Annotated in this window: 171 protein-coding genes, 1 other RNA gene, 1 pseudogene and 1 other annotated feature; of the genes and pseudogenes, 81 read left to right on the forward strand and 92 right to left on the reverse strand. The window is 57.8% G+C overall.

All coding sequences use genetic code 11. The features are described from left to right. Positions 1-4: 4 nt before the first annotated feature. On the reverse strand, positions 5-1,390 hold the full coding sequence (cysS, locus tag AS136_RS14805) for a cysteine--tRNA ligase (protein ID WP_063266829.1): 1,386 nt from the start codon (positions 1,388-1,390) through the stop codon (positions 5-7). Positions 1,391-1,565: 175 nt separating this feature from the next. Between cysS and ppiB the strand changes: the two genes are divergently transcribed. The 6 genes from ppiB (at position 1,566) to mnmH (ending at position 6,090) form a co-directional block, all read left to right on the forward strand. Beyond that, complete coding sequence (gene ppiB / locus AS136_RS14810) at positions 1,566-2,060, forward strand: peptidylprolyl isomerase B (RefSeq protein ID WP_008805471.1); 495 nt, start codon at positions 1,566-1,568, stop codon at positions 2,058-2,060. A 3-nt stretch (positions 2,061-2,063) separates the two neighbouring features. Continuing rightward, entirely contained in the window at positions 2,064-2,786 is a 723-nt protein-coding gene (lpxH, locus tag AS136_RS14815; RefSeq protein ID WP_012968795.1) for a UDP-2,3-diacylglucosamine diphosphatase, read from the forward strand. 107 nt (positions 2,787-2,893) lie between these two features. Continuing rightward, the gene (locus tag AS136_RS14820; RefSeq protein WP_063266830.1) at positions 2,894-3,232 is read left to right on the forward strand and encodes a hypothetical protein; all 339 of its coding nucleotides are present in this window, start codon (positions 2,894-2,896) and stop codon (positions 3,230-3,232) included. A gap of 96 nt (positions 3,233-3,328) precedes the next feature. Then, a complete protein-coding gene (gene purE / locus AS136_RS14825) occupies positions 3,329-3,838 on the forward strand; it encodes a 5-(carboxyamino)imidazole ribonucleotide mutase (RefSeq protein ID WP_004204711.1) in 510 nt (169 codons plus the stop codon). Then, positions 3,835-4,902 (forward strand): 5-(carboxyamino)imidazole ribonucleotide synthase, encoded by a 1,068-nt coding sequence (gene purK, locus AS136_RS14830; RefSeq protein ID WP_032729471.1) that lies wholly within the window; start codon positions 3,835-3,837, stop codon positions 4,900-4,902. Before purE ends, purK begins: the two co-directional genes overlap by 4 nt. Before the next feature lie 111 nt (positions 4,903-5,013). Next, positions 5,014-6,090: a tRNA 2-selenouridine(34) synthase MnmH gene (gene mnmH, locus AS136_RS14835; RefSeq protein WP_012968799.1), complete on the forward strand. Its 1,077-nt coding sequence runs from the start codon at positions 5,014-5,016 to the stop codon at positions 6,088-6,090. A 107-nt stretch (positions 6,091-6,197) separates the two neighbouring features. On the opposite strand, the gene AS136_RS14840 is transcribed toward mnmH, so the two are convergent. After that, entirely contained in the window at positions 6,198-7,343 is a 1,146-nt protein-coding gene (locus tag AS136_RS14840; protein WP_008805466.1) for a porin, read from the reverse strand. A gap of 91 nt (positions 7,344-7,434) precedes the next feature. Here AS136_RS14840 and AS136_RS28700 point away from each other — a divergent pair, with 91 nt between their 5' ends. Then, on the forward strand, positions 7,435-7,563 hold the full coding sequence (locus AS136_RS28700; RefSeq protein ID WP_046620513.1) for a hypothetical protein: 129 nt from the start codon (positions 7,435-7,437) through the stop codon (positions 7,561-7,563). Here AS136_RS28700 and ybbP read toward each other — a convergent pair. Together ybbP and ybbA are read right to left on the reverse strand one after the other, a co-directional pair. Continuing rightward, complete coding sequence (gene ybbP, locus AS136_RS14845; RefSeq protein WP_063266831.1) at positions 7,525-9,939, reverse strand: putative ABC transporter permease subunit YbbP; 2,415 nt, start codon at positions 9,937-9,939, stop codon at positions 7,525-7,527. The two genes, AS136_RS28700 and ybbP, sit on opposite strands and share 39 nt — an antisense overlap. Then, a complete protein-coding gene (gene ybbA / locus AS136_RS14850; RefSeq protein ID WP_008805463.1) occupies positions 9,936-10,622 on the reverse strand; it encodes a putative ABC transporter ATP-binding protein YbbA in 687 nt (228 codons plus the stop codon). The genes ybbP and ybbA overlap by 4 nt, the downstream gene beginning before the upstream one ends. Between ybbA and tesA the strand changes: the two genes are divergently transcribed. Genes tesA through AS136_RS14865 form a run of 3 tightly spaced genes read left to right on the forward strand, consistent with a single transcriptional unit; the run spans position 10,593 to position 12,928 of the window. Continuing rightward, the gene (gene tesA / locus AS136_RS14855; RefSeq protein WP_012542655.1) at positions 10,593-11,216 is read left to right on the forward strand and encodes a multifunctional acyl-CoA thioesterase I/protease I/lysophospholipase L1; all 624 of its coding nucleotides are present in this window, start codon (positions 10,593-10,595) and stop codon (positions 11,214-11,216) included. The genes ybbA and tesA overlap by 30 nt on opposite strands. Further along, positions 11,206-12,015 (forward strand): SDR family oxidoreductase, encoded by an 810-nt coding sequence (locus AS136_RS14860; protein ID WP_009484702.1) that lies wholly within the window; start codon positions 11,206-11,208, stop codon positions 12,013-12,015. The genes tesA and AS136_RS14860 overlap by 11 nt, the downstream gene beginning before the upstream one ends. Before the next feature lie 58 nt (positions 12,016-12,073). Next, positions 12,074-12,928 carry a co-chaperone YbbN gene (locus AS136_RS14865; RefSeq protein WP_008805461.1) on the forward strand — a complete coding sequence of 285 codons (855 nt, stop codon included), beginning with the start codon at positions 12,074-12,076 and terminating at the stop codon, positions 12,926-12,928. A gap of 96 nt (positions 12,929-13,024) precedes the next feature. On the opposite strand, the gene fetB is transcribed toward AS136_RS14865, so the two are convergent. Together fetB and fetA are read right to left on the reverse strand one after the other, a co-directional pair. Further along, positions 13,025-13,807: an iron efflux ABC transporter permease subunit FetB gene (gene fetB, locus AS136_RS14870; RefSeq protein WP_012542656.1), complete on the reverse strand. Its 783-nt coding sequence runs from the start codon at positions 13,805-13,807 to the stop codon at positions 13,025-13,027. Continuing rightward, positions 13,794-14,471 carry an iron efflux ABC transporter ATP-binding subunit FetA gene (gene fetA / locus AS136_RS14875; RefSeq protein ID WP_022065246.1) on the reverse strand — a complete coding sequence of 226 codons (678 nt, stop codon included), beginning with the start codon at positions 14,469-14,471 and terminating at the stop codon, positions 13,794-13,796. Before fetA ends, fetB begins: the two co-directional genes overlap by 14 nt. A 140-nt stretch (positions 14,472-14,611) precedes the next feature. Here fetA and AS136_RS14880 point away from each other — a divergent pair, with 140 nt between their 5' ends. Together AS136_RS14880 and AS136_RS14885 are read left to right on the forward strand one after the other, a co-directional pair. Further along, a complete protein-coding gene (locus AS136_RS14880; RefSeq protein WP_002892258.1) occupies positions 14,612-15,529 on the forward strand; it encodes an SPFH domain-containing protein in 918 nt (305 codons plus the stop codon). Next, the gene (locus tag AS136_RS14885; RefSeq protein WP_032734897.1) at positions 15,526-15,984 is read left to right on the forward strand and encodes an NfeD family protein; all 459 of its coding nucleotides are present in this window, start codon (positions 15,526-15,528) and stop codon (positions 15,982-15,984) included. Before AS136_RS14880 ends, AS136_RS14885 begins: the two co-directional genes overlap by 4 nt. On the opposite strand, the gene cueR is transcribed toward AS136_RS14885, so the two are convergent. Continuing rightward, entirely contained in the window at positions 15,981-16,391 is a 411-nt protein-coding gene (gene cueR / locus AS136_RS14890; protein ID WP_002892208.1) for a Cu(I)-responsive transcriptional regulator, read from the reverse strand. The genes AS136_RS14885 and cueR overlap by 4 nt on opposite strands. A gap of 106 nt (positions 16,392-16,497) precedes the next feature. Between cueR and copA the strand changes: the two genes are divergently transcribed. The 3 genes from copA to ybaK all read left to right on the forward strand — a co-directional run bounded on the left by copA (position 16,498) and on the right by ybaK (position 20,605). Then, the gene (copA, locus tag AS136_RS14895) at positions 16,498-18,999 is read left to right on the forward strand and encodes a copper-exporting P-type ATPase CopA (RefSeq protein WP_043875762.1); all 2,502 of its coding nucleotides are present in this window, start codon (positions 16,498-16,500) and stop codon (positions 18,997-18,999) included. A gap of 130 nt (positions 19,000-19,129) precedes the next feature. Further along, positions 19,130-19,924: a TraB/GumN family protein gene (locus AS136_RS14900; RefSeq protein ID WP_012542659.1), complete on the forward strand. Its 795-nt coding sequence runs from the start codon at positions 19,130-19,132 to the stop codon at positions 19,922-19,924. A gap of 201 nt (positions 19,925-20,125) precedes the next feature. Beyond that, positions 20,126-20,605: a Cys-tRNA(Pro)/Cys-tRNA(Cys) deacylase YbaK gene (gene ybaK / locus AS136_RS14905; RefSeq protein ID WP_004204728.1), complete on the forward strand. Its 480-nt coding sequence runs from the start codon at positions 20,126-20,128 to the stop codon at positions 20,603-20,605. Positions 20,606-20,710: 105 nt separating this feature from the next. On the opposite strand, the gene ushA is transcribed toward ybaK, so the two are convergent. Next, positions 20,711-22,363 carry a bifunctional UDP-sugar hydrolase/5'-nucleotidase UshA gene (gene ushA, locus AS136_RS14910; protein ID WP_012542660.1) on the reverse strand — a complete coding sequence of 551 codons (1,653 nt, stop codon included), beginning with the start codon at positions 22,361-22,363 and terminating at the stop codon, positions 20,711-20,713. Positions 22,364-22,632: 269 nt separating this feature from the next. Here ushA and AS136_RS14915 point away from each other — a divergent pair, with 269 nt between their 5' ends. Together AS136_RS14915 and ybaL are read left to right on the forward strand one after the other, a co-directional pair. Continuing rightward, the gene (locus AS136_RS14915; protein ID WP_008805454.1) at positions 22,633-23,853 is read left to right on the forward strand and encodes an MFS transporter; all 1,221 of its coding nucleotides are present in this window, start codon (positions 22,633-22,635) and stop codon (positions 23,851-23,853) included. A gap of 225 nt (positions 23,854-24,078) precedes the next feature. Next, complete coding sequence (gene ybaL / locus AS136_RS14920; RefSeq protein WP_008805453.1) at positions 24,079-25,755, forward strand: YbaL family putative K(+) efflux transporter; 1,677 nt, start codon at positions 24,079-24,081, stop codon at positions 25,753-25,755. Positions 25,756-25,790: 35 nt separating this feature from the next. Here ybaL and AS136_RS14925 read toward each other — a convergent pair whose 3' ends face one another. From AS136_RS14925 to AS136_RS14965, 9 genes are all read right to left on the reverse strand, one after another. Further along, positions 25,791-27,095 (reverse strand): inosine/guanosine kinase, encoded by a 1,305-nt coding sequence (locus AS136_RS14925; protein ID WP_008805452.1) that lies wholly within the window; start codon positions 27,093-27,095, stop codon positions 25,791-25,793. A gap of 63 nt (positions 27,096-27,158) precedes the next feature. Continuing rightward, positions 27,159-28,121 carry a ferrochelatase gene (gene hemH / locus AS136_RS14930; protein WP_008805451.1) on the reverse strand — a complete coding sequence of 321 codons (963 nt, stop codon included), beginning with the start codon at positions 28,119-28,121 and terminating at the stop codon, positions 27,159-27,161. Positions 28,122-28,249: 128 nt separating this feature from the next. Next, positions 28,250-28,894: an adenylate kinase gene (gene adk / locus AS136_RS14935; RefSeq protein WP_002892184.1), complete on the reverse strand. Its 645-nt coding sequence runs from the start codon at positions 28,892-28,894 to the stop codon at positions 28,250-28,252. Positions 28,895-29,116: 222 nt separating this feature from the next. Then, the gene (gene htpG, locus AS136_RS14940; RefSeq protein ID WP_012542661.1) at positions 29,117-30,991 is read right to left on the reverse strand and encodes a molecular chaperone HtpG; all 1,875 of its coding nucleotides are present in this window, start codon (positions 30,989-30,991) and stop codon (positions 29,117-29,119) included. Between the two features lie 112 nt (positions 30,992-31,103). Then, complete coding sequence (recR, locus tag AS136_RS14945) at positions 31,104-31,709, reverse strand: recombination mediator RecR (RefSeq protein ID WP_008805449.1); 606 nt, start codon at positions 31,707-31,709, stop codon at positions 31,104-31,106. Continuing rightward, complete coding sequence (locus AS136_RS14950; protein WP_008805448.1) at positions 31,709-32,041, reverse strand: YbaB/EbfC family nucleoid-associated protein; 333 nt, start codon at positions 32,039-32,041, stop codon at positions 31,709-31,711. Before AS136_RS14950 ends, recR begins: the two co-directional genes overlap by 1 nt. 57 nt (positions 32,042-32,098) lie before the next feature. Beyond that, positions 32,099-34,006, reverse strand: coding sequence for a DNA polymerase III subunit gamma/tau (gene dnaX, locus AS136_RS14955; protein ID WP_063266832.1), 1,908 nt, complete (start codon positions 34,004-34,006; stop codon positions 32,099-32,101). After that, positions 32,702-32,766: a sequence feature (DnaX frameshifting element), on the reverse strand. (Overlaps the previous gene by 65 nt.) A 92-nt stretch (positions 34,007-34,098) precedes the next feature. Further along, complete coding sequence (gene apt, locus AS136_RS14960) at positions 34,099-34,650, reverse strand: adenine phosphoribosyltransferase (protein ID WP_063266833.1); 552 nt, start codon at positions 34,648-34,650, stop codon at positions 34,099-34,101. Between the two features lie 150 nt (positions 34,651-34,800). Beyond that, positions 34,801-35,178 carry a DUF454 family protein gene (locus AS136_RS14965; protein ID WP_008805444.1) on the reverse strand — a complete coding sequence of 126 codons (378 nt, stop codon included), beginning with the start codon at positions 35,176-35,178 and terminating at the stop codon, positions 34,801-34,803. 69 nt (positions 35,179-35,247) lie between these two features. Between AS136_RS14965 and priC the strand changes: the two genes are divergently transcribed. From priC to AS136_RS14975, 3 genes are all read left to right on the forward strand, one after another. Then, the gene (gene priC / locus AS136_RS14970) at positions 35,248-35,775 is read left to right on the forward strand and encodes a primosomal replication protein N'' (protein ID WP_016160398.1); all 528 of its coding nucleotides are present in this window, start codon (positions 35,248-35,250) and stop codon (positions 35,773-35,775) included. A 12-nt stretch (positions 35,776-35,787) separates the two neighbouring features. After that, positions 35,788-35,961: a pleiotropic regulatory protein RsmS gene (gene rsmS, locus AS136_RS26000; protein ID WP_008805442.1), complete on the forward strand. Its 174-nt coding sequence runs from the start codon at positions 35,788-35,790 to the stop codon at positions 35,959-35,961. Positions 35,962-36,028: 67 nt separating this feature from the next. Next, on the forward strand, positions 36,029-36,928 hold the full coding sequence (locus AS136_RS14975) for an Rpn family recombination-promoting nuclease/putative transposase (RefSeq protein ID WP_016160397.1): 900 nt from the start codon (positions 36,029-36,031) through the stop codon (positions 36,926-36,928). Positions 36,929-36,963: 35 nt separating this feature from the next. On the opposite strand, the gene mscK is transcribed toward AS136_RS14975, so the two are convergent. Together mscK and acrR are read right to left on the reverse strand one after the other, a co-directional pair. Further along, positions 36,964-40,311: a mechanosensitive channel MscK gene (gene mscK, locus AS136_RS14980; protein WP_012542666.1), complete on the reverse strand. Its 3,348-nt coding sequence runs from the start codon at positions 40,309-40,311 to the stop codon at positions 36,964-36,966. 129 nt (positions 40,312-40,440) lie between these two features. After that, a complete protein-coding gene (acrR, locus tag AS136_RS14985; RefSeq protein WP_008805439.1) occupies positions 40,441-41,091 on the reverse strand; it encodes a multidrug efflux transporter transcriptional repressor AcrR in 651 nt (216 codons plus the stop codon). A gap of 142 nt (positions 41,092-41,233) precedes the next feature. Between acrR and acrA the strand changes: the two genes are divergently transcribed. The 5 genes from acrA to maa all read left to right on the forward strand — a co-directional run bounded on the left by acrA (position 41,234) and on the right by maa (position 47,423). Next, positions 41,234-42,427 (forward strand): multidrug efflux RND transporter periplasmic adaptor subunit AcrA, encoded by a 1,194-nt coding sequence (acrA, locus tag AS136_RS14990; RefSeq protein ID WP_008805438.1) that lies wholly within the window; start codon positions 41,234-41,236, stop codon positions 42,425-42,427. Positions 42,428-42,449: 22 nt separating this feature from the next. Further along, a complete protein-coding gene (acrB, locus tag AS136_RS14995; RefSeq protein WP_008805437.1) occupies positions 42,450-45,596 on the forward strand; it encodes a multidrug efflux RND transporter permease subunit AcrB in 3,147 nt (1,048 codons plus the stop codon). 482 nt (positions 45,597-46,078) lie between these two features. Beyond that, a complete protein-coding gene (gene tomB / locus AS136_RS15000; RefSeq protein WP_008805436.1) occupies positions 46,079-46,453 on the forward strand; it encodes an Hha toxicity modulator TomB in 375 nt (124 codons plus the stop codon). 26 nt (positions 46,454-46,479) lie between these two features. Further along, positions 46,480-46,698 carry an HHA domain-containing protein gene (locus tag AS136_RS15005; protein WP_002892050.1) on the forward strand — a complete coding sequence of 73 codons (219 nt, stop codon included), beginning with the start codon at positions 46,480-46,482 and terminating at the stop codon, positions 46,696-46,698. A 158-nt stretch (positions 46,699-46,856) separates the two neighbouring features. Beyond that, positions 46,857-47,423, forward strand: coding sequence for a maltose O-acetyltransferase (maa, locus tag AS136_RS15010; RefSeq protein ID WP_046882291.1), 567 nt, complete (start codon positions 46,857-46,859; stop codon positions 47,421-47,423). Here the strand turns inward: maa and AS136_RS28705 are convergent. After that, a pseudogene (locus tag AS136_RS28705) lies at positions 47,395-47,520 on the reverse strand (hypothetical protein); the annotation flags it as partial. The gene maa and the pseudogene AS136_RS28705 overlap by 29 nt on opposite strands. A gap of 39 nt (positions 47,521-47,559) precedes the next feature. On the opposite strand from AS136_RS28705, the gene AS136_RS15015 reads away from it, so the two are divergent. Beyond that, on the forward strand, positions 47,560-48,030 hold the full coding sequence (locus AS136_RS15015) for a YlaC family protein (RefSeq protein WP_008805434.1): 471 nt from the start codon (positions 47,560-47,562) through the stop codon (positions 48,028-48,030). Here AS136_RS15015 and pdxR read toward each other — a convergent pair. Further along, positions 47,999-49,456: a MocR-like pyridoxine biosynthesis transcription factor PdxR gene (gene pdxR / locus AS136_RS15020; protein WP_022066287.1), complete on the reverse strand. Its 1,458-nt coding sequence runs from the start codon at positions 49,454-49,456 to the stop codon at positions 47,999-48,001. The genes AS136_RS15015 and pdxR overlap by 32 nt on opposite strands. A 100-nt stretch (positions 49,457-49,556) precedes the next feature. On the opposite strand from pdxR, the gene AS136_RS15025 reads away from it, so the two are divergent. Next, complete coding sequence (locus AS136_RS15025) at positions 49,557-50,255, forward strand: GNAT family N-acetyltransferase (RefSeq protein WP_023297138.1); 699 nt, start codon at positions 49,557-49,559, stop codon at positions 50,253-50,255. Here AS136_RS15025 and ykgO read toward each other — a convergent pair. The 3 genes from ykgO to AS136_RS15040 all read right to left on the reverse strand — a co-directional run bounded on the left by ykgO (position 50,252) and on the right by AS136_RS15040 (position 51,842). Then, positions 50,252-50,392 carry a type B 50S ribosomal protein L36 gene (gene ykgO / locus AS136_RS15030; RefSeq protein WP_002892018.1) on the reverse strand — a complete coding sequence of 47 codons (141 nt, stop codon included), beginning with the start codon at positions 50,390-50,392 and terminating at the stop codon, positions 50,252-50,254. The two genes, AS136_RS15025 and ykgO, sit on opposite strands and share 4 nt — an antisense overlap. After that, positions 50,392-50,655, reverse strand: coding sequence for a type B 50S ribosomal protein L31 (locus AS136_RS15035; protein ID WP_008805431.1), 264 nt, complete (start codon positions 50,653-50,655; stop codon positions 50,392-50,394). Before AS136_RS15035 ends, ykgO begins: the two co-directional genes overlap by 1 nt. Positions 50,656-50,771: 116 nt before the next feature. Continuing rightward, entirely contained in the window at positions 50,772-51,842 is a 1,071-nt protein-coding gene (locus AS136_RS15040) for a LacI family DNA-binding transcriptional regulator (protein WP_008805430.1), read from the reverse strand. A gap of 270 nt (positions 51,843-52,112) precedes the next feature. Between AS136_RS15040 and AS136_RS15045 the strand changes: the two genes are divergently transcribed. Continuing rightward, positions 52,113-53,384: a maltoporin gene (locus tag AS136_RS15045; protein ID WP_008805429.1), complete on the forward strand. Its 1,272-nt coding sequence runs from the start codon at positions 52,113-52,115 to the stop codon at positions 53,382-53,384. A gap of 137 nt (positions 53,385-53,521) precedes the next feature. Here AS136_RS15045 and AS136_RS15050 read toward each other — a convergent pair whose 3' ends face one another. From AS136_RS15050 to AS136_RS15075, 6 genes are all read right to left on the reverse strand, one after another. Continuing rightward, positions 53,522-53,836: a glucose PTS transporter subunit EIIB gene (locus AS136_RS15050; RefSeq protein ID WP_012542670.1), complete on the reverse strand. Its 315-nt coding sequence runs from the start codon at positions 53,834-53,836 to the stop codon at positions 53,522-53,524. A 64-nt stretch (positions 53,837-53,900) separates the two neighbouring features. Next, positions 53,901-55,958, reverse strand: a complete 2,058-nt coding sequence (locus AS136_RS15055; RefSeq protein WP_023322151.1) for a beta-galactosidase — start codon at positions 55,956-55,958, stop codon at positions 53,901-53,903. A gap of 30 nt (positions 55,959-55,988) precedes the next feature. Then, on the reverse strand, positions 55,989-57,191 hold the full coding sequence (locus tag AS136_RS15060) for a glycoside hydrolase family 53 protein (protein WP_023339661.1): 1,203 nt from the start codon (positions 57,189-57,191) through the stop codon (positions 55,989-55,991). Between the two features lie 4 nt (positions 57,192-57,195). Further along, positions 57,196-58,047: a sugar ABC transporter permease gene (locus AS136_RS15065; RefSeq protein ID WP_004204761.1), complete on the reverse strand. Its 852-nt coding sequence runs from the start codon at positions 58,045-58,047 to the stop codon at positions 57,196-57,198. A 10-nt stretch (positions 58,048-58,057) separates the two neighbouring features. Then, positions 58,058-59,365, reverse strand: coding sequence for a carbohydrate ABC transporter permease (locus tag AS136_RS15070; protein ID WP_008805425.1), 1,308 nt, complete (start codon positions 59,363-59,365; stop codon positions 58,058-58,060). 62 nt (positions 59,366-59,427) lie between these two features. Next, the gene (locus AS136_RS15075) at positions 59,428-60,660 is read right to left on the reverse strand and encodes a maltodextrin ABC transporter substrate-binding protein (protein WP_012542673.1); all 1,233 of its coding nucleotides are present in this window, start codon (positions 60,658-60,660) and stop codon (positions 59,428-59,430) included. A 356-nt stretch (positions 60,661-61,016) separates the two neighbouring features. Between AS136_RS15075 and AS136_RS15080 the strand changes: the two genes are divergently transcribed. Both AS136_RS15080 and AS136_RS15085 read left to right on the forward strand, forming a co-directional pair. Continuing rightward, entirely contained in the window at positions 61,017-62,126 is a 1,110-nt protein-coding gene (locus AS136_RS15080; RefSeq protein WP_008805423.1) for an ABC transporter ATP-binding protein, read from the forward strand. Positions 62,127-62,359: 233 nt separating this feature from the next. Continuing rightward, complete coding sequence (locus AS136_RS15085) at positions 62,360-63,919, forward strand: EAL domain-containing protein (protein ID WP_008805422.1); 1,560 nt, start codon at positions 62,360-62,362, stop codon at positions 63,917-63,919. Between the two features lie 62 nt (positions 63,920-63,981). Here the strand turns inward: AS136_RS15085 and AS136_RS15090 are convergent, their stop codons facing one another. Then, entirely contained in the window at positions 63,982-64,254 is a 273-nt protein-coding gene (locus AS136_RS15090; RefSeq protein ID WP_012542675.1) for a metal/formaldehyde-sensitive transcriptional repressor, read from the reverse strand. A gap of 164 nt (positions 64,255-64,418) precedes the next feature. On the opposite strand from AS136_RS15090, the gene AS136_RS15095 reads away from it, so the two are divergent. After that, the gene (locus AS136_RS15095) at positions 64,419-65,276 is read left to right on the forward strand and encodes a nickel/cobalt efflux protein RcnA (RefSeq protein WP_022066291.1); all 858 of its coding nucleotides are present in this window, start codon (positions 64,419-64,421) and stop codon (positions 65,274-65,276) included. A 44-nt stretch (positions 65,277-65,320) separates the two neighbouring features. On the opposite strand, the gene yczE is transcribed toward AS136_RS15095, so the two are convergent. Further along, positions 65,321-65,935, reverse strand: coding sequence for a membrane protein YczE (gene yczE / locus AS136_RS15100; protein WP_008805419.1), 615 nt, complete (start codon positions 65,933-65,935; stop codon positions 65,321-65,323). Positions 65,936-66,023: 88 nt separating this feature from the next. Between yczE and yczR the strand changes: the two genes are divergently transcribed. Beyond that, on the forward strand, positions 66,024-67,451 hold the full coding sequence (yczR, locus tag AS136_RS15105; RefSeq protein ID WP_023322149.1) for a MocR-like transcription factor YczR: 1,428 nt from the start codon (positions 66,024-66,026) through the stop codon (positions 67,449-67,451). Positions 67,452-67,585: 134 nt separating this feature from the next. Here the strand turns inward: yczR and AS136_RS15110 are convergent, their stop codons facing one another. From AS136_RS15110 to ffs, 3 genes are all read right to left on the reverse strand, one after another. Beyond that, positions 67,586-67,801 carry a hypothetical protein gene (locus AS136_RS15110; RefSeq protein WP_004142688.1) on the reverse strand — a complete coding sequence of 72 codons (216 nt, stop codon included), beginning with the start codon at positions 67,799-67,801 and terminating at the stop codon, positions 67,586-67,588. Next, the gene (locus AS136_RS15115) at positions 67,798-68,055 is read right to left on the reverse strand and encodes a hypothetical protein (protein WP_002891977.1); all 258 of its coding nucleotides are present in this window, start codon (positions 68,053-68,055) and stop codon (positions 67,798-67,800) included. Before AS136_RS15115 ends, AS136_RS15110 begins: the two co-directional genes overlap by 4 nt. Before the next feature lie 309 nt (positions 68,056-68,364). Beyond that, positions 68,365-68,461, reverse strand: an RNA gene (ffs, locus tag AS136_RS15120) — signal recognition particle sRNA small type. 241 nt (positions 68,462-68,702) lie between these two features. On the opposite strand from ffs, the gene AS136_RS15125 reads away from it, so the two are divergent. Beyond that, positions 68,703-69,110 (forward strand): hypothetical protein, encoded by a 408-nt coding sequence (locus AS136_RS15125; RefSeq protein ID WP_008805417.1) that lies wholly within the window; start codon positions 68,703-68,705, stop codon positions 69,108-69,110. 68 nt (positions 69,111-69,178) lie between these two features. Then, positions 69,179-69,490 (forward strand): MGMT family protein, encoded by a 312-nt coding sequence (locus AS136_RS15130; protein ID WP_008805416.1) that lies wholly within the window; start codon positions 69,179-69,181, stop codon positions 69,488-69,490. 37 nt (positions 69,491-69,527) lie between these two features. On the opposite strand, the gene AS136_RS15135 is transcribed toward AS136_RS15130, so the two are convergent. Next, a complete protein-coding gene (locus AS136_RS15135; RefSeq protein ID WP_023322148.1) occupies positions 69,528-70,019 on the reverse strand; it encodes a YbaY family lipoprotein in 492 nt (163 codons plus the stop codon). Positions 70,020-70,240: 221 nt separating this feature from the next. On the opposite strand from AS136_RS15135, the gene tesB reads away from it, so the two are divergent. Further along, positions 70,241-71,104 carry an acyl-CoA thioesterase II gene (tesB, locus tag AS136_RS15140; protein WP_008805414.1) on the forward strand — a complete coding sequence of 288 codons (864 nt, stop codon included), beginning with the start codon at positions 70,241-70,243 and terminating at the stop codon, positions 71,102-71,104. A gap of 51 nt (positions 71,105-71,155) precedes the next feature. Here tesB and amtB read toward each other — a convergent pair whose 3' ends face one another. The 5 genes from amtB to AS136_RS15165 form a co-directional block, all read right to left on the reverse strand. After that, positions 71,156-72,442, reverse strand: a complete 1,287-nt coding sequence (gene amtB / locus AS136_RS15145; RefSeq protein WP_012542680.1) for an ammonium transporter AmtB — start codon at positions 72,440-72,442, stop codon at positions 71,156-71,158. 33 nt (positions 72,443-72,475) lie between these two features. Beyond that, positions 72,476-72,814, reverse strand: a complete 339-nt coding sequence (glnK, locus tag AS136_RS15150) for a P-II family nitrogen regulator (protein ID WP_002891893.1) — start codon at positions 72,812-72,814, stop codon at positions 72,476-72,478. Positions 72,815-73,057: 243 nt separating this feature from the next. Then, the gene (locus AS136_RS15155; protein WP_008805412.1) at positions 73,058-74,836 is read right to left on the reverse strand and encodes a SmdB family multidrug efflux ABC transporter permease/ATP-binding protein; all 1,779 of its coding nucleotides are present in this window, start codon (positions 74,834-74,836) and stop codon (positions 73,058-73,060) included. Continuing rightward, positions 74,829-76,601, reverse strand: coding sequence for a SmdA family multidrug ABC transporter permease/ATP-binding protein (locus AS136_RS15160; protein ID WP_008805411.1), 1,773 nt, complete (start codon positions 76,599-76,601; stop codon positions 74,829-74,831). The genes AS136_RS15155 and AS136_RS15160 overlap by 8 nt, the downstream gene beginning before the upstream one ends. Before the next feature lie 42 nt (positions 76,602-76,643). Beyond that, complete coding sequence (locus AS136_RS15165) at positions 76,644-77,102, reverse strand: Lrp/AsnC family transcriptional regulator (RefSeq protein ID WP_008805409.1); 459 nt, start codon at positions 77,100-77,102, stop codon at positions 76,644-76,646. 115 nt (positions 77,103-77,217) lie between these two features. Between AS136_RS15165 and AS136_RS15170 the strand changes: the two genes are divergently transcribed. Next, the gene (locus AS136_RS15170; RefSeq protein ID WP_008805410.1) at positions 77,218-78,270 is read left to right on the forward strand and encodes a PLP-dependent cysteine synthase family protein; all 1,053 of its coding nucleotides are present in this window, start codon (positions 77,218-77,220) and stop codon (positions 78,268-78,270) included. 44 nt (positions 78,271-78,314) lie between these two features. Here the strand turns inward: AS136_RS15170 and cof are convergent, their stop codons facing one another. Then, the gene (gene cof, locus AS136_RS15175; protein ID WP_023322147.1) at positions 78,315-79,133 is read right to left on the reverse strand and encodes an HMP-PP phosphatase; all 819 of its coding nucleotides are present in this window, start codon (positions 79,131-79,133) and stop codon (positions 78,315-78,317) included. A gap of 127 nt (positions 79,134-79,260) precedes the next feature. Here cof and AS136_RS15180 point away from each other — a divergent pair, with 127 nt between their 5' ends. Further along, on the forward strand, positions 79,261-80,961 hold the full coding sequence (locus tag AS136_RS15180; protein ID WP_023322146.1) for an SgrR family transcriptional regulator: 1,701 nt from the start codon (positions 79,261-79,263) through the stop codon (positions 80,959-80,961). A 66-nt stretch (positions 80,962-81,027) separates the two neighbouring features. Next, positions 81,028-81,729, forward strand: a complete 702-nt coding sequence (gene queC / locus AS136_RS15185; RefSeq protein ID WP_008805406.1) for a 7-cyano-7-deazaguanine synthase QueC — start codon at positions 81,028-81,030, stop codon at positions 81,727-81,729. A 111-nt stretch (positions 81,730-81,840) separates the two neighbouring features. Here queC and AS136_RS15190 read toward each other — a convergent pair whose 3' ends face one another. From AS136_RS15190 to bolA, 9 genes are all read right to left on the reverse strand, one after another. Continuing rightward, on the reverse strand, positions 81,841-82,242 hold the full coding sequence (locus tag AS136_RS15190; protein ID WP_008805405.1) for a YbgC/FadM family acyl-CoA thioesterase: 402 nt from the start codon (positions 82,240-82,242) through the stop codon (positions 81,841-81,843). A 111-nt stretch (positions 82,243-82,353) separates the two neighbouring features. Next, the gene (locus tag AS136_RS15195; protein ID WP_008805404.1) at positions 82,354-82,722 is read right to left on the reverse strand and encodes a helix-hairpin-helix domain-containing protein; all 369 of its coding nucleotides are present in this window, start codon (positions 82,720-82,722) and stop codon (positions 82,354-82,356) included. 148 nt (positions 82,723-82,870) lie between these two features. Beyond that, complete coding sequence (ppiD, locus tag AS136_RS15200; RefSeq protein WP_055323059.1) at positions 82,871-84,745, reverse strand: peptidylprolyl isomerase; 1,875 nt, start codon at positions 84,743-84,745, stop codon at positions 82,871-82,873. Positions 84,746-84,959: 214 nt separating this feature from the next. Then, positions 84,960-85,232 carry a nucleoid-associated protein HU-beta gene (hupB, locus tag AS136_RS15205; RefSeq protein WP_002444653.1) on the reverse strand — a complete coding sequence of 91 codons (273 nt, stop codon included), beginning with the start codon at positions 85,230-85,232 and terminating at the stop codon, positions 84,960-84,962. Between the two features lie 209 nt (positions 85,233-85,441). Beyond that, positions 85,442-87,796, reverse strand: a complete 2,355-nt coding sequence (lon, locus tag AS136_RS15210; RefSeq protein ID WP_004151336.1) for an endopeptidase La — start codon at positions 87,794-87,796, stop codon at positions 85,442-85,444. 183 nt (positions 87,797-87,979) lie between these two features. Then, a complete protein-coding gene (clpX, locus tag AS136_RS15215) occupies positions 87,980-89,254 on the reverse strand; it encodes an ATP-dependent protease ATP-binding subunit ClpX (protein ID WP_008805402.1) in 1,275 nt (424 codons plus the stop codon). A 250-nt stretch (positions 89,255-89,504) separates the two neighbouring features. Next, complete coding sequence (gene clpP, locus AS136_RS15220) at positions 89,505-90,128, reverse strand: ATP-dependent Clp endopeptidase proteolytic subunit ClpP (protein ID WP_002891804.1); 624 nt, start codon at positions 90,126-90,128, stop codon at positions 89,505-89,507. 309 nt (positions 90,129-90,437) lie between these two features. Next, a complete protein-coding gene (tig, locus tag AS136_RS15225) occupies positions 90,438-91,736 on the reverse strand; it encodes a trigger factor (protein WP_008805401.1) in 1,299 nt (432 codons plus the stop codon). Positions 91,737-92,081: 345 nt separating this feature from the next. Continuing rightward, entirely contained in the window at positions 92,082-92,399 is a 318-nt protein-coding gene (bolA, locus tag AS136_RS15230) for a transcriptional regulator BolA (RefSeq protein WP_002891649.1), read from the reverse strand. Between the two features lie 302 nt (positions 92,400-92,701). Here bolA and AS136_RS15235 point away from each other — a divergent pair, with 302 nt between their 5' ends. From AS136_RS15235 to AS136_RS15270, 8 genes are all read left to right on the forward strand, one after another. After that, complete coding sequence (locus AS136_RS15235) at positions 92,702-93,280, forward strand: lipoprotein (RefSeq protein ID WP_004204800.1); 579 nt, start codon at positions 92,702-92,704, stop codon at positions 93,278-93,280. A 43-nt stretch (positions 93,281-93,323) separates the two neighbouring features. Then, positions 93,324-94,799, forward strand: coding sequence for a muropeptide MFS transporter AmpG (gene ampG, locus AS136_RS15240; protein ID WP_012542689.1), 1,476 nt, complete (start codon positions 93,324-93,326; stop codon positions 94,797-94,799). 479 nt (positions 94,800-95,278) lie between these two features. Next, positions 95,279-96,223, forward strand: a complete 945-nt coding sequence (gene cyoA / locus AS136_RS15245) for a cytochrome o ubiquinol oxidase subunit II (RefSeq protein ID WP_008805398.1) — start codon at positions 95,279-95,281, stop codon at positions 96,221-96,223. Between the two features lie 19 nt (positions 96,224-96,242). After that, positions 96,243-98,234 carry a cytochrome o ubiquinol oxidase subunit I gene (gene cyoB / locus AS136_RS15250; protein ID WP_012542690.1) on the forward strand — a complete coding sequence of 664 codons (1,992 nt, stop codon included), beginning with the start codon at positions 96,243-96,245 and terminating at the stop codon, positions 98,232-98,234. Further along, positions 98,224-98,835, forward strand: coding sequence for a cytochrome o ubiquinol oxidase subunit III (locus tag AS136_RS15255; RefSeq protein WP_002891635.1), 612 nt, complete (start codon positions 98,224-98,226; stop codon positions 98,833-98,835). Before cyoB ends, AS136_RS15255 begins: the two co-directional genes overlap by 11 nt. Next, positions 98,835-99,164: a cytochrome o ubiquinol oxidase subunit IV gene (locus AS136_RS15260; RefSeq protein ID WP_002891634.1), complete on the forward strand. Its 330-nt coding sequence runs from the start codon at positions 98,835-98,837 to the stop codon at positions 99,162-99,164. The genes AS136_RS15255 and AS136_RS15260 overlap by 1 nt, the downstream gene beginning before the upstream one ends. Before the next feature lie 11 nt (positions 99,165-99,175). Beyond that, entirely contained in the window at positions 99,176-100,063 is an 888-nt protein-coding gene (gene cyoE / locus AS136_RS15265) for a heme o synthase (protein WP_002891629.1), read from the forward strand. A 250-nt stretch (positions 100,064-100,313) separates the two neighbouring features. After that, positions 100,314-100,646: a hypothetical protein gene (locus AS136_RS15270; RefSeq protein ID WP_023322144.1), complete on the forward strand. Its 333-nt coding sequence runs from the start codon at positions 100,314-100,316 to the stop codon at positions 100,644-100,646. A 36-nt stretch (positions 100,647-100,682) separates the two neighbouring features. On the opposite strand, the gene AS136_RS15275 is transcribed toward AS136_RS15270, so the two are convergent. Then, entirely contained in the window at positions 100,683-101,441 is a 759-nt protein-coding gene (locus tag AS136_RS15275) for an IclR family transcriptional regulator domain-containing protein (RefSeq protein ID WP_063266834.1), read from the reverse strand. A gap of 152 nt (positions 101,442-101,593) precedes the next feature. On the opposite strand from AS136_RS15275, the gene AS136_RS15280 reads away from it, so the two are divergent. The 8 genes from AS136_RS15280 to AS136_RS15315 all read left to right on the forward strand — a co-directional run bounded on the left by AS136_RS15280 (position 101,594) and on the right by AS136_RS15315 (position 111,409). Then, a complete protein-coding gene (locus AS136_RS15280; protein WP_012542692.1) occupies positions 101,594-102,415 on the forward strand; it encodes a shikimate dehydrogenase family protein in 822 nt (273 codons plus the stop codon). Next, a complete protein-coding gene (locus AS136_RS15285; protein ID WP_023322143.1) occupies positions 102,412-104,088 on the forward strand; it encodes an FAD-dependent oxidoreductase in 1,677 nt (558 codons plus the stop codon). The genes AS136_RS15280 and AS136_RS15285 overlap by 4 nt, the downstream gene beginning before the upstream one ends. 13 nt (positions 104,089-104,101) lie before the next feature. Further along, positions 104,102-104,422 (forward strand): NIPSNAP family protein, encoded by a 321-nt coding sequence (locus AS136_RS15290; protein ID WP_004204812.1) that lies wholly within the window; start codon positions 104,102-104,104, stop codon positions 104,420-104,422. 10 nt (positions 104,423-104,432) lie between these two features. Beyond that, positions 104,433-106,124: an FAD-dependent oxidoreductase gene (locus AS136_RS15295; RefSeq protein WP_023322142.1), complete on the forward strand. Its 1,692-nt coding sequence runs from the start codon at positions 104,433-104,435 to the stop codon at positions 106,122-106,124. A gap of 59 nt (positions 106,125-106,183) precedes the next feature. Next, positions 106,184-107,002 carry a sugar phosphate isomerase/epimerase family protein gene (locus AS136_RS15300; RefSeq protein ID WP_008805390.1) on the forward strand — a complete coding sequence of 273 codons (819 nt, stop codon included), beginning with the start codon at positions 106,184-106,186 and terminating at the stop codon, positions 107,000-107,002. A 10-nt stretch (positions 107,003-107,012) separates the two neighbouring features. Then, entirely contained in the window at positions 107,013-108,377 is a 1,365-nt protein-coding gene (locus AS136_RS15305) for an MFS transporter (RefSeq protein WP_023322141.1), read from the forward strand. 329 nt (positions 108,378-108,706) lie between these two features. After that, positions 108,707-109,885: a Gfo/Idh/MocA family protein gene (locus AS136_RS15310; RefSeq protein WP_008805388.1), complete on the forward strand. Its 1,179-nt coding sequence runs from the start codon at positions 108,707-108,709 to the stop codon at positions 109,883-109,885. Positions 109,886-110,044: 159 nt separating this feature from the next. Beyond that, complete coding sequence (locus AS136_RS15315) at positions 110,045-111,409, forward strand: MFS transporter (protein WP_012542696.1); 1,365 nt, start codon at positions 110,045-110,047, stop codon at positions 111,407-111,409. A 42-nt stretch (positions 111,410-111,451) separates the two neighbouring features. Here the strand turns inward: AS136_RS15315 and AS136_RS15320 are convergent, their stop codons facing one another. Beyond that, positions 111,452-111,943, reverse strand: a complete 492-nt coding sequence (locus AS136_RS15320; RefSeq protein ID WP_002891465.1) for a YajQ family cyclic di-GMP-binding protein — start codon at positions 111,941-111,943, stop codon at positions 111,452-111,454. A gap of 217 nt (positions 111,944-112,160) precedes the next feature. Here AS136_RS15320 and panE point away from each other — a divergent pair, with 217 nt between their 5' ends. Genes panE through AS136_RS15335 form a run of 3 tightly spaced genes read left to right on the forward strand, consistent with a single transcriptional unit; the run spans position 112,161 to position 114,155 of the window. Beyond that, complete coding sequence (panE, locus tag AS136_RS15325; RefSeq protein ID WP_008805385.1) at positions 112,161-113,072, forward strand: 2-dehydropantoate 2-reductase; 912 nt, start codon at positions 112,161-112,163, stop codon at positions 113,070-113,072. Next, a complete protein-coding gene (gene yajL / locus AS136_RS15330; protein WP_008805384.1) occupies positions 113,035-113,628 on the forward strand; it encodes a protein deglycase YajL in 594 nt (197 codons plus the stop codon). The genes panE and yajL overlap by 38 nt, the downstream gene beginning before the upstream one ends. A gap of 50 nt (positions 113,629-113,678) precedes the next feature. Next, positions 113,679-114,155 carry an SRPBCC family protein gene (locus AS136_RS15335; RefSeq protein ID WP_022066303.1) on the forward strand — a complete coding sequence of 159 codons (477 nt, stop codon included), beginning with the start codon at positions 113,679-113,681 and terminating at the stop codon, positions 114,153-114,155. 69 nt (positions 114,156-114,224) lie between these two features. On the opposite strand, the gene thiI is transcribed toward AS136_RS15335, so the two are convergent. Next, a complete protein-coding gene (gene thiI / locus AS136_RS15340) occupies positions 114,225-115,673 on the reverse strand; it encodes a tRNA uracil 4-sulfurtransferase ThiI (RefSeq protein ID WP_008805382.1) in 1,449 nt (482 codons plus the stop codon). A gap of 181 nt (positions 115,674-115,854) precedes the next feature. Between thiI and xseB the strand changes: the two genes are divergently transcribed. From xseB to AS136_RS15360, 4 genes are read left to right on the forward strand one after another with little or no spacing between them, the layout of a single operon-like run. Next, a complete protein-coding gene (gene xseB / locus AS136_RS15345) occupies positions 115,855-116,097 on the forward strand; it encodes an exodeoxyribonuclease VII small subunit (protein WP_002891398.1) in 243 nt (80 codons plus the stop codon). Between the two features lies 1 nt (position 116,098). Further along, complete coding sequence (gene ispA, locus AS136_RS15350; RefSeq protein WP_008805381.1) at positions 116,099-116,998, forward strand: (2E,6E)-farnesyl diphosphate synthase; 900 nt, start codon at positions 116,099-116,101, stop codon at positions 116,996-116,998. 18 nt (positions 116,999-117,016) lie between these two features. Further along, on the forward strand, positions 117,017-118,879 hold the full coding sequence (gene dxs, locus AS136_RS15355; RefSeq protein ID WP_008805380.1) for a 1-deoxy-D-xylulose-5-phosphate synthase: 1,863 nt from the start codon (positions 117,017-117,019) through the stop codon (positions 118,877-118,879). Between the two features lie 60 nt (positions 118,880-118,939). Then, complete coding sequence (locus tag AS136_RS15360) at positions 118,940-119,914, forward strand: aldo/keto reductase (protein ID WP_023322140.1); 975 nt, start codon at positions 118,940-118,942, stop codon at positions 119,912-119,914. A 45-nt stretch (positions 119,915-119,959) separates the two neighbouring features. Here AS136_RS15360 and pgpA read toward each other — a convergent pair whose 3' ends face one another. The 6 genes from pgpA to nrdR form a co-directional block, all read right to left on the reverse strand. After that, complete coding sequence (pgpA, locus tag AS136_RS15365) at positions 119,960-120,463, reverse strand: phosphatidylglycerophosphatase A (RefSeq protein WP_008805378.1); 504 nt, start codon at positions 120,461-120,463, stop codon at positions 119,960-119,962. Further along, the gene (gene thiL, locus AS136_RS15370; RefSeq protein WP_042946837.1) at positions 120,456-121,427 is read right to left on the reverse strand and encodes a thiamine-phosphate kinase; all 972 of its coding nucleotides are present in this window, start codon (positions 121,425-121,427) and stop codon (positions 120,456-120,458) included. Before thiL ends, pgpA begins: the two co-directional genes overlap by 8 nt. Before the next feature lie 73 nt (positions 121,428-121,500). After that, the gene (nusB, locus tag AS136_RS15375; RefSeq protein WP_008805376.1) at positions 121,501-121,920 is read right to left on the reverse strand and encodes a transcription antitermination factor NusB; all 420 of its coding nucleotides are present in this window, start codon (positions 121,918-121,920) and stop codon (positions 121,501-121,503) included. A gap of 19 nt (positions 121,921-121,939) precedes the next feature. Then, positions 121,940-122,410, reverse strand: coding sequence for a 6,7-dimethyl-8-ribityllumazine synthase (gene ribH, locus AS136_RS15380; RefSeq protein WP_001021161.1), 471 nt, complete (start codon positions 122,408-122,410; stop codon positions 121,940-121,942). An 87-nt stretch (positions 122,411-122,497) separates the two neighbouring features. Then, the gene (gene ribD / locus AS136_RS15385; protein WP_008805375.1) at positions 122,498-123,601 is read right to left on the reverse strand and encodes a bifunctional diaminohydroxyphosphoribosylaminopyrimidine deaminase/5-amino-6-(5-phosphoribosylamino)uracil reductase RibD; all 1,104 of its coding nucleotides are present in this window, start codon (positions 123,599-123,601) and stop codon (positions 122,498-122,500) included. 3 nt (positions 123,602-123,604) lie between these two features. Further along, positions 123,605-124,054, reverse strand: a complete 450-nt coding sequence (gene nrdR / locus AS136_RS15390) for a transcriptional regulator NrdR (protein WP_002890417.1) — start codon at positions 124,052-124,054, stop codon at positions 123,605-123,607. A gap of 147 nt (positions 124,055-124,201) precedes the next feature. On the opposite strand from nrdR, the gene AS136_RS15395 reads away from it, so the two are divergent. Continuing rightward, complete coding sequence (locus AS136_RS15395) at positions 124,202-124,741, forward strand: SadB/YajI family lipoprotein (RefSeq protein WP_008805374.1); 540 nt, start codon at positions 124,202-124,204, stop codon at positions 124,739-124,741. A gap of 302 nt (positions 124,742-125,043) precedes the next feature. Beyond that, positions 125,044-125,928: a nucleoside-specific channel-forming protein Tsx gene (locus tag AS136_RS15400; RefSeq protein WP_004204836.1), complete on the forward strand. Its 885-nt coding sequence runs from the start codon at positions 125,044-125,046 to the stop codon at positions 125,926-125,928. A 42-nt stretch (positions 125,929-125,970) separates the two neighbouring features. On the opposite strand, the gene AS136_RS15405 is transcribed toward AS136_RS15400, so the two are convergent. From AS136_RS15405 to AS136_RS28710, 8 genes are all read right to left on the reverse strand, one after another. Next, positions 125,971-126,666, reverse strand: a complete 696-nt coding sequence (locus tag AS136_RS15405) for a helix-turn-helix transcriptional regulator (RefSeq protein WP_008805373.1) — start codon at positions 126,664-126,666, stop codon at positions 125,971-125,973. A gap of 24 nt (positions 126,667-126,690) precedes the next feature. After that, the gene (locus AS136_RS15410; RefSeq protein ID WP_023322139.1) at positions 126,691-127,056 is read right to left on the reverse strand and encodes a VOC family protein; all 366 of its coding nucleotides are present in this window, start codon (positions 127,054-127,056) and stop codon (positions 126,691-126,693) included. Between the two features lie 136 nt (positions 127,057-127,192). Next, positions 127,193-128,164, reverse strand: a complete 972-nt coding sequence (gene secF / locus AS136_RS15415) for a protein translocase subunit SecF (RefSeq protein ID WP_008805371.1) — start codon at positions 128,162-128,164, stop codon at positions 127,193-127,195. A 10-nt stretch (positions 128,165-128,174) separates the two neighbouring features. Then, positions 128,175-130,022, reverse strand: a complete 1,848-nt coding sequence (gene secD / locus AS136_RS15420) for a protein translocase subunit SecD (protein WP_008805370.1) — start codon at positions 130,020-130,022, stop codon at positions 128,175-128,177. A gap of 26 nt (positions 130,023-130,048) precedes the next feature. Next, on the reverse strand, positions 130,049-130,381 hold the full coding sequence (gene yajC, locus AS136_RS15425; RefSeq protein WP_002890398.1) for a preprotein translocase subunit YajC: 333 nt from the start codon (positions 130,379-130,381) through the stop codon (positions 130,049-130,051). Positions 130,382-130,403: 22 nt separating this feature from the next. After that, the gene (gene tgt, locus AS136_RS15430; protein WP_002890395.1) at positions 130,404-131,531 is read right to left on the reverse strand and encodes a tRNA guanosine(34) transglycosylase Tgt; all 1,128 of its coding nucleotides are present in this window, start codon (positions 131,529-131,531) and stop codon (positions 130,404-130,406) included. Between the two features lie 109 nt (positions 131,532-131,640). After that, the gene (gene queA, locus AS136_RS15435; RefSeq protein WP_002890390.1) at positions 131,641-132,705 is read right to left on the reverse strand and encodes a tRNA preQ1(34) S-adenosylmethionine ribosyltransferase-isomerase QueA; all 1,065 of its coding nucleotides are present in this window, start codon (positions 132,703-132,705) and stop codon (positions 131,641-131,643) included. A 64-nt stretch (positions 132,706-132,769) separates the two neighbouring features. After that, positions 132,770-132,886 (reverse strand): hypothetical protein, encoded by a 117-nt coding sequence (locus tag AS136_RS28710; protein WP_004218831.1) that lies wholly within the window; start codon positions 132,884-132,886, stop codon positions 132,770-132,772. 74 nt (positions 132,887-132,960) lie between these two features. On the opposite strand from AS136_RS28710, the gene acpH reads away from it, so the two are divergent. Next, the gene (gene acpH / locus AS136_RS15440) at positions 132,961-133,542 is read left to right on the forward strand and encodes an ACP phosphodiesterase (protein ID WP_008805369.1); all 582 of its coding nucleotides are present in this window, start codon (positions 132,961-132,963) and stop codon (positions 133,540-133,542) included. 127 nt (positions 133,543-133,669) lie between these two features. After that, positions 133,670-134,272: a peroxiredoxin gene (locus AS136_RS15445; RefSeq protein WP_004178733.1), complete on the forward strand. Its 603-nt coding sequence runs from the start codon at positions 133,670-133,672 to the stop codon at positions 134,270-134,272. A gap of 144 nt (positions 134,273-134,416) precedes the next feature. On the opposite strand, the gene AS136_RS28715 is transcribed toward AS136_RS15445, so the two are convergent. Continuing rightward, positions 134,417-134,563, reverse strand: a complete 147-nt coding sequence (locus tag AS136_RS28715) for a hypothetical protein (protein WP_012542702.1) — start codon at positions 134,561-134,563, stop codon at positions 134,417-134,419. A 55-nt stretch (positions 134,564-134,618) separates the two neighbouring features. Here AS136_RS28715 and AS136_RS15450 point away from each other — a divergent pair, with 55 nt between their 5' ends. The 5 genes from AS136_RS15450 to fba all read left to right on the forward strand — a co-directional run bounded on the left by AS136_RS15450 (position 134,619) and on the right by fba (position 138,685). Continuing rightward, a complete protein-coding gene (locus tag AS136_RS15450; RefSeq protein WP_012542703.1) occupies positions 134,619-135,062 on the forward strand; it encodes a PTS sugar transporter subunit IIA in 444 nt (147 codons plus the stop codon). Between the two features lie 5 nt (positions 135,063-135,067). Further along, positions 135,068-135,355: a PTS sugar transporter subunit IIB gene (locus AS136_RS15455; protein WP_012542704.1), complete on the forward strand. Its 288-nt coding sequence runs from the start codon at positions 135,068-135,070 to the stop codon at positions 135,353-135,355. A gap of 20 nt (positions 135,356-135,375) precedes the next feature. Beyond that, a complete protein-coding gene (locus AS136_RS15460) occupies positions 135,376-136,767 on the forward strand; it encodes a PTS ascorbate transporter subunit IIC (RefSeq protein WP_012542705.1) in 1,392 nt (463 codons plus the stop codon). 65 nt (positions 136,768-136,832) lie between these two features. Continuing rightward, entirely contained in the window at positions 136,833-137,795 is a 963-nt protein-coding gene (locus AS136_RS15465; protein WP_008805365.1) for a carbohydrate kinase family protein, read from the forward strand. Positions 137,796-137,830: 35 nt separating this feature from the next. After that, entirely contained in the window at positions 137,831-138,685 is an 855-nt protein-coding gene (gene fba, locus AS136_RS15470; protein WP_162822760.1) for a class II fructose-1,6-bisphosphate aldolase, read from the forward strand. Positions 138,686-138,744: 59 nt separating this feature from the next. On the opposite strand, the gene AS136_RS15475 is transcribed toward fba, so the two are convergent. The 3 genes from AS136_RS15475 to AS136_RS15485 form a co-directional block, all read right to left on the reverse strand. Then, on the reverse strand, positions 138,745-140,613 hold the full coding sequence (locus tag AS136_RS15475) for an amidohydrolase (protein ID WP_023322136.1): 1,869 nt from the start codon (positions 140,611-140,613) through the stop codon (positions 138,745-138,747). 24 nt (positions 140,614-140,637) lie between these two features. Then, on the reverse strand, positions 140,638-141,183 hold the full coding sequence (locus AS136_RS15480; protein WP_008805362.1) for an antibiotic biosynthesis monooxygenase: 546 nt from the start codon (positions 141,181-141,183) through the stop codon (positions 140,638-140,640). Positions 141,184-141,368: 185 nt separating this feature from the next. Continuing rightward, positions 141,369-142,010 carry a hydrolase gene (locus AS136_RS15485; RefSeq protein WP_002890357.1) on the reverse strand — a complete coding sequence of 214 codons (642 nt, stop codon included), beginning with the start codon at positions 142,008-142,010 and terminating at the stop codon, positions 141,369-141,371. Positions 142,011-142,278: 268 nt separating this feature from the next. Here AS136_RS15485 and AS136_RS15490 point away from each other — a divergent pair, with 268 nt between their 5' ends. Beyond that, complete coding sequence (locus AS136_RS15490; RefSeq protein WP_012968843.1) at positions 142,279-143,181, forward strand: LysR substrate-binding domain-containing protein; 903 nt, start codon at positions 142,279-142,281, stop codon at positions 143,179-143,181. On the opposite strand, the gene malZ is transcribed toward AS136_RS15490, so the two are convergent. The 3 genes from malZ to brnQ form a co-directional block, all read right to left on the reverse strand. Beyond that, a complete protein-coding gene (malZ, locus tag AS136_RS15495; RefSeq protein WP_023322135.1) occupies positions 143,178-144,995 on the reverse strand; it encodes a maltodextrin glucosidase in 1,818 nt (605 codons plus the stop codon). The genes AS136_RS15490 and malZ overlap by 4 nt on opposite strands. 150 nt (positions 144,996-145,145) lie before the next feature. Continuing rightward, complete coding sequence (proY, locus tag AS136_RS15500; RefSeq protein WP_023322134.1) at positions 145,146-146,519, reverse strand: proline-specific permease ProY; 1,374 nt, start codon at positions 146,517-146,519, stop codon at positions 145,146-145,148. A gap of 86 nt (positions 146,520-146,605) precedes the next feature. Further along, positions 146,606-147,925 carry a branched-chain amino acid transporter carrier protein BrnQ gene (brnQ, locus tag AS136_RS15505; RefSeq protein WP_012542710.1) on the reverse strand — a complete coding sequence of 440 codons (1,320 nt, stop codon included), beginning with the start codon at positions 147,923-147,925 and terminating at the stop codon, positions 146,606-146,608. On the opposite strand from brnQ, the gene AS136_RS28485 reads away from it, so the two are divergent. Next, complete coding sequence (locus tag AS136_RS28485) at positions 147,917-148,258, forward strand: hypothetical protein (RefSeq protein WP_158239531.1); 342 nt, start codon at positions 147,917-147,919, stop codon at positions 148,256-148,258. The genes brnQ and AS136_RS28485 overlap by 9 nt on opposite strands. A gap of 80 nt (positions 148,259-148,338) precedes the next feature. Here AS136_RS28485 and phoR read toward each other — a convergent pair whose 3' ends face one another. Together phoR and phoB are read right to left on the reverse strand one after the other, a co-directional pair. Then, positions 148,339-149,634, reverse strand: coding sequence for a phosphate regulon sensor histidine kinase PhoR (gene phoR / locus AS136_RS15510; protein WP_012968845.1), 1,296 nt, complete (start codon positions 149,632-149,634; stop codon positions 148,339-148,341). A 21-nt stretch (positions 149,635-149,655) separates the two neighbouring features. After that, on the reverse strand, positions 149,656-150,345 hold the full coding sequence (phoB, locus tag AS136_RS15515; RefSeq protein WP_002890343.1) for a phosphate response regulator transcription factor PhoB: 690 nt from the start codon (positions 150,343-150,345) through the stop codon (positions 149,656-149,658). A 182-nt stretch (positions 150,346-150,527) separates the two neighbouring features. Between phoB and sbcD the strand changes: the two genes are divergently transcribed. After that, positions 150,528-151,733 carry an exonuclease subunit SbcD gene (gene sbcD / locus AS136_RS15520; RefSeq protein ID WP_023322133.1) on the forward strand — a complete coding sequence of 402 codons (1,206 nt, stop codon included), beginning with the start codon at positions 150,528-150,530 and terminating at the stop codon, positions 151,731-151,733. Beyond that, entirely contained in the window at positions 151,730-154,867 is a 3,138-nt protein-coding gene (gene sbcC / locus AS136_RS15525; RefSeq protein WP_023322132.1) for an exonuclease subunit SbcC, read from the forward strand. The genes sbcD and sbcC overlap by 4 nt, the downstream gene beginning before the upstream one ends. Before the next feature lie 206 nt (positions 154,868-155,073). On the opposite strand, the gene mak is transcribed toward sbcC, so the two are convergent. Beyond that, positions 155,074-155,988 (reverse strand): fructokinase, encoded by a 915-nt coding sequence (gene mak, locus AS136_RS15530; protein WP_023339643.1) that lies wholly within the window; start codon positions 155,986-155,988, stop codon positions 155,074-155,076. A gap of 91 nt (positions 155,989-156,079) precedes the next feature. Here mak and rdgC point away from each other — a divergent pair, with 91 nt between their 5' ends. Next, positions 156,080-156,991: a recombination-associated protein RdgC gene (rdgC, locus tag AS136_RS15535; protein ID WP_002890285.1), complete on the forward strand. Its 912-nt coding sequence runs from the start codon at positions 156,080-156,082 to the stop codon at positions 156,989-156,991. Positions 156,992-157,062: 71 nt separating this feature from the next. Here rdgC and ppnP read toward each other — a convergent pair whose 3' ends face one another. The 4 genes from ppnP to aroL form a co-directional block, all read right to left on the reverse strand. Beyond that, positions 157,063-157,347, reverse strand: a complete 285-nt coding sequence (ppnP, locus tag AS136_RS15540) for a pyrimidine/purine nucleoside phosphorylase (protein ID WP_002890284.1) — start codon at positions 157,345-157,347, stop codon at positions 157,063-157,065. Between the two features lie 77 nt (positions 157,348-157,424). Beyond that, positions 157,425-158,105, reverse strand: coding sequence for an AroM family protein (locus AS136_RS15545; protein ID WP_008805351.1), 681 nt, complete (start codon positions 158,103-158,105; stop codon positions 157,425-157,427). A 250-nt stretch (positions 158,106-158,355) separates the two neighbouring features. Further along, positions 158,356-158,547 carry a YaiA family protein gene (locus tag AS136_RS15550; RefSeq protein WP_008805350.1) on the reverse strand — a complete coding sequence of 64 codons (192 nt, stop codon included), beginning with the start codon at positions 158,545-158,547 and terminating at the stop codon, positions 158,356-158,358. Between the two features lie 71 nt (positions 158,548-158,618). Continuing rightward, entirely contained in the window at positions 158,619-159,152 is a 534-nt protein-coding gene (aroL, locus tag AS136_RS15555; protein ID WP_008805349.1) for a shikimate kinase AroL, read from the reverse strand. Between the two features lie 327 nt (positions 159,153-159,479). On the opposite strand from aroL, the gene AS136_RS15560 reads away from it, so the two are divergent. Next, positions 159,480-160,178 (forward strand): DUF2076 domain-containing protein, encoded by a 699-nt coding sequence (locus AS136_RS15560; RefSeq protein WP_063266835.1) that lies wholly within the window; start codon positions 159,480-159,482, stop codon positions 160,176-160,178. Here the strand turns inward: AS136_RS15560 and AS136_RS15565 are convergent. Further along, on the reverse strand, positions 160,175-160,633 hold the full coding sequence (locus AS136_RS15565; protein ID WP_008805347.1) for a YaiI/YqxD family protein: 459 nt from the start codon (positions 160,631-160,633) through the stop codon (positions 160,175-160,177). The genes AS136_RS15560 and AS136_RS15565 overlap by 4 nt on opposite strands. Positions 160,634-160,749: 116 nt before the next feature. On the opposite strand from AS136_RS15565, the gene proC reads away from it, so the two are divergent. Beyond that, positions 160,750-161,559, forward strand: coding sequence for a pyrroline-5-carboxylate reductase (gene proC / locus AS136_RS15570; protein ID WP_008805346.1), 810 nt, complete (start codon positions 160,750-160,752; stop codon positions 161,557-161,559). Between the two features lie 70 nt (positions 161,560-161,629). Here the strand turns inward: proC and AS136_RS15575 are convergent, their stop codons facing one another. The 5 genes from AS136_RS15575 to AS136_RS15595 form a co-directional block, all read right to left on the reverse strand. Further along, on the reverse strand, positions 161,630-161,947 hold the full coding sequence (locus tag AS136_RS15575) for a PsiF family protein (protein WP_008805345.1): 318 nt from the start codon (positions 161,945-161,947) through the stop codon (positions 161,630-161,632). A 91-nt stretch (positions 161,948-162,038) separates the two neighbouring features. Next, positions 162,039-163,469, reverse strand: coding sequence for an alkaline phosphatase (phoA, locus tag AS136_RS15580; protein WP_012542718.1), 1,431 nt, complete (start codon positions 163,467-163,469; stop codon positions 162,039-162,041). A gap of 90 nt (positions 163,470-163,559) precedes the next feature. Continuing rightward, on the reverse strand, positions 163,560-163,820 hold the full coding sequence (gene iraP, locus AS136_RS15585; protein WP_008805343.1) for an anti-adapter protein IraP: 261 nt from the start codon (positions 163,818-163,820) through the stop codon (positions 163,560-163,562). Between the two features lie 300 nt (positions 163,821-164,120). After that, positions 164,121-165,320, reverse strand: a complete 1,200-nt coding sequence (locus tag AS136_RS15590) for a multidrug efflux MFS transporter (protein WP_008805342.1) — start codon at positions 165,318-165,320, stop codon at positions 164,121-164,123. A 169-nt stretch (positions 165,321-165,489) separates the two neighbouring features. Continuing rightward, positions 165,490-166,173, reverse strand: a complete 684-nt coding sequence (locus tag AS136_RS15595) for an extensin-like domain-containing protein (RefSeq protein ID WP_023297115.1) — start codon at positions 166,171-166,173, stop codon at positions 165,490-165,492. Between the two features lie 99 nt (positions 166,174-166,272). Between AS136_RS15595 and ddlA the strand changes: the two genes are divergently transcribed. Then, positions 166,273-167,370 carry a D-alanine--D-alanine ligase gene (gene ddlA / locus AS136_RS15600; RefSeq protein ID WP_023322129.1) on the forward strand — a complete coding sequence of 366 codons (1,098 nt, stop codon included), beginning with the start codon at positions 166,273-166,275 and terminating at the stop codon, positions 167,368-167,370. 31 nt (positions 167,371-167,401) lie between these two features. On the opposite strand, the gene AS136_RS15605 is transcribed toward ddlA, so the two are convergent. Then, complete coding sequence (locus AS136_RS15605; protein ID WP_012968852.1) at positions 167,402-167,605, reverse strand: DUF2754 family protein; 204 nt, start codon at positions 167,603-167,605, stop codon at positions 167,402-167,404. Positions 167,606-167,858: 253 nt separating this feature from the next. On the opposite strand from AS136_RS15605, the gene AS136_RS15610 reads away from it, so the two are divergent. Continuing rightward, positions 167,859-168,161 carry a YaiY family protein gene (locus AS136_RS15610; protein ID WP_012542723.1) on the forward strand — a complete coding sequence of 101 codons (303 nt, stop codon included), beginning with the start codon at positions 167,859-167,861 and terminating at the stop codon, positions 168,159-168,161. On the opposite strand, the gene AS136_RS15615 is transcribed toward AS136_RS15610, so the two are convergent. The 3 genes from AS136_RS15615 to AS136_RS15625 form a co-directional block, all read right to left on the reverse strand. Then, positions 168,158-169,264 carry a DUF1615 domain-containing protein gene (locus tag AS136_RS15615; protein ID WP_012968854.1) on the reverse strand — a complete coding sequence of 369 codons (1,107 nt, stop codon included), beginning with the start codon at positions 169,262-169,264 and terminating at the stop codon, positions 168,158-168,160. The two genes, AS136_RS15610 and AS136_RS15615, sit on opposite strands and share 4 nt — an antisense overlap. An 18-nt stretch (positions 169,265-169,282) precedes the next feature. Continuing rightward, positions 169,283-170,503 carry a peptide antibiotic transporter SbmA gene (sbmA, locus tag AS136_RS15620; protein WP_008805336.1) on the reverse strand — a complete coding sequence of 407 codons (1,221 nt, stop codon included), beginning with the start codon at positions 170,501-170,503 and terminating at the stop codon, positions 169,283-169,285. A gap of 117 nt (positions 170,504-170,620) precedes the next feature. Then, positions 170,621-171,133 (reverse strand): isochorismatase family protein, encoded by a 513-nt coding sequence (locus AS136_RS15625; protein ID WP_162493340.1) that lies wholly within the window; start codon positions 171,131-171,133, stop codon positions 170,621-170,623. Between the two features lie 219 nt (positions 171,134-171,352). Between AS136_RS15625 and ampH the strand changes: the two genes are divergently transcribed. Together ampH and hemB are read left to right on the forward strand one after the other, a co-directional pair. Beyond that, complete coding sequence (gene ampH, locus AS136_RS15630) at positions 171,353-172,513, forward strand: D-alanyl-D-alanine-carboxypeptidase/endopeptidase AmpH (RefSeq protein WP_008805334.1); 1,161 nt, start codon at positions 171,353-171,355, stop codon at positions 172,511-172,513. A 105-nt stretch (positions 172,514-172,618) separates the two neighbouring features. Then, positions 172,619-173,593 carry a porphobilinogen synthase gene (gene hemB / locus AS136_RS15635; RefSeq protein ID WP_023322128.1) on the forward strand — a complete coding sequence of 325 codons (975 nt, stop codon included), beginning with the start codon at positions 172,619-172,621 and terminating at the stop codon, positions 173,591-173,593. The last annotated feature ends 100 nt before the right edge of the window (positions 173,594-173,693 follow it).

A 173,693-nucleotide genomic window follows, 5' to 3' on the forward strand; every position in this document is an offset into this window, starting at 1 on the left:
TGGCTTACTTCCGGCGCCAGGTGGTGCCCTGCGGGCCATCTTCCAGCACAATGCCCATCTCGTTAAGACGGTCGCGCGCCGCATCCGCCGCCGCCCAGTCTTTCGCTTTACGCGCGTCCAGACGCTGCTGGATCAGCGATTCGATCTCCGCCACTTCCGCGTCGTCAACCTGCGCGCCGCTCTGCAGGAACGCCTCCGGCTCCTGCTCCAGCAGACCCAGCACCGCAGCAAGCTTACGCAGGTGGGCCGCCATGGCGTTCGCCGCGGCCGCGTCCTCGGTTTTCAGGCGGTTTACTTCACGCGCCATATCGAACAGCACCGAATAGGCTTCCGGGGTGTTGAAGTCGTCGTCCATTGCCTCGATAAAGCGTGCTTCGAAGGCTTCGCCACCCGCCGCATCGACGGATTTGTCCGTCCCGCGCAGCGCGGTGTACAGACGCTCCAGCGCCGAACGCGCCTGCTTGAGGTTCTCTTCGCTGTAGTTCAGCTGGCTGCGATAGTGGCCGGACATCAGGAAGTAGCGAATCGTCTCCGCATCGTAATACTTCAGCACGTCGCGGACGGTAAAGAAGTTACCCAGCGATTTCGACATCTTCTCGCGGTCAACCATCACCATGCCGGAGTGCATCCAGTAGTTAACGTACTCGCCGTCATGGGCGCAGGTGGACTGGGCGATTTCGTTTTCATGATGCGGGAACATCAGATCCGAACCACCGCCGTGAATATCGAAGTGGTTGCCGAGCTGCTTGCAGTTCATCGCCGAGCACTCGATATGCCAGCCCGGACGGCCCGCACCCCACGGCGACGGCCAGCTTGGCTCGCCCTCTTTCGACATCTTCCACAGGACGAAGTCCATTGGGTTACGCTTGACTTCAACCACGTCGACGCGCGCCCCCGCCTGCAGCTGATCGAGATCCTGGCGTGACAGCAGACCGTAGTTCGGGTCCGTCGGCACGTCGAACATCACGTCGCCGTTATCTGCCACGTAAGCATGGCCTTTAGCGATCAGCTGCTCGGTGATCTCAATGATCTCCGCGATATGGTGCGTTGCGCGCGGTTCACTGTCGGGACGCAGAATATTCAGCGCGTCAAAATCTTTGTGCATTTCGGCAATCATGCGATCGACCAGCGCGACAAAGCTTTCGCCGTTTTCATTAGCGCGCTTAATGATTTTGTCGTCGATATCGGTGATATTGCGCACGTACTTCAGCTTATAGCCAAGAAAACGCAGATAGCGCGCCACGACGTCAAAGGAGACGAAGGTACGGCCATGGCCGATATGACAGAGATCGTAAACGGTAATACCACACACGTACATGCCGACTTCCCCGGCATGGATAGGTTTAAATTCCTCTTTCTGGCGCGTCAGTGTATTAAAAATTTTTAACATCGAAGATTCCGTGTAGACGTGTGTGGGTAATGAAGTCTCTATAATACCCATAATTCAGACCGGACGCAGCACACATTGCAAGGTGCATCGACCCCCGCGGTTATGCTATAACACCCCCCTATATCTCACCCGACATCGGGTGCTGGCACCACACTCATCGGAACAGGATGCAAAAATGGTTACTTTCCACACCAATCATGGCGATATCGTAATCAAAACGTTTGACGACAAAGCGCCGGAAACAGTTAAAAACTTCCTGGACTACTGCCGCGAAGGTTTCTACGACAACACCATTTTCCACCGTGTTATCAACGGCTTTATGATTCAGGGCGGCGGTTTCGAACCGGGCATGAAACAAAAAGAGACCAAATCTCCGATTCAGAACGAAGCGAACAACGGCCTGAAAAACACCCGTGGTACGCTGGCAATGGCCCGTACTCAGGCGCCGCACTCTGCCACCGCCCAGTTCTTCATCAACGTGGCCGATAACGACTTCCTGAACTTCTCTGGCGAAAGCCTGCAGGGTTGGGGCTACTGCGTTTTCGCCGAAGTGGTTGAAGGCATGGACGTGGTAGACAAAATCAAAGCGGTTGCCACCGGCCGCAGCGGCATGCACCAGGATGTGCCGAAAGATGATGTGATCATCAAAAGCGTCACCGTCAGCGAGTAATTCGTGGCGACACTTTTTATTGCAGATTTGCACCTGCAAACAGAAGAACCGGCGATCACCGCCGGTTTTCTGCGTTTTTTACAGGGCGAAGCCCGCCAGGCGGACGCCATGTATATCCTTGGCGATCTGTTTGAGGCGTGGATCGGCGATGACGATCCGAACCCGCTGCACCAACAAATTGCCTCGGCAATCAAAGCCGTCGTCGACGCCGGCGTGCCGTGCTACTTCATCCACGGCAACCGCGATTTTCTCGTCGGCCAGCGCTTTGCCCGCCAGAGCGGGATGCTCCTGCTCGCCGAAGAAGAGCGACTGGACCTCTATGGCCGTGAAGTGTTGATTATGCATGGCGACACGCTGTGCACCGATGACCCAGGCTATCTGGCGTTTCGCGCCAAAGTCCACACCCCGTGGATCCAGCGTCTGTTCCTGGCCCTGCCGCTGTTGATCCGCCGCCGCATCGCCGCCCGCATGCGTGCCGACAGCAAAGCCGCCAACAGCAGTAAATCGATGGACATTATGGATGTGAATCCACAGGCGGTAGTTGACGTCATGGAAAGACATCATGTGCAGTGGCTGATCCACGGCCATACCCATCGCCCGGCGGTCCATGAACTGCAGGCCAACGGCCAACCTGCATGGCGCGTGGTACTTGGCGCCTGGCACAGCGAAGGTTCGATGGTCAAGGTGACACCGGACGACGTCGAACTGATCCACTTCCCGTTCTAGTTCCCCCGCGAGCACAATTCCGAAACCGTCTTTTGCCAGGGCAAAGGTGCGCGCTTCCCCCCGCCCGGCATGCTAGTCTTCCACAACATCACTCTCAAGGAACGAGTATGAGCAGGAAAAAGTGGAGTCAGCCGCTGATGTGGGGAACGATCATCGCGATCCTCAATCCGTTAGGGGTAAGTTATATCGCCTTAGTCGGCGTCGCTATCGGCAACACGCTGACGTTTGTCTGGTGTGCAATGCTGGCGTGGGCCATCTATTTCTATGCCATTTATTTGCTCTGTACCCGCCCCCACGATAGCCGGCTGGTACACATCTATTTACTGGTGATGGGCACCCTGATGCTCCCCTGGGGGCTAGTACTGCTCATCACCTGTATCATGAATGAGATAAAGGCCAATAAGCCGCGATCGACGTCATCACTGAACGAGACAAAAGACGGCTAACCATGCGCACGCAACCGTTTTCCTTGCTGGCAGTTCATGCTATTCTCTGTGGCCTCTAAAGCAGTGTGAAACACACCCACAGGAGTTTTAAGACGCATGTCTTCCCGCAATAATTCGGCGCGTATCGCCATCGTGATGGGGTCCAAAAGCGACTGGGCTACCATGCAATTTACCGCAGAAATCCTTGATGCCCTGAACGTTCCGTACCATGTCGAAGTGGTCTCCGCCCACCGCACGCCCGATAAGCTGTTCAGCTTCGCTGAAAGCGCCGAAAGCAATGGCTATCAGGTGATTATTGCAGGGGCAGGCGGCGCGGCGCATCTGCCGGGCATGATTGCGGCGAAAACCCTGGTGCCGGTGCTCGGCGTACCGGTTCAGAGCGCGGCCTTAAGCGGTGTCGACAGCCTCTACTCCATTGTGCAAATGCCGCGCGGCATTCCGGTCGGTACGCTGGCTATCGGCAAAGCTGGCGCAGCGAATGCTGGCCTGCTCGCCGCGCAGATCCTTGCCCAGCATGATGCCGAACTGCACCAGCGCCTGAGCGCCTGGCGTCAGGCACAAACCGATGAAGTGCTGGATAACCCGGATCCGCGGGGTGCGGCATGAAACAGGTATGCGTGCTCGGTAACGGTCAGTTAGGCCGCATGCTGCGCCAGGCCGGTGAGCCGCTGGGCATCGCCGTCTGGCCGGTCGGCCTGGAAGCCGACCCGGAAGCGGTGCCGTTCCAGCAGAGTGTCATCACGGCAGAAATTGAACGCTGGCCGGAAACCGCCCTCACCCGCGAGCTGGCCCGCCATCCGGCGTTCGTCAACCGCGATGTCTTCCCAATTATCGCCGACCGCCTGACGCAAAAGCAGCTATTCGACAAGCTTGGCCTCGCCACTGCTCCGTGGCAGCTGCTGGCGGATAAAAGCGAATGGCCGACGGTGTTTGCTCGTCTCGGCGAGCTGGCGATCGTTAAGCGTCGCGTCGGCGGCTACGACGGCCGCGGCCAGTGGCGCCTGCGCGCTGACGAAACCGCGCAACTCCCGGAGGATAACTACGGCGAGTGCATCGTCGAGCAGGGGATTAACTTCTCCGGCGAAGTGTCGCTGGTGGGCGCCCGCGCTCATGACGGTAGCACCGTCTTCTACCCGCTGACCCGCAACCTGCATCAGGACGGTATTCTGCGCGCCAGCGTGGCCTTCCCGCAGGCCAATGCCCGCCAGCAGGAACAAGCGGAAAGCATGCTGACGGCGATCATGAACGAGCTGAACTACGTCGGCGTGATGGCGATGGAATGCTTCGTCACCGCCGAGGGGCTGCTGATCAACGAGCTGGCGCCGCGCGTGCACAACAGCGGCCACTGGACGCAAAATGGCGCCTCCATCAGCCAGTTTGAACTGCATCTGCGAGCGATTACCGACCTGCCGCTGCCGCCGCCGGTGGTCAACAGCCCGTCGGTGATGATCAACCTGATCGGCACCGATCTCAACTACGACTGGCTGAAGCTGCCGCTGGTGCACCTGCACTGGTACGATAAAGAGGTGCGTCCGGGTCGTAAAGTCGGCCACCTGAACCTCACCGACAGCGATACCGATCGCCTGAGCGCGACGCTGGAAGCGATCAAGCCACTGCTGCCGCCGGAGTACACCAGCGGCCTGTTCTGGGCGCAATCGCAGCTCAGCTAAGCCCTTCGTGCCGGGGATTTGATCTATCCCCTTCCCCGGCACACCTTGAGGCGCGTACAATCCCCCCCTTGCTGTAAAGCCCATTTCTGTTTTGACTTCAGAGGATACCCCATGACCAATGGGACGGATTATCGCGCCATTCTCGCCAGCGATACGCCACTGATTGACGTACGCGCCCCGGTGGAGTTTAGCCAAAGCGCGATGCCGGCGGCGATCAACCTGCCGCTGATGAATGATGAAGAACGCGCCGCGGTCGGCACCTGCTACAAGCGTCAGGGACCAGAGGCGGCGCTGGCGCTCGGCCATAAGCTGGTTGATGGCGACCTGCGCGCCAGCCGGATCCAGGCGTGGCTGGAAGCGTGCGCCCGTTACCCGCACGGTTACCTGTGCTGCGCCCGCGGCGGCCAGCGATCGCATATCGTCCAGCAGTGGCTGAAAGACGCTGGCGTGGAGTACCCCCTGATCGTCGGCGGCTATAAAGCGCTACGCCAGGCGGCGATCCAGGCCACCGACGAACTGGTGCAGCGCCCGATTGTGCTGATTGGCGGCTGCACCGGCAATGGCAAAACTCAGCTGGTCTGCTCGCGACCGGACGGTATCGATCTGGAAGGGCTTGCCCATCACCGCGGTTCTTCATTCGGTCGAACCCTGCAGGATCAGCACCCGCAGGCCACCTTTGAAAACCATCTGGCGGTCAGCCTGCTTAAAAAAGCCGAACAGCAGGCCCGCTGGGTGCTGGAAGATGAAGGCCATATGATCGGTGCCAACCATCTGCCGGAGTGCCTGCGCCTCCGCATGGCGCAATCGCCGCTGGCGGTGGTGGAAGATCCGTTTGACGTTCGCCTCGAACGGCTGCGCGAAGAGTACTTCGATCGCATGTATCGCGACTTCATCGCCGCGTATGGCGAAGAGAAAGGCTGGCTGGCATACGGCGAGTACCTCCATCATGGTCTGTTTGCCATCCGCCGTCGCCTGGGGCTGCAGCGTTTTGCTCAGCTGACTGAACGGCTCGACGCGGCGCTGGTGCAGCAGCAGCGCACCGCCAGCACCGAGGCGCACTTCGCCTGGCTGGTGCCGCTGCTGGAAGAATACTACGACCCGATGTATCGCTATCAGTTGGGGAAAAAAGCCGGGAAGATCCTGTTTCGCGGCAGCTGGCAGGAGGTCGCCGCCTGGCTGGCGAAGTAATCGCATGCGCTATTGTCCCGGCTTGCGGCGTAAACGCCTTAGCCGGGCTACTGGTCGGCGCGATTTATAGCCCCGGTAGCGCAGCGCGACCGGGGAGTTGTGACCGCTTAGAAGTCGTAACGCAGACGCACCAGGTTCATATCCCCCAGGTTGTCGGTGCTGGAGGTAAACACGTGTTCGTAGTCAACGCGGAAACCGTAATCCAGCTGGAAGCTGATCCCCAGACCGTTATCGATACGCTGGTAGTTGCGGCCATTCACGTACTGCAGGCGGTCGCCCATAAAGTACGGCTGAATAGATTTAACAGCGTATTGATTGATCGGGAATTTATAGCCCGCAAAATATTCAATCCCCCAGGCGTCGCCGGCGAAGTAGTTATGCACATCGGTTTTTTTGGTGGTGAGGAAGTTCTGATACCAGCCGCCGCCGAAGGAGAAGGTCCAGTTATCCGGGGTCCAGCTCAGCGCGGTACCGACGATGTTCTGGTCATAGGTTTTGTTGTCGGCGCTTGACGGGTCGCGCATTTCGGCGCGAGTGTAGTTCCACGCAGTACCCCAGGTCAGGTCCTTCATGATGTGGTAGTCCGCACCAATAGAACCGCCGCCTTTACGCTTGTAGCGCAGGCCGTTGCCAGGCAGATACTCACTATCTTCGAACAGATAAGAGCCGTATAGATCGACATCACCCACGGTTTTCTTATATTTCAGCATATTACGTGAACGATAGGAGCCATCGTAATCGCCGTTAATACCGTTTCCCGGGGCCTGGCCGATCATGTCGTAGTCCCAGATATCGGTTTTCACCCCCACCACATCATAGTAAATGCTGTTCTGCTGCCCGTAGGTTAATGTGCCCCAGGTATCGCTTTTCAGGCCGGTATACAGCATGCGGCGGGTGGTATTGTTTGCGCCTTCCGCGTAGTGGTTATCCCAGTCAAACAGTGCCGGAATGTTCACCCCCAGTTCGTAGTAGCTAATCCAGCTAATATCATCGAACAGGTAGTAATCCGCCGCGAAGCGGAAACGGGTGCCACCGTCGAAACCGTTACGCTTATAGGATCCTTTATCACCATCGCCGCTCATCATGTTGAACTGCGGACGAATACTCCCGCCGACGGTAAAGTTAAGCCGGCTTAACGGATCGCCCGCCTGCGGATCTTGTTTCAGCAGCGTGATCTCCGCGTGGGAAGCAAATGAAGCGAACACCAGTGTTGCGCCGATCGAGACCGCCAGCGCTTTTATTTTATGTGCCATAGTTTTTCCTTGATTAATAAGCAACCTTATATTTACCAGCTGAATATTAACCGCGAATCAGTACAGCGTGTTGTCGGTTTTTTAATGTTTTGTGCGCTTAAAAATCAACGAGTTATCAATTTGTGCGCTTAAAATAAAAGCGCCGCCAAAAACGGCGGCGCATCATCAAAATGCAATAATCTTACTGGCTAAACTGACGGAACAACGCTTTCCCCTTTAACAAACGCAGCCCCAGCCCGCCGCCGCACAGAGATAACAACACCGCTCCCGTCAGCGGCAGCATCACCCACAAGCGCCAGTCCGGCGTCCAGGGGAAATCAAATACTTTCGTCTGCAGCATCGCCAGCGCCACTTCCGCGCCTATCGCCGCCACCAGTCCGGAAACCAGCCCCAGCAGGGCAAACTCCGCCCACAGCGTGGCGCGCAGCAGTGATTTCCCGGCCCCCAGCGTGCGCCAGACCACCAGCTCCTGATGCCGCTGGCGCATACCGACCTGGACCTGCGCCAGCAACAGCAGCACACCGCAGGCCGTGACCAGGCCCACCATCACCTCCAGCGCCCGGCTGACCTGGGAGAGCACCTGGCCGACCTGACGCAGGATGGCGCCGATATCCAACAGGCTAACGGTGGGAAACTCGCGGTTCAACTGGGTCAACATCGCGGGACCGTTATCCCAGCGGAAGCTGGTGAGCCAGCTCTGCGGCTGCCCGTCCAGCGCCCCGGAGGGGAAAATAAAGAAGAAGTTGGGCCGCAGGCTCTCCCAGTCAACTTTGCGCACGCTGCTGACCTTCGCGCTGAAGTCCTGAGTATCGCCGGTAAAGGTCACCGTATCGCCGATCTTCACCCCCAGCCGCTGCGCCAGTCCCTCTTCAATCGATACCTCGCCCGGCTTCGGCGGCCAGTTGCCGGCCACCAGCGGATTATGATCCGGACGATCGGCGCTCCAGGTCAGATTGAGTTCCCGGTTAAGCGCTTCATCTTTGTTACCGTCCGTGGAGTGGCCGTTGATCTGCGTCAGACGAGCCCGGACGATCGGATAAAATTCCGCCGCCCGGGTCTGGTGTTCGGCGAGGAAAGTCTTCACCGGCATTATCTGCTCAGGGGCGATATTGATCAGAAAGTAGTTCGGGCTTTCCGGGGGCAACTGCTGCTGCCAACGGTCAAGCAGATCGCCGCGCAGCACCAGCAGCAGCGCCAGTAGCATAAACGACAGGGAAAACGCCGCCAGCTGGCTGAGGGTCGACCACGGCTGGCGCAGCAGGCGGTTCACCGCCAGACGCAGCGGCAAGGCTTTGAGCGTCAGGCGTTTGAGCAGCCACAGTAATCCCCAGCCCACCAGGCCGCACAGCAGCGCCAGCACCACCGCCCCGGCCAGCACCGACCACAGCAGCGGGCTGCCGCCCATCAGCCAGGCCAGCCCGCCGACCACCACCGCGCAGACCACAGGAATATAGTGTTTCAGCGGCCAGACGTTAGCCACCACATCCTGACGCAGCACTCGCAGCGGCAGGGTCGCCAGCAGCAGTCGATACGGCCGCAGGCCCACCAGCAGGGAAATGACGCCTGTCGCCCCGATAGCCCACAGCCACGGCCAACCGCTGGCAGCGGGTAGCGCGGCGGGTAGCACCGGTTTGAGCATCAACAGCAGCAGGCGCTCCAGCGCCAGGCCCACGACCCCGCCGCTTATTACCGACAGCGTCAGCAGCAGCAGCCACTGGCCGACGATGAGCTTGCGCAGCTGCGCCCGCCCGGCGCCCAGCGTCTTCAAAATTGCGACCAGATCGTAGCGACTGCGGCAGTAGTGGCTCATCGCCACGGCGATCGCGGCAACGGCCAGCAGCAGCGTCAACAGCGCGGATAACAGCAGGAATTGCTGCGAGCGCTCAAGGGATTTGCCCAGCGCGCTGTCGTCCTGTTCAAGGCCAGTCCAGCGATGTTCCGCGCCGAGCTTCGGCAGCAGCCATTGTTCATAATCCGCCAGCTGTTGCGCGTTACCGGCGAACTTATAGCGCCATGCGACGCGACTGCCGGGCTGCACGGCCCCGGTTTTTGCCACGTCAGCCATATTCATCATCAGTCGCGGCGCCATCTGGAAGGGGTTAAACCCTGCATCCGGCTCCTGAATCACTTCCCCGGCAATGCGCAGCGTGGCATCGCCAACGTCAATCGTATCGCCGGTTTTCAGGTTCAGGAGCGCCATCAGCCTTGGCGCCAGCAGCACGCTCCCCGCCTGCGGCTTCAGCCCCGGCGGCTGCGTCTCGAGGGTGCCATACAGCGGATAACGGTCGTCCACCGCCTTAACGTCCGCCAGCTGCGGCGTATCACCGGCGAACGTCATGGTGGCGAAGCTCAGCTGCTCGCCGACGGTCAGCCCTGACTTCCGCGCTTGCGCGATCCACTCGGCGGGTACCTCGCGCGAACTGCGCAGCGTACGGTCGCCGGCCATAAACTCACGGCTTTGCTGGCTAAGGCCTTTCTCCATCCGATCGCTTATCGACCCCAGGGCCAGCACGCAGGCCACGGCGAGGCTTAACGCCAGCCAAACGATCAGCAGCGACGGCGAGCGCCATTCGCGCCAGAACCAGCGGGCGATCATGCTTCCTCCCGCAGCTGACCATCCACCAGGCGCAGACGGCGGTCGCAGCGCGCCGCCAGCAGCGGATCGTGAGTGACGAGGATCAGGGTGGTACCGTGTTCGCGATTAAGCGAGAACAGCAGATCGGCAATTTTGTCCCCGGTCTGGCGATCGAGGTTGCCGGTGGGCTCATCGGCGAACAGGAGGGCCGGGCGACCGTTAAAGGCCCGGGCCAGCGCCACCCTCTGCTGTTCACCGCCGGAGAGCTGCGCCGGCAGGTGGTGCAGGCGTTTGCCAAGCCCCAGTTGCTCAAGCAGCGCGCGGGCATCGCCCTGACTCTCGCTGTCGCTGGCACCGCGCAGCAGCGCCGGCAGCTCGACGTTCTCCAGGGCGTTGAGCGTCGGGATCAGCATAAACGACTGAAAAACAAAGCCAACGTGCTGCGCCCGCAGCGCCGCCCGCGCCTCCTCATCCATCCGATGCAGCGGTTTGCCCAGCATCGAGACTTCCCCGCTGCTGCCATCGTCCAGGCCAGCGAGGATCGCCAGCAGGGTCGATTTACCGGAACCTGACTCGCCGATCAGGGCGATGGTCTGCCGCGGTTTGACAACCAGCTCAACTCCGGTAAGGATGGAGAGCTGATGCTCTCCCTGACCGACGGACTTCTTAAGATGATGAACTTCAAGTATGTTTTCCGCTGGCATGTGCCTTTCCTGTTTTTGTTCCTGTTTACCTGCCGCGCAATGGCGGCGGACACGCTGCTGATCCTCGGCGACAGCCTGAGCGCTGGCTATCGAATGGCGGCCAACGCCGCCTGGCCTGCGCTGCTCAATGAGAAGTGGCAGGCGAAAACGCCGGTGGTGAACGCCAGCATCAGCGGCGATACCTCGCAGCAGGGGCTGGCCCGCCTGCCAGCGCTGCTTAAGCAGCATCAGCCGCGCTGGGTGCTGGTTGAGCTCGGCGGCAATGACGGGCTGCGCGGTTTTCCGCCACAGCAGACCGAGCAAACACTGCGCACCATTATTAAAGATATCAAAGCGGCCAACGCCGAGCCGCTGCTGATGCAAATTCACCTGCCGGCGAACTATGGCCGCCGCTATAATGAAGCCTTCGGCGCGATTTACCCGGCCCTGGCCAAAGAGTTCGATATTCCTCTCCTGCCTTTTTTTATGGAGGAGGTCTATCTCAAACCGCAATGGATGCAGGACGACGGCATTCACCCAAATCGCGACGCGCAGCCGTTTATCGCCGACTGGATGGCGAACCGGCTGGCTCCCTTAGTTAATCATGACTCCTGAACGCCAGGGGTCGCTGACAGGTAAAGTTATGCAAAAAACGGTTTTAGTGACAGGCTGTTCCAGCGGAATTGGTCTGGAAAGCGCGCTGGATTTAACCCGCCAGGGCTTTCGCGTGCTGGCGGCCTGCCGCAAAGCGGAGGACGTCGCGCGGATGCAGGAGCTGGGGCTAACCGGTATTTTGCTCGATCTGGATGACCCACAGAGCGTGGAGCGCGCGGCGGCGGAGGTGATTGCGCTGACCGATAATCGTCTCTATGGCCTGTTCAATAACGCCGGTTATGGCGTCTATGGCCCGCTGAACACCATCAGCCGCCAGCAGATGGAACAGCAGTTTTCCGCCAACTTTTTCGGCGCGCATCAGCTGACCATGCTGCTGCTGCCGGCGATGACGCCGCACGGCGAAGGGCGCATCGTGATGACCTCCTCGGTGATGGGGCTCATCGCCAGTCCCGGTCGCGGGGCCTATGCCGCCAGTAAATACGCCCTCGAGGCGTGGTCCGATGCGCTACGCATGGAATTGCGCCACAGTGGTATTCAGGTCAGCCTGATTGAACCGGGCCCGATCCGCACCCGCTTTACCGATAACGTCAACCAGACGCAAAGCGATAAACCCGTAGAAAATCCGGGCATCGCCGCTCGCTTTACCCTCGGGCCGGAGGCGGTGGTGGAAAAAGTGCGCCACGCTTTTACCAGCGATAAGCCAAAGCTGCGCTACCCGGTCACTCTGGTGACTCACGCGGTGGCGCTGCTCAAACGCCTGCTGCCTGCCCGCGCGATGGACAAAATTATCCACGGCTGAGTTGAAGCGCGGCATGCCGCCCCCATGTAAAACAGAAATCGACTAACGAGAAATGCCCATGTCCGAACAGAATATTGTCAATATTAGCGAAGCGAACCTGCAGCAGACGCTACAGCAGTCCATGAACGTCCCGGTGCTGTTTTATTTCTGGTCTGCCCGCAGCCAGCACTGCGAACAACTGACCCCAGTCCTCGAGCGCCTGGCCGCCCAGTATAACGGCCAGTTCACGCTGGCGAAGGTTGATTGCGACGCCGAGCAAATGCTCGCTTCACAGTTTGGTCTGCGCGCCATCCCTACAGTTTATCTGTTCCAGAACGGCCAGCCGGTGGACGGTTTTGAAGGCCCGCAGCCGGAGGAAGCGATTCGCGCCCTGCTGGATAAAGTCCTGCCGCGTGAAGAGGAGCTGAAAGCCCAGCAGGCGCTGGCCCTGATGCAGGAAGAAAAATACGCCGAGGCATTACCGCTGCTGAAGGAAGCCTGGCAGCTGTCGAATCAGGACAGCCAGATTGGTCTGCTGCTGGCGGAAACGCTGATTGCCCTGCACCGTTCCGATGAAGCGGAAAGCGTGCTGAAAACCATCCCGCTGCAGGATCAGGACACCCACTATCAGGGTCTGGTGGCGCAGATTGAGCTGCTCAAACAGGCCGCCGACACCCCGGAAATTCAGCAGTTGCAGCAGCAGGTGGAACAGAATCCGGACGATGCGCAGCTGGCCTCCCAGCTGGCGCTGCAGCTGCATCAGGTCGGGCGTAATGAAGAAGCGCTGGCGCTGCTGTTCAGCCATCTGCAGAAGGATTTAGGCGCCGGCGATGGCCAGGCGCGCAAGATGCTGCAGGAGATCCTCGCCGCCCTCGGTACCGGCGATGCGCTGGCCGCCAAATACCGCCGCCAGCTGTATTCGCTGCTGTACTAATCAGAGGCGCTGACCCGGATAGCGCTACGCTTATCCGGGCTACAGATTACGCCGTGGTAGCCCGGGTAAGGCGTGAACGCCGCAACCCGGGATCGTTCATGGGTGCTTTTTCAGCTGCGTTACCACCAGCTGATGACGGGCATTGAAGAACTTCCGGTAGGTCAGATAGCCGGCGATAATCGTCGACAGGCTGGCGGTCGACAGCAGCATAAAGGTCACCATGATCTGGTACTTAATCGCCTTCACCGGGTCAATACCGGCAAAAATTAGCCCCGACATCATCCCAGGCAAGCTCACCAGCCCGACCGTTTTCGCTGAATCGACGGTGGGAATCAATGACGCGCGAATGCTCTCGCGAATCAGCCGCGCCGCAGCCATCTTCGGCGTCGCGCCGAGGCTCAGCTTCTCCTGAATCTGCTGCTGCTCGCTGCTGAAGCGCTGGCCCATATTGTTGTAGCACAGCCCCACCGCCACCATGGCGTTCCCTGCCACCATCCCGGCAATTGGAATAACTTGCATCGGCACAAAGGCGATCGACCCCGAAAAGACCAGTACCGCCAACGTTAGTCCGGCGCCAGTGGTAATAGCGATAAACGACGAGACAAAAGCTCTATCGATATATTTACTGCGCTTCTTCGCATTCCACGCCGCGTTAAAGCAGATAAACAGCACCATCAACAGCGTCAGAACCGCATGATTGACGTTAAAGATATATTTCAGCACATAGCCGACGATAATCAGCTGCACGATCGCCCGGCAAATACTCCAGATAATATCTTTTTCCAGTGCCAGTTTTTCCCGATAGCTGACCAGAATAGCGATCAGCACCAGCACCATCGACAGCGCCAGCGATTCGTTCGTAATGTTATGCCCGTTCATGCTGTACCTCCTGCATGTTTCCGCCGGCAGGTTGCAGCGTAATCACTTCATCGGCATGCGAAATTTCGTTGCGATCGTGGGTGACCCACAGAACAGCAACCTGTTTTTCCGTCGCGTAGCCATGAATAATGTCATTCACATTCTGTTTATTACTTTCATCCAGCGCGCTGGTAATTTCGTCCAGTAGCAGCACGCGCGGCAGAAATTGTAAATTGCGGATCAGCGATACGCGCTGCTTTTCCCCGCCGGACAGTTCGTTAATAGACTTTTCCAGCATATTTTCGCCAAGGCCAAAGCGCTGCAGGTCAGCCACCAGCGCCTGCGGATCGGGTTGTTTGTTGCGGATCTGCCACGGAAAAACCAGGTTATCGTAGACTGAATCACCGAACAGCGCCGGCGTCTGCGCACAGTAAGACACCTGCTGACGATAGGTTTCCGGCGACAGCGTCGCGATATCCACATCGTCAAAAAACAGGCGTCCGGAGGTTGGGCTGAGCAGCGAGGCGATAATCTTCAGCAAGGTGCTTTTCCCGCAGCCGGAAGGCCCGGTAATCAGCTTAAATTCTCCGGGTCTGAGCTGAAGAGTGATATTGTGTAAAATAACTGCGTCGTCGGTCTTAAACCCCACACCCTCGAGACGCAAAAGCGCGTTATTTTCCTTCATGAGTCTTCCTGATTATTTTCTGAAACACCGCTAGTTTACCCCACTTTCCTTTCTCCAGGATGAGGAGAAAGATATACTCAGTTTAAACATGCGCTATTTCCTTGTAGCGCCCCACCAGGCAACAAGACAGGAGGTTTTTGATGCTGATTTTTATTCCTATCCTTATTTTCGTCGCGCTGGTCATTGTGGCCGCGGCGGTGAAAATTGTCCCGCAAGGCTATCAGTGGACGGTAGAACGTTTTGGGCGCTTTACCCAGACGCTGCAGCCGGGATTAAGCTTAGTCGTGCCGTTTATGGACCGAATCGGCCGCAAAGTGAACATGATGGAGCAGGTGCTCGACATCCCCTCGCAGGAGGTTATCTCCCGGGATAACGCCAACGTCACCATCGACGCTGTCTGCTTTATTCAGGTGATTGACGCGCCAAAGGCCGCCTACGAGGTCAGCAATCTTGAGCAGGCGATCGTCAACCTGACGATGACCAATATCCGTACCGTGCTCGGCTCGATGGAGCTGGACGAAATGCTCTCCCAACGCGACAGCATTAACACCCGTCTGCTGCATATCGTTGACGACGCCACTAATCCGTGGGGAGTAAAAATCACCCGCGTCGAAATTCGCGACGTTCGCCCGCCGGCGGAGCTTATTGCCTCAATGAACGCCCAGATGAAAGCCGAACGTACCAAACGCGCCTATATCCTTGAGGCCGAAGGGGTGCGACAGGCGGAAATTCTGAAAGCGGAAGGGGAAAAGCAGTCGCAGATCCTCAAAGCCGAGGGGGAACGGCAGTCCGCTTTCCTGCAGGCCGAAGCTCGCGAACGTTCCGCCGAAGCGGAAGCCCGCGCCACTCAGATGGTCTCCTCGGCAATCGCCTCGGGCGATATTCAGGCGATCAACTACTTCGTGGCGCAGAAGTACACCGATGCGCTGCAGCAGATTGGCGCCGCTAACAACAGCAAAGTGGTGCTGATGCCGCTGGATGCCAGTAGCCTGATGGGATCGATTGCCGGGATCAGCGAGCTGATCAAAGAAGGCGCTGGCGATCGGAAAAAATCATGATCGACATGATCTTCGCCCATCCGCATCTGTTCTGGTTAAGCCTGGGCGGGCTGCTGCTGGCGGCCGAGATGCTTGGCGGCAGCGGCTATCTGCTGTGGAGCGGCGTCGCTGGCGTGGTGACCGGCGCCCTGACCTGGCTCCTGCCGCTGAACTGGGAATGGCAAGGGACGCTGTTTGCCGTTCTCACCCTGCTGGCGGCGTGGCTGTGGTCGAAATGGCTGCGCAAGCGGGTCAAAACGCAGCGTCCGGCCGATGCTCAGCTCAACCAGCGCGGGCAGCAACTGGTGGGCCGCCGCCTGACGCTGGATGCCCCGCTGGTAAACGGCCGTGGCCATGTACGCGTGGGCGACAGCTCCTGGCCGGTGATTGCCGATGAAGACCTCGCGGCGGGCAGCAAGGTTGAAGTAATTGCCGTAGAAGGAATTACGCTACGAATCAGACCCGTCGTCCGTTAAGCCTGCGCCTTGCGATGGCAGCAGCCGGAAAGATTATCGATAATCGGGCACTCCGCGCTGTCGTCGCCGGGGCAGGATTCGGCCAGCGCCAGCAGGTGCGCGCGCATATTTTGCAGCTCGCGGATATGGTTCTCGATATCCGCCACTTTCTCCAGCGTGCGTTTTTTCACATCGGCGCTGTGCCGCGACGGGTCGTTGAACAAGGCCACCAGCTCGCGGCACTCTTCCAGGTTAAACCCCACCTGCCGCGCCTGGCGCAGCAGCGTCAGCTCATCGAGATGCTGCTGACTGTAAGTGCGGTAGCCGTTTTCGCTCCGCAACGGCGGCGTCACCAGCCCCTTCTCTTCGTAAAAACGAATCGCTTTGCTGGTTAAACCGGTTTTTTTCGCCACATCGCTGATATTCATTTTTTCTCCTTGACCTTCCCCTTGCTGGAAGGTTTAACCTTCTTAATACTCGATGAAAGAGTGGGTCTGGTCAATCGTTGACCGGAAAATTATTCAGGAGTTATTTATGTCTAACACTATCGACCTGACGCTGGATGGCCTCTCCTGCGGCCACTGCGTCAAACGCGTGAAAGAGAGTCTGGAACAGCGTCCTGACGTTGAGCAAGCCGAGGTGACCCTCACTGAAGCCCATGTCACGGGCAGCGCCAGCGCGCAAGCGCTGATTGATACCGTGAAACAAGCCGGATACGGCGCGGAGCTCAGCCACCCAAAGGCTAAACCGCTGGCAGAATCATCAATCCCGTCGGAAGCACTGACAGCGGCCACTCCTGAGCTTCCGGCAGCCCATGACGAAGATGACAGTCAACAGCTGCTGATCAACGGCATGAGCTGCGCCAGCTGCGTCTCCCGGGTACAAAACGCGCTTGCCGCGGTGCCGGGCGTCTCACAGGCGCGGGTTAACCTGGCGGAACGCACGGCGCTGGTGATGGGCAGTGCGTCCGCCGCAGAATTAGTGCAGGCGGTGGAGAAAGCCGGCTATGGCGCGGAGGCGATCGAAGACGATCTGCAACGCCGCGAACGCCAGCAGGAAACCGCTATTGCTACGATGAAGCGTTTTCGCTGGCAGGCGATTGTCGCCCTGCTGGTCGGCGTGCCGGTGATGGTCTGGGGGATGATCGGCGATAACATGATGGTCAGCGACGACAACCGTTCGCTGTGGCTGGTCATCGGCCTTATCACCCTCGCCGTCATGGTCTTTGCCGGCGGCCACTTCTACCGCAGCGCGTGGAAAAGCCTGAAAAACGGCACCGCCACCATGGATACGCTGGTAGCGCTCGGCACCGGCGTCGCCTGGCTGTACTCGATGAGCGTCAACCTGTGGCCACAGTGGTTCCCGATGGAAGCCCGGCATCTGTATTACGAAGCCAGCGCGATGATTATCGGCCTGATTAACCTCGGCCATATGCTGGAGGCCCGCGCCCGCCAGCGCTCCTCGAAAGCGCTGGAGAAACTGCTCGATCTGACGCCGCCTTCAGCCCGCGTGGTGACCCCTGAGGGGGAAAAGGATCTGCCGCTCGCGGAAGTTCAGGCGGGTATGACGCTGCGCCTGACCACCGGCGACCGCGTCCCGGTCGACGGCGTGATAAGCCAGGGCGAAGCCTGGTTTGATGAAGCGATGCTCACCGGCGAACCGGTGCCACAGCAAAAAGGCGATGGCGATGCCATTCACGCCGGCACCGTGGTGCAGGACGGCAGCGTGCTGTTCACCGCCAGCGCCGTCGGCAGCCAGACCACGCTGGCAAGAATTATCCGTATGGTGCGCCAGGCGCAGAGCAGCAAGCCGGAGATCGGCCAGCTGGCGGATAAAATCTCCGCCGTATTTGTTCCGGCGGTAGTCGCCATTGCGCTGATCAGCGCCGCGATCTGGTACGTCTTCGGCCCGGCGCCGCAGATCGTCTATACCCTGGTCATTGCCACCACGGTACTGATTATCGCCTGTCCGTGCGCGTTAGGCCTGGCGACGCCGATGTCGATTATCTCCGGCGTTGGCCGGGCGGCGGAGTACGGTGTGCTGGTGCGCGATGCCGATGCGCTGCAGCGCGCCAGTGAACTCGATACCCTGGTGTTCGATAAAACCGGCACCCTGACCGAAGGCAAGCCGCAGGTGGTGACTGTAAAAACCTTCTCTGGCATTGATGAAGCGACTGCGGTGCGTCTTGCCGCCGCGCTGGAACAGGGCTCAAGCCATCCGCTGGCGCGAGCGATCCTCGATAAAGCCGCCGACAGTTCGTTGCCGGAAGTGAGCTGCTTCCGCACCCTGCGCGGCCTTGGCGTCAGCGGCGAAGCGGAAGGTCATCGCCTGCTGCTCGGCAACCAGGCGCTGCTCAACGAGCAGCATATCAATACCGCCGACATAGAAAGCGAGATGACGGCGCAGGCCTCGCGCGGCGCCACGCCGGTGCTGCTGGCGGTGGATGGTCAGGCGGCCGCGCTGTTCGCCATCCGTGACCCGCTGCGCGAAGACAGCGTCGACGCCCTGGCCCGCCTGCATCGGCAGGGCTACCGGCTGGTGATGCTTACCGGGGATAACCCCACCACCGCGAAGGCCATCGCCAAAGAAGCCGGCATTGATGAAGTGATCGCCGGCGTGCTGCCGGACGGTAAAGCCGATGCCATTAAACGACTGCAGAGCCAGGGGCACAAAGTGGCGATGGTTGGCGACGGCATTAACGACGCTCCGGCGCTGGCCCAGGCCGATGTCGGGATCGCCATGGGCGGCGGCAGCGATGTCGCTATTGAAACCGCGGCGATCACCCTGATGCGCCATAGTCTTCACGGCGTGGCCGATGCGCTGGCGATTTCGAAGGCGACCTTACGCAATATGAAGCAGAACCTGCTGGGCGCGTTTGTCTACAACTCGCTGGGTATCCCGATTGCAGCCGGGATCCTCTGGCCGCTGACCGGCACCCTGCTCAATCCGGTGGTCGCCGGCGCGGCGATGGCGCTGTCGTCGATCACCGTGGTGAGTAACGCCAACCGCCTGCTGCGCTTTAAACCAAAAGAGTAAACGCCGTCAGATGAAACGGGCGCTGACGTTGTTCGGCGCCCGTTTTTTGCTGACACAAGAAAAGCCCGCCGGAAGGGTGACGTGTATCACCATATGCGCTAGCATGAAGTCCTCACACTTCGGAGCGCGTATGGGCCTGTTAAACCGGATAAAAATGCTGTGGCGAGCCGCCGTCGGCTCGTCTTATTCCTGGCCTGCGATGGATATCGTCCTGCCCGGCGAACGCTATTTGCACCTCGTCGGCAGCATCCATATGGGCACCCGCGACATGGCGCCGCCGCCAGCGAAGCTTCTGAAAAAAATACGCCAGGCCGATGCGTTAATCGTCGAGGCCGATATCAGCGGCAATGAAACCCCGTTTAGCAACCTTCCCTCTTACCCGCCGCTGGCAGAACGTCTGAGCGATGCGCAGTTGAGCGAGCTAGAGGCGCGAGCCGGCGAGCTGGGCCTGTCGGTCGGGCTGTTCGACAGCCAGCCGCTGTGGCAGGTGGCGATGGTGCTACAAGCCACCCAGGCGCAGAAGCTGGGACTGCGGCCGGATTACGGCATCGATTATCAGTTGCTGATGGCCGCCCGCGAGAGCAACATAACGGTGATGGAGCTGGAAGGCGCCGACAGCCAAATCGCGCTGCTGCGCGATCTGCCCGACGGGGGGATGGCGCTGCTGGAGGATACGCTGAGCCACTGGCGGACCAATGCCCGCCTGCTACAGGTGATGATCGGCTGGTGGCTGGAGCAACCGCCATCGCGCGGCGCGGTATCGCTGCCGACGACCTTTAGCCAGTCTTTGTATGATGTGCTGATGCACCAGCGCAATCTCGCCTGGCGCGAGACGCTGCTGGCCTTGCCGCCGGGGCGCTACGTGGTTGCCGTCGGCGCGCTGCACCTGTATGGCGAAGGGAATCTGCCGGATATGCTGACCTAAAAAAATGGCCAATATTGCTATTGGCCCGTCAAAGAGGAATTTCATCATTATTATTATCCCGGGATTTGCATCCCGGATCGTCTGATTGTCGCTCAAAGTGACCATCACTGCCAACACTATTGCGCAAGATGGTACTATTTTTTAGACAACCTGCGGGCGTATTCTGACGTCACGCAAAACCGGTTGGTAAGAAGGATAGCTATGACTCCCGCCGTTAAATTACTCGAAAAAAACAAAATCCCCTTTCAGATCCACAGTTACGATCACGATCCCAATGAGACCAACTTCGGAGATGAAGTGGTGCGCAAGCTCGGCCTCAATGCCGACCAGGTTTACAAGACCCTGCTGGTCGCCGTTAACGGCGATATGAAGCATCTGGCGGTCGCCGTCACCCCGGTCGCCGGGCAGCTGGATTTGAAGAAAGTGGCGAAAGCGCTGGGCGCCAAGAAAGTCGACATGGCCGACCCGATGGTGGCGCAGCGTATCACCGGCTATCTGGTGGGCGGCATCAGTCCGCTGGGGCAGAAGAAGCGCTTGCCGACGGTGATTGACGCCCCGGCGCAGGAATTTGCCACCATCTATATTTCCGGCGGCAAACGCGGTCTGGATATTGAGCTGGCGGCCAGCGATCTGGCGCAGCTTCTGGACGCGAAGTTCGCCGATATCGCCCGCCGCGATTGAGCACACCATCCCGGATAGCGGCGCACGCGCCTTATCCGGGCTACCCAACTCGTAGCCCCGGTAAGCGCAGCGCCACCGGGGAAATAGCCAACCTGAAGCTCAGACCTACTGCCAGCTCACCTCGCCTTTCGGCTCGTAGGCTGCCGCATCCAGCGGCGAGTTCTTCTCGATATACTCTTTCAGCACTTCGGCATCGATAAAGCCGGTATTCACATACCCGGGTTTATCGGCAATGTTCGGATAGCCATCGCCGCCGGTAGCGTTAAAGCTCAGCGTCGCCATCCGGTAGGTCTTCGCCGGATCCACCGGTTCGCCTTTGATTTTCAGATCGTTCAGTTTGCCATCTTTGGCTACAAAGCTGACGTTGGCAAACTGCGGATAGGCGCCGGAATCCGGCTTCATCTGCGCGACGGCGGTCAGGTAATCCACCACCTCCTTGCCGCTCATATCGACATAGGTCAGCACATTGCCGAACGGCTGGACCTTCATCACATCCTTATAGGTGATATCCCCCGCCTCGATGGAGTCGCGGATCCCACCGCCGCTCATCACCGCGAAATCCGCGTTGCTGCGCGCCATCTGCGCCGCCAGCAGCAGGTGCCCCATATTGGTCTGCACAAAGCGCACTTTACTGCGGTCGCCCTCCAGATGACCATTCACGCTACCGATTTTGACCTGCAGCTGCGCTTTGCCTTTGTTCTGGAATGGCGTCAGCAGCGACATCATCTGCGGGTTCTCTGCGATCTGCGGCGTATACAGCACCCGCTCGCTTTGGCCGTTATCGTAAGTCACTTTTTTCTTCAGGTTCACCGGGATCAACTGATAATGCACCAGCTTCATCTCGCCGTTGCGGAACTCAAAATCGGCGCGGCCGACGTATTTGCCCCACTCATGCGCCTGGACGATCCAGATGCCGTTCTGACGATCCGGCGCGCACGGGGTGCCTGGCACATAATCGACCTGCTTTTTATTTTCCGACGCCATGCATACCGGATCCTGCGAGTGACCGCCGACGATCATCGCCAGCGATCCCGCAGGTAAACTCCGCGCCATTTCAACGTCGCCCGGCGCGTTAGAGCCGTGGTTGCCATTGTCGTAATGGCCCATATGGGTGGTGGCCAGGATCACGTCCGGCTTTTCATTCTGCTGCAGCTCCTGGATCACCAGCTTCGCCTCTTCCGCCGGTTTGCGGAATTCGATATCGGTGAAATATTCCGGATTGCCAATCTTGGCCGTATCGTCGGTGGTTAAGCCAATCACCGCGATTTTCAGCCCGCCGCGCTTAAACAGCGCCCAGGGTTTGAACAGCCGTTCGCCGGTGCTTTTCTGATAAATATTGGCCGACAGGAACGGGAACTTCGCCCACTTTTCCTGCTGGCGCAGCACGCTAAGCGGATTATCAAATTCATGGTTCCCCACCGCCATTGCGTCGTAGCCGATCAGGTTCATGCCGCGAAAATCGGGCTCTGCATCCTGTAAATCAGACTCCGGCACGCCGGTATTAATATCGCCGCCGGATAACAGCAGGACGCTCCCCCCTTCCGCCGCCACTTCTTTCCGGATGCCATCGACCAACGTTTTCTGCGCCGCCAGACCATATTCGCCGTAGTCATTGCGCCAGAAATGGCCGTGATGATCGTTGGTGTGCAGGATGGTAATTTTATAGGTTTTATCCTGCTCATAGGCCTGTGCGGACAGGCTGCCCAGCGATAAGGCGGCAAATAACGCCAGCGCTACGCGATGTTTAAAATACTGCATGCTTCACTCCCTGACTTAATCCCAAGTGCCGAAAGTATAGCGAGTTAGTCGCGTTGACAAATATGTTTTCAGAATTGCGACTTCCTTCAACCCCTAAGGACAGGTATGTTAGTCGGATAATAATTCCACCTGCATCCTCTATACGCCTTCGCGTTGTATGGCATTGCGTCAGCCCGTTGGTTATATTTCCCATGTAGTAGCCGGGAAAATCAGGGTCGTCGCCATGGCGTAAAAATGACGAAAGCTATATAAAAAAGTGACGTGAACCTATGGCAATCAATCAGACCGCTCAACCCCTGTCCGGCCCCGCTGCGCCGCCGCAAAAAGCACGCACCTCGTTTGGCATCTTAGGCGCGATCAGCCTGTCCCATTTGCTTAACGATATGATCCAGTCGCTCATCCTGGCGATTTACCCGCTGCTGCAGGCGGAGTTCTCCCTTACCTTCGTGCAGATCGGGATGATCACCCTCACCTTCCAGCTGACCTCATCGCTATTCCAGCCGGTGATTGGTTACATCACCGATAAGCGCTCAATGCCGTGGTCCCTGCCGGTGGGCATGTGCTTCACCCTCTGCGGTTTGATTCTGCTGGCGCTGGCCGGGAGTTTCGGCATGGTGCTGCTGGCTGCCGCGCTGGTGGGTACCGGCTCCTCGGTTTTCCATCCGGAATCATCCCGCGTGGCGCGGATGGCCTCTGGCGGCCGTCACGGCCTGGCCCAGTCGCTGTTCCAGGTCGGCGGCAACTTCGGCAGCTCGCTTGGTCCATTGCTGGCGGCGGTAATTATCGCCCCCTATGGCAAAGGCAACGTCGCCTGGTTCGTGCTGGCCGCCCTGCTGGCTATTGTGGTGCTGTCGCAAATCAGCCGCTGGTATGCCGCACAGCACCGGATGAATAAAGGCAAACCGAAGCCGCTGATCGTTAATCCGCTGCCGCGCAATAAGGTGATTCTGGCGGTAGGTATTCTGCTGATGCTGATTTTCTCGAAATATTTCTATATGGCGAGCATTAGCAGCTATTACACCTTTTATCTGATGCATAAGTTCGGATTATCGGTGCAAAATGCCCAGCTTCATCTGTTTGCCTTCCTGTTCGCGGTTGCCGCCGGGACGGTAATCGGCGGGCCAGTTGGCGATAAAATTGGACGTAAATATGTGATTTGGGGCTCTATCCTCGGTGTGGCGCCGTTTACCCTCGTTTTACCCTACGCCAGCCTTGAATGGACGGGGATTTTAACGGTGATTATTGGTTTTATCCTCGCCTCGGCCTTTTCCGCTATACTGGTCTATGCGCAGGAGCTGCTGCCGGGTCGAATCGGCATGGTTTCTGGCCTGTTCTTCGGCTTCGCCTTTGGCATGGGTGGCCTTGGCGCCGCGGTGCTGGGCCTGCTGGCGGACCATACCAGTATCGATCTGGTGTATAAAATCTGTGCCTTCCTGCCGCTGCTGGGTTTCCTGACGATATTTCTTCCTGATAACCGGCAAAAAGCCTGATTATCCGGCGGCCAAAGTGCAACGCTGGCCGCCGTTATCCCTTGCGCCATCAGCCTGATGCGCGCATTCCCTCCGCGATTTTCCCTTCTGTGCCTTTTGGCCGGTTAATTCCATTTTTTTGCACAATTCAAGAATTATTCATAAACAAAGTGAACGTTTTTGTCATAAACTATTACCCGGATAGGGTAGCAAAATGGACCGATACACCACTGGAAAGGAGACGGAATGCACCACGCAACACCGCTTATCACCACCATTGTCGGCGGCCTCGTGCTCGCCTTTATTCTCGGCATGATTGCCAATAAGCTACGTATTTCTCCTCTGGTGGGATATCTCTTAGCGGGCGTGCTGGCCGGACCTTTCACCCCAGGCTTTGTTGCTGATACCAAACTGGCTCCTGAACTGGCAGAACTCGGCGTGATCCTGCTGATGTTCGGCGTCGGGCTGCATTTTTCCCTGAAAGATCTGATGGCGGTAAAGTCGATCGCCATTCCCGGGGCCATCGCCCAGATAGCCGTGGCGACGCTGCTGGGTATGGCACTTTCCGCCGCCCTTGGCTGGTCGCTGATGACCGGCATCGTCTTTGGCCTGTGTCTCTCCACCGCCAGTACCGTGGTGCTACTGCGTGCCCTCGAGGAGCGACAGCTTATTGACAGTCAGCGCGGGCAGATTGCCATTGGCTGGCTGATTGTAGAAGACCTGGTGATGGTCCTGACGCTGGTCCTGCTGCCAGCGATTGCCGGGATGACGGAGAAAGGTGACGTTGGCTTCGCCTCTCTGGCCCTCGACCTCGGGATCACCATTGGTAAAGTGGTGGCCTTTATCGCCATCATGATGCTGGTCGGTCGCCGGTTGGTGCCGTGGATCATGTCGCGCAGCGCCGCCACCGGATCACGCGAGCTGTTCACCCTGTCGGTGCTGGCCCTGGCGCTGGGCATCGCCTTCGGCGCCGTGGAGCTGTTTGATGTCTCCTTCGCCCTTGGCGCCTTCTTCGCCGGCATGGTGCTTAACGAATCTGAGCTGAGCCACCGCGCCGCCCATGACACCCTGCCGCTGCGCGACGCCTTCGCGGTGCTGTTCTTTGTCTCCGTCGGCATGCTGTTTGACCCGATGGTGCTGGTGCAGCAGCCGCTGGCGGTGCTGGCGACACTGGCGATTATTATCTTTGGTAAATCCGCCGCCGCCTTTTTCCTCGTGCGTATGTTTGGTCATTCGCCGCGTACCGCATTGACCATTGCCGCCAGCCTGGCGCAGATTGGTGAGTTTGCCTTTATTCTCGCCGGCCTGGGGATGGCGCTTAACCTGCTGCCGCAGGCTGGACAAAACCTGGTGCTGGCCGGGGCGATCATCTCGATTATGCTCAACCCGGTGCTGTTTACCCTGCTGGAAAAATATCTCGATAAAACCGAAACCCTCGACGAGCAGACGCTGGAAGAGGTGCTGGAAGATGAGAAACAGGTGCCAGTCGATATCTGTAACCACGCGCTGCTGGTTGGCTTCGGCCGCGTCGGCAGTCTGCTGGGCGAGAAGCTGATGGCCCAGGGGATCCCGCTGGTGGTGGTTGAAACCTCGCGTACCCGCGTGGATGAGTTACGCGAGCGCGGGATCAGCGCGGTGCTGGGTAATGCCGCCAATGAAGAGATCATGGAACTGGCGCATCTCGACTGCGCCCGCTGGCTGCTGCTGACTATCCCCAACGGCTACGAGGCCGGAGAGATTGTCGCTTCCGCACGGGAAAAATGCCCGAATATCGAGATCATCGCCCGCGCCCATTACGATGATGAAGTGGACTACATTATCGATCGCGGGGCTAATCAGGTGGTGATGGGCGAGCGGGAAATTGCCCGCGCCATGCTGCAGCTTTTGGAAACGCCACCGGCCGGTGAAGTGGTCACCGGCTGATGTACTGCCCTCTCCCCGTCGGGAGAGGGGCGCGCTTACCGATCCCAGTACGCCTCTTCCAGGCTGTCCTCACGCTCCGGCAGGCCGCGGGTTAAACGCGGCGAGTGCTGGTTCAGCACCTGATAGCTCACGCGGTTGGCATATTTACACACCTGCGCCAGTGAGGAGTAGGTCAGCCATTTGCATTTGTGCTTGCTGGAGTTGGGTACGTTATTGCGGTGGTAGTTATTGGCGGTGATGTCATGCAGCAGCGCCGCCAGGGCGCCGTCGCCAGCGCCGTTGGTATTCATGATTTTTTCAGGCCCGCCCATATACGGGGCGATATGTGAATAGATACGCAGCGGATTAACGCAATCCTGGTGGCGCATCGCACGGCTGAATTCAAACTGGTTAAACTCTGGGATCGCCCCCGGCAGCAGCGGATGCTGGGTTTTCCGCTTAGCCTCTTCTTCGGTAAAGCCCGCCATATACAGGCCCGCCGGACCGGCAGTGCACAGCACCAGGTCGACCCAGTCCAGCGCTTTATCCGCCGCCGACAGCGGATCGGCAAAACCGGTCAGGGCTTCCCCTTCTTCTTCATTCATCGCCAGAATCGAGACATGCTCCTGCAGGAACTGCTGCCACCACGCCGGGTTATCGGCAATCACGTATTTAGTTCCGAGAGTTAACACCACCGGCACATCATGCTTTTTGGCGTACTCGATGGCTTTCATCGTGGCGTCTGGCATCGGCTCGCCCGGCTTGCAGCGTACCAGGTAGGAGGTGAGCACCAGCGCCGAGGCGCCGGCGATCACCGCTTCCGGAATGCTTTCCGGGCGCAGCTTGTTCATGTGACCCGGGCTGATGGCGAAGGTGCGCTCGCCGCTGTCGCTGATCAGGGTAAAACAGCGGCCAATGGCGCCGTCGACGCCCTGCAGATAGTTCAGATCGGTGCGGCTGGAGGTATTGCACAGGTAGCGATAGGCATAGCCGCCGATGTCGATATTGCTGCACATCACGCCAAGCAGCACCGAGCGATCGTCCGCCAGCACCGAGTAGTTATGCATGGTATTGCCGATGGTGCCGCCGGCAAACTGATGGGTAATGAGATTATTGCGTACCAGCTCCTGGTACAGCGCCTCGGCGACGTCATCTTCAATCACCAGCGAGTGGCCCGCGCTCAGACCATAGCGTACGATAAACGCTTCATCCACTTTCGCTTCGATATCCACCAGCGTCTGGTCGATACCGACCACCCAGGAGACGCTGGATTCATTCTCCGGCTGAATTTGCTGCAGCAGCGGGTCGCGGGCGTTGACGGGAAAATAGTGTTTGGATTTGCGTTTACCGGGAAATTTCATAGTGGCGCTTAAATAACAGGGAACAAGCGGGAAATAGTAGCATATTCCCCGCCCTGCGCGCGATCAGCGATAAGGCGCCGTCAGGTTGACCATCATCTCAATATGCGCCACATCCGCATTTAGCGCCGGAATATATTCATACTGCTCGCCACCCGCTTCGAGGAAAACTTCCCGGTTCTGAACGGCAATCTCTTCCAGCGTTTCGAGACAGTCAGCGGCAAACCCCGGGCACAGCACCTGAATATGCTTCGTCCCCTGCTCGCCAAGCATCTTCAGCGTCTCATCGGTGTACGGCGTCAGCCAGGGTTCCCGGCCAAAGCGCGACTGGAAGGTCATCATCACCCGCTCCGGCGGCAGCCCCAGCGCGGAAACCAGTTCCCGCGTGGTATCGCGACAGCGCTGGGGATAATCATCGCCCTGGTTGGCATAGCGCTGCGGGATCCCATGGTAGGAGAGCAGCAGCAGATCGGGTTCCCCGTGCACCGCGAAGGAGGCGCGCACGCTGGCCGCCAGCGCATGGATATAGTCCGGGTGATCGGCATAGTCGCGAATAAACGAGATACCCGGAATAGCGCGCTTTTTCGCAAGGATCCGCGCCAGCTCATCCCAGACGGCGGCCACCGTCGAACAGGAATATTGTGGGTACAGCGGCAGCACCACGATGTGTCCCACCCCCTGCGCCAGTAAATCATCCACCGCGCTGGCCAGCGACGGCGAACCATAGCTCATGCCCAGCGCCACCGGCGTATCCGGCAGCCTGGCGGCCAGCGCCTGCTGCTGGCGACGGCTGTATACCATCAGCGGCGATCCCTCCTCCATCCACACGGACTGATAGAGCTTCGCCACGCGCGGGGAGCGAATCGGCAGTATGACGCCACGCAGCAGCGGCCACCATAGCAGACGAGATGTATCCACCACCCGTTTGTCGCTGAGGAATTGTCGCAGATAGCGCTTCACCGCACCGGGGGTGGGCGCATCGGGAGTGCCTAAATTGGCCAGCAAGATACCTGTTTTCGTCTGATGCATTACCGCCTCTTAACCATTTGAATCGCAGCCAATTGTAGCTGAAATGGCGCTAAACGGAACCAATCATAGCAAAAGGTAGAAATGAGAGGAGTTCTCATCCTGCGGCAGCAGGATGAGAAAAGGCTTTATCAGCCGAGGATTTTTTCCAGTTCAGCGCGCACGTCAGCTACCGCTTTGGTGCCGTCGACTTTGGCATATTTGGTGTTGCCCGCCTGCGCTTCTTTGGTGTAGTAGCCGATCAGCGGTGCTGTCATCTGATGGTATTCCACCAGGCGCTTACGCACGGTCTCTTCCTGGTCGTCTTTACGGGTGGTCAGCTCTTCGCCGGTCACGTCGTCTTTGCCTTCCACCTTCGGCGGATTGAATTTGATGTGGTATACGCGACCGGATGCCGCATGAACGCGACGGCCAACGATGCGGTCGACGATCAGTTCGTCCGGCACGTCGAATTCCAGCACGTAATCAACGGTAATACCCGCTTCTTTCATGGCGTCAGCCTGCGGAATGGTGCGTGGGAAGCCGTCCAGCAGGAAACCGTTACGGCAATCTTCCTGGGCGATACGCTCTTTCACCAGCGCGATGACCAGCTCATCGGTCACCAGCTTGCCGGCGTCCATAATGTCTTTCGCTTGCTTACCGAGCTCAGAGCCGGATTTTACCGCCGCGCGCAGCATATCGCCGGTGGAGATTTGCGGAATACCGTATTTCTCCATGATGAACTGAGCCTGAGTTCCTTTACCCGCGCCCGGAGCGCCAAGCAGAATAATACGCATTACGAAAATCCCCTCAAAAGTCGATTCAATTTTTCAAAAACGCTAAACCATACCACCAGAACGGCGATGGCTCAAGGAAGGCGGTGCGGCTGAAACGGTTAATGGTGAGATATTTTATGCAATCCAATGTGAAATGCCCCGCCGGAGCAAATTGCTCAGGCGGGGCATTTATCCCGTTCCCGGCGTCGCGTCGCTTGGCCGGGCTACTCGTTCAGGTTCGCGTCAGGAAGCCAGCAGCTGGTTCATACGGCGGATAAACTGGTTCGGATCTTCCAGCGTGCCGCGCTCAGCCAGCAGCGCCTGATCCAGCAGCAGCTCTACCCATTCACCGAACTGCGCGTCATCCTGGGTATCGGCGGCGCGTTTCACCAGCTGATGCGCCGGGTTCAGTTCGAAGATGTATTTCACTTCCGGTGCCGCCTGGCCCGCTGCCGCGAACAGCTTCGCCATCTGCGTGCTCATCTCATCGGCATCGGTAGTGACAATCGCCGGGGTGTCGGTCAGACGATGGGTCAGACGCACCTCTTTCACCCGGTCGCCAAGCAGGTTTTTCACACGCTCAACGAACGGCTCCAGCGCTTTTTCAGCTTCTTTGGTGGACTCGTCCACTTCATCCGCCAGCTTGTCCAGCGACTCGTCGGCTTTCGCCACCGACTGGAACGCTTTGCCGTCGAACTCGGTCAGGTAGCTCATCATCCACTCGTCGATGCGATCGGAGAGCAGCAGAACTTCAATCCCTTTCTTACGCAGCAGTTCGAGGTGCGGGCTGCTCTTCGCCGCCGCATAGCTGTCGGCAGTGATGTAGTAGATCTTCTCCTGGCCTTCTTTCATGCGCGAGACATACTCTTCCAGCGACACGGTCTGCGCGGAGGAGTCGGTATGCGTCGTCGCGAAACGCAGCAGTTTGGCGATCGCTTCCTGGTTGCTCGGATCTTCCGCCGGGCCCTCTTTCAGCACCAGGCCGAACTGTTTCCAGAAAGTTTGATATTTTTCAGCGTCGTCTTTCGCCAGCTTATCCAGCATCTGCAGCGCGCGTTTGGTCAGCGCGGTACGCAGGTTGCGGGTCACGCTGCTGTCCTGCAGGATTTCACGGGAGACGTTCAGCGGCAGATCGTTGGAGTCGATCAGGCCACGCACGAAGCGCAGGTAGTTCGGCATAAACTGCTCGGCGTCGTCCATAATGAACACACGCTGCACGTACAGCTTCAGGCCGTGTTTATGATCGCGGTTCCACATATCCCACGGCGCCTGCGACGGGATATACAGCAGGCTGGTATACTCCTGCTTACCTTCCACGCGGTTGTGGCTCCAGGTCAGCGGGTCGCTGTAGTCGTGAGCGATATGCTTGTAGAACTCTTTGTATTCGTCGTCGTTCACTTCGGACTTGCTGCGGGTCCACAGGGCCTGCGCCTTGTTGATTTTTTCCCACGAAATCACGGTTTCGCCGTCTTTCTCTTCCTGCTTTTCAATCTCAACCGGCAGCGCGATATGGTCGGAATACTTGCTGATGATGGAGCGCACGCGCCAGTCGTTGAGGAAATCGTCTTCGCCCTCACGCAGATGCAGGGTGATTTCGGTGCCGCGATCGGCTTTGGTGATGTCGGCAACGGTATATTCCCCTTCGCCGGCGGATTCCCAGAACACGCCATTCTCAGGTTTATCGCCCGCCGCACGGGTACGCACGGTCACTTTATCCGCCACGATGAAGGCAGAGTAGAAGCCGACGCCGAACTGGCCGATCAGCTGGCTGTCTTTCGCCTGGTCGGAACCCATCGATTCCAGAAACGCTTTGGTGCCGGACTTGGCGATAGTGCCGAGATGATCGATAACCTCTTCCCGGTTCATGCCGATACCGTTATCGGCGATGGTCAGGGTGCGGTTGTCTTTATCAAACGAAACCCGTACGCGCAGCTCGCCATCGCCCTCATACAAATCCGGCTGCGACAGCGCGCGGAAACGCAGCTTATCGGCCGCATCAGAGGCGTTGGAAATCAGCTCACGCAGAAAGATTTCTTTGTTGGAATAGAGGGAATGGATCATCAGGTGCAGAAGTTGCTTTACCTCTGACTGAAAACCACGAGTTTCTTGTCCTTTCATCTGATTCAACCTCAACAATGCCATTTTAAATGGGGTAAAAAACCGTTGAGTGGGAGATGGGGACTGCGGGGAAATTTTTCAAGCGGAGGCGGCGCTGGCCGCCTCCATTTGTTCAGAAAGTAATCTTGTGACGACCGGCCAGCGAGTGGGACAGCGTGGTGCCGTCGACCATTTCCAGCTCGCCGCCCACCGGCACGCCGTGGGCGATGCGGCTGGCATCAACGCCATACTGCGCGCACAGCTCCGCGATGTAGTTGGCCGTCGCCTCACCCTCAACGGTCGGGTTAGTGGCAAGGATCACCTCGGTGATCGACTCCGCTTCCAGCCGTTGTTCAAGGCGATCGAGCCCGATGTCATCTGGCCCGATGCCGTCGAGCGGCGACAGGTGCCCCATCAGCACGAAGTAGCGGCCGGAATACTGCCCGGTCTGCTCGATGGCGTGGATGTCCGCCGGACTCTCCACCACGCAGATCTGGCCGTTTTCCTGGCGACGCGGGTTGCTGCAGATATTGCACACCTCCTGCTCGGTGAAGGTGCGGCAATCGGCGCAGTGGCCGATCTCCGACATCGCGCGCGTCAGCGCCTGCGCCAGGCGCATACCGCCGCTGCGATCGCGCTGCAGCAGGGTAAACGCCATGCGCTGCGCCGACTTCGGGCCAACGCCCGGCAGACAGCGCAGCGCTTCCATAAGCTGAGTTAACAGCGGGCTGGTTTGCATCAGAACGGCATCTTGAAGCCTGGCGGCAGCTGCATACCGGCAGAAACGGAAGCCATCTTCTCTTTCTGGGTCTCTTCAATGCGGCGCGCGGCGTCGTTAAACGCGGCAGCCACCAGATCTTCCAGCATTTCTTTGTCGTCTTCCAGCAGGCTTGGGTCGATTTCCACACGGCGGCAGTTGTGCGCGCCGTTAATGGTCACTTTCACCAGACCCGCGCCGGATTCGCCAGTCACTTCCAGCTGAGCGATCTCTTCCTGCATCTTCTGCATTTTGTCTTGCATCTGCTGGGCCTGCTTCATCAGGTTACCCAGGCCGCCTTTTCCACCAAACATAGGCTTCTCTCTCAGTCAGTCATCGTTAAAGGTACTGAATGCCAGTCAGACTGGCGTTCAAATGGGGCGGATACTCTCTTCATCCAGATCGGCGTCGAAGAAACGACGCAGGGTCTGAATGTTATTATCCGCGATAATGGCTTCGCGCGCCTGCGCGAGCTTTTCTTCATAAATAGCCTGCCGCCACTCCAGCGGCGTACGCATCGCGGGATTATCATCTTCCACGATGGTCAATTCAACCGGCGTACCGTACAACACCCCCAGCGCTTCAGCCAGCTTTTGCTGCGCGCCGGTGGAATTGAGGTGACGCTGGCTGGGGCGCAGATGCAGACAGACGCGGCAGCCCTCCTGCTCTTTCCACGCGTTGAGCGCCACCTGCTCGACCAGCTTAGGTACCGCCAGCCGGCTCACTTCCGCCGCCCAGCTGTCGCGCTCGACCGCTTCTTCGGCGAGCTTGGCCGCCAGCTCCGGCGTCTTCTCATGCTCCAGCGCTTTTTTCAGCGCTTTTGGCGTCGCGACTTCGACTTTGGCCTCTTCAACCACTGTCGTCGCCTTCCAGCGATAGGCCTCTTTCTTCGCCGGGGCCTGCTCAAGGGCAGCCGCCGCCGGACGAGCCTGGACGCGCTCGGTAATCGAACTCAGTCGCTCCAGCGCAGCGTTATTCACCGGCCGCGCGCGGGAAGCGGCTGCCGGTTCACTCTTTTTTGGAGTGGTTGCTCCCTGGCTGCGCTGCAGGTGGCTGCGGGCCGCCAGCACCTGGCTGGTGGTCGGCGGCAAACTCTGCGACGGCTGCTGCGGCGGCGCAGCGGGGGCAACCGGCTGACGCGGCGCGGGCGCGGCGGTCTGTGCTGGCTGCACTTCCGGCTCTGGAAGCGGCTTACGCGGATGAAACGCCAGCGCGCGAAGCAGCGTCATTTCGACGCCCATTCGCCGGTCCGGCGCATAAGGCAGCTCTTTGCGGCCCATCAGCAGCGTTTGGTAGTAAAGCTGAACGTCACCCGGCGGTACGGTTCGCGCCAGTTCGCGCATCCGCACTTCGACCGTGGCCATATCGGCGCCCAGCGCCGAAGGCGACAGCTGTACCATGGCGATGCGGTGCAGCAGGCTCTGCATCTCCACCAACAGCGCCTCCCACTCGACGCCGCGTGCGGCGGCGTCATTGACGCCCGCCATCACCCGCTCGCCGTCGGCAGCGACCAGCGCTTCAATCAGCGACAGCGCCTGATCGTCATCAAGGGTGCCGAGCATAGCGTTCACCGATGCGGCCGTCAGCTGTCCTTCTCCACTGGCAATCGCCTGATCGGTCAGGCTTAAGGCATCGCGCAGGCTGCCGTCGGCTGCCCGCGACAAGAGCTGCAGCGCGCGGGGCTCAAAGGCAATCTGCTCTTCGCCAAGAATATGCTCCAGCTGATGGCGGATCTGTTCAACATCCAGGGCTTTGAGATGGAACTGCAGGCAGCGGGATAAGATCGTCACCGGCAGCTTCTGCGGATCCGTCGTCGCCAGCAGGAATTTGACGTGTGCTGGCGGCTCCTCCAGCGTTTTTAATAACGCGTTGAAGCTGTGGCGCGACAACATATGGACTTCGTCGATGAGATAGACCTTAAAGCGGCCGCGGGCCGGCGCGTACTGGACGTTATCCAGCAGGTCGCGGGTATCTTCGACTTTGGTGCGCGAGGCGGCGTCAATCTCAATCAGATCGACAAAACGCCCCTGTTCAATTTCCCGGCAGTTATCGCACACGCCGCAGGGGGTGGCGGTGATGCCGGTTTCACAGTTTAACCCTTTCGCCAGCAGACGGGCGATGGAGGTCTTACCGACCCCGCGGGTACCGGAAAAGAGATAAGCGTGATGAATGCGCCCTAACGACAAGCCGTTCGCCAGTGCGGTCAGCACATGTTCCTGGCCGACGACGTCAGCAAAGGTTTGTGGGCGCCATTTACGGGCTAAGACCTGATAACTCATGGGCTGGCTCTGAAACGCTGGAAGGTGAAATCACGAAGGGGTCATGCTATCACAGCCCCGCCCGATCGGCGAGGCTATGTGGAGGGATTTGCTTAGTGGCCCGGGAACGGCACCAGGCTGTAGCAGTGGATCCCCAGCTTCTCCAGGCGCTGTTCGCCGCCCAGATCGAACAGGTTGATAATGAAAGCGGCATCGTGCACTTCGCCGCCGAGACGGCGGATCAGTTTGACCGTCGCGTCGATGGTGCCGCCGGTCGCCAGCAGATCGTCCACCACCAGCACCTTGTCGCCCGGTTTGATCGCATCAACGTGGATCTCCAGCTGATCGGTGCCATACTCCAGCTCATAGCTCTCGGCAATGGTTTCACGCGGCAACTTACGCGGCTTGCGAACCGGAACAAAGCCCACGCCCAGCGCCAGCGCAACCGGGGCGCCGAACAGGAAGCCACGCGCCTCAGTCCCTACCACTTTGGTAATACCCGCGTCTTTGTAGCGCTCGGTCAGCAGTTCAATGCTAAGCGCGTAGGCCCTCGGGTCTTCCAGTAAGCTGGTGACATCGCGGAAAAGAATGCCAGGTTTTGGATAATCCTCGATACTCTGGATGCTGTTCTTCAGATATTCAAGCTGCTGTGCAGTTGCGGTCATAAGTGTATGCCTGATTGAAACGGTGTTACCCACGGGCGTGCAAAAGGGGCCAAAGAAACATTTGTTTAACCTTTGACCAGGCTTGCCCGCGCTCGAAAACGCCAGAATTTACTGGCTGTCAGCAACAATTGCAACAGGCATTATTGCGCATCAGTGCTTTTGTTGCTTTGCGTCAACCACCGGAATGCGCCACATAAAGATCAGCAGGCAGGCCAGAATGACCAACAGCATGATGCGCACCCACGTAAGCTTAACCAGCCACAGCGAAATAGCAAAAGTCACTACGATCATCGCAATGGCGCGCGGTTTGGCGCCGCGAGGCATCGCGCGGTACTGCTGCCAATGGCGAAGATAGCCGCCAAACCAGGAGCGATACAGCAGCCACTGGTGAAAGCGCGGCGATGAGCGGGCAAAGCACCAGGCGGCGAGCAGAATAAACGGCGTCGTCGGCAGCAACGGTAAGAAGATGCCCAGCGTACCCAGCGCTACCGCCAGCCAGCCGATAATGGTTAGAATAACAGGTGGCATAATGCGAATCGTTATCAAACAGATGAGGCTACTGTAGCACAGTTGGCTGGAAGGGAATGGAGAGGTGTGGTGAAAACAGCTCAACTTTTACAAACGCTGAACGATCAGCTCAGCGAGCTGGCCGCGCTGGTGGCGCCGCTGGCGGAGCACGCGACCCTGAGCCCACGCTTTGACCGTCAGCTCTTTCATACCCGCAGCACGCTGATGCAGGACTATCTGGCGGAAGCCCGGCAAAACTTTTCCCAACTGAGCCAGGCCGTCGAGCGCCAGCAGCTGCCGCAGGTGGTCTGGATTGCCGAGCGTCTGGCGGCGCAAATCGCCGCGCTGCGTCGTGAAACCGCCACCTGGTCCTTGCGCAGTTGGGACCACGCGTCGCCAACGCTGAGCCGCTGGCAGCGCCGTCGCCTGCAGCATCAGGAGTATGAGCGCCGCCTGCTGGCGATGCGCGACCAACGTCAGCGTCAGCTGGCGCAGGCGACCAGCCTTGACGAGCAGCAGCGGCTGGGGAAAGAAGTTGAAGCCTACAGCGGCCGGTTGGCGCGCTGCCGACAGGCACTGGACAAGATTGAAAACGTACTGGCGCGGCTGACGCGCTAACAGGAGAGCCCGATGTCGCTGGAAAATGCATCCGATGAGGTCAAACTGGCCGTCGATTTAATCATGTTGCTGGAATCACATCAGATCCCGGCGCAAACCGTGCTGGGCGCGCTGGAAATTGTCAGGCGGGATTATGCAAACAAGTTAAAAAACGCGGAAAGCGGGTCGCAAAACCCAGAGAAGTAGGATGTTGTCTCCGGCAGTGTGCTGGCAGTCTGGTCCTCTGCGCATGACGCCACTGGAGACAATATTGATGGAAAAAGTCAGTCAAACCCCACACGACGCGGTGTTTCGCCAGATGCTCATGCATCAGGCGGTCGCGAAGGATTTTTTGCAGTTGTATCTCCCCGCGCCGTTTCTGGCGATCTGCGAACTGGATTCGCTGCAGCTGGTCTCCGGCAGCTTTGTTGAAGAGGACCTGCGCGCCAGCTATTCCGATATCCTTTACTCACTGCGCACGCGTCATGGACCGGGCTATGTGTACGCGCTGATTGAGCACCAGAGTACCCCGGACAAGCTGATGGCATTTCGCCTGCTGCGCTATGCGCTGGCCGCCATGCAGCGTCATCTGGACGCCGGCCACGACACGCTGCCGCTGGTGGTGCCCATTCTGTTTTATCACGGCAAAGTGAGCCCCTGGCCCTGGGCCCGCAACTGGCAACAGCTATTCGCCGATCCGGCGCTGGCGAAGACGCTCTATAGCAATGATTTTCCGCTGGTGGACCTCACCGTAATGCCAGATAATCAGATCGCCCGTCATCGGCGGATGGCCATGCTGGAGCTGCTGCAAAAGCATATCCGCCATCGCGATCTGGCCGAGCTGCAGGTGCCGCTGATTGCGCTGATGACGCAAGGCTATCTGACCGAAGCGCAGCTGAATACGCTGCTGCGCTATATGTTGCAGGCGGGAACTACGGAACATCCGGGGGCGCTGATCCGCACGCTGGCGGCGCAGTCGCCCAGGCATAAGGAGCTGATGATGACCATTGCCGAATGGCTGGAAGAAAAAGGCCGTAAACAGGGACAGCAAGAGGGTGAGCAGGAAGCCACCCGCAGCATCGCCGCCAGAATGTTGGCGCGCGGCCTCGAACGTCAAACCGTGCAGGAGCTCACCGGGCTCAGCGATGAAGAACTCGCCGCGCTGGCACCCTGAAGCAGCAGGGGCGGCTTTGCGCCGCCCCTCTTCGATCAGGACGCGGTGGTGGGCGCCAGATCGTCCCCCTTCCCGTCCCGCTTCACTTCGGTGACTTCATCACCTTTTTCATTGCGCAGATGAACTTCCAGCTGGTTAAAGGCAATGTTAATGTCATTCTCCCGGCACAGGCGGTCGATGGCGCGGTTGAGCTCATCCACCGTGTAGCTGCGATCGCGCAGTTCACGAACATACAGACGCAGTTCATGATCCAGCGTACTGGCCCCGAAGGTGGTGAAGAAAACCGCTGGCGCCGGCTCCTGCATCACTTTCGGATGATCGTGCGCGGCCTTCAGCAGCACCTCTTTCACTTTATCCAGATCGGAGCCATAGGCGACGCCGAGGCGGATCACCACCCGGGTCACGGTGTCGGAGAGCGACCAGTTGATCAAGCGCTCGGTAACGAACGCCTTGTTCGGGATAATTACCTCTTTGCGATCGAAGTCGGTGATGGTGGTCGCGCGGATACGGATTTTGCTTACCGTACCGGAGAAGGTGCCGATGGTTACCGTATCCCCAATGCGCACTGGACGCTCGAACAGAATAATCAGACCGGAGACGAAGTTACCGAAGATCTCCTGCAGGCCAAAACCTAAACCAACCGACAGCGCGGCCGCCAGCCATTGTAGTTTATCCCAGGAGACGCCCAGCGACCCGAACACCGTCATCGCCCCGATGGCGATAATCGCATAGTTAAGAATGGTGGTGATGGCGTAGGAGGTGCCCTGACGCATATTGAGACGCGAGAGAACCAGCACCTCCAGCAGACCCGGCAGGTTGCGTATTAGCGCCCAGGCGACCATCGACGCCACAATGGCAAACAGCAGACTGCCCATCGTGACGCTGCGCACCACGCTGGCCCCCGCTTCGGTACCGTTGTAGTGCCAGAGGGTAATGCTGTCGAGATAGGCGAAAACGGTGATCAGATCAGACCAAATCGCCCAGAACATGACCGCGAACAGCGCGATCATCACCAGCATGGTGATGCGCAGCGTCTGCTGGTTGACCTGCTCGAGAGCGATAGTCGGCTCCTCCTGCGGCTCGGCGCCTTCCGCGCCCTCCTTCACCAGATGCTGACGGCGCGCCAGCGCCCGGCGCCAGGCGATACGTCGCGCCGCCACGCTCAGACCGCGCAGCACGGTCTGGTACAGCAGGTTCCAGATCATCACCAGATACACGGTCTCGATCCAGCGTCCCGCCAGGCGCAGCGTGGTGTAGAAGTAACCGGTCGCCGTCAGCACCATCAGGGCTACCGGGACAATAGACAGCACGGTGATCGTCAGCAGGCGCAGGCTGTGTGATTCTTTATCACGCCAGCTTTCCCGACACATCGGCCAGACCAGCACGGCAATCAGCAGCAGATTGAAGAAAATCACAAACTGCCCCAGCACGTCGTCCATCAGGTTCAGTGGCGACAGCTCGGAAATCACCGACCAGAAATTCAGCGGCAGCAACGCGAGGCTGACGCGAACAATTTGTCGCCGCCAGTGGCTGGTCAACTGCGCAGGCATATTGAAGTGGCTGACCGCCACGCCGTTCTTTTCCAGCACTTTCCAGCACAGACCAAACACCAGCCAGAACATGGCCAGCTTTTTACTGTACGCCCACAGCAGTCCGCTGATATTAAGCTGCATGGTGAGTAAGATCAGGCCAATCGCCAAAATTACCAGCACCACCGGCAAGGCCCGAATCAGGTCGATCAGGATCGCCTTTGGCGTATGCAGCTGGGTATCGTTGCGCAGCTGCCCCACCTGGGAAGCAAGCTTAGCCTGATAATCCTTCAGCCACTGCAGACGCCAGCGGATCAGGCCGGCAATCAGCAGCAATGGTAAACCGGCCAGGAAAGCGATAAACACCGCGGGCCACGCTTTTTCCCAGTTCACGGTGATTTTCATCGCCTTAAACTGACCTTTCAGCGCTTCCGGGAAGGCCTTAATCCACTCCCAGTCCATCGGTTTATTGCTGTTCACCCAGAAAATTTGTTGGGTCAGAATTTCCTTCAGACTGCTCGAGACGCTCATCAACTGCTGCTGGTTGATCTGCAGGTTGATGGCCATCATCAGCTGGTTCCCCAGCTGTTTGTTGAACTGGTCAAGCAGTTCGCGGCGCATGTCGATCACTTCCAGTAGCGCGGCGTGGACTTCATCGTTCACTTCGCTGCTGTGCCCCTCCTCCAGTTTGGCGACAAAGGCGTCGCTCTGGAACAGCGCGTCGCGCTGCTGGTTCACCTCAAACTGCTCGAGCCGCAGGTCGGCGATGCGGTTGGTCATATCCTGCAGTTCGTCCGCCGACGGCAGCGTCTGCTGTTGCTGATAAAGAATGCGCGACAGCAGCAGGCTCCCCCGCAGAACTGAAATTTGCTCTTTAATATCCCGTTCAGACTGCAGCGCGCGGTCGAGCCAGTTCTTCACCTGGATATTGCGCTGCACCAGCTGGTTACCGTTCTCCGTCGCCTGGATCAGCTTCTCGCTGAGCTGATGGTTAATATCCAGCTCCTGCTTAACCAGCGGATTGGCCTGAATTCGCGTGGTTTCGTCCGGGGTGACCGCCTCCTGGGCGGTTTTCTCCGTCAGCGTAAGCCGCTTGCTGTTCACCGCCTCCTGCAGCAGCTGCAGCTGATGCTCCAGCCGGTTGCTCCAGGCGGTGACGTAGTCACGCTGCTTCTGCAGGGTATCCTGCAGGACGGTGTTGCCTTCGAGGCTCTTGCGCTGCTGCTCAATCTGCGCGTTGAGCAGCGCCTGTTGAGCCTGCAACAGCACCTGCTGGGTCGGGCGCAGCGTCTCGTCGCCCACCGAGGTGCCATTCAGCCGATTGCGGATCTGCTGCAACTGTTGGGAGGCGTTATACATCGCGTTCTGCACACGTTCCGGCTGCGTTTGCAGGGAAACCAGCTGGCTGTTATAGGTCGCCAGATCGTTTTGCGCATTCTGCAGGTCGTCCAGCGTCTGAGTGACGCGTGATTCCAGTTGACGCAGAGAGAGCGTACTGAGCGTTTTGCGCGTGGCGGCGTCGTCGGGGACGTCGCTCAGATTGTTGAGACTATCCACCGCCTGGCGCAGCTTCGCCGGGGCTTGCTCGACCTGCTGACGCAGCTGTGCCGTCTCGCTTTTGATGCGCTCGATTTTATCCAGCGTTTCCAGCGTCTGGGTCAAATCCTGCTGGACCAGTTTGTCCTGCGGAGTCAGTTCTTTTTGCTTGTTTAACGTATTGAGCTGGCTCTGCACCTCTGCCCGGTCAGGGAGGTCCGCGGCGCGGCCCTGGACTGGGCTGAAAAGGCCAATAAAGCAGAGCAGCGTAATGAAAAAGATAAACGTGGCGCGTTGCCTGGAGATCGTGTGCAGCATAGTTAATATGAATGAATGCAAATGCCGGAGAATACCGGGGGTCGTCGCAAGCGCGCAGAATAGCACTTCTCTTCGCTGGCGAATAGCGGCGGACGGCGCTAAAAATTCACGTACATCCGCGCGCTAACGTTAAGCTGTCAGGCTCTCCGGGCCGCGTAGCGTAGGACAGAACTGATACATCTCCAGCAGGATGGCGACGTAGTCGCGCGCTTCCGCATGCAGGTCGAACGAGTCAGGGGCAAACAGCCAGTTTTCCATCAGGCCGGAAAGGTAGCTGCGCATTAACACGGCCGCCCGCCGGGTGAGTAAATTGGCGGGCAACAGCTTCGCGGCGATGCACTCTTTTAAGGTCTGCTCGATACGCTCGTAGCTCGCCAGGGAGAGCTGCCGCTGGGCCTGCTGCACTACGGTCATCTCACCGACAAACTCACACTTATGATAGATAATCTCCATCATTAATCGTCGACGTTCCTCTGTCACTGTCGCTTCAAGAACATAGACTAATATCTCCCTGATAACTGAGAGTGGATCGTTGGGGAATTTTGCCCGATACTCAATTTCGAGATCGCTAATACTGGCGTCTGACAGCTCCCAAATTTCGTTGAATAAATCTGATTTATTCTTGAAATGCCAGTAGATAGCCCCCCTCGTTACACCCGCAGCTTTTGCAATTGTTGCCAACGAGGTAGATGATACGCCTTGCTGCGAAAACAGACGCAGAGCAACATCCAGAATCAGTTGCCGGGTTTCACGTGCCTGTTGTTTGGTTTTTCGTGCCATAGGTTAATGACTTTACAGAGGTTACGTTTACATACATTTGTGAATGTATGTACCATAGCATGACCATAATAGAAAGACTGTAGTGGGTTTGTGGTTGTTTGAGCCACTGAACATTTTGAAATTGGACACTCGAGGTTTACATATGAACAAAAACAGAGGGTTAACGCCTCTGGCGGTCGTTCTGATGCTCTCAGGCAGCTTAGCGCTAACAGGATGTGACGATAAACCGGCTCAACAAGGAGCCCAGCACATGCCGGAAGTCGGTATTGTGACGCTCAAATCCGCACCTCTACAAATAACCACCGAACTGCCAGGCCGCACCAGCGCCTATCGCATTGCGGAAGTCCGTCCTCAGGTCAGTGGCATTATTTTAAAACGTAACTTCGTGGAAGGTAGCGATATCCAGGCCGGCGTCTCCCTGTATCAGATCGATCCCGCCACCTATCAGGCCAGCTATGACAGCGCCAAAGGCGACCTGGCAAAAGCCCAGGCGGCGGCGAACATGGATCAACTGACGGTCAAGCGTTATCAGAAACTGTTAGGCACCAAATATATTAGTCAACAAGACTACGATACCGCCGTTGCGACAGCACAGCAGAGCAATGCGGCCGTGGTCGCAGCAAAAGCAGCTGTTGAAACCGCGCGCATCAATCTGGCCTACACCAAAGTCACCTCGCCAATTAGCGGCCGGATTGGTAAATCCGCCGTGACCGAAGGGGCGCTGGTGCAGAATGGTCAAACGACTGCCCTGGCAACCGTTCAGCAGTTGGATCCGATCTATGTTGACGTCACCCAGTCGAGCAATGATTTCCTGCGCCTGAAACAGGAGCTGGCCGATGGCCGCCTGAAACAGGAAAACGGCAAAGCGAAAGTGGAGCTGGTGACGAATGACGGTCTCAAATATCCGCAGGCCGGCACGCTGGAATTTTCGGATGTCACCGTCGATCAGACCACCGGCTCTATCACGCTGCGCGCGATTTTCCCGAACCCGGACCACACCCTGCTACCGGGGATGTTTGTGCGTGCCCGTCTGGAAGAAGGGGTTAACCCTGACGCCCTGCTGGTACCGCAACAGGGTGTTACCCGTACGCCGCGCGGCGACGCCAGCGTCATGGTGGTCGGGGAAGGCGATAAAGTCGAAGTCCGCCAGGTCACTGCTTCTCAGGCGATCGGCGATAAATGGCTGGTCACTGACGGTCTGAAAACTGGCGATCGCGTTATCGTCACCGGCCTGCAAAAAATCAAACCAGGCGTGCAGGTAAAAGCGCAGGAAGTAGCTTCTGATGATAAACAGCAAGCCGCAGGCAACGCGCCATCAGAACAAACCAAGTCTTAACTTAAACAGGAGCCGTTAAGACATGCCTAATTTCTTTATCGATCGCCCCATATTTGCATGGGTGATCGCCATCATCATCATGCTGGCTGGGGGATTATCGATCCTCAAATTGCCGGTAGCGCAATATCCGACGATTGCGCCGCCAGCAATTTCCATTACCGCCATGTACCCCGGTGCTGACGCCGAAACTGTGCAGAACACCGTGACTCAGGTTATCGAACAGAATATGAACGGTATCGACCACCTGATGTACATGTCCTCCAATGGCGACTCCACCGGTACGGCGACCATCACCCTGACCTTCGAATCCGGTACCGATCCGGATATTGCCCAGGTTCAGGTTCAGAACAAGCTGGCGCTGGCGACGCCTCTGCTGCCGCAAGAAGTACAGCAGCAAGGGATTAGCGTTGAGAAAGCGTCCAGCAGCTTCCTGATGGTTGTCGGCGTTATTAACACCAACGGCACCATGAACCAGGACGATATTTCGGACTACGTGGCGGCCAACATGAAGGACCCGATCAGCCGTACCAGCGGTGTCGGCGACGTTCAGCTGTTCGGTTCCCAGTACGCGATGCGTATCTGGATGGATCCGAACAAACTGAACAACTTCCAGCTGACGCCGGTGGACGTGATCAGCGCCCTGAAAGCGCAGAACGCCCAGGTGGCCGCGGGTCAGTTAGGCGGTACGCCGCCGGTGAAAGGCCAGCAGCTTAACGCCTCGATCATCGCGCAAACCCGTCTGACCAATACCGAAGAGTTTGGCAACATTCTGCTGAAGGTGAACCAGGACGGTTCCCAGGTTCGTCTGCGCGATGTCGCCAAAATTGAGCTGGGCGGCGAAAGCTATGACGTAGTGGCGAAGTTTAACGGCCAGCCAGCATCGGGTCTGGGTATTAAACTGGCTACCGGCGCGAACGCGCTGGATACCGCCAACGCTATCCGTGCAGAACTGGCGAAGATGGAGCCGTTTTTCCCGTCGGGGATGAAGATCGTTTACCCGTATGACACCACCCCGTTCGTGAAAATTTCTATTCACGAAGTGGTTAAAACGCTGGTGGAAGCGATCATCCTGGTGTTCCTGGTCATGTATCTGTTCCTGCAGAACTTCCGCGCCACGCTGATCCCGACCATCGCCGTACCCGTAGTCCTGTTAGGCACCTTCGCGGTGTTGGCGGCGTTTGGCTTCTCGATAAACACCCTGACGATGTTCGGGATGGTGCTCGCCATCGGCCTGTTGGTGGATGACGCCATCGTGGTGGTCGAGAACGTCGAGCGCGTAATGGCGGAAGAGGGTCTGCCGCCGAAAGAAGCGACGCGTAAATCGATGGGACAGATCCAGGGCGCGCTGGTCGGTATCGCCATGGTGCTGTCGGCGGTATTTATCCCAATGGCGTTCTTCGGCGGTTCAACCGGGGCCATCTATCGCCAGTTCTCCATCACCATCGTTTCTGCGATGGCGCTGTCGGTACTGGTGGCGTTGATCCTGACGCCAGCGCTGTGCGCCACGATGCTGAAGCCTATTCAGAAAGGCAGCCATGGCGCGACCACCGGTTTCTTCGGTTGGTTTAACCGCATGTTCGATAAGAGCACGCACCACTACACCGACAGCGTAGGCAACATTCTGCGCAGCACCGGTCGTTATCTGGTCCTGTATCTGATCATCGTGGTGGGCATGGCGTGGCTGTTCGTCCGTCTGCCGAGCTCGTTCCTGCCGGACGAGGACCAGGGGGTATTCCTGAGCATGGCGCAGCTGCCTGCCGGCGCCACCCAGGAGCGTACGCAGAAAGTGCTGGATGAGATGACGAATTACTATCTCACCAAAGAGAAGGACAACGTGGAATCCGTGTTTGCGGTTAACGGCTTCGGCTTCGCCGGCCGCGGCCAGAACACCGGCATCGCGTTCGTCTCGCTGAAAGACTGGAGCCAGCGTCCGGGTGAGGAAAACAAAGTTGAAGCGATCACCGGCCGGGCGATGGGCTACTTCTCGCAGATTAAAGATGCGATGGTGTTCGCCTTTAACCTGCCAGCTATCGTTGAACTGGGTACCGCGACCGGCTTTGACTTCCAGCTCATTGACCAGGGCGGTCTGGGCCACGAAAAACTGACCCAGGCGCGTAACCAGCTGTTTGGCATGGTGGCGCAGCACCCTGACGTGTTAACCGGCGTGCGTCCTAACGGTCTGGAAGATACACCGCAGTTTAAAATCGATATCGATCAGGAAAAAGCCCAGGCGCTGGGCGTCTCCATCAGCGACATTAACACCACGCTGGGCGCGGCCTGGGGCGGGAGCTATGTCAACGACTTTATCGACCGCGGCCGCGTGAAGAAAGTGTACATCATGTCTGAAGCGAAATACCGTATGCTGCCGGAAGACATCGGCAAGTGGTATGTTCGCGGCAGCGATGGTCAGATGGTGCCGTTCTCCGCCTTCTCTACTTCGCGTTGGGAATACGGTTCGCCGCGTCTGGAACGCTACAACGGCCTGCCGTCGCTGGAAATTCTCGGCCAGGCAGCGCCAGGCAAGAGTACCGGTGAGGCGATGAGCCTGATGGAAGAGCTGGCGGGTAAACTGCCTTCCGGTATCGGCTACGACTGGACCGGGATGTCTTATCAGGAACGACTGTCCGGCAACCAGGCCCCTGCCCTGTATGCCATTTCGCTGATTGTCGTCTTCCTGTGTCTGGCAGCGCTGTATGAGAGCTGGTCAATTCCGTTCTCGGTCATGCTGGTCGTTCCGCTGGGTGTGGTCGGTGCGCTGTTAGCCGCTACCTTCCGCGGTTTAACCAACGACGTTTACTTCCAGGTGGGCCTGTTGACCACCATCGGCCTGTCGGCGAAGAACGCGATATTGATCGTTGAATTCGCCAAAGACCTGATGGAGAAAGAGGGTAAAGGGCTAATTGAGGCAACGCTTGAAGCAGTGCGTATGCGTCTGCGTCCGATCCTGATGACCTCCCTGGCGTTTATCCTCGGCGTTATGCCGCTGGTGATCAGCTCGGGTGCCGGCTCCGGCGCGCAGAACGCCGTCGGTACTGGCGTAATGGGCGGGATGGTGACCGCGACGATTCTGGCCATCTTCTTCGTGCCAGTGTTCTTCGTGGTGGTTCGTCGCCGCTTTAGCAAGAAATCGGAAGATATTGAGCACAGCCATCAGGTTGAGCATCATTAATCGTCACACTTGAACAAAGGGCCGCCTTCGCGGCCCTTTTTTTGTCCGTCGCAACAGGGCACATATTGCCATTGTTTATTTTTCACACTGCATTTAATATATATTGATATGGTCCTGGCTATTTTTTCACATTGCCTGGCACTTATGATCTTTACACACTCATTTACCAGGAATAATCCTAATACCAACGCCCGCGGCCGGCGGTTTCTGAACGCGACAGCTGCCTGCCTTAAGCCGATGATTGATAAGACTTCTCTATTTCTCGGGCTGTGCGCCAGGGCCTGCGAAATTAATTCGTCTATTTTTAAGATAATTTCTCTCTGATAATTGTAATTTTTCGTAATAGCACGATGAAATCTGTTGGAGAGTGGATTATAGTTAAATCAGCAGGATTACTCAGTTAGTGTCAGGTCGGTTAGTCGTGTTCATCCCACAACGGTGTTTGTTAGTCGTCGTTTAAACCACTCAAAAGGGGATGCGTTATGGACGAATACTCGCCAAAAAGACATGATATTGCACAGCTACGCTTTCTCTGCGAAACGCTGTATCATGACTGCCTTGCAAACCTGGAAGAGAGCAACCATGGCTGGGTCAACGACCCGACTTCGGCTGTCAATCTTCAGTTAAATGAATTGATCGAGCACATTGCCACATTCGCGCTTAATTATAAAATTAAGTACACTGAGGATAATAAACTGGTCGCTCAGGTTGACGAATATCTGGACGATACTTTTACCTTGTTCAGTAACTACGGCATTAACTCAACGGATTTGCAAAAGTGGAAAAAATCCGGTAATCGACTATTTCGTTGCTTTGTCAACGCCAGCCGGGAAAACCCGGCCAGTCTCTCGTGTTAGAATTATTACAATCAAAAGGTGGAATTATGTCTGATAAGCCATTAACTAAAACAGACTATTTGATGCGCTTACGTCGTTGCCAGACAATTGACACGCTGGAGCGCGTCATTGAAAAAAATAAATATGAACTGTCTGATAATGAACTGGCGGTATTTTACTCAGCCGCCGATCATCGTCTGGCTGAACTGACCATGAATAAGCTGTACGATAAGATCCCGACCTCAGTCTGGAAGTTTATCCGCTAATCGACGCGCACAACGTGGTCTGCTGACCGGACGGTACGCGTCAGCCGCCGCAGGGTATCTTTGTGATAGTCATCACATCATTCAGCTAACAGCAACCCTGTAACCGGTTTCTTTTTTATACTGCTACGGCCATCTCAAGTCAGGTATAAGGAAGACCCATGAGTGAAGAAAAACGTAAAATGATCGCCGGTGAGCTCTATTTATCTGGCGACCCAACGCTTCGCGCCGATCGCCTGCGCGCCAGACAGTTGTTACACCGTTATAATCATTCCTCCCCGGATGCGCAGGAAGAACGTCAGCATATTCTGGCCGAGCTGTTCGGTCGCGCCGGCGATGCGTATATCGAGCCAAGCTTTCGCTGCGACTACGGCTACAATATCTTTCTCGGCAAGGCGTTTTACGCCAATTTTGACTGCGTGATGCTGGACGTTTGCCCTATTCATATTGGCGATAACTGCATGCTGGCGCCGGGCGTCCATATTTATACCGCCACCCATCCGCTGGATGCCGAGGCGCGTAACAGCGGCCAGGAATATGGCAAACCAGTGACCATTGGCCACAATGTGTGGATTGGTGGGCGGGCGGTAATCAATCCCGGGGTGACCATTGGTGATAATGCGGTCATTGCGTCCGGTGCAGTCGTCACCAAAGATGTACCGGCCGGGGCCGTTGTCGGCGGCAACCCGGCGCAGATCATTAAGCGCCTTCCGCTACCAAATCCGTAACTGTTATGGTTTTCTGTAACTGATCTGTTACTTTCGCCGTGGAATATTGCAACATAAAATAGCCTTCAGGCTAAGCCTGCCACGCCTGGTCCGCCGGGCATGCACGGCTGGCTCATTGCAGAATTCGGGGACCAAGATGACAGAAATACAACGCCTGCTAACTCATACCATTGACGAACTCAACGTTCAGGAAAAACGCGATAATCGCCCGCGTTTTAGCATCAGTTTTATCCGCAACCATCCGGGGCTGTTTGTTGCCATGTATGCCGCGTTTCTGGCGACGCTGGTGGTCATGCTGCGCTCTGAAACGCTGGTAGACTCGGTCTGGTTGCTGGTGGTGCTGTTCATCCTGTTCAACGCCTTTTTCTTCTTTGATGTCTATCCGCGCTATCGTTATGAAGATATCGATGTCCTCGACTTTCGCGTGTGCTACAACGGGGAATGGTATAACACCCGCTTTGTTCCCCGGCAGCTGATCGAGCGTATTCTTCAGTCGCCGGATGTCGATAGCGAGCAGAAGGCGCAGCTCAAAAAGATGGTCGCCACCAAAGGCGAGCTCTCCTTCTACGACGTTTTTACGCTGACCCGCGCCGGTGCTGCACAATAAGACGATTTAGCGTCCGCAGCGCCAGCGGATAGCGGGAAGCAGAAGTATTACCATATCCCAGCACCAGCCCGCTCCGCCCCCGCTGCGGGTCGAGATAGAAATGACTTAACGCGGCAGGCGCCAGTTGAAACTGACGCGCCTGCTGCGCAATCGTCTGGTCATCGAACCCTTCCATTGCGACTGTCAAATGGAGCCCCCCTTCCCCGCCAAGGACCTCGCATGGCACGGTTATCTCTTGCGCCAGTGCCTCACGCAGCTGTTGTTGGCGCTTGCGGTACAGGCGACGCATGGCCGCCAGATGGCGAGCATAGTGCCCCTTCTCAATAAACCTGGCCAGCGCCCGCTGTTCCGTGCGGTGTCCTCCACGCAGCAACGTGCCAATCACATCCTGAACGGCATCCGCCAGCGCAGGCGGCATCACCATGAAGCCAATACGCAGCGCCGGAAAGAGTGTTTTGCTGAAGGTACCGAGATACACCACCGGGGCATCCGGCACCATCCCCAGCATCGCCGGGATCGGCTCTCCGCTATGGCGAAACTCGCTGTCGTAGTCATCCTCCACAATCCACGCCCCGTGCAGGCGGGCGTACTCCACCAGCGCCAGACGTCGCGCGGCGCTCATGACGCTCCCGAGGGGATACTGATGAGAGGGAGAGGTGAAGATCAGCCGGGGCGGCTCCGCGACGCCGTTGGCAATCCCCATCCCTTCGTCATCGACCGCCATCCCGCTGACCCGCAGCCCTGCCCGCTGGAAGCTGCTCCTGGCCCCCAGGTAACCCGGCTCTTCCACCCACACGCTGTCGCCAGGATCCGTCAACAGCGAAGCGCATAAGTTCACCCCTTCCAGGGCCCCTTCGGTAATGACAATCTGCCGAATATCGCAACGGATCCCCCGGGAGAGCGCCAGATGACGAGCGATAGCCTCCCGCAGCAAGGGGTCGCCTGCCGCCTCGCCATAGCCCAGCAGCGCACTGCCCTCGTCACGTAAGACGTTATCCATCAGCCGCCGCCACAGCGGCAACGGGAAATAGTTCACCGCCGGCATGCCAGGAGTAAACAGCAGCGCCGGAGAGTCGCGGCGCATTGCGGCTGGCAGCCCTTGCAGCCGTTCAGGCAGCACGACGGGCGGCACCTTCACGGGCTCTTCGCGGCAGGCGGCGAGCGGTACCACCTGCGTTCCCTGACGGCTCCGCATCAGGTATCCCTCCAGCGCCAGCTGCTCCAGGGCAGCATTGACCGTATTTCGCGACAGCTGCAGCCGTCCGGCCATCACCCGCGATCCGGGCAAACGGCAGTTGGCCGCCAGAGTTCCCTGCAGGATGGCATGGCGCAATGTGTGGTAAAGGGCCCGCTGCAGGGTTTCATCCGATCGGTGCTGTATCCCCTGCGTCACCAGCGTAAAAAAACCATCGTCCGGTATGTTCATCTCATCTCCTCGTGGCCCTATAAAAACATACGCCTGTGGCACTTTTTATGGAACCAGTGAGCGCGTACGCTGCCTGAAAAACCCCGCTAAGGAAACCGCAATGCGTGAATACAATCAGTTTGGACAGGAACTCGGCGCCGCGCTGCCTGACTGGCAACCGCGTCCATGGCCAGCACGGCAGATTTTACAGGGCAGCCGCTGTCGGCTCGAACCACTGACTCTCGCGCATGCCAGCGATCTGTTTGCTGCTCACCAGCTGGCGCCAGACGTCCGCAGCTGGACGTGGCTGCTGCGTGAACCTGAGAGCAACCTTGCAGAATTCAGTGCCTGGGTGGAGCAGGTCGCCACGCTGGCAGACCCGATCCATTTTGCCGTCGTTGACCAGCGGCAAGGGAAAGCGGTTGGCTCGCTGGCGTTAATGCGCATTGACGCCACCCACGGCGTGGTAGAGGTGGGACATGTGCATTTTTCACCGTTGCTGAGCCGAACGGCTATGGCCACCGAAGCGCACTGGCTGTTGATGCAGTATGTGTTTGATACGCTCGGTTATCGTCGCTATGAATGGAAATGTAATAGTCTCAATATGCCGTCGGGCCGGGCGGCAAGACGGCTGGGTTTTCAGTACGAAGGACGTTTTCGTCAGGCACTGGTGAGCAAAGGACATAACCGGGATACGGACTGGTTTTCGGTGATAGACGGCGAATGGCCGCAGCTGGATAACGCCATGCGGCAATGGCTGGCCGCCGACAATTTTACCGCCGACGGCCAGCAGCGCCGCACTCTGGAGAGTTTCCGTTAACGACGTTTTTTGCGCCCCTGCACCGCTTTAAAGCGGGGGTTGCTCTTACAGATAACGTACAGCCGCCCTTTGCGCTTGACCAGCTGACAATCCGGGTGGCGCTGTTTGGCGCTGCGTAATGAGTTAACGACCTGCATCATGCCTTCCTTTTCGCATCAATAAAGCCGCCGAAGCGCTGACGGAACCGGGCCGCGCTGCCCTCGCTGGCGAAGGTTTTTTGTTTGCCGGTGTAGTACGGATGCGATTTCGAGGAGACGTCGATCGTTACATACGGAAAAGTTTCGCCGTCGAGTTCAATCACGCGATCGGTGCGGATGGTGGAACCGACTTTAAAATACTCATTAACGCTGGTGTCGTGAAACACCACCGTGCGATAGGGGGGATGGATATGGGCTTTCATGATGACCTCTTCATTATGTTATAACATAACATTTAAGTTACGCCGTTCCACGACAAAGATCAACCATGTTCAAATTAAGGGTAATGGGCCTAAGACGAGTTTCCCCGCCTTAGGTTTCAGGGTGCCAGACGGTGGGCGATGGCGCGTAGCTGTTCCGCGATGGCCTGCAGATCTTTGCCTTGCTCAGTTCTGGCGCCGCTGGAATGACGTATCACCAGGCGCGCCGGCAGGATGGATGAAGTATGTGGCGCACCGCTGGTGCTGGCGAGGATCCGCCGCACCGCTTCTTTCCCCTGCAGATCGAGGTCCAGCGACACCGTACTCAGCGCCGGATAGAAAAAGGAGCTTTCGTAGGTATCGTCATAGCCAATGACGGACTTCTCCCCCGGCACCGCCACCTGGTGCTGATGGAAAGCGCTGAGCACCCCCAGCGCCATCTGGTCATTACCCACCAGCACGGCGCTGAAATTGGGCGTTTCGCGCAGCATCTGCAGCGCGCCGGCATAGCCGCTTTGCGCATCCCAGTTGCCGTGCAGAACGGTCACCGGCTTCAGGCCGTAGCCCTCCAGAGTCTCCAGCCAGCTTTTCAGCCGGAGTTTGGCCGAGACGGAGCTGTCCGGCCCCGCCAGCAGCGCGATCTCCCGATGCCCCATCTCATAAAGATATTTGACGCTGGCCCGGGTGCCATCTGCCGGATTAAACGAAACGTTAAACACGGAACTGTAGGGGTCGACATCGAGAAAAAGGCAGACGATATCATCGTTGTCAGCGGCGATTTTCTGCGCCTGCTCGGTCTCCAGCGGCACGTTGATAATGACTTTATCCACCCGCTGAGATTTCAGCTCATTGATGGAATCCTGGATACTTTGGTTGACGCTCTCATCGATCATCGAAATCAGGACCTGGTAACCTTCCAGATTGGCATAGCGTTTTACCGCCGCCGCCACCTGGGAAGGCGCATGCCAGGCCAGCGAAATCGTCACCAGCCCGACCGTCTGGCTCTCCTTCCCCACCAGCTGCTGCGCCAGCCGGTTTGGCACATAGCGTAAGGCCTCTATTGATTTCTCCACCTTGCGGCGCGTCGCTTCGGATACATTGGCAGATTTATTGAGTACCCTGGACACGGTCTGGTAAGAGACGCCCGCATGGCGTGCGACGTCTTCCAGAGTAGCGCTTTTAGACTTCATGGTCCGGTTCCTTATGTTGTTATCCCATGATTGTAACAGGGGCCATTTGAAAAAACGCTCACCGCCGCCTTTCATCGCAAAATTACACCACAAAAAGTATTACGTTCACAACATGATTAATTGTGAATCACCTCACCCATCACAACAAAAACCAGCATGATTATTTGCACTTAGTCACACAATAATCATATCTCGTTTGCCTGAAGTTACATTTAGGCATTTTATGACATCAGTTATGTGAACGTAATACAAAACAATAAGAGGATAGAGATGAATACGACACTGCGCGCCCTTTCCGCCGCGTTAGCCGCTGCGCTAATCGCCCCTTCCGCGTTTGCGGCGACCGCCGCAATCCCGAGTATCGATTTCCATGGCTATATGCGCGCCGGGGTTGGGGTCTCCGGCGATGGTAGTGAAGCGGAATGGCAAAAGAACAAGCTGGGCCGGTTGGGTAATGAATCGGATACCTATGGTGAGCTGGAGCTGGGCTCCGAGGTCTACAAGAAAGATGACGTCAGCTTCTATCTCGACAGCATGGTCAGCATGGTCTCCGACGGCTCTAACGATAATGAAACCACGCTGAATGATGATGCACAGTTCGGTTTACGTCAGCTGAACCTGCAGATCAAAGGGCTGATCCCCGGCGATCCGAATGCAGTGATTTGGGGGGGTAAACGTTACTACCAGCGCCACGATCTGCACATCATCGATACCAAATACTGGAACATATCCGGCTCCGGGGCCGGGGTGGAAAACTACACCCTCGGCCCTGGCGCCGTCTCGCTGGCCTGGATCCGCGGCGATGCCAACGACGTTGACTATCGTGTCGATGGCGACAGCAACGTCAATATTAACTATATCGATTTACGCTATGCAGGCTGGAAGCCGTGGTCGGGTTCGTGGACCGAATTCGGCATCGACTACGCCATGCCGAACACCACCAAAAAACAGGACAGCTACGGCGGGCTGTACGATGCCGATAATGGCGTGATGCTGACCGGTGAAATCAGTCAGGATATGCTGGGCGGCTATAACAAAACCGTGCTGCAGTATGCTAACAAAGGGCTGGCGCAGAACATGGTCTCCCAGGGCGGCGGCTGGTACGATATGTGGAACTACGTGAACGACGCCACCGGCTATCGCGTGATTAACACCGGCCTGATCCCGATTACCGAAAAGTTCTCCATCAACCACGTCCTGACCTGGGGCTCGGCGGATGACATTACCGACTACACCGACAAAACGCGGATGCTGTCGCTGGTTGCCCGCGGTCAGTATCAGTTCACCGACTACGTCCGCCTGATTGGCGAAGTCGGCGGTTTCTATCAGAAAGACAGCTATAACAATGGCACCAGCTACAAACAGGCCGGTGAGAAATATACCATTGCGCTGGGCCTGGCGGACGGGCCAGACTTTATGTCACGCCCGGAATTACGCATTTTTGCTTCATACCTGAATGATTCCGAAGATGGTAAACCGTTTGAAGACCAGACGGCGAATAATACCTGGAATTTCGGCGTGCAGGTTGAGGCCTGGTGGTAATATCGCGCTGGTAAGACAAGTACATTATTTTTATCTCCAACTGTAAGGTCATTAATTACCTCTCCGGTAATTATTATTGCCACTGCTATCTTTGTCTTATTTTCGGGATAACCTGTTTTCAGGTTATCCCGTTTTATTTATTTACGGGTAGCAAAATGCTCATCCAGCAATTGACGCAGCGCATCGGACTGCTTACCGAAAATAGCATGCACCTGCTGACCGAGAATAATGACGCCCAGCGCGCCCTGCTGCTGTAATGCGTCAGTATCCACGGCTGCAAGATGACGAACCGTCACCCGCAGACGAGTAATACAGGCATCCACTTGCGTAATATTCGCTTCACCGCCGAAGGCCTGAATCAGCGCCTCGATTTGCTGTTTTTCCGCTTCGCTTAACGGCTGTGCCGGACGTGCAGGAGAGAAATAGTGCAGAAAGGATTTTAAACTCACCATCATAAGCTCCAGGTTTAAGATAAAAAAAAGCCTGCTCGTCAGAGCAGGCATGGAGAAGAAGAAATTACGCGTGGCGACGAAGAATACGGCAATCCCATGCTGAGAGGATCAGCGGGTCCGGCGCCGCCGCGTCGGTCAGGCAATCCCGATACCCCGGCGGCAGAGTCAGAGTATGACTTTGCGCGCTGTAGTTCTGCAGGAAGACAAACGTGCTCTCACCGTCGGTGCGCGCGGTAGCCACTACGCCGGGCGGTAAATCCGCCGCTATCGCTCGTGGCAGATCCAGCTCCCTGCTCAGGGCAGCAAAGAAATCGCGCTGGAAGGCTAAATCGTTGCGGGAGGCGACATGCCAGGCTTTACCTTTCCCGAAACCGTTCACCGTCACCGCCGGCCGTCCGGCATAGAAATCATCCCGGTAGGTGGCCAGCGTCTGAGCGCTCTCGGTATGGATTAGTTCACAGAGATGGCGCACCTGATAGGGACCCTGCAGACCGCACTGATTCCCGGCAAGCCCCTGCACAAGATTAAACTCGCCGTCATTCAGACAGTCGATCTCTTCCGCCCAGATCCCCAGCAGATTGCGCAGCGGGCCCGGGAAGCCGCCGAGATAGCAGAGATCGGACTCATTGACGATGCCGGTCCAGTAGGTGGTCACCAGGTGGCCGCCGCTGGCGACAAACGCCTCTGCCCGCGCGGCAAAGCCGTCGCGCACCATATATAACATCGGGGCAATCACTAACCGGTATGGCGTTAAATCGACATCAGCGTCAATCACATCGACGGCAATGCCCTGTTCCCAGAACGGACGGTAGTGTTCGTTGACCGTCTTCTCATACTCCATACCCAGATTGCGCGGCCCCTGGGCGTCATCAAGCGCCCAGCGGTTTTGTTGGTCGAAGATAATCGCTACTTTCGCCTCGGTGCGACAACCCCGGACCTCTGGTAGCTTGCTCAGTATCTCGCCGAGCTGGCTGACTTCACGACCAATACGGGTATCAATGTGCCCGACGTGGTCAACCACCGCGCCGTGAAATTTCTCAACCGAACCGCGGCTTTTCCGCCACTGGAAATACTGCACCGAGTCGGCGCCATGCGCCACCGCCTGCAGCGAGGAGAGAATATGCATTCCCGGCTTCTTCAGTTTGCTGGTCGGCTGCCAGTTGGTGGCGCCTGGTGTGGACTCCATCAGCACAAACGGTTTGCCGCCCTTCAGGCTGCGCATCATGTCGTGATACATCGCGGTGTAGCAGGCCAGTGCGGTTTCGTCTTTATCGCGGTGCCACATCGGATAGCTGTCCCACGAGATAAAGTCCAGCGCCTCTGCCAGTTGCCAGTAGTCGTAATCGTAGAAATACTCCATAAAGTTAGTGGTCACCGGCAGGGAGGCATTCGCCGCCTTCAGCGGGGCAATTTCATGGCGGCAGAAATCGGTCACCTGAGCGGTGTTAAAGCGATGCCAGTCAAGATTGAGACCGTGAATTGACACCTCGCCCTGTGGCGCAGGTGATTCAATTTGCGACCAGTCGGTATAGGTATGACTCCAGAAGGTGCTCCACCAGGCCTGGTTGAGGTTCTCCAGGGTCTGGTAACGCGCCTTCAGCCAGTCGCGAAAACGGTTCTGGCAGAGATCGCAATGGCATTCACCGCCATATTCATTGGAAATATGCCAGCCCAGTACCGCCGGGTGTGAAGAATAACGCTCTGCCAGCAGGGTATTGATTTTCAGGGTTTTCTCGCGATAGACCGGTGACGACATACAGTGGTTGTGACGGCCGCCATGCAGGGCCGGCACCCGATCGCGTCCCACCCGCAGAACCTGCGGATAGCGCTGAGACATCCACGCCGGACGCGCGCCGCTCGGCGTGGCCAGAAAAACATGAATGCCGGCGGCATACAGTTTATCGAGGATAGTATCCAGCCAGGCGAAATTAAATACCCCTTCGCGTGGCTCCAGTTTCGCCCAGCTAAATATTCCCACCGACATCACATTGCATTTTGCCTGCTGCATCATGGCAATGTCTTTATCAATAATATCGGGGTCATTCTCCCATTGCTCCGGATTATAATCCGCGCCATGCAGCAGCGTACTAACCTTCGGATGTAAAGGTGCAAATTTATTCATAATAAACTTCCTGAAAAAAACGACAAAAAATTAATTAAAAACTTTTACCGACGGCAATACTTTTCCCTGGCAATCAAATAGCGCCTGATTTTCACGTGCATTCCCTTCTTTCCACTCGTCGTGGATATATTTCATCCCCGCCGGGGTAGCCCAGGTATTTCCCGGCACGGCAATCCACGTGGGCTCCCAGTAAAAAATACCTTTGCCGCGCTGGTCGGGAACATCTATGACGGCCTGCATCAGATCGTGAATATAGTGATATTGCCCCTGCACGGTGGCGGGATAACCCCCGTCCTTTTCCTCTTTCGCCTGGAAACTATTTTCCGCGTTGTCGCAGTTGGCCAGGGTATAGGCATAGGCCGCCTCGACGACGATAACGTCTTTGTTATAGCGTTTGCTGATGTCATCCATATTGGCCTTCAGGGCGCTGATCGGGCCATTCCAGTAGGTGTACATCGACAGACCAATCACGTCATATGGCACATGGCGTTTATCAATCTCATCAAACCACCAGCGGAAGGTATCGTTCTTGGTCCCTTCGGCCAGATGCAGCATGATTTTCACCTGCTCGCCGTGATGCAGGTTCTCCTTCAGGCCAGCGATAGCCGCGTTCAGCAGCCCGGCCAGCCGGTCGAACTCGCCGCCCCCCTGCCCCCAGCTTTTCCCTTCCGGCCACAGGATGCCGCCGTTGATCTCATTGCCGATCTGCACCATATCCGGCAGGACGCCTGCCTGCTTAAAGCGGGCGATGGTATCCCGGGTATAGTCATGAATCGCCGTTTTCAGCTGCGGATAATCCATCTTTTCCCAGGCTTTCGGCTTGAACTGCTTGCCGGGATCGGTCCAGAAATCGCTGTAATGAAAATCGAGCAGCAGCTTCATCCCCTGGGCTTTCGCCCGTTTCGCGAGGGTCAGGGTGGTGGCCAGGTCGTTATTTCCGCCGCCATAGCCCTCGCCGCTCGCCGATTGCGGATCCACCCACAGCCGGAGGCGAACATAGTTGACGCCGTTCTCTTTCAGAATCGCGATCGGATCCTTGCGCTGATTATTCTGGTCGTAGAACGTCGCCCCGTGCTTTTCGGCATCCAGCAGCGTGGAGATATCCGCGCCTTTGATAAAGTCCGCCGGCATGCCCTGAAACGCGCGGGTTTCAAGCGCGTCCGCGGCCAGAGAAGGGGTGGAGAAACTGCATGCCAGACAAACCGCAAGCCATGCGGGGGTGAATCTTTTCATGTGCTTATCCTTTAGTACTGCCCGAGGTCAGGCCGGAGACAAAGTATTTTTGTAACGCCAGGTAGAGGATCGCCACCGGTACGGCAATCAGCACCGCCCCCGCCGCGTAGGTGGTGTAGCTGGCACCCATTTTTTGCGCCACCAGGTTATACAGACCAATAGGCAGCGTGTATTTATCCGGGGTACGCAGGATGGTGCTGGAGAGGATGAAATCCCCCAGCGGACCGGTGAAAGAGAACAGCGCCACCACCGCGAGGATCGGCCTCGACAACGGCATGATGATCTCGATAAAGATGCGAAAGCTGCTGGCGCCGTCCATGCGAGCGGACTCATCCAGATCTTTGGGGATCGCGTCGAGATACCCCTTCATCAGCCAGGTATTCATCGGGATCATCCCCCCGACGTAGATCAGCACCAGCGCCAGATGGCTATTAATCAGGCCAAGCAGTTGCGATAGCACAAAGATCGCAATCAGCGCGGAAAACTGCGGGATCATCTGCAGCAGCAGGAACAGCATCAGCCCGTTCTGCCGCCCTTTAAAGCGGAAGCGGGAGAAGGCGTAAGCGGTAAAGCTGACGCTAATCAGGGTCAGCACCATGGTCAGAAAGCTGATTTTCATCGAGTTCCAGTACCAGGTGAGGTAATTCACATTGCCATTGAACAGATCGGCATAGTGCTGGAACGACAGGTTTTCCGGAATGATCGAGGTACTGAGCAGGCTATTGCCGGCGTTCAGCGACGCCCCGACCGTCCAGACCAGCGGATAGATGATCACCACCGAGACCAGAATAACCACCAGCCAGGTGAGAGAGAGTCGGATCCACTTTTCGCGTTTAATACTGGGTGATTGAGCCATGTTGCTTCCCTTACGCCATGTCGTCATTTTTGAAGGATTTGGTGGCGCGGAACTGCCACAGCGCCAGGCCGACGACAAAGATCGACAGCAGGATCGTGATGGTCGCCGCGATGGCGTACTGCGACGAGGACATCGTCAGCTTATAGATCCACGACACCAGAATATCCGTCCCACCGGCGTTGGAGCCTGCCACCGCAGGACCGCCGTTGTTAAACAGATAAATGATGTTGAAGTTATTAAAGTTGAAGGTGTACTGAGTGATGATGATCGGCGCGATCGCGTACAGCACCAGCGGCAGAGTGATGGTGCGCAGACGGGTAAAGGCGCTGGCGCCGTCCATCGTCGCCGCTTCATACAGATCGTCCGGGATCGCCTGCAGCACGCCGGTGGTCATGGCAAAGACAAACGGGAAGCCAAGCCAGGTCTGCATCATGATCAGCGCCGTTTTAGTCCAGAACGGGTCGGTCAGCCATGCCTTCGGGCTGATACCGAAGAACGACAGGATCGCGTTGTTGATGACCCCGAATGAATCGTTGAACATACCGGCAAAGACGAGGATGGTGACAAACCCCGGCACCGCCCACGGCAAAATAAAGATGGTGCGGATCAGCGGCTTAAAGCGCAGATCTTTTTGATTCACCAGAATCGCCAGCAGCACGCCCACCGTACACTGCAGGGTGGTCGCCAGCAGCGTCCACACCACGGTCCACTGCAGCACATCCAGGAAGGTGGAGCGCCAGATAGAGAGGGTGAAAATATTGACGAAGTTTTTCAGCCCCACCCAGTCCACCAGCTTCGCCGGCGGCGTGTGGTACAGGTTGTAGTTGGTGAAGGCGATGGCGAAACCGAACAGAATGGGAAAGATCACCACAAACACCAGCAGAATAAAGCCCGGGGTGATCATCAGGTACGGGAAGCCGTCGCTCAGCAGCATCTGGTACTGCTTACGCACGCTGTTCAGGGCGATCCCCTCATCGCGTTTTTTGCCGTTCAGCCACGCATCCCGCAGCGAGAGAAAATAGATCAGCACGCCAAAGGCGACGATCAGCACACTGATAATCCCCTCCGCTAACAGGAAGATAGAGTTATCCCGCGGTACCTCTTCACCCAGGGTATATAACCCCCACAACCCCTCACGCAGGAAATCATAAAAAATCCCCAGAAAGCTGCTGAGCAGCACCAGGAAGACCAGCCCTTTCAGCCACTGGCGATGATAAAACTGACCGAAACCCGGCACGATTGCCAGCAGCAGGCCGCACCATGCATGGCGCCCGGGCCCGCGTGCGTCGCTAAAATTTTCGCTGGAATGGATGCTCACACTCGACTCCTTCTACAAACGGGAGGTCCCCCTCCCGCTCGGTGACTTCACGTGACGGTGAATTACTGATTGCTGGCCTGCATTGCTTCGATCTGCATCGTGATCTGTTTCACCGCGTTATCGAGCGCGGCCTGCGGCGCCTGCTTACCGGTGAGGCTCAGTTCAAGCGCGGCGTTGGCCGGCCCCCACACTTCCCCCATCTCCGGAATGCCCGGCATCGCCACCGCTCGCGCCGACTGGATGGCGACGGCACTGGCCTTTTGGTCGTTTTTAATCACCGGATCGTCAATCATCGCCTTCAGCGGCGGAATTTCGCCGGTGGCGACATAGCGGGCTTTCACATACTGCGGCTGGTTGATGAACTCGATAAACTGTTGCGCCAGCGCTTTGTCTTTACTCCAGGTCGATACCACATAGCCTTTGACGCCCAGGAAGGAGCTCATCGGCTTGCCGTCCGGCAGGGTCGGCAGGGGCGCCACGCCATAGTTAATGCCAGCGGCTTCATACGGCTGGAAGGCCCAGGGGCCGTTGATCACCGCCGCCGCTTTTTTCTCGGTAAACAGGGAATCGATGGCATTCAGCCCGTTATCGCCGAGGATCCCCGCTGGAAAGACCTTCTCGGCATAGAATTTTTTCAGGAAGGTGACGGCTTCGACGGCGCCGGGGGTATTGAGGCCCACTTGCTGCGGGTTAAAGCCACCGCTGTCGTTTTTAGCAAAGATATAGCCGCCCATCGGGCCAATCGCCCCCCAGCTGTAATAGATCTGGTCAAACTTGGCGAGCAGGCCGTATTTGTTCTGCTCGCGCTGGGTTTTCGAGTAGTCCAGCCAGGCCTGCAGGCTGTCCAGCGGCTTGTCGATCAGGTCCTTGTTGTAGATAAGCACCAGGGTTTCCACTGCTTTCGGGATCCCGTACAGCGCGTTGTCCATGCGGAAGGCATTGATGGAGGCTGGCGTAAAGGCATCCTGTTTCGCCTGATCGACGCTGAGAGGCGAGAGTAGTCCCTGAACCACGGCGCCGCCGAGCTGGTCATTCGGGATCACCAGCACGTCCGGCCCAATGCCCGCCGGGCCGTCGAGGCGCAGCTTTTCCAGCTGCTGGGCATAAGGCATCTCCTGGAGATTGACCTTCACGTTGTACTGCTTCTCAAAATCGCTGACCGCGGTTTTAATACCCGCGGATTTTTTAATGTCCTCCCAGACGTTGAGCTGCCCGGCGGCGTGCGCCTGCAGGCTGGTGAGTTGCCCCGCCGCCAGGGTGGTAAGGATCAGTGCAGCAAGCGTGTTCTTTTTCATTATCAACCTCATGTGAAGGTATAACAATTTAATGGTTTTTATTGGGCTTATCTCTGCCAGTCAGAAAAATAAATCACTTCAAACTGCCGAGTTATATGAGAAAAAGGTTCCGGCTCTCTTTTGTTATACGCTACCCGTAGATTGCTGACAAAACTACCATAAACTGCCAGTTGTGTGATCATCCTTGCAGAAATGAAACGCCGCTGTATGGCGCTAAAACCGCGGAAGTTATAGTCAGGACATGATTTTACTGCTGTTGAACATCGCCACGCTGAATTGTTACACGTAATACAATTCACACTAAACACAGCGGCATACCAACGGCAAACAACAGCTACTCACTTCGGGGAATGTGGATGTCCAATATACGACTGAGGAATGTCACCAAAAGGTTCGGCAGCACGGTGACGCTGCACCAGGTCAATCTCGATATTGAAGATGGCGAGTTTGCCGTTTTCGTCGGTCCTTCCGGCTGTGGAAAATCGACGCTGCTGCGCATGATTGCCGGTCTGGAAGAGGTCAGCGAGGGTGAAGTGCTGATCGGCGATGAGGTGATGAATGATGTCGTGCCGGCCCGCCGCGGCGTGGCGATGGTCTTCCAGTCTTATGCGCTCTACCCGCACATGACGGTGGCAGAGAACATGGGCTACGGGTTGAAGGTGAATAAAGTGCCGAAAACGGAGATCCGTCGCCAGGTGGAAATGGTGGCTAAAACGCTGCAGCTCTCGCACCTGCTGGATCGTAAACCGAAGCAGCTCTCTGGCGGCCAGCGGCAGCGCGTGGCCATTGGCCGGGCGATCGTGCGTAATCCCCGGGTGTTTATGTTCGATGAGCCGCTCTCTAACCTCGATGCGGAGCTGCGCGTCGATATGCGCCTGCATATTGCCCGTCTGCACCAGGAGCTGAAGACCACCATGGTGTATGTCACCCACGATCAGGTAGAGGCGATGACGCTGGCCGATAAAATCGTGGTCATGAACTACGGGAAGGTCGAACAAATGGGTTCGCCGATGGCGCTGTATTACAATCCGGTCAACAAATTCGTCGCCGGCTTTATCGGCTCGCCGAAGATGAACTTTTTGCCGGCCATCGTCAGCGACTGGCAGCCGGAACGCTTAACGGTCACCCTCGCGCAGGACCATCAGTTGGTCCTCAATATCGCTACCCAGCCGCTGAAGCCCGGCGCCGCGGTGACGCTGGGGATCCGGCCAGAGCATCTCACGCCCGACGTCACTACCGGTACCGTGGTGGAGTTTCAATGTGAAGTGGTGGAGCGTCTGGGTAACAATACCTATCTGTTCGGCCAGTGCTACGGCCACGATAACGTCAAGGTCCTGCTGCCCGGCGACGTCCATTTCCGCCCGTGGCAGAAAATAAATCTGGCCTTCGATGAGCGCTTCTGCATGGTATTTGATGAGAATGACCTGCGTATCAGCGCTGATATCCCGGCGCCGGATGCGCACTAGCTAACATATTGCTGTCATCTGCGCCGTGTATGCTGCGACTGAATGCCGGAATACACCCTGCCCGGCATTCACACCCTCATTTTTATTCTGCTGCATCGGAATCATCCTTCTCTCCCGGCATCGCAGCCTCTCGCGATGCCGGTTTTTTCGCGACCTCAGCTCACTTCTCTCGCTGCGCCTGATTTATCTTTCGCATATACTGAAGACACCCGGCGAACGATAAGGACACAGGCATGAGGACCCGGCATCTGGTGGCGCTGTTTACAGGGGTGCTGATACTGGCCATCATCCTGCCCATCTCACTCAGCATCTGGCAGGCAGCGCGGCAGGCCAAGCTGCAGTTCTATCGTGAACTGGATGACTATTCCAACCGTATCGTCGTCCGCACGCTGCAGGTTGCCGATCAGGCCAGGGAAGCGCTACGTGAGGCCGACTCACACACCGCCGCCTCCTGTAGCCCTGAGCACCTGCTCACGCTCCGCCGCATCGCCTACACCCATCGCTACATTCAGGAAGTGCTCTGGCTGCGTGATTCCGTGCCGCAATGTTCCTCCCTGGAAGACCATAGCGTCGCGGTCACCTTTCCCCCGCCGGACCACATTGCCCCTGACGGCTATCGCACCTGGCTGACCTCAATAAACGATCTCGGCCTTAATCACCAGATGACGGCCATGGGCAGTCAACAGCATATGGTGATGATCGATCCCATCTCTTTTATCGATGTGGTTCCTGCCAGCGAGGAGAAGATCCATACCATGCTGTTTGGTTTGGATCACCTGAAAATGGTGATCAGCAGCCAACCGCTGCCGGATACGGTCTGGCAGCGTATTAAAGATCCACATGTTAATATGCTGACGCTGGATAACACGGTCTATCGGATCCAGCGCATTCCCGAGCTGGGCTCCGGCATCGTGACCTGGTCGTCGACGCTGCCGCTGCAGCAGCGTATTCGCCAGCAGCTAATCTTCTGGCTCCCTGTCGGCATCTTCACCAGCCTGCTTGCTACCTGGCTGCTGCTGCGCCTGCTGAGACACCTGCGATCACCACGCAACAGTATGCTGGACGCCCTCAACTCCGAAGCGATTCAGGTTTACTATCAGCCGATAATCTCGTTGCAGGATGGGAAAATCGCCGGGGCCGAGGCGCTGGCCCGCTGGCAGCAACCCGACGGCACCTTTTTATCGCCGGATATTTTTATTCCTCTGGCCGAGCAGACCGGGCTGATTACGCAGTTGACGGAAGATATCGTCAGGAAAATTTTTACCGATCTCGGTCCCTGGCTGCGGCAGCGGCCGGAAGTGCACATCTCCATCAACCTGTCGGTAGATGATTTACGCTCGCCCACCCTACCGACGTTGTTACACGATCAGCTGCAGCACTGGGGAATCGCCGCCGAACAGATCATCCTTGAAATCACCGAGCGCGGATTTGTCGATCCGGAGACCACCATGCCGGTGATCGCTCACTACCGTCAGGCCGGGCATCGTATCTCGATTGATGACTTTGGCACCGGCTACTCCAGCCTGAGCTATCTGCAGAAACTGGACGTCGATACGCTGAAAATCGATAAATCTTTTGTCGATACCCTCGAGTACCGGCCGCTGACGCCGCACATTATTGAAATGGCCAAGGCGCTCAATCTGGCCACCGTCGCCGAAGGGGTGGAAACCGAAAGCCAGCGCGACTGGCTACGACAGCATGGCGTCCAGTACGCCCAGGGATGGCTGTACAGCAAAGCGCTGCCAAAAGAGCAGTTTATTCTGTGGGCGGAAAATAACCTCCATGTGCATTAAGCAACAGGAGCAATAAGTAGAATGCCAGCGGGAGTGGCCACTTCGCCGCCCGCGCCTGGGCGCTACTTCAGATAAGATTTGATCACCTGCATCACCGTCTCCAGATCCGCTTCACGCTGTGTCTCTTCAGGCTCTTTCACCACATGGTCGGTCAGATGCCCCTGAATAACCTGCAGCATCATACCGTTGACCGCGCCGCGAATCGCCGCCAGCTGCTGTAGCACCTCAGCGCACTCATGCTCGCGATTGAGCATTTTCTCTAACGCGGAACTCTGCCCCTGAATTTTTTTCAGTCGGGTCAGTAACATTTTTTTGTGTCGAACTGTATGTGACATTGCACGATCCACCGTTTCATTCTGTCCGTGATTACCGACCTTCATCATCAGTAACGCCTGCCAGCATAGCATGATCCCTTTTGTCAGCCGCTTTTTCTACTGGGGGGTAGTATTTTACTACTGGGGGGGAGTAGGATAAACGCACTTTTGGCAAGGATCCCGATATGAACGATTTCACTTCCCTTCTGCAGCAAGGTAATGCCTGGCTGTTTATTCCCAGCGCGATACTACTCGGTGCCCTGCACGGCCTTGAACCGGGCCATTCAAAAACCATGATGGCCGCCTTTATCGTGGCGGTACGGGGAACGTTAAAACAGGCGGTGCTGCTGGGGCTGGCGGCGACGGTTTCCCATACGGCAGTCGTCTGGCTGATCGCCATGGCCGGCCTGTGGTTTGGCCGCGGCTGGAACGCGCAGACCTCCGAACCCTGGTTTCAACTGATCTCGGGGATAGCGATTGTACTGATTGCCTGCTGGATGCTCTGGCGCACCTGGCGCGAATCGCAGCCCCATACGCACCATGATCACCACCATGAACATGAGCACCACCACGAACATGATCATCACCACGAACATGATCACCACCATGAACATAATCACTACTATGAACATGCGTCCTCATCCGCCGCGCCGCTGGTGGCGGAGGAGTGGCAGGACGCGCATCAGCGGGCTCATGCTCAGGAGATCAACCGGCGCTTTGATGGCCGTCAGGTGACGACCGGGCAGATCGTACTGTTTGGCCTGACCGGCGGGCTGATCCCCTGTCCGGCGTCCATTACTGTGCTGCTTATCTGTTTACAGCTGAAGAAATTTTCGCTTGGCGCCACGCTGGTACTGGGCTTTAGCGTTGGTCTGGCGCTGACGCTGGTGGCTTCCGGGGCTATCGCCGCGCTGAGTCTTAAACAGGCCACCCGCCGCTGGCCCTGGCTTAATGATGTCTCGCGCAAGGCGCCCTGGTTCTCAGGTTTACTGATTATCGTGGTGGGGATCTACATGATGGTTCACGGCCTGAGCGGCCTGTAAGCGTCGGCTCGCCCTCTTGCGGATAGAGAGGGCGAGTCGTTAATTCAGGAGACTATCTCCTGCGGAGTGCTGACCGCTTTGCGGCTGACGGGCTGGCGAAACCACGGCAGGCACAGCTGGATCAGCGGCCCAATCGACAGCGCGTAAATCACGGTGCCGACGCCAAACTTACCGCCCAGCAGCCAGCCAATCACCAGCACGGTAAGCTCAATAGCCGTACGGATGCCACGCAAAGACCAGCCGGTACGAGCGTGCAGGCCAGTCATCAGGCCATCGCGCGGCCCGGGGCCAAAGCCCGCGCCGATGTACATCCCGGTGGCGATAGCATTCAGCACAATCGCCCCCACCAGCAGCACACTGCGAGCCACCAGCGACTCCAGCGGCGGCAGGACGGCCAGCGTGGCATCCGCCGCCAGCCCCAGCACGATGACGTTGCTCACCGTGCCGAGTCCCGGCATTTGCCGGATCGGGATCCACAGCAGCAGCACCGCCGCGCCGGTCAGGATAATCACCGTACCGAAACTGATACCCAGTTGTTTAGCCACCCCGAGATGGAAAACATCCCACGGATCGGCGCCAAGATTGGCATGCACGAAGAGCGCCGTGGACACGCCATAAAGTACCAGGCCGATATATAACTGCAGCAGGCGACGAAGCATATTTTTTCCTCTACATCATTGCGAATGCCCTTATCATCAGCAAAAATGGACTGATAATTAATGGCCAGTTTTGGAAAAGTGGATCGCTATGTCAACCCGACGCTTTGGAACACAATCGCTGGTACGCCTGCTCGGCAACTGGCAGGAGTCCACTTCACGCACGCCGCTATGGCGTCAGCTAGCGGAAGCGCTCCGCCTGCTGATCCTCGACGGTCGCCTGACGCTGCAAACGCGCCTGCCCGGCGAGCGTGAGCTGGCGGCGGCGCTGAACGTCAGCCGGACGACCATCGCCAGCGCGCTCGGCCAGTTGCGGGAGGAGGGCTTTCTCTACAGCCGCCAGGGAAGCGGTTCGCGCATTGTTTTACCAGAACGCCCCGCCGACCTGCCGCCCCCCTCAGACATCCCCTCCACGCTGAATCTCTCTACCGCCGCCCTCAGCGCCGGGCCGGAAGTCCATCAGGCCTTCCAGCATGCCATGACGCTGCTGCCGCCCTACCTGGGCCAGACCGGCTACGATCAACAAGGGCTGCCAGTACTGCGGGAGGCGATTGCCCGTCGCTACAGCGAACGCGGTCTGCCGACGCGGCCCGATGAAGTGATGGTGGTCAACGGCGCCCTCAGCGCCTTCGCATTGATCCTCCGCCTGTTTACCGGCCCGGGTGACCGGGTGGTCATCGACGCCCCCACCTATCCGATGGCGATTAGCGCCATTCAGGGCGCCTCCTGCCGCCCGGTCGGCGTCGCGCTTCCACAGCAGGGATGGGACTGTGATGGACTCGCGGCGACTATTGCGCAGACCGCGCCGCGTCTGGCGTGGCTGATGCCGGATTTTCACAATCCCACCGGGCGCTGTATGGATGCTCCCACCCGCCAGCGGGTCGCGGATATCGCCGCCAGGACGCGGACGACGCTGGTGATCGACGAGACCATGGTTGATCTCTGGTATAACGCGCCACCGCCTCCGCCGCTGGCCTGCTTTAATCCCGATGCCGCGGTGATCACTATTGGTTCGGCCGGGAAAAGTTTCTGGGGGGGACTGCGTATCGGCTGGATCCGCGCCAGTACGCGAACCATCGCCTCCCTTATTCAGGCTCGCGATTCCCTGGATTTGGGTACGCCGCTGCTGGAGCAACTGGCCTGCAGCTGGCTGCTGGCCAATGCCGCCACGCTGCTACCGCCGCGGCGGGAAATGCTGAAGGCGCGCCGGGACATGTGCGAAACGTTAATGGCGGAATATTTTCCCCGCTGGCGCTTTACGCCGCCGGAAGGTGGGCTCTCTTTTTGGGTGGAACTCCCTGACATGCTGGCCACGCTGTTCTCTGCGCGTGCGGAAAGTCAGGGGATCCATATCGGCACCGGCACGCGCTTTGGTCTTGAGGGAGCATTTGATCGCTATTTGCGTCTGCCATTTACACTGCCAGACGAAGCATTGCGCCAGGCCTTCTCCACGCTACAACCGCTGTGGCAAAGCCTTGCAGAACAGAAGGAAAATACGCGTTTGCGGAAAATAATATAAGAAAATATCGACGGGCTGGCATCAGCCCGTCAAATGACCATCATCCATGAGGTATATGAGATGTTTTTATAAAATTGCCTGAGTATCCTGCCCTCTGGTTATGGCATCCCGGTGACAGAAATAAGGCAATTTCATTAATGCTGACGCGGAATAGGAAACCCTTTCAGGGAAATAATAAAGCCATCTTCATCTTTTTTAATTTTAGCGCCGGTGTCACACCAGTCGGAGGCAATGCGAAAGAACTCATCACTACCGATATTCCAGTTCAGGCGCACGTGTTTTACGTATCCTGAGCGCAACATATCGCAGGCTTCGCTATAGTTGCTGGCTGTAGAGAATTGTTGTTTCATTTTTTCTTCTTCAGAAGTTTTCTTAATGCTTTGATTTCTTTAGGGGTTAATGGGGTCGCTTCCTCTTCGGTATGCTGGCTGTCAATGTCCTCTTCCGTCACCCCCGCCTCACCTGCTGACTCCTCCAGCTGAAAAGCCAGCTGCAGCAGCTTTTCCGTTGCCGTTCCCAGGTTCTCGTTATTCACTTCCGCATAATGACGCAGCTTCTCTTTTAACTCGGCGTCAATTTTTACATTCAAAACCACTGTGGTCATAGCTACGCTTCCCGTGCAATAAAATCATCATAATTAATACACGAAGTTAACATGCTGATCCAGAGATATATTTTATAGCATGGCTCTGGCAACAAATTCCCATCAATAAGATGCCTTTTATTTATGACATGCAAATGACATTAATATTTCAGTAGCATTTCAGATTTATGACAAGTAAATATTATGGAATAAAAACGGGTTGTTTTAGCAACAAAAAATAATATGTGATCCGTATCAGATATTAATTATAGCAGGGATAAAGACCGGACAAATACAAGGGAGATATCAGGAGGGCGAAATGGGTGGGGGCCCTGCCAGCTACATCCCGGCACACACGTCGTCTGCTCTGGCTGCTTCCTTCCGGACCTGACCTGGTAAACAGAGTAGCGTTGCGGGAGAACCAACAGAGCCCCCATTGAGAGCGTTAGTTACCCAACGCGCTGGCGCATTATCCCTGCTGACCTGGTGAATTGCAAGCTCACCCCGATCGCCTGCTGGTTTATTGCACAATACGCCAATAAAACCAACAACTCACGGCCAGGCTGTGAGATTGGGAGCACGCGCTCAGCACATTGCCGGGTTATCCACCATACTTAGCCCTCTTGCGTCACCTTTAATCATCAGCACCTTGTCTCGACGGTAATCGAATGACTGACTCATCACCACAGACCATCACTCTGCCTTTACCCGCTATTGAAGGGATGACCATCGCCTTTCATGGCGTGAACTATCTGCGCCCGGAAAAAATGCTCGACTTCGCGACCATCAGCCAGACCCCCGTGCGGGCGGTCACGCCGCTGGCGCTGCTCTATTCCACCGTCGGCGTGCTGCGCCAGGTGGAACTGCGCAAACTGCCCGTCTACATCAGCGGCCGGGTGGTGTACCCCATTTCGTCGCTGACCATGCCAGGCCTGCGCGCGAAACTGATCATTAACGCCACTTCGCAGCGGTTGAAATTTCTCGAGAGCCTCATCGCCAGTTCACCGTCTGACAATGTCCATGGCATGCAGATCCTCGGCCTGGCCCTAACCTTCACTGTCGAACAACCCGCCTGAACCGAGGCAGGCTGTACAGCCTGCGCCTCAGCGCTTATGCTGGCGTTTTCCGGTTAACAGGGCTGAACATGGATCCGCACGACACATTCCCCCAACGCGTCTGGCATATCGTGGCGTCGATACCGGAAGGCTATGTCGCCACCTACGGCGATGTCGCCCGCCTGGCCGGTTCACCGCGCGCCGCGCGCCAGGTAGGTGGCGTACTGAAGCGCCTGCCGGAAGGGTCAACCCTGCCCTGGCATCGGGTGGTCAATCGCCATGGCGATATCTCCCTCACCGGGCCCGATCTTCAGCGACAGCGCCAGGCGTTGCTGGCCGAAGGGGTTCAGGTCTCCGGCAGCGGCCATATCGATCTCCAGCATTATCGCTGGGTTTACTGAAGACAAAAAAAAGCCCCCGTCAGGGGGCTCGGCGAGCTTATTGCGCAACGGGGACGGCGGTCTGCGTGACCGGAACCAGCGTCAGGTCGGCATGCGTCCCACCCTGGTTTATCACCGTCTGCACGGTATCGGTAATGAACATTAGCTGGCCGTTCACCGCGATCGCGGCACTCAGCAGAATACGGGCGTTCGGCTGAATGTCTGCCGGACTGTAAGGCAGGGCAAAGTTAAATGGCGCCTGTTTGCCTTCGGTACGCACCGCTTTTTGCGACAACACGCGGGCTGGCGCATCTGCCAGAGAAGCATCCGACAGGGTCACCGTCAGTACCGCATCCGGCGGTAAAGCGATTCTCTGGCGGATATTAATCGTCCCCGTAACGCTCGGCTGCTGCTGTGCCACGCTCAGCGTCGCGATGCCATAAGGGTCGGGCGCGGCTGCCTGAGTCGAAGAACTGGTAGAGTGGTGATTAGCACAGGCGGTTAGCGTCGCGGCGACGGCTAAGGCACTAAACATATAGGCAAATTTCATGATGTTCTCCTTATCATCCCTTAATACCCAGGAGGATGTTCCGCCGCTTCGCCGGCAGGAACTTTCGTGTCGTCAATAAGTGTGGCACAGATCTCAGATTTGTTCCTGTTGCCCCCTCGTTATTCAGATTATTACACCCATCGGACCACTTGCGATTCCAGGTTATACTTTGCCACATCACGCGCACCGCGCTGCGCCGCTATCATTAATTGAGGATAAGTATGAGTCAGGCACTCTCTAACCTGCTGGCATTATTAGATCTGGAAAAAATTGAGGAAGGGTTATTCCGCGGACAGAGCGAAGACCTGGGATTGCGCCAGGTTTTTGGCGGCCAGGTGGTGGGCCAGGCGCTGTATGCGGCAAAAGAGACCGTGCCCGTTGAACGTCTGGTACATTCGTTTCACAGCTACTTTCTGCGCCCCGGCGACAGCCAGAAACCGATCGTCTACGATGTGGAAGTACTGCGCGACGGCAACAGCTTTAGCGCCCGGCGAGTGGCCGCCATTCAGAACGGGAAGCCGATCTTCTATATGACCGCCTCCTTCCAGGCGCCAGAGCACGGCTATGAGCATCAGAAAGCGATGCCGCCGGCCCCCTCTCCTGACGGCCTGCACTCGGAAACCGATATCGCCCGCAAGCTGGCACACCTTCTGCCGCCGCAGGTAAAAGACAAATTCCTCTGTGATAAACCGCTGGAGATTCGCCCGGTCGAATTTCATAACCCGATGAAAGGCCATATTGCTGAACCGGTGCGCCAGGTGTGGCTGCGTGCCAATGGCGCCGTTCCCGACGATCTGCGCATTCATCAATATCTGCTGGGCTATGCCTCGGACTTTAATTTCCTGCCGGTGGCGCTGCAGCCGCACGGCGTCGGCTTCCTTGAGCCTGGCATGCAGGTCGCCACTATCGACCACTCAATGTGGTTCCACCGGCCGTTTAATATCAATGAATGGCTGTTATACAGCGTTGAAAGCACCTCGGCCTCCAGCGCCCGTGGCTTCGTCCGCGGCGAGTTCTACACTCAGGATGGAACGCTGGTGGCTTCAACGGTCCAGGAAGGGGTGATGCGTAACCGCAACGCATAAAAAAAGCCTCCCTGACGGGAGGCTTTTTGCTACAGGGAGAAGGGTTTTCTATCAGGCGTTGTAGGCGTTTTCGCCATGGCTGTTGACGTCCAGTCCTTCGCGCTCCTGCTCTTCTGGTACGCGCAGCCCCACGGTCATGTCCGCCACTTTGTAGCCAATGAAAGCGACAACGCCCGACCAGACGATGGTAATCGCGATACTCTCGAGTTGCACCAGCAGCTGATGGCCCATGGTGACGCCTTCTGCATAACCCACGCCGCCCAGAGAGGTGGCCGCGAAGATACCGGTCAGGATACAGCCGACGATGCCGCAGACGCCGTGGACGCCGAAGACGTCGCAAGGGTCATCAACCCGCAGCCAGCGTTTCAGCGCCGTTACGCCCCAGATGCCCGCCAGACCAGATGCGATACCCACAATCAACGCCCCACCGACACCGATATACCCACAGGCTGGTGTGACGCCAACCAGACCGGCAATCGCCCCGGAGCAGGCGCCCAGCAGTGAAGGTTTGCCGCGCAGAGCCCATTCACCAAAGGTCCACGCCAGGATGGCAGCCGCTGTGGCGACGACGGTGTTGACGAAAGCCAGTGCGGCAATTTCGTTCGCTGCGCTGGCGGAGCCAGCGTTGAAGCCGAACCAGCCCACGTAGAGGATGGCGGTTCCGGTGAACACCATCGGCAGATTGTGCGGTTTGAACGCTTCTTTGCCGAAGCCCACACGTTTGCCCATCATGTACGCCCCCACCAGCCCGGCAACCGCAGCGTTGATGTGTACAACGGTGCCGCCCGCGAAGTCCAGCGCGCCGTGGGTCGCCAGCAGACCGCCGCCCCAGACCATGTGCGCAATCGGAACATAAGAGAGCGTCATCCACACCACCACAAAAATCAGCACGGCGGAGAAACGAATACGCTCAGCCAGCGCCCCCACGATCAGCCCGACGGTGATACAGGCGAACGAGCCCTGGAAGGCCACGTGGATGTACTGATAGAAGGTGCCCATCAGCGCTTTCAGTTCAATATTTTTCAGCATCACCCAGTCAAAGCTACCGAAGAAGCTGCCGCCGGTGCCGAAGGCCAGGGTATAGCCATAAATCACCCACAGTACGCAGACCAGGCCAAAGGTCACAATCACCTGAGTCAGCATGGAAAGGACGTTTTTGCCGCGGATCAGGCCGCCGTAAAACAGCGCGATCCCCGGGATGGTCATAAACAGAACCAGCGCGGTGCAAATCATCATAAACGCGTTATCGGCTTTGTCCGCCACTGCGGGCGCGGCCATTGCCAGTCCCGGAAGAAGGGCTAATGCCCCCAGACCCGATTTCATTGTTGCCATTTTCATTGTTTCGTTCCCCATCACTGTGTGGTCTGGAAATTACAGTGCCGCTTCGTCAGCTTCGCCGGTACGGATGCGAATGACGCGCTGCAATTCAGCGACAAAAATTTTGCCGTCGCCAATTTTTCCGGTGTAAGCCGCTTTGCTGATCACATCGATGACTTCATCCAGCTGATCGTCGGCAATCGCCACATCAATCTTCACTTTTGGCAGAAAGTTGACGCTATACTCGGCGCCGCGGTAGAGCTCCGCATGACCTTTCTGACGGCCAAAGCCCTTGACTTCAGTGACCGTCAGGCCCTGAATGCCGATGGAAGACAAGGCTTCACGCACGTCTTCCAGTTTGAATGGTTTGATTACCACGGTAACCAGCTTCATAAGTCCCCTCCAGGCAGTATTCGGTAATGGCCGCAGCTAACACGATGGATATAAAGCAAGGGCTATGCCAGAAATGAAAAAAGGCCGCAGAGCGGCCCTTTGATGGTAAAAAACAGGGGACAGGTCAGACAATTGCCTGCTGAAACGCGTTTGCAGCGCAAAAATGCACCACAACAGTGCATTTAATGTAACGTTTTTGCACCACGGCAGGCCACGCTTTCTTCGCTGCCTGCTGGTGGTGCATCAGGCGCTGAGCGACTCTTCCCGGGCGCTGGCCGCCAGCTCTTCGCCAGCCAGCTGCAGCTGATACATCTGCCAGTAACGACCCTTCGCCGCCAGCAGCTGCTGATGGGTGCCCCGCTCGACAGCCTGACCGCGATGCAGCACCAGGATGGTATCGGCCTCAACGATGGTTGACAGTCGATGGGCGATAACCACGAGGGTGGTATGCTGGCGGACTTTCGCCAGCGCCTGCTGGATCGCCTGCTCGGTGCCGGAGTCGATGTTTGCCGTCGCCTCATCCAGAATCAATACCTGCGGGGTCTCCACCAGCACGCGCGCCAGCGCCAACAGCTGTTTCTGCCCAACGGAGAGGTTATTGCCCTGCTCGCCCAGCTGAGTGTACAGGCCATCGCTCATGCTGCGCGCCACCTCCGCCAGTTGCACCGCCTCCAGCGCTTCCCAGACCTGCGTCTCACTGATATCCCGACCCAGCGCGACGTTGGCGTAGAAGGTATCCGCCAGCACCACCGGATCCTGTTGCACCATCGCGATGCCCCGACGCAACGCGCTGTGGCTGAGGGAAGCAAGCGGCCGGCCATCGATGCGGATCTCCCCGTGGGTTAACGGGTAATAGCCCATCATCAGACTCGCGAGAGTACTCTTCCCGCTGCCGGTATGCCCGACCAGCGCCACGAAGCTGCGGGAGGGAATATCCAGACTGATATCCTGCAGGACCAGTCGATCCCCCCGGTAGGCAAAGGAGAGATGGTCAATTTCCACCCGGCCGCTGCTCAGCGGCGCGTCATCCGAGCCCCACGCCTGGCGCGGGCGATCCATCAGCTCAAAAACGCGTTCGCCGGCGACCACCGCCTGCTGCAGCATCGACTGCTGGGTGGTCAGCTCAATAAGCGGCTCGTTAAGGCGTCCGAGATAGCTGATAAACGCGTACAGGACCCCGACCTCGATCGTGCCCACCGCGCTAAAGCCAAACAGCATCAGCAGCCCGCACAGCACCAGCGAGGAAAAAAGGCTCAGCAGCGGGCGCAGCAGAAAACCGTCGAGGCGCAACGTCTGCATCCGCGCCAGATAGTGGGCATAGCTGGCCTCGCGCATCCGTTCGCCAAAGCGCGCCTGCTGGCGGAACTGCTGGATCACCCCCATGCCGTTGATCACTTCGTTGAAACCATCGTTGATATCAGCAAGCCAGGCGCGCACCCGGCGCACGATCGGCGTGCTATAGCGCTGATAGATGATCATCACGATCAGCACCGCCGGGAAGATCGCGATCGCCACCAGCGCCATCCGCCAGTCGAGGCTAAACATCGCCACCAGCATCGCGCCGATCAGCGCCGCGCTGCGCAGCACCGTCGCCACCACCGTCACGTACAGATCGCGAATGACTTCCGTATCGTTGGTCACCCGCGAGATAAGCTGCCCAACCGGCTGGGTATCAAACTCGCTGAGCGGCTGATGCAGGGCGGCATCCATTACATCGCTACGCAACTGCTGGACGACGCCGACCGCGGCGCGGTTAAACAGCAGCGACTGGTTATAGTGCAGTAATGCCGCCAGCAGCTGCAGGCCGATATAGGCTACCGCCAGGCCTGCCACCAGCTTCAGCGGGAGCGTATGCTTCGCCACCATATTATCGATGAAATAGCTGATGAGCAGCGGGCCGCTCACTTCCGCCGCCGCCGCGATCCACATCATCCCCACCGCAATGGCCAGCGGCTTACGCCAGGGAGAACCATAGGCCAGCAGGCGTTTAAGCGTCGGCCAGAGTTCGGTAAAGCTACGCATCCAGGGCCTCCTCTTGCGCCTGCGGAACCTCGTCAAGCGCGGCTTCCAGCTGCTGGTAACGATACATGTCGCGGTACCAGCCTGGCTGCACGGCCAGCGCCTCATGGCGGCCACGCTGGGCAATATGCCCATGCTGTAACACCAGAATTTCACTGGCCTCGGTCAGCGCCGACAGCCGGTGGGCGCTGATAATCACCGTCCGCCCCTCCCCCCACTGGCGCAGGTTGTGCAGGATCTGGTGCTCCGTACGGCCATCTACCGCCGACAAAGCATCATCAAGGATCAAAATTTCAGCCTCCAGCAGCAGAGCGCGGGCAATCGAGATGCGTTGTTTCTGGCCGCCGGAGAGCATCACGCCGCGCTCGCCCACCTCGGTATCGTACCCCTGGGGCAGGCGCAGAATGTCGTCATGCACGCTGGCCAGCCGTGCCACGCGTTCAATCTGCGCCGGTGTCGCATCCGGTTTGCCCAGCGCGATATTATTGGCGACGGTGTCAGAGAATAAAAATGGCGTCTGATTGACCACCGCCAGCCGGGCGCGCCAGCTGTCGAGCTGCAGACGCGGCAGCGGCAGATCGTGAAAGCGGATCTCGCCGCTGGTGACGTCAAAATGACGTTGCAGCAGCGCCAGAATGGTACTTTTACCGGCGCCCGTCGGCCCGCAGATACCCAGCATTTGCCCCGGCTGGAGGGTAAAATTAACCTGCTCCAGCGAAGGTTTACTCGCCTGCGGATAGATGAAGTTGCGGATGGCAACCTGCAGGACACCGCGGCCTGCCGGCACTGCTTCAGTACCGTCGTCTACCGCTGGCGCCTCTTCGAGCATCGTGCGGATACGGCCATAGGCCGCGCTACCGCGCTCAACAATGTTAAACATCCACGCCAGCGCCAGCATCGGCCAGATCATCAGGCCAAGATACATCACAAAGCTGGTCAGCTGGCCCAGCGTCAGGCTGCCGTGGATCACCATCCAGCTGCCGCCGCCGATAGCCAGCAGGTTAGCGGCCCCAATGGCGATATAGATGGTGGGGTCGAAACGCGCGTCAATGCGTGCCACGCGCATATTTTTCGCGCCGGTATCGGCGGCATCGGCGGCAAACTGCGCCGACTGGCGATCCTCCAGCCCAAAAGCCTTAATCATGCGGATGCTGGTCAGGCTCTCCTGTGTGCGATCGTTAAGGCTGGAAAAGGCCGCCTGGGCCACGCGAAAACGTTCGTGAAGCGCATCGCCGTTGCGTTTAATCGCCAGCGCCATCAGCGGCATCGGCAACAGCGCCAGCAGGGTGAGCTGCCAGCTAATCTGCGTCGACATCACAATCAATACCGCACAGCCCATCACCATCGAATCCACCAGGGTTAACACCCCTTCACCGGCGGCAAATACCACCCGGTCAACATCGTTGGTGGCGCGGGCGATCAGATCGCCAGTGCGATGGCGCAAATAGAATGCCGGATGCTGGCGGCTCAGTTGCCGGTAAAAATCTTCCCGCAGTTCGACCGCCAGCTGGTAAGAGGCGCCGAACAGCAGCACGCGCCAGACATAGCGCAGCAGGTAGACCATTACCGCGACCAGCACCAGCGCGCCGATCCACATCCACACCTTCTCTGCGGTGTAATGTTGTTGCGTCACGCCGTCCACCACAATGCCCACCACCTTCGGCGGAATAAGCTGCAGGACGGCAATAATGGCCAGCAGGGCAATCGCGCCAAGATAGCGGCGCCACTCCCGGCGGAAGTACCAGCTGAGTTGAGCAAATAATCGCAAGCAGTAAAATCCTGATTTGTAATGGGTTACGGCGCAATACCGTTATTCGACAGGCAAGGCGGTGGTATATTTTATCTGTTCCATGGCAAAACTCGAAGTGACATCCGACAGCCCCGGCACGCTGTTCACTAAACGTTTATAAAAATCGTCATAGCGTTTCATATCGGCCACCTGCACCCGCAGCAGGTAATCATACTCTCCTGCCATCCGCCAGAAGCCGAGCACCTCCGCCATCTGCGTCACTTCGCTCACAAAATGGCCATACCAGTCGCTGCTGTGATGCTGAGTCTTGATCAGGACAAACGCCGTCAGGCCCAGCCCCACCTTTTCGGCATCCAGTAAGGCGACGCGCCCGCGCAAAATACCTTCATCTTCGAGCCTTTTCAGGCGCTTCCAGCAGGGCGTGGTGGTCAGATTAACGGCATCGGCCAGCGCCTGCAAAGAGAGGGTGCAATCTTCCTGCAGCAGCGCCAGCAGCTTACGGTCAATTTTATCTAGCATAGGGCATCCGAAGAGAAAATTTTGCTCTCATAATGGTAATCCAAAGGCTAAATGGCAACAATTTTTCCTGCGCTTTCCGCTAAGCTAGGCACAAAATGACAAACAGGAAATCACGATGAATAGCGCCTGGGTTAAACATGCCATTAGCGAAATCAACGCCGACTATCAGCGCTCCGCCGACACGCACCTGATCCGTCTGGCGCTGCCCGCGTTTCCGGGCATCCACCTGTATCTGAAAGATGAAAGCACCCACCCTACCGGCAGCCTTAAACATCGCCTGGCGCGGTCGCTGTTTCTCTATGGCCTGTGCAACGGCTGGATCAAAGAAGGTACGCCGATTATTGAATCCTCCTCGGGTTCAACCGCCGTTTCGGAGGCCTACTTCGCCCGCCTGCTGGGGCTGCCGTTTATCGCCGTGATGCCTTCCTGCACCGCCAAACGTAAGATCGAACAGATCGAGTTTTACGGCGGACGCTGCCATTTTGTGCAGAGCGCCTGCGAAATCTACGATGCTTCCGAAACGCTGGCCCGCGAGCTGAACGGCCATTATATGGATCAATTCACCTTTGCCGAGCGGGCCACCGACTGGCGCGGCAATAACAATATCGCCGACAGTATTTTCCGTCAGATGAGCCATGAACCGCACCCGCAGCCGTCATGGATCGTCATGAGCGCCGGCACCGGCGGCACCTCGGCAACCATTGGCCGCTATATTCGCAGCCAGGGCCATGAGACGCAGCTGATGGTCGTTGATCCGCAGAATTCGGTCTTCCTCGAATACTGGCAGACCCGCGACGCCACCCTGCGCAGCCCGGTCGGCAGCAAAATTGAAGGCATCGGCCGCCCACGCGTCGAACCGTCATTTATTCCCGACGTCGTCGACGAGATGCTGCGCGTACCGGATGCGGCGAGCGTGGCCACCGCCCTGTGGCTGGAAACACAGCTTGGGCGCAAGGTCGGCGCTTCTACCGGCACCAATATGTGGGGCGTATTGCAGCTGGCCGCGCGGATGCGCGAGGAAGGGCGAACGGGTTCCATCGTCACGCTGTTGTGCGACAGCGGTGAGCGCTACCTGGAAACCTATTACAACCCGCAGTGGGTGGCCGCCAATATCGGCGATATCGCACCCTGGCAGGCGGAGATCGCCGCGCTGGTCGGCAGGCGATAAAAAAAGCCAGATAGAAAACTATCTGGCTTGCCGGAAGGGTCTCTCTATTCGGGGGAATAAGGAAGATCAGGATTATCCAGCCAATGCGTTAAAAAGTGGGAGACCGCCTGATGTCGGCAGTCACCGATAACCGGAAGATGCGGCAGCTCGGCTTTCAGCTGCGGCATCGCGTTGCCCATGATAAATCCCCGCCCAACGCTGCCCAGCATCTCGCGGTCGTTCATCGCATCGCCAAACGCCATGCACTCCTGCAGGGTGAAGCCTAAGTGCTGGCTGAGCACCGCCAGCGCCGCACCTTTATTACACCCGACCGGCAGCACTTCCAGACAGTCCATCGCCGAGAAACAGAGAAAGGCGCGATCGCCCAGCGTCTCAATCAGCTGGATCCGCAGGCGGCGGAGATCGTCATGATCGCCGCAGAAACAGATCTTGGTGACATGCTGCGCCGACATGCGTTTCGGATCGCACAGTTGATAGTGAAAGCCGCTGAAGACATGCGCTTGCAACAATTCAGGCCTTGCCTGACCGGTGAACCAGCCGCCATCGTTAAACACATGCATGCTGGCCTGAGTATCCCATTTGCTGTGCAGCACCGTTTCCGCCGCCTCGGGAGCGAGATCCTGGCGATAAAGCTCCTCCCCTTCCAGCGAATGGATGCGCGTCCCGTTGCCGGTGATCAGAAATGCGTCCAGGGAAAATTCGCCAATCACATGGTGCATCTCCAGCACATGGCGACCGGTAGCGAACGTCAGGGTGATATTACGTTCCCGCAGCCGTTTCAGCGCGGTGAGCGTTTGCTCGCCGAGACGATGGTCCGGCATCAGCAGGGTGCCGTCCATATCAAATGCGGCCAGTTTTGCCATGGTGTATTCCCCGATATGTGATGGGCTTCGCTTGTGTTGCAGTATCACCTGGGATATACGGAAGTAATAGTGAATAGATATTATTAATTGTTCCGGGTTTACAGCGGCCCGGTGGATGACGGCCCCCATGCGACTCTTACACCGTTTAAATCAATACCAGCGATTGTGGCAACCCTCAGCCGGGGCGCCGCAGCAGGTGACCGTCGGCGAACTGGCGGAGCGCTGTTTTTGTAGCGAACGCCACGTCCGCACTCTGCTGCGTCAGGCGCAGGAGGCGGGGTGGCTAAGCTGGCAGGCCAGCTCCGGGCGCGGCAAACGCGGACAGCTCTCATTTCACAAAACCCCGGAAAGTCTGCGCAACGAGATGATGGAGCAGGCGCTGAACAACGGTCAGCAGCAAAACGCGCTGGAGCTGGCGCAGCTGGCCCCGGTGGAGCTGAAAGCCCTGCTCCATCCCTTCCTCGGCGGTCAGTGGCAAAACAATACTCCGACGCTGCGTATTCCTTACTATCGCCCACTGGAGCCGCTGCGTCCTGGCTTTCTCCCCGGACGCGCCGAGCAGCATCTGGCCGGGCAGATCTATGCCGGGCTGACGCGCTTCGATGAAGGCGACAATATGCCGATCGGCGATCTGGCGCATCACTGGCAGGTCTCGCCGGACGGCCTGCGCTGGCATTTTTACATTCGCTCCACGCTGTACTGGCACAATGGCGATGCGGTGCAAACCGCACAGCTACGGCAGCGGTTACGGTTGCTGCTTGAGCTGCCCGCCTTACGGACCCTCTTCGCCAGCATCAGCCATATCGATGTCACTCACGCCCAGTGTCTCACCATCACGCTGCATCGTCCTGACTACTGGCTACCGTTCCGTCTCGCCAGCTACTGCAGCGTGCTGGCGCATCCCGACGATCCGGTCATCGGCTGCGGGCCATTCCGCCTGAAGCGGTTTAGTCCGGAACTCGTCCGCCTGGAGAACCATCCCCGGTACCACCTGCAGCATCCGCTGATCCAGGCGGTGGAATACTGGATCACTCCTCAGCTCTTTGACCGCGATCTCGGCACCAGCTGCCGCCACCCGGTGCAGATCACCATCGGCGATCGCGAAGAGCTCCACAATCTGCGCCAGGTCAGCAACCGTATCAGCCTTGGCTTCTGCTATCTGACCCTGCGCCACAGCCCGCGTCTTAGTAAAACGCAGGCCCAGCGGCTGGTGTCGATAATCCATCACTCGTCGCTGCTGGAAACGCTGCCGCTGGAGGAGGATCTGATTACGCCAAGCCATGAGGTGCTGCCGGGATGGTCCATCCCGCAGGGACCGGAAAACAACGCGGTGCCGCTGCCGGCCAGGCTCACTCTGCTCTATCATCTGCCGGTCGAGCTTCATGCGATGGCCGAGCAACTGAGGCAACGGCTGGCTCTGCTGGGCTGCGAACTGACGATCATTTTTCATGACGCCAAAAACTGGGAAGGCTGTCAGCATCTGGGGCAGGCCGACCTGATGATGGGAGACCGACTGATCGGCGAAGCGCCGGAGTACGCCCTGGAGCAGTGGCTGCGCTGCGATATGCTGTGGCCTAATTTGCTGACCGGGGCGCAATATGCCCATCTGCAGGCGACATTAGACGCCGTGCAGTCTCAGCCCGACGCCCGCAGCCGCAACGATGCGCTGCGCAACGTCTTCAACAGTCTGATGGAAGACGCCATCATGACGCCGCTGTTCAAGTATAACTATCGGATCAGCGCGCCACCGGGGGTTAATGGCCTGCGCCTCAACGCCCGGGGCTGGTTTGACTTCGCCAGCGCCTGGCTGCCGGCCTCGTTGACGTGAGAGAGCTGGTCGCCGCGCGCGTCTGGCGCTACCATAGCGCCTTTACTCATTTAGTCAGGAATTGCCATGAAACGCGCCGTAGTTGTCTTCAGCGGAGGACAAGATTCAACCACCTGTCTGGTGCAGGCTCTGCAACAGTATGATGAAGTGCATTGCGTCACTTTTGATTATGGCCAACGCCACCGCGCGGAAATCGACGTTGCGCGCGAACTCGCCCTGAAACTGGGCGCCGTCGCGCATAAAGTGCTGGACGTCACTCTGCTCAACGAACTGGCAGTCAGCAGCCTGACCCGCGATAACATTCCGGTACCGGACTATCAGCCTGATGCCGAGGGCATTCCCAACACCTTTGTCCCCGGGCGCAATATTCTGTTTTTAACCCTGACGGCAATCTACGCCTATCAGGTGAAAGCCGAAGCCATCATCACCGGCGTGTGCGAGACCGACTTCTCCGGCTACCCGGACTGTCGCGATGAGTTTGTCAAAGCGCTGCACCACGCCGTCAGCCTTGGGATGGCGAAAGACATTCGCTTTGAGACGCCGCTGATGTGGCTGAATAAAGCCGAGACCTGGGCGCTTGCCGACTTCTGGGGTCAGCTGGATCTGGTGCGCCAGGAAACCCTCACCTGCTACAACGGCATTAAGGGCGATGGCTGCGGCCAGTGCGCCGCCTGTAACCTGCGCGCAAACGGACTCAACCAGTATCTGGGGGACAAGGTTGGCGTAATGGCGGTGATGAAGCAAAAAACCGGGCTGGCACAGGCATAGCCTCCGGGGCGCGATTTACCGGAGCTTTGACTCAAATTCCCCGGTAGCGCGACGCTTACCGGGGCTACGGGTTCATCACCTGCCGTGGGCCCGTCACTCGCACGTCGGTTGTCAGCGCAAGTTCATCTGGTCAAGTTTCTCACGCAACTCCCCTTCCAGCGGCAGCGCCTTCTGGGTCTTCAAATCGATACAGACAAAGGTAATCAGCGCATCGGCTACCACTTCGCCATTGGGGTTGAGGGTGACCACCTGACTAAGGGTGCCGCTTTTGCCGTTGAGTTGCTCCAGTTTGCTGCTCACTGTCAGCACATCGCCCAGCACCGCCGGACGACGGTAGTTAATATTGATATTCACCACCACGAAGGCGATGTTTTTCTCCATCATCCACTGAAACGCGGGGCTGTTTTCCAGGCCGTCCCAGCGGGCTTCCTCAAGGAACTCCAGGTAACGTGCGTTGTTCACATGCTGGTAGACGTCCAGATGATAGCCGCGAACTTTAATTTGTGTCTGCATAGCACTAATGCCTTTCTGTTATTGTTGTTTATGAGGTAAGAGGTCACACCACTTGATGCAACCTCTTTATCCTGGCAAAAAATCACCGCTGTGCAAGGTCTGGCATAAAATTTACAGCGTCAGATGGGCTAAATTGCGCTCCACCAACGCGCTCCCCATTCCCGGGACCTGCTTCAGATCATCGAGGGTTTTGAACGGCCCGTACTCTTCGCGGTAGCTGACAATGGCCTGGGCTTTTTTCAACCCTACGCCATTCAACGCCTGCGCCAGCTGTTCGGCGCTGGCGTGGTTAATGCTGACTTTTGTCGCCCCGTTGTCGGTGTCGCCGGGCACCGCTTCCGCCTTCGCCGAAGCGGTCGCCTGCACATTTTCTTTATTCACCGCCGCTTTACCGCTGGCGGGTGCCGCCAGCGCGCCCTGTACGCCTACCGCGAAAACCAGAACGCCCGCGGCCATCAGTGTTTTTATTCCATATTTCATGCTGATATCTCCTTGTGTGTAGACAGCAAGGTTACGATAGCGTCAGTGCGGATGGCCGACAAAAGGCAAATCACAGAAATGGAAAGGGCCGCGAAAGCGGCCCTTGAGGATTACATCATGTTGCTCATTTTTGCGAGACGACGCGAAATTACTGCTGCTGGTCGATGCTGTCGCCCAGCTTAATTTTCGCCGCCTTGCGCAGGTTGCTCATCAGCGCTTCGAAAGCGATTTGGGCATTGTTCTGGGTAATCCCCTGAACCATGGCCTTCTTCTGCTCTTCCGGCATGTTGCCTGCTTTCACTTCATCCAGCGCCACCAGCACCACATCGCCTTGCATATTGCTGCCAACGCCGTAGACCGGTTTGCCCTGCTGCGGCAGCGGCAGAGTGAATGCCAGCTGGCTCAGCGGATCCTGGCCGGTACGAGAAAGCGTCTGCGGCGCGCCAAAGCTCAGGCCAGCCGCCTTCATCGCTTCATCGCCTTTGCCGTCTTTCAGCGCCGCCAGCAGCTTGTCGGCGTCCAGTTTCGCCTGCTGTTCCGCTTTATTGTGCTTAACGATATCGCTAACCTGCGCCTTCACATCAGCCAGCGGCTTCACCGCCTCGGCTTTGTGCTCGCTGATGCGCAGAACAAAAGCGCGATCGCCGTCAACGGTAATGATGTCGGAATTGCTGCCCGGCGCGCCGTTCTCACCCACCAGACCACCGTTGAAGATAGCGTCAGCGACCGGTTTAAAGTTCAGCTCTTCCGGCAGGTTATCGCGGCCAAACCAGCCGGTTTCCACCACCTTCAGTCCGGCGACCTGCGCCGCTCCCGCCAACGACTCATTATCGTTGCTGGCCGCATCGCTCACCTTCTGCTGCAGCGCGTAGTAAGCATCCAGCGCTTTTTCCTGCTTCACTTTCGCCGCAATGTCATTACGCACGTCAGCCAGCGGCTTCACCTGCGCCGGCTGGACGTCGTCCAGACGGGCCACCAGGAAGCCAACCGAGGATTTGATCACGCCAGACAGCTGGCCTTTCTCTTTCAGCCCGGCATCTTTCAGCTCTGGCACCGTAGAGGCCTCTTCCATCCACCCCATATCGCCGCCGTTGCGGGCAGAGATAATATCGGTCGATTTTTCTTTCGCCAGCGTGGCGAAATCTGCCCCTTTTTGCAGCTCGGCCAGCACCGCTTTCGCATCGGCTTCCGTTTTGGTCTGAATCACGCTGTAGCGGTTGCGCTGCGGCTGAGTGAACTGATCCTTATGCTGGTCGTACCATGACTGAATCTCTTCGTCAGAGGCGCTCTCCTGCATGCTGGCGGCATCCATTTTGATATAGCTGACGCGGAACTGCTCCGGCGCCATAAAACGGGCCTGATTCTGCTGCCAGAAAGCGTTGATTTCCTCATCGCTGGCCGTCTGTTTTGCCGCCAGGGCATTCACGTTGATGGTCGCTTCGCGGACGACACGCTGCTGAGACACCAGCGCCGCCAGCTGATCGGACTCACCCGGCAGCATGAAGTCGGTACCCGCAATGGCGTTAATCAGCTGCTGTGTGGTCAGCTGGTTACGCAGCGCCTGAGCGTACTGATCGGTGGTCATCCCCATCTGGGCGACAATACCGCTGAAACGCTGGTTGTCGAACTTACCGTTCGTCTGGAAAGCCTGGGTCTGGAAGATCGCCTGCTTCACCTGCTCATCGCTGATGCTGAGGCCCAGCTCGCGGGCATACTGATCCAGAAGCGATTCATCGATCAGGCGGTTCAGCACCTGCTGGCGCATGGTTTTCATGTAGTTTTCGTTCGCCGCCAGCTCGGAGAACTGGTCGCCAAGCTGCTGCTGCATACGGTTACGTTCGCTGGCGACGGCATTTTCAAACTGCCCACGGCCAATCTCCTGGCCATTCACTTTTGCGGCATAGTTTTTGCCACCGCCAATCAGGTAACCACTCACCCCGGTCAAAATGAACGAGACGATAATGATACCGAAAATAATCTTGAGCACGACGCTGTTGGCGGCCGTGCGTAGGTTGTCCATCATGGTGTAACAACGCTCCGCTGTAGATGACTTTAGCTCGCGCAGCATAGCACGTGATGGCCGCCGCGCGTGAGGACGTATTTTGACAAGAAAACAGGGTGATTGTCAGCCCACAAGTGGCGATAAACACACATAAAGTGGTCTGAAAAGGCAATAAAAAAGGCACATCTCACGATGCGCCCTTGTACTTCGTCACATTCCCTGACGGGAAAGCCGATCAGTTCACCGCGTCTTTCAGCGCTTTACCAGCACGGAAGCCCGGCACTTTTGCGGCAGCGATAGTAATTTCTTTACCTGTTTGTGGGTTGCGACCAGTACGGGCGGCACGTTCTTTAACAGCAAAGGTACCAAAACCTACCAGCGCAACGTCATCCCCAGCCTGCAGAGATTCAGTAACAGAAGCGATTAAAGCATCTAACGCACGTCCAGCTGCAGCTTTAGAAATGTCCGCACCCGCAGCAATTTTGTCAATCAGTTGAGATTTATTCACTGTTCTCTTCCTCTCTTTATAATTTATATCGCACCTGAGTCCTTCATAGTGCGACCGCGCAGCAGTTATATCAGGACTGTCATGCCCTTACAACAGCAGTTGTCGATGACCCCCCTGCCAGCGATCTAAGTTAGCTACACAAAAAAAGGCTGGCAAGTCCGAAATGACTTACCAGCCCTATTTTTATTAGCGCAATTTGCGCAGAATCACTATTTCGCGGTCACAACCTGCATGCCGAACGGTTCGTTCTGCAGCGCAAGTGTCAGAACTTCCTCGATTCGTTTCACCGGATGGATATCCAAATCGGCGATAACGTTATCTGGAATTTCTTCAAGGTCGCGTTTGTTCTCATCAGGAATCAGAACAGTCTTAATGCCGCCGCGATGCGCCGCCAGCAGTTTTTCCTTCAGACCGCCGATCGGCAGCACCTGACCACGCAGAGTGATTTCACCGGTCATCGCCACATCAGCGCGTACCGGGTTACCGGTCAGGCAGGAGACCAGCGCCGTACACATGGCAATACCCGCGCTAGGACCATCCTTCGGCGTCGCCCCTTCCGGGACGTGGACGTGAATATCACGCTTCTCGTAGAAGTCGGCGTTAATGCCCAGTTTGTCCGCCCGCGAACGCACCACGGTCAGCGCAGCCTGAATCGATTCCTGCATTACCTCACCCAGCGAACCGGTGTAGGTCAGCTTGCCTTTGCCTGGTACGCAGGCGGTTTCGATGGTCAGCAGATCGCCCCCCACCTCCGTCCACGCCAGACCGGTCACCTGACCGACGCGGTTCTCGCTATCGGCACGGCCATAGTCAAAGCGCTGTACGCCGAGATAATCATGCAGATTCTCACCGTTAATCTCGATGTGTTTCAGCGACTTATCCAGCAGCAGCTGTTTAACGGCTTTACGGCACAGCTTGGAGATTTCACGCTCCAGGCTACGAACCCCCGCTTCACGCGTGTAGTAACGAATAATGCCGATAATGGCGCTATCGTCGACGGTCAGCTCGCCTTTCTTCAGCGCGTTACGTTCGATCTGCTTCGGCAGCAGGTGACGCTTGGCGATGTTCAGCTTTTCATCTTCGGTGTAACCGGAGAGGCGAATCACTTCCATACGATCCAGCAGCGGCGCCGGAATGTTCATGGAGTTAGACGTCGCCACGAACATCACATCGCTGAGATCGTAATCCACTTCCAGATAGTGGTCGTTAAAGGCCACGTTCTGTTCCGGATCCAGCACCTCAAGCAACGCAGAAGCCGGGTCGCCGCGCATGTCGGAAGACATTTTGTCGATCTCATCCAGCAGGAACAGCGGGTTTTTCACCCCCACTTTCGCCATTTTCTGGATCAGTTTGCCCGGCATCGAGCCAATATAGGTCCGACGATGACCGCGAATTTCCGCTTCATCGCGCACGCCACCTAACGCCATACGTACGTATTTACGTCCGGTCGCTTTGGCGATGGATTGACCTAACGAGGTTTTACCTACCCCCGGCGGTCCCACCAGACAGAGGATTGGCCCCTTGATTTTGTTCACCCGGCTCTGCACCGCGAGATATTCAAGGATGCGATCCTTCACGCGCTCCAGGCCATAGTGATCGGTATCAAGGATCTCCTGGGCCTGGCGCAGGTCTTTTTTGACCTTACTGCGCGCGTTCCACGGCACCTGCACCATCCAGTCGATGTAGCCACGCACGACGGTCGCTTCCGCCGACATCGGCGACATCATCTTCAGTTTCTGCAGTTCCGCTTCGGTTTTTTCTTTCGCCTCTTTCGGCATTTTCGCCGCGTCGATCTTACGCTTCAGCGCTTCGTTTTCGTCCGGGGCGTCGTCCATCTCGCCGAGTTCTTTCTGAATCGCTTTCATTTGCTCGTTCAGATAGTACTCGCGCTGGGATTTCTCCATCTGCTTTTTGACGCGGTTGCGAATACGCTTCTCAACCTGCAGCAGATCGATTTCCGATTCCATCATCGCCATCAGATATTCCAGACGTTCGTTGACGTCGGACATCTCAAGCACAGACTGCTTGTCAGCCAGCTTCAGCGGCATGTGCGCCGCGATGGTATCCGCCAGGCGTGCCGGATCGTCGATGCTGTTCAGCGACGTCAGCACTTCCGGTGGGATCTTTTTGTTCAGCTTGATATAGCCTTCAAACTGGCTGATAGCGGTGCGAACCAGCACTTCCTGCTCGCGTTCGTCAATCGCCGGCGAGTCGAGATACTCCGCTTTCGCCGAGAAATGTTCGCCATTATCAGACAGCGCAGAAATACGTGCACGCTGCAGCCCTTCGACCAGCACCTTCACGGTGCCGTCCGGCAGCTTCAGCATCTGCAAAATAGACGCCACGGTTCCAACGGTGAAAAGATCGTTTACACCCGGCTCATCCGTCGACGCTTCTTTCTGCGCAACCAGCATGATTTTTTTATCATGGTCCATGGCCGCTTCGAGGCAACGAATAGATTTTTCCCGCCCTACGAACAGGGGTATGACCATGTGCGGATAAACCACCACATCGCGCAATGGCAATACGGGGATTTCAATGCGTTCAGAACGCTCAGGATTCATAGAGCTCTCTCTTAGTTTAAAGTCCGCCAGGTAGCCGACGACGCCATACTCCACTGCATCGTCGTTAATATGTAATCCAGTATATGGGGATGTATTCCACACATTCAACGGCGGGAATGCAGGAAAAATAAAAGGGGAGATAAAATCCCCCCTTTTTGTTAACTGCTTGAGTGAAATGGTTAATTATTCACCAGATGCCTGTTGGGCTTCCGGTTTGCCGTAGATCAGCAGCGGTTTGCTCTGACCTTCGATAACCGACTCATCAATGACCACTTTCTCGACATCATCCATCGAAGGCAGGTCATACATGGTATCCAGCAGCGCCGCTTCCACAATCGAGCGCAGACCGCGGGCGCCGGTTTTACGCGCCATCGCTTTCTTGGCGATGGCGTCCAGCGCTTCGTCGCGGAATTCAAGCTCTGCGCCCTCAAGGCTAAACAGCGCCTGATACTGCTTGGTCAGGGCATTTTTCGGCTCTTTCAGGATCTGGATCAGGGCTTCTTCGCTCAGCTCATTCAGGGTCGCCACCACCGGCAGACGGCCAATGAATTCCGGGATCAGACCAAACTTGATCAGATCTTCCGGCTCGACCTGGGCCAGCAGCTCGCCTTCGCTCGCTTTGTCGGACTTCGCTTTTACCGTCGCGCCAAAACCAATGCCGGAGCCGGTTTCAACACGGTGGGAAATCACTTTGTCCAGGCCGGCGAACGCGCCGCCGCAGATAAACAGGATCTTGGAGGTATCAACCTGCAGGAACTCTTGCTGCGGATGTTTACGCCCGCCCTGCGGTGGAACGGCGGCGACGGTGCCTTCGATAAGCTTCAGCAACGCCTGCTGTACGCCTTCGCCGGAGACGTCGCGGGTAATCGACGGGTTATCGGATTTACGCGAAATTTTGTCGATTTCGTCGATATAAACGATGCCGCGCTGCGCTTTCTGCACGTCGTAGTCGCACTTCTGCAGCAGTTTCTGAATGATATTTTCGACGTCCTCACCCACATAACCCGCTTCGGTCAGGGTGGTGGCGTCTGCCATGGTAAACGGCACATCCAGCAGGCGCGCCAGCGTTTCCGCCAACAGCGTTTTACCGGAACCGGTCGGCCCGATCAGCAGAATGTTACTTTTACCCAGCTCTACGCCATTGCTGGTATCGCCATTGCGCAGACGTTTGTAGTGGTTGTATACCGCGACCGCCAACACTTTCTTCGCCTGTTCCTGACCGATGACATAGTCATCAAGGTGGTGGCGAATCTCGTGCGGCGTCGGCAACGCGCTGCGCTCGCGGTGCGGCGCAACTTCTTTAATCTCTTCGCGAATGATGTCGTTACATAAATCAACGCATTCGTCGCAGATATACACGGATGGCCCGGCGATCAGCTTACGCACTTCATGCTGGCTTTTGCCGCAAAAAGAGCAATACAACAATTTGCCCGATCCATCTTTGCGTTTATCTGTCATGAGTCCAAACCTCTTTTTAAGTTCTTTGTGCCGCACACGACGACGCAAATGCCATTCTCAGGCGCAAGCCGCCATATAGCGTTGTGCCGCCCTTCATTAGTATATACACAAAATCCTTCGCGCTACATCGAGGCGGTGGCAAAGCCTCCGGCCGCAAGCCTGACCGGCAAGCGTCCGAAAAAATACCAACCACCCGAAAAATCGCGGCGAGAAGGATGAAGCGTAAAGCGGCACCCTTACGCCTCGGGCATCAATTACGATGGGTCAAAATAGAGTCGACCAGCCCGTACTCCACGGCTTCCGCAGCGGAGAGGAAGCGGTCACGCTCGGTGTCACGCTCAATCTGCTCAAGAGACTGGCCGGTATGATGCGCCATCAGCTCATTCATGCGTCCTTTCACCTTCAGGATTTCACGGGCGTGGATCTCAATATCCGTCGCCTGTCCCTGATAGCCGCCCAGCGGCTGGTGGATCATCACGCGGGAGTTCGGCAGGCAGAAGCGCTTGCCTTTCGCCCCGGCGGTCAGCAGAAACGCGCCCATAGAAGCGGCCTGCCCCATACAAATGGTGCTGACATCCGGCTTGATGAACTGCATGGTGTCATAAATCGACATCCCGGCGGTGATCACCCCGCCCGGAGAGTTAATGTACAGGTAAATGTCTTTTTCCGGGTTTTCCGCTTCCAGAAACAGCATCTGCGCCACGATCAGGTTTGCCATGTGGTCTTCGACCTGGCCGGTCAGAAAAATGACGCGTTCCTTAAGCAGACGGGAGTAGATATCAAAAGAACGTTCACCGCGTGAGGTCTGTTCAATGACCATCGGCACCAGGGCCATATGGGGTGCAAAGTTGTCTCGTTCGCCACTGTATGACATTTCCGTCTCCTGGAGTAATTTTAAAATACCTGCTGCACTGATTGTAACCTTACGGACGGATTATCAGCCACAGTTTCTATCCGCTGAACGCGTCACCGCCTCTTCAACACGCGTGCGATAGCGGATGCAGTTGCCTCCCCCGGTAATGGGGATGGTGTTGCCATATTTCAAGCATAACAAGCTTTTGCTGTAACGCTATCATGGTAAATGCGTTTTAGCACCGTGCCTGAGGCTATCATTATCTTAAAAAAAAACCCGCCGCCTTTCGGCAACGGGTTTTTGCTCGAACCTTAAACAATCGCGGCGAAATTACGCCTGCTGGTTCATCAGTTCGTTGAAGGAAGTGGCTTTTTCAGACACTTTGGCTTTCGCCAGCACAGCTTCAACAGCCTGCTCTTCCAGCGCCACGTTGCGCATGTTGTCCATCAGCTCTTTGTTCTTGCTGTAGAACTCAACCACTTCTGACGGATCTTCGTACGCAGAAGCCATCTCTTCGATCAGGCCTTTCACGCGCTCTTCGTCAGCTTTCAGCTCATTGGTGCGAATCACTTCGCCCAGCAGCAGACCGACAACAACGCGGCGTTTAGCCTGCTCTTCGAACAGCTCGCGCGGCAGTTCCAGAGCCTGTTTCTCGTTGCCACCGAAACGCTGAGCAGCCTGACGACGCAGCACGTCGATTTCGCTGTCAATCAGGGCAGCCGGAACGTCGATCTCGTTGGCTTTAACCAGACCTTCGATAGCCTGAGACTTCACGCGGTTACGCACAGCGCCTTTCAGCTCGCGCTCCATGTTTTTACGCACTTCAGCGCGCAGGCCAGCGACGGAACCATCTTCAACGCCGAAACGTTTGATGAATTCTTCAGTCAGCTCCGGCAGTTCACGCTCTTCAACTTTTTTCAGGTTGATAACGAACTTAGCCGCTTTACCTTTCAGGTTTTCTGCGTGGTATTCTTCCGGGAAGGTCACGTCGATGGTGAACTCTTCGCCCGCTTTGTGGCCTTTGATACCATCTTCGAAGCCCGGGATCATGCGACCCTGGCCCATCGCCAGTACGAAGTCAGAGGCTTTGCCGCCTTCGAACTCTTCGCCGTCTACGGAACCGGTGAAGTCGATAGTGACGCGATCTTCAGCGTCAACGGCGCCGTCTTTGTCTTTCCAGGTCGCCTGCTGTTTGCGCAGGGTTTCCAGCATGGTGTCAACGTCAGCGTCGGTCACTTCAACAACCGGTTTTTCAACTTCGATCGCGTCCAGACCCTGCAGTTCAACTTCCGGATACACTTCGAACTCTACCGCGTAGGTGAAGTCTTCGCCCAGTTTGTATTCGCCCGGAACGTAGTTCGGCGCACCGGCCGGATTGATTTTCTCTTTGATGATCGCGTCAACGAAATGACGGCTCATCAGGTCGCCCAGCACGTCCTGGCGAACGGATGCGCCATAACGCTGAGCAACAACATTCATCGGCACTTTGCCTTTACGGAAGCCGTCAATGCGAACTTTTTTCGCTACGTTGACCAGCTCGCTTTTGACAGCATTCTCGATGCTGTCAGCGGCGATAGTAATCGTTACACGGCGCCCAAGGCCCTGAGTGGTTTCAACTGAAACTTGCATCTTGTTACCTCAAAAAAATCACAGTGCTCGGTCAACTCTGGAAGCGCGTGTAGGTGGCTTCGCAGAACCGGGATGCCCTCTTCAAATCAGAAACACATTCCCTGTCGTCAGAATCATCCCGAAGACATTCATATATAAGACGCGGCATTATAGCGGCATCACTTTTGTGAGTCGAGAACGGTTGTCGCCCACTGCTGCGGCATTTTTCACATTTCCCGCTCAAATTTGTCCGCAAAAGCGCTCACTTTGCGCATTTTCCAGGCAAAACAAAACGGCCCGTAGGCCGTTTTTGCTAAATCTGCAAGCAACATACTGGAAAAGCGCCAGCGGTTGCAAATGGGATTTCTAGGCGATACTCCCCGCACCGCGGCAAGGCGGCGAGGCGAAAACCGTATCCTGTAATGCTTCCCACTCTTTTATCGTGTAGGTGTGCAGCGCCAGGGCATGCACCGTATTCGACAGCTCCTCGGTTAGCGTGCCGTAGATCATACGGTGGCGATTGAGGAAACGCTCGCCAGTGAAGCGATCGCTCACTAACACCACTTTAAAATGACTTTCAGAGCCCGCTGGGACGTTGTGACGATAACTTTCATCCACGACTTCGAGATACATCGGGTCGAACGCTGCTCTAAGTTTTGCTTCGATCTGTTCACGTATCATCATGAATTTTCTCCTCCGACAACGCTGAGATGCCGCCACTCCATTTAAATGTTAGCCGCTTTTACCGCTTCCATTAGGAGAAAACAACAAAAAATTAGCATTGTTCTGATATTTTCATTCAAAAGTATCACGTTTACTGGCTCTGGTCGCCAGATCCGCCGGGGAAAGAGCGATTAACCATGGCGGGACGCTCAGAAAACCGCCAGGGCGATGGATTTACACGCGTTGCCACTTCCCCTTGCCGTTGGCAATGCTATGATGGCGGTAATTTTCCTTATAACAACACCATGCGTTGAGACCTGAACATGCTTAAGAAGATCCTTTTCCCGTTGGTCGCCATGTTTATGCTGGCAGGATGCGCCACGCCGCCGACCACCATTGAAGTATCGCCGAAAATCACGCTGCCGCAGCAGGATCCGAGCCTGATGGGCGTGACCGTCAGCATCAACGGCGCCGATCAGCGTCCGGACCAGGCGCTGGCGAAAGTCACGCGCGACAATCAGCAGGTCACCCTCACCGCCTCGCGCGATCTGCGTTTCCTGCTGCAGGAAGTGCTGGAGAAACAGATGACCGCTCGCGGCTACATGATTGGCCCGAACGGTGCGGTCGATCTGCAGATTATTGTCAATAAACTCTACGCTGACGTCTCCCAGGGCAACGTGCGCTACAACATCGCCACGAAAGCCGATATCGCCATCATCGCCACCGCGGCAAACGGCACGAAGATGACCAAAAACTACCGCGCCAGCTATTCCGTTGAAGGCGCCTTCCAGGCCTCGAACAAGAACATCGCTGATGCCGTCAACAGCGTCCTGACCGATACCATCGCCGATATGGCGCAGGACACCAGCATCCACGATTTCATCAAGCAAAACGCGCGTTAATGCCACCACGAACCCGGCCGCGGCCGGGTTCGTGCTTTATGCTATGTCCAGTCACTACTTACGCATTTTTCAACAGCCGAAATCAGCGATTTTGCTGATCCTCGGTTTCGCCTCAGGCCTGCCGCTGGCCCTCACCTCCGGTACTCTGCAGGCCTGGATGACAGTGGAAAATATCGATCTGAAAACGATCGGTTTTTTCTCACTCGTCGGCCAGGCCTATGTCTTTAAATTTCTCTGGTCCCCGCTAATGGACCGCTATACGCCGCCGTTTCTTGGACGTCGTCGCGGTTGGCTGCTGACTACCCAGGTCCTGCTCCTGCTGGCTATCGCGGCGATGGGCTTTCTTGAGCCTGTCTCCCAGCTCCGCTGGATGGCGGCGCTGGCGGTAGTGATCGCCTTCTGCTCGGCGTCACAGGATATTGTGTTCGACGCCTGGAAAACCGACGTTCTGCCAGCGGAAGAGCGCGGCGCTGGCGCCGCGATCAGCGTGCTGGGTTATCGCCTCGGGATGCTGGTATCCGGGGGGCTGGCACTGTGGCTTGCCGACCGCTATCTCGGCTGGCAGGGGATGTACTGGCTGATGGCGGCGCTGCTGGTGCCGTGCATCATCGCCACACTGCTGGCGCCCGAGCCGAGCGACGTTATCCCGGTTCCCAGATCGCTGGAGCAGGCGGTCGCCGAACCGCTGCGCGATTTTTTCGGTCGCAATAACGCCTGGCTGATTCTGCTGCTCATCGTCCTTTATAAGCTGGGCGATGCGTTTGCCATGAGCCTGACCACCACCTTCCTCATCCGCGGCGTCGGTTTTGACGCCGGCGAAGTGGGGATGGTGAACAAAACTTTAGGCCTGTTTGCCACCATTCTCGGCGCCCTGTATGGCGGGGTCCTGATGCAGCGGCTGACGCTGTTTCGGGCGCTGCTGATCTTCGGTGTGCTGCAGGGGGTCTCCAACGCTGGCTACTGGCTGCTGTCGATTACCGATAAGCACCTCTATTCCATGGCAACCGCCGTGTTCTTTGAAAACCTGTGCGGGGGAATGGGGACGGCGGCGTTTGTCGCGCTGCTGATGACGCTGTGCAATAAATCATTCTCCGCTACCCAGTTCGCACTGCTCTCTGCGCTGTCCGCGGTCGGCCGCGTGTACGTTGGGCCGATCGCCGGCTGGTTTGTCGAGGCCCACGGCTGGTCGACGTTCTATCTCTTCTCGGTCGTTGCGGCGGTACCGGGGATCGCGCTGCTGCTACTGTGCCGGCAAACGCTTGAGCATACCCAACGCACAGCAAGCTTTATGCCGCGAAGCGAATACCCGCAAGCCTATGCGCTGGCGTTAAGGATCCTGGCGCTGGGCTGCCTGCTGCTGGCGGTATGGCTGGTACTGCTGATCATGAACGCCCTGGATTACACCGCCTTCTCTTTCCTGTCCGGTCTGCTGGAGGTTGCGGCGCTGACTGCGGTGGGCGGTATTTTGTTCGGCGGTCTGCTCGACTACCTGGCGCTGCGTAAAACTCGCCTGATTTAAGGAAGCTGCATCATTATTAGCCGTTGTAATTACGAAACGTAATTATAACGGCTTATTAACGCTTTTATATTGCCCGCCGCGCTATTTGTTGTTTTGTGCGTTTTTGATTTCTGGAAATTATTGACAGTTTTCATTCGATTCTTTAAATAATTTAACCGATTCAGCTACGGCGATTTTATTTTAGGTTTTCACAATGTCTTTTATTTGATAATTAAATGTTAAACAATTGTTCTAATTTTTGGGTGGTTATGCCCATTCGCCGCTAAGCACTCCTTTTCTTATCCCTTTCGTTATCAATCCCACGAAAATCAGGCTTTGCAAGCGATTACGTAACACTACGTAACATATGTGACAAACCAAGCAGAAGCCGCTAACACAGAACTGACAGAGATCCAATCATGTTTACAGTAATGCAACCTTACCGTAAAATGCCCGTACACTTTAAACGCCACCAGATCCCGTGGAATTGAGGTCGTTCAATGAGACTCAGGAAATACAATAAAAGTTTGGGATGGATGTCATTAATCGCAAGTACTGTATTACTCAGTGGTTGTGATTCTGCACTCCTTGACCCAAAAGGACAGATTGGACTGGAGCAACGCTCTTTGATTCTGACGGCCTTCGGCCTGATGATGATTGTCGTTATTCCCGCCGTCTTGATGGCAGTAGGATTTGCCTGGAAGTATCGCGCGAGCAATAAAGATGCGAAGTATAGCCCGAACTGGTCACACTCCAACAAAGTGGAAGCTGTGGTCTGGACGGTACCTATTCTGATCATCCTGTTCCTGGCCGTTCTGACCTGGAAAACCACTCACGCACTGGAGCCAAGCAAACCGCTTGCCCACGACGAGAAACCAATCACCATCGAAGTCGTTTCGATGGACTGGAAATGGTTCTTTATCTATCCGGAACAGGGTATTGCTACCGTTAACGAAATCGCCTTCCCGGCGAACGTACCGGTACACTTCAAAGTGACCTCTAACTCGGTGATGAACTCGTTCTTCATTCCGCGCTTAGGTAGCCAGATTTACGCAATGGCCGGGATGCAGACTCAACTGCACCTCATTGCTGACGAAGCTGGTACTTATGACGGTATCTCCGCTAGCTACAGTGGCCCGGGCTTCTCAGGTATGAAGTTCAAAGCGATTGCTACTCCGGATCGTGCAACCTTCGATCAGTGGGTTGAAAAAGCCAAACAGTCGCCGAACTCCATGGACTCCATGGCCGCGTTCGATAAAGTGGCTGTGCCTAGCGAATACAACAAAGTGGAATACTTCTCTAACGTGAAGCCGGATCTGTTCAAAGATGTTGTGAACAAATTCATGTCTCACGAGAGCATGAACATGTCCAAACCTGAAGGCGAGCACGCTGCTCACGACGGGATGGAAGGCATGGACATGAGCCACGCGGAAACCGCTCACTAAGGGGCCGAGGAAGAAAACGATGTTCGGAAAACTTACACTGGATGCAGTGCCCTACCACGAACCCATTATCGTGGTTACGGTGGCTGCGATTATCATTGGGGGACTGGCGCTTCTGGCTGCCATCACTTACTTCGGTAAGTGGTCCTACCTGTGGAACGAGTGGCTGACTTCTGTCGACCACAAACGTCTCGGTATCATGTACGTTATCGTGGCAATCGTCATGCTGCTGCGTGGCTTTGCTGATGCCGTTATGATGCGTAGCCAGCAGGTGCTGGCCTCGGCCGGGGAAGCAGGCTTCCTGCCGCCTCATCACTACGATCAGATCTTTACCGCCCACGGCGTTATCATGATCTTCTTCGTGGCGATGCCGTTCGTTATCGGTCTGATGAACCTGGTGGTTCCGCTTCAGCTCGGCGCGCGCGACGTGGCCTTCCCGTTCCTCAACAACCTGAGCTTCTGGTTCACCGTTGTGGGCGTGATTCTGGTTAACCTGTCTCTGGGCGTCGGTGAGTTCGCGCAGACCGGTTGGCTGGCCTATCCGCCGCTGTCGGGAATTGAATACAGTCCTGGCGTAGGGGTCGATTACTGGATTTGGGCGCTGCAGCTCTCCGGTATCGGTACTACCCTGACCGGTATTAACTTCTTCGTGACCATTATCAAGATGCGCGCCCCGGGCATGACCATGTTCAAGATGCCGGTATTCTCCTGGGCATCTCTGTGCGCTAACATCCTGATTATCGCCTCTTTCCCAATTCTGACCGTCACCATCGCGCTGCTGACCCTGGATCGTTACCTGGGCACCCATTTCTTTACCAACGATATGGGTGGCAACATGATGATGTACATCAACCTGATTTGGGCCTGGGGTCACCCGGAAGTGTACATCCTGGTTCTGCCGGTGTTCGGGGTCTTCTCCGAAATCGCCGCGACCTTCTCGCGTAAGCGTCTGTTCGGTTACACCTCTCTGGTGTGGGCAACCGTCTGTATTACCGTTCTGTCGTTCATCGTTTGGCTGCACCACTTCTTCACCATGGGTGCTGGCGCGAACGTAAACGCCTTCTTCGGTATTACTACCATGATTATCGCGATCCCGACCGGGGTTAAGATCTTCAACTGGCTGTTCACCATGTATCAGGGTCGCATCGTCTTCAACTCAGCGATGATGTGGACTATCGGCTTTATCGTGACCTTCTCCGTCGGTGGGATGACTGGCGTGCTGCTGGCGGTACCGGGCGCGGACTTCGTTCTGCATAACAGCCTGTTCCTGATCGCGCACTTCCATAACGTTATCATCGGCGGCGTAGTATTCGGTTGCTTCGCAGGTCTGACCTACTGGTGGCCGAAAGCCTTTGGCTTCACCCTGAACGAAACCTGGGGCAAACGCGCTTTCTGGTTCTGGATCATCGGCTTCTTCGTGGCGTTTATGCCGCTGTACGTGCTGGGCTTCATGGGTATGACCCGTCGTCTGAGCCAGCAGATCGATCCGCAGTTCCACCCGATGCTGGTTGTTGCAGCTTGCGGTGCAGCGCTGATCGCCTGCGGTATCCTGTGCCAGCTGATTCAGTTCTACGTGTCTATTCGCGACCGCGATCAGAACCGTGACCTGACCGGTGACCCATGGGGTGGTCGTACGCTGGAGTGGGCAACTTCTTCTCCACCGCCGTTCTATAACTTCGCTATCGTTCCTCAGGTTCACGAGCGTGATGCCTTCTGGGAAATGAAAGAGAAAGGTGAAGCGTACAAACAGCCTGCTCACTATGAAGAAATTCATATGCCGAAAAACAGCGGCGCCGGCATCGTCATTGCCGCCTTCGCTACGGTATTTGGTTTCGCCATGATCTGGCATATCTGGTGGATGGCGATTGCCAGCTTCATCGGCATCGTAGCGACCTGGATTATTAAGAGCTTTGACGAGGACGTGGATTACTACGTACCGGTTGCAGAAGTCGAAAAACTGGAAAAACAGCATTTCGATGAGATTAACAAAGCAGGGCTGAAAAATGGCAACTGATACTCTTGCGCATACTGCCCACGCGCATGAACACGGGCACCATGATACAGGACCGATGAAGGTATTCGGTTTCTGGATCTACCTGATGAGCGACTGCATCATCTTCGCTACGCTGTTTGCTACCTATGCCGTTCTGGTGAACGGCACAGCCGGCGGACCGACGGGCAAAGATATTTTCGAACTGCCGTTCGTTCTGGTTGAAACCGCACTGCTGCTGTTCAGCTCCATCACCTACGGCATGGCGGCTATCGCCATGTACAAAAACAACAAGAGCCAGGTGGTTTCCTGGCTGGCGTTGACCTGGTTGTTTGGCGCTGGCTTTATCGGGATGGAAATCTATGAATTCCATCACCTGATCATGGAAGGCTTCGGTCCGGATCGTAGCGGTTTCCTGTCGGCGTTCTTCGCGCTGGTCGGCACCCACGGTCTGCACGTGACCTCTGGCCTTATCTGGATGGCGGTGCTGATGTTCCAGGTTTCACGTCGTGGCCTGACTAGCACTAACCGCACGCGTATCCTGTGCCTGAGCCTGTTCTGGCACTTCCTGGACGTCGTGTGGATCTGCGTGTTCTCGGTTGTCTATCTGATGGGGGCGATGTAATGAGTCATTCTACCGATCATAGCGGCGCTTCTCACGGCAGCGTGAAGAGCTACATGACAGGATTTATCCTGTCCATCATCCTGACGGTCATTCCGTTCGCCATGGTGATGAGTGGCTCCGCCTCGCATGCGGTTATCCTTGGCACCATTCTGGTGACCGCTGTGGTGCAGATCGTGGTACACCTCGTGTACTTCCTGCATATGAACAGCAAGTCCGATGAAGGCTGGAACCTGACCGCATTTATCTTCACCGTAATCATCATTGCGATCGTGGTTGTCGGCTCCATCTGGATTATGTGGAACCTGAACTACAACATGATGATGCACTAAGAGCGGCGAGTATGTTTAAGCAATACCTGCAAGTAACGAAACCAGGCATTATTTTTGGCAACCTGATCTCCGTGATCGGCGGTTTCCTGTTGGCCTCCAAAGGCCACATCGACTATCCGCTGTTCGTCTGGACGCTCCTTGGAGTATCCCTGGTGGTCGCCTCGGGTTGTGTATTCAACAACTACATCGACCGGGACATCGATCGTAAGATGGAACGGACGAAAAACCGGGTGCTGGTCAAAGGGCTGATCTCGCCAGAAGCTTCGCTGGTGTACGCCACCTTGCTGGGTATTGCTGGCTTCATGCTGCTGTGGTTCGGCGCAAATCCGCTGGCCTGCTGGCTGGGGGTGATGGGGTTCGTGGTTTATGTCGGCGTCTACAGCCTGTACATGAAACGCCACTCCGTCTATGGCACGCTGATTGGCTCACTCTCCGGCGCCGCGCCGCCGGTGATTGGCTACTGCGCGGTCACCGGTGATTTCGACAGCGGTGCGGCGATCCTGCTGGCTATCTTTAGCCTGTGGCAGATGCCTCACTCCTACGCCATCGCGATTTTCCGCTTTAAGGATTATCAGGCGGCGAACATTCCGGTGCTGCCGGTGGTGAAAGGCATTTCGGTCGCCAAAAACCATATTACGCTGTACATCGTTGCCTTTGCCGTGGCGACCCTGATGCTCTCGCTGGGCGGCTACGCCGGGTATAAATACCTGGTCGTGGCGGCAGCGGTCAGCGTCTGGTGGCTGGGCATGGCGCTGCGTGGCTATAAAGTGGCCGATGACAAAGTCTGGGCGCGTAAGCTGTTCGTCTTTTCCATCGTCGCCATCACCGCGCTGTCCGTGATGATGTCCGTTGACTTTATGGTGCCGGATTCACATAGTCTGCTGGCTTACGTGAGATAATCTCCCACTCCAGTGCGATATAAAGCCCCGTTTTTACGGGGCTTTTTCTTTTCTGCTTCCTCACCGCTTTCTTTCTCATTTCATACTCCCCTCCCCTCTTCCGGCCGTTTACGCTGCTCCCCCGCCAAAAAATGAGGAAAAAATGAGCTAATACACAGCGGACCAGACTCGCGCTGTGCACGACAGCAGTGCTACCTTTCGCACCGGGTTTACCCACCCATTTGGAAAATCATTACTACAAGGAATTGCAATGAAAGAGTTAACACTGAACGAAATGGAGTACATCTCCGGTGGCTTTAATCTGTTCGGCGCAGCCAGCGGCTTCGCCAGCTTTGTTGCCAACTCGGGCGTCGGCTTCACCTCTTTTGTTCTCACCTCCGGCAGCGCGTTTGCCTCCTTCGTCGGCGACAGCGCGATGGCGTTTGGTTCCTTCCTGACCGGGCAGTCAAACTGGGAAACCTTTGTGACCGCCGGCAAAGAAAACTGGGGAAGCTTTGTTAACACTGCCGGCAACAGCTGGAACACCTTCGTGGATAACGCTGCCAGCGACTGGAACAGCTTCCTGAACAACGCGTCGGCGTAAGCAACATCTTTGAGGGCAGCGCATCGGCTGCCCTGTTTAGCTCACCAGCATCGCCTGCGCGCTGTAGAGCAGATCGAGATGGTCGTGACATAACGCTTCCAGCGATGTGCGCGATTGATGGCTGGTCAGACTCAGCGCGCCCCACCAGGTTCCTTCCCTGTCAGTTAACGGCACCGCCAGCACCAGCATGCCAATCTCAAACTCCTGTTCAATGGTGGCATAACCCTGGCGCCGCACCTGGGCGATTTTCTCCATCAGCAACGCGACGTCGGTCACCGTATAGGGCGTGCGTTGTTCCCGGGTAATACGCTGCAGAACCGCCTCGCACTCAGCTTCCGGCAGCGAAGCCAGCCATAACCGTCCCCCGGCGGTACAGAAGATGGGCACCCGCTCCCCAAGCCGAACCGACGTGGAGTTAAACGGCGTATGCCGGCTGCGGGCGATATAGACCAGCTCATCTTCATCCACCACCCCTACCGAGGCGTGCTCCTCGGTCCGGCTGGCGATGTATTCGACAATCGGCCGCACCATGCGGGGAAACTGCGCCGAATCGACGTAGGCCTGACCAAGCCGCAGCGTCTTCGGGGTAAGCCAGTAATAACGCCCATCGGTTTGCAGATAGCGCTCATACAGCAGCGTCAGCAGAAAACGCCGCGCGGCGCTTTGCGTCAGGCCGCTCATTTTCGCCGCCTGGGCGACGGTGAGTTTTGGGCAGGTTTTGGAAAAAAGCTGGATTAACGCCAGCCCTTTTTGTAAACCGACGATCAGATCGCGTGGATGAATAGTGTTTTGCATATTCGCTCACATTTTTGCAACATCATTATCGATTTCCTGCGATTATCGCAGCGATCGTGCGATTAACAACCGACATGTCCGAATTCTGCGTTGTCGCTCCCAGCTTCCACTGAAATACTTTCACAACATTCATTTAACAAATGAGGTTTGAAATGGTCAGTGGAACTACCCAGGTTGTCGCCGTGATTGGTCATCCGATCGCCCAGGTCAAATCACCGGATAACTTCAACCGCTACTTTGCTGAACAGCACATGGACAGCGTCATGATCCCGGTGGATATCGCCCCGGACGCGGTAGTCGACTACCTCAACGCTCTGCGTGGCTGGCAGAACATGACCGGCGTGCTGGTGACGGTGCCGCATAAGCAGCGCGCCGCCGCGCTGGTCGACGAGCTCACCCCCCGCGCCCGCCGACTCAACGCCATCAATGTGATCCGCAAATTGGCGGATGGCCGTTTGCAGGGCGATATGCTGGACGGCGTCGGCTTTCAACTCGCCGCCGAGGCGCAGGGTTTTCAGCCGGCAGGTAAGCAGGCGCTGCTCTCCGGCTGCGGCGGCGTCGGCAGCGCCATCGCCTGGGGACTGTGCGAGGCGGGGATCCGTCAGCTGGCCCTGCACGATCAAAACCCGACCACCCGGCAACGCCTGCATGACCTTCTGGCTGAGGCCTTCCCGGCGGTACAACTGAGCGCGCTGCCGGACACCCTTCACGGCGTCGATCTATTGGTTAATGGCTCGCCGGCCGGCATGGCCGGATTTGATGAGCTGCCCCTGCCGCAGGCGCTGCTGGATACGCTCGACAGCGCCACCCACGTGGCTGATGTTGTCACCGCCCCGGTGATGACGCCGTTGCTCACTTTCGCCGCCGCCCGCGGCTGCCGGGTGCAGACCGGGCCGGAAATGGCGCTGGCGCAGATGACGCTGATGGGCCAGTTTATCGGCGCCATCCCGCCGGCGCAGGGAGCGGCAGCATGAAGAGCTGGGATGTGATCGTCATCGGCAGCGGCGCCGCTGGCTTTGCCGCCGCGGTCACCGCCAGCTGCAAAGGGCTGTCGGTGCTGATGCTGGAGAAAGCCGGCCAGTTCGGCGGCACCTCGGCTATCTCCGGTGGCGCCGTGTGGCTGCACGATACCGATCAGGCGCGTGCGGCGGGTAAAAGCGGCAGCGCCGAGGCGATGAAAACCTACCTGCGGACCATTATCGGCGAGAGCCAGTACCGTGAAGATCTCGCCGAAGCGTTTGTTAGCGCCGGGCGTGAGGCGCTGGCCTTTCTCGAGCGCGAGGGGGCGGTGAAATATAGCCTGCGCCCGCTCTCCCCTGATTACTATCCGGATGAACCCGGCGCGGTCGACGTCGGTCGTGCGCTGGAGGTGGTGGAGTATGACGGTCGTGAACTGGGGGACGCGTTTCGCGACCTGCGTTCACCGCCGCCGGGGATGTTGCTGTTTGGTGGGATGATGGTCAACCGCGTCGACATTCAACATTTTCTCGACATGCGGCGCTCGCTACGCTCCCTGGCCCATTGCACCCGGCTGCTGCTGCGCTACGCCCGCGACCGGGTGAAGTACCCTCGCGGCACCCGCCTGGCGATGGGCAATGCGCTGATTGCCCGCATGGCGACAACGGCGCTGCGTAAAGGCATGAACCTGCGGCTGAATGTCAATGTTCTGGCGCTGTGCGAAGCGCAAGGCGCGGTCCACGGGGTGGAGATTGAGTATCAGGGGCAAAGAGAGACGCTGCACGCCCGCCGCGGGGTGGTGCTGGCCGCAGGCGGCTTTGCCGCGGGCGCGCTGGCGGCGCGCTATCGGCCACACACCCGCGAACACTTCACCATGTCGCCGCCGGCCAACGATGGCGCCGCGCTGCATCTCGCGGCGGCGCTTAACGCTCGCGAGGGAGCCGATCAGGCCTCCAACTTTTTCTGGGCGCCAGTATCGGTGCTGACCCGGGCCGACGGCAGCGAGGAGCGCTTCCCCCATCTGGTAACCGACCGGGCCAAACCGGGCGTGATTGCCGTCAATCAGCGGGCGGTACGCTTCGTCAACGAGTCTAACTCCTATCACCATTTCGCCAGCGCGATGCAGCGTGCTACGGAAAATGCCCCCTGCTTTTTACTCTGCGACGCCCAGGCGATGAAGCGTTACGGCCTCGGGCTGGCACGCCCGGCGCCGGTCAATAATGACGCCCTGATCGCCGCCGGCTATCTGTACAAAGCCGACACCCTGGAGACGCTGGCGCAACAGCTTGGTCTGGATGCCCAAACGCTGAGCGAGACGGTTGCCCGCTACAACCGCGACGCCGCGCAGGGCGTGGATCGGGAATTTGCTAAAGGCGGCAACAGCTATAACCGGGCGATGGGCGATCCGGGTCATCAGCCTGACGCCTGTAACGCCCCCCTGCTCAGCGCGCCGTTCTATGCCATCAAACTCTATACCGGCGATCTGGGGACGTCGCGGGGCCTGGTCACCACCGCCGATGCACAGGTCGTCAACGTGGAAGGAAAACCCATCGCGGGGCTGTACGCGGTGGGAAATGACATGGATTCGCTGATGGCCGGCACCTACCCGGGTCCCGGCATCACCCTCGGCCCGGGGCTGACGTTTGGCTACCTCGCCGCCTGCCATCTGGCACAACACTCCCCCCACTAATCAGGAAAACATCATGATCTACGAAAAACGCACGTACACCATCAATCCGTTGAAAATGGCCGACTGGCTGGCGCTGTACCAAAGCGATGCCCTGGCGGTGCAGACCGACCATCTCGGCAAACTGATCGGTTTCTTTTTTACCGAGATCGGCGTGGTCAATCAGGTGGTGCACATCTGGGCTTATGAAAGCCTGGACGATCGCCTGGTGCGCCGCGCGCGAATGGCGCAGGACGAACGCTGGCAGACCTTTTCGCGGAAAAATCGCGAACTGGCCGCCGTTGAACGCCTGGAGTCGGTGCTGATGCGCCCCACCGCTTTTTCACCATTGCAGTAAGGAGTCCATCATGAGCAGGCCTGTGAAGATGGATGTGCTGGTGGTCGGCTCCGGCGCGGCGGGACTCTCTGCCGCGGTCACCGCGGCCATGCACGGCGCCAGCGTCATGGTGGCGGAGAAAGCGTCAGTACTCGGCGGGACCAGCGCCTGGTCCGGCGGCTGGCTGTGGATCCCCCGCAACCCGCTGGCGCGGGCGGAGGGCATCGACGAAGCGGCTGACGCCCCGCTGACCTATCTGCAGCATGAGATGGGGGGCGAAGCCGCCGACGTTCGCCTGCAGACCTTCCTGCGCCACGGGCCGGAGATGGTGGATTTTTTTCATCACAGGACGGCAGTGCAGTTTCTCTCAGGCAGTGCCATGCCGGACTTTCACGCGTCGCCGGGTGCGGCGAGCGGTGGGCGGTCGGTCACCGCTCAGCCCTACGATGGCCGTCAGCTCGGCGACTGGCTCCACCGACTGCGTCCGCCGCTGGAGACCATCAGCCTTGCCGGGATGGGCATCGCCGGCGGCGCGGATATGGCGCATTTTTTCAATGCCACCCGCTCGCCGCGCTCCGCGCTGTATGCCGTCCGCCGCCTGCTGCGCCACGGCTGGCAGCGGCTGCGCGCCGGACGAGGGCAGCATCTGGTCAATGGCAATGCGCTGATCGCCCGTCTGCTGCGATCCGCCCTCGACGCCGGAGTGCGTTTTCAGCTCAATGCCCCGGTGGTCCGGCTGCTGCAGGGTCCGCAGGGCGTGTCCGGCGCGGTGCTGCGCAGCGACGGTGGGGAGATTCACGTCGAAGCAGGGGCCGTGGTGCTGGCCTGCGGCGGTTTTCCCCACGATCGGCAGCGGCTGGCGCAGGTGGTGCCCCACGCGGCGGAGGGTTACGGCCATTTTTCCGCCGCACCGCCGGACAATCAGGGCGAGGGGATCAGGCTTGGCGAATCCGTCGGCGGCCAGTTCGACACCCGCCTGCGCCACCCGCTGGCCTGGGCGCCGGTGTCCCGCGTCACCCTGGCCAGCGGCCAGCAGCTGATGTTTCCCCACCTGGTGGAACGCGCCAAGCCCGGGGTGATCGCTGTCCTGCCCAACGGCAAACGCTTTGTTAACGAGGCAGACTCTTATCATGACTTTATCGCCGCCCTGCTGGCGGCCACCCCCGCGGGCGACACGCCGCAGGCCTGGCTGCTGGCCGATCGTCGCGCGCTGCGTCGCTACGGTCTGGGTCATGCCAGACCGTTCCCGTTCACCCCCACCGCCTGGCTGCGTACCGGTTACCTGCTACGGGGAAACACGCTGGGGGAGCTGGCGAAGCAGTGCGCCATCGACGCTTATTCGCTGGCGGAAACCGTTGAACGCTTTAACCACTTCGCCAGCACTGGCGAAGACGTCGATTTTCACCGCGGGGCATCAGCCTATAACCGCGCCCAGGGTGACCATCAGGTGACGCTCGGACCGCTGCGCGAAGGGCCGTTCTACGCGGTGCGCATTCTGCCCGGCTCGCTGGGCACCTTCAGCGGATTGCAAACCGACGAACACGCCCGGGTGCTGGATGGACAGCAGCAGCCGATACCGGGCCTGTTTGCCATCGGCAACGACATGTCGAGCGTGATGCGCGGCTATTACCCCAGCGGAGGGATAACCCTCGGACCCGCCATGACCTTCGGCTATCTGGTGGGTAAAAATCTGGCGGAAAACGCAATAAAAACAAAGCAATAAACGACCAGGGACGGCAATACCCATAACTATCTTCACCTGCAACTGTACCGGAGCCCTTTATGAACATGCGTACCCTATCGCTCGCCGCGCTGACCCTGCTCGATGTCCCTCCCCCCGAACAGGTGCGGATAGCGGCCAGAACCGGTTTTACCCACGTTGGTCTGCGGCTGCTCCCCGCCACACCGGCCGACCCGGACTACGACATGCTGGGTGATACCCCCGCCGTCCGCGCGACGCTGTCTGCGCTGATGGAAACCGGCATCCGCGTCTCAGACGTGGAGATCGTCCGCCTGACCCCCGGGTTTACCCTCGACGATCGGCTGCAGCGGTTTATGGAGACTGCGGCGCGTCTTGGCGCCGGACAGGTGTTAGTCGCCGGCAATGACGACAACCTTCAGCGCAGCGCCGACAACCTGGCTATCCTCGCCGCGGCCGGTCGCCCCTATGGGCTGACCATGAACCTTGAGCCGATGCCCTGGACCCAACTGCGCACTATCGCCGATGCGCAGGCGATGATCGCCGCCAGCGGGCGGGAGGATATCGGCATCCTGGTGGACGCCCTTCATTTCTGGCGCGCGGGAGAATCGCTCGCCGCCCTCTCCAGCCTGCCCGCACATCATCTCAACTATATGCAGCTCTGCGATGGCGCGGCGCAGAGGCCGGAGAGCGAACAGGAACTCATCCGCCAGGCCCGCTCGGCGCGCAACGTGCCAGGGGAAGGCGGTCTGGATCTGCACGGTCTAATGTCGGCCCTGCCGGCAACGCTGCCGGTCTCCCTCGAAGTGCCGCTCGACGGCGAGCAGGGCGCCTTGCCGCCGCTCCAGCGGGCGCAATTACTGTTCAATGCCGCGCAGCCCTACCTGCGCTCCTGCGCATAAGGAATACGCTATGACACAGACTCAACGCCTGGATGTCAGAGAGTTAATAAACCGTAACCCGCTGAGCCGCTTTCAAAAGCAGATCATTTTTCTCGGTTTTTGCGTTATCGCTCTCGATGGTTTTGATATCGCGATCATGGGGTTTATCGCCCCGACGCTAAAGCTGGAATGGGGGGTAAGCAACCACCAGCTAGGCGTGGTGATCAGCGCCGCGCTGATCGGCCTCGCGCTGGGCGCGATTTTCTCTGGCCCGCTCGCCGACTGGCTGGGGCGCAAGAAAATCATTATCAATAGCGTCTTTTTCTTCGGCTTCTGGACCATCGCCACCGCCTTCTCGCACAACATTGAACAGATGATGTTTTTCCGCTTTATGACCGGCCTGGGGTTGGGCGCCGCGATGCCGAACATCGGGACGCTGGTGTCGGAGTACGCCCCGGAACGCCAGCGTTCATTTATTATTACCGTCATCTTTTGCGGCTTCACCTTCGGCGCGGCGGCAGGAGGATTCTCAGCATCGTGGCTGATCCCGCAGTTTGGCTGGCACTCGCTGATGGCGCTCGGCGGCATTCTGCCGCTGCTGTTTGCCCCGCTGCTTATCTGGCTGCTGCCGGAGTCGGTTCGTTTTCTGGTGATCAAACAAGCGCCCGCCGCACGCATTCGCGCCATTCTTAACCGTCTCTATCCCGGACAAATCAGCGACAACGTGACGTTTACCCTGCCGGCGCAGCCGGCGGCCGGCAACGCGATGCGCATTGTGCTCTCCCGCCAGTACGGCTTCGGCTCACTGATGCTATGGCTGGTCTACTTTATGGGGCTGTTCCTGGTCTATATCCTCGGTAGCTGGCTGCCAACGCTGGTTAAAGCGGTGGGAATGACCGTTAGCCAGGCGGCCATCATGACAGCGATCTACCAGGCGGGCGGCACCCTCGGCTCGCTGTTTGCCGGCTGGCTGATGGACAGGATCAACCCTCATCGCGCGCTGGGGATGATCTACGCCGTTGGCGGCCTGTTCACCATGGCGATGGGCTACGCCGCGGGCAGCTTTGCCTTGCTCTGTATGCTGGCGTTTATCAGCGGCGCCTGTCTGAACGGCGCTAATACCGGTATGAACGCCCTCTCCGCCCGCTACTATCCTACGCAGGCGCGGGCGACGGGATCCAGCTGGATGCATGGCGTCGGGCGCATCGGCGCCATTCTCAGCGCCTTTGCCGGTGCCGAGATGATGGCGCTCAACCTGCCCTTTGAAAGCGTCTTTTTGATCCTCGGTATCCCGGCAGCCCTCACCGTCGCAGGTCTGGCGGCGAAAGGCATCTTTGCGGCCGGTAATCCTCCCGCCGCTTTACCTTCCCCCGCGTCTGTGCGCGGAGCGTCATAGCGGCATCGGCTCCCCGGTGCAATCGGCGGATTGCACCGGCTCAGCGGCTAAAAAGAAAATTTATTTCATATTTGGTCGGAACGAAAAACACCCGCAAGAATCTGCTCTGCTCCGGGAGGCGATAAGCCCTCGCTCATCTTTTCAACGCAGCCCAAAAGAAACTTTCGCTAATTCGATCCCCCTCGCATATATGGAAAATAAATTCCACAATGCAATTGAAACAGAACAAACATTTCCTTAAGTTAAGGTCAGTCTATCCGGATGCGCGTTGCCGCAGGCGTCGGCATTGAGCGCCTCAGAGTGCGAATGATTTCAAAAAGGAGAGCACCATGTTAAACGGCCTGAAACCCTTATCCCGCTCCCTGCGTTGGGGCATGGTCGGCGGCGGGGGAACCAGTCAAATCGGCTACAGCCACCGCTGTGCGGCGCTGCGTGACAATGTTTATACCCTGCTGGCCGGCGCGCTTGACGTCGATGCCGAGCGCGGACGCGCGTTCGGCGAGCAACTGGGCATCGCGCCGGAGCGCTGCTACGCCGACTACCAGACCCTGTTTCGTGAAGAGGCGCAGCGCCCTGACGGCATCGAGGTCGTCTCGGTCACCACCCCGAACAATACCCATTTCGCCATCACCAAAGCGGCGCTGGAAGCGGGCCTCCACGTCATCTGTGAAAAGCCCCTCTGCTTTAGCGCCGAAGAAGCACGCGAGCTGGTGGACCTGAGCAAAAAACAGAACAAAATCGTCGGCGTCACCTACGGCTATGCCGGCTATCAGATGATCCAGCAGGCGCGGCAGATGATTGCCGATGGACTGCTCGGCGAGATCCGCATCGTCAATATGCAGTTCGCCCACGGCTTTCATAACCAGGCCGTCGAGCTGCAGGCTGAATCCACCCGCTGGCGCGTGACGCCGAAGTTTGCCGGGCCCAGCTATGTGTTGGGCGATCTGGCCACCCATCCGCTGTTTGTCGCCGAAACCATGGCGCCGCAGCTCAATATCAAACGGCTGATGTGCTCCCGCCAGAGCTTTGTCCCCTCCCGCGCGCCGCTGGAAGATAACGCCTTTGTCCTGATGGAATATGACAACGGCGCGGTTGGCTCGATGTGGACCAGCGCGGTCAACAGCGGCGCCATGCACTCGCAAAAAGTGCGTATCGTCGGCGAAAAAGCGAGTATCGAATGGTGGGATGAGCATCCTAACCAGCTCAGCTATGAGGTGCAGGGCGAGCCGGCGCGCATTCTGGAGCGCGGGATGCCCTACCTGTCGCCGAACGCGCTGGCGGATGACCGCATCGGCGGCGGCCATCCGGAAGGGCTATTCGAAGCCTGGGCCAACCTCTATCGCCGCTATGCGCAGGCGATTGACGCCACGGACCGTGACGATCGCGCTTTCCTGCAAGACTTCTGGTATCCGGACGTTGAAGCCGGGCTGCACGGCGTCTATTGGGTCGAACAGTGCGTCAAATCGGCTGACGCTGGCAGCCAGTGGGTTGACTTTACTTTACCTTAATTTTTCCCCTCGCCAGTGGAGTCCCCCTCCACTGGTTTATTGATTTTTACCAACTTGTCTCATCGCGCAACAGCCCCGTAATATCTGTTAAACAAACATTTATTTACGCTTCTTACCCCCCGCCGCTACACTAGGCGCAGTTTTTATATTGAGGTGGTAATGAACGATAACAAAATGACGCCAGGGGAACTGCGCGCGACCTGGGGTTTGGGGACGGTATTCTCCCTGCGCATGCTTGGCATGTTTATGGTCCTGCCGGTTCTGACCACGTATGGCATGGCGTTGCAGGGCGCCAGTGAAGCGCTGATTGGCCTGGCGATCGGTATCTACGGCCTGGCGCAGGCGATTTTCCAAATCCCCTTCGGACTGTTATCTGACCGTATTGGCCGTAAGCCGCTGATCGTCGGCGGCCTGCTCATCTTTGTACTCGGCAGCGTCATCGCCGCGCTCACCGACTCTATCTGGGGCATCATTCTTGGCCGCGCCCTGCAGGGCTCCGGCGCCATCGCCGCCGCGGTCATGGCTTTGCTATCCGATCTCACTCGCGAACAGAACCGCACCAAAGCGATGGCCTTTATCGGCGTCAGCTTTGGCGTCACCTTCGCCATCGCCATGGTGCTGGGGCCGATTGTCACCCACCAGCTGGGTCTGCACGCGCTGTTCTGGATGATCGCCATTCTGGCGACCATCGGCATCCTGCTCACCCTGTGGGTGGTGCCCAACAGCCATAACCACGTGCTCAACCGCGAATCCGGGATGGTGAAGGGCTGCTTTAGCAAAGTACTGGTGGAACCACGCCTGCTGAAGCTCAACTTTGGCATCATGTGCCTGCACATCATGCTGATGTCGACCTTTGTCGCGCTGCCCGGCCAACTGGAGGCTGCTGGCTTTCCGGCCGCCGAGCACTGGAAGATTTACCTGGTCACCATGGTTATCTCGTTCATCTCGGTGGTGCCGTTTATCATCTATGCCGAAGTGAAGCGCAAAATGAAGCGCGTCTTCCTGCTCTGCGTCGCCATCCTGCTGATTGCGGAAATTGTCCTCTGGGGCGCTGGAGGCTACTTCTGGGAACTGGTGGCGGGCGTCCAGCTCTTCTTCCTGGCGTTTAACCTGCTGGAAGCGCTGCTGCCATCGTTAATTAGCAAGGAGTCGCCGGCGGGCTATAAAGGCACCGCAATGGGCGTCTACTCCACCAGCCAGTTCCTCGGCGTGGCGATTGGCGGCGCGCTTGGCGGCTGGGTCGATGGTTTCTTTGATTCGCAAACCGTGTTCTTGCTGGGCGCCCTGCTGGCAATGCTGTGGCTGCTGGTGGCCAGTACCATGAGCGAGCCGCCGTACGTCAGCAGCCTGCGGGTGGAGGTGCCGGATGGCGTGGTGGTCGACAGCGCGCTACAGACGCGTCTGCTGAACGCCAACGGGGTTCATCAGGCGCTGGTGGTACCTGAGGAGCGCTCGGTGTATATCAAAATCGACAGCAAGGTCACCAACCGCTTCGAGATCGAGCAGCTCATCAAAGGGGTATAAAAAAACCGGGGAATTCCCCGCTTTTTGCTGTCTGCCGCCGCGTTAGTCGCGGAAGTTTTTGAACTGGAACGGCTGCCCCAGATCGCCGCCGCGCACCAGCGCCATCACCGACTGCAGATCGTCGCGGGACTTACCGGTCACGCGGATCTCTTCGCCCTGAATCTGCGCCTGCACTTTCAGCTTGCTGTCTTTGATCAGTTTGACGATCTTCTTCTGCACCGCGCTTTCAATGCCCTGCTTCAGCTTCGCTTCAACAAACCAGGTTTTACCGCTGTGCACGATATCTTCCGGCACGTCGAGGGAGGTACCTTCAATGCCGCGCTTAAGCAGCTTAGCGCGCAGGATATCCAGCAGCTGGTTCACCTGGAAGTCAGACTCACTCAGCACCTTAATGGTTTTGTTGGCGTCGTTTAATTCAAAAGTGGCTTCAACGCCACGAAAATCAAAACGCGACTCGACTTCGCGGCTCGCGTTGTCCACCGCGTTACGGGCTTCCTGAAGATCAACTTCAGAGACAATATCGAAAGATGGCATCTTTTCCTCTCCTTCCGTTTCTTTTGCGTTGCATAATACCTGCAACGCGGCATAACTCAACTTGTTATCCCGGAAGCTTAGCTGATTACGCAACGCTCGCGCTATTTCCCCGTGCTGCCCGACGACGCCGAATCCCCCTTTCCGTCCGACAATGCGAAAAGCGACGAGATAGACTTTAGCCATCAGCGCCTGGGGTAGTGGCAGATGAGGAGGAACAATGAAAGTAACCGTACTGGGATGCGGTGCACTGGGACAACTATGGCTGACCGCGTTGTGCAAACAGGGACATGAAGTCCAGGGCTGGCTACGCGTACCGCAGCCATTCTGTAGCGTCAATGTCATTGAAACCGACGGCTCGGTGTTCAACGAGTCACTGACGGCCAACGACCCCGATTTTCTCGCCAGCAGCGAGCTGCTGATCGTCACCTTAAAGGCCTGGCAGGTGTCGAATGCGGTGAAGCACCTGGCCGGGATCCTGCCGGTCACTACGCCAATTGTGCTGGTGCATAACGGCATGGGCACCGTCGAGGAGCTGCGCGGCGTGAAACAGCCTTTGCTGCTGGCCTCCACCACCCAGGCAGCGCGTCGCGACGGGAATGTGATCATCCACGTCGCCCAGGGCACCACCCATATCGGTCCGGCGAAAAGCTACGAGGAGGACTACAGCTATCTCGCGGAAGTCCTGCAAAGCGTACTGCCGGATGTCGCCTGGCACAACCATATCTACTCGGCCACCTGGCGCAAGCTGGCGGTAAACTGCGTCATTAATCCTCTGACCGCCCTCAAAGGATGTAAAAACGGCGATTTGCGCCACTATCCGCAGGAGGTTGCCGCCATTTGCCAGGAAGTGGCGGCGGTGATGGAGCGCGAAGGTATTCATACCTCGGCGGAAAACCTGCTATTTTATGTCGAACAGGTGATTGAAAGTACGGCAGAAAATATCTCATCCATGCTGCAGGACATCCGCGCCCAGCGGCACACGGAGATCGACTATATCACCGGTTTTCTGCTCAACCGCGCCCGCGCCCACGGCGTTGCCGTACCGGAAAACGCCCGCTTATTTGAATTGATCAAGCGTAAGGAGAATGAATATGAGCGCGTCGGCACTGATTTGCCTCGCCCCTGGTAGCGAAGAGACCGAAGCGGTCACCACTATCGATCTGCTGGTCCGCGGCGGAGTGAAGGTAACCACCGCCAGCGTCGCCAGCGACGGCGGCCTGACCATCGTCTGCTCGCGCGGCGTCAAACTGCTGGCGGATGCGCCGCTGGTCGAGGTGGCCGATGGTGATTTCGATATCATCGTCCTCCCGGGCGGCATCAAGGGCGCAGAGTGCTTCCGCGACAGCCCGCTGTTGGTGGAAACCGTCCGACAGTTCCACCTCTCAGGCCGCATTGTGGCCGCCATCTGCGCCGCCCCGGCGACCGTGCTGGTGCCCCATCAGCTGTTCCCAATCGGTAACATGACCGGTTTTCCGGCGCTGAAGGAACATATCCCCGCCGATCAGTGGCAGGATAAACGGGTGGTCTGGGATCCACGGGTGAATCTGTTAACCAGCCAGGGACCGGGGACATCGATTGATTTCGCCCTGAAAATGATTGACCTGTTGGTGGGTCGCGAGAAAGCGTATGAGGTCGCCTCGCAGCTGGTAATGGCCGCCGGCATCTATAATTACTACGAAGCCTGATAGCCGGTCCGCGCCGCGGACTGGCTCCCCTTTTCCTGAGGAGTCGTAGCATGTCCCGTAGCGCATCCGATTCTCGCGATCTTGTCATCAGCCGCCTGCTCAGCGCGCCAGCCTCTGCCCTGTGGCGCGCGTGGGCCGACCCGGCATTACTCAAAACCTGGTGGTGCCCGAAGCCCTGGTCTACTGAGGTGCTGGCCTTTGATTTTCGCTCTGGCGGGGCTTTTCACACCGTGATGCACGGCCCTGACGGTGAACGCAGCGATAACCCTGGCTGTTTTCTTGCGGTCATCCCGCAACAAAAAATCGTCATGACCTCGATGCTGACGGCGGATTATCGTCCTGCCGTGTCCCCTTTTGCCATGACGGCCATCATCACCTTTGCCGACGAAAAAGACGGATGTCGCTATACGGCCACGGTGCTGCATGCGGATGATGAAACTCGCGAGCAGCATGAGCAGATGGGATTTTTTGAGGGCTGGAATATCGTCATCGATCAGCTGAATGACCTGGCGATGACCCTGCGCTAATGCGCTGGCCCGGAGATGACAAAAGGCCTTCCATCGGGGAAGGCCTTTTTCAATATGGATGGCAACCCGTTACGGGCGATAAACTTTCACGTTGCTGAAGCCCTGCTCGCGCAGATAGAGCGCCTGCAGACGGCTCATCACCCCGCGCTCGCACCACAGCAGCCAGGTTTTGCTCTGATCAAGATCGCCAAATTTGGTGCTCAGCTTGTAGAACGGCAGCGAAACGACCTCAACGCCCTCGACCTTCAGCGGCTTGTCTTCCTGCTCGTCAATGGAGCGGATGTCGAGGATCGCGTCGTTAGCGCCAAAGCCGGTCACGGTTTCCACTTCAACCACGGCGGCTTCCGTCTGCTGGGCAATATCGCGAATGTCGATATTGCTCGCCTCTTCCACCACTTTATCGAGGATGCTGAAATCGAAGTGTTCTTCTTCCGCTTCAATCTTCGCCTTCACCGCCTTCACGGTCGGGCTCTTCGAGATCACGCCGCAGTATTCCGGCATGGTGCGGGCGAAATCTTCCGTGCCGATCTCACGCGCCAGGTCGATGATGTGCTCTTTATCGTGCGAAATCAGCGGACGCAGGATCAGAGTATCGGAAACGTTGTCGATCAGGCGCAGGTTAGTGAGGGTCTGACTGGAAACCTGGCCCAGCGCTTCGCCGGTGACCAGCGCCTGCACGCCGTAGCGTTCCGCGACTTTTGACGCGGCGCGGACCATCATGCGCTTGAGCACGACACCCATCTGACCATCGTCCACTTTTTCAAGGATTTCACCGACCACGGGCTCAAAGTTAATCGCCACAAAGCGAACGCGGTGCGAGCTGCCGAAGCGGTTCCACAGGTAATGCGCGACCTGGCGAACGCCAATCTCGTGGGCGGCGCCGCCAAGGTTAAAGAAGCAGTAGTGCACGCGGCAGCCGCGGCGCATCAGCATATAGCTGGAAACGCCGGAGTCAAAGCCGCCGGAGATCAGCGACAGCACATCTTCCTGGGTGCCGATCGGGAAGCCGCCGATGCCTTCATAGCGGCCTTTCACCAGCAGCAGGCGATCGTTTTCAATCTCGAGATTGACGGTGACGTCCGGGTCGGTCAGCTTCACGCGCGCCGTTTCAATATGCTGATTCAGACCGCCGCCGACGTAGCGTTCCACCTCAATGGAGGTGAATTCATGTTTGCCGCGACGCTTCACACGCACGCAGAAGGTCTTGCCTTCCAGCGCCTCGCGCCACAGCGGCAGCGTCTTTTCAAAAATATCGTGCAGCGAGGTGAACGGTACGTCTTCGACTTCCAGAATATGGTGGATGCCGGGGATACGGGTCAGCGCATCGCGAATAGCCGGGCGCTGATTTTCATCTTTCGCGCGAACTTCGATATGATCCCAATGACGGACGACGGCCAGCGTCTCGTCATAGTTTTTGAGAACGTTACGAATGTTCCCGGTTAAGATTTTAATGAAGCGCAACCGCACAGATTGGCTTTTGATGGTGATTTCCGGGAACAATTTAATGATAAACTTCATGGCGACAATAGTTCGTTGGCAAGCCCGACGGGGCTATAAGCAAAAGTTGTAAAGCAGCGCACACCGGTGCCTGCATCCTGGGCGCGGAGTATATCACCATTGCGCGTTATTTGCTTACACGCGTGACTTCGTTACCATACCCGGTATTGCCGTCGCGACATAACAAGAGTCTACATTCACTATGCCAAAGAAAAATGAGGCCCCGGCCAGCTTTGAAACTGCTCTGGGCGAACTGGAGCAGATCGTTAACCGTCTGGAAAGCGGCGATTTGCCGTTAGAGGAAGCGCTAAGCGAATTTGAGCGCGGCGTACAGCTGGCGCGCCAGGGGCAAAGTCAGCTGCAGAAGGCCGAACAGCGCGTGCAGATCCTGCTGGCGGATAGTGAAGATTCCCCGACCACGCCTTTTACGCCGGACGCTGAATAAAATGGATTTCCCGCAACAATTGCAGGCCTGTGTGGAACAGGCTAATGGGGCATTGCGCCGTTTTATCGCGCCGCAGCCCTTTCAGAACACTCCGCTGGTGGAAGCGATGCATTATGGCGCACTCTTAGGCGGTAAACGCCTGCGCCCCTTCCTTGTCTATGCCACCGGCGCGATGTTCGGCGTCAGCCGCACCACGCTCGATGCCCCCGCCGCGGCGGTCGAATGTATTCATGCTTATTCCCTGATGCATGATGATTTGCCGGCGATGGATGATGACGATCTGCGTCGCGGACTGCCGACTTGTCATATTAAATTTGGCGAAGCCAACGCAATTCTTGCGGGAGATGCCCTGCAAACGCTGGCGTTCTCTATACTGAGTGATGCGCCGATGGCCGACGTCTCTGATCGGGACCGGCTGGCGATGGTCTCCGAACTGGCGCAGGCCAGCGGCGTGGCGGGTATGTGCGGCGGCCAGGCGCTGGATCTGGAGGCGGAAGGACAGCAGGTGGATCTGCAGGCGCTGGAGCGTATCCATCGCCACAAAACGGGGGCGTTGATCCGCGCCGCCGTCCGGATGGGGGCGCTGAGCGCCGGCGAACGCGGCCGCGCTGCCCTGCCCGCGCTGGATCGCTATGCGGAAAATATCGGTCTTGCCTTCCAGGTCCAGGATGACATTCTCGACGTGGTAGGGGATACTGCGACCCTTGGCAAACGTCAGGGTGCCGACCAGCAATTGGGTAAAAGCACCTATCCCGCCCTCCTGGGTCTTGAGCAAGCCCGGAAGAAAGCGCACGACCTGATCGCTGATGCCCGCCGGTCGTTAGATGAGCTGGCCGCACAATCTCTGGATACTTCGGCACTGGAAGCGCTCGCGAATTACATTATTCAGCGCGATAAATAAACAATAAATGAGTCTCTGATGAGTTTTGATATTGCCAAATACCCGACCCTGGCGCTGGTAGATTCCACCCAGGAGTTGCGCCTGTTGCCAAAAGAGAGCCTGCCGAAGCTGTGTGATGAGCTGCGGCGCTATCTGCTGGACAGCGTCAGCCGCTCCAGCGGTCACTTTGCCTCTGGCCTCGGCACGGTGGAACTGACCGTGGCGCTGCACTACGTGTATAACACGCCGTTCGATCGCCTGATCTGGGACGTCGGCCATCAGGCCTACCCGCATAAAATTCTGACCGGCCGCCGGGACAAAATCGGCACCATTCGCCAGAAAGGCGGCCTGCACCCCTTCCCGTGGCGCGGTGAAAGCGAGTATGACGTGCTGAGCGTCGGCCACTCCTCGACCTCCATTTCAGCCGGTATCGGGGTGGCTATCGCCGCCGCGAAAGAGGATAAGCAGCGGCGCGCAGTGTGCGTGATTGGCGACGGGGCGATCACCGCCGGCATGGCGTTTGAAGCGATGAACCACGCCGGGGATATCAAACCCGACCTGCTGGTGGTGCTGAATGACAATGAAATGTCGATTTCCGAGAACGTTGGCGCGCTGAACAATCATCTGGCGCAGCTGCTCTCCGGCAAGCTCTACTCCACCCTGCGCGAAGGGGGTAAAAAGGTCTTCTCCGGGGTGCCGCCGATTAAAGAGCTGCTTAAACGAACCGAAGAACATATCAAAGGGATGGTGGTGCCGGGCACGCTGTTTGAAGAGCTGGGCTTTAACTACATCGGGCCGGTCGATGGCCACGATGTGCTCGGTCTGGTCAGCACGCTGAAGAACATGCGCGACCTGAAAGGCCCGCAGTTCCTGCATATTATGACCAAAAAGGGCCGCGGCTATGAGCCTGCCGAGAAAGACCCGATCACCTTCCATGCGGTGCCAAAATTCGACCATACCAGCGGCGTACTGCCCAAAAGCAGCGGCGGTCTCCCTTCCTACTCGAAAATCTTCGGCGACTGGCTGTGCGAAACGGCGGCCAAAGACAGCAAGCTGATGGCGATCACGCCGGCGATGCGCGAAGGTTCAGGGATGGTGGAGTTTTCGAAGAAATTCCCCGATCAGTACTTTGACGTCGCCATCGCCGAGCAGCATGCGGTCACCTTCGCCGCCGGGCTGGCGATTGGCGACTACAAGCCGGTGGTGGCGATCTACTCCACCTTCCTGCAGCGAGCCTACGATCAGGTGATCCACGATGTGGCTATCCAGAAGCTGCCGGTGCTGTTTGCTATCGACCGCGCCGGGATTGTCGGCGCAGACGGCCAGACGCATCAGGGAGCGTTCGATCTCTCCTTCCTGCGCTGTATTCCGGATATGGTGGTGATGACCCCGAGCGATGAAAATGAATGTCGCCAGATGCTGCATACCGGCTACCATTACAGCGACGGCCCCTGCGCCGTGCGCTATCCGCGCGGTAGCGGCACCGGCGCGACGCTCGAGCCGCTGGCATCGCTGCCGATCGGCAAAGGGATGGTGAAACGTCAGGGCGAGAAAATAGCGATCCTCAACTTTGGCACCCTGCTGCCGGAAGCCGCGGCGGTAGCGGATAAACTCAACGCGACCCTCGTGGATATGCGCTTTGTGAAGCCGCTGGATACGGCGCTGATCCTGCAGCTGGCCGGCGAACACGACGCGCTGGTGACGCTGGAAGAGAACGCCATCATGGGCGGCGCCGGCAGCGGCGTGAACGAAGTGCTGATGGCCCATCGCCGGGCGGTACCGGTGCTCAATATTGGCCTGCCGGATTATTTTATTCCTCAGGGCACTCAGGAAGAGATCCGCGCCGACCTCGGCCTTGATGCCGCCGGTATTGAAGCCAAAATCCGCGACTGGCTGGCATAATTGCCCCTTCCGCTCCTGCTATGCTTAAGGGATACCCTTGATGAATAGCAGGAGCGCACTATGCACTATATCCTCCTCGGTGATACTGCCTTACGGGTTTCCCGACTCTGCCTCGGCTGCATGACCTTCGGCGAGCCGGACCGCGGCAGACACGCCTGGACGCTTCCGGAAGAGAGCAGCCGCCCGCTTATCCAGCACGCTATTGAAGGCGGCATCAACTTCTTCGATACCGCAAACAGCTACTCCGACGGCAGCAGTGAAGAGATCGTTGGCCGCGCCCTGCGCGACTTTGCCCGCCGTGATGAGGTGGTTGTCGCCACCAAAGTGTATCACCAGGTCGGCGATCTGGCGGAAGGGCTTTCCCGGGCGCAGATCCTGCGCTCCATCGACGACAGCCTGCGCCGTCTTGGGATGGACTATGTCGACCTGCTGCAGATCCACCGCTGGGACTATACCACCCCGATTGAAGAGACCCTCGAAGCGCTGGACGAGGTGGTGAAAGCCGGCAAAGCGCGCTATATCGGCGCCTCGTCCATGCATGCCCGACAATTTGCCCAGGCGCTGACGCTCCAGCAGCAGAACGGCTGGGCGCGCTTTGTCACCATGCAGGATCACTACAATCTGATTTACCGGGAAGAAGAGAATGAGATGCTGCCACTGTGTCAGCACAACGGCGTGGCGGTGATCCCGTGGAGCCCGCTGGCGCGCGGCAGACTGACCCGCCCCTGGGGAGAGACCACCGCCCGGCTGGTTTCGGATGAGTTCGGCAAAACGCTGTACAGCGCCAGCGAAGAAAACGACGCGCAGATCGCCGGGAATCTCGCGGACGTGGCGGAAGAACTCGACGCCAGCCGCGCCCAGGTCGCCCTCGCCTGGCTGTTAAGTAAACCTGGCGTTGCCGCGCCGATTATCGGTCCCTCGCGTCAGGAACAGCTCGACGACCTGCTGCAGGCGGTGGATTTGACGCTTTCTCCGGAACAGATCGACAAGCTGGAGGCGCCGTATCAGCCGCATCCGGTGGTGGGATTTAAGTAACAGGTGTGGTCTCCCCGGCAGCATGATGCTACCGGGGAGAGACGATTAAAGCAGACCGATGGGCCAGTGATGGCCAATGACATACAGCACGCCGGCCGAGATCACGCCGGCGACGATATCGTCGACCATAATCCCCATTCCGCCGTGGATATTGCGGTCAAACCAGCGAATCGGCCACGGCTTCCACATATCGAAGATACGGAAAATCACGAAGCCAGCGGCCACCCACTGCCAATCCAGGGTCGGCAACGCCATCAGGGTGATCCACATCCCGACAAACTCATCCCAGACTATACTGCCGTGGTCATGGGTGCCCATATCTTTGGCCGTGCGATGGCACAGATAGACGCCAATACAGATGCTCATCATCACCACCAGCGAGTAGAGCTGCCAGGGGAGAAAGGTCATCAGATACCAGAACGGGATCGCCGCCAGCGACCCCATCGTCCCCGGTACCACCGGGCTTAAGCCGCTGCCAAAGCCAGTCGCCAGCAGATGCCACGGGTTACGCATGCTCAGGCGGCGTAACGCCTCGTCTCGACTACGCAAAGTGATCGTATCCCTTTAAATCAAGCGCGACCGGCTTACCATCGCGGATAAATTGCAGCCCTTCGCTCTCCGGCGCAATCTGTCCGATACAGGTAAAACGCGCGCCAAGATGGCCAAGGGCCACGTCCAGCGCCCCGCGGTTCAGCTCCGGTACGGTAAAGCACAGTTCGTAATCTTCCCCGCCAGCGAGCGCCCAGCGCAGCGCCTGCTCGAGCTCCACCTGGCGCAGTATCGCGTCGGAATACGGCATGGCATCGAGATCGATGCGCGCGCCGCAGCCGCTGGCTTTAAGAATATGGCCCAGATCGGAGATCAGGCCGTCGGAAAGATCGATAGCCGATGTCGCCAGGTCACGCAGCGCCTGGCCCTGCAGCACGCGCGGCATCGGGCGCAGATGACGAGCCAGCAGGTAGTCGGCGTCAGACGGTTCATCCACCGTCAGCCGGTTCTGCAGCACCGCCAGGCCGGCGGCGCTGTCTCCCGGGGTGCCGGTGACATAGATCCAGTCTCCTGGCTTCGCGCCAGCGCGTTTCATGGCGCGCCCTGGCGGCACAAAGCCGTGAATACCCAGCGTCATGGCGAGCGGGCCACGGGTGGTATCACCGCCAATCAGCTGCATATCGTAATAGTCCAGCTGGACAAACAGGCTGTCGCTAAAGGCTTCCAGCCAGGTTTCATCCACCTCTGGCAAAGTCAGCGCCAGCGTGAGCCACGCCGGTTCCGCGCCCATCGCCGCGAGGTCGCTCAGGTTCACCGCCAGCGCTTTATAAGCGAGGTCGGCAGGGTCGATATCGGGTAAGAAGTGATTGCCCGCCACCAGGGTGTCGGTGCTGATTGCCAGCGTTTTTTTCTCGGGGATATTCAGGAGCGCGCAGTCATCGCCGATGCCGGTTTCAACATCAAGGCGGGCGCTTTTAACGCGATCAAAATAACGGGCAATCAGGGAAAATTCGCCGCATGCCATACGTTATGCCTCAGCAAAGAAAAAAATAAGGCCGGGTTCGCGGGATCAGATCCTGCAAAGCCCGGCCTGGCGTTTACTTTTTGCGGGGACGAATTACCGGAGCCGCTTTGTCCAGCACGCCGTTGACGAACTTATGGCTATCTTCAGCGCCGAAGGTTTTCGCCAGTTCGATAGCTTCATTGATGGCCACTTTATACGGTACGTCATCACGTTTGGACAGCTCAAACAGCGCGATACGCAGCACCGCTTTTTCCACCTGGCCCAGCTCTTCCAGCTGACGGGACAGGTAGGGCTTCATCAGGCCGTCGAGGTACGCGCTGTTAGTCGCCACTCCGGACAGCAGTTCACGGAAATACAGAACATCTACATCTTTTACGTCCTGTTCCGCCAGGAACTGGTATTCGACATCAGCGATGTCGTTGTGGGACAACTGCCAGGAGTAGAGCGCCTGGACGGCACACTCACGGGCGCGGCGACGAGCAGCAGGTTTCACGGAATTCCCCTTACAAAAATCAGGCCTTGATGGCTTTCAATACGTTAATCATTTCCAGCGCGGTCAGCGCAGCTTCTGCGCCTTTGTTACCGGCTTTGGTGCCAGCGCGCTCGATGGCTTGTTCAATACTTTCAGTGGTCAGAACACCAAAGGCTACCGGGATTTCGCTGTCCTGAGCGACATGCGCCAGGCCATTGCTGGCACCGCCAGCCACATATTCAAAGTGGGCAGTACCGCCGCGGATCACCGTACCCAGCGCGATCACCGCGTCATATTTACCGGTTTTCGCCAGTGCGCCAGCCGCCAGCGGCAGCTCATACGCGCCTGGAACCCAAACAACGGTGATGTTTTCATCTTTTACCTGACCAATGCGTTTCAGGGCGTCAATCGCACCTTCCAGCAGGCTGTCATTGATAAAGTTGTTGAAACGCGCAATGGTGATGGCGACGCGAGCGTCCGGGGTAGCAACGTTAGCTTCAATAATGTTCATACTCTTCCTTCGGGTTCATGTGCCCCGCAAGGGGGGCGGATTTTATCATATTATTCTGAGCGCTGCTTCCTAATAATCAGGAAAGCCTCACGCAGTGGTTAAATGCAGGCAGACATCCGGGCCAACCTGACGTATCTCATTGAATTTGAAATGGGGTGCCTGGCTCAGTTCTTCAAGCCCCGGCAGCGCGCATAATCCACGCGCCGCATTGCCTAACAGTTTAGGCGCAATATAGACGATAAGCTCGTCGACAAGGCCAGCCTGCAGCAGCGCCCCGGCGAGCGTCGCTCCCGCCTCCACCCAGACGCTGTTCACCTGCTGTTTGCCAAGCAGCATCATCAGCAACACCAGATCGAGATGGCCGTTATATTCCGGCACCAGCAGCGTACGAACGCTTTCCGGCCACTGGCGCTCATCCGCACGCAGGCGGGCAAACAGCGTTTCTCCTGCCTGCTGCACAATACGGTGCTCAGGCGTGACGCGGTTCTGACTGTCGATGACGACGCGCAGCGGTTGGCGCAAATTCTCTTCGGGATACAGCGCCTGAGTATCCGCGCTCAGCTCCTGCCAGCGCACGGTCAGCGCAGGATCGTCCGCCAGCACGGTGGCGCTGCTGGTGAGGATGGCATGACTTTGGGCGCGCAGACGCTGCACGTCGCGTCGCGCCTGCGGGGAGGTGATCCACTGGCTTTCACCGCTGGCCATCGCCGTGCGGCCGTCCAGCGAGGCGCCCAGCTTCAGCTGCACCCAGGGAAAACCGGTGCGCATCCGCTTCAGGAAGCCCTTATTCAGCGCTTCCGCTTCGTTCATCATCAGCCCGTGGCTGACGTCAATACCGGCCTGCTGCAGACGATACAGACCGCGCCCCGCCACCTGCGGGTTTGGGTCTTGCATCGCAGCGACCACGCGGCTAACGCCGGCGGCGATCAGCGCATCGCAGCACGGCGGCGTACGGCCATGGTGGCTGCAGGGCTCAAGGGTGACGTAGGCGGTGGCGCCCTGCGCCTTTTCGCCGGCCATGCGGAGCGCGTGCACTTCGGCGTGCGGCTCACCGGCGCGATAGTGAAAGCCCTCGCCGACGATCTCGCCGTCTTTCACAATGACGCAGCCAACGTTAGGGTTAGGATGGGTGGTAAAGCGTCCGCGCGCGGCAAGCTTCAGCGCTCGCGCCATGTACATTTCGTCCTGCATGGCTTAGTCCTGTAAGCGGGCGATCTCTTCGCCGAATTCTTTGATGTCTTCGAAGCTGCGATAGACCGACGCAAAGCGAATATAGGCGACTTTATCCAGCTTTTTCAGCTGCTCCATCACCAGATTGCCAATCATTTTGCTGGCCACTTCGCGCTCGCCGGTGCCGCGCAGATGGGTTTTGATATGGTTGACCGCCATTTCCACGTCATCGGCGCTAACCGGACGTTTCTCCAGCGCTTTCAGCATCCCGCTGCGCAGCTTGTCTTCGTTGAAGGGTTCACGCACATCGTTACTCTTCACCACCCGGGGCATCACCAGCTCCGCCACTTCGAAGGTGGTAAAGCGTTCATTACAGACCAGGCACTGCCGACGGCGACGCACGGAAGAGCCTTCCCCCACCAGACGAGAGTCGATCACTTTGGTATCCACGGCGAAACAGAAAGGGCAATGCATAGCGCGTCCTGACAGGTAGTTAAACTGAAGGGTAGTTTACCGCGAAGTGACCTGACTACAAAGAAAGAGCTTTTGAGACAAAGGATCTATGAGAGAGGCAGGCGGTTTGGCTACCATTAAGCATCCTCTGCAAACGGAATCCTGACCATGACAAGACGTTACCTGAAACTCGCCATCGCGGGCAGCCTGTTTACCCTGACCGCCTGCGCCCAGCAAAGCGAAATCCGCCAGATGCACCAGAGCGTGAGTACCCTGAGCCAGGAGATGACCCAGCTCAATCAGCAAACGATCAAAATCACCCAACAAAACGCGCTGAACGCCAAATCCACCCGCGGCGTCTATCTGCTGCCGGAGGCCAAAACCCCGGCGCGGCTGGAGAGCCAGATCGGCACCCTGCGCATGTCGGTGGGCAGCATTACGCCGGACGGCGACGGGTCACGCCTGACTTTACGCATTCAGGGTGAATCCAACGATCCGCTGCCGGCCTTTACCGCCACCGTCGCCTCCGGGCAGATCACCGGCACCACCCACAGCTATCAGGAAGTCAATGTTCAGGATCAGCTGATTAGCGCCCCGGCCAGCATCCTCGCCCCCAGCGATGTGGATATCCCGTTGCGTCTGAACGTGACGCCCGACAAAGTCGGTTTTATTCGCGTCCACGATATCCAGCCCGCCGCCGCACAGTAAATCTTCACGCCGGGCCCTGCCCCGCCCGGCCTACCTCCAGCCCCCGTCTTTCTTATCCACTTACAACTTTTCACAAGAGTTCATTAGAAATCGTTCTGTATGGCGATTTTCAGTAGCATTTTGTCAAGAAATGCATAGAATCGTGAACGCAATCGATTACGCATGTTCTGGTTATGTGAAACAACACGTATTTTTGTGAGCAATGATTCCTATAATAGACCCCCACAGAAAGACGAAATATTTAGAAACGCTTCGGCACTTCTTTTAACGCCTTCAGGCTCAATTTAAACAGTGGCATTACTATGAAAAAAACATTACTGGCAGCGGGTGCGGTTGTGGCGCTCTCCACTTCTTTTACTGCGGGCGCGGCAGAAAACGATAAACCGCAGTACCTGTCTGACTGGTGGCACCAGAGTGTTAACGTGGTGGGCAGCTACCACACCCGTTTTGGACCGCAGATCCGTAACGATACCTACCTGGAATATGAAGCGTTCGCCAAAAAAGACTGGTTTGATTTCTACGGCTATATCGATGCCCCGGTATTCTTCGGCGGCAACAGCACGGCAAAAGGTATCTGGAACAACGGCTCGCCGCTGTTTATGGAGATCGAACCGCGTTTCTCTATCGATAAGCTGACCAATACCGATCTGAGCTTCGGGCCGTTCAAAGAGTGGTACTTCGCGAACAACTATATCTACGATATGGGCCGTAACGACTCTCAGGAGCAGAGCACCTGGTATATGGGTCTGGGTACCGATATCGATACCGGCCTGCCGATGAGCCTGTCACTGAACGTCTACGCCAAATACCAGTGGCAGAACTACGGCGCGTCCAACGAAAACGAGTGGGACGGCTACCGCTTCAAAGTGAAATACTTCGTGCCGCTGACCGACCTGTGGGGCGGCTCGCTGAGCTACATCGGTTTCACCAACTTCGACTGGGGTTCTGACCTCGGCGATGACAACTTCTACGATCTGAACGGGAAGCACGCGCGCACCAGCAACTCCATCGCCTCCAGCCACATCCTGGCGCTGAACTACGCGCACTGGCACTACTCGGTGGTGGCCCGTTACTTCCATAACGGCGGCCAGTGGGCTGACGATGCCAAGCTGAACTTCGGCGATGGCGATTTCAGCGTCCGCTCGACCGGCTGGGGTGGTTACTTCGTGGTCGGTTACAACTTCTAATTGCGGATACAGCTAGACAGCGCCCGGGCCAGCCGGGCGTTTTTATTTCTCCCACACGTCGCACCGCACTTTGCGCAGAAAATCGCTTAACGAGCGATCGGCACACTCGCTGAATCGACGCTCGGTCGCCCTGACCGCCAGACAACGGTCGAGGCGAAAGTTACGATAATCATTACGCAGCTCGCACCAGGCCACCAGCAGCCAGCGCTCCCCCCAGAAAAACAGCCCCAGCGGCAGCACGTCGCGCTCGGTTACCCGGCCAGACTCATCCTGATAGCGCAACTGCAGCACCTGCTGGCCGGAGACCGCCTGATGAATGACGTCAAAATAGGTTTTGGCATAACGATGGGCGCCGAGATCGGGGGCAAACAGGCGGGTCTGCTCCGCCTGGCGCCGGCGCGCCTCCGGCAGGATCGCCAGCATCTTCTCCTGGGCGGATTCCAGCGATTGCGACAGCGCCTCACCGCCCCAGGTTTTCAGCAACCGAATCGCGGCGATCAGCGCTTCGGATTCTTTGGTGGTCAGCATCAGCGGCGGCAGATCGTAGCCCGCTAGCAGGCGATAACCACTCCCCGCCTCGCCCTCCACCGGCACGCCGGAGAGGGAGAGATCGCGAATATCGCGATACACGGTGCGCTCCGACACGCCCAACCGCTCCGCCAGCAGCGCGGCGGTAGTGAGCCGCCTGCCGCGCAGGATCTGCACAATCTGAAATAAACGGTCGGCGCGTCGGGTCATGTCTCACTTCACAAAACGTTTAGGTTAAGCCGGCTGGTGCAGGCCGACGCGGTTGCCCTCGCTGTCAGTAAACAGCGCGATGGTGCCAATATCATTCGGCAGCGTCAGCGGCCCGAAAACACACGCCCCACCCGCCGAGGCAACGCGGTCCAGGGTGGCGGCAAGATGGTCTGTATGCAGGTAAATAATAGCGCCCTGCGCTGAAGGGGCGATACCCTCAAATTTGGCCAACGCGCCGCCGGGGGCCGGATCCTGATGCGGGAACACCGCCAGCTCGGCGCAGTCCATGGTTTCGCGACGCAGCGTCACCTGCATCACCTGCTCATAAAACGCGACGGCGCGATCCATATCGGCGACCGGAATTTCAAACCAGTTAATCACGTTATTCATACTTCCTCCTGCTCGTTAGTGAGTTCAGAAGGAGTGTATGGGAAGGCTCCTGACAGCATACTGTCAGCAGGTTTTATCGCGGACAAAAAAATCCCGGCCGCCTGGGCCGGGATGGCTTTATCTCAACTGAACCGGATTACGGCAGAATAGACGGCTGGTCCGCCCCTTCTTTTTCGACCTTCTGCTGCAGCAGATGCTCGCGCTTCATACCCAGTTTCAACGCCAGCGCAGAGGCGACGTAGATAGAGGAAGCCGTACCGATGGAGACACCGATCAGCATGGTCAGCGAGAAGCCTTCCAGAATCGGGCCGCCGAACAGGAACAGCATCAGGATCACCATCAGGGTGGTCCCGGAGGTGATCAAGGTACGGTGCAGCGTCTGGGTCAACGACACGTTAAAGATCTCATACGGCGTACCGCGGCGGATCTTACGGAAGTTTTCACGGATACGGTCCGATACCACAATACTGTCATTCAGCGAGTAGCCGATAACCGACATCAACGAGGCCACGATGGTCAGGTCGATTTCGATATGGAACAGCGACAGCACGCCCATGGTGATCACCACATCGTGCGCCAGAGCGATAACCACCCCGGCAGCCAGACGCCATTCGAAGCGGAAGCCGACGTAGATCAGGATACAGACCAGCGCGGCAATCAGCGCCAGGGCGCCAGTTTGCGCGAGGTCCGCGCCGACGCTCGGGCCGACAAACTCAATACGCTTCACCGCCGCATTCTGACTGGTCGATTCGTTAATCACCGTCACGACCTTGCTGCCCAGCTCCTGGCTGACGTTGGCGTCATGCACCGGCGGCATACGTACCATGATGTCGCGGCTGCTGCCAAAGTTCTGCACCTGCGGCTCTTCAAAGCCCGCTTTCTGCAGGGAGTCGCGCATCTGGTCCAGATCGACCGGCTTCTCAAGGGTAATCTCGATCACCGTACCGCCGGTGAAATCGAGCCCCCAGTTAAAGCCGCGGACGCCGATGATGGCGATCGACACAATCAGCAGAAAACCTGAAATGCCGAAGGCCCAGTAGTCCCAGCGCATAAAGTCCCAGACTTTACGGCCGTGGTTCAATTGTTCAACAGTATATTCCTGTGCCACAACGCACTCCTCAGATAGACAGCTTTTTAACGCGCTTGCCGCCGTACAGCAGGTTCACGATGGCACGGGTGCCGACGATAGCGGTAAACATTGAGGTCGCGATACCGATACCGGTGGTAATCGCAAACCCTTTAATGGCACCGGTACCGACCGCGTACAGGATGATCACTTTGATAAGCGTCGTCACGTTGGCGTCGAAGATCGAGCTGAACGCGCCGCGATAACCTTCGTCAATCGCCTGCTGAACGGTACGCCCGTTGCTCAGCTCTTCTTTGATACGCTCGTTGATCAGAACGTTAGCATCGACCGCCACCGCAAGGGTTAACACGATACCCGCGATGCCCGGCATGGTCAGCGTCGCCCCCGGGATCAGGGACATAATGCCGACAATCAGCACCAGGTTGGCAATCAGCGCCGAGGTCGCAATCAGACCGAACTTCTTATAGAAGAGGATCATGAACAGGATAGAGACCACCAGGCCGGCCAGACAGGCTTCCAGACCCTGCTTGATGTTCTGCATACCAAGGGTTGGGCCGATAGTCCGCTCTTCGACGATCTGAATCGGGGCAATCAGCGCACCGGCACGCAGCAGCAGCGACAGCTGGCGTGCTTCGTTCGGGTTGCTGATACCGGTGATACGGAAGCTGTTACCCAGACGCGACTGGATGTTGGCGATGTTAATCACCTCTTCCTCTTTCGCCAGGATAGCGCGACCGTTAGCGTCTTTCTTACCGCTGTCTTTATACTCCACGAACAGGGTCGCCATCGGCTTACCGATATTGTCCTTGGTGAAGTTAGACATGATATTACCGCCCGCGCTGTCCAGCGAGATGTTGACCTGCGGCTGGTTGTACTCATCCATGCTGGAGGTCGAGTCGGTGATATGGTCACCGGTCAGGATCACTCGCTTGTACAGCACCACCGGCTGGCCTTCACGCGTCTCTTTCACTTCCGAGTCGCCCGGCACGCGGCCAGAGGCAGCGGCGGACTGGTCCACGTTGGTATTGACCAGTCGGAACTCGAGGGTCGCGGTTGCGCCAAGGATCTCTTTCGCCCGCGCGGTATCCTGGATACCCGGCAGCTCAACCACGATGCGGTCAGCACCCTGACGCTGAACCAGCGGTTCGGCGACGCCCAGCTGGTTCACACGGTTACGCAGAATGTTAATGTTCTGCTGAACCGCGTACTCACGGGCTTCTTTCAGGCGCTCATCGGTCATCACCGCTTTCAGGCTGTTGTCACCCTGAGAGGAAATAACCAGATCGCGATGGCGAGGGCTGAGATAAGAGATAGCCTGGTCGCGCGCCGCGCTGTCGCGGAAGACGATGCTCAGACCATAGTTGTCTTCCTTGCGCACGGTCGCGTAAGGAATGCCTTTGTCACGCAGTTCGCTGCGCAGGCTGTCGATGTTCTGTTCCTGCAGTTTGCCTAACGCGGTGTCCATATCGACTTCCATCAGGAAGTGCACGCCGCCGCGCAGATCAAGACCCAGCTTCATTGGCTCGGCATAGAGTGCCGCCAGCCAGCGTGGGGTTGCCGGAGCAAGGTTTAGCGCCACGACGTATTTGTCACCCAGCACGGTAAGCAGCGCTTCACGCGCACGCAGCTGGGTATCAGTGGTGTCGAAGCGCGCAAGAATAGCGCCCTCTTCCAGTGCCACAGACTTCGCGGTTATTTTTTCTTCTTGTAAAGTTTTCTGGACCTGGATCAGCGTTTGCTCACTGGCGGCGACGCCGCGCGCGCCAGTGATTTGAACAGCCGGATCCTCACCATACAGGTTGGGAAGCGCATAGATCAGGCCGACGACAATGACGACGACCAGCATGACGTACTTCCACAAAGGATAACGGTTTAACACGGCAGTTCCCTTTGGGAAAAGTTAGATTACAGCGCCTTCATGGTGCCTTTCGGCAGAACGGCAGCAACGAAGTCACGTTTGATAACCACTTCAGTGGTATCGTTCAGCGCGATAGCAATGTAGCCAGTTTCCGCTACTTTGGTCACGCGACCGACCAGACCGCCGTTGGTCAGCACTTCATCACCTTTGGCGATGGAGTTCATCAGGTTCTTGTGTTCCTTGGTGCGCTTCTGCTGTGGACGCAGGATCATGAAGTAAAAAATCAGACCGAACACCACCAGCATCAGAATCAGAGACATCGGGCTGCCCTGCGCCGGTGCACCCGTTGCCGCTACCGCATCAGAAATAAAAAAGCTCATTGAAATTCCCTCATTATTAAAATTAATCAACGTTCAAAGGAGGCACGGTGCGCCCCTGACGTTGGTAAAAATCGGTCACGAAGCTCTCTAATTTACCCTCTTCGATAGCCTTGCGTAAACCAGCCATTAAACGCTGATAGTAGCGCAGGTTATGAATGGTATTGAGACGCGCGCCCAATATTTCGTTGCAACGGTCGAGGTGATGCAAGTAAGCGCGTGAATAATTGCGACATGTATAGCAATCACACTCGGCGTCCAGCGGTGCGGTATCGCTTTTGTGCTTCGCGTTGCGGATTTTCACCACGCCGTCGGTGACGAACAGGTGGCCGTTACGCGCGTTGCGCGTCGGCATGACGCAGTCGAACATATCGATACCGCGACGTACCCCTTCCACCAGATCTTCCGGCTTCCCGACGCCCATCAGGTATCGTGGTTTATCGGCCGGGATCTGCGGGCAGACGTGCTCCAGAATACGGTGCATGTCTTCCTTCGGCTCACCGACCGCCAAACCGCCGACAGCGTAGCCATCAAAGCCAATCTCTACCAGACCTTTCACCGAGATATCACGTAAATCTTCGTAAACGCTGCCCTGAATGATGCCGAACAGCGCATTTTTATTGCCAAGGCTATCGAAACGGTCGCGGCTGCGCTTGGCCCAGCGCAGAGACATTTCCATCGAGCGCTTGGCGTAATCCCAGTCTGCCGGGTACGGCGTACATTCGTCGAAGATCATCACGATGTCGGAACCGAGATCGTATTGAATCTCCATCGATTTTTCCGGATCGAGGAAAATAGGATCGCCGTTGATCGGGTTGCGGAAATGGACGCCCTGCTCGGTGATCTTACGGATATCGCCAAGGCTGAACACCTGGAAGCCGCCGGAGTCGGTAAGGATCGGTCCTTTCCACTGCATAAAATCGTGCAGATCGCCATGCAGCTTCATGATCTCCTGACCCGGGCGCAGCCACAGGTGGAAGGTGTTGCCGAGAATAATCTGCGCGCCGGTGGCTTCCACTTCTTCCGGCGTCATCCCTTTGACGGTGCCGTAGGTGCCAACGGGCATAAAGGCCGGTGTTTCCACCACGCCGCGCTCAAACACCAGGCGACCGCGGCGGGCGCGACCGTCGGTGGTATCCAGTTCAAATTTCATGCTTGCTCCTGCGTCAGAAAAACAGTCCGACGTTTTCATACTCGCCACGGAATGATTCCGTGGCTAAAAAATGCGTCATGGCGTCCAAAACGCCGGCGGGCCGGCCTTGTCAGGGACGCTCAGAAATAGCCTGCGGATTGTACGTGATAAACATCGCATCCCCGTAGCTAAAAAAGCGATATTTCTGCTCCACCGCCACCTTATAGGCGTTCATGGTGTGCTGATAACCCGCAAACGCCGACACCAGCATAATCAGTGTGGATTCAGGGAGATGGAAGTTGGTTACCAGCGCATCGATCACCTGGTACTGATAACCCGGGTAGATGAAAATCTGCGTATCGTCGAAGAACGGCGCGATCAGGGCGTCTTTCGCCGCCTGCGCCGCGCTCTCCAGCGAGCGTACCGAGGTGGTGCCTACCGCAATCACGCGGTTGCCGCGCGCTTTCGCCGCCAGCACCGCATCGACCACCTCCTGCGGCACTTCCGCATATTCAGAGTGCATGGTGTGCTCTTCAATGCTGTCGACGCGCACCGGCTGGAAAGTCCCCGCCCCCACGTGCAGGGTGACAAACGCCATCTCAACGCCTTTGGCGCGCAGTTTGTCCAGCAGCGGTTCGTCGAAGTGCAGACCGGCGGTCGGGGCGGCTACCGCGCCCGGCCTGGTGCCGTAGACGGTTTGATAGAGTTCGCGATCAGCGTCTTCGTCCGGGCGGTCAATGTAGGGCGGCAGCGGCATATGGCCGATCCCGTTGAGGATCTCCAGCACCGGACGCTCGTCGTTAAATTCCACTTCAAACAGCGCGCCATGACGCGCCAGCATCGTGGCCTTAATGCTCTCGTCATCGCCCAGCAGCAGCTCGGCGCCCGGCTTCGGCGCTTTTGAGGCGCGAATATGGGCCAGGATGCGCTTATCATCCAGCATCCGCTCCACCAGCACTTCAATCTTGCCGCCGCTGGCCTTGCGGCCGAACAGACGCGCCGGGATCACCCGGGTGTTGTTAAACACCAGCAGATCGCCGGGATTGAGCTTATCGAGGATGTCGGTGAAGGTGCCATGCGTCAGCGCGCCCGTCGGCCCGTCCAGGGAGAGCAGGCGACAGCTGCTGCGCTCAGGCATCGGATAGTGGGCGATCAGAGATTCGGGTAGTTCAAAAGCAAAATCGGTAACGCGCATGACGGTAACTCAGACTGAATAAAGAGGCGGGTAGTCTAGTGCCGGGGCGTTCCGCCTGCAACCTTTACCCCTCCGGATGAATGACATAATCTATATTCCAAATCATTCCGAATGCCGCCATGCGGCAACCGAATGCCTTACCGGTGGCAAAGGTGCCGCGCGCAGCCAGGCAGCATGCCATGCGGACACCGAGGCGCCGTTCAGCGCAACATCGGTGATTCCACCTGCCCGCTCGTATTTAAAGGATGTCGTTTTATGAATTTTCTCGCCCACCTGCACCTCGCCCATCTCGCCGACAGCTCGCTGCCCGGCAACCTGATGGCCGATTTTGTGCGCGGCAACCCGCAGGGCGACTATCCGGCGGAGATCATCGACGGCATCTATATGCATCGCCGGATTGACGTGATGACTGACAACCTGGCGGAAGTCAAAGAGGCGCGGGAGTGGTTTCGCCCGCAAACCCGTCGCGTCGCCCCCATCACCCTCGATGTCATGTGGGATCATTTCCTGTCGCAGCACTGGGCGCAGCTCTCCCCTGACCTGCCGCTGGACGAGTTCGTGCGCTACGCCGAGCAGCAGATCGTCCCCATCCTGCCTGACTCGCCGCCACGCTTCGTCAATCTGAATCAGTACCTGTGGTCGGAGCGCTGGCTGGAGCGCTATCAGGAGATGGATTTTATTCAGCGCGTGCTTAACGGCATGGCCAGCCGCCGTCCGCGTCTCGACGCCCTACGCGATTCCTGGCAGGATCTGGATACCCACTACGACCAGCTGGAGGGGCAGTTCTGGCGCTTTTATCCGCAAATGATGCGCCTGGCAGAAAACAAACAACTGTAATCGTTGCATCATTGATAGGTAAAAGCTGGCTGAACGATTGTTAGCGCCTCTTTGTGTTATTACCGGCCAGGCTCTATACTTGCCCGCGTTGCGTTCCAAATAACCTTAGTAATTACAGGAGAATCAAATGGTTCTGGTCACTCGTCAAGCGCCGGATTTTACTGCAGCCGCTGTGCTGGGTAATGGTGAGATCGTTGAGAAATTCAATTTCAAACAGCACACCAACGGTAAACCTACCGTTCTGTTCTTCTGGCCGATGGACTTCACCTTCGTTTGCCCGTCTGAGCTGATCGCGTTCGACAAACGTTACGAAGAATTCCAGAAACGCGGCGTGGAAGTGGTTGGCGTTTCCTTCGATTCCGAGTTCGTTCACAACGCATGGCGTAACACCCCGGTAGACCAGGGCGGTATCGGCCCGGTTAAATACGCGATGGTTGCTGACATCAAACGTGAAATCCAGAAAGCTTACGGTATCGAGCATCCGGACGAAGGCGTAGCGCTGCGCGGCTCTTTCCTGATCGACGCTAACGGCGTGGTACGCCACCAGGTGGTTAACGACCTGCCGCTGGGCCGTAACATCGACGAAATGCTGCGTATGGTTGACGCGCTGCAGTTCCACGAAGAGCACGGCGAAGTCTGCCCGGCGCAGTGGGAAAAAGGAAAAGAAGGTATGGCTGCTTCTCCGGAAGGCGTAGCAAAATACCTGACCGAAAACGTCTCCAGCCTGTAATCGGCAGGCGTTTTAATAAAAGGCTCGCTCAGGCGGGCCTTTTTTGTTAGCAGTGTCAAAATTTAAGAAAATGACCCGCCGATATTTGTGACCAGAGATACACTTCTGCCGAAAAAATTCGCCCTACCTCTCACTTTTTCTCTGTCAAATTTCAGCGTCAAAATACAAAGCCTTCATAACCCACTGAAAAATACATAAATTATTTATATCGTTTTCTGCCGGTACTTTGCCGTCGATGTGATCCCCATCAATATTTAAAACCCCGGATGTGATCTCATCCATCATTTTCATCAATGTATTTAGTCATGATTTTACTCAGGAACAGGAATACGTTCAGGAGCTGAGGATGGAAATTATTTTTGACCCGTCGTTAATCGCCCTTAAGCAGAATATTTCCCGTGCGGAAGAGGCCATCGAACTGGCGGGTTCATTACTCGCCAGACGCCAGATTTGCAGCGCCGAATATGTCAACGAGATGCTGACGGTATATGAAGATTTCGGCGCTGCTATCGTCATAGACGACGGGATTGCCATGCCGCACGCCCGGCCGGAAAAAGGGGCATTGCAAACCGGATTTTCGCTTGTCACCACCGCCACGCCAATCTCCTTCGGCCACGATGAGTTCGATCCGGTTACCGTGATCATCGCTATCGCCGGCGCGGACGCTGACAGTCATATCAAAATGATCCAACTGATAGCCTCGCTGATCGAGTCAGATATTGTGACCTTCCTTCAGCAGGAAAATGACGTGAATTCAGTCTTACATTTCATCCAAAAACAAATGGAGTAGTCATTATGTTAGTTATCAGAACGGTTTGTGGTAACGGTATTGGCAGTTCATTGATGGCTGCGAATAATGTCAAAAAGATCTGTGAAGAATTAGGTATCAAAGCAGACGTCGCCTCGGTCGATTTTGCTAACGCCGTCGGCGAAAAAGCCGATCTTTACATCACGATCAAAGAACTGGCAAATCAATTTCCAACCCACTGTCATGTCGCCATCATTCGCAGCTATGTCCATAAAGCGAAAATCGCCGAGGATATTACCGACGCGCTGACCAAAATTGCGGCGAATCACTCTTAATTAACATAGAGGGAACGACCATGCAGGCTATTCTTAGTTTCTTAGCGGAAATATTCAGTCAACCTGCTTTTTTAATGGGGCTGATTGCTTTTGTCGGTTTAGTGGCGCTGCGCTCCCCCGGTAACAAACTCCTTACCGGCACATTAAAACCGATTCTAGGCTATTTAATGTTGAGCGCTGGCGCAGGCGTTATCGTTGCCAATCTCAACCCGCTGGGCGGTATTATCGAGGCCGGGTTTAATATCCGCGGCGTTATTCCAAACAATGAAGCCATTGTCTCCGTCGCCCAGAAGATGCTGGGCGTGGAAACCATGAGTATTTTGCTGTTAGGCTTTATTTTCAACCTGATTATCGCCCGCTGTACCAAGTATAAATATATCTTTCTGACCGGCCATCACTCGTTCTTCCTCGCCTGCCTGTTTTCCGCTGTCCTGCAGGCGGCGGAGTTCCATGGCTGGATGTTGATCCTGATCGGCGGATTCCTGCTGGGGTCATGGTCGGCCATCTCCCCCGCGATTGGTCAGCGTTACACCAAGCAGGTCACGGAAGACGGTGGGATCGCCATGGGTCATTTCGGCTCCCTCGGCTACTACCTCTCGGCATGGATCGCCAGCCGGACCGGCAATCCGGCAAATTCCTTCGCGGATACCGAAATTTCAGAAAAGTGGGGCTTTCTGCGCGATACCACCGTCACCACCGGTATCGTGATGTTTGTTATCTACTTTGTCTGCAGCGCTGTCGCCGGGTCGGCATACCTGAGCACCATCACCGACCAAAACATGCTGATCTTCTCGGTGCTGACCGGCCTGCAGTTCGCCGTTGGCGTGGCCATTGTGTACAACGGTGTGCGGCTGATCCTCGGCGATCTGGTGCCGGCATTCCAGGGCATCAGCCAGAAGCTGATCCCGGACTCCATCCCGGCCGTTGACTGCGCGGTATTCTTCACCTTTAGCCCCACCGCCGTGGTGGTGGGATTCATCAGCTCCTTCGTGGGCGGGCTGGTCGGGATGCTCTTGCTCGGCGGGCTGGGCATGGCGCTGATTATTCCCGGCATGGTGCCGCACTTCTTCTGCGGCGGCACGTCCGGCGTCTTCGCCGACAAGCTGGGCGGCAAGCGCGGATGTATCATCGCCTCCTTTATCGGGGGGATCTTCCTCGCCTTCCTGCCGGCGATGCTGCTGCCGGCGCTCGGCAACCTCGGGTTTGAAAACAGCACCTTCGCCGATTTCGACTTCGCGGTATGGGGCATCATTATCGGTAACGCCTTCACCCAGTTTGGCCAGGTCACTATCTACCTGATTTGTCTGGTGCTGCTCGTCGCGCTGCTGGCGCCTTTCTGTTTCCGTCACGTACGGGTGGTTGGCGATACGCTCAGCTATGAGGAGCTCACGGCGAAGCAGAAAAATGAATAAGCGACGTCATTTTTCCCGGCGGGGAGGTCAGGCTTCCCGCCGCTGACCAATAATCAGGAGTGGTTATGGCTATTTTGTCCATTGGATTTGCTTGTTTCGATCAGTTTTTCTTTCTCAATGAATGGCCTCAGGAGAATACCAAAAACTTTTGTCATGATTTTATAGAAAGCGGCGGCGGCCCAGCGGCCAATGCGGCATGGCTGCTGGGATTATGGGGTGAGGAAGTCTATTACATTGGTCATCTGCATCAGGACCTTTACGGCCAGCGCATTATCGATGAGTTTGCCGAGGCGGGCGTGGATACCAGCCAGGTGGTTTTTTCCGATGACATGATCACTCCGCTGGCCTCGGTGCTGGTCAATCGCTTAACGGGTTCGCGGACGATTATTACCCGCAAGATGCAAACGCCACCTTCCCTGACCTACGATCAAAAGCTCAAACTGGACGACCTCGCCGAGCGGCTGATTGCCAGCGAGGAGCCGGTCACCATTTTAATTGACGGCCATGAGGCAGAAATCAGTGAATATTTAATTAAGAAACTGCCCCACGCCAAAGTCGTGATGGACGGGGGTTCACTGCGTGCCAGCAATATTAAACTGGCGGCCTGGACTGACTATTTTGTCGTAAGCGAACATTTTGCCCGCGATTATATGAGCTATCGTTCACTGAGCACCGAAGCAGACATTAAAGCGGCCCTGATTGAACTGAATAAAATTTGCCGCGGCGAGGCATTTATCACCCTTGGCGAAAAAGGCTGCGCCTTCTTAAAGAGCGGTATGCTGCAGATCGTCCCGTCCTGGCTGTGCAATGCCGTTGATACCACCGGCGCCGGGGATGTTTTTCACGGTGCCTTTACCTATGGCGTCCATTATTCGTGGCATATAGATAATATTATTTTATTTGCCAGCCTGACCGCCGCTATTTCTATTGAGAAAAAAGGGGTACGGGAATCGATGCCAGATCTGGCGGTCGTCCACCACTCGCTAAATAGCTACGAGAGAAATTTAAAGCAATATTTTGAAGAATAACTGCGTTTAATACATATCAAGAGGTGAATATGTTAGTGTCGATGAAGGACATGCTTCAGCATGCCCTAAAGAACGGTTACGCCGTCGGTCAGTTCAACATTAATAATCTGGAATGGGTCGGCGCCGTATTAAGCACCGCCCAGCAGTGCCGCTCACCGGTTATTTTGGGCGTGTCCGGCGGCACGGTTAAGCATATGCTCGGGCTAAAATGTATTCATGATATTGTGGTTAATGCCATAGATTATTTACATATTGATATTCCGGTGGCTCTGCATCTGGATCACGGCACTACCCAGGAGGCCTGCGAAGCCGCGATCGCTGCCGGCTTCAGTTCCATTATGTTTGATGGTTCACATCTGCCGTTCAGCGAAAACCTGACCATCACCCGCCACCTGGTGGCGCTGGCGCACAGCAAGGGCATCTCCGTGGAAGCCGAACTGGGGACCATCGCCGGCAGTGAAGATGGTATCGTTAACTCCGAGGTCATTTACGCCGATCCTGAAGAGTGCTACACCCTGGTGACAGAAACGCAGGTGGATTGCCTCGCCGCCGCGCTGGGTTCCACCCATGGTCTGTATAAAGGTAAAGCCCGGCTGGGATTTACTGAGATGAAAGCCATTGCCGAGCGCGTGAAGGTCCCGCTGGTGCTGCATGGCGGCACCGGTATTGCCGATGAGGATATGCGCCGGGCGATTGCCTGCGGCACCGCCAAGATTAACGTCAATACCGAAAACATGTACGCCTGGTGCCAGCAGGTGAAAGCGATCTTTGCCGCCGATACCGGGCACGATGTGAACGATCCGCGGAAAGTCATCACCCAGGGACTGCAGCCGGTACGTGAGATGATTGCCCGCCGCATGGCGCTTTTTGGCTCACAGCAGCGCTATTGACGCCAGGCCTGCGGCTGAAACCTCCGCCCCGAAGCTGCCGGGGCGGAGGCGTCAAGGTATCAGAAGGCAAAGCAGGAGCAGCCCAGCACGCCCCAGAAAGCTTGCTCATCGGAGACCGGAATCGACGACCTGCGCGCAATATCATGTTGGTGGCCGTGAACGCCGCAGCTGCCGCAGCACTGGTGCATCTGCACCATGGCGCCGATTTTAGCCGCCGCCGGCGGAGCGGAACGGTAATGGCCCGGGACCTTCACCACCGGTGACCACTCCGGTAGCACCGGAATGGGCGGCGGCGCCAGCGGCGAAAAGTGACCGGCAGCGTACACCACTTTGCCATCAACCACCGTTAACACGGACTCAATGCCTTTGATCTCCTCCTCCGCGACGCCGAAGTAGTCTTTCGACAGCACCACCAGATCGGCAAGCTGACCGGCGGCCAGACGGCCTTTCTTGCCCTGCTCGCTGGAGAACCAGGCGCTGCCCGCCGTCCACAGCTCCAGCGCGACATCGCGCGGCAGGCGGTTGTCGTCGTCATACATCGCCATCCCACCAACGGTGCGCCCGGAGACCAGCCAGTACAGCGCAGTCCACGGGTTATAGCTGGCGACGCGGGTGGCATCGGTACCCAGCCCCACCGGCACGTCCAGTTCCAGCATTTTCGCTACCGGCGGGGTATGTTTCACCGCCTCTTTACCGTAGCGATCGACAAAATATTCGCCCTGGAAGGCCATCCGATGCTGCACCGCAATACCGCCCCCCAGCGCCTTCACCCGCTCAATGTTACGCTCGGTAATGGTCTCGGCATGATCGAAGAACCAGTGTAGGCCATTAAACGGGATATCGCGGTTCACCTTCTCAAACACGTCCAGCATCCGGCTGATGGACTCGTCGTAGGTGGCATGCAGGCGGAATGGCCAGCGATGTTCCACCAGATGGCGCACCACCCGCTCCAGCTCATCCTCCATGCCTTGCGGCAGATCCGGCCGCGGCTGCAGGAAATCTTCAAAATCCGCCGCCGAGAACACCAGCATCTCGCCGGCGCCGTTGGCGCGATAGAAGTCGGTCCCCTGCCCCGGCTTCAGCATATCGGTCCAGCGTTCGAAATCCTCCAGCTCCTGCTTCGGCCGCTGGGTAAACAGGTTGTAGGCGATGCGCACGGTCATCTGATCTTTCGCGTGCAGCTGTTCGATAATTTCGTAATCTTCCGGATAGTTCTGGAAGCCGCCCCCGGCGTCGATGGCGCTGGTCAGCCCCAGTCGGTTCAGCTCGCGCATAAACTGACGGGTAGAGTTCACCTGCAGATCCAGCGGCAGCTTCGGCCCTTTGGCCAGCGTGGCGTAAAGGATCATGGCGTTCGGTTTGGCGATCAGCATCCCGGTCGGGTTGCCGCGGCTATCGCGGACGATCTCTCCGCCCACCGGATCCGGCGTCTCTTTGGTATAACCCACGGCTTTCAGCGCCGCGCGGTTCAGCAGCGCGCGATCGTAGAGATGCAGCACAAACACCGGCGTATCGGGCGCCGCGTCGTTCAGCTCTTCCAGGGTCGGCATCCGCCGCTCAGCGAACTGAAATTCGCTCCAGCCGCCGACCACCCGCACCCACTGCGGAGAGGGTGTGCGATCCGCCTGATCCTTAAGCATTCGCAGGGCATCGGCCAGCGAGGGAACGCCCTCCCAGCGGAGCTCAAGGTTGTAGTTCAACCCGCCGCGGATCAGGTGCAGGTGAGAATCGTTGAGGCCCGGGATCACCGTATGCCCTTTGAGATCGACGATTTGCGTCCCCTCGGCGGCAAAGCTCATGATCCGATCGTGGCTTCCGGTAGCAACAATTTTTCCGTCGGCGATGGCCACGGCTTCCGCCAGGGGATTCGCGCGATCGAGGGTATGAATCTGACCGTGGGTCAGAATCAGTGTGGCAGTTTGCGACATAACGCACTCCTTGAGGAGGCTGACTCAGTTTTTCTTTAACCAGCCAGCAAACAGGCGGGTCACGATGGGCATCCAGAACCAGACCACCAGCGCAACCACGCAGGCATCATTGATCAGGTGCAGCAGCAGGCTCCCTTTGAGCGACGGCAACAGCATACCGGTGACCGCAGGCACCAGGTTGGTGCTGGGAAAAATCACCAGCAGGGTGATCAGAAATTGTTTCCAGCGCCGCGGCTGGCGCACGTTCGCCGTCGGCGGGGTAAACCAGAAGGCCGGCTCGGTCCGCACCTCCGTCCGATCGCCTTCCGTCAGCAGCGGCGCAATCTCTGCCACCAGCTGCCGACGGGTTTCCGACTGCGTCCAGGCGTAGAGGTGCTCCAGGGTATCGAAGCGGATTATGACGCTCCACAGATTCTGCCCTGCGGCGGGCCGGATCACATTCGCGCCGAGATGGCCGGGAAACTCGGCCGCAATGGGCATAATTTTACCGAGCCACTCCTCGTAGCGCTGGCCGTGTTGCGGATCGAGCAGATGGCTGATGACCAGGGTCACCGATTTTTGCTGCGCCATAGAGAGTTCCTTGCTTCAGGGGAATGGCGGGATTGTTCCCGCCATTAGCCACAGATGACCATACACAACATCATTCATGCTACGTCGAGGCGGCAAGCCGGCACGTCCCCCTGAGCGGAGATAAGTCAGCGACCGGGGACGGGTAAACGCAGCCGAAGATCAGGCAGCCTGAAGGATGAAGTGATTTACGCTTTACGCTCCGGCGCGCCATGCACCATGGTATAAGCGTAATCCACGCCCATCCCGTAGGCGCCGCTGTGTTCGCGTACGAGGTCCATCACCGCATCGTAGGTCGCTTTGCGCGACCAGTCGCGCTGGTACTCCAGCAGCACCTGTTGCCAGGTCACCGGCACCGCCCCCGCCTGCACCATCCGATCAATAGACCGCTCATGGGCGTCGACAGAGGTGCCGCCGGAGGTATCCGTCACCACATAGACCTCGTAGCCCGCCTCCAGCGCCATCAACGCCGGGAAGGTCAGGCAGACTTCGGTCCACAGGGCGGAAATCACCAGCTTTTTACGGCCGGTCGCTTTCACCGCCGCCACAAACGCGTCGTCTTCCCAGGAGTTCATTGAGGTACGTTCAATCGGCTTGACGTCAGGATGCACGGCCAATAATTCCGGCCAGATATAACCGCTGAAGCTTTTGGTCTCTACGGAGGTATAAATCACCGGCACATTAAAAATTTTGCCCGCTTTCGCCAGCGCCACGGTGTTATTTTTCAGGGTCTGGCGATCGATATTCGCCACGCCAAATGACATCTGCGGCTGGTGGTCAATAAAGATAAGTGCGGAATTAGTGGGATCGAGCAGTTCACGAATAGACATTAAATACCTTCTTAATCAATTAGTTAAAAAGATGACATGATGGTTAATGCGTCGTGTGGATCCTGACTGATAAAGCATGGTGAGTATAGCCAGTTATTTCTAACAAGTTATTAAAGTTTTTTTGTGGTTTATTTTTTTGCCCGTAGCAAGGATTTGCTCGCATCCGCATTAATCAAATTTTTACGCCAAACTGTTCTGATTTATTCACTGGCATTGATTATTGTGCTTAGGTACAACAAGGGAAAATAAATTAATGGATAGCTCCCCCATGCGTGTGAATTTTGATGTACTTATGATCCTTGATGCCCTGGACAGACACGGGTCCTTCGCCACCGCCGCGGAGTCGCTGTATAAAACCCCCGCCGCCCTGAGCTATATGATCCAGAAGCTGGAGAGCGATCTGGATATTGTGCTGTTGGATCGCTCTGGCCACCGGGCGAAGTTTACCGATACCGGCCGGCTGATGCTGGAGAAGGGACGGCAGCTGTTGAGCGCCGCCAGAGATCTGGAAAAGCAGGCGCAGCAGCTGAGCGCGGGCTGGGAGCGAGAGCTGGCGATCGCTCTCGATGCTTCGTTTCCCTTTTCTGCCCTGCTGCCGCTGATCGCCGAGTTTTATGCGCAAAATCCGCAGACGCGCCTGAACTTCAGTCATCACACCCTCGCCGGTTCGTGGGAAGAGCTGACCCACCATGGCGCGGATATTATCCTCGGCGCCATCAATGAGCCCCCGACCTCTGCAGAGTGGTCATGGCAAACCCTCGGCGCGCTGGATAACATTTTCGTGGTTGCCCCCGCCCACCCGCTGGCTCAGGCGAAGGAGCCACTGACCAATAAACAGCTCAGCCAACATCGGGCCATCGTGATCCGCGACAGCGCCCGTTATTGCCATCCGCTAAACAGCAATCTCCTCGACGAGCAGCCGCAAATCGGCGTCGATGATTTCGCCAGTAAAGTCGAACTGCTGTGCGCCGGGTTGGGCTGCGGCTTTCTGCCGCGCCATATCGCTCGCCCATGGCTGGAAAAAGGCAGTCTGGTGGAGAAAAGCGTCGCCTGCTGGCGGGAAAAAGATATCACCTACATGGCCTGGCGCAGCGGGAATGACGGGCTGGCTCAGCGCTGGTGGCGGGAGGCGCTCCTCCGCGGCGACCTGCTGAGCCAGCTCTACCGTTAACGGCCGGACCAGACGCTGGCGGAGATGGCCGGAAGGGTCAGCACCCCGTCCTGAAAGGCGCCGGCGCCTTCCAGCAGCGTCCACCCGGCCACGTTCAGCAGCGGCGAATCCTCGATAACCACCTCGCAGGCTTCCCCGCGGTTAATCGCCACCAGCACGCGCTGCTGTTTGTAGACCCGGACAAACACCACCACGTTATCCTCGGCGTAAATCACCTGACAGCCGCCGTAGCGCAGCGCCTGCTGGGCCTTACGCAGTTTCGCCATCCGCTGATACAGCGCCAGCAGTTGGGTATCCTGCAGCGCCGGATCCCACGGGAACGGTTTGCGGCAGAACGGATCGTTGTTGCCATCCACGCCCACCTCGTCGCCGTAGTAGATACACGGTACGCCCGGCCAGCTAAACAGCCACACCACCGCCAGCGGCAGGCGCGCTACGTCTTTACCAAGGAGAGATTTAAAGCGCGCCGTATCATGGCTGTCGAGCTGGTTGAACATCCGCAGCTGCTGCTGATGCGACAGCCCGGCGCGATAATTATCCATCCACGCCATACAGGTCTGGGCGTCTATCTTTTGCGGATCGTAGGAAATATCAGTATTGGCAAGGAAACCCCAGATTGGGAAGGTAAAGCCGCGATAGTTCATCGCCGCATCTTCGGCATCCGCCTGCAGCCATTGTCGCGCATCGCCAAAATGTTCGCCAAAGACAAAGGCTTCCGGCTGCGTTTGCTTCGCCGCCTGAGTGATGCCGGCGATATGCTGCAGGTTATTCCGCGCCCCGCCGCCTTCGCCCAGCATATGCACCACGTCCAGACGCCAGCCGTCCATGCTCCACGGCGCTTTCAGCCAGTGGCGTACGATACTGTCCTCGCCGGCATAGATCTCGTTGACCAGGCTGGTCGAGCGATAGTCGAGCTTCGGCAGACTGGCATAGCCCAGCCAGTTGTGCGCCTGCCCCTCCTCTGAGAAGGTAAACCAGTCGCGCCACGGAGAATCCGGGTAATGGCCGGCGCCGCCGCTGCCCTGCTGGTGTCGGTCGAACCAGGGATGGGAATCGCCGGTATGGTTGAACACCCCGTCGAGGATCATGCGCATCCCCGCCCGCTGGGTGTTGTGGCGCAGCCGGAGCAGCGCCGCGTCGCCGCCAAACTGCGGATCGACGCGCCGATAATCCTCGGTATCGTATTTATGCACGCTGGGGGCGGCGAAAACCGGGTTCAGATAGAGGGCGGTGACGCCGAGTTGCTTCAGGTAGGGAAGTTTTTCGCTGATGCCGTCGAGATCGCCGCCGTAGAACGTCGACCCGCCCGCCTCACCGGTTAGCGGTTCGTCCCATGCCTTGCGCACAATCTCCCGTCCCGCCGCGTGATGGTAATAGACCGCATCCCGGTCGGCGTCACGCGCGGCGCTGCGGGCAAAGCGATCGGGGAAAATCTGATAGAACACCTGATCGGCCACCCACTGCGGGCCGGCGTCCGGCAGGTCAATGGCAAACTGTTCCAGCCTGGCCGGCGGGAAACGGGTGAAACCTTGTGGCGTAAACCAGCGCTGATGGTCGGCCCACAGCAGCTTAAAGCTGTAGCGGCGGCGCGGCTGGCCGCTGGCGAGAGAGATTTCACCGCGCCATGCCACCACGCCTGGCTGCGGCGCCTGACGGAGCCGCTGCATCGGCAGCGACAGCTCTTCGTTATCCTCTTCCGCGCGCAGCGTGATCCGCTGCGGCAGCGACTCACCGCTTAACCACAGGGTAATAAACAGTCGGTCCTGTTGCACCTTGATAAAGGGTGCAACCGGAAGGTGCCATGCCTTCAACATCGTGAATCCTCATTGTGCAGAATGGGCACACCTTGCCATAGCCGTCAGGCGCAGAACTCATCATCACAGGATTTTTTGGGGGAGGATAACGGGGGAGGACGCGGGACTGCAAGCCGCCCCGGTCGCGTGATGCTGACCGGGGCGGTGCATTTACTGTGCCTGCGCCAGGCGGCGATCGCGACGGGTCTTAAAGACCCAGCCCAGCAGCAGCAGGCCGATCCACGCCATACCGACATACAGCGAGATACGGGTCTCCGGATGATAGCCGATCAGGGCGATAATAAAGGCCAGGAACACCAGGCCGACTACCGTGGTCACCACTCCGCCGGGCACTTTGAATTTCAGCGCCTTGACCTCTTCGGGCGACAGACGGCGGCGGAAGGCAATCTGGGACAACAGGATCATAATCCACACCCACACCGTGGCGAAGGTGGCCAGGGAGGCGATCACCAGGAAGACGTTTTCCGGCATGATGTAATTGAGATACACCGCAAACAATAGCGCAATAGTCATCACCATCACCGTCACCCACGGAATACCGCGGCGCGACGTTTTAGCGAACACCTTCGGCGCGCTGCCCTGCTCAGCCATACCGTGCAGCATACGGCCCACGCCGAACACGTCGGAGTTAATCGCCGACAGGGAGGCTGTCAGGACCACGAAGTTAAGAATACTGGCCGCGAAGGTAATGCCCAGATGCTGGAAGGTCAGGACAAAGGGGCTGCCGTCGGTTCCCACCTGATTCCACGGATAGATGGACATAATGACGAACAGTGTGCCGACGTAGAACACCAGAATACGCATCGGCACCGAGTTGATCGCGCGCGGAATGGATTTCTCCGGGTCTTTCGCCTCACCGGCGGTAATACCGATGATTTCGATGCCGCCGTAGGCGAACATCACCATCTGCAGCGACATCACCATCCCCAGCCAGCCGTTGCTGAAGAAGCCGCCGTTGCTCCACAGGTTATGAATGCCGGTCGGCTGGCCGCCGTTGCCGATCCCCCAGATAATAATGCCGAACCCGGCGAGGATCATGATGATAATGGTGGCCACTTTGAAGAACGAGAACCAGAACTCCAGCTCACCAAACACCTTGACGCTCATCAGGTTGACGGCGCAGATGATCAGTACCACGCTGAGCACCCAGATCCAGTGCGGCACCGTCGGGAACCAGACGCCCATGTAGATACCGAAGGCGGTGACGTCGGCGATGGCGACGATCAGGATTTCGAAGCAGTAGGTCCAGCCGGTGATATAGCCCGCCAGTCCGCCGAGGTTTTCCTGGGCATAGCGGGAAAATGAGCTGGCGGCAGGGTTATGCACCGACATCTCACCGAGCGCCCGCATAATGATATATGCCGCGACGCCACCGATAATGTAGGCCAACAGCACGCTGGGTCCGGCCATTTTAATGGCGTCGGCTGAGCCGTAAAAAAGCCCGGTGCCGATGGCGGAACCCAGGGCCATAAAGCGGATATGCCGGGTGCTTAGCCCGCGCTTAAGCTTGTTACTACTTTCCATCGTGGTTTTTCAATGCCGTTTAACACAAAAAATAAAAAACCACGGAACCCGAAGTCCCGTGGTTAAACGCTTTTCCTTAACGCCTGTTAATGGGCGCTGGAGGCCACCTGACGTCCGGCTGCACGATCCCAGATCACCGCGAGGAACACCATCACGGCGGTGGGCATCAGCCAGGCCAAGCCCTGCTCCGCCAGCGGCAGACGCGCGGTCCAGGCCGGCAGAATCGCGGCAAACGCCGATGACTTAATCCCGTCAATGATACCAAACATCAGACTGATAAACATGGCCGGCGCGATAACGCGGGACGAATTATGCCACCAACTGCGGGTAAAGCTTAATACAACCAGTGCAATACACGGCGGATAGATAGCGGTCAGCACCGGAATTGACACCTGAATCAGATGGCTCAGCCCCAGATTGGAGACCGCCATCGAGAACAGGCCAAGGATAAAGACCAGCGTGCGATAGGAGAACGGCAGATACTGGGCAAAGAACTCGGCGCAGGCGCAGGTCAGGCCCACCGCCGTCACCAGACAAGCGATGAAGATCAGCGCCGCCAGCAGGAAGCTGCCCGCCCCGCCGAAGGTGTGCTGCACGTAGGAGTGCAGAATGGCCGCGCCGTTGGCGGACTGGTCCACTAGAGTGGCGCTGTCAGAACCCAGACGGAACAACGCCAGGTACAGCAGCGTCAGGCCAACGCCTGCCATCAGGCCAGCCCAGACGGTGTAGCGGGTCAACAGACGCGCTTCGCTGACGCCGCGGGAGCGTGCCGCATTGACAATCACGATCCCGAACACCATCGCGCCGAGGGTATCCATGGTCAGGTAGCCGTTGACGAAGCCATTGGAGAATGGCGCCGTACGATACGCTTCCAGCGCGTCGCTGATCGGGCCCGCTGGCCAGATGATGGCCGCGACCGCCAGCACAATCAGGGCGATAATTTTCAGCGGCGCAAGGAAGTTACCCACGGTGTCCAGCAGTTTGCCCGGATAGAGGGAGACCAGAATCACCAGCGCGAAATAGATAACGCTGTAGATCAGCAGCGGCAGCGGGCCGTCGCCGGTCAGCGGCGCAATACCGACCTCAAAGGAGACGGTCGCGGTGCGCGGGGTCGCGAACAGCGGTCCCACCGCGAGATAACACACCACCGCCAGCAGGATACCCGCAACTTTACCAATCGGGGTGCTCAGGCTTTCAACGCCGCCGCCGACTTTCGCCAGCGCCACCACCGTCAGCACCGGCAGACCCACCGCAGTGATCAGGAAGCCGATCGCCGCTGTCCAGACGTGCTCGCCCGCCTGTAAGCCAACCATCGGAGGGAAAATTATGTTGCCTGCGCCAACAAACAACGCGAAGGTCATAAAGCCCAACGCTATGATGTCGCGAGATTTTAACTGATGGGTCATAAATTCATTACTGCCTGTGGATGTGGTGTTGTAAAAAATGGAAAAATACCGCGCTCCCCTCTCAGGGACGATACAGCGGCCATTGCCGGTAAACTCAGCGAGATATGCTCCCGAAGCGGCGTGGGAAAGAATTGTTTTTGGTATTACCACGCAAAAGCAGTCTGTCATCGACTGCGCAGGCGCAATTTAAACGCTTATAACGTTTTAAAGCAAGGCACGATCGCAAAAGCAGATGATTATGCTGGTTATCAGTTCCACACCAGAATCATTTACCATATTGATGGAAAACCCGTGGCTTATCATGCGAACAAAAAAGCAGCACACGTTCATTAAATAGGCGAGGAAAAAAGGGATGCCAACGAAAATGACCAGCCGGGGCTGGTCATTGGCAAGATAAGCTGACAGCACGCCGATCAGGCGTCGTTTCTGGCAATTAATCGTTCCGGGAGCAGGAAGCTAAAACGGGTTCCCTTGCCCACCGTGCTGTCGATCTCCAGCCGGCTGTCATGATGGTTGACCGCATGTTTGACGATCGCCAGTCCCAGGCCGCTGCCCCCCGTTTGCCGGGAGCGAGCTTTATCCACCCGATAAAAACGCTCGGTCAAACGGGGAATATGCTCTGGCGCAATGCCTGGCCCATTATCCTCGACGCTGAACAGCGCCCCCTGCGGGGTCCGCTGCCAGCTGACGCGAATTTCGGTCCCCGGCGGGGTGTGGTTCACCGCGTTATAGACCAGATTGGAAATGGCGCTGCGCAGTTGCTCCTCATTACCCAGCACCTTGAGCTGCTCGTCAACGGTGAAGATCAGCGTCTGTTTCTCCTGGCTGAGAGTTTGCGCCTCGCGCTCCACCACCCGCAGCATCATCGGCACGTCGATGCGGTCATTCATCGCCAGCGCCGGCGCGGCTTCAATGCGCGACAGCGTCAGCAACTGCTTCACCAGCCCTTCCATACGCTGAGTTTGCTCTCGCATGGTGTGCAGGGCTTTTTCCCGCGTCGCCCCCTCCAGTACCTGCTCCTGCATCATCTCCAGATAGCCCTGCAGCACCGTCAGCGGGGTGCGCAGTTCATGGCTGACGTTGGCGAAAAAGTTCCGCCGCGCCCCTTCCAGCTGATGCATCTGCGTCACGTCGCGCGCCACCATCAGCCACTGCTTGTCGGTGTAAGGCATCACGCGAATTTCCAGATGGCGAGCGTTATTCAGCACCAGGTTGAGTGGCTTAGAAAAATCACGCTGTTTCAGATAGTTGGCGAACTCGGGATAACGCAGGAGGTTGAGAATATTTTGGCCACTGTCGTCCGGCCAGCGCAGGTTTAAAATCTGCTGCGCCAGGCCATTACACCAGAAAATGGCCCCCTCTTCCGTGGTCAGTACAACCGCATCCGGCAGCGATTCCGCCCCGCTGCGAAAGCGTTTAATCAGGCTTCCCAGCTCGCGTCGACGCTTTTTATTACGCATCTGCATCTGATGCAGACCATACAGCAGCGGCTCCCAGCTGCCGCGTCCAGGCGGAGGAGTCATGCTCCGATCCACCCACAACCACCACGACAGGCGCATCAAATTCCAGAAATGCCAGATCAGCAAACCGGTCACTGCCGCCAGTAAAAACCACGGCAGATGACCCACAAACGCCCCCAGAATCAGGGCCGGAATACACGCTAAAAAGAGCTCCAGCGCCAGCCTTTTCCATGACAGCCGTTCCAGCACGGGTCACACTCCTGTCAAAATTCAGAAACGGGCGGAGAAACGATACCCCGTGCCGCGAACCGTTTGCACCATACGATCATGGCCACTGTGTTCCAGCGCTTTGCGCAGGCGGCGAATATGGACGTCCACCGTGCGGTCTTCCACATAGACGTTGGTTCCCCAGACGTGGTTCAGCAACTGCTCGCGGCTGTACACTCGCTCAGGATGGGTCATAAAGAAGTGCAATAATTTAAATTCCGTCGGCCCCATGTCCAGCGGACTGTCGCCGGTCATCACCCGATGCGACGAAGGGTCGAGGCTCAGACCCTGCATTTCGATCACCTCTTCCACCGCCATCGGCGAAATACGGCGCATCACCGCTTTGATCCGCGCCACCAGCTCTTTCGGTGAGAAAGGCTTGGTAATATAGTCGTCCGCGCCGGTCTCCAGGCCGCGAACACGATCCTCTTCTTCTCCACGCGCGGTCAGCATCACAACCGGGATATCCCGCGTCATCGCCTCGCGCTTGAGCAACTTAATAAACTGCAGCCCCGAACCACCCGGCAGCATCCAGTCAAGGAGAATCAAATCAGGCCAGGGTTCATTGAGTTGATTCACCGCGCTGTCATAATCTTCCGCCTCGACGGGCTGAAAGCCATTTTGCTCCAGAACAAAGCAGACCATTTCGCGGATTGGAGCTTCATCTTCAACGACCAGAATTCTTCTCGCCATTATTTACCCTGTGTTTTTTAGCCATCAGTATAGAAGTGCGGCGTCATTATGCGTCACTTTTGTGACAGATTTATGAAAAAAATGACGGTCTGATGATCGGGTAATTTGAAGCATGACGCGGACTTACCCCGCGCCGACAAATGATATACTGCCGCCCATGCTTTTTTCGCTAGGGAAGATTTATGCGCCTCCTTCACACCTCCGACTGGCATTTGGGCCAGAATTTTTACAGCAAAAGCCGCGCGGCAGAACACGACGCTTTTCTTACCTGGCTGCTGGCCCGCGCGCAGGAGCATGAAGTCGACGCCATTATCGTGGCTGGCGATATTTTTGATACCGGCTCGCCGCCGAGCTATGCCCGCGAGCTGTATAACCGTTTTGTCGTCCAGTTGCAGCAGACCGGCTGTCGCCTGGTGGTGCTGGCGGGCAATCACGATTCAGTGGCGATGCTCAATGAGTCCCGCGATATTCTCGCCTTTTTGCACACCACCGTGGTGGCGAACGCCGGCTACGCGCCCATTGAGCTGCCGTTGCGCGACGGCACCCCTGGCGCCATCTTTTGCCCGGTGCCGTTTTTACGCCCCCGCGAGCTGGTTACCAGTCAGGCCGGCCACTCCGGTCGGGAAAAACAGCAACAGCTACTGCAGGCCATCAGCGACTATTATCAGGAGCAGTATCAGCAGGCCTGCGCGCTGCGCGGCGATCGGCCGCTGCCCATCATTGCCAGCGGCCACCTGACCACCGTCGGCGCCAGCAAAAGCGATGCCGTCCGCGACATTTACATCGGCACGCTGGATGCCTTTCCGGCGCAACACTTCCCGCCTGCCGACTACATTGCGCTGGGCCATATTCATCGGGCGCAGGTGGTCGGTGGCTGCGAGCACATCCGCTACAGCGGCTCGCCGCTGCCGCTGAGCTTCGATGAAACCGGCAAAGCCAAATCGGTGCACCTGGTGAGTTTTAACGACGGGCGCCTCAGCGCCGTGGAAACCCTGGAGGTGCCCGTGACCCAGCCGCTGGCAGTGATCAAAGGCGATCTGGCCGCCATCACCGCCCAGCTGGAGCAGTGGCGCGGCGTCGAGCAGGACCCGCCGGTGTGGCTGGATATCGAAATCACCACCGAGGACTACCTGCACGATATTCAGCGTCATATTCAGGCGCTGACGGAGGATCTGCCGGTGGAAGTGTTGCTGGTACGCCGCAGCCGCGAGCAGCGCGAGAAAATATTGCTCAACGCCCAGCGGGAGACCCTCAGCGAACTGAAGGTGGAAGAGGTGTTCGAGCGCCGGCTGGCGCTGACCGAGGTTGACGATGACAAGCGCGCCCGGCTGCACGAGCTGTTCACCCATACGCTGCATACGCTCACCGCGGAGGACGAAAACGCATGAAAATCCTCAGTCTGCGTCTGAAAAACCTCAACTCCCTGAAGGGTGAATGGAAGATAGACTTTACCGCCGAGCCGTTCGTCAGCAACGGCCTGTTCGCCATTACCGGCGCCACCGGCGCCGGCAAAACCACCCTGCTCGATGCCATTTGCCTGGCGCTTTATCACGAGACGCCGCGCCTGAATAAAGTTTCCCAGTCGCAAAATGACCTGATGACCCGCGATACCGCCGAATGTCTGGCGGAGGTCGAGTTTGAAGTCAAAGGCACCGCCTACCGCGCTTTCTGGAGCCAGAACCGGGCACGCAACCAACCGGATGGCAATCTGCAGGCGCCCCGCGTCGAGCTGGCACGCTGCGCCGACGGCAAAATCCTCGCCGATAAGGTCTCGGACAAACTGGAGCAAACCGCGACGCTCACCGGGCTCGACTATGGCCGTTTCACCCGCTCGATGCTGCTTTCCCAGGGACAATTTGCCGCCTTCCTGAACGCGAAGCCGAGCGATCGCGCGGAGCTGCTGGAGGAGCTGACCGGCACGGAAATCTACGGCCAGATTTCGGCCATGGTCTACGAACAGCACAAAGCTGCTCGCCACGCGCTGGAGAAGTTCGAAGCCCAGGCGGCGGGCATCGTTCTGCTGACGGAAGCGCAGCAGCAGGCGCTGCAGGAAAGTTTGCAGGTACTCACTGACGAAGAAAAAACCCTGCTAACGCAGCAGCAAAACCAGCAACAGCAGCTTCAGTGGCTGACGCGCTGCGACGAGCTGGCGCAGCAGCACCAGCAGGCGGTTAGCCGGCAACAGCAGGCCCGCCAGGCGCTGACCGACGCCGCCCCGGCGCTGGCGAAGCTTGAGCTGGCCCAGCCGGCCGCCCAGCTGCGCCCCCTGTGGGAGCGTCAGCAGGAACAGGTGGCAGGTCTGGCGCAAACCCGGCAACGGATCAACGAAGTAAATGCTCGCTTACTTGCCTGCACCGCGCAGCGCGCGCGCATCCGCCGCAGCGCCCTGCACGCTCAGCAGCAGCGTCAGGCTGAACTGACGGACCTGGCGCAGTGGCTGGCGGCCCATGACCGATTCCGCTTATGGGGCCAGGAGATTGCCGGCTGGCGGGCACAATTCTCGCAACTGACGCGCGATAAACAGCAGTTAACGGCTCAGACCACCCGCCTGGCCGCGCTGCGCCAGAAACTAAGCGCTCTGCCGGCCAGCTCCCTGTCATTGTCCGCAGAGGAAGTCGCGGCGGCGATGGCGCAGCAAACGCAATCGCGGCCGCTGCGCCAGCGGCTGCTCTCCCTGCATGAACAGCATCAGCAGTTGCACAAACGCCTGCGGCAGAGCGCCGAGAACATCCAGCAGGCGCAAACGGAGCAGGCAAAACTCAATGCCACCCTGACGCAACGTCGGGAGCAATATAAAGACAAAAACCAGCACTATCTCGACCTGAAGGCGCTCTGCCAGCGGGAAGAAACGATTAAAGATCTGGAAGGTTACCGCACCCGGCTTGAGGCGGGGAAGCCCTGCCCGCTTTGCGGCTCCTGTGAACATCCGGCGATTGAGCAATACGCCTCGCTAACGGTCACGGATAATCAGCGCCGCCGCGATGCGCTGGAAAAAGAGGTCGCCGCGCTGAAAGAAGAAGGTCTGCTGGTCCTCGGGCAGGTCAACGCCCTGACGCAGCAGCTCCAGCGTGAGACCGAAGCGGCCCGGCGGCTCACAGAGGAAGAGCAAGCGCTCACTAAAGCGTGGCAGGAAACCTGCGCCTCGCTGCAGGTCACGCGGGATATTGCGCAAGAGATAAACGACTGGATGCAGGAGCAGGAGCGCTACGAGCAGCAGCTCTATCAGCTCAGCCAGCGTCTGATGTTACAGAGCCAGCTCAACGACCAGCAAGCGCTGGAGCGCCAGGCTCACCAGCAGCTGGAGACCACGCGCCAGGGGCTGGAGAACGCCCTGCAGACGCTGTCGCTCAGCCTGCCGGAAGAAGGCGCAGAAGCCGCCTGGCTGCACGCTCGCGAAAGCGAATTTGCCCGGTGGCAGGCGCAACAGACGCAGCATGGCGTGCTCCAGGAGCAGATCGCCGCCCTGAAACCGCTGCTCGATACGCTGCCGCCCGGCGATGAGGATGACGTGGAGGCTGAGCCGGTGATCCCGGACAACTGGCGTGAAATCCACGAGGAATGCCTGTCGCTGCACAGCCAGCTTGGCGCTCAACAGCAGCTGGAGACCGAAGAAACGGCGCGCGTGCATCAGTCACAGACGCAATTCACGACTGCCCTGGCCGCCAGCCGCTTCAACGATCGGGAGGCGTTCCTCGCCGCGCTGCTGGATGACGAGACCGCCCAGCGGCTGACGCAGTTAAAACAGTCGCTTGAGCAGCAGCTTCAGCAAGCGACGGTGCTCTGCGAGCAGGCGACTCAGCAGCAACAGGCGCATCTGGCGCTGCGGCCGCAAGGATCAGACGCGGACGGCCCCACCCTGCAAACGCAGCTGCACGCCCTGGCCCAGCGGCTGCGGGACAACACGACCCGTCAGGGTGAGATCCGCCAGCAGCTCAGGCAGGATAATGAAAGCCGCCAGCAGCAGCAGGCGCTGGGGCAGCAGATTGCAGAGGCGGCGCAGCTGGCGGACGACTGGGGCTATCTGAATTCGCTGATCGGCTCCAGCACCGGCGACCGGTTCCGCAAATTCGCCCAGGGGCTGACCCTCGATAATCTGGTCTGGCTGGCAAACCAGCAGCTCAACCGCCTGCATGGCCGCTATCTGCTGCAACGCAAGGCCAGCGAGGCGCTGGAGCTGGAGGTGGTCGATACCTGGCAGGCCGACGCCGTGCGCGACACCCGCACCCTCTCCGGCGGCGAAAGTTTTCTCGTCAGCCTGGCGCTGGCCCTGGCGCTGTCAGACCTGGTGAGCCATAAGACACGGATTGACTCCCTGTTTCTCGATGAAGGCTTTGGCACCCTCGACAGCGAAACGCTGGATACGGCGCTGGACGCCCTGGATGCCCTTAACGCCAGCGGCAAAATTATCGGGGTGATCAGCCACGTGGAGGCAATGAAGGAACGTATTCCGGTGCAGATCAAAGTGAAGAAGATAAATGGCCTGGGCTACAGTCGGCTGGACAGAGTGTTTGCGGTGGAGTGAGGTCTGAATTATTGCGATGTCCCCTCACCCTAACCCTCTCCCGGAGGGAGAGGGAACCGTCCGGCGCCGGTCTGTAATTTCGCACGCTATTGCGATTCCCCTCTCCCTGCAGGGTGAGGGGTTCCCGGCCACTGCCTCAACCACCCGCACCGTACCGCTTTTCTCCCTCTCCCTGCGGGGAGAGGGCCGGGGTGAGGGGGAGCGGTTCAGGTCCCCTGGAGCGGCCACAGCCAGGCCGCGCCGCGTACTCCGCTGGAGTCACCGTGCAACGCTTTGCGGATCGGCGTTTCACACTCGCCGCCGAAGACCCACTGCTTCACCAGGTCCGGTACCGTTTGATACAGACGCTCGACGTTGCTCATCCCGCCGCCCAGCACGATAACGTCCGGGTCGAGGATATTCACCACGTGGGCCAGCGATTTCGCCAGCCGCTGTTCATAGCGGCTCAGCGCCAGTTCGGCCTTTTCGTCACCTTCGCCCACCAGACGCATAATCTCGCTGCCGGTTAACCCCTTGCCGCTCAGCCGCTGGTAGTCGGTGGCAAAGCCGGTGCCGGAGATAAAGGTTTCGATACATCCCTGTTTACCGCAGTAGCAGGGCACTTCGGCGCGATAGCGCAGCTCATCGTCGTTCATCCACGGCAGCGGGTTATGCCCCCACTCGCCGGCGTTACCGTTGCCGCCGATATGCGCCCGCCCGTTGAGCGCCACCCCGGCGCCGCAGCCGGTGCCGATAATCACCGCAAACACCGTTTGCGCCCCCGCCGCCGCGCCGTCCACCGCCTCCGACACCGCCAGACAGTTGGCGTCGTTGGCCAGCCGGACTTCACGCTCAAGGCGCAGGCTGAGATCCTTATCAAAGGGCTGGCCGTTGAGCCAGGTCGAGTTGGCGTTTTTCACCACCCCGGTATAGGGCGAAATTGTGCCAGGAATGCCCATCCCCACGGTACCCTGCTGCCCGGTCGCCTGCTCGGCCATCGCTACCAGGGTGGCGATAGTCTCGATGGTTTGCCGGTAGTCCTCACGCGGCGTGGGTAACCGGTGGCGAAACAGCTGCTCTCCCTGGTCGCTCAGGGCTATCACTTCGGTTTTTGTTCCACCTAAATCAATACCAATACGCACGCTCAGCTCCTCACCCCGATTAACAATGCAAGCATAGCGACAATTCGCTATCATGCCCGCCTGATTTAACGATAAAGCCGTGGAAATTATCATGCTGTGGTTCAAAAATTTAATGGTTTACCGTCTCAGCCGCGATATCGAATTGCGCGCCGAGGAGATGGAAAAACAGCTGGCCGAGCTGACATTTACCCCGTGTGGCAGCCAGGATATGGCGAAAACCGGTTGGGTGTCGCCGATGGGATCGCACAGCGACGCGCTGACGCATACGGCAAACGGCCAGATCATTATCTGCGCGCGTAAAGAAGAAAAGATCCTGCCGTCGCCGGTGATCAAGCAGGCGCTGGAGGCGAAGATCCAGAAGCTGGAAGCCGATCAGGGCCGCAAGCTGAAGAAGACCGAGAAAGATTCCCTGAAAGATGAAGTGTTGCACTCGCTGCTGCCGCGCGCCTTCAGCCGCTTCAGCCAGACGATGATGTGGATCGATACCGTTAACGGCCTGATCATGGTGGACTGCGCCAGCGCGAAGAAAGCGGAAGACACGCTGGCCCTGCTGCGTAAAACCCTCGGTTCACTGCCGGTGGTGCCGCTGACCCTGGAGAATCCGATTGAGCTGACGCTGACCGAGTGGGTCCGCTCCGGCACCGTGGCGCAGGGCTTCCAGCTGCTGGATGAAGCCGAGCTGAAAGCGATGCTGGAAGATGGCGGCGTGATCCGCGCCAAGAAACAGGATCTGGTCAGCGACGAAATCGCCGTGCACATTGAGGCCGGGAAGGTCGTCACCAAGCTGGCGCTGGACTGGCAGCAGCGTATTCAGTTTGTGATCTGCGACGATGCGTCAATTAAGCGCCTCAAGTTCTGCGATGAATTACGTGACCAAAACGAAGATATCGATCGGGAAGATTTCGCCCAGCGCTTTGACGCCGACTTTATCTTAATGACCGGCGAGCTGGCTGCCCTGATCCAAAGCCTGGTAGAAGGGCTCGGCGGCGAAGCGCAGCGCTAAGCGCCGCTTTCCTTCCTGCCAGGCAGGAAGGAAAAAACAACCCGGCGGCAGGCGCCGGGTGTCACTCTGGCTTACAGATAGCGGCACAGATAAGAGGTTGGCTCAGCCACCTGCAGATGAAATTCGCTGTTGCCTGGCACATTGAAAACTTCGCCGGCGGCGTAAACTTTCCACTCAGTCTCACCCGGCAGCAGGACATTCAGCGCCCCGCTGACCACCGTCATCTCTTCCGGCTGCGCCGTACCAAAGGTGTATTCCCCTTCCGCCATCACGCCAACGCTGGCGCGACCGGTACTGCTGCTGGTGAAGCCAATGGATTTCACTTTTCCGTCAAAGTATTCATTGCTTTGAAGCATAAACAAGCCCTTCTGATCGTCGGTTAAAGGCTCAATATAGGGGGCGCTCCTTGCCCCTGTCACGTGAAATTAACACATTAGACCAATAGTTCTGCCGCCAGTCGGGAAACCAGCACATTCGACAGCAAAACCGGGACGTCCAGGGCTTTTTGTAACACATCGCGGTGATGCTGATAGTAACCGAGACAGTCGAGCACCAGCACGTCGGCGCCCTGCTCCAGCAGCGTTTTGCCGGCGCTTAATAACTCACTGTCGCTGCCGGTAAAAGGGTTGGCCAGCGCGTAGTACGGCGACTTTTCCAGCGAGAGCCACTTTTGCCGCTGCATAGGCATGATCTCTTCCACCGGCACGATCACCCCCACCTGATGCCCATCGACGATCGACGCCACCAGCGGCGGGATGATCCGCTGCGGCTCAAGAAGGATCGCATGGTGGGTGGTAAAACCGCTTAACTGTTCGGAGCTAAGCAACAGGATCACATCATAGTTCTGCCGATCCAGCATCGCGATCACGCTGCGGATATCGCGTTCAATTTTCTGCCGCGATACCATCACCAGTTGGTTATCATTGAGCAAGGTCAGCAGGCCCTGCTCGCCGTCACCCACCGCGTACTCTTTGGTTACCTCAGCATGTGTCATATCGCCCAGCAAACTAATGTGGGTGATCTGTTCTTCCCTGATATGTTCGGTCAGGAGCGGCAACACTCCCGCCAGCGGCACAACGCCGATGGTCAAAATTGCCATCGTTGCACTACTCATATCATGTACCTTTTCACTACCACTGCTTCAAGACAGACTTACCACACACGGCATCCGCCCCCCCTGGTGAGTAAAAATCAACCGTCGAGAAGCGTAGCAGTTCCGCGCCGCGGTTGAATGTAAAGATTGCCGGGCGACAGCGGCGTGCCTGAAAAATCCGTGTGTTAGATATTCATTAGTACGACTGATAAATAAAAAATGTGAGATACGCCCGATATTGCCAGTATGGCCGGCAATCCGGGCTCAGGGGTTACGACTTATCAGGATCTTCATAGCGCCGCTTGGCATCCACGGCTTCCTGCTCGGTAGGATGTTCGCTGATCAGCGAATTGGGTTCAGGATAATCCGCGCGGAGTTGATACCAGGTGACGGTCTGACCCTGCGGGCCTTTCTCTACCGCAACCACGCGCGCTTCTCTCGGATATGGGGGCCTGTTTGGCATAGTTCTTCCTTCTTCTGGTATCAGAACTATCAAGTATAGGCGCCCTTCGCCGCCTTAATGTAAGTAAATTCTTAACTTACCGGGGTTGCCGTCGCGCCGCACAGCATGGTCATAATCTGCTCCACCACCCGATCCGGGGAGGCCGTGGCATCGACAATATGATGGGCGGCATCACGGTATAAGGCTTCGCGCTGCGCCAACACCTCGCCCACTTCCTCACGTACCGGCTTACCGGTGAGCGTCGGACGCTGTTCGGCTTTTGGGTAGGCCTCCAGACGATCAATGAGCGCCGACACCGAGGCCTGCAGATAGATCACCACGCCGTTCTCCCGCATAAACTGGCGATTACCTTCCGCCAGCACAATACCGCCGCCGGTGGCGATCACCGTATTCGGCAGAGTCACGGCCTTCAGCGACAGGGTCTCCAGTTCGCGAAAACGCGCCCACCCTTCTGCCTGCACGATCTCTGCCACCGTCCGCTGCTCATGGGCCTGCAGCCGATGATCGGTATCGGAGAACTGAAAATGCCGCGCTCGCGCCAGCGCATGACCGACGGTGGTTTTACCGCAGCCGCGTGGCCCGATGAGAAAGATTGGCTGTGTCATGACCGAAGACCCCCTGGTTCCGCCTGTCGTAAAATATGAAAACGAAAGAACGTATTATCGCTGTTTGTTCCGTAACGTAGTCGTAAACAAAACGTTACACAACTTCTTTACACCCCATCACCACAGTGACAAAAGGGGCTCTTGATGTAAACTTATCATTGCATTAAGTGTTTAACCAGCTTTACTTTCGGCTGGGCGTTATTTTTTATCCAACGCTGGCGTAAACGGTAACACATTTATGCATAGCTTTACGAAGCAACATATTTACAACATCGTGTTTCAGACGCACCCTGATGCCTATTCGACAGTGTGACAGAGGAATGTAACATGCAATCTGAAGAACAACGCCTTATTGATGGACTGTTTTCCCGGCTAAAAGAGTCTGAGGCGCACAGTGCATCGCGCGATACCAGCGCCGAGGAGCGGATTGCCCAACATGTAAGCGCGCAGCCGGCGGCCCCCTACTATATGGCGCAAACCATTCTTATCCAGGAAGCCGCGATTAAACAGCTTAACGATCGCATCCAGGCGCTGGAGAGCCAGGTCAGCCAGCTGCAGGCGGCGAAGCCCAGCAGCGGCGGATTCCTCTCCGGCCTGTTTGGCGGTGGCGGCTCGTCACGCGGCTCTGACCCCATCCCGGGCGCGGAGCAATACGGTCGCCCGCAGGCCAGCGCCCAGCCGCAGTATGCCCCGCCGCAACAGCAACAGAACTATGCCCCGCAGGCAGCGGCACGCGGCGGCGGCTTTATGGCAGGCGCGCTGCAAACGGCCGCAGGCGTAGCGGGCGGCGTGGTGCTGGGCAATATGCTGACCAACATGTTCAGCGGCTCGCACCCGCAGGAGATTGTCAATATCATCGAAGAGCAGCCGCAGCCTGCTGCCGCCGCCGCGCAGGACGCCACCGCGGGTGACGATCCGTTCCGCCAGGGAGACGATCAGTTCCTTGCCGACAACACCTGGAACGACGACTTCGACGCCGGCTTTGGCGACGATGATATTGGCAGCGACGACGATAGCTGGGTTTAACCCTGCTGACGCTTAACCGCCAGCAACCACTTCTCCAGCTCGGCAGCAAACTGTTGCCGGTCGCGCTGCGATAAACTATCCGGGCCGCCGGTCTGCACGCCGCTGGCCCGCAATGTCTCCATAAAATCCCGCATCGTCAGGCGCTCGCGGATCGTCGCCTCACTGTAGCGTTCCCCGCGCGGATTCAGCGCCGCCCCGCCCTTCGCCAGCACCTCTGCCGCCAGCGGGATGTCGGCGGTGATGACTAAATCTCCCGCCGCGCACTGGCGAACGATTTCGTTATCCGCCACGTCAAAACCTTGCTCAACCCGCAAAGTGCGGATGAAACGCGACGGCGGCACGCGCAGCGGCTGATTCGCCACCAGCGTCACCGGGGTCTGGGTACGCTCTGCCGCGCGGAACAAAATCTCTTTAATCACGTTCGGACACGCGTCCGCATCTACCCAAATAGCCATGCCAGCTCCTGTTACCTGCAATAAGTGACGCCAATGTTACCTGCTTTTCTCCCCCATGAAAGCGCCAGGATGGTAAGCTAATCAGATCGTAACGAAAAAAGCAGAGGGGAATGGTGATGGATAAGAAAATTGGCTTTATCGGCTGCGGCAATATGGGTAAGGCCATTCTGGGTGGACTGATCGCCAGCGGCCAGGTACAGCCGGGACAAATCTGGGTCTACACCCCGTCGCCGGATAAGGTTGCGGCTCTGCGCGACCAGTATGGCATCAACGCCGCCGGGAGCGCTCAGGAAGTGGCGCAGATTGCCGATATCGTCTTCGGCGCGGTTAAGCCGGGGATCATGACCAAAGTGCTGGGCGACGTCGCCTCAAGCCTGAATAAAGAGTCGCTGGTGGTCTCCATCGCCGCCGGGGTCACGCTTGAGCAACTGGCGCGCGCCCTCGGTCACGATCGCAAAATTATTCGCGCGATGCCCAATACGCCGTCACTGGTCAACGCCGGTATGACCTCCGTCACGCCTAACGCGCTGGTGAGCAGCGAAGATGTGGCCGAAGTGCTGACCATTTTCCGCTGCTTTGGCCAGGCGGAACAAATTGCCGAGCCGATGATCCATCCGGTGGTGGGCGTGAGCGGCTCCGCGCCGGCCTATGTCTTTATGTTTATCGAAGCGATGGCCGATGCCGCCGTCCTCGGCGGCATGCCGCGCGCCCAGGCCTATAAATTCGCCGCCCAGGCGGTAATGGGCTCCGCCAAAATGGTGCTGGAGAGCGGCGAGCATCCGGGGGCGCTGAAAGATATGGTCTGCTCGCCTGGCGGGACCACCATCGAAGCCGTCCGCGTACTGGAAGAGAAAGGGTTCCGCTCCGCGGTGATCGAAGCCATCACCCAGTGTATGGAGAAATCAGAGAAACTGAGCCGCTCCTGAGCCTGAGAGGGTAGGCAGCAATGCCCTGAGTGTTCAAAGAAGAAGGGAGCGGATAAGCGCTCCCTTTTTTTCAGGCTTTCTTCAGGCAGGTACTCATGAAGGTACTGCGTTCATCACCCTTCAACGATTTTGCCGAGGCCGCTTTGTTGCAGTCGCTCATCTTCTGCTGCTGAGGGGTGAGCGCTTTTCCTTGCGACGTAGTGGTCTCTTTTTTCAGGCACTGGCTCATAAACGTTTTGCGCTCATCTCCTTTCAGCGCTTTGGCTGACGCTTGCTGATTGCAGTCCGTCATCTTTTGCTGCTGTGGAGTGGGCGTTTTTTCTGCCGCGCCAACCGCGCTGATAAAGATCAAGCCAAACAGTAGAGTCATTAGTAAGGTTATTTTCATCGCACCATCCTTCTGTGAGTGGATCGTTGTAAGTCTGGACGCAGATAGAAAAAAAACCAGCCGGTGACGCGATTTCGCCACCGGCAGCGACTTATTTCAGACTCAGGGCGGCTTTCATGGTCGAGAACAGGTCGGTCTGGTCGGTCAGGCCGACGACGTTAGCCGCGTGTGGACCGTAGGCCGCAATGCGCAGCTGGGTGCCGGTATGCTCCATCGACTCTTCCTCAGAGTTGCCGTAGCTCATGACCATCACTGCGCCATCGTGGGTATTCAGAGCCTGGGTCAGTCCCGGGGCTTTGCTGTCCGCCGGAATGATCTGGCTGGCGTGCGCATGGTCGGCGGTGACGATCACCAGGGTATTGCCGTCTTTTCGCGCAAACTCCAGCGCCTTCTGCACCGCTTCGTCGAGGTCTACGGTTTCGCCGATCTGGCCACACGGATTCGCCGCATGATCCTGTTTATCGATGGAAGCGCCTTCCACCTGCAGGAAGAAACCTTTCTCGTTGCGGCTCAGCAGGTCAATCGCTTTCTCCGTCATCTGCGCCAGCGTCGGCACCGAGGCGTCGCGTTTCGGGTTTGGCGTACAGGTCACCGGCGCCTTATCGATATTGCCGTGATAAGACGCCTTCGGCCCTTCCCAGCGAACCGGCATATTGCCATCGGCGAAGAGTCCCAGCAGCGGCTTAGCCTGACTGGCGTCAGTCGCGGCGGCAAGGGAAGCCGCGTCGGTCACAATCTGGTAGCCGCGCGCTTCCGCCTGCTCGCGCAGGGTTTTGCCCTGCCACTCGCCCGCCGTCGCCGTTTCGGCAAAGGTCTTCGCCCCGCCGCCTAAGGTGACATCCGGCCGGGCGTTCAGCAGCTGTTCGGTAATGGAGCCTTTGCCCCCTTTCTCCAGCGCATTGCTGGGGCATTTTTCACTGGTGACCGTGGGGCCGTAACATTTACGCGATGTCACATGCGCCACCAGCGCTGCGGGGGTGGCGTCCTGCAGCTCGGCGGTGGAAACGTTGCCGGTGGCCAGCCCCGCCGCTTTCGCCAGCTCGAGGATGGTCTGATGCGCGTTCTCATGAATATCGACGCCCAGCGCGCCGTTATAGGTCTTGACGCCGGTGGTCCAGGCGGTGGCGGACGCCGCCGAGTCGGTCACGTAGTCCGGTTTCCCGGTTTTTTTATCCAGCGAATAGTGCGTGTACTGCCCGGTTAACGGCAAGGCGTCAATCCCTTTAAAGAAACCGCCTGCCCCTTGCGCATAATTTCGCGCAGCGGTAATTTCCGAATCACCCATGCCATCGCCAATCAGCAAAATAACGTTTTTAGCCGGCTTATTGATTAACGAGGCGCGCAGCGCTTCGGTTTGATCTCCGGTTAAACGACGCGCGCCGCCGGGAGTGGTGATATCTCCCTGCGCAGCGCGATTTTCCAGAACCGGCGCAGCAGTCGTTTCTGCATGAATAACCGGCGAGCCCAGCAGAGGAACCAGGGCAATAAACAGGGCGCTTAATTTCACTTTTGTCATCTCCATGTAAAAAATACTTAAAAAAAACAAAACGAGGGAGACTTTATAAAAGGGAGATGACAGAAAAATGACGGCATCCTTGTCGTGTCATAAAGACTAGCTACGAGGATGCCGCAACAGCTTCTTTAGATATTGCTGCAGCAGCATCGCATCCTGGTCGTTGACCGGCGGACAGGGCGTCACCTGGTCAATCGCCTGTTCTATATCCTGAATCAATGCCTGCTGGGCATCATGCTCCATATGGCGCAATAATGCGGTGACCACGATCTCCAGCGCTTCAACCTGCACCGTCAGTTCCTTTGCTTCTTCTTCCTTTTGCGCCAGTTTAACCAGTAACTCAGCAATGAGATTCTTCATAGCACCAGTTCCTTATGCGAGGCCTGTTTTTGATTGGGATGTCATACCCGATGACGGACCTCAGAATTACTTAAAATAAGAATCATCGCAACACCCAATATACAGCGAAACGTTTTACCACAACAAAATACCACTATAAATAGTATTGTTTAATCATGGTCGGGGATGGTTATAACCAGATGGCGCAGGAAATAATAAAATGGAATAGCGCTCACGGCATGGCGATAACAAAAAGTAATGGTAAATGTACCGACGGTGAATAACGCTGACGGTATCGCGATAAATACCGTCAGCAGAGGTTCAGGCGTTAGCCCGGCGGGTGCGGCGCAGCATCCATGCCAGCTGCCAGAGGTTAATGAAAACGATAATGGCGGTAGCAATAAACACCCAGCGGAAGCCGGCCATCGCCGATACAGAGGCGCCAATCAGCGGCCCGGCGACGTTGCCCAGATACATAAACGACTGGTTATAGCCAAAGATGCGTCCGGTGACGCTGTCGCTGCTGTATTTCAGCAATAAAGTCTGCACCGCCGGGAGCATCGCGCCATCGGCAAAGCCGAGCAGGAAACGCAGCGTACCCAATTGCAGCGGGGTGGTGACAAAAGACATGGCGAAAAACATCACCACTGCGCAGCAGAGCGTCGCGAGCAGGATCCGCGAGGTACCGATGCGATCGCCTAACTTACCCAGCCGTGGCGCAGAAATCAGCGCCGACACGCCAGGCACCGCGGCGATCATCCCGGCCAGAAAGGCGATATTGTTGCTGTCCGGCGCCATCGATTTGATAAACAGCGCCAGGATCGGGCCAATTGAGCCGTTGCACAACTGGATCACCAGGGTGGTGAAGAACAGGCTGATCACCAGCCCCGGATAGGGTAAAGAGGCAAGGACTTGTTTTCCGGTGAGGCGCTCGCTTTTACTGACCTGAGGGCGCCCTCCCTCTTTGATCAGAAACAGGGTCACCAGAAAACTGATGGTCAGCAGGATCGCCGTAATAAAAAAGACCATCCGCAGCCCGACGTGGTCCGCCAGGAAGCCGCCCAGCAGCGGGCCGCCGATCACGCCGCTGATTTGCGCGGTTGATAGCGTGCTCAGCGCCCAGCCGCTGCGCTCGCGCGGCACCTGGGAGGCCACCAGCGCCATGGCGTTGGGGATATAACCGGAGGTTAAGCCCATGATCGCCCGCAGGATAAACAGCTGCCAGACGTTAGTGGCGAAGGCCTGCAGTAAAATAGCAATCGCCATCCCCAGCGAGGCACGCAGCAGCATCAGCTTGCGGCCTTTGCGGTCTGCCAGGCTCCCCCACATCGGCGAGACGATCGCCGAGACAAGAAAAGTCACGCTGAAGGTCAGCCCCGACCACATCGACAGCGCTTCATGCGAGGTAACGCCCAGCTGGGAGACGTAGAGGGGCAAAAAAGGGAGAATTTGACTGATCGCCAGGCCGGTAAAAAAGCAACCAAACCAGACGGAGATGAGATTAACCTTCCAGGATTCCATAACTACGCGTATTCATTAATGATTTGCCAATTATTACCTAGCTTAGCAATTTCATTCCACTGGTGTACTACCATAGATGCGCTGGCGGTGAGTTTGGTGTTTTATGAGTGCGGATGAGAACCTGACGAAGCATTTTCTGGTCATTTAGGCTGCTCACAGCGCTTTATGCTCAAAAGCAGAAGCCCTGCCCGCGCATCCCCAGATGAAAATGATTGGCGTGAGCCGCATTGTACTCTGGCCCCAGCGCGTTGCCGAAGTAGTGGCAGCTGTTGTTCAACAGCGCCGCCAGCCAGGGATGCGAGGTCTCGCTCCGCCAGCCCTGCAGGACGCTGACGCGTCGGCCGTCCGCCAGGCGGAAACCGCTGACGTCCAGCGCGTCCGCCGTGGCGTGTTCACTGCGCCGCGCCTGTTGCCGATGGTAGATATTGCGACAGGCGAAGCTGCCGAGATGATCGATCTGGCGCAGATCGCTCGCCATCAGTTGACGGGTCAGCGGTTTCGCCTGCTGCTCGACATACAGCGCACTGCTCAGCGCCAGCGGGCAGCTGGCGAGGAAACTGCTGCTCAGCGTCACGCTGCCAAAATTCGCTACCCGCACCACGTTATGCAGCGGGCAGCTTCCCTCGCTGTCCGCCACCGGCTGGCTGGCGATAAGCCGGCGGCGATTGGCTTCCGCCAGCAGGGAGGCGCACTGGTCTGCCGTCAGCCTGCGCAGCTTGAATGACGTCAACCAGCCCGGGGGATCGTCAAGCGCCAGCGGCGCCAGCGGATTCAGGTGCGGCGGCAGATAGCGGTATCCTAACAGGCCCGCGCCGAGCAGCCCGGCCAGCACCAGCAGCGTCTTTCCTCTCACGCCCACTCCCGTCAATTGATCAGGTAAATATTATGGCAGGCAGGCAGCGGTTTCACATGGTATGTTATGCCCTTTGATGTTATCTGGATGGAAGTTGAAATGGCAAAGATGAGGGTTGGGATCGTTTTTGGCGGCAAGTCGGCGGAGCATGAAGTGTCGCTGCAGTCAGCGAAGAATATCGTGGAAGCGATTGATAAATCGCGCTTCGATGTGGTTCTGTTGGGTATTGATAAACAGGGGCTATGGCACATCAACGACGCCGGCAACTACCTGCTCAATGCTCAGGATCCTGCCCGCATTGCCCTGCGTCCTTCCACGGTGACCCTGGCGCAGATCCCGGGCCGCGAAGCACAGCAGCTGATTAACGCCGACAGCGGCCAGCCGCTGGCGGCTATCGATGTGATTTTCCCCATCGTCCACGGCACGCTGGGCGAGGATGGCTCCCTGCAGGGGATGCTGCGCATGGCGAATCTGCCTTTCGTTGGTTCCGATGTGCTGGGTTCCGCGGCCTGTATGGACAAAGACGTGACCAAACGTCTGCTGCGCGATGCCGGGCTCGCCGTCGCCCCGTTTATCACCCTGACCCGCGCCAACCGCGCGCAGTTCAGCTTTGCCGATGTTGAAGCGAAGCTGGGGCTGCCGCTGTTCGTGAAGCCGGCCAACCAGGGATCATCGGTTGGCGTCAGCAAAGTTAAAAACGAAGAGCAGTACCATCAGGCGGTGGCCCAGGCCTTTGAATTTGATCATAAAGTCGTGGTGGAACAAGGCATTAAAGGGCGGGAAATTGAGTGTGCGGTGCTGGGTAACGACCACCCGCAGGCCAGCACCTGCGGTGAAATTGTCCTCAACAGCGAGTTTTACGCCTACGACACCAAATATATCGATGACCAGGGCGCGCAGGTGGTGGTCCCGGCCGCCATCGCCCCTGAGATCAACGACAAGATCCGCGCGATTGCAGTGCAGGCCTACCAGACCCTGGGCTGCAGCGGCATGGCCCGCGTCGACGTCTTCCTCACCGCCGAGAACGAGGTGGTGATCAACGAGATCAACACCCTGCCGGGCTTTACCAACATCAGCATGTATCCGAAGCTGTGGCAGGCCAGCGGCCTCGACTACACCAGTCTGATCACCCGGCTGATTGAGCTGGCGCTGGAGCGCCATGCCGCGGACCGGGCGCTGAAAACCTCCATGAACTAAAACGCGTTTATCGCGCCTGGCAGCAGGGGTCTCAGGCCTCTTCTGCCGGGCGGCGGCGGATCACCAGGCCCGCGGCCCAGAAGCTAATGACCCAGGTGACCAGACCGACGGCGTAGGATTGCCAGCCCTGTGTTTCAAACCCCAGCAGCCCCACCACCCCATTGAGAATAAAAATTAGCCCCAGCGCCACCGCGTAGTAGTGCCAGTCGCGGCGAATTTTATCTGTGAGCTTCATGCGACCTCCAACAGCAAAAAAACGCATCTTCGCATAGCCGCCCGCGGCGGTCTGTAGCGCGGGAGAGAATGTTGCTGGATTGCGACGCCGCTCTCCCTTTTCCATTCCTGTGGCGCGGTTAACACACCAGCGAAAACAGGATTATTCCTGGACGGCAATTACCAGCAATCTGATACTGACAATGGCCCCTCACTGCCAGAATACCTGCCATAGAGCTGGAGAAAAAACCAGCAGTACAGAGGTGGGAGGGCCTATGGCTGAATTCAGTTTTTCAAAATCGCTTTTGGGAAATAAAAAAAGAGGGGCGTTGACCGGCAGCCATGTCGCCTACGGCCTGTTCGTGCTAGTCTGCTGCTGGGCCGGCGCGCAGATGCTCAGCATGCTGATCCACGCTCCGGGGGTATTTGAACGCTTGATGCAAACGCAGGACGCCAGCCGTCCGCAAGTCGACATCAGTCTCGCCGTTGGCACCCTCTTTGGCCTGATCCCTTTCCTGATCGGCTGCTCGTTCATCGGGCTGCTGGCGCTCATTGTGCGCTGGCGTCAGCGCCGTTAACGCCGCGCCATACAATTTGCCCGCCGCTCATCAACCCGTTTTGCAAACCACGCCGTCGTCAGATTACGGGTAATTTTCGGACTCTCAAGCTGGATCCCTGGCAACATCTCCCGCGGCAGAGTCTTGCCCGCCCTTTTCTCGGCGAGGCGGAAAACCTGCTGATAAAGGTCGGTCTTCTCAAACGCCAGGCTGTCGCCCTTTTTCAACTGGCTGTGGATCTCGCTGTCGCTCATTCCCAACTGGCCCGCCAGACGACGCACCGCCAGCTCGGTGCTGCCCGGTTCCTCGCTGTCGTAGCGGATAAGGTCGCCGTCGAGCGCCAGTTTCACCCCGCTGGCTTTCACCACCGCGTTCTGGAAGGCGGCGTTACGGCTGGCATACCAGCCGGCGTTGAAGTCGGCAAAGCGGTACAGCGGCACGCTGTAGCTGGCCGGGTAATTCAACAGATGATAGGTGCCAAACCACAGGCCGCCGCGCAGGCTGAAGACCTCCTGGCGCACCGTCCCGTTCATTTTCCACGGGTAGCCGGAGGTGTGCTGCTCGGCAAAGGCAATGCTGACCTGCATCGGCCCCCCGGTGTGCACCGGGTTAAGTGAACCGAACAGCTTCTGCCCCATCGGCACCATCCCGATAAAGTCATCAAAAATGGCGCTCAGCTGCTTTTCCGTCTTCACATTGTCCAGACGGTCGCTATAGCTTTTACCGTTTGGCGAGGTGATCTTCAGCGCGGTATGGACCAGAAACGGCGGAATGTGCATTTTTTCCGCCCGGCGGTCAATTTCCTGCCAGGCGATTTTATTCAACCCCGGCACCACCGGATCGGACTGATAGTTAGACTCCTGCTGCGCGACCGCCAGCACCGAGCAGACATTCTCTTCCGTCGGCGCCAGCTTCTGGCTGTCAAACGCGGTGGCGATGGCTTGCGCCCAGGCCTCCCGATCCTTGACGCTGGCCGGCATTTTCTGCCGCACCACCGACGCCACGTCAACGGGCTTCTCGCCCTTTTTCAGCGTCGGGGCCTGCTGGCTGGTACAGGCGCTCAGCACCATGGCCGCCAACAGCGTCAATGAACCGGGAATAATGCGCGATAAACGTGCGGCCATCATGCTTCCTTGTCTTAATTAACGTAATGTCGGGATCGCTTCCTGCAGCGGCTTGCCGTCCAGCTCGCGTTCAAAACTGCGCAGACGTTTGTAGATGGACATCAGTTCCACCAGCGTCGTCCACGAGCTAATCAGGTACTGGAACGAGCCGCGCACCTGGCCGAAGACGTTGGTAATTTGCGTCATCAGCCCGAGGGTAATCGTACCGGCAACGATCGACGGAAACAGCAGGAAAAGGCCGAAAACGTTATCCACCTGCAGGTAGAGAATGCGGGCGATATTGAAATACATATAGTGGAAATAGAGACGGAAATAGTTGCGACGCACCGCGCTGAACAGCTCGCGCACCGTCGGCGGCGTGGCGCGGGTTTCATCGTCCTCACCGTAGACCAGCTCTTTACGATAGGCGGCTTCCACGCGCTGGTTTTTAAACTCCAGGCCCGGCAGCTTAATCCCCACCACCGCCAGCAGGCCGGTCCCCATCAGCGACCAGACGATAGCGGCAATCACCAGACCATACGGCAAATGGCCGACGATAGGCAGGTCGGGAACGTGTTCGGAGAGCGTCACCAGCACCGGCAGGAAGGCGATCAAGGTCATCACCGCGTTGATAAAGCTTACCCCCATATCTTCCAGGGTGGAGGCAAAGCGCATGGTATCTTCCTGCACACGCTGCGCGGCGCCTTCGATATGGCGCAGATGCTGCCAGTGGGCCATATAGTGTTCGTTCATCGCCGTGCGCCAGCGGAAGACGTAGTGGCTGACGAAGAAGTTGTTCATCACGCCAATGATCACCGCGATGAGCGCGATGCCGAGAAAGATGCCGATCTCATGATAAAACTGGTTGATGCTGACCTTATGCGGGGTGGCCAGCGCGCTCTGGATCAGGTCGTAGAACGGCGCATACCAGGCGTTGATCGCCACCCCGACTTCCACCAGAAACCAGGTGACGAAGATGATGAGCGACGTGCCGAGAATCGACCAGTACTGCCAGCGATGCGGGCAGTAGACAAACCAGAAGAGTGCAAACACGCCGACGCAAAACAGATAGTAAGCGTAGAACACCAGATAGTTGAGCGACCAGAAGCGCGCCGCGCTGATCGCCACATTTTGCGATGCTCCGGTGACCCGCAGCAGCCAGTCGCCGCCGCCCGCCTGCCAAAAGATCACGGCCAGCAGCGACCAGATAAAGGCAGAAATAAAAAACGGCCCCGGTTTGGGGAAAAAAGATTTAAACATCATTGTCTCCTGCTAACTTCTTATCGTTCTGCTATTGCTGTGTACGACGCATACGTCGGCCGCCGCGTGGATGCGTTCTCGCGGGGCAGACGAATGATAAGACCGGATATCAACAGCTTAGTTCTGCTGCCAGGCGTGCAGAATTGTTTCTGTGGGTTTCACCTGTAAAGGATTGCCAGGAACGGTCAGCGTACGCCACACCTCATTGTAGTGGGCGATAAGCGTCGCGGCCTGCGCGGCGGGGCGGTCGGCGGTGGTATGGGCATCTTCCGCGATCACAATACCGTACCCGCGGCTGGCGCCGTTTTTAATGGTGGTGTCGAGGCAGTAGTCGGTGGCGCAGCCGCAGATGACGAACTGCTGAATGTCGTGTTCGTCCAGCACCTGCGCCAGCGAGGTGTGGTAGAAGGCGTCGCAGGCGGTTTTGGTGACATACAGCGCGCCAGCTGGCTGTTCCAGCTCGGGAAGCAGGGCGAAGCCTTCGCTGCCGGCTTCGAGGCCGCCGGCCTCATCATGCTGAATGAAAATAACCTTGTCCGCCGCGCGCACCAGACGATTAATTTGCGCGACGCAGCGCTCGCGCGCCAGACGCGGCGTGGCGAACACGCCGTTTTGCATATCCACGACCATCACTACCCGTTGAGCCGTCATTGTTCTCTCCCACGAACTTTCAGCCAAACGGTCATCATACGCGGCAGCGGAAAAAGCCGATATCTGAAAGCGTAAAAAAGTCTTTTTTACGCACCGTTACCTTTTTCCTGCAGGAATGTCGTGAATCCCACTTTGTTCTGCGCCACTTCGTAGTATAAATACCCTCTTCTTTTTTATTTATTTAATGGATGATCTCCGTTGAAACGTAGTTTGCTCATTTTTGCTGCGCTGTGCGCGGCGTCGTGGACCTCGGTGCAGGCCGCACAGCCTACCGTTGACCCGGTTTTCGCCTCGGATGTGGTCGATCGTTACGCCAATCATATCTACTACGGCAGCGGCGCCACCGGCATGGCGCTGGTGGTTATCGATGGCAATCAGCGTGTTTTTCGCAGCTTTGGCGAAACCCGCCCGGGGAATAATCAGCACCCGCAGCTCGACTCGGTGATCCGTATCGCCTCCCTCAGCAAACTGATGACCAGCGAGATGCTGGTGAAGCTGCTCGACCAGGGAGTGGTGAAACTCAACGATCCGCTGAGCAAATACGCCCCGCCGGGTACCCGGGTGCCTGACTGGCAGGGAAAACCAATCACCCTGGTTAACCTCGCAACCCATACCAGCGCCCTGCCGCGCGAGCAGCCTGGCGGCGCCGCTCATCGTCCGGTGTTTGTCTGGCCGACCCGCCAGCAGCGCTGGAACTGGCTCTCTACCGCGACCCTGAAGACCGCGCCGGGCTCACAGGCGGCCTACTCCAACCTGGCCTTTGATTTACTGGCGGACGCGCTCTCCACCGCTGCCGGCAAACCTTATCCGCAGCTGTTTGAAGAACAGATCACCCGGCCGCTGGGGATGAAGGACACCACCTTTACCCCGTCACCGGATCAGTGCCAGCGGCTGATGATCCCGGAAAAAGGCGCCAGCCCATGCAACAACACCCTGGCGGCGATCGGCAGCGGCGGAGTCTACTCGACGCCGGGGGATATGATGCGCTGGATGCAGCAGTTCCTGTCATCCGATTTCTATACCCGCAGCCAGCAGGCCGACCGGATGCAGACGCTGATTTATCAGCGTAACCAGCTGACCCGGGTGATTGGTATGGACGTGCCGGGCCGCGCCGACGCGCTGGGCCTCGGCTGGGTGTATATGAAGCCGAAGAATGGCCATCCGGGGATTATTCAGAAAACCGGCGGCGGCGGCGGGTTTATCACCTATATGGCGATGAATCCGCAGGCTAACGTCGGCGCCTTTGTGGTAGTAACCCGCTCGCCGTTAACCCGCTTCAACAATATGAGCGATGGCATCAACGACCTGGTCAGCGAGCTGAGCGGCGCGCAGCCCAACATGCAGACGGCCAGCCAGTAAGCTCGCGGGGGTTTCGCCGACACGACATAACGATCGTTTTGGCGAAACATCCCCATGCCATTTCAGTTACACTAACGTCTTTCATTTCACAAAATCAGGCAAACCATGACAGATTTAATCACTCGCCCCCGCCGCCTGCGTCAATCCGCTGCGCTGCGCGCCCTGTTTGAAGAGACAACACTGAGTTTGAACGACCTGGTGTTGCCGATCTTTGTTGAAGAAGAAATTGATGATTACAAAGCGATCGAGGCCATGCCCGGCGTGATGCGCATTCCGGAAAAATATCTGGCACGTGAAATCGAACGCATCGCCAACGCCGGCATTCGCTCGGTGATGACCTTTGGCATTTCTCATCACACCGATGCTACCGGCAGCGATACCTGGAATGAAAACGGCCTGGTGGCGCGTATGTCGCGGATCTGCAAGTCCACGGCGCCGGAGATGATCGTCATGTCCGATACCTGCTTCTGCGAATACACTTCCCACGGCCACTGCGGCGTGCTGTGCGACCACGGGGTGGATAACGACGCGACCCTGGAAAACCTCGGCAAGCAGGCCGTTGTCGCCGCCGCCGCCGGGGCGGATTTCATCGCCCCTTCCGCCGCGATGGACGGACAGGTACAGGCGATTCGCCGCTCGCTGGATGCCGCCGGTTTCACTAATACGGCGATTATGTCCTACTCCACCAAGTTCGCTTCCTCCTTCTACGGCCCGTTCCGCGAAGCGGCCGGTACCGCGCTGAAGGGCGATCGGAAAACCTATCAGATGAGCCCGATGAACCGCCGGGAGGCCATTCGCGAGTCGCTGCTCGATGAAGCCCAGGGCGCCGACTGTCTGATGGTGAAACCGGCTGGCGCCTACCTGGATATTCTGCGCGATATCCGCGAACGCAGCGATCTGCCGCTCGGCGCCTATCAGGTCAGCGGGGAGTACGCGATGATCAAATTCGCTGCCCAGGCGGGCGCTATCGATGAAGAGAAAGTGGTTCTGGAAAGCCTCGGCGCTATCAAACGCGCAGGCGCCGACCTGATCTTCAGCTATTTCGCCCTCGATCTGGCCGAGAAAAAAATCCTCCGTTAAACCCGCCCCTCCCCGGTGGCGCTTCGCTTACCGGGGTTCCATTCCGCCTGTAGGCCGGGTCAGGCGCAGCCGCCACCCGGCGCAAAAACGGCTCCCTACC

Origin of the sequence: Klebsiella sp. D5A (assembly GCF_001620885.1) — a bacterium.
Taxonomy (GTDB): Bacteria; Pseudomonadota; Gammaproteobacteria; order Enterobacterales; family Enterobacteriaceae; genus Klebsiella; species Klebsiella variicola.

Coding starts and splice junctions, on each gene's coding strand:
- cysS (WP_063266829.1), bottom strand. CDS start 1,390: ATGTTAAAAATTTTTAATACACTGACGCGCCAGAAAGAGGAATTTAAA.
- ppiB (WP_008805471.1), top strand. CDS start 1,566: ATGGTTACTTTCCACACCAATCATGGCGATATCGTAATCAAAACGTTT.
- AS136_RS14820 (WP_063266830.1), top strand. CDS start 2,894: ATGAGCAGGAAAAAGTGGAGTCAGCCGCTGATGTGGGGAACGATCATC.
- purE (WP_004204711.1), top strand. CDS start 3,329: ATGTCTTCCCGCAATAATTCGGCGCGTATCGCCATCGTGATGGGGTCC.
- purK (WP_032729471.1), top strand. CDS start 3,835: ATGAAACAGGTATGCGTGCTCGGTAACGGTCAGTTAGGCCGCATGCTG.
- mnmH (WP_012968799.1), top strand. CDS start 5,014: ATGACCAATGGGACGGATTATCGCGCCATTCTCGCCAGCGATACGCCA.
- AS136_RS14840 (WP_008805466.1), bottom strand. CDS start 7,343: ATGGCACATAAAATAAAAGCGCTGGCGGTCTCGATCGGCGCAACACTG.
- ybbP (WP_063266831.1), bottom strand. CDS start 9,939: ATGATCGCCCGCTGGTTCTGGCGCGAATGGCGCTCGCCGTCGCTGCTG.
- tesA (WP_012542655.1), top strand. CDS start 10,593: ATGAACTTCAAGTATGTTTTCCGCTGGCATGTGCCTTTCCTGTTTTTG.
- ybbA (WP_008805463.1), bottom strand. CDS start 10,622: ATGCCAGCGGAAAACATACTTGAAGTTCATCATCTTAAGAAGTCCGTC.
- AS136_RS14860 (WP_009484702.1), top strand. CDS start 11,206: ATGACTCCTGAACGCCAGGGGTCGCTGACAGGTAAAGTTATGCAAAAA.
- AS136_RS14865 (WP_008805461.1), top strand. CDS start 12,074: ATGTCCGAACAGAATATTGTCAATATTAGCGAAGCGAACCTGCAGCAG.
- fetB (WP_012542656.1), bottom strand. CDS start 13,807: ATGAACGGGCATAACATTACGAACGAATCGCTGGCGCTGTCGATGGTG.
- fetA (WP_022065246.1), bottom strand. CDS start 14,471: ATGAAGGAAAATAACGCGCTTTTGCGTCTCGAGGGTGTGGGGTTTAAG.
- AS136_RS14880 (WP_002892258.1), top strand. CDS start 14,612: ATGCTGATTTTTATTCCTATCCTTATTTTCGTCGCGCTGGTCATTGTG.
- AS136_RS14885 (WP_032734897.1), top strand. CDS start 15,526: ATGATCGACATGATCTTCGCCCATCCGCATCTGTTCTGGTTAAGCCTG.
- cueR (WP_002892208.1), bottom strand. CDS start 16,391: ATGAATATCAGCGATGTGGCGAAAAAAACCGGTTTAACCAGCAAAGCG.
- copA (WP_043875762.1), top strand. CDS start 16,498: ATGTCTAACACTATCGACCTGACGCTGGATGGCCTCTCCTGCGGCCAC.
- AS136_RS14900 (WP_012542659.1), top strand. CDS start 19,130: ATGGGCCTGTTAAACCGGATAAAAATGCTGTGGCGAGCCGCCGTCGGC.
- ybaK (WP_004204728.1), top strand. CDS start 20,126: ATGACTCCCGCCGTTAAATTACTCGAAAAAAACAAAATCCCCTTTCAG.
- ushA (WP_012542660.1), bottom strand. CDS start 22,363: ATGCAGTATTTTAAACATCGCGTAGCGCTGGCGTTATTTGCCGCCTTA.
- AS136_RS14915 (WP_008805454.1), top strand. CDS start 22,633: ATGGCAATCAATCAGACCGCTCAACCCCTGTCCGGCCCCGCTGCGCCG.
- ybaL (WP_008805453.1), top strand. CDS start 24,079: ATGCACCACGCAACACCGCTTATCACCACCATTGTCGGCGGCCTCGTG.
- AS136_RS14925 (WP_008805452.1), bottom strand. CDS start 27,095: ATGAAATTTCCCGGTAAACGCAAATCCAAACACTATTTTCCCGTCAAC.
- hemH (WP_008805451.1), bottom strand. CDS start 28,121: ATGCATCAGACGAAAACAGGTATCTTGCTGGCCAATTTAGGCACTCCC.
- adk (WP_002892184.1), bottom strand. CDS start 28,894: ATGCGTATTATTCTGCTTGGCGCTCCGGGCGCGGGTAAAGGAACTCAG.
- htpG (WP_012542661.1), bottom strand. CDS start 30,991: ATGAAAGGACAAGAAACTCGTGGTTTTCAGTCAGAGGTAAAGCAACTT.
- recR (WP_008805449.1), bottom strand. CDS start 31,709: ATGCAAACCAGCCCGCTGTTAACTCAGCTTATGGAAGCGCTGCGCTGT.
- AS136_RS14950 (WP_008805448.1), bottom strand. CDS start 32,041: ATGTTTGGTGGAAAAGGCGGCCTGGGTAACCTGATGAAGCAGGCCCAG.
- dnaX (WP_063266832.1), bottom strand. CDS start 34,006: ATGAGTTATCAGGTCTTAGCCCGTAAATGGCGCCCACAAACCTTTGCT.
- apt (WP_063266833.1), bottom strand. CDS start 34,650: ATGACCGCAACTGCACAGCAGCTTGAATATCTGAAGAACAGCATCCAG.
- AS136_RS14965 (WP_008805444.1), bottom strand. CDS start 35,178: ATGCCACCTGTTATTCTAACCATTATCGGCTGGCTGGCGGTAGCGCTG.
- rsmS (WP_008805442.1), top strand. CDS start 35,788: ATGTCGCTGGAAAATGCATCCGATGAGGTCAAACTGGCCGTCGATTTA.
- AS136_RS14975 (WP_016160397.1), top strand. CDS start 36,029: ATGGAAAAAGTCAGTCAAACCCCACACGACGCGGTGTTTCGCCAGATG.
- mscK (WP_012542666.1), bottom strand. CDS start 40,311: ATGCTGCACACGATCTCCAGGCAACGCGCCACGTTTATCTTTTTCATT.
- acrR (WP_008805439.1), bottom strand. CDS start 41,091: ATGGCACGAAAAACCAAACAACAGGCACGTGAAACCCGGCAACTGATT.
- acrA (WP_008805438.1), top strand. CDS start 41,234: ATGAACAAAAACAGAGGGTTAACGCCTCTGGCGGTCGTTCTGATGCTC.
- acrB (WP_008805437.1), top strand. CDS start 42,450: ATGCCTAATTTCTTTATCGATCGCCCCATATTTGCATGGGTGATCGCC.
- tomB (WP_008805436.1), top strand. CDS start 46,079: ATGGACGAATACTCGCCAAAAAGACATGATATTGCACAGCTACGCTTT.
- AS136_RS15005 (WP_002892050.1), top strand. CDS start 46,480: ATGTCTGATAAGCCATTAACTAAAACAGACTATTTGATGCGCTTACGT.
- maa (WP_046882291.1), top strand. CDS start 46,857: ATGAGTGAAGAAAAACGTAAAATGATCGCCGGTGAGCTCTATTTATCT.
- AS136_RS15015 (WP_008805434.1), top strand. CDS start 47,560: ATGACAGAAATACAACGCCTGCTAACTCATACCATTGACGAACTCAAC.
- pdxR (WP_022066287.1), bottom strand. CDS start 49,456: ATGAACATACCGGACGATGGTTTTTTTACGCTGGTGACGCAGGGGATA.
- AS136_RS15025 (WP_023297138.1), top strand. CDS start 49,557: ATGCGTGAATACAATCAGTTTGGACAGGAACTCGGCGCCGCGCTGCCT.
- ykgO (WP_002892018.1), bottom strand. CDS start 50,392: ATGCAGGTCGTTAACTCATTACGCAGCGCCAAACAGCGCCACCCGGAT.
- AS136_RS15035 (WP_008805431.1), bottom strand. CDS start 50,655: ATGAAAGCCCATATCCATCCCCCCTATCGCACGGTGGTGTTTCACGAC.
- AS136_RS15040 (WP_008805430.1), bottom strand. CDS start 51,842: ATGAAGTCTAAAAGCGCTACTCTGGAAGACGTCGCACGCCATGCGGGC.
- AS136_RS15045 (WP_008805429.1), top strand. CDS start 52,113: ATGAATACGACACTGCGCGCCCTTTCCGCCGCGTTAGCCGCTGCGCTA.
- AS136_RS15050 (WP_012542670.1), bottom strand. CDS start 53,836: ATGGTGAGTTTAAAATCCTTTCTGCACTATTTCTCTCCTGCACGTCCG.
- AS136_RS15055 (WP_023322151.1), bottom strand. CDS start 55,958: ATGAATAAATTTGCACCTTTACATCCGAAGGTTAGTACGCTGCTGCAT.
- AS136_RS15060 (WP_023339661.1), bottom strand. CDS start 57,191: ATGAAAAGATTCACCCCCGCATGGCTTGCGGTTTGTCTGGCATGCAGT.
- AS136_RS15065 (WP_004204761.1), bottom strand. CDS start 58,047: ATGGCTCAATCACCCAGTATTAAACGCGAAAAGTGGATCCGACTCTCT.
- AS136_RS15075 (WP_012542673.1), bottom strand. CDS start 60,660: ATGAAAAAGAACACGCTTGCTGCACTGATCCTTACCACCCTGGCGGCG.
- AS136_RS15080 (WP_008805423.1), top strand. CDS start 61,017: ATGTCCAATATACGACTGAGGAATGTCACCAAAAGGTTCGGCAGCACG.
- AS136_RS15085 (WP_008805422.1), top strand. CDS start 62,360: ATGAGGACCCGGCATCTGGTGGCGCTGTTTACAGGGGTGCTGATACTG.
- AS136_RS15090 (WP_012542675.1), bottom strand. CDS start 64,254: ATGTCACATACAGTTCGACACAAAAAAATGTTACTGACCCGACTGAAA.
- AS136_RS15095 (WP_022066291.1), top strand. CDS start 64,419: ATGAACGATTTCACTTCCCTTCTGCAGCAAGGTAATGCCTGGCTGTTT.
- yczE (WP_008805419.1), bottom strand. CDS start 65,935: ATGCTTCGTCGCCTGCTGCAGTTATATATCGGCCTGGTACTTTATGGC.
- yczR (WP_023322149.1), top strand. CDS start 66,024: ATGTCAACCCGACGCTTTGGAACACAATCGCTGGTACGCCTGCTCGGC.
- AS136_RS15110 (WP_004142688.1), bottom strand. CDS start 67,801: ATGAAACAACAATTCTCTACAGCCAGCAACTATAGCGAAGCCTGCGAT.
- AS136_RS15115 (WP_002891977.1), bottom strand. CDS start 68,055: ATGACCACAGTGGTTTTGAATGTAAAAATTGACGCCGAGTTAAAAGAG.
- AS136_RS15125 (WP_008805417.1), top strand. CDS start 68,703: ATGACTGACTCATCACCACAGACCATCACTCTGCCTTTACCCGCTATT.
- AS136_RS15130 (WP_008805416.1), top strand. CDS start 69,179: ATGGATCCGCACGACACATTCCCCCAACGCGTCTGGCATATCGTGGCG.
- AS136_RS15135 (WP_023322148.1), bottom strand. CDS start 70,019: ATGAAATTTGCCTATATGTTTAGTGCCTTAGCCGTCGCCGCGACGCTA.
- tesB (WP_008805414.1), top strand. CDS start 70,241: ATGAGTCAGGCACTCTCTAACCTGCTGGCATTATTAGATCTGGAAAAA.
- amtB (WP_012542680.1), bottom strand. CDS start 72,442: ATGAAAATGGCAACAATGAAATCGGGTCTGGGGGCATTAGCCCTTCTT.
- glnK (WP_002891893.1), bottom strand. CDS start 72,814: ATGAAGCTGGTTACCGTGGTAATCAAACCATTCAAACTGGAAGACGTG.
- AS136_RS15155 (WP_008805412.1), bottom strand. CDS start 74,836: ATGCGTAGCTTTACCGAACTCTGGCCGACGCTTAAACGCCTGCTGGCC.
- AS136_RS15165 (WP_008805409.1), bottom strand. CDS start 77,102: ATGCTAGATAAAATTGACCGTAAGCTGCTGGCGCTGCTGCAGGAAGAT.
- AS136_RS15170 (WP_008805410.1), top strand. CDS start 77,218: ATGAATAGCGCCTGGGTTAAACATGCCATTAGCGAAATCAACGCCGAC.
- cof (WP_023322147.1), bottom strand. CDS start 79,133: ATGGCAAAACTGGCCGCATTTGATATGGACGGCACCCTGCTGATGCCG.
- AS136_RS15180 (WP_023322146.1), top strand. CDS start 79,261: ATGCGACTCTTACACCGTTTAAATCAATACCAGCGATTGTGGCAACCC.
- queC (WP_008805406.1), top strand. CDS start 81,028: ATGAAACGCGCCGTAGTTGTCTTCAGCGGAGGACAAGATTCAACCACC.
- AS136_RS15190 (WP_008805405.1), bottom strand. CDS start 82,242: ATGCAGACACAAATTAAAGTTCGCGGCTATCATCTGGACGTCTACCAG.
- AS136_RS15195 (WP_008805404.1), bottom strand. CDS start 82,722: ATGAAATATGGAATAAAAACACTGATGGCCGCGGGCGTTCTGGTTTTC.
- ppiD (WP_055323059.1), bottom strand. CDS start 84,745: ATGATGGACAACCTACGCACGGCCGCCAACAGCGTCGTGCTCAAGATT.
- lon (WP_004151336.1), bottom strand. CDS start 87,796: ATGAATCCTGAGCGTTCTGAACGCATTGAAATCCCCGTATTGCCATTG.
- clpX (WP_008805402.1), bottom strand. CDS start 89,254: ATGACAGATAAACGCAAAGATGGATCGGGCAAATTGTTGTATTGCTCT.
- clpP (WP_002891804.1), bottom strand. CDS start 90,128: ATGTCATACAGTGGCGAACGAGACAACTTTGCACCCCATATGGCCCTG.
- tig (WP_008805401.1), bottom strand. CDS start 91,736: ATGCAAGTTTCAGTTGAAACCACTCAGGGCCTTGGGCGCCGTGTAACG.
- bolA (WP_002891649.1), bottom strand. CDS start 92,399: ATGATGATACGTGAACAGATCGAAGCAAAACTTAGAGCAGCGTTCGAC.
- AS136_RS15235 (WP_004204800.1), top strand. CDS start 92,702: ATGCTTAAGAAGATCCTTTTCCCGTTGGTCGCCATGTTTATGCTGGCA.
- ampG (WP_012542689.1), top strand. CDS start 93,324: ATGTCCAGTCACTACTTACGCATTTTTCAACAGCCGAAATCAGCGATT.
- cyoA (WP_008805398.1), top strand. CDS start 95,279: ATGAGACTCAGGAAATACAATAAAAGTTTGGGATGGATGTCATTAATC.
- cyoB (WP_012542690.1), top strand. CDS start 96,243: ATGTTCGGAAAACTTACACTGGATGCAGTGCCCTACCACGAACCCATT.
- AS136_RS15255 (WP_002891635.1), top strand. CDS start 98,224: ATGGCAACTGATACTCTTGCGCATACTGCCCACGCGCATGAACACGGG.
- AS136_RS15260 (WP_002891634.1), top strand. CDS start 98,835: ATGAGTCATTCTACCGATCATAGCGGCGCTTCTCACGGCAGCGTGAAG.
- cyoE (WP_002891629.1), top strand. CDS start 99,176: ATGTTTAAGCAATACCTGCAAGTAACGAAACCAGGCATTATTTTTGGC.
- AS136_RS15270 (WP_023322144.1), top strand. CDS start 100,314: ATGAAAGAGTTAACACTGAACGAAATGGAGTACATCTCCGGTGGCTTT.
- AS136_RS15275 (WP_063266834.1), bottom strand. CDS start 101,441: ATGCAAAACACTATTCATCCACGCGATCTGATCGTCGGTTTACAAAAA.
- AS136_RS15280 (WP_012542692.1), top strand. CDS start 101,594: ATGGTCAGTGGAACTACCCAGGTTGTCGCCGTGATTGGTCATCCGATC.
- AS136_RS15285 (WP_023322143.1), top strand. CDS start 102,412: ATGAAGAGCTGGGATGTGATCGTCATCGGCAGCGGCGCCGCTGGCTTT.
- AS136_RS15290 (WP_004204812.1), top strand. CDS start 104,102: ATGATCTACGAAAAACGCACGTACACCATCAATCCGTTGAAAATGGCC.
- AS136_RS15295 (WP_023322142.1), top strand. CDS start 104,433: ATGAGCAGGCCTGTGAAGATGGATGTGCTGGTGGTCGGCTCCGGCGCG.
- AS136_RS15300 (WP_008805390.1), top strand. CDS start 106,184: ATGAACATGCGTACCCTATCGCTCGCCGCGCTGACCCTGCTCGATGTC.
- AS136_RS15305 (WP_023322141.1), top strand. CDS start 107,013: ATGACACAGACTCAACGCCTGGATGTCAGAGAGTTAATAAACCGTAAC.
- AS136_RS15310 (WP_008805388.1), top strand. CDS start 108,707: ATGTTAAACGGCCTGAAACCCTTATCCCGCTCCCTGCGTTGGGGCATG.
- AS136_RS15315 (WP_012542696.1), top strand. CDS start 110,045: ATGAACGATAACAAAATGACGCCAGGGGAACTGCGCGCGACCTGGGGT.
- AS136_RS15320 (WP_002891465.1), bottom strand. CDS start 111,943: ATGCCATCTTTCGATATTGTCTCTGAAGTTGATCTTCAGGAAGCCCGT.
- panE (WP_008805385.1), top strand. CDS start 112,161: ATGAAAGTAACCGTACTGGGATGCGGTGCACTGGGACAACTATGGCTG.
- yajL (WP_008805384.1), top strand. CDS start 113,035: ATGAGCGCGTCGGCACTGATTTGCCTCGCCCCTGGTAGCGAAGAGACC.
- AS136_RS15335 (WP_022066303.1), top strand. CDS start 113,679: ATGTCCCGTAGCGCATCCGATTCTCGCGATCTTGTCATCAGCCGCCTG.
- thiI (WP_008805382.1), bottom strand. CDS start 115,673: ATGAAGTTTATCATTAAATTGTTCCCGGAAATCACCATCAAAAGCCAA.
- xseB (WP_002891398.1), top strand. CDS start 115,855: ATGCCAAAGAAAAATGAGGCCCCGGCCAGCTTTGAAACTGCTCTGGGC.
- ispA (WP_008805381.1), top strand. CDS start 116,099: ATGGATTTCCCGCAACAATTGCAGGCCTGTGTGGAACAGGCTAATGGG.
- dxs (WP_008805380.1), top strand. CDS start 117,017: ATGAGTTTTGATATTGCCAAATACCCGACCCTGGCGCTGGTAGATTCC.
- AS136_RS15360 (WP_023322140.1), top strand. CDS start 118,940: ATGCACTATATCCTCCTCGGTGATACTGCCTTACGGGTTTCCCGACTC.
- thiL (WP_042946837.1), bottom strand. CDS start 121,427: ATGGCATGCGGCGAATTTTCCCTGATTGCCCGTTATTTTGATCGCGTT.
- ribH (WP_001021161.1), bottom strand. CDS start 122,410: ATGAACATTATTGAAGCTAACGTTGCTACCCCGGACGCTCGCGTCGCC.
- ribD (WP_008805375.1), bottom strand. CDS start 123,601: ATGCAGGACGAAATGTACATGGCGCGAGCGCTGAAGCTTGCCGCGCGC.
- nrdR (WP_002890417.1), bottom strand. CDS start 124,054: ATGCATTGCCCTTTCTGTTTCGCCGTGGATACCAAAGTGATCGACTCT.
- AS136_RS15395 (WP_008805374.1), top strand. CDS start 124,202: ATGACAAGACGTTACCTGAAACTCGCCATCGCGGGCAGCCTGTTTACC.
- AS136_RS15400 (WP_004204836.1), top strand. CDS start 125,044: ATGAAAAAAACATTACTGGCAGCGGGTGCGGTTGTGGCGCTCTCCACT.
- AS136_RS15405 (WP_008805373.1), bottom strand. CDS start 126,666: ATGACCCGACGCGCCGACCGTTTATTTCAGATTGTGCAGATCCTGCGC.
- AS136_RS15410 (WP_023322139.1), bottom strand. CDS start 127,056: ATGAATAACGTGATTAACTGGTTTGAAATTCCGGTCGCCGATATGGAT.
- yajC (WP_002890398.1), bottom strand. CDS start 130,381: ATGAGCTTTTTTATTTCTGATGCGGTAGCGGCAACGGGTGCACCGGCG.
- tgt (WP_002890395.1), bottom strand. CDS start 131,531: ATGAAATTTGAACTGGATACCACCGACGGTCGCGCCCGCCGCGGTCGC.
- queA (WP_002890390.1), bottom strand. CDS start 132,705: ATGCGCGTTACCGATTTTGCTTTTGAACTACCCGAATCTCTGATCGCC.
- AS136_RS28710 (WP_004218831.1), bottom strand. CDS start 132,886: ATGGCATGCTGCCTGGCTGCGCGCGGCACCTTTGCCACCGGTAAGGCA.
- acpH (WP_008805369.1), top strand. CDS start 132,961: ATGAATTTTCTCGCCCACCTGCACCTCGCCCATCTCGCCGACAGCTCG.
- AS136_RS15445 (WP_004178733.1), top strand. CDS start 133,670: ATGGTTCTGGTCACTCGTCAAGCGCCGGATTTTACTGCAGCCGCTGTG.
- AS136_RS28715 (WP_012542702.1), bottom strand. CDS start 134,563: ATGAAAATGATGGATGAGATCACATCCGGGGTTTTAAATATTGATGGG.
- AS136_RS15450 (WP_012542703.1), top strand. CDS start 134,619: ATGGAAATTATTTTTGACCCGTCGTTAATCGCCCTTAAGCAGAATATT.
- AS136_RS15455 (WP_012542704.1), top strand. CDS start 135,068: ATGTTAGTTATCAGAACGGTTTGTGGTAACGGTATTGGCAGTTCATTG.
- AS136_RS15460 (WP_012542705.1), top strand. CDS start 135,376: ATGCAGGCTATTCTTAGTTTCTTAGCGGAAATATTCAGTCAACCTGCT.
- AS136_RS15465 (WP_008805365.1), top strand. CDS start 136,833: ATGGCTATTTTGTCCATTGGATTTGCTTGTTTCGATCAGTTTTTCTTT.
- AS136_RS15475 (WP_023322136.1), bottom strand. CDS start 140,613: ATGTCGCAAACTGCCACACTGATTCTGACCCACGGTCAGATTCATACC.
- AS136_RS15480 (WP_008805362.1), bottom strand. CDS start 141,183: ATGGCGCAGCAAAAATCGGTGACCCTGGTCATCAGCCATCTGCTCGAT.
- AS136_RS15485 (WP_002890357.1), bottom strand. CDS start 142,010: ATGTCTATTCGTGAACTGCTCGATCCCACTAATTCCGCACTTATCTTT.
- AS136_RS15490 (WP_012968843.1), top strand. CDS start 142,279: ATGCGTGTGAATTTTGATGTACTTATGATCCTTGATGCCCTGGACAGA.
- malZ (WP_023322135.1), bottom strand. CDS start 144,995: ATGTTGAAGGCATGGCACCTTCCGGTTGCACCCTTTATCAAGGTGCAA.
- proY (WP_023322134.1), bottom strand. CDS start 146,519: ATGGAAAGTAGTAACAAGCTTAAGCGCGGGCTAAGCACCCGGCATATC.
- AS136_RS28485 (WP_158239531.1), top strand. CDS start 147,917: ATGGGTCATAAATTCATTACTGCCTGTGGATGTGGTGTTGTAAAAAAT.
- brnQ (WP_012542710.1), bottom strand. CDS start 147,925: ATGACCCATCAGTTAAAATCTCGCGACATCATAGCGTTGGGCTTTATG.
- phoB (WP_002890343.1), bottom strand. CDS start 150,345: ATGGCGAGAAGAATTCTGGTCGTTGAAGATGAAGCTCCAATCCGCGAA.
- sbcD (WP_023322133.1), top strand. CDS start 150,528: ATGCGCCTCCTTCACACCTCCGACTGGCATTTGGGCCAGAATTTTTAC.
- sbcC (WP_023322132.1), top strand. CDS start 151,730: ATGAAAATCCTCAGTCTGCGTCTGAAAAACCTCAACTCCCTGAAGGGT.
- rdgC (WP_002890285.1), top strand. CDS start 156,080: ATGCTGTGGTTCAAAAATTTAATGGTTTACCGTCTCAGCCGCGATATC.
- ppnP (WP_002890284.1), bottom strand. CDS start 157,347: ATGCTTCAAAGCAATGAATACTTTGACGGAAAAGTGAAATCCATTGGC.
- AS136_RS15545 (WP_008805351.1), bottom strand. CDS start 158,105: ATGAGTAGTGCAACGATGGCAATTTTGACCATCGGCGTTGTGCCGCTG.
- AS136_RS15550 (WP_008805350.1), bottom strand. CDS start 158,547: ATGCCAAACAGGCCCCCATATCCGAGAGAAGCGCGCGTGGTTGCGGTA.
- aroL (WP_008805349.1), bottom strand. CDS start 159,152: ATGACACAGCCAATCTTTCTCATCGGGCCACGCGGCTGCGGTAAAACC.
- AS136_RS15560 (WP_063266835.1), top strand. CDS start 159,480: ATGCAATCTGAAGAACAACGCCTTATTGATGGACTGTTTTCCCGGCTA.
- AS136_RS15565 (WP_008805347.1), bottom strand. CDS start 160,633: ATGGCTATTTGGGTAGATGCGGACGCGTGTCCGAACGTGATTAAAGAG.
- proC (WP_008805346.1), top strand. CDS start 160,750: ATGGATAAGAAAATTGGCTTTATCGGCTGCGGCAATATGGGTAAGGCC.
- AS136_RS15575 (WP_008805345.1), bottom strand. CDS start 161,947: ATGAAAATAACCTTACTAATGACTCTACTGTTTGGCTTGATCTTTATC.
- phoA (WP_012542718.1), bottom strand. CDS start 163,469: ATGGAGATGACAAAAGTGAAATTAAGCGCCCTGTTTATTGCCCTGGTT.
- iraP (WP_008805343.1), bottom strand. CDS start 163,820: ATGAAGAATCTCATTGCTGAGTTACTGGTTAAACTGGCGCAAAAGGAA.
- AS136_RS15590 (WP_008805342.1), bottom strand. CDS start 165,320: ATGGAATCCTGGAAGGTTAATCTCATCTCCGTCTGGTTTGGTTGCTTT.
- ddlA (WP_023322129.1), top strand. CDS start 166,273: ATGGCAAAGATGAGGGTTGGGATCGTTTTTGGCGGCAAGTCGGCGGAG.
- AS136_RS15605 (WP_012968852.1), bottom strand. CDS start 167,605: ATGAAGCTCACAGATAAAATTCGCCGCGACTGGCACTACTACGCGGTG.
- AS136_RS15610 (WP_012542723.1), top strand. CDS start 167,859: ATGGCTGAATTCAGTTTTTCAAAATCGCTTTTGGGAAATAAAAAAAGA.
- AS136_RS15615 (WP_012968854.1), bottom strand. CDS start 169,264: ATGGCCGCACGTTTATCGCGCATTATTCCCGGTTCATTGACGCTGTTG.
- sbmA (WP_008805336.1), bottom strand. CDS start 170,503: ATGTTTAAATCTTTTTTCCCCAAACCGGGGCCGTTTTTTATTTCTGCC.
- AS136_RS15625 (WP_162493340.1), bottom strand. CDS start 171,133: ATGGTCGTGGATATGCAAAACGGCGTGTTCGCCACGCCGCGTCTGGCG.
- hemB (WP_023322128.1), top strand. CDS start 172,619: ATGACAGATTTAATCACTCGCCCCCGCCGCCTGCGTCAATCCGCTGCG.